Source organism: Duganella sacchari (assembly GCF_900143065.1).
Lineage (GTDB): Bacteria > Pseudomonadota > Gammaproteobacteria > Burkholderiales > Burkholderiaceae_D > Rugamonas > Rugamonas sacchari.
On sequence record NZ_FRCX01000003.1, the window covers coordinates 230,687 to 459,699 of the forward strand.

Annotated in this window: 206 protein-coding genes, 4 tRNA genes and 2 pseudogenes (2 of these 212 running past the window's edge); 123 read left to right on the plus strand and 89 right to left on the minus strand. The window is 62.2% G+C overall.

Going from position 1 to position 229,013, the window contains the following annotated elements; genetic code table 11:
* A protein-coding gene (locus BUA36_RS07460) for a sensor histidine kinase (protein WP_072783064.1) crosses the window boundary here: on the minus strand, positions 1-897 show its 5' portion. Its footprint begins 156 nt before the window's first position; only the first 897 of its 1,053 coding nucleotides appear in the window; it begins with the start codon at positions 895-897; its stop codon lies beyond the left edge, outside the window.
* A 150-nt stretch (positions 898-1,047) separates the two neighbouring features.
* On the opposite strand from BUA36_RS07460, the gene BUA36_RS07465 reads away from it, so the two are divergent.
* Positions 1,048-1,791, plus strand: coding sequence for a DUF2306 domain-containing protein (locus tag BUA36_RS07465; protein ID WP_167544267.1), 744 nt, complete (start codon positions 1,048-1,050; stop codon positions 1,789-1,791).
* Between the two features lies 1 nt (position 1,792).
* Here BUA36_RS07465 and map read toward each other — a convergent pair whose 3' ends face one another.
* Entirely contained in the window at positions 1,793-2,560 is a 768-nt protein-coding gene (gene map / locus BUA36_RS07470; RefSeq protein WP_072783066.1) for a type I methionyl aminopeptidase, read from the minus strand.
* The gene (locus BUA36_RS07475; RefSeq protein WP_072783068.1) at positions 2,557-2,769 is read right to left on the minus strand and encodes a ParD-like family protein; all 213 of its coding nucleotides are present in this window, start codon (positions 2,767-2,769) and stop codon (positions 2,557-2,559) included. Before BUA36_RS07475 ends, map begins: the two co-directional genes overlap by 4 nt.
* A 144-nt stretch (positions 2,770-2,913) precedes the next feature.
* Between BUA36_RS07475 and BUA36_RS07480 the strand changes: the two genes are divergently transcribed.
* Entirely contained in the window at positions 2,914-3,648 is a 735-nt protein-coding gene (locus BUA36_RS07480) for a substrate-binding periplasmic protein (RefSeq protein ID WP_084560066.1), read from the plus strand.
* Between the two features lie 280 nt (positions 3,649-3,928).
* Here the strand turns inward: BUA36_RS07480 and BUA36_RS07490 are convergent, their stop codons facing one another.
* The 4 genes from BUA36_RS07490 to BUA36_RS07505 form a co-directional block, all read right to left on the minus strand.
* The gene (locus BUA36_RS07490) at positions 3,929-4,609 is read right to left on the minus strand and encodes a Fe2+-dependent dioxygenase (protein WP_072783072.1); all 681 of its coding nucleotides are present in this window, start codon (positions 4,607-4,609) and stop codon (positions 3,929-3,931) included.
* Between the two features lie 72 nt (positions 4,610-4,681).
* Positions 4,682-7,057, minus strand: a complete 2,376-nt coding sequence (locus tag BUA36_RS07495; protein ID WP_072783074.1) for a catecholate siderophore receptor Fiu — start codon at positions 7,055-7,057, stop codon at positions 4,682-4,684.
* A 206-nt stretch (positions 7,058-7,263) separates the two neighbouring features.
* The gene (locus BUA36_RS07500) at positions 7,264-10,869 is read right to left on the minus strand and encodes a response regulator (protein WP_072783076.1); all 3,606 of its coding nucleotides are present in this window, start codon (positions 10,867-10,869) and stop codon (positions 7,264-7,266) included.
* A 118-nt stretch (positions 10,870-10,987) separates the two neighbouring features.
* Positions 10,988-11,734, minus strand: coding sequence for an alpha/beta fold hydrolase (locus BUA36_RS07505; protein ID WP_072783078.1), 747 nt, complete (start codon positions 11,732-11,734; stop codon positions 10,988-10,990).
* A gap of 186 nt (positions 11,735-11,920) precedes the next feature.
* On the opposite strand from BUA36_RS07505, the gene BUA36_RS07510 reads away from it, so the two are divergent.
* The 3 genes from BUA36_RS07510 to fnr are packed head-to-tail and all read left to right on the plus strand — an operon-like array spanning position 11,921 to position 13,303.
* Positions 11,921-12,139, plus strand: coding sequence for a YgaP family membrane protein (locus BUA36_RS07510; protein WP_072783080.1), 219 nt, complete (start codon positions 11,921-11,923; stop codon positions 12,137-12,139).
* Entirely contained in the window at positions 12,139-12,489 is a 351-nt protein-coding gene (locus tag BUA36_RS07515; RefSeq protein ID WP_229255640.1) for an RNA polymerase sigma factor, read from the plus strand. The genes BUA36_RS07510 and BUA36_RS07515 overlap by 1 nt, the downstream gene beginning before the upstream one ends.
* Before the next feature lie 55 nt (positions 12,490-12,544).
* Positions 12,545-13,303 carry a fumarate/nitrate reduction transcriptional regulator Fnr gene (gene fnr / locus BUA36_RS07520; RefSeq protein ID WP_072783659.1) on the plus strand — a complete coding sequence of 253 codons (759 nt, stop codon included), beginning with the start codon at positions 12,545-12,547 and terminating at the stop codon, positions 13,301-13,303.
* Here fnr and BUA36_RS07525 read toward each other — a convergent pair whose 3' ends face one another.
* From BUA36_RS07525 to BUA36_RS07585, 13 genes are all read right to left on the minus strand, one after another.
* Positions 13,304-13,801, minus strand: a complete 498-nt coding sequence (locus BUA36_RS07525; RefSeq protein WP_072783082.1) for a FixH family protein — start codon at positions 13,799-13,801, stop codon at positions 13,304-13,306.
* A gap of 11 nt (positions 13,802-13,812) precedes the next feature.
* Positions 13,813-15,198, minus strand: coding sequence for a cytochrome c oxidase accessory protein CcoG (gene ccoG, locus BUA36_RS07530; RefSeq protein ID WP_072783085.1), 1,386 nt, complete (start codon positions 15,196-15,198; stop codon positions 13,813-13,815).
* Positions 15,195-16,157 carry a cytochrome-c oxidase, cbb3-type subunit III gene (gene ccoP / locus BUA36_RS07535; protein ID WP_072783088.1) on the minus strand — a complete coding sequence of 321 codons (963 nt, stop codon included), beginning with the start codon at positions 16,155-16,157 and terminating at the stop codon, positions 15,195-15,197. The genes ccoG and ccoP overlap by 4 nt, the downstream gene beginning before the upstream one ends.
* Complete coding sequence (locus tag BUA36_RS07540; RefSeq protein WP_072783090.1) at positions 16,150-16,317, minus strand: cbb3-type cytochrome oxidase subunit 3; 168 nt, start codon at positions 16,315-16,317, stop codon at positions 16,150-16,152. Before BUA36_RS07540 ends, ccoP begins: the two co-directional genes overlap by 8 nt.
* A 1-nt stretch (position 16,318) precedes the next feature.
* Positions 16,319-16,933: a cytochrome-c oxidase, cbb3-type subunit II gene (gene ccoO, locus BUA36_RS07545; RefSeq protein ID WP_072783092.1), complete on the minus strand. Its 615-nt coding sequence runs from the start codon at positions 16,931-16,933 to the stop codon at positions 16,319-16,321.
* Between the two features lie 13 nt (positions 16,934-16,946).
* Positions 16,947-18,368 carry a cytochrome-c oxidase, cbb3-type subunit I gene (ccoN, locus tag BUA36_RS07550; protein ID WP_072783094.1) on the minus strand — a complete coding sequence of 474 codons (1,422 nt, stop codon included), beginning with the start codon at positions 18,366-18,368 and terminating at the stop codon, positions 16,947-16,949.
* 91 nt (positions 18,369-18,459) lie between these two features.
* Positions 18,460-18,621, minus strand: coding sequence for a cbb3-type cytochrome oxidase assembly protein CcoS (gene ccoS / locus BUA36_RS07555; protein ID WP_072783096.1), 162 nt, complete (start codon positions 18,619-18,621; stop codon positions 18,460-18,462).
* A complete protein-coding gene (locus tag BUA36_RS07560) occupies positions 18,621-21,083 on the minus strand; it encodes a heavy metal translocating P-type ATPase (protein WP_072783098.1) in 2,463 nt (820 codons plus the stop codon). Before BUA36_RS07560 ends, ccoS begins: the two co-directional genes overlap by 1 nt.
* Positions 21,062-21,814, minus strand: a complete 753-nt coding sequence (locus BUA36_RS07565; protein ID WP_072783100.1) for a sulfite exporter TauE/SafE family protein — start codon at positions 21,812-21,814, stop codon at positions 21,062-21,064. The genes BUA36_RS07560 and BUA36_RS07565 overlap by 22 nt, the downstream gene beginning before the upstream one ends.
* A 7-nt stretch (positions 21,815-21,821) precedes the next feature.
* The gene (gene hemN, locus BUA36_RS07570) at positions 21,822-23,234 is read right to left on the minus strand and encodes an oxygen-independent coproporphyrinogen III oxidase (protein ID WP_072783102.1); all 1,413 of its coding nucleotides are present in this window, start codon (positions 23,232-23,234) and stop codon (positions 21,822-21,824) included.
* A gap of 6 nt (positions 23,235-23,240) precedes the next feature.
* Positions 23,241-24,878 (minus strand): methyl-accepting chemotaxis protein, encoded by a 1,638-nt coding sequence (locus tag BUA36_RS07575; protein ID WP_072783104.1) that lies wholly within the window; start codon positions 24,876-24,878, stop codon positions 23,241-23,243.
* A 140-nt stretch (positions 24,879-25,018) separates the two neighbouring features.
* Positions 25,019-25,444, minus strand: a complete 426-nt coding sequence (gene yiaA / locus BUA36_RS07580) for an inner membrane protein YiaA (protein WP_072783106.1) — start codon at positions 25,442-25,444, stop codon at positions 25,019-25,021.
* Positions 25,445-25,487: 43 nt separating this feature from the next.
* Positions 25,488-26,423, minus strand: a complete 936-nt coding sequence (locus BUA36_RS07585) for a DUF808 domain-containing protein (RefSeq protein WP_072783108.1) — start codon at positions 26,421-26,423, stop codon at positions 25,488-25,490.
* Positions 26,424-26,529: 106 nt separating this feature from the next.
* Here BUA36_RS07585 and BUA36_RS07590 point away from each other — a divergent pair, with 106 nt between their 5' ends.
* The gene (locus BUA36_RS07590; protein WP_072783110.1) at positions 26,530-27,168 is read left to right on the plus strand and encodes a LysE family transporter; all 639 of its coding nucleotides are present in this window, start codon (positions 26,530-26,532) and stop codon (positions 27,166-27,168) included.
* A gap of 89 nt (positions 27,169-27,257) precedes the next feature.
* Positions 27,258-29,147: a FecR family protein gene (locus BUA36_RS07595; protein WP_072783112.1), complete on the plus strand. Its 1,890-nt coding sequence runs from the start codon at positions 27,258-27,260 to the stop codon at positions 29,145-29,147.
* Between the two features lie 7 nt (positions 29,148-29,154).
* On the opposite strand, the gene BUA36_RS07600 is transcribed toward BUA36_RS07595, so the two are convergent.
* On the minus strand, positions 29,155-29,637 hold the full coding sequence (locus BUA36_RS07600; protein WP_072783113.1) for a phage regulatory CII family protein: 483 nt from the start codon (positions 29,635-29,637) through the stop codon (positions 29,155-29,157).
* Positions 29,638-29,753: 116 nt separating this feature from the next.
* Here BUA36_RS07600 and BUA36_RS07605 point away from each other — a divergent pair, with 116 nt between their 5' ends.
* The 4 genes from BUA36_RS07605 (at position 29,754) to BUA36_RS07620 (ending at position 32,401) form a co-directional block, all read left to right on the plus strand.
* Positions 29,754-30,482, plus strand: coding sequence for a hypothetical protein (locus BUA36_RS07605; RefSeq protein ID WP_229255641.1), 729 nt, complete (start codon positions 29,754-29,756; stop codon positions 30,480-30,482).
* A gap of 1 nt (position 30,483) precedes the next feature.
* A complete protein-coding gene (locus tag BUA36_RS07610) occupies positions 30,484-31,245 on the plus strand; it encodes a DUF2491 family protein (protein ID WP_072783117.1) in 762 nt (253 codons plus the stop codon).
* Positions 31,246-31,273: 28 nt separating this feature from the next.
* Positions 31,274-32,059, plus strand: coding sequence for a coiled-coil domain-containing protein (locus BUA36_RS07615; protein ID WP_072783119.1), 786 nt, complete (start codon positions 31,274-31,276; stop codon positions 32,057-32,059).
* A 66-nt stretch (positions 32,060-32,125) separates the two neighbouring features.
* Positions 32,126-32,401, plus strand: a complete 276-nt coding sequence (locus tag BUA36_RS07620) for a DUF493 family protein (protein WP_072783121.1) — start codon at positions 32,126-32,128, stop codon at positions 32,399-32,401.
* On the opposite strand, the gene gcvA is transcribed toward BUA36_RS07620, so the two are convergent.
* Complete coding sequence (gene gcvA, locus BUA36_RS07625) at positions 32,402-33,295, minus strand: transcriptional regulator GcvA (protein ID WP_072783122.1); 894 nt, start codon at positions 33,293-33,295, stop codon at positions 32,402-32,404.
* A 110-nt stretch (positions 33,296-33,405) separates the two neighbouring features.
* On the opposite strand from gcvA, the gene yfcF reads away from it, so the two are divergent.
* From yfcF to lipA, 3 genes are read left to right on the plus strand one after another with little or no spacing between them, the layout of a single operon-like run.
* The gene (gene yfcF, locus BUA36_RS07630; protein ID WP_072783123.1) at positions 33,406-34,032 is read left to right on the plus strand and encodes a glutathione transferase; all 627 of its coding nucleotides are present in this window, start codon (positions 33,406-33,408) and stop codon (positions 34,030-34,032) included.
* Positions 34,033-34,059: 27 nt separating this feature from the next.
* On the plus strand, positions 34,060-34,719 hold the full coding sequence (gene lipB, locus BUA36_RS07635; RefSeq protein ID WP_072783124.1) for a lipoyl(octanoyl) transferase LipB: 660 nt from the start codon (positions 34,060-34,062) through the stop codon (positions 34,717-34,719).
* A 9-nt stretch (positions 34,720-34,728) separates the two neighbouring features.
* Positions 34,729-35,703, plus strand: coding sequence for a lipoyl synthase (lipA, locus tag BUA36_RS07640; RefSeq protein WP_072783125.1), 975 nt, complete (start codon positions 34,729-34,731; stop codon positions 35,701-35,703).
* A gap of 73 nt (positions 35,704-35,776) precedes the next feature.
* On the opposite strand, the gene BUA36_RS07645 is transcribed toward lipA, so the two are convergent.
* On the minus strand, positions 35,777-36,040 hold the full coding sequence (locus tag BUA36_RS07645; RefSeq protein ID WP_072783126.1) for a hypothetical protein: 264 nt from the start codon (positions 36,038-36,040) through the stop codon (positions 35,777-35,779).
* A gap of 115 nt (positions 36,041-36,155) precedes the next feature.
* Between BUA36_RS07645 and BUA36_RS07650 the strand changes: the two genes are divergently transcribed.
* A complete protein-coding gene (locus BUA36_RS07650) occupies positions 36,156-36,818 on the plus strand; it encodes a uracil-DNA glycosylase (protein ID WP_072783127.1) in 663 nt (220 codons plus the stop codon).
* Here BUA36_RS07650 and BUA36_RS07655 read toward each other — a convergent pair.
* The 5 genes from BUA36_RS07655 to BUA36_RS07675 form a co-directional block, all read right to left on the minus strand.
* Positions 36,794-37,906: a HupE/UreJ family protein gene (locus BUA36_RS07655; protein ID WP_072783128.1), complete on the minus strand. Its 1,113-nt coding sequence runs from the start codon at positions 37,904-37,906 to the stop codon at positions 36,794-36,796. The two genes, BUA36_RS07650 and BUA36_RS07655, sit on opposite strands and share 25 nt — an antisense overlap.
* A complete protein-coding gene (locus tag BUA36_RS07660; RefSeq protein ID WP_072783129.1) occupies positions 37,903-39,075 on the minus strand; it encodes a tetratricopeptide repeat protein in 1,173 nt (390 codons plus the stop codon). Before BUA36_RS07660 ends, BUA36_RS07655 begins: the two co-directional genes overlap by 4 nt.
* A 19-nt stretch (positions 39,076-39,094) precedes the next feature.
* Complete coding sequence (locus tag BUA36_RS07665) at positions 39,095-39,334, minus strand: hypothetical protein (protein WP_072783130.1); 240 nt, start codon at positions 39,332-39,334, stop codon at positions 39,095-39,097.
* A complete protein-coding gene (locus BUA36_RS07670) occupies positions 39,331-40,860 on the minus strand; it encodes a DUF4331 domain-containing protein (protein WP_072783131.1) in 1,530 nt (509 codons plus the stop codon). The genes BUA36_RS07665 and BUA36_RS07670 overlap by 4 nt, the downstream gene beginning before the upstream one ends.
* A gap of 119 nt (positions 40,861-40,979) precedes the next feature.
* Positions 40,980-42,992 (minus strand): TonB-dependent receptor, encoded by a 2,013-nt coding sequence (locus tag BUA36_RS07675; protein ID WP_072783133.1) that lies wholly within the window; start codon positions 42,990-42,992, stop codon positions 40,980-40,982.
* A 162-nt stretch (positions 42,993-43,154) separates the two neighbouring features.
* Here BUA36_RS07675 and BUA36_RS07680 point away from each other — a divergent pair, with 162 nt between their 5' ends.
* From BUA36_RS07680 to BUA36_RS07700, 5 genes are all read left to right on the plus strand, one after another.
* The gene (locus BUA36_RS07680; RefSeq protein ID WP_072783135.1) at positions 43,155-43,742 is read left to right on the plus strand and encodes a sigma-70 family RNA polymerase sigma factor; all 588 of its coding nucleotides are present in this window, start codon (positions 43,155-43,157) and stop codon (positions 43,740-43,742) included.
* The gene (locus BUA36_RS07685) at positions 43,739-44,434 is read left to right on the plus strand and encodes an anti-sigma factor (protein ID WP_072783137.1); all 696 of its coding nucleotides are present in this window, start codon (positions 43,739-43,741) and stop codon (positions 44,432-44,434) included. The genes BUA36_RS07680 and BUA36_RS07685 overlap by 4 nt, the downstream gene beginning before the upstream one ends.
* A 12-nt stretch (positions 44,435-44,446) precedes the next feature.
* Positions 44,447-44,869 carry a PaaI family thioesterase gene (locus BUA36_RS07690; protein ID WP_072783139.1) on the plus strand — a complete coding sequence of 141 codons (423 nt, stop codon included), beginning with the start codon at positions 44,447-44,449 and terminating at the stop codon, positions 44,867-44,869.
* A gap of 88 nt (positions 44,870-44,957) precedes the next feature.
* Entirely contained in the window at positions 44,958-45,431 is a 474-nt protein-coding gene (locus BUA36_RS07695; protein WP_072783141.1) for a group I truncated hemoglobin, read from the plus strand.
* Between the two features lie 19 nt (positions 45,432-45,450).
* The gene (locus BUA36_RS07700; RefSeq protein ID WP_072783143.1) at positions 45,451-46,329 is read left to right on the plus strand and encodes a DUF3034 family protein; all 879 of its coding nucleotides are present in this window, start codon (positions 45,451-45,453) and stop codon (positions 46,327-46,329) included.
* Here BUA36_RS07700 and cynS read toward each other — a convergent pair.
* The 6 genes from cynS to BUA36_RS07730 all read right to left on the minus strand — a co-directional run bounded on the left by cynS (position 46,326) and on the right by BUA36_RS07730 (position 50,269).
* A complete protein-coding gene (cynS, locus tag BUA36_RS07705) occupies positions 46,326-46,769 on the minus strand; it encodes a cyanase (protein WP_072783145.1) in 444 nt (147 codons plus the stop codon). The genes BUA36_RS07700 and cynS overlap by 4 nt on opposite strands.
* 64 nt (positions 46,770-46,833) lie before the next feature.
* Positions 46,834-47,346 carry a peroxiredoxin family protein gene (locus BUA36_RS07710; protein ID WP_072783147.1) on the minus strand — a complete coding sequence of 171 codons (513 nt, stop codon included), beginning with the start codon at positions 47,344-47,346 and terminating at the stop codon, positions 46,834-46,836.
* Positions 47,343-48,008 carry a BON domain-containing protein gene (locus tag BUA36_RS07715; RefSeq protein WP_072783149.1) on the minus strand — a complete coding sequence of 222 codons (666 nt, stop codon included), beginning with the start codon at positions 48,006-48,008 and terminating at the stop codon, positions 47,343-47,345. The genes BUA36_RS07710 and BUA36_RS07715 overlap by 4 nt, the downstream gene beginning before the upstream one ends.
* Complete coding sequence (locus BUA36_RS07720) at positions 48,001-48,597, minus strand: phosphoheptose isomerase (RefSeq protein ID WP_072783151.1); 597 nt, start codon at positions 48,595-48,597, stop codon at positions 48,001-48,003. Before BUA36_RS07720 ends, BUA36_RS07715 begins: the two co-directional genes overlap by 8 nt.
* Before the next feature lie 57 nt (positions 48,598-48,654).
* On the minus strand, positions 48,655-49,005 hold the full coding sequence (locus BUA36_RS07725) for a YraN family protein (RefSeq protein ID WP_072783153.1): 351 nt from the start codon (positions 49,003-49,005) through the stop codon (positions 48,655-48,657).
* Between the two features lie 7 nt (positions 49,006-49,012).
* Positions 49,013-50,269 carry a penicillin-binding protein activator gene (locus tag BUA36_RS07730; RefSeq protein ID WP_229255642.1) on the minus strand — a complete coding sequence of 419 codons (1,257 nt, stop codon included), beginning with the start codon at positions 50,267-50,269 and terminating at the stop codon, positions 49,013-49,015.
* A 163-nt stretch (positions 50,270-50,432) separates the two neighbouring features.
* On the opposite strand from BUA36_RS07730, the gene rsmI reads away from it, so the two are divergent.
* Positions 50,433-51,341, plus strand: a complete 909-nt coding sequence (gene rsmI / locus BUA36_RS07735; protein WP_072783158.1) for a 16S rRNA (cytidine(1402)-2'-O)-methyltransferase — start codon at positions 50,433-50,435, stop codon at positions 51,339-51,341.
* Here the strand turns inward: rsmI and BUA36_RS07740 are convergent.
* On the minus strand, positions 51,338-51,952 hold the full coding sequence (locus BUA36_RS07740; RefSeq protein WP_072783160.1) for a hypothetical protein: 615 nt from the start codon (positions 51,950-51,952) through the stop codon (positions 51,338-51,340). The genes rsmI and BUA36_RS07740 overlap by 4 nt on opposite strands.
* A 74-nt stretch (positions 51,953-52,026) precedes the next feature.
* Between BUA36_RS07740 and BUA36_RS07745 the strand changes: the two genes are divergently transcribed.
* Positions 52,027-52,103 (plus strand) — tRNA-Pro (locus BUA36_RS07745).
* A 145-nt stretch (positions 52,104-52,248) separates the two neighbouring features.
* On the opposite strand, the gene BUA36_RS07750 is transcribed toward BUA36_RS07745, so the two are convergent.
* The 11 genes from BUA36_RS07750 to BUA36_RS07800 form a co-directional block, all read right to left on the minus strand.
* Positions 52,249-53,160, minus strand: coding sequence for a hydroxymethylglutaryl-CoA lyase (locus BUA36_RS07750; RefSeq protein ID WP_072783162.1), 912 nt, complete (start codon positions 53,158-53,160; stop codon positions 52,249-52,251).
* A 1-nt stretch (position 53,161) separates the two neighbouring features.
* A complete protein-coding gene (locus tag BUA36_RS07755) occupies positions 53,162-54,094 on the minus strand; it encodes a 2-hydroxyacid dehydrogenase (protein ID WP_072783164.1) in 933 nt (310 codons plus the stop codon).
* Positions 54,095-54,105: 11 nt separating this feature from the next.
* Positions 54,106-56,112: an acetyl/propionyl/methylcrotonyl-CoA carboxylase subunit alpha gene (locus BUA36_RS07760; RefSeq protein WP_072783166.1), complete on the minus strand. Its 2,007-nt coding sequence runs from the start codon at positions 56,110-56,112 to the stop codon at positions 54,106-54,108.
* Between the two features lie 72 nt (positions 56,113-56,184).
* Positions 56,185-57,231 (minus strand): biotin synthase BioB, encoded by a 1,047-nt coding sequence (bioB, locus tag BUA36_RS07765; protein WP_072783168.1) that lies wholly within the window; start codon positions 57,229-57,231, stop codon positions 56,185-56,187.
* A gap of 17 nt (positions 57,232-57,248) precedes the next feature.
* Positions 57,249-58,025 carry a dethiobiotin synthase gene (bioD, locus tag BUA36_RS07770; protein WP_072783170.1) on the minus strand — a complete coding sequence of 259 codons (777 nt, stop codon included), beginning with the start codon at positions 58,023-58,025 and terminating at the stop codon, positions 57,249-57,251.
* Positions 58,022-59,212 carry an 8-amino-7-oxononanoate synthase gene (gene bioF, locus BUA36_RS07775; protein WP_072783173.1) on the minus strand — a complete coding sequence of 397 codons (1,191 nt, stop codon included), beginning with the start codon at positions 59,210-59,212 and terminating at the stop codon, positions 58,022-58,024. Before bioF ends, bioD begins: the two co-directional genes overlap by 4 nt.
* A 2-nt stretch (positions 59,213-59,214) precedes the next feature.
* The gene (bioA, locus tag BUA36_RS07780) at positions 59,215-60,543 is read right to left on the minus strand and encodes an adenosylmethionine--8-amino-7-oxononanoate transaminase (protein ID WP_072783175.1); all 1,329 of its coding nucleotides are present in this window, start codon (positions 60,541-60,543) and stop codon (positions 59,215-59,217) included.
* Between the two features lie 44 nt (positions 60,544-60,587).
* Positions 60,588-61,376, minus strand: coding sequence for an enoyl-CoA hydratase/isomerase family protein (locus BUA36_RS07785; protein ID WP_139260410.1), 789 nt, complete (start codon positions 61,374-61,376; stop codon positions 60,588-60,590).
* 2 nt (positions 61,377-61,378) lie between these two features.
* A complete protein-coding gene (locus BUA36_RS07790; RefSeq protein ID WP_084560050.1) occupies positions 61,379-62,146 on the minus strand; it encodes a dienelactone hydrolase family protein in 768 nt (255 codons plus the stop codon).
* A gap of 14 nt (positions 62,147-62,160) precedes the next feature.
* Complete coding sequence (locus tag BUA36_RS07795; RefSeq protein ID WP_072783180.1) at positions 62,161-63,768, minus strand: carboxyl transferase domain-containing protein; 1,608 nt, start codon at positions 63,766-63,768, stop codon at positions 62,161-62,163.
* A 17-nt stretch (positions 63,769-63,785) separates the two neighbouring features.
* Positions 63,786-64,223: a YchJ family protein gene (locus BUA36_RS07800; protein WP_072783183.1), complete on the minus strand. Its 438-nt coding sequence runs from the start codon at positions 64,221-64,223 to the stop codon at positions 63,786-63,788.
* Between the two features lie 167 nt (positions 64,224-64,390).
* Between BUA36_RS07800 and BUA36_RS07805 the strand changes: the two genes are divergently transcribed.
* From BUA36_RS07805 to BUA36_RS07835, 7 genes are all read left to right on the plus strand, one after another.
* A complete protein-coding gene (locus tag BUA36_RS07805) occupies positions 64,391-65,131 on the plus strand; it encodes a GntR family transcriptional regulator (RefSeq protein WP_072783185.1) in 741 nt (246 codons plus the stop codon).
* A 5-nt stretch (positions 65,132-65,136) separates the two neighbouring features.
* Positions 65,137-66,015 (plus strand): N-acetylmuramic acid 6-phosphate etherase, encoded by an 879-nt coding sequence (gene murQ, locus BUA36_RS07810; protein WP_072783187.1) that lies wholly within the window; start codon positions 65,137-65,139, stop codon positions 66,013-66,015.
* Between the two features lie 135 nt (positions 66,016-66,150).
* On the plus strand, positions 66,151-67,407 hold the full coding sequence (locus BUA36_RS07815) for an MFS transporter (RefSeq protein ID WP_072783189.1): 1,257 nt from the start codon (positions 66,151-66,153) through the stop codon (positions 67,405-67,407).
* Positions 67,408-67,431: 24 nt separating this feature from the next.
* Positions 67,432-69,102: a glycoside hydrolase family 10-like protein gene (locus BUA36_RS07820; protein ID WP_371851427.1), complete on the plus strand. Its 1,671-nt coding sequence runs from the start codon at positions 67,432-67,434 to the stop codon at positions 69,100-69,102.
* Between the two features lie 3 nt (positions 69,103-69,105).
* Positions 69,106-70,005: an N-acetylglucosamine kinase gene (locus BUA36_RS07825; protein WP_072783193.1), complete on the plus strand. Its 900-nt coding sequence runs from the start codon at positions 69,106-69,108 to the stop codon at positions 70,003-70,005.
* A gap of 18 nt (positions 70,006-70,023) precedes the next feature.
* Positions 70,024-70,884 (plus strand): N-acetylmuramoyl-L-alanine amidase, encoded by an 861-nt coding sequence (locus BUA36_RS07830; protein WP_072783195.1) that lies wholly within the window; start codon positions 70,024-70,026, stop codon positions 70,882-70,884.
* A 12-nt stretch (positions 70,885-70,896) separates the two neighbouring features.
* Complete coding sequence (locus tag BUA36_RS07835; protein ID WP_072783198.1) at positions 70,897-71,511, plus strand: M15 family metallopeptidase; 615 nt, start codon at positions 70,897-70,899, stop codon at positions 71,509-71,511.
* On the opposite strand, the gene ampC is transcribed toward BUA36_RS07835, so the two are convergent.
* The 6 genes from ampC to BUA36_RS07865 form a co-directional block, all read right to left on the minus strand.
* Positions 71,508-72,692, minus strand: coding sequence for a class C beta-lactamase (gene ampC, locus BUA36_RS07840; protein ID WP_084560051.1), 1,185 nt, complete (start codon positions 72,690-72,692; stop codon positions 71,508-71,510). The genes BUA36_RS07835 and ampC overlap by 4 nt on opposite strands.
* Before the next feature lie 77 nt (positions 72,693-72,769).
* Positions 72,770-73,747 (minus strand): aldo/keto reductase, encoded by a 978-nt coding sequence (locus BUA36_RS07845; protein ID WP_072783202.1) that lies wholly within the window; start codon positions 73,745-73,747, stop codon positions 72,770-72,772.
* The gene (locus BUA36_RS07850) at positions 73,744-74,592 is read right to left on the minus strand and encodes a DUF3037 domain-containing protein (RefSeq protein ID WP_072783204.1); all 849 of its coding nucleotides are present in this window, start codon (positions 74,590-74,592) and stop codon (positions 73,744-73,746) included. Before BUA36_RS07850 ends, BUA36_RS07845 begins: the two co-directional genes overlap by 4 nt.
* 107 nt (positions 74,593-74,699) lie before the next feature.
* The gene (locus tag BUA36_RS30205; protein WP_139260412.1) at positions 74,700-75,332 is read right to left on the minus strand and encodes a HipA family kinase; all 633 of its coding nucleotides are present in this window, start codon (positions 75,330-75,332) and stop codon (positions 74,700-74,702) included.
* 55 nt (positions 75,333-75,387) lie between these two features.
* Positions 75,388-76,884, minus strand: a complete 1,497-nt coding sequence (gene dacB, locus BUA36_RS07860; RefSeq protein WP_307188228.1) for a D-alanyl-D-alanine carboxypeptidase/D-alanyl-D-alanine endopeptidase — start codon at positions 76,882-76,884, stop codon at positions 75,388-75,390.
* Positions 76,868-78,106 (minus strand): spore maturation protein, encoded by a 1,239-nt coding sequence (locus BUA36_RS07865; RefSeq protein WP_072783210.1) that lies wholly within the window; start codon positions 78,104-78,106, stop codon positions 76,868-76,870. Before BUA36_RS07865 ends, dacB begins: the two co-directional genes overlap by 17 nt.
* Positions 78,107-78,204: 98 nt before the next feature.
* On the opposite strand from BUA36_RS07865, the gene BUA36_RS07870 reads away from it, so the two are divergent.
* The 6 genes from BUA36_RS07870 to BUA36_RS07895 all read left to right on the plus strand — a co-directional run bounded on the left by BUA36_RS07870 (position 78,205) and on the right by BUA36_RS07895 (position 83,779).
* A complete protein-coding gene (locus BUA36_RS07870; RefSeq protein ID WP_072783212.1) occupies positions 78,205-79,860 on the plus strand; it encodes an ABC transporter substrate-binding protein in 1,656 nt (551 codons plus the stop codon).
* Positions 79,861-79,880: 20 nt separating this feature from the next.
* Positions 79,881-80,798 carry a YihY/virulence factor BrkB family protein gene (locus BUA36_RS07875; protein WP_072783214.1) on the plus strand — a complete coding sequence of 306 codons (918 nt, stop codon included), beginning with the start codon at positions 79,881-79,883 and terminating at the stop codon, positions 80,796-80,798.
* 357 nt (positions 80,799-81,155) lie between these two features.
* Entirely contained in the window at positions 81,156-81,455 is a 300-nt protein-coding gene (locus BUA36_RS07880) for an ArsR/SmtB family transcription factor (RefSeq protein ID WP_072783661.1), read from the plus strand.
* Complete coding sequence (locus BUA36_RS07885) at positions 81,452-81,922, plus strand: arsenate reductase ArsC (protein WP_072783216.1); 471 nt, start codon at positions 81,452-81,454, stop codon at positions 81,920-81,922. Before BUA36_RS07880 ends, BUA36_RS07885 begins: the two co-directional genes overlap by 4 nt.
* Positions 81,916-83,193 (plus strand): arsenic transporter, encoded by a 1,278-nt coding sequence (locus tag BUA36_RS07890; RefSeq protein ID WP_072783218.1) that lies wholly within the window; start codon positions 81,916-81,918, stop codon positions 83,191-83,193. The genes BUA36_RS07885 and BUA36_RS07890 overlap by 7 nt, the downstream gene beginning before the upstream one ends.
* 1 nt (position 83,194) lies before the next feature.
* Complete coding sequence (locus tag BUA36_RS07895) at positions 83,195-83,779, plus strand: flavin reductase family protein (protein ID WP_072783221.1); 585 nt, start codon at positions 83,195-83,197, stop codon at positions 83,777-83,779.
* Between the two features lie 51 nt (positions 83,780-83,830).
* Here the strand turns inward: BUA36_RS07895 and BUA36_RS07900 are convergent, their stop codons facing one another.
* The 6 genes from BUA36_RS07900 to BUA36_RS07925 form a co-directional block, all read right to left on the minus strand.
* Entirely contained in the window at positions 83,831-84,958 is a 1,128-nt protein-coding gene (locus BUA36_RS07900; protein ID WP_072783224.1) for an acyl-CoA dehydrogenase family protein, read from the minus strand.
* Between the two features lie 15 nt (positions 84,959-84,973).
* Complete coding sequence (locus BUA36_RS07905) at positions 84,974-85,642, minus strand: SDR family oxidoreductase (protein ID WP_072783226.1); 669 nt, start codon at positions 85,640-85,642, stop codon at positions 84,974-84,976.
* Entirely contained in the window at positions 85,642-86,841 is a 1,200-nt protein-coding gene (locus BUA36_RS07910) for an acetyl-CoA C-acyltransferase (RefSeq protein ID WP_072783228.1), read from the minus strand. The genes BUA36_RS07905 and BUA36_RS07910 overlap by 1 nt, the downstream gene beginning before the upstream one ends.
* Positions 86,834-88,666, minus strand: coding sequence for a bifunctional isocitrate dehydrogenase kinase/phosphatase (gene aceK, locus BUA36_RS07915; RefSeq protein ID WP_072783230.1), 1,833 nt, complete (start codon positions 88,664-88,666; stop codon positions 86,834-86,836). Before aceK ends, BUA36_RS07910 begins: the two co-directional genes overlap by 8 nt.
* Before the next feature lie 17 nt (positions 88,667-88,683).
* Positions 88,684-89,868, minus strand: a complete 1,185-nt coding sequence (locus tag BUA36_RS07920; protein WP_072783232.1) for an isovaleryl-CoA dehydrogenase — start codon at positions 89,866-89,868, stop codon at positions 88,684-88,686.
* A 66-nt stretch (positions 89,869-89,934) separates the two neighbouring features.
* The gene (locus BUA36_RS07925; RefSeq protein WP_072783234.1) at positions 89,935-90,321 is read right to left on the minus strand and encodes a MerR family transcriptional regulator; all 387 of its coding nucleotides are present in this window, start codon (positions 90,319-90,321) and stop codon (positions 89,935-89,937) included.
* 303 nt (positions 90,322-90,624) lie between these two features.
* On the opposite strand from BUA36_RS07925, the gene BUA36_RS07930 reads away from it, so the two are divergent.
* Both BUA36_RS07930 and BUA36_RS30670 read left to right on the plus strand, forming a co-directional pair.
* A complete protein-coding gene (locus BUA36_RS07930) occupies positions 90,625-91,032 on the plus strand; it encodes a hypothetical protein (RefSeq protein ID WP_072783236.1) in 408 nt (135 codons plus the stop codon).
* 229 nt (positions 91,033-91,261) lie between these two features.
* The gene (locus BUA36_RS30670; RefSeq protein ID WP_167544269.1) at positions 91,262-91,432 is read left to right on the plus strand and encodes a hypothetical protein; all 171 of its coding nucleotides are present in this window, start codon (positions 91,262-91,264) and stop codon (positions 91,430-91,432) included.
* Here the strand turns inward: BUA36_RS30670 and BUA36_RS07935 are convergent.
* Both BUA36_RS07935 and grxD read right to left on the minus strand, forming a co-directional pair.
* The gene (locus BUA36_RS07935; protein WP_072783238.1) at positions 91,429-92,043 is read right to left on the minus strand and encodes a UbiX family flavin prenyltransferase; all 615 of its coding nucleotides are present in this window, start codon (positions 92,041-92,043) and stop codon (positions 91,429-91,431) included. The two genes, BUA36_RS30670 and BUA36_RS07935, sit on opposite strands and share 4 nt — an antisense overlap.
* On the minus strand, positions 92,036-92,347 hold the full coding sequence (gene grxD, locus BUA36_RS07940; RefSeq protein ID WP_072783240.1) for a Grx4 family monothiol glutaredoxin: 312 nt from the start codon (positions 92,345-92,347) through the stop codon (positions 92,036-92,038). Before grxD ends, BUA36_RS07935 begins: the two co-directional genes overlap by 8 nt.
* A 131-nt stretch (positions 92,348-92,478) precedes the next feature.
* Between grxD and BUA36_RS07945 the strand changes: the two genes are divergently transcribed.
* Together BUA36_RS07945 and BUA36_RS07950 are read left to right on the plus strand one after the other, a co-directional pair.
* The gene (locus BUA36_RS07945) at positions 92,479-92,799 is read left to right on the plus strand and encodes a PadR family transcriptional regulator (protein WP_072783663.1); all 321 of its coding nucleotides are present in this window, start codon (positions 92,479-92,481) and stop codon (positions 92,797-92,799) included.
* Entirely contained in the window at positions 92,796-93,305 is a 510-nt protein-coding gene (locus tag BUA36_RS07950) for a DUF2812 domain-containing protein (protein WP_072783242.1), read from the plus strand. The genes BUA36_RS07945 and BUA36_RS07950 overlap by 4 nt, the downstream gene beginning before the upstream one ends.
* 4 nt (positions 93,306-93,309) lie before the next feature.
* Here BUA36_RS07950 and BUA36_RS07955 read toward each other — a convergent pair whose 3' ends face one another.
* Positions 93,310-95,658, minus strand: coding sequence for a Tex family protein (locus BUA36_RS07955; protein ID WP_072783244.1), 2,349 nt, complete (start codon positions 95,656-95,658; stop codon positions 93,310-93,312).
* Between the two features lie 205 nt (positions 95,659-95,863).
* On the opposite strand from BUA36_RS07955, the gene BUA36_RS07960 reads away from it, so the two are divergent.
* The 30 genes from BUA36_RS07960 (at position 95,864) to tatC (ending at position 125,154) form a co-directional block, all read left to right on the plus strand.
* Positions 95,864-98,992, plus strand: coding sequence for a DEAD/DEAH box helicase (locus BUA36_RS07960; protein WP_072783245.1), 3,129 nt, complete (start codon positions 95,864-95,866; stop codon positions 98,990-98,992).
* A gap of 3 nt (positions 98,993-98,995) precedes the next feature.
* Complete coding sequence (locus BUA36_RS07965; RefSeq protein WP_072783246.1) at positions 98,996-100,132, plus strand: PAS domain-containing sensor histidine kinase; 1,137 nt, start codon at positions 98,996-98,998, stop codon at positions 100,130-100,132.
* A gap of 51 nt (positions 100,133-100,183) precedes the next feature.
* On the plus strand, positions 100,184-100,864 hold the full coding sequence (locus tag BUA36_RS07970; protein ID WP_008443102.1) for a response regulator transcription factor: 681 nt from the start codon (positions 100,184-100,186) through the stop codon (positions 100,862-100,864).
* A gap of 107 nt (positions 100,865-100,971) precedes the next feature.
* Positions 100,972-101,673: an REP-associated tyrosine transposase gene (locus tag BUA36_RS07975; RefSeq protein WP_072783247.1), complete on the plus strand. Its 702-nt coding sequence runs from the start codon at positions 100,972-100,974 to the stop codon at positions 101,671-101,673.
* Between the two features lie 138 nt (positions 101,674-101,811).
* Positions 101,812-106,536, plus strand: coding sequence for a glutamate synthase-related protein (locus tag BUA36_RS07980; protein WP_072783248.1), 4,725 nt, complete (start codon positions 101,812-101,814; stop codon positions 106,534-106,536).
* A gap of 28 nt (positions 106,537-106,564) precedes the next feature.
* On the plus strand, positions 106,565-108,028 hold the full coding sequence (locus BUA36_RS07985) for a glutamate synthase subunit beta (RefSeq protein WP_072783249.1): 1,464 nt from the start codon (positions 106,565-106,567) through the stop codon (positions 108,026-108,028).
* A gap of 259 nt (positions 108,029-108,287) precedes the next feature.
* The gene (locus BUA36_RS07990; protein ID WP_072783250.1) at positions 108,288-109,091 is read left to right on the plus strand and encodes an ABC transporter ATP-binding protein; all 804 of its coding nucleotides are present in this window, start codon (positions 108,288-108,290) and stop codon (positions 109,089-109,091) included.
* On the plus strand, positions 109,088-109,873 hold the full coding sequence (mlaE, locus tag BUA36_RS07995; protein WP_072783251.1) for a lipid asymmetry maintenance ABC transporter permease subunit MlaE: 786 nt from the start codon (positions 109,088-109,090) through the stop codon (positions 109,871-109,873). The genes BUA36_RS07990 and mlaE overlap by 4 nt, the downstream gene beginning before the upstream one ends.
* A 27-nt stretch (positions 109,874-109,900) precedes the next feature.
* The gene (gene mlaD / locus BUA36_RS08000) at positions 109,901-110,371 is read left to right on the plus strand and encodes an outer membrane lipid asymmetry maintenance protein MlaD (RefSeq protein WP_072783252.1); all 471 of its coding nucleotides are present in this window, start codon (positions 109,901-109,903) and stop codon (positions 110,369-110,371) included.
* Complete coding sequence (locus tag BUA36_RS08005) at positions 110,368-111,174, plus strand: MlaA family lipoprotein (protein ID WP_072783253.1); 807 nt, start codon at positions 110,368-110,370, stop codon at positions 111,172-111,174. Before mlaD ends, BUA36_RS08005 begins: the two co-directional genes overlap by 4 nt.
* Before the next feature lie 31 nt (positions 111,175-111,205).
* Complete coding sequence (locus tag BUA36_RS08010; protein WP_072783254.1) at positions 111,206-111,859, plus strand: MlaC/ttg2D family ABC transporter substrate-binding protein; 654 nt, start codon at positions 111,206-111,208, stop codon at positions 111,857-111,859.
* A 9-nt stretch (positions 111,860-111,868) separates the two neighbouring features.
* Positions 111,869-112,291, plus strand: coding sequence for an STAS domain-containing protein (locus BUA36_RS08015; protein ID WP_072783256.1), 423 nt, complete (start codon positions 111,869-111,871; stop codon positions 112,289-112,291).
* Positions 112,292-112,452: 161 nt separating this feature from the next.
* Positions 112,453-113,367, plus strand: a complete 915-nt coding sequence (locus BUA36_RS08020; RefSeq protein ID WP_072783257.1) for an ABC transporter ATP-binding protein — start codon at positions 112,453-112,455, stop codon at positions 113,365-113,367.
* The gene (locus BUA36_RS08025; protein WP_072783258.1) at positions 113,364-114,131 is read left to right on the plus strand and encodes an ABC transporter permease; all 768 of its coding nucleotides are present in this window, start codon (positions 113,364-113,366) and stop codon (positions 114,129-114,131) included. Before BUA36_RS08020 ends, BUA36_RS08025 begins: the two co-directional genes overlap by 4 nt.
* A gap of 15 nt (positions 114,132-114,146) precedes the next feature.
* A complete protein-coding gene (locus BUA36_RS08030) occupies positions 114,147-114,383 on the plus strand; it encodes a BolA family protein (RefSeq protein WP_072783259.1) in 237 nt (78 codons plus the stop codon).
* Positions 114,384-114,385: 2 nt separating this feature from the next.
* Positions 114,386-115,636 (plus strand): UDP-N-acetylglucosamine 1-carboxyvinyltransferase, encoded by a 1,251-nt coding sequence (gene murA, locus BUA36_RS08035; protein WP_072783260.1) that lies wholly within the window; start codon positions 114,386-114,388, stop codon positions 115,634-115,636.
* Between the two features lie 6 nt (positions 115,637-115,642).
* Positions 115,643-116,308, plus strand: a complete 666-nt coding sequence (gene hisG, locus BUA36_RS08040; protein WP_072783261.1) for an ATP phosphoribosyltransferase — start codon at positions 115,643-115,645, stop codon at positions 116,306-116,308.
* A gap of 5 nt (positions 116,309-116,313) precedes the next feature.
* Positions 116,314-117,621, plus strand: a complete 1,308-nt coding sequence (hisD, locus tag BUA36_RS08045) for a histidinol dehydrogenase (protein ID WP_072783263.1) — start codon at positions 116,314-116,316, stop codon at positions 117,619-117,621.
* Entirely contained in the window at positions 117,618-118,439 is an 822-nt protein-coding gene (locus tag BUA36_RS08050; RefSeq protein ID WP_072783265.1) for a DNA-methyltransferase, read from the plus strand. The genes hisD and BUA36_RS08050 overlap by 4 nt, the downstream gene beginning before the upstream one ends.
* A 13-nt stretch (positions 118,440-118,452) precedes the next feature.
* Positions 118,453-119,547, plus strand: a complete 1,095-nt coding sequence (gene hisC, locus BUA36_RS08055; protein WP_072783267.1) for a histidinol-phosphate transaminase — start codon at positions 118,453-118,455, stop codon at positions 119,545-119,547.
* Between the two features lie 18 nt (positions 119,548-119,565).
* Positions 119,566-120,156 (plus strand): imidazoleglycerol-phosphate dehydratase HisB, encoded by a 591-nt coding sequence (gene hisB, locus BUA36_RS08060; RefSeq protein ID WP_072783269.1) that lies wholly within the window; start codon positions 119,566-119,568, stop codon positions 120,154-120,156.
* A 5-nt stretch (positions 120,157-120,161) separates the two neighbouring features.
* Positions 120,162-120,800 carry an imidazole glycerol phosphate synthase subunit HisH gene (hisH, locus tag BUA36_RS08065; RefSeq protein ID WP_072783271.1) on the plus strand — a complete coding sequence of 213 codons (639 nt, stop codon included), beginning with the start codon at positions 120,162-120,164 and terminating at the stop codon, positions 120,798-120,800.
* 32 nt (positions 120,801-120,832) lie between these two features.
* Complete coding sequence (gene hisA / locus BUA36_RS08070) at positions 120,833-121,624, plus strand: 1-(5-phosphoribosyl)-5-[(5-phosphoribosylamino)methylideneamino]imidazole-4-carboxamide isomerase (RefSeq protein ID WP_072783273.1); 792 nt, start codon at positions 120,833-120,835, stop codon at positions 121,622-121,624.
* Positions 121,624-122,385, plus strand: a complete 762-nt coding sequence (gene hisF, locus BUA36_RS08075; RefSeq protein WP_072783275.1) for an imidazole glycerol phosphate synthase subunit HisF — start codon at positions 121,624-121,626, stop codon at positions 122,383-122,385. The genes hisA and hisF overlap by 1 nt, the downstream gene beginning before the upstream one ends.
* A 12-nt stretch (positions 122,386-122,397) precedes the next feature.
* Positions 122,398-122,829, plus strand: coding sequence for a phosphoribosyl-AMP cyclohydrolase (gene hisI / locus BUA36_RS08080; protein ID WP_072783277.1), 432 nt, complete (start codon positions 122,398-122,400; stop codon positions 122,827-122,829).
* Positions 122,826-123,164: a phosphoribosyl-ATP diphosphatase gene (locus tag BUA36_RS08085; protein ID WP_072783279.1), complete on the plus strand. Its 339-nt coding sequence runs from the start codon at positions 122,826-122,828 to the stop codon at positions 123,162-123,164. The genes hisI and BUA36_RS08085 overlap by 4 nt, the downstream gene beginning before the upstream one ends.
* A gap of 13 nt (positions 123,165-123,177) precedes the next feature.
* The gene (locus tag BUA36_RS08090; RefSeq protein WP_072783281.1) at positions 123,178-123,546 is read left to right on the plus strand and encodes a histidine triad nucleotide-binding protein; all 369 of its coding nucleotides are present in this window, start codon (positions 123,178-123,180) and stop codon (positions 123,544-123,546) included.
* Between the two features lie 115 nt (positions 123,547-123,661).
* The gene (gene tatA, locus BUA36_RS08095; RefSeq protein WP_072783665.1) at positions 123,662-123,865 is read left to right on the plus strand and encodes a Sec-independent protein translocase subunit TatA; all 204 of its coding nucleotides are present in this window, start codon (positions 123,662-123,664) and stop codon (positions 123,863-123,865) included.
* 17 nt (positions 123,866-123,882) lie between these two features.
* Positions 123,883-124,398: a Sec-independent protein translocase protein TatB gene (gene tatB, locus BUA36_RS08100; RefSeq protein WP_072783283.1), complete on the plus strand. Its 516-nt coding sequence runs from the start codon at positions 123,883-123,885 to the stop codon at positions 124,396-124,398.
* Positions 124,399-125,154 (plus strand): twin-arginine translocase subunit TatC, encoded by a 756-nt coding sequence (gene tatC / locus BUA36_RS08105; protein WP_072783285.1) that lies wholly within the window; start codon positions 124,399-124,401, stop codon positions 125,152-125,154.
* An 18-nt stretch (positions 125,155-125,172) separates the two neighbouring features.
* Here tatC and BUA36_RS08110 read toward each other — a convergent pair whose 3' ends face one another.
* The 4 genes from BUA36_RS08110 to BUA36_RS08125 form a co-directional block, all read right to left on the minus strand.
* Entirely contained in the window at positions 125,173-125,553 is a 381-nt protein-coding gene (locus BUA36_RS08110; RefSeq protein WP_072783287.1) for a hypothetical protein, read from the minus strand.
* A 95-nt stretch (positions 125,554-125,648) separates the two neighbouring features.
* Positions 125,649-127,550, minus strand: coding sequence for a DUF885 domain-containing protein (locus BUA36_RS08115; RefSeq protein WP_072783666.1), 1,902 nt, complete (start codon positions 127,548-127,550; stop codon positions 125,649-125,651).
* A 76-nt stretch (positions 127,551-127,626) separates the two neighbouring features.
* Positions 127,627-131,784 carry a DEAD/DEAH box helicase gene (locus tag BUA36_RS08120; RefSeq protein WP_072783290.1) on the minus strand — a complete coding sequence of 1,386 codons (4,158 nt, stop codon included), beginning with the start codon at positions 131,782-131,784 and terminating at the stop codon, positions 127,627-127,629.
* 7 nt (positions 131,785-131,791) lie between these two features.
* Positions 131,792-133,705 carry a dipeptidyl-peptidase 5 gene (locus BUA36_RS08125; RefSeq protein WP_072783293.1) on the minus strand — a complete coding sequence of 638 codons (1,914 nt, stop codon included), beginning with the start codon at positions 133,703-133,705 and terminating at the stop codon, positions 131,792-131,794.
* Between the two features lie 219 nt (positions 133,706-133,924).
* Here BUA36_RS08125 and hemE point away from each other — a divergent pair, with 219 nt between their 5' ends.
* Positions 133,925-135,010, plus strand: coding sequence for a uroporphyrinogen decarboxylase (hemE, locus tag BUA36_RS08130; RefSeq protein ID WP_072783295.1), 1,086 nt, complete (start codon positions 133,925-133,927; stop codon positions 135,008-135,010).
* A 744-nt stretch (positions 135,011-135,754) separates the two neighbouring features.
* Positions 135,755-137,770 (plus strand): primosomal protein N', encoded by a 2,016-nt coding sequence (locus BUA36_RS08135; RefSeq protein ID WP_072783298.1) that lies wholly within the window; start codon positions 135,755-135,757, stop codon positions 137,768-137,770.
* Here BUA36_RS08135 and BUA36_RS08140 read toward each other — a convergent pair.
* The gene (locus tag BUA36_RS08140) at positions 137,767-138,657 is read right to left on the minus strand and encodes an ArgP/LysG family DNA-binding transcriptional regulator (protein WP_072783300.1); all 891 of its coding nucleotides are present in this window, start codon (positions 138,655-138,657) and stop codon (positions 137,767-137,769) included. The two genes, BUA36_RS08135 and BUA36_RS08140, sit on opposite strands and share 4 nt — an antisense overlap.
* Positions 138,658-138,753: 96 nt before the next feature.
* On the opposite strand from BUA36_RS08140, the gene BUA36_RS08145 reads away from it, so the two are divergent.
* Both BUA36_RS08145 and BUA36_RS08150 read left to right on the plus strand, forming a co-directional pair.
* Positions 138,754-140,202 carry a dihydrolipoyl dehydrogenase gene (locus tag BUA36_RS08145; RefSeq protein ID WP_072783303.1) on the plus strand — a complete coding sequence of 483 codons (1,449 nt, stop codon included), beginning with the start codon at positions 138,754-138,756 and terminating at the stop codon, positions 140,200-140,202.
* A gap of 91 nt (positions 140,203-140,293) precedes the next feature.
* Positions 140,294-141,430, plus strand: coding sequence for an HD-GYP domain-containing protein (locus BUA36_RS08150; RefSeq protein WP_072783306.1), 1,137 nt, complete (start codon positions 140,294-140,296; stop codon positions 141,428-141,430).
* Here the strand turns inward: BUA36_RS08150 and BUA36_RS08155 are convergent.
* Complete coding sequence (locus BUA36_RS08155; protein ID WP_072783309.1) at positions 141,427-141,909, minus strand: SRPBCC family protein; 483 nt, start codon at positions 141,907-141,909, stop codon at positions 141,427-141,429. The two genes, BUA36_RS08150 and BUA36_RS08155, sit on opposite strands and share 4 nt — an antisense overlap.
* Before the next feature lie 146 nt (positions 141,910-142,055).
* Here BUA36_RS08155 and BUA36_RS08160 point away from each other — a divergent pair, with 146 nt between their 5' ends.
* Together BUA36_RS08160 and BUA36_RS08165 are read left to right on the plus strand one after the other, a co-directional pair.
* Positions 142,056-144,134: a UvrD-helicase domain-containing protein gene (locus tag BUA36_RS08160; protein ID WP_072783311.1), complete on the plus strand. Its 2,079-nt coding sequence runs from the start codon at positions 142,056-142,058 to the stop codon at positions 144,132-144,134.
* Positions 144,131-144,337, plus strand: a complete 207-nt coding sequence (locus BUA36_RS08165; protein WP_072783313.1) for a SlyX family protein — start codon at positions 144,131-144,133, stop codon at positions 144,335-144,337. Before BUA36_RS08160 ends, BUA36_RS08165 begins: the two co-directional genes overlap by 4 nt.
* Here the strand turns inward: BUA36_RS08165 and BUA36_RS08170 are convergent, their stop codons facing one another.
* Positions 144,338-144,805 (minus strand): heme-degrading domain-containing protein, encoded by a 468-nt coding sequence (locus BUA36_RS08170; RefSeq protein WP_072783315.1) that lies wholly within the window; start codon positions 144,803-144,805, stop codon positions 144,338-144,340. It lies immediately after the preceding gene.
* A 90-nt stretch (positions 144,806-144,895) separates the two neighbouring features.
* Here BUA36_RS08170 and BUA36_RS08175 point away from each other — a divergent pair, with 90 nt between their 5' ends.
* The 13 genes and pseudogenes from BUA36_RS08175 to BUA36_RS31175 all read left to right on the plus strand — a co-directional run bounded on the left by BUA36_RS08175 (position 144,896) and on the right by BUA36_RS31175 (position 159,161).
* Positions 144,896-146,071, plus strand: a complete 1,176-nt coding sequence (locus BUA36_RS08175) for a GGDEF domain-containing protein (RefSeq protein WP_072783317.1) — start codon at positions 144,896-144,898, stop codon at positions 146,069-146,071.
* Between the two features lie 386 nt (positions 146,072-146,457).
* The gene (locus BUA36_RS30935) at positions 146,458-146,565 is read left to right on the plus strand and encodes a class III lanthipeptide (RefSeq protein WP_202413662.1); all 108 of its coding nucleotides are present in this window, start codon (positions 146,458-146,460) and stop codon (positions 146,563-146,565) included.
* Between the two features lie 71 nt (positions 146,566-146,636).
* Positions 146,637-146,744 carry a class III lanthipeptide gene (locus tag BUA36_RS30940; RefSeq protein ID WP_202413663.1) on the plus strand — a complete coding sequence of 36 codons (108 nt, stop codon included), beginning with the start codon at positions 146,637-146,639 and terminating at the stop codon, positions 146,742-146,744.
* 86 nt (positions 146,745-146,830) lie between these two features.
* Positions 146,831-149,536, plus strand: coding sequence for a class III lanthionine synthetase LanKC (gene lanKC, locus BUA36_RS08180; protein WP_072783319.1), 2,706 nt, complete (start codon positions 146,831-146,833; stop codon positions 149,534-149,536).
* A gap of 122 nt (positions 149,537-149,658) precedes the next feature.
* Positions 149,659-150,438, plus strand: a pseudogene (locus BUA36_RS31605) (ABC transporter transmembrane domain-containing protein); the annotation flags it as partial.
* A gap of 210 nt (positions 150,439-150,648) precedes the next feature.
* The gene (locus tag BUA36_RS31610) at positions 150,649-151,164 is read left to right on the plus strand and encodes an ATP-binding cassette domain-containing protein (protein WP_371851429.1); all 516 of its coding nucleotides are present in this window, start codon (positions 150,649-150,651) and stop codon (positions 151,162-151,164) included.
* A 44-nt stretch (positions 151,165-151,208) separates the two neighbouring features.
* Positions 151,209-152,528 carry an ABC transporter permease gene (locus BUA36_RS08190; protein WP_072783323.1) on the plus strand — a complete coding sequence of 440 codons (1,320 nt, stop codon included), beginning with the start codon at positions 151,209-151,211 and terminating at the stop codon, positions 152,526-152,528.
* A gap of 8 nt (positions 152,529-152,536) precedes the next feature.
* On the plus strand, positions 152,537-153,751 hold the full coding sequence (locus BUA36_RS08195; protein ID WP_072783325.1) for an ABC transporter permease: 1,215 nt from the start codon (positions 152,537-152,539) through the stop codon (positions 153,749-153,751).
* Positions 153,667-155,034 carry an efflux RND transporter periplasmic adaptor subunit gene (locus BUA36_RS08200; RefSeq protein ID WP_208861866.1) on the plus strand — a complete coding sequence of 456 codons (1,368 nt, stop codon included), beginning with the start codon at positions 153,667-153,669 and terminating at the stop codon, positions 155,032-155,034. The genes BUA36_RS08195 and BUA36_RS08200 overlap by 85 nt, the downstream gene beginning before the upstream one ends.
* Before the next feature lie 9 nt (positions 155,035-155,043).
* Positions 155,044-155,751 (plus strand): ABC transporter ATP-binding protein, encoded by a 708-nt coding sequence (locus BUA36_RS08205; protein WP_072783330.1) that lies wholly within the window; start codon positions 155,044-155,046, stop codon positions 155,749-155,751.
* Positions 155,748-157,019: a TolC family outer membrane protein gene (locus BUA36_RS08210; protein ID WP_084560053.1), complete on the plus strand. Its 1,272-nt coding sequence runs from the start codon at positions 155,748-155,750 to the stop codon at positions 157,017-157,019. The genes BUA36_RS08205 and BUA36_RS08210 overlap by 4 nt, the downstream gene beginning before the upstream one ends.
* Positions 157,020-157,416: 397 nt before the next feature.
* A complete protein-coding gene (locus tag BUA36_RS08215) occupies positions 157,417-157,983 on the plus strand; it encodes a TMEM175 family protein (RefSeq protein WP_072783335.1) in 567 nt (188 codons plus the stop codon).
* Between the two features lie 116 nt (positions 157,984-158,099).
* Positions 158,100-159,161: an NF038122 family metalloprotease gene (locus BUA36_RS31175; RefSeq protein ID WP_072783337.1), complete on the plus strand. Its 1,062-nt coding sequence runs from the start codon at positions 158,100-158,102 to the stop codon at positions 159,159-159,161.
* On the opposite strand, the gene BUA36_RS08225 is transcribed toward BUA36_RS31175, so the two are convergent.
* Positions 159,153-159,605, minus strand: a complete 453-nt coding sequence (locus BUA36_RS08225; protein WP_072783340.1) for a hypothetical protein — start codon at positions 159,603-159,605, stop codon at positions 159,153-159,155. The two genes, BUA36_RS31175 and BUA36_RS08225, sit on opposite strands and share 9 nt — an antisense overlap.
* 284 nt (positions 159,606-159,889) lie before the next feature.
* Between BUA36_RS08225 and BUA36_RS08230 the strand changes: the two genes are divergently transcribed.
* Together BUA36_RS08230 and BUA36_RS08235 are read left to right on the plus strand one after the other, a co-directional pair.
* Positions 159,890-162,013 carry a M3 family metallopeptidase gene (locus BUA36_RS08230; protein WP_072783342.1) on the plus strand — a complete coding sequence of 708 codons (2,124 nt, stop codon included), beginning with the start codon at positions 159,890-159,892 and terminating at the stop codon, positions 162,011-162,013.
* Between the two features lie 25 nt (positions 162,014-162,038).
* Positions 162,039-164,168: a M3 family metallopeptidase gene (locus tag BUA36_RS08235; RefSeq protein WP_072783344.1), complete on the plus strand. Its 2,130-nt coding sequence runs from the start codon at positions 162,039-162,041 to the stop codon at positions 164,166-164,168.
* Between the two features lie 27 nt (positions 164,169-164,195).
* Here the strand turns inward: BUA36_RS08235 and BUA36_RS30210 are convergent, their stop codons facing one another.
* Genes BUA36_RS30210 through BUA36_RS08245 form a run of 3 tightly spaced genes read right to left on the minus strand, consistent with a single transcriptional unit; the run spans position 164,196 to position 166,840 of the window.
* Positions 164,196-165,014: a hypothetical protein gene (locus BUA36_RS30210; protein WP_139260416.1), complete on the minus strand. Its 819-nt coding sequence runs from the start codon at positions 165,012-165,014 to the stop codon at positions 164,196-164,198.
* Entirely contained in the window at positions 165,007-166,233 is a 1,227-nt protein-coding gene (locus BUA36_RS08240; RefSeq protein ID WP_139260418.1) for a hypothetical protein, read from the minus strand. Before BUA36_RS08240 ends, BUA36_RS30210 begins: the two co-directional genes overlap by 8 nt.
* Positions 166,223-166,840: a PAAR domain-containing protein gene (locus BUA36_RS08245; protein WP_084560055.1), complete on the minus strand. Its 618-nt coding sequence runs from the start codon at positions 166,838-166,840 to the stop codon at positions 166,223-166,225. Before BUA36_RS08245 ends, BUA36_RS08240 begins: the two co-directional genes overlap by 11 nt.
* A gap of 57 nt (positions 166,841-166,897) precedes the next feature.
* Here BUA36_RS08245 and BUA36_RS08250 point away from each other — a divergent pair, with 57 nt between their 5' ends.
* The 8 genes from BUA36_RS08250 to BUA36_RS08285 all read left to right on the plus strand — a co-directional run bounded on the left by BUA36_RS08250 (position 166,898) and on the right by BUA36_RS08285 (position 178,532).
* Positions 166,898-167,170 (plus strand): DUF4404 family protein, encoded by a 273-nt coding sequence (locus BUA36_RS08250; protein WP_072783348.1) that lies wholly within the window; start codon positions 166,898-166,900, stop codon positions 167,168-167,170.
* A 217-nt stretch (positions 167,171-167,387) separates the two neighbouring features.
* Positions 167,388-169,781 (plus strand): YgiQ family radical SAM protein, encoded by a 2,394-nt coding sequence (locus BUA36_RS08255; protein WP_072783350.1) that lies wholly within the window; start codon positions 167,388-167,390, stop codon positions 169,779-169,781.
* A gap of 214 nt (positions 169,782-169,995) precedes the next feature.
* Positions 169,996-171,459, plus strand: coding sequence for an RCC1 domain-containing protein (locus BUA36_RS08260; RefSeq protein WP_072783352.1), 1,464 nt, complete (start codon positions 169,996-169,998; stop codon positions 171,457-171,459).
* Positions 171,460-171,554: 95 nt separating this feature from the next.
* A complete protein-coding gene (locus BUA36_RS08265) occupies positions 171,555-174,347 on the plus strand; it encodes an EAL domain-containing protein (RefSeq protein ID WP_072783354.1) in 2,793 nt (930 codons plus the stop codon).
* A gap of 127 nt (positions 174,348-174,474) precedes the next feature.
* Positions 174,475-175,038 (plus strand): alkyl hydroperoxide reductase subunit C, encoded by a 564-nt coding sequence (gene ahpC / locus BUA36_RS08270; protein ID WP_072783356.1) that lies wholly within the window; start codon positions 174,475-174,477, stop codon positions 175,036-175,038.
* A gap of 96 nt (positions 175,039-175,134) precedes the next feature.
* Complete coding sequence (gene ahpF, locus BUA36_RS08275; protein ID WP_072783358.1) at positions 175,135-176,733, plus strand: alkyl hydroperoxide reductase subunit F; 1,599 nt, start codon at positions 175,135-175,137, stop codon at positions 176,731-176,733.
* 168 nt (positions 176,734-176,901) lie between these two features.
* Positions 176,902-177,186: a helix-turn-helix domain-containing protein gene (locus BUA36_RS08280; RefSeq protein WP_072783361.1), complete on the plus strand. Its 285-nt coding sequence runs from the start codon at positions 176,902-176,904 to the stop codon at positions 177,184-177,186.
* On the plus strand, positions 177,183-178,532 hold the full coding sequence (locus BUA36_RS08285; RefSeq protein WP_072783363.1) for a HipA domain-containing protein: 1,350 nt from the start codon (positions 177,183-177,185) through the stop codon (positions 178,530-178,532). Before BUA36_RS08280 ends, BUA36_RS08285 begins: the two co-directional genes overlap by 4 nt.
* A gap of 3 nt (positions 178,533-178,535) precedes the next feature.
* Here BUA36_RS08285 and BUA36_RS08290 read toward each other — a convergent pair whose 3' ends face one another.
* The 7 genes from BUA36_RS08290 to BUA36_RS08320 all read right to left on the minus strand — a co-directional run bounded on the left by BUA36_RS08290 (position 178,536) and on the right by BUA36_RS08320 (position 182,308).
* Positions 178,536-179,663: an AI-2E family transporter gene (locus tag BUA36_RS08290; protein WP_072783365.1), complete on the minus strand. Its 1,128-nt coding sequence runs from the start codon at positions 179,661-179,663 to the stop codon at positions 178,536-178,538.
* Positions 179,660-180,142 carry a cyclic nucleotide-binding domain-containing protein gene (locus tag BUA36_RS08295; RefSeq protein ID WP_072783367.1) on the minus strand — a complete coding sequence of 161 codons (483 nt, stop codon included), beginning with the start codon at positions 180,140-180,142 and terminating at the stop codon, positions 179,660-179,662. The genes BUA36_RS08290 and BUA36_RS08295 overlap by 4 nt, the downstream gene beginning before the upstream one ends.
* Before the next feature lie 82 nt (positions 180,143-180,224).
* Positions 180,225-180,830 (minus strand): ABC transporter ATP-binding protein, encoded by a 606-nt coding sequence (locus BUA36_RS08300; RefSeq protein WP_072783369.1) that lies wholly within the window; start codon positions 180,828-180,830, stop codon positions 180,225-180,227.
* Positions 180,821-181,948 carry a hypothetical protein gene (locus BUA36_RS08305; protein WP_084560056.1) on the minus strand — a complete coding sequence of 376 codons (1,128 nt, stop codon included), beginning with the start codon at positions 181,946-181,948 and terminating at the stop codon, positions 180,821-180,823. The genes BUA36_RS08300 and BUA36_RS08305 overlap by 10 nt, the downstream gene beginning before the upstream one ends.
* Before the next feature lie 78 nt (positions 181,949-182,026).
* Positions 182,027-182,103, minus strand: a tRNA-Asp gene (locus tag BUA36_RS08310).
* A 31-nt stretch (positions 182,104-182,134) separates the two neighbouring features.
* A tRNA-Asp gene (locus BUA36_RS08315) sits at positions 182,135-182,211 on the minus strand.
* A gap of 21 nt (positions 182,212-182,232) precedes the next feature.
* Positions 182,233-182,308, minus strand: a tRNA-Val gene (locus BUA36_RS08320).
* A gap of 149 nt (positions 182,309-182,457) precedes the next feature.
* On the opposite strand from BUA36_RS08320, the gene BUA36_RS08325 reads away from it, so the two are divergent.
* From BUA36_RS08325 to BUA36_RS08340, 4 genes are all read left to right on the plus strand, one after another.
* On the plus strand, positions 182,458-183,729 hold the full coding sequence (locus BUA36_RS08325) for an MFS transporter (protein ID WP_072783371.1): 1,272 nt from the start codon (positions 182,458-182,460) through the stop codon (positions 183,727-183,729).
* Positions 183,730-183,801: 72 nt separating this feature from the next.
* The gene (locus tag BUA36_RS08330) at positions 183,802-184,155 is read left to right on the plus strand and encodes a nuclear transport factor 2 family protein (RefSeq protein WP_072783374.1); all 354 of its coding nucleotides are present in this window, start codon (positions 183,802-183,804) and stop codon (positions 184,153-184,155) included.
* Positions 184,156-184,195: 40 nt separating this feature from the next.
* Positions 184,196-185,026, plus strand: coding sequence for an alpha/beta fold hydrolase (locus BUA36_RS08335; protein WP_072783376.1), 831 nt, complete (start codon positions 184,196-184,198; stop codon positions 185,024-185,026).
* Complete coding sequence (locus BUA36_RS08340; protein WP_072783378.1) at positions 185,023-185,841, plus strand: helix-turn-helix domain-containing protein; 819 nt, start codon at positions 185,023-185,025, stop codon at positions 185,839-185,841. Before BUA36_RS08335 ends, BUA36_RS08340 begins: the two co-directional genes overlap by 4 nt.
* Before the next feature lie 5 nt (positions 185,842-185,846).
* Here the strand turns inward: BUA36_RS08340 and BUA36_RS08345 are convergent, their stop codons facing one another.
* Positions 185,847-186,668: a substrate-binding periplasmic protein gene (locus BUA36_RS08345; RefSeq protein ID WP_072783380.1), complete on the minus strand. Its 822-nt coding sequence runs from the start codon at positions 186,666-186,668 to the stop codon at positions 185,847-185,849.
* A gap of 81 nt (positions 186,669-186,749) precedes the next feature.
* On the opposite strand from BUA36_RS08345, the gene dinB reads away from it, so the two are divergent.
* The 4 genes from dinB (at position 186,750) to BUA36_RS08365 (ending at position 198,335) form a co-directional block, all read left to right on the plus strand.
* Positions 186,750-187,898 (plus strand): DNA polymerase IV, encoded by a 1,149-nt coding sequence (gene dinB, locus BUA36_RS08350; RefSeq protein WP_072783382.1) that lies wholly within the window; start codon positions 186,750-186,752, stop codon positions 187,896-187,898.
* Between the two features lie 68 nt (positions 187,899-187,966).
* On the plus strand, positions 187,967-188,863 hold the full coding sequence (locus tag BUA36_RS08355) for a recombination-associated protein RdgC (protein WP_072783384.1): 897 nt from the start codon (positions 187,967-187,969) through the stop codon (positions 188,861-188,863).
* 149 nt (positions 188,864-189,012) lie between these two features.
* Entirely contained in the window at positions 189,013-195,825 is a 6,813-nt protein-coding gene (locus BUA36_RS08360) for a beta strand repeat-containing protein (protein WP_072783386.1), read from the plus strand.
* 86 nt (positions 195,826-195,911) lie between these two features.
* Entirely contained in the window at positions 195,912-198,335 is a 2,424-nt protein-coding gene (locus BUA36_RS08365; RefSeq protein ID WP_072783388.1) for a hypothetical protein, read from the plus strand.
* A gap of 89 nt (positions 198,336-198,424) precedes the next feature.
* Here the strand turns inward: BUA36_RS08365 and BUA36_RS08370 are convergent, their stop codons facing one another.
* Positions 198,425-198,910, minus strand: coding sequence for an asparaginase domain-containing protein (locus tag BUA36_RS08370; protein WP_072783390.1), 486 nt, complete (start codon positions 198,908-198,910; stop codon positions 198,425-198,427).
* Between the two features lie 129 nt (positions 198,911-199,039).
* On the opposite strand from BUA36_RS08370, the gene BUA36_RS08375 reads away from it, so the two are divergent.
* Positions 199,040-199,798 (plus strand): L-asparaginase, encoded by a 759-nt coding sequence (locus BUA36_RS08375; RefSeq protein WP_072783392.1) that lies wholly within the window; start codon positions 199,040-199,042, stop codon positions 199,796-199,798.
* Here the strand turns inward: BUA36_RS08375 and BUA36_RS08380 are convergent.
* The gene (locus BUA36_RS08380) at positions 199,795-200,790 is read right to left on the minus strand and encodes a D-2-hydroxyacid dehydrogenase family protein (RefSeq protein ID WP_072783394.1); all 996 of its coding nucleotides are present in this window, start codon (positions 200,788-200,790) and stop codon (positions 199,795-199,797) included. The genes BUA36_RS08375 and BUA36_RS08380 overlap by 4 nt on opposite strands.
* A 283-nt stretch (positions 200,791-201,073) precedes the next feature.
* Here BUA36_RS08380 and BUA36_RS08385 point away from each other — a divergent pair, with 283 nt between their 5' ends.
* The 3 genes from BUA36_RS08385 to BUA36_RS08395 all read left to right on the plus strand — a co-directional run bounded on the left by BUA36_RS08385 (position 201,074) and on the right by BUA36_RS08395 (position 204,858).
* Positions 201,074-202,939 carry a phosphoenolpyruvate carboxykinase (GTP) gene (locus BUA36_RS08385; RefSeq protein ID WP_072783396.1) on the plus strand — a complete coding sequence of 622 codons (1,866 nt, stop codon included), beginning with the start codon at positions 201,074-201,076 and terminating at the stop codon, positions 202,937-202,939.
* An 89-nt stretch (positions 202,940-203,028) separates the two neighbouring features.
* Positions 203,029-203,646 (plus strand): TetR/AcrR family transcriptional regulator, encoded by a 618-nt coding sequence (locus tag BUA36_RS08390; protein WP_072783398.1) that lies wholly within the window; start codon positions 203,029-203,031, stop codon positions 203,644-203,646.
* A 216-nt stretch (positions 203,647-203,862) separates the two neighbouring features.
* Entirely contained in the window at positions 203,863-204,858 is a 996-nt protein-coding gene (locus BUA36_RS08395; RefSeq protein WP_072783399.1) for a hypothetical protein, read from the plus strand.
* On the opposite strand, the gene BUA36_RS08400 is transcribed toward BUA36_RS08395, so the two are convergent.
* A complete protein-coding gene (locus BUA36_RS08400) occupies positions 204,855-206,288 on the minus strand; it encodes an aldehyde dehydrogenase family protein (protein WP_072783411.1) in 1,434 nt (477 codons plus the stop codon). The genes BUA36_RS08395 and BUA36_RS08400 overlap by 4 nt on opposite strands.
* 201 nt (positions 206,289-206,489) lie before the next feature.
* Here BUA36_RS08400 and BUA36_RS08405 point away from each other — a divergent pair, with 201 nt between their 5' ends.
* Positions 206,490-208,292, plus strand: coding sequence for a DUF885 domain-containing protein (locus BUA36_RS08405; protein ID WP_072783413.1), 1,803 nt, complete (start codon positions 206,490-206,492; stop codon positions 208,290-208,292).
* On the opposite strand, the gene BUA36_RS08410 is transcribed toward BUA36_RS08405, so the two are convergent.
* From BUA36_RS08410 to uvrA, 3 genes are read right to left on the minus strand one after another with little or no spacing between them, the layout of a single operon-like run.
* On the minus strand, positions 208,240-209,127 hold the full coding sequence (locus BUA36_RS08410) for a hypothetical protein (RefSeq protein ID WP_072783415.1): 888 nt from the start codon (positions 209,125-209,127) through the stop codon (positions 208,240-208,242). The two genes, BUA36_RS08405 and BUA36_RS08410, sit on opposite strands and share 53 nt — an antisense overlap.
* Positions 209,124-210,026, minus strand: coding sequence for an AraC family transcriptional regulator (locus BUA36_RS08415; RefSeq protein WP_072783417.1), 903 nt, complete (start codon positions 210,024-210,026; stop codon positions 209,124-209,126). Before BUA36_RS08415 ends, BUA36_RS08410 begins: the two co-directional genes overlap by 4 nt.
* Before the next feature lie 8 nt (positions 210,027-210,034).
* Positions 210,035-212,881, minus strand: coding sequence for an excinuclease ABC subunit UvrA (gene uvrA, locus BUA36_RS08420; RefSeq protein WP_072783419.1), 2,847 nt, complete (start codon positions 212,879-212,881; stop codon positions 210,035-210,037).
* 345 nt (positions 212,882-213,226) lie between these two features.
* On the opposite strand from uvrA, the gene BUA36_RS08425 reads away from it, so the two are divergent.
* A complete protein-coding gene (locus BUA36_RS08425; protein WP_072783422.1) occupies positions 213,227-213,943 on the plus strand; it encodes a PEP-CTERM sorting domain-containing protein in 717 nt (238 codons plus the stop codon).
* 393 nt (positions 213,944-214,336) lie between these two features.
* A complete protein-coding gene (gene ssb, locus BUA36_RS08430; RefSeq protein ID WP_072783424.1) occupies positions 214,337-214,858 on the plus strand; it encodes a single-stranded DNA-binding protein in 522 nt (173 codons plus the stop codon).
* A 393-nt stretch (positions 214,859-215,251) separates the two neighbouring features.
* Here ssb and BUA36_RS08435 read toward each other — a convergent pair whose 3' ends face one another.
* A complete protein-coding gene (locus BUA36_RS08435) occupies positions 215,252-216,436 on the minus strand; it encodes a type III secretion system effector protein (RefSeq protein ID WP_072783426.1) in 1,185 nt (394 codons plus the stop codon).
* Between the two features lie 824 nt (positions 216,437-217,260).
* Between BUA36_RS08435 and BUA36_RS08440 the strand changes: the two genes are divergently transcribed.
* The 3 genes from BUA36_RS08440 (at position 217,261) to BUA36_RS08445 (ending at position 220,585) form a co-directional block, all read left to right on the plus strand.
* Positions 217,261-219,963 carry a phosphocholine-specific phospholipase C gene (locus BUA36_RS08440; protein WP_072783428.1) on the plus strand — a complete coding sequence of 901 codons (2,703 nt, stop codon included), beginning with the start codon at positions 217,261-217,263 and terminating at the stop codon, positions 219,961-219,963.
* A 99-nt stretch (positions 219,964-220,062) separates the two neighbouring features.
* Positions 220,063-220,308 carry a hypothetical protein gene (locus BUA36_RS30215; protein WP_139260420.1) on the plus strand — a complete coding sequence of 82 codons (246 nt, stop codon included), beginning with the start codon at positions 220,063-220,065 and terminating at the stop codon, positions 220,306-220,308.
* Positions 220,309-220,357: 49 nt separating this feature from the next.
* Positions 220,358-220,585: a hypothetical protein gene (locus tag BUA36_RS08445; RefSeq protein WP_139260422.1), complete on the plus strand. Its 228-nt coding sequence runs from the start codon at positions 220,358-220,360 to the stop codon at positions 220,583-220,585.
* Positions 220,586-220,593: 8 nt separating this feature from the next.
* Here the strand turns inward: BUA36_RS08445 and BUA36_RS08450 are convergent, their stop codons facing one another.
* Complete coding sequence (locus tag BUA36_RS08450; protein ID WP_072783432.1) at positions 220,594-220,983, minus strand: DUF1398 family protein; 390 nt, start codon at positions 220,981-220,983, stop codon at positions 220,594-220,596.
* A gap of 55 nt (positions 220,984-221,038) precedes the next feature.
* On the opposite strand from BUA36_RS08450, the gene BUA36_RS08455 reads away from it, so the two are divergent.
* The 6 genes and pseudogenes from BUA36_RS08455 to BUA36_RS08480 form a co-directional block, all read left to right on the plus strand.
* Positions 221,039-221,500 carry a MarR family winged helix-turn-helix transcriptional regulator gene (locus BUA36_RS08455; RefSeq protein ID WP_072783434.1) on the plus strand — a complete coding sequence of 154 codons (462 nt, stop codon included), beginning with the start codon at positions 221,039-221,041 and terminating at the stop codon, positions 221,498-221,500.
* Between the two features lie 143 nt (positions 221,501-221,643).
* Positions 221,644-223,737, plus strand: a complete 2,094-nt coding sequence (locus BUA36_RS08460; protein ID WP_072783437.1) for a S53 family peptidase — start codon at positions 221,644-221,646, stop codon at positions 223,735-223,737.
* Positions 223,738-223,853: 116 nt separating this feature from the next.
* Complete coding sequence (locus BUA36_RS08465; protein WP_072783672.1) at positions 223,854-224,318, plus strand: rhodanese-like domain-containing protein; 465 nt, start codon at positions 223,854-223,856, stop codon at positions 224,316-224,318.
* A 3-nt stretch (positions 224,319-224,321) separates the two neighbouring features.
* The gene (epsC, locus tag BUA36_RS08470) at positions 224,322-225,248 is read left to right on the plus strand and encodes a serine O-acetyltransferase EpsC (protein ID WP_072783439.1); all 927 of its coding nucleotides are present in this window, start codon (positions 224,322-224,324) and stop codon (positions 225,246-225,248) included.
* A complete protein-coding gene (locus BUA36_RS08475; protein ID WP_072783440.1) occupies positions 225,245-225,550 on the plus strand; it encodes a helix-turn-helix domain-containing protein in 306 nt (101 codons plus the stop codon). The genes epsC and BUA36_RS08475 overlap by 4 nt, the downstream gene beginning before the upstream one ends.
* A gap of 36 nt (positions 225,551-225,586) precedes the next feature.
* Positions 225,587-226,384: pseudogene (locus BUA36_RS08480) on the plus strand (aminotransferase class V-fold PLP-dependent enzyme); the annotation flags it as partial.
* An 86-nt stretch (positions 226,385-226,470) separates the two neighbouring features.
* Here BUA36_RS08480 and BUA36_RS08485 read toward each other — a convergent pair.
* Positions 226,471-227,031 (minus strand): hypothetical protein, encoded by a 561-nt coding sequence (locus BUA36_RS08485; RefSeq protein ID WP_072783441.1) that lies wholly within the window; start codon positions 227,029-227,031, stop codon positions 226,471-226,473.
* A gap of 124 nt (positions 227,032-227,155) precedes the next feature.
* On the opposite strand from BUA36_RS08485, the gene BUA36_RS08490 reads away from it, so the two are divergent.
* Positions 227,156-229,013 carry the 5' portion of a type VI secretion system Vgr family protein gene (locus BUA36_RS08490; protein ID WP_084560057.1) on the plus strand. 1,070 nt of this gene lie beyond the right edge of the window, so only the first 1,858 of its 2,928 coding nucleotides appear in the window; the start codon lies at positions 227,156-227,158; the stop codon falls past the right edge of the window.

Sequence of the window (229,013 nt, forward strand, 5' to 3'; positions counted from 1 at the left end):
GGCGCCGGTGTCGCTGACCCACAGCACGACCTTGCCGTCGATGCCGCGCCTGCCGTTGACCTCGATGCTGCCGCCCGTCATGCTGGGATCAATGCCATGCTTGACGGCGTTTTCCACCAACGTCAGCAGCGCCATCGCGGGGAAGCGCATGGTGGCCAGCTCAGGCAGGCTGGCGACGTCGAAGTGCAGCCGGTCCGGCATCCGCAAGTGCATCAGTTCCAGGTAAGTGCGTACCAGTTGCAGCTCGGTTTGCAATGTGGCGTCGCTGTCGTTGAGGCGTGGCATGGCCGCGCGCAGGTAGGCGATCAGATGCCGCAGCACCGGCCCGGCGTTGCTGGAACCGGAGGCCACCAGCGCCTCGACGTTGGCCAGCGTGTTGAACAGAAAATGCGGTTCGATCTGCGATTGCAGCAGGCGCAGGCGGGCATCCAGCAGCTCGCGTTCCAGCCGGTTTTTTTCCAGTTCCGCTTGCAGGCGGTCGGCACGCTCGGTTTGCCTGCGTTCGCTGCGCATGGCGACCAGCGACATCACCAGGCCAAACACCAGCCCGACGATGGCCATGAAGATATGGCCGGTCAGTGTCTGGGTTTCGCTCAGGTAGTTGAGTACGTTGGCGCCCTGTGCCAGGAAGGCCGTGGTCAGCGATGCCAGCGGCGCCATCAGCGCGATGGCCAGCAGGCGGGCCGCGCTGCGGGATAGCCACGCCGGACGCAAGGGCGCGGCGGCGGAATACGCCAGCAGCAGGCAAATGCCGACAAACCCGACGCGGCTGATGACGATGGAAAACGGCGTGCGCGTCAGCAGATGCAGCAGCCATGACAGCAGCAGCACGACCGTCGCGACGATCAGCGCCTGTCGTTTGGTGGGCAGCAAGGTGGTGAGGGATGGGGAACTCATGCGGCCACGATAACCGCAATGCGACCGTCGTTCAAGCCCCGAAAACCGTGCTTCGTCGCACCGCTGGCGGCGCTGTCTTGCAGACAGCGGCCACGGCTCGCTATCGTGGGGTCAGCACAACTCCAGCACAACCACACCAAGGAAAACAACATGACTTACGCGGTACGACTCTGGTTCCTCGCCACCATCGCGGGGCAGCTGATGTTTGGCATGTACGTGGCAGCCCTGTACGGCGGCGCGGCCATTCATGGCGACCTCAAAGGCTGGAATGCGGTAATGACGCATGGCTATGTCGATGGCCAGCGCCTCGGCAATGCGGCCACGGGCGCTCATCTGCTGATGTCGGCCATCATCATGCTGGGCGGCGCCCTGCAGCTGATACCGCAGCTGCGGACTGTGGCGCCCGTGTTCCACCGCTGGAATGGCCGGCTGTATGTGGCCTGCGCAGTCGCGGCCGGCCTCAGCGGCCTGTACATGCTGTGGTTCCGCGGCGCGGTAGGCGACACGGTGCAGCATCTGGGCACCAGCCTGAATAGTGTGCTGATCCTGGTGTGCGCGTTTCTGGCAGTGCGCCATGCGCTGGCCCGGGATTTTGCCGCACACCGCCGCTGGGCCTTGCGGCTGTTTCTGTGCGTGAGCGGGGTCTGGTATTTCCGCATCGGCCTGATGTTCTGGCTGGCGGTGAACGGCGGCCCGGCCGGCTTCGATATCAAGACGTTTACGGGACCGTTCCTGAGCTTCCTGTCCTATGCCCAGTACCTGCTGCCGCTGGCCGTGCTGGAGCTGTATCTGCGGCGCGTGCGCGGCGCGGCGGTGCTGGTGGCATTGTCGGCCGTGGTGACGGGCGTGGGCGGCGTGGTTGCCACCATGGGCATGTGGCTGCCGCGCATGTAGCTCAGTGCAGCGGAGCTTCTTCGGGCCGCAGCGTCAGCACGCGCACGCCGTTGCGGGTGACGGCGACGGTGTGCTCGAACTGCGCCGACAGCTTGCCGTCGCTGGTCACTACGGTCCAGCCGTCGTCTTCCGTGTGGACGGCGTGGCGGCCCTGGTTCAGCATGGGCTCGATGGTGAATACCATGCCTTCGCGCAGGATCAGCCCGGTTTTCGGGCGGCCCCAGTGCAGCACCTGCGGCGGCTCGTGCATTTCGCGGCCGATGCCATGGCCGCAAAAATCCCGCACCACCGAGTAGCCGTTGCGCTGTGCATGGCGCTGGATCGCGTAGCCAACGTCGCCCAGCTGGGCGCCGGGGCGCACGGCGTTGATGCCCTTCCACATGGCGTCGTACGTGGTCTGCACCAGGTGGCGGGCCGTGGCCGAAACGTCGCCGACCAGATAGGTCTTGCTGGAATCGGCAATGAAGCCATGCTTTTCCAGCGTGATGTCGAAATTGACGATGTCGCCGTCCTGCAGGATATCGGTGGCGCACGGTACGCCGTGGCATACCACATTGTTGCGCGAGGAATTCAGCGCATAGGCGTAGCCATACTGCCCCTTGCTGGCCGGACGCGCGCTGAGCTGGTGGACGATGAAGCTGTCCACCATGTCGTTCACCTGCAGGGTGGACATGCCGGCCAGGCTGAACTGGTCCAGATAGCTGAACACGCTGGCGAGCAGCTTGCCCGCTTCGGCCATCAGCGCGATTTCTTCCGGCCGCTTGGTCATGCCGCCAGCCCCCGCAGCGCCTGCGCCTCCACGCCGGCCGCCTGCAATTCGCGCGCGATGATTTCGTTGAAACTCAGCGTGGGGCTGATTTCCGCCAGCATGCCAATCTTGATCCAGAACGCCGCCTGCGCATTGATGGAGCGGCAAGCCACGGCGCTGGCCTTGCGGATCTGGTCGTGCAGTTCGTCGTCGATATTTACGATGCCCATGTTTATCCTGTATATGAAACGTATACGTATCATATATGCATTGACTGCGCACAGCAAGCTGAGGCGAAACAGCAAGACCTCGCGTTTCGCGGCGCTGGCCTGAGCGCGAGCGGTGTGCTATCCCGCTGCGCTTACAATATGCGCATGGTAGACAGACGACAAATTCTTACGCTCGCGGCGGCCTACAGCCTGGCGCCTAACGCTCAGGCGGCAGCGCCCCGGCAGCTGCACATGGTGACTGCGCATCTGCCGCCGCTGGTCATGGAAAACAGCAGCCGGCCGGGAGCGTTGATGGAAATGGTGCGCGAGCTGTGCCGGCGCTTGAAACTGGCGCCGAAGGCGCAATTCATGCCGTGGCGGCGCGCGCTGTTTTTGACCACGACAATGCAGGCCACGGCGATTTTTCCGCTCACGCGCCTGCCGGAACGCGAAGCGCAGTTCCGCTGGCTGGCGCCGCTGTACGAAGAACATTTCGGCTTCCTCGCGCTGCGCCAGGGCAGTTTCGATCTGGCCCATGTGCAGGACATGAAGGCCAAGCGCATTGCCCTGCTGCGCGGCGCCGGGCAGGCCGCCATCCTGTCCGAGCTCGGGTACCACAACCTGGTGGAAGCGGCCTCGGTGGACGAGGTGCACCGCTTCCTGCTGGGCGGCATGGCGGACGCCGCTTTTGGCGAGCGCAACATCATCCGCGCCTCGCTGAAAAGCCATGGCGGTGGCGAACAATTCGACGTCAGCGCGCCGGTGCGCAACACCACTGCCTGGCTGGCCGGTTCTCTGAATTTCACCGAAGATGAAGCCCGCGCGTTCCAGCGCGTCATGGACGCGATGGCGGCCGACGGCAGCAAGCGCCGCATCCTCAGCCGCTATGGCCTGGCTTAGCAAATTGTCTTGCAAAAAATAACAAATTAAATTCCTGATAAGATAGCATTAATGCAATCATGCAATGTTATCTTTTTGAAAGGAAGTGCGATGTTAAAGCCAGTATTGTTTACCTTGTTTGTTGCCTGTGGTTTGGCCGGTTGTGCGGACATGGGGACGATCGAAACCACCCAGACGGCGCCGATGCAATCGGCTTCTGCCGAGCAGGGGCAACGCTGCTCCGTGGATGAACCGTCGACCGGGCAACGGGTCGGTAAGAGAACCTGCCGCTAAGGTTGCGTCAGACCTCGCTCCACTGCCGCAGCAGGTTGTGGTAGTGGCCCGTGAGGCCGACCATTTCGGGGCAATCGCCCAGCCTGGCGCGCAGGCTCTGGATGTTCTGGTCCAGCTCCAGCAGCATGCTGCGGCGCATGTCGTCGCGCACCATGCTCTGGGTCCAGAAGAACGAACAGATGCGGGCGCCGCGCGTGACCGGCTCGACGCGGTGGATGCTGGTCGAGGGATACAGGATCAGATCGCCGGCCGGCAGCTTGACCTCATGCTCGCCATACTGGTCGGTGACGATCAGTTCGCCGCCGTCATATTCATCCGGGTCGCATAAAAACAGCGTGGACGAGACATCGGTGCGTACCCACTGCCCCGTGGCCGGAATGCGGCGCATCGAGCCATCGATGTGGGCGCCGTAGTGCTCGCCGCCGGCATAGCAGTTGAACAGCGGCGGGATGGTGCGCAGCGGCAGCGCGGCCGAAAAGAACAGCGGATTGCCAGCCAGCGCAGTGAGGATGATCTGGCCCAGCTCCAGGCCCAGCGGCGAGGTTTCCGGCAGCTGGCGGTTCTGCTTGACCTTGGCGCCCTGCGTGCCCACGGTCGCGCGGCCATCCACCCACTGCGATTCGTCCAGGCGGCGGCGCATGTCGGCGACCTGTTCGCGGCTCAGTACGCCAGGGATATGCAACATCATGGTGAAACTCCTTAAAGCAAAAAAGCCCCGCCGGTGAGGGCGGGGCCAGCAGCCGGAATCGGGGACCGGTGCTTAGAACTTGAAGTTCGCGGTCAGGCTGCCCGAACGCGGGGCGCCTGGGGTGTAGCGGTAACCGGACTTGTTGATCGCTTGCACGTAGTTCTTGTCGCCCAGATTGTACACGTTGAGACGCAGGTCAATGTGCTTGTTGATCGGGTACGACGCCATGGCGTCAAACACCCAGTACGAATCGGCGTAGGCCGGGGTGCCGACGGCGCCGTCGGTGCCACGCGCCAGCTTGTCGCTGAAGCGCGCGCCGCCGCCGATCTGCAGGCCGAACGGCAGGGTGTACGAGCTCCACGCGGTGAACGACTGCTTAGGCGTGTAGGTCAGCTGGTTGTCGCCGCCGGCGGTGACGATCTTGCCCGACTCGACGCTGGTCGACTGGTGCACATAGCCGGCGCTGATCAGCCACTTCGGCAGGATCTCGCCGGTGATGCTCAGCTCGATACCTTGCACGCGCTTCTTGCCGGTCTGGTAGTACTTGGCGTCTACCGGGTCCTGTTCCACCTCGTTTTTCACTTCAGTGCGGAACAGCGCGCCGGCCAGCGACAACTTCTGGCCCAGCAGGTCCCACTTGCTGCCCACTTCGTAGTTGGTGGTTACTTGCGGATCGAAGTTCGGGTTGGCGGCGCTGCTGGCCGCGGTGCTCAGCGCAAAGTTGGCGCTGCCTGGCGGCGCTTTCGACGAGGCCACCAGCGCGTACACGCTGCTGTCCTTGGTTGGCTTGTACAGCGCCGACAGTTTGCCGTTGATCAGGTTATCCGAAGTCTCAAGGTTGCTGCCCACCAGGGTGCCGACCGGGATGGTTTGCGGCGTGGTGACGGCCTGCACGGTGATCGCGTTGTAGCTGGTGTTGTAATGGTCTACCCGCACGCCGCCATTGAAGATCCACTGCTCGCCGAACTTGACGGTGTCAAACGCATACACGCTCTGGGTGTTGGTGGTGCCTTCGCTGCGGCCGCCGTTGCGCTGCAGGTTGACCTGGGCCGCGCTGATCGGCGTGTTCGGGTTCGGGTGGTAGATGCTGGTCGCTGGCAGGCCGATGGTGGCCGCTGGCGCGAAGTTGGCGTAGGTGTAGTTGACCTGCTTCTCGTTGGTCAGTTCCAGGCCGCTGACCACGGTGTGCTTGAACGCGCCGGTGGTGAAGTCGGCGGTCAGCGTGGTCTGGTTGGTCAGGATTTCGTTGAGCTGATCCTTGGTGGTCAGGTTGGTGCGCGCCATGGTCCAGTTGTCCGGATTGGTGCTGGCAACGTTGGCGTTGAGGTTGGTGTTGGTGGCCATGAACGAGGTCAGCAGGTAGTCCTGCTTGGTCTTGCCATAGCGCGTGGTGTTGACCAGCTTGGCGCCACTGGCGAAGTCGTGCTCCACCTTGACGGTAGCCATGTCAGCCTTGACGTTATCGTGGTCCAGCACCGAGCCGTAGAAGTTCTTTGGATCGACCGGCTTGGCGCCCGCCATGAACGCAAAGCTCTTGGCCGGAACGCCTGGACGGGTCGGCGTGGCCGCTACCGCTGCGATGTCCGGCGGTGGGGTCCAGCCTGGCAGGCCGATGGTCAGCACGCCGCCGTCAGGAATATTGTCCTGCTTGACGTGGAACAGGTTCAGGTAGACGCGGGTGGTCGAGTTCAGGCCGAATGCCAGCGACGGTGCGATGCCCCAGCGCTTGGCCTTGACGAAGTCGCGGCCCGGGTTTTCGCTGTCCTGGTCCAGCAGGTTCAGGCGGAAGGCGGTGCCGGAATCGGCGTCGATCACGGTGTTGATGTCGGCGGTGGCGCGGCGCTGTTTGCCGCTGCCCAAGGTGGCTGAACCCGAGTAGGCGTTTTCCAGCAGTGGCTGTTTGCTGACCAGATTGATCGAGCCGGTCGGCGAGGAGCGTCCGTTGTCGGTGCCGGCCGGGCCTTTGAGCACGTCGATCTGTTCGATGTTGAAGGTGTCGCGCGAGATCGAGCCGATGTCGCGCACGCCGTCAACGTAAATGCTGCTCGAGGCGTCGAAGCCGCGCATGTAGATGGCGTCGCCGGTGTTGGTGGAGCCGTTCTCGCCCAGGAAGAAGGCGCCCACGCCCGGGGTGTTGCGCAGCGCTTCGGTCAGGGTGGTGGCGCCCTGCTGCTCGATCAGTTCTTTCTTGAGCACGGTCAGGGTCTGGGCGGTGTCCACCAGCTTTTCGGTGTACTTGGCGGAAGCAGCATGGTCGGCCTTGAAGTCGTTCTCGCGGCTGCCGCTCACTTTCACTTCCTGCAGCGTCTGTGGCTTGGCCTGGTCGGCCGCTTCCGGTGCGGCTTCTGCCGCATGGGCCGCCACCGGCAGCAACATGGCAGCCAGTGCTGCGCTCATATGTTGGTTAAAGCGCGTTTGCGCATGTTTGCGACTCTTGATCATTGCCATGTGCTTCTTTCCGTTGGACGAGAGTATCGGGCTGGCTGCGCTGAAACTGCGTGCAGTTGCGCGTCTGGCTGGCCAAAGTGTGGGTGTGAAAATGGGTGAGATTGTAACAATAAAACGCAAATACGTAAATGCGAATTATTATCAATATGATTCAGATAAGCGCTTCCAGAGGGGAAAGTGTTGCGTAAATGCCTAGGCTGGGAGCCTCAGGATTGCTCGCGTTCCAGCCAGGCGCGGGCCTGGGCCAGGGTTTGTTCGAGCTCGCTGCGGACGGTTTGATAGCGCTCGGTCAGTTCGTCGTCGCGCTGGTCGTGGATGGCTTCTTCGGCGGCCAGGGTGGCCTGGATCAATCGCTTGGCGCCCAGCACGCCGACGGCGCCGCGCAGGCTGTGGAATAGTTTGGCAGCGTCGCGCAGCCGCCCTTCCTGCAGGGCCAGGTGGGCCTGATTCAGCGGTTCCATGCCGCTGTCGATGGCGCCGCGCACCATCTTGAACACGGTGGCGCGACCCTTGGCGTCCTTGCCCATCACGCGCATCAGGCCATCCATATTGAACACCGCCGCCTCGCCGCTGGGCATGGGCGAGGACACCAGCTTGGGCAGCACTTCCGGCGTCGCAAAAACCGGGGCCGGCGGTACCGCTGGTGTGGCGGCCGCAGCCATGGCGGCCAGCAGGTCGTCCTGGTCGGCCAGTGGTGCCGGTGCCAGGGCCGGTGCCGATGCCGGAACGGGCGCCGGTGCCGGCGTCGGCGCCATTGGCGCGGCAGGCTGAGGCAGGTGACGGCGCAACACGGCCAGCATTTCGTCGACTTCGATCGGCTTGGGAATGAAGTCGGTAATGCCGGCCTCGCGGCTGCGTTCGCGTTCGGATTCCAGCACGCCGGCAGTCATTGCAATGATCGGCAGGCCCAGCTTGAGTTCCTGGCGCAGGATGCGGGTGGCGGTAAAGCCGTCCATCACGGGCATTTGCATGTCCATCAGCACCATGTCGTACTCGGCGGCGCGGTCACGCATCAGGTCGACCGCCTGGCGGCCGTCGCCGGCGATGTCCAGCGTGGCGCCTGCATGTTCCAGGATGCCGCGCGCCACGGCCTGGTTCAGCAGATTGTCTTCCACCAGCAGGAAGTGGTTGTCGGCCAGCGTGCCGACGATGCTGTGATCGCCGCTGGCCGGCTGGTCGATTTCACTTTGCGTGGCCAGCGCCTGGTGCAGGGCGTCAAACAGGCTGGAACTGGTGATCGGCTTGACCAGCACCACGTCCGCTTCCGGCGCGCTGGAGATTTCTTCGATGCGGTCGCGCGCAAACGCGTTCAGCATCACCACGATGGGCTGCGGCTTGCCGTTGGCGGCAGCGCGGATGCTCTTGGCCGTGGCCAGGCCATCCATGCCTGGCATGTGCCAGTCGGCCAGCACCACGTCGTAAGGCTGCTGGCGGTCCAGGCTCTGGCGGTAGCGGCGCAGCGCGGCTTCGCCGGAATCGACTTCGTCCGCCTGCCAGCCCCAGGCGCGGATCAGGCGCGCAATCAGTTCGCGGCTGGTGCGGTTGTCGTCCGCCACCAGCAGGCGCAACTGGCCCAGCGCCGGCTTGCGCCGCTCGTCGCTCTGGTCGGCCTGGATCTCAAACGGCAGGCTGAACCAGAAGGTCGAGCCCTGCCCCGGCCGGCTGCTGACGGCGATCTGTCCACCCATCAGTTCGATCAGGCGCTTGGTGATGGCCAGCCCCAGGCCGGTGCCGCCAAAGCGCCGCGTAATGCTCTGGTCGCCCTGGGAAAAGGCGTTGAACAGCTGGCCGATCTGCGCATCGGTCATGCCCATGCCGGTGTCGCGCACCTCAAAGCGCAGCAAGGCGCTGTGGTTGTCGCGCGCGGTCAGCTGCACGCTGACCACCACCTCGCCCTGCTCGGTGAACTTGATCGCATTGCCGGCCAGGTTGATCAGCACCTGCTGCAGGCGCATGGAGTCGCCGTGCAGGCGGTTGGGGATGTTGCCGTCCACGCTGATCGCCAGTTCCAGTTCCTTGTCGCCCGCATTCATGGTCATCATGGTGGCCAGCGAATCCATGGTGTCGTTGAGTGCGAAGTCGACCGGCGACAGTTCCAGCTTGCGCGCCTCGATCTTGGAATAGTCCAGCACGTCGTTGAGGATGCCCAGCAGCGACTGGCCAGACACGCGCACCATGTTGAGGTATTTGCGCTGCTGCGGCGTCAGCTGGGTATTGCCGAGCAGGTAGACCATGCCCAGCACGGCATTCATCGGCGTGCGGATTTCATGGCTCATGTTGGCGACGAAATCGCTCTTGGCGCGGTTGGCCGCCTGCGCGCGGTCGCGTTCGCGCTCAAGCTCGAGCGCGCGCGTTTCCACTTCCTGTTGCAGCCGGTGGCGCTCGGTGATGTCGGAAATCACCGCCAGCACCTTGGTGCCCTGGTCGGTGCGTACCGCGCTCAGGTTGACTTCGACCGGGAATTCGCTGCCGTCGCGGCGGCGGCCATATGTCGTACTGCCGGCGCCCATGCGGATTGGCTCGGCGCTGAGGCGGTCGGCAAAGAAGCGGTGGCGGTGCGCCGCGTGCTGCGGGCGCAGCCGTTCCGGCACCAGGATCTCCAGCGACTGCCCCAGCACCTCGTCGCGGTCATAGCCGAAGCAGCGTTCGCCTTCGCGGTTGAAGGTCTCGATGCGGCCGTCCACGCCGACCACGACAATGGCATTCGGCGCGAATTCCACCAGGCTTTGCAGCCGGGCGTCAGCCGCCAGCCGTTCATGCATCAAATCGTTGAAGGCCGAGGTCAGCTGGCCGACCTCGTCGCGCGCGTGCACCGGCAGCGGGGTAAAGCGGCCCGGATTGGCGCGCAAGGCAACAATGGCGTTGCGCAGCTTGATGAGCGGCGCCATGAGCCGCAAGATCAGCACGCTGATCAGCATGGCTGTGAGGGCGGCGGCAATACCGCTCCAGACCAGGACGCGTTTGAGCACGCCTTCAAACGGCTCGAACGCTTCTTCGGCAGGCAGCGAGGTGGCCAGCAGCCAGTCGACCGACTTCAGCATTTTGTAGCTGTTGAGCGTGGCATGGCCCTCGCCCATGCCCATGATGGTGCCCTCGAAGCCTTCTTCCAGCGCACGCGTGGTGGCCGGGTTGGCGTTGGCCGCGCGCGGCTTGAGCAGACGGGTAATGTCGGGATGCAGCACGTAGACCGATGGCTCGCTGCGCGTCAGCGCGAAGTAGTAGCCGCTGCGGCCGACCTTGGCGGTGCGCAGGTGGCCCAGCAGGCTGTCCTTGTACAGGCGCAGCACGCCGATCAGCACGCACACCACCTCGCCTTTGTTGTTGAGTACCGGCGCCACCAGCTGCACCACCGGCTGCTTGTTGGCGCGGCCGATGAGCGGTTCGGTAATCATCGGCTTGTGGGTCCGCATCACCGTCTTGAAATAGGCGCGGTCGGAGGCGTCGATGCCGACCCGGCCCGGCACCAGCGGCAGGTCGGAAATCACCTTGCCCTGCGGACTGAGGACAAGCAGGTCGTCAAACAGCGCCAGGACGGCGCGGTTCTGGTAATACTCGCGCAGCTTTTCTTCGGAATGGCCCAGTTCGGGCGGCTGGTTGCGCGCGGATAGCGAGATGATATCAAGCAGCATGGCCAGCTTGTCGTCGAGCTCCTGTGCCGTGCGGTTAATCAGGGCCGTCTGTTGCGTGAACATCACCCGCGTGTAGTCTTCCTTCATGCGCTGGGTTTGCACCAGCGTCACCAGGCCTATCATCAGGACCGAGGTAATGCTGGTGGCGAGTGCGACTTTAGCCTTGATGCCCAATGGCTTCATATCATCCTTGATGTACGCGATGGCTGAACCGATTTTCCTATCAAAGCTTAAAGTTGGCAAGAAACAAAAAAACGGTGCGCAACGGTGCGCACCGTTCTGACACGGCCGTGAAGCGGGATTAACGCTGGGCGGCGGCCAGGATCACTTCCGCCACCTTGGCCGGCTGCGACACCATCGGTACGTGGCTGGTCGGCAGCGTGGTGGTCACCGCGTTGATTTTTTGGGCAAACGCCTGTTCCAGTTCCGGCGCGATCATGCGGTCTTTCGAGGCCACGATGTAGTAGTTGGCCTTGTTTTTCCAGGCCGCCACGGTGGTGGTGTCGCCAAAGGCCTTGGCGGCAATCGGCCCCTGGGTGGCGGCGATCAGCGCAGCGGTGGCAGGCGGGACGTCTTGCGCAAAGTTCTTGGCCACCGAGTCAGTGGGCAGCCACAGGTAGCCGCCGGCGTCTGCTTTCAGCGTGGCGATGCCTGGTGGCGCAGCGTAGTCCTTGCCCAGGTTGGCGGTGGCTTCACCTTCCGATGGCGCAAACGCGGCCACGTAGACCAGCGCCTTGATCTTGTCGCTGGTGCCGGCCTGGGTAATCACGGTGCCGCCCCAGGAGTGGCCGACCAGCACCACCTTGCCGGTTTGCGCATCCACCACGCGCTGGGTGGCGGCGACGTCGTCCGCGAGCGAGCTCAGTGGGTTCTGCACGGCCACCACCTTGTAACCCTTGGCTTGCAGCAGCGGAATGACTTTGTCCCAGCTCGAACCATCGGCAAAGGCGCCGTGCACCAGCACGATGGTGGTGTCATTGGCTGGGGTGGCGGCGTGGGCGAAAGCGGTGGCGGCCAGCAGGGCGGAAGCGATCAGCGTGCGTTTCATGGTTGATTCTCCTTTGATAGTTAGCGATTAAATCGTGTTCGATGTGTTTATGAATGAACTGTAGCGCACAATTCAATCGTATGCAATAGGAATTTTTTCACTATTTTTTGAAACCTGCGCATCCAGATCCGTGTTAGCCGCCTCTTAGCTGGCGGGGGACTTCCTCGGCAACCGTTAGAGAGCAAAATGTTTTACGTTAAAAATGTACCGGGCTGGGAGCGCGTGCTGCGCGTAGTGCTGGGTCTGATCGTTGCCGCCGGCGCGCTGGCGCTGCTGGGCGGCGTCTGGGGCACGCTGCTGGCGCTGTCGGCCGCCGGTATCGTCGCGTCCGGCCTGGTGGGCTTTTGCCCGATGTGCGCCATGGTGGGCCGCCGTCTCGATAAAGCAGCAAAACAGGGAAAATAATGAGTCTTGCGCAACTACATCTGCCAGTGCTGGACGCTGCCCATCGCGGCGATCCGGCGGCGCTGGCGCAGCTGCTGCGGCTGTGCCAGCCGGACATCCGCCGCTATGCGCAGCGCAATTGCCTGATCGGCGATGTCGATGACGCCGTGCAGGAAGCCTTGCTGGTGCTGTCGCGCAAGCTGTCGTCGGTACGCCTGCTGGCGGCGTTTTCGGGCTGGCTGTTTCAGATCGTCAAGCGCGAATGCCACCGGCTGGCGCGCACGGCGCTGGGCCACGATCCGTGGGACGACGAGCGTGCCGAGCAATGGCTGGCCAGCCAGGATACGACGGGCTTGCACGTGAATACCTGATTGGATGACTGCGGAATAGCCGCCAAAATCACACCCGATGGGCTACACTAGCCGCATGATACGAGAACTTCCTTCGCTGGTGATCCCCGGCGCAACGATAGAGGTCCTGAAGGCCAGCTGCGCATCGTGCAGCATGCACCAACTGTGCCTGCCTATGGGACTGGACAACAACGATATGGAACGGCTGGACCAGATCATCGGCCGCCGCCGCAAGGTTGCGCGCGGCAGCACGCTGTTCCGCATTGGCGATCCGTTCCAGAATCTGTACGCCATCCGCCTTGGCCACTTCAAGACCTATCAGGTCAACCGTGAGGGCGCGGAACAGATCACCGGCTTCCAGATGGCCGGCGAGCTGCTGGGCATGGACGCGATCAGCGCCGACCAGCACCATTGCACCGCCGTTGCGCTGGAAGACAGCGAGGTCTGCGAAATTCCATTCGCCACCCTGCAGCAGCTGCTGGCGGAAATGCCGACCCTGCTGCGCCACTTCCACCGCATGATGAGCCAGGAAATCACGCGCGAACAAAGCGTAATGCTGTTGCTGGGGAATATGCAGGCGACCCAGCGTTTTGCCGCCTTCCTGGTCAACCTGTCGTCGCGCTACGAGGCGCGCGGCTATGCGGCCAATATCTTCCAGCTGCGCATGTCGCGCGAAGAGATCGGCAACTACCTGGGGCTGACGATTGAAAGCATCAGCCGCCTGCTGTCGAAGTTCAAGAAGGAAGGCCTGGTGCGCGTCAGCAACCGCGAAATCGAGTTGCTGGACCCGCGCATGCTCAAGGCGATTACCGCCGGCACGGCAACCTGCGGTTAATCAGTCCGGCAGCAGCGCGACGCCCTGCTGCACCGGATATTTCCAGGCGCCTGCGAGGCGCCAGTCGCGCTTCGGTCCTTCCACCAGCACAATCCAGCGGCTGCGCTCCAGCATGGGCAGCGCGACGCTGAAGGCGCCGTTCTCATCCGGCACCAGCACCATGCGGATATCCTTTTCCGGCAGCGTCGCGTGCGACAGATGCAGCATCAGCGGGCCGGTGTCCTTGCGGTTGATGCGGCCCGTCAGCAGGCCGTTGGCGGCATCGTAGCCGAGCGCCACCGACAGGCCCATCTGCGCGGCCACGCGGTCGCGGCGCAAGTCCTGATTGATGGCCTTGCCTTCCTTGTAGTAATCGCCCACCACCAGCGGATCGGCCGACGAGGTGGCCAGCCAGGCCGTGTAGGTGCCGGCCACCACCACGATGGCCGGGCCAGCCATGAGCAGCCAGGGCCAGCGTTGTTTCCACCATGGGGTGACGGGCATGACAAGTGTATTCATGACGAAGCTCCTTAGCGCGGCACGATGAAGACCGCGGATTCTTTCACATGCAGCGATGGGTCATCGACTGCGGTCAGGGTGACCTGGATCTTGTTCGAGCCGGTCTGGCCGGTGCCATGCGCCACGCGCAGGCGTACCGGATAGGCTTTGGTCTCGGTGGCCTCGACCATCACGTGGTCGGCGGTGGCTTGCGCCAGCGTTGGCAGGCCGCCCACGGCTATCTTGTACAGGTGGGCTTTTTCCGAGGTGTTCATGATCTGCAGGCGGTAGACGTTTTCTATCATGCCGTCTTCCACTTCGCGTCCCATCGAGCCGCGGTCGCGGATCACGTCCAGCTTGAGCGGCGTGCGCAGGAACAGCGCGCTACAGGTGGCCAGCACAATCAGGCCCAGCACGGCGGTGTAGATCTTCACGCGCGGCCGCATGGCGCGGCGGCGGATCTCGGTTGGCGTCATGTGGTCTTCCATGGCGCGTTCCGTGCTGTAGCGGATCAGGCCGCGTGCCTGGCCGGTCTTGTCCATCACGTTGTTGCAGGCGTCGACGCAGGCGGCGCAGCCGATGCACTCGTACTGCAGGCCGTGGCGGATGTCGATGCCGGTCGGGCAGACCTGGACGCACAGCGAGCAGTCGATGCAGGAGCCGCCGTTGCCGTGGGTGTTTTTCGACAGCGGACCGCGTGGCTCGCCGCGCTGGCTGTCGTAGGTGATGATCAGGGTGTCGCGGTCAAACATCGAGCTCTGGAAGCGGGCGTAGGGGCACATGTATTTGCATACCTGCTCGCGCATCCAGCCGGCGTTGCCGTAGGTGGCAAAGCCGTAGAACAGTACCCAGAACCATTCCCATGGGCCAAAGTTCAGCGTCACCACTTCGCCCATGAGTTCGGTGATCGGCGTGAAGTAGCCGACAAAGGTAAAGCCGGTCCACAGTGCGACCGCGCCCCAGGCCAGGTGCTTGGCGCTTTTCTTGGCGTACTTGCGCAGCGATGGCGGCTGGCGGTCCAGCGCAATGCGGGCGCTGCGCTGGCCTTCGATCTTACGCTCTATCCACAGGAAGATTTCGGTGTAGACCGTCTGTGGACAGGCGAAACCACACCATACCCGGCCGGCGATGGCGGTGGCCAGGAACAGCAGGTAGGCACTGATGATGAGCAGTGCCGCCAGATAAATAAAGTCTTGCGGCCACAGGACAAGTCCGAAGATGTAGAACTTGCGGGTGGTCAGATCGAACAGCAGCGCCTGTCGGCCATTCCACTGCAGCCAGGGCGTGCAGTAGAAGGCTAGTTGCGTCAGCCATACAAACAGCCAGCGCAGACGGGCATAACGGCCGTCGATCTCGCGCGGATAGATCTCCTCGCGCTTTGCATACATCTTGATGACTTGTTCCTGTGGGGCGTTCATTTTGTATCTGCTACGGGTGGGTCGGCCGGTATGGCTGGCGCGGGTTGTTTGGGATCGTTCGACAGGCTCCAGACGTAGGCTGCCAGCACGTGGACCTTGGCCTCGCCCAGGAAGTCGGCAAACGCCGGCATGGTGGTGGTGCGGCCTTTGTTGATGGTTTCCTTGATGGTTTCCGCGCTACCGCCGAACAGCCAGATCTTGTCGGTCAGGTTGGGCGCGCCGAGCATCTGGTTGCCCTTGCCGTCCGCACCGTGGCAAGCCATGCAGGCGCCGAACTTGTCTTTGCCGAACACCGCCTTGATCGGGTCGTGGGTCGAATTCGACAGACTCAGCACGTAGTGCGCCACGGCCTCGACGTCCTTGTCGCCCCCCACCGCAGCGCCCATCGGCGGCATGGCGCCAACGCGGCCGTGCATGATGGTTTCCTTGATGGTTTGCGGTGCGCCGCCAAACAGCCAGTCCCTGTCGGTCAGGTTAGGGAAGCCTTTGTTGCCGCGTGCATCCGAACCGTGGCACTGGGCGCAGTAGGTCAGGAACAGGCGCTCGCCGATCGCGTGGGCCTGTGGATCGGCGGCCACGGCCTGCAGGTCCTGCTTCTGGTACTTGGCAAACAGCGGACCGAAGTCGGCGTCGGCCTGTTGCAGCTCGCCCTCGTACTGGCCGGTCGATTTCCAGCCCAGCGTGCCGGCGTAGGTGCCGAGGCCGGGATAGAGCACGAAGTAGGCCAGGCCGAAGATGATGGTGATGTAGAACATCCACATCCACCAGCGCGGCATCGGCGTGTTCAGCTCGGTCAGGTCTTCGTCCCAGACGTGGCCGGTGGTGTCGATCTTGCCTTCGGCGGTCTTGGCGACCTTGACCTTGGACTGCGAATACAGCAGCACGCCGCAGCCGATCACGCCCAGCAGCGTCAATGTCACGATGTACCAGTCCCAGAAGCCATTGGTGAAATCAGCCATGATGCAGGTCCTCCTCGTCGGCAAACGGCAGGCGGGCGGCGCTGGCGAAATCGCTTTCCTTGTGGCTCACATAGGCCCACCACAGGATGCCGGCAAAGGTGATGAACGAGATGACCGTCATCACGCTGCTGGCGTGGTCGAACAGGTTTTGGAGTGCCATGTTAGTTCCTCGTCTTGATCAGGGTGCCCAGGCCTTGCAGGTAGGCGACCAGGGCGTCTTCTTCGGTCTTGTCCTTGAGTTCTTCCGGTGCGGCGGCGATCTCGGCGTCGCTGTACGGCACGCCCGTGATGCGCAGCGCCTTCATCTTCGGCACGATCTCGTCCGGGACCAGCGCGGTCTTGGCCAGCCATGGGTAGTTCGGCATATTCGATTCCGGCACCACGTCGCGCGGATTGTTCAGGTGGGTGCGGTGCCATTCGTCGGAATAGCGGCCGCCCACGCGCGCCAGGTCGGGACCGGTACGCTTGGAGCCCCACTGAAACGGATGGTCGTAGACGAACTCGCCGGCCACCGAGTAGTGGCCATAGCGCTCGGTCTCGGCGCGGAACGGCCGTACCATCTGCGAGTGGCAGTTGTAGCAGCCTTCGCGGATGTAGATGTCGCGGCCGGCCAGGCGCAGTGGCGAGTACGGCTTCAGGCCCGCCACCGGCTCGGTAGTCGATTTCTGGAAGAACAGCGGGGCAATCTCAACCGCACCGCCGATGCTGACCACCAGCGTCACCAGGGCGATCATGAGCCAGGGATTTTTCTCAATCCATTCATGTGAAAATTTCATACGAACTCCGTTATCAGGCGTGGGCAGGGTTGACGGACGGGATCACGGCAACGGCGGTATCGCGGTTGCGCAAGGTCATCCAGGTGTTGTAAGCCATCACGCACATGCCGCTCAGGTACAGCAAGCCGCCGGTGAAGCGCACCACGTAGTACGGATAGGTGGCTTTGACGCTTTCTGCAAAGGTGTAGGTCAGCGTGCCGTCGGCATTCACTGCGCGCCACATCAGGCCTTGCATCACGCCGGCAATCCACATCGCGGCGATGTACAGCACGATGCCGATGGTGGCGACCCAGAAGTGCAGGTCGATCAGCCGGGTCGAGTACATCTTCTGTTCGCCGGCCAGGCGTGGCAGCAGGTAGTAAATCGAACCCATGGTGATGAAGCCGACCCAGCCCAGGGCGCCGCCGTGAACGTGAGCGATGGTCCAGTCGGTGTAGTGCGACAGCGCGTTGATGGTCTTGATCGACATCATCGGGCCTTCGAACGTGGCGATACCGTAGAACGACAGCGAGACGATCATGAACTTCAGGATCGGATCGGTGCGCAGCTTGTGCCAGGCGCCCGACAGGGTCATCATGCCGTTGATCATGCCGCCCCAGCTAGGCGCCAGCAGTACCAGCGAGAACACCATGCCGATCGACTGGGTCCAGTCCGGCAGCGCGGTGTAGTGCAGGTGGTGCGGACCGGCCCACATATAGGTGAAGATCAGCGCCCAGAAGTGCACGATCGACAGGCGGTACGAGTACACCGGACGTTCGGCCTGCTTCGGAATGAAGTAGTAGACCATGCCCAGGTAGCCTGCGGTCAGGATGAAGCCCACCGCATTGTGGCCATACCACCACTGGATCATCGCGTCCTGTACACCGGCATACACCGAGTACGATTTGAACAGCGAAGCCGGCATGCTGGCGCCGTTCACCACGTGCAGTATGGTCACGGCGATGATGTAGGCGGCAAAGAACCAGTTGGCGACGTAGATGTGTTTGACGCGGCGCTTGATGATGGTGCCGAAGAACACGATCGCGTACGAGATCCATACAATCGCGATCAGAATGGAGATGGGCCATTCCAGTTCAGCGTATTCCTTGCCGCGGGTCAGGCCCATGGGCAGGGTAACGACAGCGCTCAGTATCACCGCCTGCCAACCCCAGAAGGTAAAGGCGGCAAGCTTGTCCGAGAATAAACGCACCTGGCAGGTGCGCTGTACCACGTAGTACGAGGTAGCAAACAGACCGCAGATGCCGAACGCAAAAATAACCGCGTTAGTATGCAGCGGACGTAAACGGCCATAGGTCAGCCATGGTATGTCCAGATTCAGCGCCGGCCAGGCCAGCTGGGCGGCAATGATAACGCCGACCAGCATGCCTACGACGCCCCAGACTACGGTCGCAACAGCGAACTGTTTGACGACCTTGTAGTTGTAGTGTTGTTCCAATTTTGTTCTCCCCAGAACACTTTGATGATGTAGGTCAAAGGTTACTTAGGGGAACCTTAAAAATCCTTGATATGGATCAAAAACCGCCGGATCACTTGTGATCTGGAGGTGGCAAGTCGTCGTCTTGCAGGATGCGCAGCGCCGGGCCGACCAGGTCGTCGAACTGGCCGTCGTCGGACGCGCGGAAGAACACCCACAGCGCGGCAAACACCAGCACCACGCTGAGGGGGATGAGCAGGTAGAGGGCTTCCATCAGCGCAGCTTTCGCAGGCGCAGCGCGTTCAGCACCACCACGGCGGAACTGATGGCCATGCCGACCCCGGACAGCCAGGGATTGAGCAGGCCGACGGCGGCGGCAGGAATCGCGGTGACGTTGTAGACGGTGGCCCAGCCCAGGTTCTGGCGGATCACCTGCATGGTGCGTGCAGCCGTGCGCGCGCTGTCCGCGACTGCGCCCAGGCGGCCGTGGAGCAGCACCGCATCGGCATGCGCCTGTGCCAGCGCGGCGCCGCTGCCCATGGCAAACGACACATCGGCCGCACCCATGACGGCAGCGTCGTTGATGCCATCGCCGATCATCGCCACCACGCAGCCGCGTCGCTGCAGCTGCTGGACAAAGCTGAGCTTATCGGCCGGCAGGTAGCCGCCGACCGTGGTTTCGATGCCCAGCTGGTCGCCGACGCGGCGTGCCAGCGCGTCGTCGTCGCCGCTGACCAGCACCACTGTCTTGCCGTGCCTGCGGAAGTAATCGACCGTGTCCTGGGCGTCGGGACGCAGGCCGTCGTGCAGGTGGAAGCAGGCCAGCCACTGGCCTTCCGCGCCCAGGTAGACTGGCGTGACGCCGTCGGGCACAGCGCGTGAAGGCGGCAGGCCGCTGATGCCGCTGACGAACTGCATGCTGCCCAGGCGATAGCGGCGGTTGTGCACCATGCCTTCCAGGCCGCAGCCGGCAACCTCCTGTAGTCCGGTGGCGCTCCAGTTTTGCGATCCCGCTTCCACGGCGGCGTTGACGATGGCGCGCGCCAGCGGGTGGGCGCTGCCGGTTTCCATCGCCGCCGCGACTTGCAGGCAGAAGTCGGTCCGCATCGCGGCCAGCTGCTGCGTCTTTTGCAGCACCGGACGGCCCCAGGTCAGCGTGCCGGTTTTATCGAGCACGATGTGGGTGGCGCGGTGCAGCGTCTCCAGCGTTTGCGGACCGGTGACCAGCACGCCCTGGCGCAGCAGCTGGTCGGTGGCGGCGGCCAGCGCGGTCGGCGTGGCCAGCGACAGCGCGCACGGACAGGACACCACCAGCACCGCAATCGCAATCGGCCACGCGCGCACCGCGCTGCCGTCGAGCCAGAACCAGGCGCAGAATGCGGCCAGCGCAAACACCAGCAGGCCGGCGACAAACCAGGCGGCCACGCGGTCGGCCCATTGCGCGATGCGCGGCTTTTCGCCGCCGGCGCGGTTAATCAGTTTAATCAGGTCGGACAGGGTGCTGTCCGCCGCGCGCCTGGTGACGCGCGCGATGACCATGCTGCCGGCATTGATGGCGCCACCGGGAATCGCATCGCCCTTCCGCTTCGGCACGGGCGCGCTTTCGCCGCTGAGCAGCGACAGATCGAGCGAGGTGCGGCCTTCCACAATGATGCTGTCGGCAGCGACCGCTTCACCCGGCTTGATCAGTATCAGGTTATCCACCGCCAGCGCCGCCGCATGCACGATGGTGATGGCCTGGCTGGCCGGGTAGTTTTCCAGCAGCGAGGCCGATGCCGGCAGTGCGTGTTGCAGGCGTTCCAGCGCCGCACCGGCCTTGCGCCGTGCGCGCAGTTCCAGGTAGCGGCTGCACAGCAGCAGGAAGATGAACATGGTGACCGAGTCGTACCATACCTCGCCCTGGCCGCTGAAGGTGGCAAGCACGCTGGCGCCAAACGCGGCGGCGATGCCCAGTGCAACCGGCACGTCCATGCCCAGCGAACGCGCGCGCAGGCTGGCGACGGCGCCGCGCCAGAACGGCAGCGCCGAGTAGCAGATCGCCGGAAGCGTCAGCAGCAGGCTGGCCCAGCGCATCAGGGACGCCATGCTGGCGTCGAGCGTGCCGTCTTCCGCGAGGTAGGCCGGGGCGACATACATCATCACCTGCATCATCGACAGGCCGGCCACGAACAGCTGGCGGCCCAGCGTTCTGGCGGCGCGGCGCTGCTGGTCGGCGTGGCGGCTGGCGTCGTAGGGATAGGCGGCATAGCCGATGCCGTGCAGCGCACCAAGGATGTCGCCCGGTTTGCAGTTGTCCGTGTGCCAGCGGACGTAGAGTTTTTCCGTGGCGACGTTGAGCTGTGCGCTGTCCACGCCGGGCAGGCGCGCCAGGCGTTTTTCGATGAGCCACACGCAGGCCGCGCAGCGTATGCCTTCCACGGTGAAGGTGGATTCGCGGCTGTCTTCATCGAGCGCGAAGCGTGGATCGGCGTTGTCGTACAGCTGCAGTTCCGGCGGCAGCTGCTGCGCGCCTTCCGCGCTGGCGGCGTAGGCGGCGCGGTCGCGGTAGTAGCTTTCCTGTCCCAGCTCGACAATGGTTTGCGCCACTGCCGCGCAGCCGGGGCAGCACATCGTGTGCTCGACGCTGGCGATGCGTACTTTCCATGGCGCGTCATCGGGCACGGACTGGCCGCAGTGGTAGCAGAGCGCCGGCGCGCTGCTGTTTAAGGGTGTGGTTAAGGGTGTGGTGTCAGGCATAACATATTCATCCATTCGGGCGTGACGCCACCCGCTGCGCGGGCAAGCCCGATCACGCCAAATGCCAGCACCAGCAATCCGCAGGCGATACGCACAGGACGGCGCTGCATGGCGTGCTGCAGGCGCGCGCCCAGCAAGCCGAGACCCGTCAGCATGGGCAGCGTGCCCAGGCCGAAGGCCAGCATCATGGCCGCGCCATCGGCGGCCGAACCGCTCAGCATCGCGGTGGTCAGCGCGCTGTACACCATGCCGCAAGGGAGCCAGCCCCACAGCGCGCCCAGGGCCAATGACTTGGGTGCGGTATCGGCGGGCATCAGCGGTTTCATGGCGGGCGCGATGCGGCGCCACAGTACGCGGCCGCCCTGCTCCAGCACAGCCAGGCCGCGCCAGGCGTTCATCAGATACAGGCCAAGCGCCACCAGCATGGCGTTGGCCAGCCAGTAGAAGCTGAGCTGCACGCCGGCCACTGCGGCCATGTTGCGGGCGCCGCCAGCGAGGCCGCCTGCCAGTGCGCCGGCCATCATGTAGCTGCCGATGCGGCCGGCGTTGTAGGACAGGATGTGCGGCAGCACGCTGGCGCGCGCGCTGGTGATGGGGATGACGGTGCTGGCCGGCACGCGCGGCTTTGCCGTGGTGGACATCGCCGTCACAATGCCGCCGCACATGCCTGCGCAGTGGATGCTGCCGGCCAGGCCGACCACAAACACTGGCAAGAGCTGTGCGGCGTTCATGTCATCCTCAGATCGTTTTCGAGTAGCGCATCGGTTGCGGTGCGATGTCGTGGGCCAGGCCCAGGTAGCGGTCGAACACCATGCAGATATTGCGGATCAGCAGGCGGCCTTTGGGCGTCACGGAAATCCATTCATCGTCGATGGTCAGCAGGCCGTCATCGGCGAAGGCTGCCAGCTTGTCCAGCTCCACCGCAAAGTACTGACGGAACTTGATCGGGAAGCCCTGTTCGATCGACGACATCGATAGCTCGAAATTGCACATGAGTTTTTGAATCACGATACGGCGCAGCAGGTCATCGTTATCCAGCTTGATGCCGCGCGTGACGGGCAGGACGCCGCTCTCGAGTTTTTCGTAGTACGCGTCCAGCGTTTTTTCGTTCTGGCTGTAGGTCGCACCGACCGCGCTGATGGCCGACACGCCGCACGAAATCAGCTCGGCTTCCGCGCGTGTCGAGTAGCCCTGGAAGTTGCGCTGCAAACGGCCCTGGCGCTGGGCGATCGCCAGCTCGTCTTCCGGCTTGGCGAAATGGTCCATGCCGATGTAGATGTAGCCGGCGTCGCACAGGCGCTTGATGCACATGGCCAGCAGCTCCAGCTTGACCGCTGGCGTCGGCAAGTCGGCTTCCGCAATGCGGCGCTGCGGCTTGAAGATGTGCGGCAGGTGGGCGTAGTTGTACAGCGCGATGCGGTCCGGGTTGGCGGCGACCACTTTCTCCAGCGTTTGCGCCATGCTGGCCATGGTCTGCTTGGGCAGGCCGTAAATCAGGTCGATGCTGATGGAGCGGAAGCCGGCTTCACGCGCTGCGTCCATCACGGCGCGCGTTTCCGCTTCCGGCTGGATGCGGTTGACGGCTTTCTGCACGTCCGGATCGAAGTCCTGCACGCCCAGGCTGATGCGGTTGAAGCCTTGCGCGCGCAGGCTGCGCACGCGTTCCACGCTGACTGTGCGCGGATCGATCTCGATCGAATACTCGCCTTGCGCGTCCGAGGCGAAATCGAAGTTCGCGTGCAGGTGCGTCATCAGGTCGCCCATCTGCTTGTCGCTCAGGTAGGTCGGCGTGCCGCCGCCAAAGTGCAGCTGCTCGATCTGGCCCATGCCGTCGAACAGCCGGCCCTGCATATCGATTTCCTGCTTCAGGTAGCCGAGGTAAGTGGCGGCCTTGCTGTGATCCTTGGTGACGATCTTGTTGCAGCCGCAGTAGTAGCAGATGGTGTCGCAGAACGGGATGTGAATGTACAGCGACAGCGGCCGGCGGCTGCGGCGCATGCGCAGGCTGGCCACCGCCTCCAGGAACTGGCCATAGCCAAAGTCGTTCTGGAAGCGGTCCGCAGTGGGATAGGAGGTGTAGCGTGGTCCCGACTGACTCAGCTTGCCGATGACGCGCGCATCAAATTCAACGGGTGGGAAAGGCGTATTCATGATCTCTTAGGCGGCCAGGCGTTTCACGGAAGTGGAAGGCGTTGATGCTGCGGCACGGGCCGCGCGCGAGACGCGGGCCGGGCCAAATTTGAACAGGCTCACGGCTTGTGTCAGGCCGCCCGCTTCCAGCGCCAGGCTGGCGGTGGCGGCGGCGGCTTCTTCCACCAGTTGCGCGTTCTGCTGCGTGACCTGGTCCATGTGGGCGATGGCCGAATTGACCTGGTCCACACCGATGCTTTGCTCGTGCGAGGCAACCGAGATTTCTTTCATGATCGCGGTCACTTGCTGTACCGAGGCCACCACTTCCTTCATGGTGGCGCCAGCGCGGTCAACCTGCGCCATGCCGGCGCTGACCTTGCCGACCGAGACGTCGATGAGGTTCTTGATGTCCTTGGCGGCCGTGGCGCTGCGTTGCGCCAGGTTGCGCACCTCGCCGGCGACGACGGCGAAGCCGCGGCCCTGTTCACCGGCGCGCGCCGCTTCCACCGCAGCGTTCAGCGCCAGGATGTTGGTCTGGAACGCGATGCCTTCGATCAGGCCGATGATATCGACGATCTTGCGCGAGGAGTTGTTGATCTCGTCCATGGTGGCGATGACGTCCGCCACAATCTCGCCGCCTTGCAGCGCCACGCTGGAGGCGTTCTGCGCCAGCCTGTTGGCCTGTTCGGAGTTGTCGGCGTTCTGCTTGACGGTCGATGAGAACTGTTCCACGCTGGACGCGGTTTCTTCCAGGCTGGCCGCCTGCGCTTCGGTGCGGCCCGACAGGTCGGCGTTGCCGGCGGCGATCTGGCGCGTGGCCACCGCCATGGTTTCGACGTTGACGCGCACGTCGCGGATGGTGGCGATCAGGTTGCTGTTCATCTGCTCCAGTGCGCGCAGCAGCTGGCCCACTTCGTCGGTGGCTTCGGTTTCAAAGGTGCCGGACAGGTCGCCGGCGGCAATCGCGCGGGCGCCTTGCAGCGCGCGGCCCAGCGGTTGTAGCACCGAGACGCGCAGCGTGTACCACAGGAAGACGTTGATCATCAGGCCGACGAAAGTGGCGGCAAAGATGCCGTAGTTGTTGGCGCTGGTGCCGTTCAGCAGTGCGGCGCCGCAGACGATGATCTGCAGCATGTTGACCACGCTGGTGGCGGCCCAGATGCGGAAGCCCAGCGAGACATGGCTCAGGCGCGACAGCAGCGTGCCGACGCCAGGACGGATCACCTGGCCGTTCTTGATGCGGATGCCGTGATTGGCTTCGGTGCGGATCGCGCGGTAGGCTTCTTCTGCGCGCGCGATCTGGTGGCGTTCGGCCCGGGTACGTACCGACATATAGCCGATGGTGCGGCCATTTTCGCGGATCGGCGTGATGTTGGCGCGCACCCAGTAGTGGTCGCCGTTCTTGCAGCGGTTTTTTACGATGCCGGTCCACGGTGTGCCGGCCTTGATCGAGGACCACAGGTCGGCAAACGCTTCGGCCGGCATGTCCGGATGGCGCACGATGTTTTGCGGCGCGCCCAGCAGCTCATCTTCACTGAAACCGCTGATCTGGGTGAAATACGGATTCACATACGTGATTTTGCCGTCCAGGTCAGTTTTCGAGACGATGGCCTGGTCTTCCAGGACGACTACTTCGCGGTTGGTAACAGGTTGATTGTTGCGCATAACGTAACTCCGGCTTAGTTTATTGCTTTATCGCAATAGATATGGCCAGTTTACGTAGTCCGCCGGTCGAATTTATTGATTTAGATCAAATTTGCCCGGATTGGACCAGTGCAGCGTCCGTCTAGGATGAAACCAGGTGATTAATTGGATTGTTCAGGGCTGACGGCCTTCAGCGCGGCCACATCGCGCACGTTTTTTTGCACGGTGACGGCCGCGAACAGGCTTAACAAAAATGCCATGGCGTAGAAGCCTTTTTCACTGGGCGCCAGCGTGGCATTCCACAGGCCGACCACCAGCAGCAGGATCGACAGCAGCACCGAGAACCAGCACAGGCCGAAGTACATGCCTGTCACCGGAATGCCGTCGTTACGGTCGCGCACCGACTTTTGCAGCGAGATGGCGGCAAACAGGCCGTACATCAGGATGGTGAAGTAATAGCCTTTTTCGTTGAGCTGCATGCTGGCGTTCCAGAGACCGATCAGATAGGTCGCGGTACCGGCCAGCAGCGCAAGCCAGGCGGCGCCGATGAAGGCGGCAGTTGGGCCTTGTTGGGTTTTGGTCGTCATTTTTACTCCTTGTGATGGGTGAACGCGTATCGAAGCAGAACAGTTAGCCAGGCTTTTTCACCATGCGCAGGATTTTGCCGCCCGCACTGACCACCGCCAGCGTCAGCGCACCGGCAATCAGGCCCGCGACGGCATCCAGCAGGCTCGGGACCACGGCGCCGAGCAGCGCGCCGACGCTCGGCACCTGCGTCACCGCTTCGGTGGCATGGTGGATCAGGTCATGGGCAAACGGCAGGCCGTGGGTCAGGATGCCGCCGCCGACCATGAACATGGCGACGGTGCCGACCACGCCCAGCAGCTTCATGAGCTTGGGCGCGGCGCTCAGCAGCACGCGGCCCAGCGCCCGCACGGCGGCGCCGCCGCGCTGGCTCAGGTACAGGCCGGCGTCATCCATTTTGACAATCGCGGCGACCAGGCCATACACACCCACCGTCATCAGCAGCGCGATGCCGACCACCACGGTTACCTGCTGCAAAAACGGCGCTGCCGCCACGGTGCCCAGCGCGATCACGATGATCTCGGCCGAGAGGATGAAATCGGTGCGTACGGCGCCTTTGATCTTGTCTTGTTCCAGCGCGACCAGGTCCACGTCCGGGTTGGCCAGCGCTTCCTGCAGCTGGTGCTGGTGGCCGTCGTCGTCCTTGTGCAGCAGGCTGTGGGCGATTTTTTCAAAGCCTTCAAAGCACAGGTAGAGACCGCCGAGCATGAGCAGCGGCGTGATGGCCCACGGCGCAAACGCGCTGATGGCCAGCGCGGCCGGCACCAGGATGGCCTTGTTCTTCAGCGAGCCGACGCCGACCGCCCACACCACGGGCAGCTCGCGTTCGGCGCGTACGCCGGCCACTTGCTGCGCGTTCAGGGCCAGATCGTCGCCGAGCACGCCGGCGGTCTTCTTGGCCGCCATTTTGCTCATCAAGGCGACATCGTCGAGGATGGTGGCAATGTCATCGATGAGTGCGAGCAGGCTGGAACCGGCCATCTTGAAAGTCTCCCTGAAAAGGTATGGTTGGAAGGGCAATATTAACCCATGCAAGCGGCGCGCCGATACCGCTACAATGTGGACTACCTATTTGACTGGACCGACCATGAGCTTCGCTACCTGGATTACCTTTTTCGTTGCCGCCTGCATTATTGCCGTGTCGCCCGGTTCGGGGGCGGTGTTGTCGATGTCGCATGGTCTGTCGTATGGCGTGCGCCGTACCAGCGCCACCATTTTCGGCTTGCAGAGCGGCCTGATGCTGGTGTTCTTCATTGCGGGCGCCGGTGTGGGCTCGCTGCTGCTGGCGTCCGAGGTCGCGTTCAATATCGTCAAGACGGTGGGCGCGCTGTACCTGATCTACCTGGGCCTGAGCCAGTGGCGCGCCAAGGTCACCATCGGCGAGCAAAAGCATGCGGAGGTGGTGGTGCCGACGGTGAAAAAACGCTTCATGACCGGCTTTCTGACCAATGCCACGAATCCGAAGGGCATCATCTTCATGGTGGCCGTGCTGCCGCAGTTCATTACCCACGACGCGCCGTTGCTGCCGCAGTTGCTGATCCTGGCGGTGACCATGTGCTGCATCGATCTGGTGGTGATGCACAGCTATGCCTTCCTGGCCTCGTCGATGCAGCGTTTTTTCCGCGATGCAGGCGCGGTCAAGAAGCAAAACCGGGTATTCGGCGGCTTGCTGATGGCGGTGGGTGCGGCGCTGTTCTTCGTCAAGCGCGGCGGCGCCACTGCTTAATTGCAACACATTTTGTAACCTCGTGTAACCCGTGTAGTCGAACCCGAACGTGCGGCGTTAAATCAGGCATAACCACAGGAGACGCTGCCATGGGCCGCAAACTGATCCACACCGTCGTGCTGGCCGCTTTGGCCGGCTTTAGTGCGTTGGCGCTGGCTGACGACCCGCCTGCGATTGTCGGACGCATCTCCAGCGTGCAGGGCCAGGTGACGCTGGTGGGCGACGGCGATCCGGTCGGCGCCTCGCTGAACTGGCCGGTGACGGCGTTCAATCACATCAACACCGCCAGCGGTGCGCGCACGGAATTCCGCGTCGGTTCGACGGCGGTGCGGGTCGACAGCGATTCGGACCTGGAAATCAGCGCCATGGATGACGACTTGCTGCGCCTGCGCCTGAACTACGGCAGCGTCAGCATCCGCGTGCGCAGCCCCGAGCTGCTGCGGGATTTCGAACTCAGCACGCCACAGGCGCGCATTACCATGATCGAGCCGGGCGTGCTGCGCGTGGATGTCGACCGCACGCCCGATACCAGCCAGATCAGCGTGCTGGCCGGCAGCGCGCGTGTGGATGGCGCCGGTTCGTCAGTCGTGGTGAGTAACGGCCGTCATGTGGATATCAGCGCGGAAGACGTCCGCACCAGCGTGGCGCGGCGTGATGGCTTCGACATCTGGGCCGAAGACCGCGACCGCCTGGACAGCACTACCACGACCACCCGTTTTGTCTCGAGCGGCATCACCGGCTACGAAGAACTGGACCGCAATGGCACCTGGGTCGACAATAACGAGTACGGCCCGCTGTGGACGCCGCGGAATGTGGCGCTGGACTGGGCGCCGTACCGCGACGGCCGCTGGATCTGGCTGGCGCCGTGGGGCTGGACCTGGGTCGACAATGCGCCGTGGGGCTATGCGCCATCGCACTATGGGCGCTGGGTGATCGTCAACCGCCGCTGGTGCTGGGCGCCGGGGCGGCCGGTGGGGCGGCCGGTGTGGGCGCCGGCGCTGGTCGGCTGGGTGGGCGGCAATGGCGGTCCGCACCATCCGGGGCCGGGGCTGGGCTGGTATCCGCTGTCGCCGCGCGACCGCTTTGTGCCGACCTACCGCGTGTCCACGGATTACGAGCGCCGGGTCACATGGACCCACAACGGCAAACCGTTCACCCCGCGTCCGGACTGGAATGGCCAGCGCGATGGCCTGACCGTGCTGCCGCGCGACCAGTTTGAAGGCCGGCGCTACGTGCCGGTCAACCGCTCCGTGATCCCGCCAGCGACGTTTGTAAAAGGCGTGGCGCCGGTGGCGCCGCCGCAGCCGGCTGGCCAGCCGCGCACCCTGACCACCAACCGCGGTGGCTGGGGCGATCGCGACCATGATGGCGTGCCGGACCGCTTTGAGCGCAACGACCGGCCGGGGCGGGTGATTACCACCGCACCATCGCAGCCAGTGCCGGCGCCGGCGCAGCAGCCGCCAGGACGCATCAGCACGTTGGCGCCAAACCAGTTTGGCGAGCGCGATTCGCGGCCGCAGACCATCAACCCTAACGATGTGCGGATTGAGCTGCGTCCGCGTTTCAATCCGCCGCAGCAGCCAGGCGCTGGCGCTGGCCAGACGCAAGTGTCGCAGCAGCAGTCGGTGGCGCCGGTGTTGCAAGTATCGCCGCCGGCCCAGCAGCAGCAACCGGCGCGCGACCGCTTTGACCGCGGTGGTGATGACAGCCATCGTCGGTTCCGGCCGGCGGACGAGCAGCGTCCCGATCCCCGCCCGCAACAGCTTCAGCCGCAGGCCCAACCGCAGCAGCAGCCGGCAGCCCAACCGCCGCGTCAATTCAACCCGCCGCCGCAGCAACAGGCGCAACCGCAGCAATCAGCGCAGCAGCAGCAGCAACCAGCGCAACAGCAGCAGCGTGAAAACCGCAGCGAACAGCGGCGCGAACCGGAACGTCAGCGTGACGAAAACCGTGACCGCCGCAAGCAAAACCAGCAATAACTTCGGTTTATTCTTGCGCCTTGAGGCGCAGGCGGGCGCGCCATTCACCCAGGGCGGATAGCGCGCCCTGGAATTCGCGTTCGATCAGATCGGCTTCCGCTGCCGTGACTTTGCCGTCCATGAGTGCGCTGGAGACGGCTTCCGCGACCGCACCTACCTGGCTCATCACCTTGCACACCGTCTGCGACAGATCGTCTGCGCCGATGGTTTCCGGCGTTGGCACCACAAACGCCGCCATGCCATGGCGGACCAGCAGCGCGTGCAGCGGCAGGTGCGCGTCCGCCACGCCCGCCTTGTGGCACAGATGCACTACCGTTGACACCTCCTCAAACGAGGGATAGTGCGAGGCGATCGTCGGTGCCAGCTTGTTGCGCAGGACGTTGACGGAAATCCCCATTGCCTGCGCCAAAGCGTCGATGCCGCCGGGATAGGCGCGCGCCACCTTGTAAAGCGCGTCGTGCTGATTCATGTCCAGGTATTTGCGAGTCATGGTGAAGCGTGCCTTTTATTACCGATGCAACCGCCAACGCGCGGCGCTATGCTGTTTTTCATACAACTTCCTTGTGAAAAGACATCATGAAGTCTCTTCGATCTGCGCTGCTTTTGATGGTTTGCATAGTCTTTGCCAGCAATGTCCCGGCGCTAGCGCGGCCGGCTTCACATTCTGGCACATCGTCGTCGTATAAAAGTGGATTTTCTTCACAAAAGAGCAACTCCGCCGCGCACAGCCGCCCGGCGCCGCCTGCCGCCAACCGCCAGAGCGGTCCCGGCGCGTTCGGCCAGCAGACAGGTTCGCCGGCGCAGCCGCAGCGCGCGACGTCGGCCATGTCGCGCGACGTCGACCAGAGCGCGGCCCGCGCCAACGCGCTGAAGACGCTGGATGAGCGCCGCGCCGCCGCCAATGCGCCGCCACCGCTGCCGCCGCTGAACGATAGCCTGCGCCAGCCGCAGCAGGCACGCGCGCCGGTCTACCAGCTGCCGCCACCGGTGTACGCGCCGCCCGCCTCGGGCAGCAATGCGCTGATGCATGGTGTGCTGGGCTTCATGCTGGGCCGGGCGATGAGCCAGAGCCATCAGCCGGTGGCGTATCCGACCACGCAGGGCAGCCAGCCTGTGCCGCAAGCCGGCGCCGCCACGGACAGCGCGGGCATGGTGACCGGCATGCCGGGACTGGGCACTCCTGCGCCTGCGCCGCAGCCGTCTTTCGGGGCCAGCGTGCTGCGCTGGTTTGTGTGGCTGATGGTGTTGAGTGCCCTGGTCTGGCTGGTGGTGTATTTCGTTCGCAAGCTGCGCCGTCTGCGTGCTGCGCCAAATTATTCGTTTGAAAGGAATTGAGATGGGATGGTCGGATGCTTACAACTATCTGCGCGGCAGCGTGGCGGCCAAACCGGCGGATGACGCCCTGCCGCTGGGGGCGCGTATCGGCAGCCTGGTCGGCATACAGCAGTCGCCGCTGCTGCGCGCGGTGGCGGACGGTTCGCTGATCGGGCTGCCGGAGGCGGCGGATACGCGCATCGTGGCGGTGTCGCAGCTCAGGCTGAAGCAGTCGGGCGGCTTGTACCGCTACTACCTCGACACCGGCGACCGCGACGACCAGGAGAAGTTCCTCCAGGTCTACCAGAACGCCAGCGGCGAAGTCAGCGAGATCATGTACTGCACCCAGCTGGCGCGCGTGATTCCGCAGACGGTGGAAGACCAGGACGCTTACACGGGCCAGTCCGGCGCCGGACTGGGCGACCGCAGCTACACGCTGTGGCGCCAGCAGCTGGAAGATGATCCCGGCCTGGACCTGGACCTGATCTTCGGCGCCAGCGATGGGCTGGACTACTGGCGCGACGCCGGCGATCCGGAAGCGGGCTTCATGCCGCCGTTCACGGGCACCGAAGTCCGTCTCGACGACGCCAGCGGCCGTACCGGCTTGCGCCAGGAAATGTATTTCATGCCGTACGTGCGCCAGCTGCGCGGCGGCGGCCACGAATATCTGCTGATCACGACGGAAATCATCCACAGCGTGAACGGCGATACCAGCAAACGCGGAATCCATGTCGACTTTGTCATTGGGATTCCGGTGGAGCAGCAACGCATCGTTATCCAATGATGCGCAACTTTGAATGAGGAAGACTGACATGAGCAACTTGAATGGCTGGGGCCTGACGGCACGACTGATTTCCAAGCACTTCGGCGCGCTGGGCAATCGCGTCTCCGAGGCCATCGCCAACTTCGATCCGGAAACCGCCACCGAGGCCGACCGCGACCGCCTGGCCGACAATCTGCGCAGCGCCGCCCAGAAGCTGGCCGCCGCCCGTACCGCATTCGACAAGGAGGCCGGCGACGTGGTCAAGCTGCGCCAGCTGATCGCCACCGACGAGCAGGCGGCAGGCACGCTGGCCGAACGCCTGGCCAGCGGCAAGATTGCGGAATCCACCATCACGCTGTTCTGCGACGAGCTGGAGGCCAACAAGGCCCGCTTGCCGCAGGAACTGCAGGAAGAAGCCGACGCCAGGCAGTACATGGATGAGCTGCAAACCATTGTCGATGCCTTGTCGAAACAGCTGTCGGAGTTTGACGCGCAGGCCAAAAAGGCGATGCAGGCGCTGGCGTCGGCCCGCGCCCAGCAGGATTTGCAGCAGCTGCGTGCCGACCGTCAGGCCCAGCTGGCTGGTCTGCAAGGCATGCGCGGCCAATCCAGCGCATTGGCGGCGCTGACCCGCCGCGCTGACACCATCCGCAATGACGCCGAAGGCCTGCGCATCGTGACGGACATCGGCCAGAAGCCGCTGGAGCAGGCCGCCGAGCTGGAGGCGATTCGCAAATCGGTGGGCCAGCCGGCGCTGGGCAATGAGTCGGCGCTGGCCCGTTTGCAGCGCCTGTCCGGCCAGCCGGCTGAGCCTTTGGCGCTTGCAAAGTCCTGATCCAGCTACAATATAGGCCGTAGACGCCATTTGGCGTCTGCGGTTTTTTATTGAATGGAAAAGAACATGAAAGCGATCCCACCCTCCGAGTCCCTCATCGAGTACCCGAGCGACTTCCCGATCAAGGTCATGGGGCCGACTCATAACGATTTCGCCCCTACCATCGTGCTGGTGGTGCAGAAGCACGACCAGGATTTCCACGAAGGCAAGATGGAAGTGCGTCCTTCGGCCCAGGGCAATTACACCGGTCTGACCTGCGTGGTGCGCGCCGTTAGCCGCGAACAGCTGGATGCGCTGTACAGCGAGCTGTCGGCGCACCCGATGGTCAAGATTGTCATGTAATCAAGCGTGCTGGCGCTGGAAGGCGGCAATTTCTTCCAGCAGCCAGTCGCGGAACGCCTGCACCTGCGGTTTGCTGACCGCACCGGGCGGCGTGACGAAGTAGTACTCGTCCGGGCTGGGCGTGGCGATATCGAATAGCCGCAGCAGCTGCCCGGAGTTGATCTCCTGCATCGCCACCACGTGGCGCACCAGCGCGACGCCGTTGCCGTCGGCAGCAGAACGCACCAGCATCGACAAATCCTCAAACAGCAGCCCGCCGGACGGTTCCGGCAGGTCGACTGCGGCTGCGCGCAGCCACGGCGTCCACAGCTCCACCGAGCGTAGCAGCGTGTGTCTGGCCAGATCTTCTGGCGTTGCTGGCAGCTGTCCACCGCGATAGTGGGGACTCACTACCGGGTAATACACATCCCCCATCAGCCGCAACACCACCATGCCCGGGTAATTGCCGCGTCCGAAGCGGATGCCGACGTCGATGCCTTCGCGCGCCAGATCCTGCAGCACGCCGCTGGATTGCAGCACCACTTCAATATCCGGATGCAGCTCGATGAACTTGCCCAGCCGTGGCGCCAGCCAGCGCGCGGCAAACGAGGGTATCGAAGTAATCGTCAGCCGCTGGCTGATGCTGGCCGCGCGCATGGCGTCGGTGGCGGCAGCGATGTCGGCAAAGGCCTTGCCTAAAAACTGGGCAAATTTCAGCCCGTCGCTAGTTATTTTCACCTGGCGGCCGTGGCGCACGAAAAGTGGCCGTCCCAGCTCTTCTTCCAATCCCCGCACCTGATGGCTGATCGCACCGTGCGTCAGGTGCAGCTCTTCCGCCGCGCGCGAGAAATTCTCGTGGCGGGCCGCCGCCTCGAAGGCGCGCAATGCGGAAAAATTGGGCAGCCGTCGCGCCATGCTGTGGATAACTATGTGAATAGAACTAACAAGAATTGCGAAAATATACCGTTATACAGGCACTTAGACAAGGTTTACCATGTGAATAAATCTACCTAAGCGGAGCTGCCATGCCCTTCCAACTGTACGTCGATAGCCTTTACACCAGCCCTTACGCCCTGTCGGCCTTCGTGGCGCTGACCGAGAAGGGCTTGCCTTTCAGTGTGAAGACGGTGGATCTGGGCAGTGGCGAGCAGCGGCTGGCCGGCTACGCCGACCGCGCACTGACGGGCCGCGTACCGGCGCTGGTCGAGGGCGATTTTGTGCTGACCGAGTCGTCGGCCATCACGGAATACCTGGAAGAGTCGTTCCCGGCGCCGGAATATGTGCGCCTGTATCCCGCCGACCGTCGCCAGCGCGCGCAGGCACGGCAGATTCAGGCCTGGGTGCGCAGCGACCTGGTGCCCGTCCGCATGGAGCGCGATACGGAAACCGTGTTCTTCAAAAAGCCGTGCGCGCCGCTGACCGACACCGCGCAGCAGGCGGCCGCCAAGCTGGTGCATGTGGCCGGTCACCTGATCCAAGGTCCGCAGAATCTGTTCGGTGACTGGTCGCTGGCCGATACCGACCTGGCCATCATGCTGAGCCGCCTGGTGCGCAACGGCGATGCGGTGCCGCAGAAGCTGCAGGAATACGTCGATTTCCAATGGCAGCGCCCCTCGTTGCAGGCCTGGCTGGCCAGGCACCAGCCGGGCTGAAAGTAGCGCTCGGGGTATAATGCCGGGATGACGTCTCCAACTTCTCCTGAGATCAGGCATCTCGGCAAAGCCGATTACGACAGCACGTTTGCCGCCATGCGGGCCTTCACCGACGCCCGCACGCCGGACACCCGCGACGAACTGTGGATCGTGGAACATGCGCCGGTCTACACGCTGGGCCTGGGCGCCGACCGCGGCCACCTGCTGGCCGGCGCGTCCGGGATCCCTGTGGTGCAGACTGATCGCGGCGGCGAAGTCACCTACCACGGCCCTGGCCAGGTGGTGATTTATCTGCTCATGGACCTGCGCCGCAACAAGCCGGGCGGCAAGCTGTATGCGCGTCAGTTTGTGCATAAAATCGAGCAAGCCATCATCAATGTGTTGCAGGCGTATAATCTCGACGGTGAGCGCGTTGAAGGCGCGCCGGGCATTTACATGGCCGGCGGCGACCATAAAGGCGCCAAAATCGCCGCGCTGGGCTTGAAGGTGCGCGGCAACGGCTGCACCTACCATGGCCTGTCGCTCAATGTGGCGATGGACCTGGCGCCGTTTTCCTGGATTAATCCATGCGGCTATGCCGGACTGGAAACGGTCGATATGCGTACTGTTGGCGCGCAGGCAATGCTGTCCGATGTACAACAGCAACTCGCCGATGAACTGATCCGCGTACTGGCACCAAACGAATAAGACTTGATTATGACCACCGAAACCACGACTGCTTACAACCCCAGCGAAAAGCAAAAAGGCGCCAGCAAGACTTCGCGCATTCCGATCAAGATTGTGCCGGTTGAACAGGTCGAGCGCTTGAAGAAGCCGGACTGGATTCGCGTCAAAGCCGGTTCGCCGAACACCCGTTTCTACGAAATCAAGGAAACGCTGCGCGAGAACAAGCTGGTCACCGTGTGCGAAGAAGCGAGCTGCCCGAACATCGGCGAATGCTTTGGCAAGGGCACTGCGACCTTCATGATCATGGGCGACAAGTGCACCCGCCGCTGCCCGTTCTGCGACGTCGGCCACGGCCGGCCGGATCCGCTGGACAAGGATGAGCCGACCAACCTGTCGCACACCATCGCCAAGCTGCGCCTGAGCTACGTCGTGATCACCTCGGTGGACCGCGACGATCTGCGTGACGGCGGCGCCGCCCACTTTGTCGAATGCATTTCCAATACCCGCGCGCTGTCGCCGAAGACCCAGATCGAAGTGCTGGTGCCGGACTTCCGCGGCCGTCTGGAAAAAGCGCTGGCGATCTTCGCCGACGGCCTGCCGGACGTGATGAACCACAACCTGGAAACCGTGCCGCGCCTGTACAAGGAAGCGCGTCCGGGTTCGGACTATATGCATTCGCTGAAGCTGCTGAAAGACTTCAAAGCCATGTACCCGAACGTGAAAACCAAGTCCGGCATCATGGTCGGCCTGGGCGAGACCGACGAAGAAATCCTGCAGGTGATGCGCGACATGCGCGAACACGACATCGACATGCTGACCATCGGCCAATACCTGGCGCCATCGAACAGCCACCTGCCGGTGCGCCGCTATGTGCACCCGGACGTGTTCAAGATGTTTGAAGAGGAAGCCTACAAAATGGGCTTCAAGCACGCCGCCGTGGGCGCCATGGTGCGCTCCTCGTACCATGCGGACGAGCAGGCGCACAACGTACTGGCCGCAGGCTAAAACAAAAGGCTCCGCAAGGAGCCTTTTTTTCGTCCCGCTACCAGGCCAGGCCTGATCCGCAAAAACTGACGGTTTAAGCGTCGAGGCCTTTGAGCAGGACTTCGGCGACGGTCTGGTTCATGTCGAGGCCGCGCTCAGTGGCCAGGGCGTGCAGGCGTTTGACCAGTTCGTCATTGAGTTTGACGGCGAATGGCACCAGGCCCAACGCCTGGTCGCGTTTGCGTTGTTCGCGTTTGTCGATGACGGTATTGTCGGCCTTGCCGAAGCCTGCAGCACCCGGTGCCATCTTGCCCATCAGCTTTTTGGCATCGGCTTTGGCCAGATCTGTTTTCTTCATATTGCGCTCCGTTATAAAGACGCCATTCTACGCGTTAAAAACGATTGACCACGGACTGCGTTTCATCGGACTATTTCGAGTTGTTGGAATAGCCAGGAATAACCAGGAACAGCAGATGAGCGTACGCATTGAAGAATCGTGGAAGCAGCAGTTGCAAGCGGAGTTTGAACAGCCGTACTGGCAATCCCTGACTGCGTTTGTGCGTGCCGAATATGCGGCCACGCAGTGCTGCCCGGCCGGCAAAAACATCTTCCGCGCGTTCGACCTCACGCCGTTCAGTGATGTGAAGGTGGTGATACTTGGGCAGGACCCGTATCACACGCCCGGTGCGGCGATGGGCTTCTGCTTCTCGGTCCCGGACGGCAATCGCCCGCAACCGAGCTTGCAGAACATCTTCCAGGAACTGCATAACGACCTTGGCCTCGACCGCCGCCAGACGGATCTCAGCGACTGGGCGCAGCAAGGCGTGTTCCTGTTGAACAGCGTACTGACGGTGCGCGCGCGTGAAGCGGGCTCGCACGCCAACAAGGGCTGGGAGACTTTTACCGACAGCGCTATCCGCCACCTGTCGCAGCAGCGCGAGAACATCGTCTTCATTTTGTGGGGCAGCTATGCCATCGCCAAACGCGCGCTGATCGACAGCCGCAAGCATCTGGTGATTACGTCGCCTCACCCATCGCCATTCTCCGCGCACAAAGGCTTCTTCGGCAGCAAACCGTTTTCACGCGCGAATGACTACCTCGCTGCAAACGGTCAAAGCCCGATCCACTGGGCCTGAACATCAAACGCGCGTTCGACGAACCACACCACCGCCACCAACGCAATCAGGGTTGATCCAGCGGTCAGCAAGCGGCGGTAAAACCAGGTGTGCCGCAGCCAGAACGCCAATGGCAGAAACGCCGCCACGATGCATAGCTGACCGATCTCCACACCCAGATTGAAGCCGAACAGGCTGGCCAGCAGCGCCCCTTTCGGCAGCCCGAGGTCGATGAGTACACTGGCAAAGCCGAAACCGTGGATCAGGCCAAAGCCGAATGCCGCCCATGGCCGCCGTCCGCGAAACAGCGGGTAGAGGTTATTCACCGCTGCCAGGATCACCGAGGCGGCAATCGCCGATTCCACCAGCCGCGAAGGCAGCGATATCAGCGACAAACTGGCCAGCGTCAGTGTCAGCGAGTGTGCCAGCGTGAAGGCAGTCACCACTTTCAGCACGTCGATGAAGGCACCGCGCAGATTATCGGCCGGCGCCGCCAGCATGACCGCTGGCAGCAGCAAGGACAGCAGGAACAGGATGTGGTCGTAGCCGATCCAGATGTGCCACACGCCGTCTTTGACGTAGGCGCTGAATTGCTGCAATTGGTCGGGCGCCGCCAGGCGCAGGCGTTGCTGCGCATGGGCGGGTTCGAAGATCGCTGTGGAGGTAAGGCCGTCATGCGTCAGCCGCAGCAAGCCTTTGTGCTGGGGATCGAGGTCCGCAAACAGGTGGTAGCGGATGTCCAGCGTCGTCAACGGCGCCGGGCACACTGCCTGGAAACGCAGCACGCTGTAAGCGCCATCGGTATGGTCATCGATCAGCTGCTGGCCGGGGATGATGCGGCAAGGGCCGGCGTCGGCGGCAATCTGCAGGTGCTCCAGTGCGTAGGCGGCAATCGCGGCATGGCGGGCCTGGATTTCGCGCCATGTCAGTTGGCCATCGTCGTCCTGATCGAGACCGATGGCGTAGTCCAGGTCACGCAGTGCGATGTCCCATTGGCCTGTAATGCGTTCACCTTGGACATCGAGCGACAGGTAGCTGTCGCTGGGTTTGTGTGCCTGTGCGGGCAGCATGGCGCAGCACAGCAGCAGAAACAGCAGGAGACGTTTCATGATGTCCCCACTTTCAGCTGGCGGATCAGGCGTGCGGCCATTGCGTCCTCGGTGTGATGCTGGTTGACCCAGTCGAGCACTGGCTTGGCTGCGGCGGTGTCGCGTGCCTGTGCTGCGGCTTCAAGATAGATGCGGATGTCGGCCGGCTCTTTTTGCACCGCCCAGTTTTTGCGCGCGAGTGCCAGTGCTGCGTTGGCGTCGTGCCGCAGCAGCAGTTCAAAGCGTGCCTGCTCGCGCTGGTGCACGGTATCGCCGCGTTGTGCTGCTGCGTCGAAGCGTGCTGCCAGTTCCTTGATGTCGGCTTGCAGGGCGCTGCTCTGGCCGGCCTGCTGCAAGGCCAGCGCGCGGCGCAGCAGCAGTGCGTCGATACGGCTTTGGTCGCGCAGCAGTGTCAATACTTCAGCGGCGCGACCTTGCTCGAGCAGGAAGTCGGCGTAAGCGCCCTGCAGGTAGCTGTCGCGTGGCTGGAGCGACAACGCTCGCCGGTAGCGCGTCTCCGCCGTGGCGCTGTCGCCGCGCCGTTGGGCCATTTCGGCCAGCAAGGTCATGGCCCATACCTGCAGCTCCACAGGCGCATTCGGGCTGCGTTCGGTGGTCAGGTCCAGCAGTTGTTCGCTGCGTTCCGCCTTGCCCGTTACCGTGCCGATGTTGGCGATACAGGTGATGGCGACCAGCTCGATCGACAAGCTGGACACCCGCGCGCAACTGGCCGTGGCGCCCGTGTAGTCGCCTTGGACTGTTTGTACTGTCGCCTGCGTCAGCCAGGCCTGCACATTGCGTGGCTCGGCTTCCAGTACGGCTTTCAAGTCGGCCAGCGCCGGTGTGAACTGGTGTGTGCTTTGCAGTAGCGTGGCGCGCAGCAGACGCACCGCTGGCGGTGGTGCTGTCTGGCTCCACCACGGCGCCAGCGCCGCCTGTGCATAGCCGAGATAGCGTGGATCGGTTTCACTGCGGGCCAATGCGATGTAGCGGCGGGCGATGGTGGTGGCCAGCGTGATGTCGTTCGGGCTGGCGTGCAGTTCGCTGCGCAGGCGCCGCAACTCCTGCTGCACCGGGTCGCCCCGGCGCGGCACGTTTTCGACCACCTGCTGGCCGTTCGTGGGAATGTAGGGCGCCGCCTGTGCCGCTGCAGTGATGCAGCAGGCCAGCGCAAGGATAATTTGATGCATGATGGCGCCCTCCTGGTGCTTACTTCACTGCGACCGGTTCAGTGTCGTCGGGTGTGGTGACGGCCACCTGGTCCGTCGCTTGCGGTTCGGCGCTGGTCTCGCTGCCATCGCCGATGACCGCCAGCACGGCAGTGACAAATGCATCGACCATGGCGACCGGTGGTTGTGGCGTGGTGGGCGTGTCAGGTGCGGACCAGTCATGGCTGCTGCCACCGCACGCGCTCAACACCAGCAGCATAATGAGGCTCAGGTATCTCATGGCGCCCTCCGCATCGCTTGTGCTACGGCAGCGCTTTGCGGCGAACCTGGCAGCGGCGTTTTCAGATACGGGAAGGCGGCCGTGAAGAAGCTGTCGTCAAGGTAGGCGCCATCGGTGAAGTGCAGGCCACCCGCCGGTGCATCGGTAGGAGCGCAGCCCAGGTTCAGCGTACACAGATTGCCCATCACCACACGCAGCGCGATATCCACCACGTCATCGCCAGGACGGCGGCCGTTCGGGAAGCCGGCATTGTCACCGCCGATGACGCCGAGGCGGTTTTGCTTGCCCATCGCGACCGCCGCCGTGCTGGTATTCAGGCGCAGCATTTCAGACGCGGTGACCGTAGCTGGCTGGTTCAGGCCTTTGACACCGGTGAGGAAGGTGGCCACCAGGTCGTTGCGCGGGAAGTTGGTGGGCGCCTTGGCGCCAGCACTGCCGTACAGAATTTCAATCAGCGCGGGCAGCGTTGGATTGGTCACGTAGGTGGCAAACTGGGCGTCGCCGGATGGCTTGCTGGCGTTGAAGGTGTCTTTGTCTTTGAGGCCGATCACGACTTCATTCACCAGCGGCATGCCGAGGCGCGAGACCTGCGTCCAGGCGCCGCCCTCCTTCGATGGCGTGCTGCTGTTCGGCGTTGGATTCAGCAGACGGCCCTGGCGCACGCTGGCCGTGGTCCAGCCGCCGATGACCGGATCGCTGCTGCCGGATGCGGTCAGGCAGGACGCTGCGACTTCCATCTCAATCGCGGTGACGTTCTTGTCGGCCAGGTCGTCGTGTGCGGCCTTCTCGGCATTGGCGGCAAATTCCGTGGCTGGCGCTTTGATGTTCACCAGGTCAAAGGTCTCGCCCAGGTTGACGACAAACGGGTCTTTGCGCTGGCCGACAAACACGCGCGCCGGTGTACTGCAACCGGGAATATTGACGCTGTAGACGTGCGCCGCCGCATACGCCGGGTAGTTCGGTATCGATTTATTGCCGATATTGTCGAGCGGCTTGTCGAAGGTGGTGCTGCCATCGGCAGCGTTGGTGACGGCGGATTTGGTGCCGGTGCGGCGGTCGCCGCGCACCACGTTGATGGTGTAGGTTTCGCGCACATTGGCGCCCGGTGCGTTAGGCGCGGCGATGGCGCCGCCGTTGATCACCAGCGGAATCGACACCTGCTTGCCCCCCACGGTCAGCTTGGTGTCCTTGTTGGTATTGGTGAAGCGGAACTGGAAGGTCAGATCTTCCTTGGCGTCGCCGTTGTTGTCGATGTGGATCTCGTACAGCGCGTTGGGATCCATGGCAAAGTAGTTGGGACCACCGTAGGCATCCTGTAGCGGTACGTAGTCGGCGATGAGTGTGATGAAGTTGGCGCGGCCCGCTTCGTAGCTGCGGAACATATAGAAATCGGTACCGTCGATCTTGGGGCTTTGCGTGACGAACGGTGCTTCGCGATGGCTGGACGCCAGCGCTGCCGGTAAGCAGGCGCCGGCCAGCAAGCCTGCAATGGCAAGGCGTGCTGTGTGGTGGGTAATGGTTTGCATCTCGCTTCCTCCGAATGGGTGGACTTTCTGTGGGTACTGCAAGGCTGATATACGCGGCGCGTGGTGCGTCAGATTCAGATTCGATAAGATTTATTTTTTGGACTGATTTTCAGAAGAGTTCAGAAGTTGTGGCTGAGCGTTAAACGCAGCGTGCGTGGCTCAACAGGATGGAAGTGCACGTCACTCACGCCTTCTGCCGGCTCGCCTGCCAGCCGCGAGGTGTAGAGGTAGTCGATATCGCTGGCGCGGCGGTTAAACAGATTGAAGCCGTCCAGCGTGAGCCGCGTGCGGCGGTTGAGCTGATAACCGATGCGGCCATATGCCAGCGTGGTCGCGGCCGAGCGCACGCTGTTGTCTTCCATCAGCGGCCGCTGGCCGAAGTAGCGCAGCTCAAGGCCGCCAAACCAGCGGCCGATGTCCTTGACGGTCACGCCAAACGACGCCACCTTGTTGAGCGCCTCCGGCACGTAGTTGCCGGCCGGGTCGCTGTCGCGATAGCGCGCACGCGAGGCGGACAGGTCGAGATCAAACAGCAGCCATGGTGCGGCAATATAGTGGTTGCTCCATTCCACACCGGTGCGGCGGCTGGCACGGCTGGCTTCCGTCTGGCCGCTGTCGCCCGCGTAGACCAGTTCCGAATCGATATCCAGCGCCCACAGCGAGAACGAACTTTGCAGGCCGGGCAGCCAGCTGCTACGCACGCCCAGTTCAGCGCCGCGTGTGCCGACCAGCGGCGGTGCGGGCGCCGGCCCGGTGACGCCGCGCGCATCGTTGCTGTGGAAGCCTGCGCCGTAGTTGATGAAGTATTCGGTGTCACGCCATGGCCCGAATATCAGCGACAGCTTGGGTGAAAATTTGTGCGCGCTGGCGCGGTCGTCGTTGACCTTGAAGCGGTAGGCGTCATAGCGCAAGCCGGCGATGCTGCGCAGTGACGGCGTCCAGTAGCTGGTGTTTTCCGCATACAGGCCAAGGCTGGCTTCATCGACCCGGTCTTCGCGCACGGTGCTGAGACGCTGGCGCGCTGCGGTCGCGTACAGGCCGATGGGCGCGATATGGTCGTAGCGTGTTTCGACCCCCAGCTTGTTGCGCATGTCGATGCCGCCGATCTGGCTCAACCACGCCTGGCTGGCGCTGGCGCCACCCACGGTACGGCGTTCGCTTTGCTGGAACTGGTCGCCGTTGACCGGATCGTTGAGCAGGTAGGTGAAGTTGCTATACAGCTCCAGGCTCGAATGCAGCAGATAGGCGGAAGCTTCGGTGATGCGGTCGCTGTCGCGGCGGTGCATGTTCCAGGCCAGGCTGGTGCGCGCGGTGTCGCCACCATCGCTGGGATCAATGCCGCCAAAGCGGTCGATCAGGCCTGACTGCACGGCGCGCAATGGCACCTGGTCGGTGGCGTTCCAGCGGTTGCGGTAGGCCATGGCGGTGATGCTATAGCCGTTCTGCGCGTCGCCGTGGCTGTAGCGCAGCGTGGCGCTGTACTTGCGGACCTGCTCCGGCGTCTGCCACGGGCCGTTGTTGCGGCTGAGTTCCAGTCCATATAGCAGCGTGCCGTCGGCGGCGGCAAAAGAGTCGGCCAGCACGCCGCGCTGGTAGCCGTAGCTGCCCACGGTCAGGCTGGCGATGCCCTGCTTTAGCTGGTCGCTGAGGCGGATATGGGCCGCGCCGGCCGAGGAGAAGTCGCCTTCGTCGGCAAAGTAACTGCCTTTTTTGTAGTCGATGCGCTGCACCAGTTCCGGTATCAGAAAATTGAGATCGGAATAACCCTGGCCATGGGCGTTGCTGCGCATGTTGACGGGGACGCCGTCGACCCAGGTAGCAAAGTCGGTGCCGTGGTCCAGATTGAAACCGCGCAGGAAGTACTGGTTGGCCTTGCCGTCGCCACTGTGCTGGGTGACGATCATGCCGGGCACGAATTCCAGCAGCTCGCCGGTGCGCAGCGCCGGACGGTTGGCAATCAGGTTGGCAGTGACTGTGCCCTGGCTGGCCGCGTCGGTGGTGCCGATGGCGTTGTCGTAATGGCCCAACACTGTCACGCTGGCCAGCGCCGCATCGCCTTCGGCTGCCGTGGCAGCGTCGAGCAGTGCGCAGCCCAGGGCCAGCACGGCGCCCGCTGTGTATTTGCAGATCATGTCATCCTCGCGTAGGTCTTGCTGATTGCTTCATGTTGTCAGCCATATACGCGGGCGGCCCGGCGCCGGATTCAGAATTCTTTCGTGCTTCAGCGGTAATATGGTAATTTGCACACGCTTGAGGTTTCTCCCATTACGCAGCTCTAACCGACAAGGCAAGCAGTGTCCGACGCCCATACCCTCGATCCGCAACAACTCCGCACCTGGCTGAATGGCGCTGCCCATCGCGATGCGGCCGCCTTCCGTTCTCTTTACGAAGCGACGTCAGCGAAACTGTTTGGCTTCGCGCTGCGTATATTGGTTAAGCGCGAACTGGCCGAGGAAGTACTGCAGGAGAGTTTCGTCGCGATCTGGCATAACGCCGGCAGCTATCAAAGCCATCTGGCTGCACCGATGACGTGGATGACCACCATCGTGCGCAACAAGGCTTACGATCTGCTCCGCCGCAGCGATGATGCCGTCGAAATTGACAGCGACCAGTTTGACGCCGAAGTGATGAATGCTCTCCAAGACCCTGCTGCTACGCCCATCGAGGCACTGACCATGAGCCGTGACGCCAAGGCGCTGGCTTACTGCATGTCCGCGCTGGAAGGCATGCACCGCCAGGTGCTGGGGCTGGCCTTCTTCCATGATTTGTCGCACAGCGAAGTGGCGCAGCAGATGGCGCTGCCGATTGGCACGGTCAAGACCTGGATACGGCGTAGCCTGGAACGCTTGAAGACCTGCCTGGCGAAAGGAGACCGCGCATGAATATCCGCGACAACGCTCCTTTGCGTGACAAGCTGGCGGCCGAATATGTGCTTGGCACGCTGAAGGGCGGCGCACGCCGCCGCTTTGAAGGCCATCTGCATAATGATGCCGCGCTGCGCCAGCTCACCGCTGAATGGCAGGACCGCCTGGTGCCGATGGCGCAATTCGCCACCGCGCAGCAGCCGCGCAAGCAGGTGTGGAGCGAGATTGAACGCCGCCTGAACCTGCGCCCTGCGCAGCGCCCGTCGTGGTTTGAGTCGCTGAACTTCTGGCGTTCGCTGGGTCTGGCGTCGACGGCGGTGGCGGCCTTGCTGGTCATGGTTATCGGCACCCGCGTGCTGCAGGCGCCGCAGCTGGATTATGTCGCCACGCTGACGGACGACAAGGCGCAAACCGCACTGCTGCTGACGGGCGATAGCAGCCACAAGGCGCTGACGGTGCGCCTGGTCGGCAATGCGCCGGTGGCCAGCGACAAGACGCTGCAGCTGTGGGCTGTGCCTAAGCAGGGCAATCCACGTTCGCTGGGCCTGCTGGCGGATCGCGGAGAGGTTAAACTGGCGTTGACCAGCAGTGCTATCGGCGACGACGTCGCGGTGCTGGCTGTTTCGCTGGAGCCGAAAGGCGGCTCTCCTGATCCGAATGGTCCTACCGGCCCTATCCTCTACAAGGGCGCGTGGGTCCGCGTAATGTAAAGAGAATTGAATATGGATGCTAGCAAATTCACCGTCGATTACTTCAACCAGTTCGGCAAGGGCACGCTGCCTGATTATCTGGGCATCATCATCACGTCCGTCAAGGAAGGCGAGATCGTGGCGGAGTTCACCGTCACCGGCAATCATCTTGCACCCAATGGTTTTCTGCATGCAGGCAGCGTGGTCACGCTGGCTGACACGGCTTGCGGCTATGCGTGCTTCTCGCACCTGCCGGAAGGCGCGCAGAACTTTACTACCATCGAGCTGAAATCGAATCACCTCGGCACCGCGCGTGAAGGCACGGTGATGGCGACGGCCAGCCTGGTGCACCAGGGCCGCACGACGCAGGTGTGGGATGCGACGGTGACCAACAAGGCCACTGGCAAAACAATAGCGTTGTTCCGCTGCACCCAAATGATTTTGTATCCCAAGTAAAATCGCGGAGTTTTAAACTGATCTGATAAATTGCAGTAAAGCCTAGCCCCCGCTGAATTCTCTTTATCGTTTTTTCACAAGGACTGATATGAAAAAATTCATCAAGCTGGTTAGCTGCAGCCTGTTGCTGGCGTCCTCGCTGGCAATGGCGCAAACACCCTACACCGAGGACTCTACTTATCAAGGACTGGGGGGCAAGGAAGGGATCAAGAAGATTACCGATACCTTCGTCACCCTGATCACCACCGATCCCCGCATCAAGGACAGCTTCACTGACTTCGACATGAAGCAGCTGAATGTGCGCTTGCAGGAGCAGTTCTGCGAGTTCGCTGGCGGGCCATGCAAATACACTGGCAAATATCACGACAAGGCCATGGAAGGCGTCGGGCCGGTGCGCGATATGAAGACCGTGCACCAGGATCTGCAAATCACCAATGCCATGTTCAACGCCCTGGCTGAAGACTTACAAATCGCGATGGAGCAGCACAATGTTCCAAGTAGCGTCGCGCTCAAGCTGATTGCCAAACTCGCGCCGATGCAACGCGACATTGTGACCAAATAAGTCCGCCAGGAGTAGAACAATGAAAAAAATTATCCCAGCATTGATCGCTGTATTGGCCTGCGGCGGCGCTGCCGCAGCAAGCCCGGACATGGGCAAACTGCTTGCCACCGGTGGCGTCTCGCAAGTGGAAGGCGCGGGTGGTGGCGGCATTACGCCGTGGGCGCTGATCAGCGGCTATGGCACGCGTGACAGCTGGGGCGCCAATGCGCACTACACTTACGTCGGCACGCAAGACTACAAACTGAATAGCTATGGTGTAGCGGTCGGCATTGCGGACCGGCTGGAGCTGTCGCTGGCGAATCAGGAATTCAAGGGCAGCCTGGCGCCGCTGGACCAGCTGAACATCAAGCAGGACATCCTCGGCCTCAAACTCAAGGTGGCTGGCGATGCGGTATATGAGCAGGACAGCTGGATGCCGCAAGTCGCCATCGGCATCATGTACAAGCGGAACAAGGGCATCGGCGGCCTTGGTGCGCTGGGCGTCACCAACGTCAAGCAGCTGGGCGCGAAGGACGATCATGGCTATGACTACTACGTCTCCGCCACCAAGATCTATCTGGAACAAAGCCTGCTGCTGAATGCCACGCTGCGCGCCACGCGCGCCAACCAGATGGGCATACTGGGCTTTGGTGGCGACAAGAATGATAGTACGCGCCTGATGCCGGAAGTCTCGGCCGCGTATCTCATCAACCGCAAGCTGGCGCTGGGCGCCGAGTACCGCCGCAAGCCGCACAACCTTGGCGTGGATAACGAGAAGGCGTATTACGACGTCTTCGTCGCCTGGTTCCCGACGCGGAATTTCTCCGTGACGGCTGCTTATGCGGATCTGGGAGACATCACGATCTTCAATCCGAAGAAGCAGCACGGCCTGTACCTGTCGCTGCAAGCGGGCTTCTAGTAGGATTTGTAGGGCAGGAATTTTCCGCTCAGGACCACCTGCACGCGGTCGCCCTTGGGATCGGCTTCGCGTTGAATATCCATCGAGAAGTCGATCGCACTCATGATGCCATCGCCGAATTCTTCGTGGATCAATTCCTTGATGGTGGTGCCGTAGACGCTGACGATTTCGTACCAGCGGTAGATCAGCGGATCGGTCGGCACGGCGGTGGGCAGCGAGCCTTTGTAGGGCACGATCTGCAGCCATGCGGCTTCTTCATCGGTGAGCCCGAACAGTTGCTGCGCCTGGTCGGCCTGCGCGCGGCTGAAGGTCATCTGGCCCAGCAGCGCGGCGGTCGTCCATTCCTTGCTCTGGCCAAAGTGCGTGGCGATTTCCGTCCAGCGCATATTGCGCGCGACTTTGGCGGACAGGATTTTTTGCGTGACTTGATTGCGATCCATGGTGGCTTCCCTGGTTGGTTGAGGAAGCCATCAGCGATGCAAGCGGCGTGCCAAGGGTGGCTGATCAGCCGTTCAAGGACTCCGCCAGCAGCTTGTGCAGTGCTGCGAAATCCGGTTCGCCCAGATAGCGCTTGAGGATTTTGCCATCCTTGCCGATGACGAAGGTGGTTGGTGTCATGGCGACGTTGCCGTAAGCCTTGGCGGCCGAACCATCCGTATCCAAGGCCACCTTGAACGGCAGCTGGCGCGTTTCCGCGTAGTTGAGCACGTAGTTGGGCGGATCGTAGTTCATCGCCACGGCGACAAACTCCATGCCCTGGCCTTTGAACTTGTTGTAGGTATCGACCATCTTGGGCATCTCGGCCACGCACGTGGTGCAGGAGGTGGCCCAGAAATTGACCATCACCACCTTGCCCTTGAGGCTCTCCGGCGTGATCTTGTCGCCCTTGATGCTGAGGAAGGTCAGTTGTGGTGCCACCTCGCGCTTGGATACCGTGGCGTAAGCGCCAAATCCGATGGCGGCAATCGCTACGGCAGCGATCACCGGTTTAACCCAGGCGCGAGATGAGGTACTCATGATTGGTTGCTTTGCGTGTTGGTGGAGGACGATTTAGGCTGGTAGGACTTCCATTCTTCCTCGGTGATGTATTCAAACACCTTGACCACCTTGGTCACGCCGCTGACGCCGCGTGCGATGTCGGCGCCGATCTGGCCTTCGCGCTGGGTCACACGGCCCTGCAGGTAGACCACACCGCGCTCGGTGACGACCTGATACGAGTTGGCGGAAATATCCTTGGCATCCACCAGGCTGGCTTTGACCTTGGTGGTGATGATGGTGTCGCTGGAGCGCGAGGTGTAGCTCGACGGGCCGGCGATTTCCAGTTCGTTGATGACGTCAACCACGCCTTCGATGGCGCGGATTTCGCGTTCGATGGAGGCTTTCATGGCTTCATCGCGGACCTCGCCGGTCAGCAGCGCGCGGCGGTTGAAGCTGTTGATATTGACGTGTGCAGCACTGCCACCGACATTGTTGACCTTGACGCTGGACTTGACCTCAATCGCACGGTCTTCCGTCTGCGCGCCAAAAGTGCGGCGGTCGGTGGCCGCCAGCGTACCGGAAATTGCACCGCCCGCGACCACCGCCACGCAGCCCGAGAGCGACGCCAGCATGGCGCCGCACAGCACGCTCATGGCCAGCGGACGTTGTACTTTTTTCCAGATAGCGCTGGCATTACTCATTCACATCTCCTCCGAACAGCGCGACGTCGATGCCGTCGCAAATGCAGTGTATGGTGACCAAGTGGACTTCCTGGATGCGGGCAGTACGGTCATGCGGGACACAGATATGGACATCGGCATCGGTCAGCATCTTGCCAATGGCGCCGCCGCCCTTGCCGGTCAGCGCCACGACGCGCATCTCGCGCTCCAGCGCGGCCTCGATGGCGGCCATGACGTTGCCCGAGTTGCCCGAGGTGGAGAACGCCAGCAGGATGTCGCCGGCCTGGCCGAACGCCTGCACCTGCTTGGAGAAGATCTCGCGGTAGCTATAGTCGTTGGCCACCGCCGTCAGGATCGACGTATCGGTGGTCAGCGCGATGGCTGGCAGCGGGAAGCGCTCACGCTCGAAGCGGCCGACCAGCTCGGCAGCAAAGTGCTGGGCGTCAGCAGCGGAACCACCATTGCCGCACACCAGAATCTTGTTGCCGTTGGACAACGCCAAGAACATCATCTCGATCGCCTGCGCAATGTGCGGGGCGAGGACGGTGGCGGATTGGATTTTGAGTTCAGCACTTTCGTGGAAGTGCGAGAGGATGCGTTGATTATTCATAGTGTGCTGATTATAGTGCAGTCGCCCGGCTGACCGGACAAGCGCTGTTAAAAATGCTTACATCTCGAGGACGTTTTGTACCCATGATAACTTTTCTTCGTCGATAGCAATCAGGTCGAAGCGGCACGGCGGCGGGATTTTGTGGCGTAAAAGATAATATTGTGCCGCGCGGAGCAGGCGCTGCTGCTTGGCCGGCGTCACGCTGTAGACCGCGCCACCGAATCTGGCGCTGGCGCGCTGGCGGACTTCCACAAACACCAGCACCGGCCCCTCCAGCATGATGAGGTCGATTTCTCCGGCCTTGCACAGGAAATTGCGTTCCAGCAGCGTCAGTCCCTGGGCCTGCAGGTGGGCCAGCGCGCGGTCCTCGCCCTGTCGGCCCAGCCGCTGCTGTGGGGTGCGCGGCATGCCATCCTCATGGCTGCGTGACTGGCAGCGGCGCGCCGTTCTGGTACACGGCTGACTGCTCGATACGTTCGAAGCTGGACGGCCCCTGGCCAAAATCGATGGTCAGCTTGCCGGTGACGCCGTCCAGATGGAAGCGGCCCGCCGGCTGGCGGCCGATTTCACGCGCCACGCGGAAAGCATCGATGCCTAGCGCATACAACCGCGCCATGTCGGCGCTGCCGACGCCGGTTTGCAGCTGGCGCGGGTAGACCATCACGGCCGGATGGTCGCGCTGCACCTGCCATGGCAGATCCAGCAGGCGCACGCCGTCCAGGTCCTGGGTCGGGAAATTGTTCACGCGGCCGGGATTCAGGGCCGAGGTGCCGTAAATCGGCAGGCTGCTGAACTGGTCGGTGGCGGCTGGTGGTGGCGCCGGCAAGGCGTCGGCCGTGCTGAAAATCGGATTGGTGGGTTCGGTGGTCATGACGCTGGCCAGCGCCAGACGCAGCTGGCGCGTCTGGTCGGCGCCCATGGCGGAAAACAGCAGTGCCGGCGGCGTCTGGCGCAGGCGCGCCCGCAACTGCACCAGTTCGTGATCGCTGAGATAGCCGTCGGGCGCGCTCAGTTCGATGGTCTGGACCGGCCGGCTCAGGCGTTGCCACTGGCCGGCAAACGCGGCCGCCACGCGGCGCTGCCAGGCGGTGCTGGTGGTGAGCACCAGCGCGGCGCCGTCCGGCTGTTCGGCGGCGGCCCACTGGGCGGCCTGGCGGGCTTCTTCCTCAATCGACAGGCCGATCGCCACCATCTGCGGCGGCAGCGATGCCGCGCCCTGCTGGCCATAGCCTTCCGGGTAGTTCAGGGCGATGGTGGGCTTGCTGACCAGCGGGCTGGCTGCGACCGTGGCTACGGCCGCGCGCGACAGCGGGCCGACCACGATGTCCTGATTCTGCAAGGCGTGGGCGTAGACCGACAGGATGTCCTGCGGCACGTCGCCGGTTTCCAGCACGGTCACGGTAATATTGTCACGGTCGCGCTCCCAGGCGGCCATGAAGCCGGCGCGCAGCGATTCTGCGGCGGCGCCCAGCGTTTCCGAGCGCAGCGGCAGCAGCAGGCCGATGCGTACCGGAGCGTTGGATGGTGCGGCCCGGTCATCGTCCGCGCGGGTAATGGCGGGCGGCTCGGCGCGCGGCGCCAGCTGGCTGCGGTCTTCGTCCACGGTGCCCGGCATGCTGATGGAGAAGGTTTCCGCAGGCGGCAGCGGCGGTTCGGGCGGCGGTTTTGGCAAATCGCGCTGGATGGGCGGCGCAACTACCGGCGGCGGGCTTGTTTTTGCTGGCTGGGGCGAGCACAATCCACCCGGCGCGTTGCAAAACGGCGTGCTGCATGCACTCAGCACTGCGGCAGTTATGCACAGCAGCGTCAACCTCACACTTTTCATCCTACCCCCAATGAGCGACCACGTATCCAGTTCCATCGCCAGCCTGCCCGTCCTGGGCGAAACTGCGCACCAGAGCTATCCTAGCGCAACCTTGTACGTCGTGGCGACCCCCATCGGCAATGTGACGGATATTAGCCTGCGTGCGCTGCACGTCTTGAGCCTCGTCAATGCTGTGGCCTGCGAAGACACCCGTAACACCGCCACCTTGATGACCCGCTTTGGCTTGCACAAGCCGCTGATTGCCGCGCATCAGCACAACGAGCGCGAGGCGGCCGAGACGCTGATCGCTCGTCTGCAGGCTGGGGAGCGGATTGCGCTGGTGTCGGATGCGGGCACGCCGGCCGTGTCCGATCCGGGCGCGCGCATTGTCGATGCGGTACGGGCGGCCGGCCTGCGCGTGCTGCCGCTGCCGGGCGCATCGGCGGCGGTGACGGCCTTGTCGGCCAGTGGCCTGGTCAATGACCAGTTTTACTTTGTCGGCTTCCTGCCGGCCAAGGCCAAGCAGCGCGAGAATTTCCTCGGCACCTTGCGCCCGGTGACGGCCACCATGGTGTTTTACGAAGCGCCGCACCGGATCCTGGACTGCGCCACTGCGCTGGCGTCCGCGTTTGAACCGACGCGCCAGGTCGTGTTCGCGCGTGAGCTGACCAAGATGTTTGAAGAAATCCACCGCTGCCCGCTGTCCGAGGCGGAAGCGTGGATCAAGGCCGACGGCCACCGCGAGAAAGGTGAATTTGTCGTGCTGCTGGAAGGCGCGCCGCCGGCCGATGATGAAAACGATGCAGAAGCGGACCGCATCCTGCAAATTTTGCTGGCGGAACTGCCTGTTAAACAGGCAGCCGGCCTGGCCGCACAAATCACCGGCCGCAAGAAAAATGCCCTGTACGACCGCGCCTTGCAGCTCAAGGACGAAGCTTAAAACTTACAGTGCTTGTCCAGCGCCCAGAATAGCGGCGCCAGCAGGCCGGCGCCGGAGGCCGATTTCAGGCAATCGGTCTTTTTGGCGCCTTCCATTTTCTTGGCCAGCTCGCTGCCCGTCGGTTCCGGATTGATCGGGTGCGCTTCCAACTGGGCGGCCAGCGTGCCGGCCGGCGCTTTCTCCTTGGCCACGCCGCGCGCGGTTTTCAGCGCCGCATTCATATCAAATTGTTTGGGCGGCTGCTCGGGATGGAGCGGATCGGCCGCGGGTGGCAGCGTGATCGCCTGCGATTCGGCCGGTGTAGGCTGTACCTGCTCCGCAATGGCTGGCGCTGGCGTGCGCTCACGCGGCGCCGTGTGTACCGGTTCACGCGGCTCGCGCTTGCGTGGTGGCGGTGGCGGCGGTGGTTCGACCTTGGCAACGGTCTTAGGTGGCGGCAGCGGCTGCAGCCACACCGTCATCGCCTTGGCCGGCTGCTCGGCCGCTGGCGGGCTGGACAACCGGTAGCCAAACAGCAGTACTGCGTGCAGCAGCACTGAGATAACAACACCTGCAATAATGCCCGGACGCCGGACCTGGCCGGGTGGATCGAATGAAAATGTGGTGCTCATGATTTTTCGATAATAACATCGTTTTGCAAGAGCTCTTGACGACCTCGGCGCCAGACTGTATTATCTTGCTTCTTCGGAGTGTAGCGCAGCCCGGTAGCGCACCTGGTTTGGGACCAGGGGGTCCAAGGTTCGAATCCTTGTACTCCGACCAAGATTCAAGAAAAAGACCCGAGAGTTTCGACTCTCGGGTCTTTTTTTTCGTCCAAACAAATCCGGGGTCAGTTCTTGCAATCCAACACGAGCTCAGCCTTGTAGCTGTTGAGCTTGTGTTGGATTGCAAGAACTGACCCCGGATTTTAGCCGGCGCGTTTGGCGGCGATGGCGTTGCCCGCGCGGCTGGCGCCTTTGCGGTTCAGGAACTGGGAGATGAACTGGCCGGCATCCACGACGATGTCGAGGTCGATGCCGGTGTCGATGCCCAGGCCCTGCATCATGTACAGCACGTCCTCGGTGGCGACGTTGCCGGTCGCGCCTTTGGCATATGGGCAGCCGCCCAGCCCCGATACCGATGAATGGTAGATCGAGATGCCCACTTCCAGGCTGGCGTAGATGTTGGCCAGTGCCTGGCCGTAGGTGTCGTGGAAGTGGCCGGACAGGCCGTCCACGCGGAACTCGCGGATGGCGCGCTCCAGCACGGCTTGCGTCTTGCGCGGCGTGGCGACGCCGATGGTGTCGGCAATGTCGATTTCGTCGCAGCCCAGATCGCGCATGCGGCCGACCACATCTGCCACGGCATCCAGCGGTACCTCGCCCTGGTACGGGCAGCCGAATGAGCAGCTGATGCTGCCGCGCAGGCGGATGCCACGCTCTTTGGCCGCTTTGGCCACACCTTCAAAACGCGCGATCGATTCGGCGATGGAGCAGTTGATGTTCTTTTGCGAGAATGCCTCCGAGGCGGAGCCGAAGATCACGACTTCGTCGGCCTGCGCTGCCAGCGCCGCTTCAAAGCCCTGCATGTTCGGCGTCAGTGCGGAGTAGATCACGCCCGGCTTGCGGCTGATGGCTGCCATGACTTCGGCGCTGGTGGCCATCTGCGGCACCCACTTCGGCGAGACGAAAGCCGCCGCTTCGATGTTCTGGAAACCGGCGCTGGTCAGGCGGTTCACCAGTTCGATCTTGACGTCGGCCGGGACGTTTTCCTTTTCGTTCTGCAGGCCGTCGCGCGGGCCGACTTCGACGATTTTGACTTTCTTCGGTAAGCTGTTCATTTCAATATCCCAGTGTGCGGTCGACCAGGCCGGCGACTGGTTCGCCTGCTTCGGTCTTGCGGATTTTATCGGCGATCTGCTGCACGCTCTCACGGCGCAAGGTCAGCGCGGAGATGTGCGGCGTGATGGTGATGCGCGGCTCCTGCCAGAACGGATGCTGCGCCGGCAGTGGCTCATTGCGGAACACGTCCAGCGTCGCCGCCGCGATGTGGCCGGATTTGATCAGCGTGAGCAGATCCGGTTCCGCCAGATGCGCGCCGCGTGCGACGTTGATGATGTACGAACCCTCCGGCAGCTTGCACATATTGGTGCGGTCCATGATGTTACTGGTGTCCGGCGTCAGCGGCAGCATGCAGACCAGCGCGCGGGTGCCGCGCAGGAAGGTGTCCAGGCCATCGGCGCCATGGAAGGTCTGCACGCCCGGTACGTTCTTTTCGGTGCGGCTCCAGCCGCGCAGCGGGAAACCGAACGGCGCCAGCGCTTCCAGCACGCGCATGCCCAGTACACCCATGCCCAGCACGCCGACTGAGAAGTCCTGCTTGTGATGCTGCGGCAGCGGCGCCCATTGGCCGGCGCGCGCCTGCGCCTCGTATTCGTCAAAGCGGCGGAAGTAGCGCAGCACGGCGTGCGTGACGTATTCGGCCATCTGCACCGCCATGCCCGCATCTTCCAGGCGGATGATGGGCACGTGCTGCGGCAAGGCGTCGCCGAATTTCAGCAGCGCGTCGGCGCCTGCGCCGGTGATGAAGATGGCCTTGACGGTGGCCAGCTCCGCCAGCATGGCCTCCGGCGGCGACCACACGACGGCGTAGTCGCACGCCTGGCATTTTTCGCCGGCATGCCAGATTTCGATTTCGGCTTCAGGCAGGTATTTGGCGAAATCTTTGATCCACGGCTCGGTTTTGCCGTCCGCGCGGTGTAGCAAAATGCGCATGGTGTTTCTCCTTATGCCGCCTTGAAGGCCAGCAGCGGCGCACCGTCTGCCACCTGGTCGCCGACGGCGTAGAGGATGTCGTCCACCACGCCGTCATGCGGGGCGGCGATGGTGTGTTCCATCTTCATGGCTTCCATGATGACCAGTGCTTCACCCTTCTTCACTTCCTGGCCTTTGGTGGCAAGGACGGCGACTACTTTGCCGGGCATTGGTGCGGTGAGGCGGCCGCCTTCGGCTTCGGTTTCGCCGGCGTGCGCCATCGGGTCGTTCCAGGCCAGCTGGTAGTGCGCACCGTTGGCGTAGACGTGGAACATGTCGCCGTCGCGCAGCACGGTGCCGTGCGTGGCGGTGGCGCCCAGTTTGATGCTGTAATCGTTACCGTCACGCGCCGTCAGGCTCAGAGGCTGCGGTTGTTCGCTGCTGCTGGCGCTGAACAGCCAGTCCTCAGGGCGATAGGTGACGTAAGTGTCGTAAGCCGCACGCTCGTCGTTGAACGCAAGCTTGCGCGCGTAGGATTGGTTCATACGCCAGCCGCTGGTCTGCGCCCATGGGTCGGCGGCAGGTTTGCGTTCCGACGACAGCAGCGCGGTCGCGGCCAATGCCAGTGCGCTTGCCGGCGCCGCCTGTGCGGCCGGGAACAGGCTGTCATGGTTACGCTCGATGAGGCCCGTATCCAGATCGGCAGTGGCGAAGGCCTGGCCTTCCACCAGGCGTTTCAGGAAGGCGATGTTGCTGGCCAGGCCGACGATCTGGTACTGCGCCAGCGCTTGCGCCATGCGGGCCAGGGCCTGCTTGCGGTCCGCGCCCCATACGATCAGTTTGGCGATCATCGGATCGTAGAACGGCGAGATGGCATCGCCCTGGCGTACACCGGAGTCGATACGCACGCCGGCGGGTGCGTCAGCCACGCCGCCCAGTTCAAACGAGACGGCGCCTGGTGTGCCGAGATGGCGCAACGTGCCGATCGACGGCAGGAAGCCCTTTTCCGGATTCTCCGCGTAGATACGCGCTTCGATACTGTGACCGTTGATGGTCAGTTCGTGCTGCTGCTTCGGCAGCGGCTCGCCAGCGGCCACGCGCAGCTGCCATTCAACGAGGTCGGTGCCGGTGATCATTTCGGTCACCGGGTGTTCGACTTGCAGGCGGGTGTTCATCTCCATGAAGTAGAACGAACCGTCCTGGTTGGCGATGAACTCCACCGTGCCGGCGCCTACGTAGCCGACGGCGCGCGCGGCAGCGACTGCCGCCTCGCCCATCGCCGCGCGGCGTTCAGCGCTCATGCCGGGAGCTGGCGCTTCTTCCAGCACTTTCTGGTGACGGCGCTGCACCGAGCAGTCACGCTCAAACAGATAGATGCAGTTGCCGAGCGTGTCGGCAAATACCTGAATTTCAATGTGACGCGGACGCTGGAGGTATTTCTCCGCCAGCACCTTGTCGTCACCAAAAGAGCTGATCGCCTCGCGCTTGCAGGACGCCAGTGCATCCTTGAACTGCGCCGAATTTTCGATCACGCGCATGCCCTTGCCGCCGCCGCCGGCCGAAGCCTTCAGCAGTACCGGGTAGCCGATCTTGTCGGCTTGCGTGTGGAGGAAATCGGCATCCTGCTGCTCGCCGTGGTAGCCAGGAACCAGCGGCACATTGGCTTTTTCCATCAGCTGTTTTGCCGCCGACTTGGAGCCCATGGCGCGCATGGCCGATGCTGGCGGGCCAATGAATACCAGGCCTGCTTCGGCGCAGGCATCTGCAAACCCGGCGTTCTCGGACAGGAAGCCGTAGCCGGGATGGATGGCCTGCGCCCCAGTCGCCTTGGCGACAGCGATGATCTTGTCGCCGCACAGATAGCTCTCTTTGGCGGCTGCGGGGCCGATCAGCACTGCTTCGTCGCACACGGCGACGTGCTTGGCGTTGGCGTCCGCTTCCGAATAGACGGCGACGGTCTTGATGCCCATGCGGCGTGCGGTAGCAGCGACACGGCAGGCGATTTCACCACGGTTGGCGATCAGAATTTTTGTAAACATCGTCTCTCTCTTTGCAGCTTATTTTGTAAATTTGCTGGAAGTTTTTTTATCGTGACGTTCAGTGTGGCTGGATCAGCAGCCGCACTGTTCTTTTTGTACCGACTCCAGTACCGCACCGCGCGTACGCAGGCCCAGTTTCTCCAGCAGGGCGCGATCGTCGTTGGCTTCCGGGTTATCGGTGGTCAGCAGCTTGTCGCCGTAGAAGATCGAGTTGGCGCCGGCCATGAAGCACATGGCCTGAATCGCTTCGCCCAGTTCACGGCGGCCCGCCGACAGGCGCACGCGCGCTTTCGGCATGGTGATACGCGCTACCGCGATGGTGCGGACGAATTCAAACGGGTCCAGACGGTCCATGCCGTACAGCGGCGTGCCTTCCACCTGCACCAGGTGGTTGATCGGCACCGATTCCGGGTATGGATTCAGGTTGGCCAGCTGCGCGATCAGGCCGGCGCGCTGGTCGCGGGTTTCGCCCATGCCGATGATGCCGCCGCAGCAGATTTTCAGGCCGGCTTCACGCACGTGGCCCAGCGTATCCAGGCGGTCCTGATAGTCGCGGGTCGAGATCACGTTGTCGTAGAACTCGGGTGCGGTGTCCAGATTGTGGTTGTAGTAGTCCAGGCCCGCGTCTTTCAGGCGCTGCGCCTGGTGTTCTTCCAGCATGCCCAGCGTGGCGCAAGTTTCCAGACCCAGTGCCTTCACCGAGCGCACCATCTCTTCGACCTTGTCCATGTCGCGGTCTTTCGGGCTGCGCCATGCGGCGCCCATGCAGAAGCGGGTGGCGCCGTTGTCCTTGGCCTGCTTGGCCGCGTCCAGCACGGTGTCGATGTCCAGGATCTTCTTGGCTTCGACGCCGGTGTCGTAGCGTGCCGCTTGCGGGCAGTAGCCGCAGTCTTCTTCGCAGCCGCCGGTTTTAATCGACAGCAGCGTCGCCAGTTCCACGTCGCCATCCGGGAAGTTGGCGCGGTGGACTTGCTGTGCCTTGAACAGCAGATCGTTGAAAGACAGTTCGTACAACGCCAGCACTTCTTCGCGCGGCCAGGTGGAGGCAGCAGGCGTGATCGGTGCCGTCGGGCGGTGCAGCGAAACGACTTTCGGTTCTTGCAGGATGTTCTGAGGCATACGGGTTCCTTCTTCGTTCAAATTGCGTTTGGCAGCGGCCAGTGAGGCAGCTGCGTAAAATCGATAAATTCAACGGCGGCGGCGGCGGCCGGCTGGTCCAGGCGCGGCACGCGGCCCAGCAGCGGCGCGGGGATGCGTTGCGCCAGCGCGGCGACGTTTTCGTCGGCGAAGGCCATGTCGGCCTGGGTTTCGTTGGCCACCCAGCCCACCAGCTTCAGGCCGCGCGCCAGGATGGCTTCCACCGTCAACAGTGCGTGGCTGATGCAGCCGAGGCGCAGGCCCACCACCAGCACGACTGGCAGCGCCAGTTGTTCGGCCAGGTCGGCGGTATCAAATTCGTCATTCAGCGGCACGCGGAAGCCGCCCACGCCCTCCACCACCACTGCATCCGAGGCGGCGTGGATTTCAACGTAGGCCGCCAGGATCGGCACCGGCGAAATGGTGATGCCTTCCAGTGCGCCAGCGATGTGCGGCGCGGCCGGTTCCTTCAACAGGAACGGCGTGGTGATCGATTGCGGCAGGTGGACATTGCCGGCGGCGGCCAGCTGGTCGCAATCGTCGTTGTGCCATGTGCCGTCAGCGCCCAGCTCGGCGCCCGCCGCGACGGGCTTCATGCCGCAGGCGCGCACGCCGCTCTGCACCAGTGCGTGCAGCATGGCGGAGGAAATCAGGGTCTTGCCGATTTCGGTGTCGGTGCCGGTAACGAAGCAGCTGAAGCGCGGCGGTACGCCGCTGCTTGCACCTACCGGCTGCGTTTGTGGCGAGACTGCTAACACAGGATCGTCCAGGCTCATTTGAAGTCCCTTTCCAATGCATTGATCGCAGTTATCAATTTTGCGACTTCCATGCCGCTATGTGCTGCGGACAGCGTAACGCGCAGACGCGAAGTGCCGGCCGCCACGGTGGGCGGGCGGATCGCGCCGACCCAGAAGCCCTGCTCGTACAAGGCGGCGCCCGCGCGCATGGTGACGCCATTATCGCCGATCAGGATGGGCTGGATCGCCGTCTGCGAGGGCAGGCGCTGCCAGCGTTCCAGGCGCAGGCCATCGTCTAATTGTGCCACCAAAACCTTCAGGTGAGCGCGCCGCGTGCGGCCTTCCTCGCCTTCCAGCAGGTCGAGGCTGGTCAGCAGGGCATGCGCCAGCGCTGGCGGCTTGGCGGTGGTGAAAATGTAGGGGCGGGCTTTGTGGATCAGCGTTTCAATCACCGTTTCGTGCGCGGCGACGAACGCGCCGCTGACGCCCGCGGCCTTGCCCAGGGTGCCCATGTAGACCAGGTAGGGTGAGCGCAGGTTGAAGTGTTCCAGGGCGCCGTGGCCGTTCTCGCCCAGCGTGCCGAAGCCGTGGGCGTCGTCCACCACCAGCCAGGCGTTGTACTGCTCGCACAGGGCCAGCAATTGCGGCAGCGGTGCGAGGTTGCCGTCCATGCTGAACACGCTGTCGGTGACCACGACTTTGGTGGCGGCCTTGCTGGCTTTGAGCAGTTCTTCCAGCGCTTGCAGATCGGCGTGCGGGTAGACGTAGGCCTTGACGCGCGACAGGCGGACGCCATCGATCAGAGAAGCGTGGTTCAGCTGTTCGGAGAAGATTTCTGCATCCTTGTCGCCAGCGGTCAGGCCGGTGATGACCGCCAGGTTGGCCATGTAGCCGGTGCAGAAGCTGAGCGCGCGGGGCTGCTCGAGGTGCGCGCCGACGAATTGCGCCAGCCGCTCTTCCAGCATTGCGTGGGCGCGGCTATGGCCGCTAATCAGCGGCGCGGCGCCGCTGCCGACGCCGTAGATCGCCGCGCCTTCCTGCAGCGCGAGTTTGATCTTGCGGTGGTTGGCCAGGCCCAGATAGTCGTTGGTGCAGAAGGCCAGCAGTTCGCGGCCGCCGACATTAAGGCGCGGGCCGCATGGCGTGTCCACCGTGCGGCGCTTGCGTATCAGTTGATGGTCTTCCAGCGTGTGCAGCTGTTGCTGGAGTTGTTTGAGCAGTTCCATCGTCAGCCCGCCATCACTTGATTGAACACGGCCAGCGTGTTGGCGGCGAGGCCGTCGATTTCCTCGTCGCTGAGGATGTACGGCGGCATCATGTAGACGGTGGAACCGATAGGACGCATCAGCAGTTCGTGCTCGGTTGCGGTGGCGAAGAAGCGGCGCGAGAAGTCTTTCGGTGCATCGATGGCGTCGAAGGCCCAGATCATGCCGCGCTGGCGGAAGTTGCGCACCTGGTCGTGCTGCGCCAGCGGTTGCAGCGCTTTGGTCAGGCGCTCCGCTTTTACACGGTTGGTGTTCAGCACATCATCTTCTTCGAAGATTTGCAGCGTCGCCAGTGCGGCGCGGCAGGCCAGCGGACTGCCGGTGTAAGAGTGCGAGTGCAGGAAGCCGCGCGTGACGTCGTTGCTGTAGAAGGCCTGGTAGATTTCATCGCGCGTCATCACCAGCGACAGTGGCAGGTAGCCGCCGCTGATGCCTTTCGACAGGCACAGGAAGTCCGGCCACACCTTGGCCTGTTCGCAGGCGAAGAAAGTGCCGGTACGGCCGCAGCCGACGGCGATTTCGTCGAGGATCAGGTGGACCTTGTGCTGGTCGCACAGTGCGCGCACCAGTTGCAGGTACAGCGGGTCGTGCATGGCCATGCCGGTGGCGCATTGCACCAGCGGCTCGATGATGATGGCGGCAATCCTGTCGCCACGTTCGATGAACAGGCGTTCGACATCGGCGGCAGCGCGGCGGGCGACATCGGCAGCCGTTTCGCCTTCTGCGGCGGTGCGCGCGTCCGGCGACATTACGGTCTGCGAGGCGCGCAGCAGCGGGCCGTAGGCGTCCTTGAACAGGGCGACGTCGGTGACAGCCAGGGCGCCGATGGTTTCGCCGTGGTAGCTGCCTTTGAGGCAGACGAATTCCTGCTTGTCCGTATGGCCGTGGTTGCGCCACGAGTGGAAGCTCATCTTGAGCGCGATTTCAACGGCGGAGGCGCCATCACTGGCGTAGAAGCTGTGGCCCAGCACATGGCCGGTCAGCGCGGATAATTTTTCCGACAGTTCAATCACCGGTTCGTGCGTGAAGCCGGCGAGCATGGCGTGTTCCAGCGTGTCCAGCTGGTCTTTCAGGGCCGCGTTGATGCGCGGGTTGGCATGGCCGAACAGGTTCACCCACCAGGAGCTGATGGCGTCCAGGTAGCGGCGACCTTCGTGGTCGTACAGCCATGCGCCTTTGCCCCGGCTGACGGGGATCAAAGGGATGGTTTCGTGGTGCTGCATCTGGGTGCACGGATGCCATACGCTGCGCAGGCTACGCGCGACCCAGTCGCTTTGTGTCTTCAATTCCAAAACTGCTCCTATCACGTCATTCCCGCGCAGGCGGGGACGACGGGTTAACTATTCAACCAGGCAGGCTTTCTCTTCTCAAGGAAGGAAGCTACACCTTCGCGCCCCTGGTCGGAGGCGCGGATTTGTGCGATGCGTTCGGCCGTATCGGCCAGCAGCGCATCGTCGACTTCTTGCCCGGCCACCTCGCGCACCAGCACTTTGGCTTGCTGCACGGCGTTCGGGCTGTTGTTGACCAGTGCCTTGACGATTTCCGCCACCTTGGCGTCCAGCGTATCGGCTGTCACGACTTCGTGGGCGAAGCCGATCCGCAGCGCTTCCTGCGCGCCGAAACGTTCGGCCGTCAGGAAGTAGCGGCGCGAGGCGTTTTCGCCCATGGCCTTGATGACGTAAGGCGAAATGGTGGCGGGGATCAGGCCCAGTTTTACTTCGCTCAGACAGAAATTGGCCTCCTCGACCGCGACGATGATGTCGCACGCGGCCACCAGGCCCATGCCGCCGGCGTAGCAATCGCCCTGCACCTTGGCCACCACGGGCTTGGGGCAAAGGTAGATTGTACGCAGCATCTCCGCCAGATGCAGAGCGTCGGCGTGGTTTTCGGCGTGCGTGTAGCCCGCCATTTTTTTCATCCAGTTCAAATCGGCGCCGGCGCAGAAGGCCGGGCCGTTCGCCGCCAGCACAATCGCGCGCAGGCCGGCATCTTCACCGAGCTCGCTGAAGGCTTGCTTAATCTCGGCGATGGTGGTTTCGTTGAAGGCGTTGCGCACGTCGGGACGGTTCAGCGTCACGGTGCCGATGCGGCCTTCGCGGGTAATGGTCAGAGTCGTAAAGGCCATGTTCAATCCTTGTACTTGATTTCAGTCGGCATTCCGACAGACTTCAGAAAACGTTCCGTCTCGGGCCACCAGATGGCAACGCCTGCGGGGCTGGAGACCATCCCGTGGGCGTCCTTTTTGAACGGCCCATACGCCACCAGCTGCGCCTTGCCGCCTGCGCTGGTGTAGGCCTTGTACATATCGGCCGCCAGCGTGGGACCAAAGTGCGTATCGTTGGCGCCGTAGAACCACAGGCTCGGTATCGTGCTGCTTCCGCCGTAGGCCTTGAAGGCATCGACCAGGGCGCCTTGCCAGTCGCAATGCGAACGGCTGTTCACGCCGCCCGCGAAGTTGATGATGCCGCGCACACCGGCGATCTTGTGGCTGCCGGCTGCAATCGCCGTCAGCCCGCCATGCGACTGGCCGGCGATGATGACGTGGTCCTGATCGGCCCACGGCTGCTTCATCACATAGTCCATCGCAAAGAACAGCGAATTGGCTTGCTGTTCGCCGTTGTTCTTTGCGTCGCAGTGCGAGTTGACATAGGTGCCGCCGGAACCGGCGAAGCCCATCCGCATCGGGATCACCACAACGTAACCGCGCTTGACGAACTCCTTGCTCACCACCGGGAAGGTGGCGCGCGGCTGCTGGTGCGCGTCGCCGCCATCCTTACCGTGGTTCATGAACAGCACCGGAAACGGACCGGCGCCTGGCGGCTTGTAAATCGTGGTTTGCAGCGTGATCTGCGCACCGCCGATATTGGCCGGAACATCGACGACTTGTTCAACCATGCTGCAATCTCCGCTTACATCCGGAAGACACCGAACCTGGTGTCTTCAATTTCCGCATTCAGCGCGGCGGACAGGCCGAGGCCCAGCACCATGCGCGTGTCGGCCGGATCGATTACGCCGTCATCCCACAGGCGCGCGGTGGCGTAGTAAGGGTGGCCCTGGTGTTCGTACTGCTCCTTGATCGGCTGCTTGAACGCGGCTTCCTCTTCGGCCGACCACGCGCCGCCCTTGCCTTCAATACCATCGCGCTTCACGGTGGCCAGCACCGATGCCGCCTGGTCGCCGCCCATCACCGAGATGCGCGCGTTAGGCCACATCCACATGAAGCGCGGCGAGAACGCGCGGCCGCACATGCCGTAGTTGCCGGCACCGAAGCTGCCGCCGATGATGACGGTGAACTTGGGTACGGCGGCAGTCGCCACGGCCGTCACCATCTTGGCGCCGTTACGGGCGATGCCTTCGTTTTCGTATTTGCGGCCGACCATGAAGCCGGTGATATTTTGCAGGAACACCAGCGGGATCTTGCGCTGCGCGCACAGCTCGATGAAGTGCGTACCTTTCAGCGCCGACTCCGAGAACAGGATGCCGTTGTTGGCGATGATGCCAACCTTCATGCCGAAGATGTGGGCGAAGCCGCACACCAGCGTGGTGCCGTAGCGCGCCTTGAATTCATCGAACTCGCTGCCGTCAACGATGCGGGCGATTACTTCGCGCACGTCGAAAGGCTTGCGCGTATCGACCGGAATCACGCCATACAGCTCGGAGGCGGCATACACAGGTTCCACCGGCGCGCGCTGCTCGCCCTGTTGCGGCTTGGTGCGGTTCAGGTTCGAGACGATGGTGCGGGCCAGCGACAATGCATGCAGATCGTTCTGCGCCAGATGGTCGGCCACGCCGGACAGGCGCGTGTGCACATCGCCGCCGCCCAGGTCTTCCGCCGTCACTACCTCGCCGGTGGCTGCCTTCACCAGCGGCGGGCCGCCGAGGAAGATGGTGCCCTGCTCCTTGACGATGATGGACTCGTCGCTCATCGCCGGCACGTAAGCGCCGCCGGCGGTGCAAGAGCCCATCACCACGGCGATCTGCGGAATACCCTTGGCCGACAGGTTGGCCTGGTTGTAGAAGATGCGGCCGAAGTGGTCGCGGTCCGGGAATACATCATCCTGATTCGGCAGGTTGGCGCCGCCCGAGTCCACGAGGTAGATGCACGGCAGATTATTCTGGTCAGCGATTTCCTGCGCGCGCAGGTGCTTCTTCACCGTCATCGGATAGTAGGTGCCGCCCTTGACGGTGGCGTCGTTACAGACGATCACGCACTCCTGGCCCGCCACGCGGCCGATGCCGGTGATGATGCCGGCCGCCGGCGCCGCATCGTCATACATGGCGTAGGCCGCCATCTGCGACAGTTCAAGGAAAGGCGTGCCGGGATCGAGCAGCATCTGCACACGGTCGCGCGGCAGCAGCTTGCCGCGGGCGACGTGCTTGGCCGACGCCGCCTCACCACCGCCCAGCGCGATCTTGGCGATCTTGTCGCGCAAATCGTCGACGACAGCCTGCATGGCAGCGACATTGGCTTTGAAATCCTCGCTGCGGGGATTGAGTTTGCTTTCGATCTGCGGCATTGCTTTTCCTTTATCTTTTATTCTGGAAAACTACCGTCAACGTAAAACCAGCGCAGGTCTCCTCCTTCTGCTGGCTCGCGTACGAAACTGCTGATTTCGTGCAGGCGCTGCGCCCGGCCATTGATCTTGAACCGGGCCACAAATTCCACCGTATCCTGGGTCAGGCCGGCATCATCTGCTTTACGTTGACGTAAACGTAAAGCAGATTTTACCTCAAGTCCCAGCCATTGCACCTTTTCCTCTTCACTCATGATGGGTTCGGTCGGCCGGGTGCTGGCATGCCAGGTGGCCAGCAGGTAGGGCTCGTTGCGCTGGCCGTAGGCGGTATAGCGCGAACGCATCAGTGCTTCAGCGGTCGGGGCAATGGCAGTACCATCGATATACGGGCCGCAGCAGGTGGCGAGGGATGGGCCGCCGCACGGGCAGCCGGCGGGCGGGGAGGACTTCTTGGACATGGTCGGGACAGTCGAGTCTGGTGATGCAAACCCCGCATTATCCGCCAAATAAGCGCACTTCGCCGATGTCGCGTTATGCTACATGTATAAATATTGTTAGTTCATACCTCGTTATGCGTACACCGTTTTTCGCATCGCTATTACACTAGAGGTGTGAGGAGAATTGAATGAGCCAGACCAGTTTTGAATTCAAGGCGGATGCCAATGACAGTTCGCCGTTGTACATGCAAATTGCCCGCAAATTGAGCGACGATGTGCTCAATGGCCGATACCAGGTGGATCAGGCGCTACCGTCTGAACGGACCCTGTCCGAGTTGCTCAACGTGTCGCGGGTCACCGCGCGCAAGGCAATTGACCAGCTGGTCGACCAGGGATTGGTGGTGCGGCGTCGCGGATCGGGCAATTATATTGCGCCGCGCATCGAGCAGCCGCTGTCCAACCTCACCAGTTTTTCGGAGCAGTTGCAGCAGCGCGGCCACATCCCCGGTTCGCGCTGGCTCAAGCGGGCGGTGGTGACGCCGACACCGGAAGAGCAGCTGAGCCTGGGGCTGTCGCCATATTCCAAGGTCGCGCGCCTGGAGCGTCTGCGGCTGGCTGATGATGTGGTGATGGCGTATGAAGTGTCGGTGCTGCCGCAAACCGTGCTTAACGATCCGAATGCGGTGGGCAACTCGCTGTACCAGTATCTGGAAAGTATCAACAAAGCGCCGGCGCGCGCCTTGCAGCACATCCGCGCGATGAATGCATCGGCCGAGCTGGCCAAGCAGCTGGGCGTGCCGGAAGGCCAGGCCGTGCTGTACATCACGCGGATCGCCTATCTGGAGACGGGCGAGGCGATGGAACTCACGCATTCCTACTGTCATAGCGACCATTATGACTTCGTCGCTGAAATGCGGCGCGCGACGTAAGCCTCATGCTCAAGACCGAAACGCCCAGCACCCAGCACACACAACTGGACCTCTATCCGGTAGAGGACCTGGTCGGCGCCCTGATCGACGACCAGGCGCAGGCGTTGCGTGCGGTGCAGGTGGCGTCAGGCAGCATCAGCGCGGCAGTGTCGGCCATGGCACCGCGCATTGCCGCAGGCGGACGCCTGATCTACGTGGGCGCCGGCACCTCGGGCCGCCTGGGCATCCTGGACAGCGTGGAACTGTATCCCACCTTCTCCTGGCCGCATGAGCGGGCGATCGCCTTGCTGGCCGGCGGCCTGGGCGCCATGTTCGAAGCGGTGGAAGGCGCCGAGGACGACCGCAACAAAGGCGCCTCCGACCTGCGCCTGCTCTACCCCACCTACAACGACGTGATCTTGCTGATCGCCGCATCCGGCACCACGCCCTACGTGCTGGGCGCGATGCAGGCGGCGCGCATGGTGGGATCGCTGACGGTGGGCATCGCCAATAACGCGGGCACGCCCTTGCTGAGCGGGTCCGATATCGGCATCTGCGTGGATACCGGACCGGAGGTGATCTCCGGCAGCACGCGGCTCAAGGCAGGCACGGCGCAGAAAATCGTGCTCAACACCTTATCGAGCGCGCTCATGGTGCGCTTGCACAAAGTCTACGGCAACCTCATGGTCGACCTGCATGCGACCAACGCCAAGCTCAAGGAGCGGGCAGTACGCCTGACCATGCACGCCACCGGCGCCGATACCAACGCCGCGCTTGGCGTGCTGGAGCAGTGCCAGTACCAGGTCAAAGTCGCCATCGTCATGCTGCTCAAAAAACAGACCGCCGCCGAAGCGCAAGCCCAGCTGGACCTCCACACCGGCAATATCCGCAGCGCACTGAAGTAACCGCCCCCTCAAACGCCAGCGAAAACCCTGCCGCTACAAATCGGGGTCAGGTCCGTCATTTCTACACGAGCTCGTCCATAGAGCCTGTTACAGTTCAGCTTGTGTAGAAATGGCGGACCTGACCCCGGAGTGGATATGCGTGAACGTAGTGCCTGGGCATGGGTGCCCAGTATTTCTTTCAGCCAGGGCGTGCCTTACGTCGCGGTGATGATGCTGTCGACTGTGATGTATAAGAATCTCGGTATCTCGAATGCGGATCTGGCGTTTTATACGGCCTGGCTGTATCTGCCGTGGGTGGTGAAGCCGCTGTGGTCGCCGGTGGTGGAGATGTTCGGTACCAAGCGCCGCTGGATCGTGCTGTTGCAGCTGCTGTCCGGCGCGGCGCTGGCGGCGGTGGCGCTGACGCTGCACGCGCCGGATTTCTTCCGCTGGACGCTGGTGATCTTCTGGCTCATGGCCTTCAGCTCGGCGACCCACGATATCGCTTCAGATGGCTTTTACATGCTGGGCTTACCCACTCAGCGGCAGCAGGCGGCGTTTGTTGGCGTGCGCAGTGCGTTCTACAAGCTGGCAATGATCGGCGGCCAAGGTGGCCTGGTGTATCTGGCCGGCCGCTTGACCGAGGTTTCCGGTAGTCCGGTGCACGCGTGGTCGGTGGTGTTTGCGTTGACGGCGGCCCTGTTCTTCGTGCTGTGCGCCTATCATCAGCTGGTCCTGCCCCGTCCGGACTCGGACCACAGTCACGCCGCCAGCGGTGCGCTGTGGCGCGATTTTGTGCACACGTTCCAGCGGTTTTTCCAGAAGCCGGACATTGTTACCACGCTGGGCTTTTTGCTGCTGTACCGTCTGGGCGAGGCGCAGTTGCTGAAGATGGCTGCGCCTTTCCTGCTGGATCCGCGGGACAAGGGCGGACTGGGCCTCAGCACCTCGGATTTCGGCCTGGTGTACGGCACCATCGGCGTAGGTGCGCTGGTGCTGGGCGGACTGGCGGGCGGTGTGGTGATTTCGCGCTTCGGCCTTAAACGCAGCCTGTGGCCGATGGTGTTCATCATGCACGTGCCGGATCTGGTGTTCGTGTATCTGGCGACGGCGCTGCCGGCCAATCTGACGCTGATTTCCATTTGCCTGGCGGTGGAACAGTTCGGCTACGGTTTTGGCTTTGCCGCTTTCATGCTGTACATGGTGCTGGTGGCCGATGGCGAGCATAAAACCGCGCATTATGCGATGTGCACCGGCTTTATGGCGCTCGGCATGATGTTGCCGGGCATGGCCAGCGGCTGGATACAGCAGCAACTCGGTTATCAACATTTCTTCATCTGGGCCTGCATCTCTACCCTGCCCGCGTTTGCGATGGCGGCACGGGTACGCATTCCGGACGAATTCGGTCGTTGAGCCATTACAATATGATCTCAACTGATGCGGAGAGTGGTTTTGGTTTTTAATGCGAAGAAGCGGCTGACTTTGTCGGTTGGCGTGGCAGCCGGTCTGGCGGCGCTGCTTGAGGGATGTTCCAGTACGCCGATTGCGCCGATGCCGGAGCCTGGCGCGACGCCGCCGCCGGCGCGTCCGCCGGAGCCGGGCCGTCCGGCGCCAGCACCGGCCGATCCGAACACGCCGCCACCGGCGCCGCGCGAATTCCGCGCGGCCTGGGTGTCGACGGTGGCCAATATCGACTGGCCGAGCCGGAATACGCTGCCGGTCGCAAAGCAGCAGACCGAGGCCCTCGCGATTCTCGACCGCGCCAGGGCGCTGAACCTGAATGCGATCGTGCTGCAAGTGCGCCCGAGCGCGGATGCGATCTATCCGTCCCAGCTGGAGCCGTGGTCGGAATTCCTCACCGGCCAGCAGGGCCGCGCGCCGGCGCAGCCGTGGGACCCGCTGCAATTCTGGATCGAGCAGGCGCACGCGCGTGGCCTGGAGCTGCATGCGTGGTTCAATCCCTACCGCGCGCGCCATGCGACGGCCAAGTCGCCGCTGGCGGCCAACCATATCGGCCGCACGCAGCCGGACGTCGTCAAGTCTTACGGCCGTTATCTGTGGATGGACCCGGGCGAATCCGCCGCTTCGCAGCACACGCTGAATGTGGTGCTGGATGTGGTGCGCCGCTACGATATCGACGGTGTGCATATCGATGACTACTTCTATCCGTATCCGATTGATACGCCCAATGCGGCCGGCCCGGAAGGTGTGGCGCTGGATGGCGGCGTAGGCGCCAGGCAGGAGCTGGAGTTCCCGGACCAGCCATCGTGGCAGCGCTATCTGCTCGGCGGCGGCACGCTGGACCGCGCCAACTGGCGCCGCCAGAACGTCAATTCGCTGATCGAGGCCATGTACCTCGGCATCCGCAAGGAGAAGTCGTGGGTACGCTTCGGCATCAGCCCATTCGGTATTGGCCGCCCGGACCGGCGTCCGGCCGGCATCGCCGGTTTCAGCCAGTACGACAAGCTGTATGCGGATGCGGAACTGTGGCTGGCCAACGGCTGGCTGGATTACCTGGCGCCGCAGCTGTACTGGCCGGTGGCCCAGGCGCCGCAGGCGTTTGATGTGCTGCTCGATTACTGGCTGGCGCAGAACACGCGTGCGCGTCACGTATGGCCGGGCCTCTACACCAGCCGCATCGACAATAGCGCCAAGGCCTTCGCGCCGGAAGAAATCGTCAAGCAGATCGGCGTCACGCGCAGCCGCAATGGCGTGCGCGGCCACCTGCATTTCTCCATCGCCGCGCTGATGGAGAACCGCAAGGGCATCGCCGACCAGCTGCGCACGCAAACCTATCAAACGGCGGCATTGACACCGCCTACGCCATGGCTGGGCAGTGACGCGCCAGCCGCGCCGCAGGCGGCCGCGCGCCGCGAGAGCAATGGCGTGGCGCTGAAACTGTCTGCCAGTGCGGGCAAGCCGGTGGCGAACTACGCGATCTGGTCGCGCTACGGCGCGGAGTGGCGCTTTGCCGTGGCGCCGGCTTCGCGTCCGGTGCTGCTGCTGGCGGACGATGCGGCGGGTGGCGCAGCGCAATCTGTGGTGGTCAGCGCGGTGGACCGCCTTGGCAATGAAAGTGAACGTATCAACGTTTATACACGGAGCTGATGAATGAGTAATCTCGGACTGGGCATCGATGCCGGCGGCACGCAAACCCGCTGGGCGCTGGCGGATGCGGCAGGCGCCATTGTGGCCGAGGGCAGTGTCGGCGGCATGTCGGCCACGCAGATGGGCAGTGCGGCCGGCCGCGATGCGGTGCGCGGCCTGTTCGCCATGCTGGCCACGCAGGTGCTGGCGGCTGGGCGGCCAGTGCGCGTCTGTGCCGGTCTCACGGGTTTTGATGGCGTCGGCACGCAGGCCACGCAACTGCTGGCGGAGGTGCTGAAGCTGGCGCCAGCGGCCATCAGCATGCGCAATGACGTGGAGATCGCCTATCTGGACAGCTTTGCGCCGGGCGAAGGCTATCTGGTCTACGCCGGCACCGGCTCTATCGCTGCCTGGATCGATGCCGATGGCCAGTTCCATCGCGCGGGCGGGCGTGGCGTCACGCTGGACGATGGCGGTGGCGGCTTCTGGATTGCGCGCGAGGCCATGCGCCATATCTGGCGCATGGAAGACGAACAGCCGGGCGTGTGGCAGCAATCCGCCATGGCGCGCGCGGTGTTTGACCAGATCGGCGGCAGTGACTGGTCGCTGTCGCGCCAGTTCATCTATGGCCAGGATCGGGGCGCTATCGGTCAGCTGGCGCTGGCTGTCGCTGCCAGTGCGGACGCCGATCCGGTGGCGCGTAACATCCTTGAGCGCGCGGGCAGCGAGCTGGCACGTATCGCGCTGGCGCTGGTCGGCCGCTATGGCCCGCGTCCGATTGTGCTGGGCGGACGCGCAGCGCATCTGCATCCGCTGATTGCGCAGAGTATGCGCGCGGCCTTGCCGGCCGAGCTGACGGTGACGCAGCGGCACACGCTTGCGCACCACGCGGCGGCGCGGATTGCTCTACACTCTTGTCATTGAATCCCTGCTGAGAAATTTATGAAGATCATTCCGCTACTCGCCTTGACTGCCCTGGTGGCCGGCTGCGCCACAGTGCCGCCGCCGCCCACCGGACCGCGTCTGGACCACTCGCTGACATCGCGCGCGCAGAGTGACCGTATCAAGTATGTGATCGTGCATTACACCGTGAGCGACTTGCCGCGTTCGATCAAGACGCTGACGACGGCGGATGTGAGCGCGCACTATCTGCTGACGGATACGGAGCAGCCGTTCTTCTACACGCTGGTGGACGAATCGCGCCAGTCGAATCACGCGGGCTACAGCAGCTGGAAGATTTATAACCAGCTCAATTCGGCGTCGATCGGGATTGAGATTGTGAATCCCGGCTTCAAGGAGACGGCGCAGGGACGCGTGTACGCGCCATTCTCGCAAGCGCAAATCGATCAGCTGATTTTGCTGTTGAAGGATATCGTCAAGCGTCACAATATCCCGATGGGGAATATCCTCGGCCACAACGATATCGCGCCGCAGCGCAAGCAGGATCCGGGACCGATGTTCCCGTGGAAGCAGCTGGCGGATGCCGGCCTGATTCCATGGCCGGAAGCGAGCCGCGTGGCGGCGCGCGTGCCGGGCTTCCAGGAGCAGCTGCCGGATGTGCTGTGGTTCCAGCGTAAGCTCGCTGAACACGGCTATGCCGTGCCGCAGAATGGTGAGCTGGATCAGGCCACGCGCAATGTGATTTCGGTGTTCCAGACCAAATACCGGCCATCGCTGTACGACGGTACGCCGGATGCGGAAACCGCAGCATTGCTGGATGTGTTGACCACGCCGTTGCCGGTTATTCCGGCTGCCGTTTCCGCGCCAGTGACCGCGCCTGCTGCCGGCGTGCCCGCAGAATAGGCGCCTGCGGCCATGAACGCATCGACCATCCGTTGCGAAGCGATTCCTGGCCATCCTGATTTCCGCCGGCTTGATAGTATCGCCGGCATTGCGGTGGATCTGCGCTATGCCACGGCTGACAACTTCGTCGGCCGTGACCTGTACTCGCCGCTGGATTGCGCCTGGCTGCACACGGATGCCGCCGCTGCGCTGGAACGCGCCGTCGCCTGGCTGGCTGCGCACCGGCCGGACTATCAATTGCTGGTGCTGGACGCCTTGCGCCCGCAGCGTGTGCAGGAGCAGCTGTGGGATGCGCTACAGGGCACCGATCTGCTGACCTATATCGCGGAGCCTGCGCGCGGTTCCATCCATTCCTTCGGCATGGCGCTGGACCTCACGCTGACGGACCGGCACGGCCATGAACTCGACATGGGCACCGGCTTTGACGACCTGAGTGAACGTTCCCACCCTGCGCTGGAAGAAGGCCTGCTGGCCGTTGGCGCGCTGACCGGCCAGCACATTGAACACCGCCGCTGGCTGCGGGACGCCATGCAGCACAATGGCTGGCATGGCATCAACACCGAATGGTGGCATTTCGATTGCGGCGACCGTTTGCACGTGCGCCAGCATTACACGCGTGTGATTTAGTTTTCCAGCTGCTGCATGATGGCGTAAGCCGCTTTGACACGCGCCTCGATCGGATAGTTTTTATTGGCCAGTATCACAATGCCGATTTTCTTTGCCGGCACAAATGCCACATATGCGCCGAAGCCGTTGGTGGCGCCGGTTTTGTTATACCAGGTGCTGTCCGATGCCGGCTTTGCTGGCGTCAGCAGCTTGACTGGATTGGCCAGGCGGCTCATGGTGTTTGAGTTACCGGCTTGCAGCGTATCCAGCGCGACCGGATAGGCGTACTGCTCCCAGCCCAGTCCCTGGGTCATGCCGCCAACCTGGAAATAGCCCACGTGGGTGCCTTTAATTGCGCGGCTCAGCGTGGCGTCCAGATGGCTCGGATCGATATTCGCCTGCACGTAGCGGATCATGTCCGCAGTGCTGGAACGCACGCCATAGGTGTAACCTGAAAACAGCTCGCTGCCCATGCGTACCGGCTGGTTTTTCTGGTTGTATCCCCAGGCGTAGTGCGCCAGCGCGCTGTCCGGCATGCGGATGTAGGTGCTGTGCATGCCCAATCCCGGCAGGATCTGCTTTTCCAGCACGGCCGCGGGATCGGATTTCAATGCCAGACCGGCGAGATTGCCGAACATGCCCAGGCTAGGATTGGAATACTGACGCACTACGCCCGGCCCAGCTTTTGGTTTGAAGTGGCCAAAATAGTCCAACATGCCCTGTTCATTGTCGGCCAGGTCATCCGGGAACTGCAGCGGCAGTCCGCCGGCGGTGTAGGTGCCGAAATGGAGCACCGTGGCCTTGTCGAGCGCGCTGCCTTTGAGCTTGGGGATGTAGCGGCTGGGATGGTCGTCCAGCGACAGTTTGCCTTGCACCAGCGCATACGAGGCCATGGTTGCCGTGAAGGTCTTGCTCACCGAGCCCAGTTCGAACAAGGTGTTTTCATCGACTGGTGCACTGCTCTCTTTCGACGCCACGCCGTAGCTGAAGTAGGCCGGCTTGCCGTTGACGGTGACGGCAACCGCGATGCCCGGCACGTCGTATTCCTTCATGATCGGTTTAATCAGCTGATCGACCACGGTTTGCAGGTCGGCGGAGATAGCGACAGGCGTGCTGCAGCACGCAGCAATGGCCAAGGCCAGGCGGCTCAGAGTAGACAAGGTTATTCCTTTGGTGATGGTTAGAAAGGCCCACACGCACATCACGTGCGACGAGTGACACCATTGTGCGACAAATGTCGCACACGGTCAAGCGTGCCCGAAATGGACGTGAATGTGGGTTAGCGGTCCACCGTGGCCATGCGTTCCTGGCTGTAGCGCGGGCCTGCCACCTGGGCCAGCGCGCTGGCGAGCGTGGCGAGCTCGCTGGCGCTGAGGGAAAGGTCCACCGCAGCCGCGTTCTGTTCCAGGTTGCTGCGGCGGCGCGTGCCGGGAATCGGCACGATGTCGTCGCCCTGATGCAGCACCCACGCCAGCGCGATCTGGCCCGCCGCGACGCCACGCGCGGCAGCCATGTCACGCACCACCTGCGCAGCCTGCATATTGGCGTCGAAGTTAGCGCCCTGCATGCGCGGGTCCTGGTGACGGAAATCGCTCGGCGGATAGTCTTCCGCGCGCCTGGCGGTGCCGGCCAGGAAGCCGCGGCCCAATGGGCTGAATGGCACCAGGCCGATGCCCAGTTCGCGCAGCACGGGAATGATGTCCGCTTCCAGATTGCGTTCCCACAGCGAGTATTCGCTTTGCAGCGCAGAGATGGGATGCACGGCGTGCGCGCGGCGGATGTTGGCGTTACCGGCTTCGGACAAGCCGATGTAGCGCACCTTGCCTTCACGGACCAGCTCCGCCATCACGCCAACCACTTCTTCAATGGGGACATTGGGATCGATGCGGTGCTGGTAGAGCAGGTCGATGTAGTCGGTGCCGAGCCGGCGCAGCGAACCTTCCACCTTGCTGCGGATCTGCTGAGGATCGCTGGTGACGCCGACGTTGGCGCCATCGCGGATGTCGAAGCCGAATTTGGTGGCGAGGATGACCTCACTGCGGCGGCCCTTGAACGCACGGCCCAGCAGCTCTTCGTTGGTGTAAGGGCCGTAGACTTCCGCCGTATCGAAGAAGTTAACGCCCAGTTCAATTGCGCGGTGCAGCGTGGCGATGGATTCCGTTTCATCCGCCGCACCATAGGCGAAGCTCATGCCCATGCAGCCCAGGCCTTCGGCAGAGACGGTTAATCCTTGCTTTCCTAGAGTACGTTTTTTCATCTGCTGTAGCTGTGATTGAGACCGCCATGCTGTGCGAACTCGATAATGGGTTGCGAAGCGCCATGAGGAACAACCAGAATGTCGCGTGACTGTAGTTCTCCGACGATCTCATCCCTTGCACGGCTACGTGGAGACAGTTCCTGGTACGAGGGACCTTGCACGGAGAAGAGTACCTCGGTGGGCAGGAGATCGCGTTTCCTCAATGAGTCTATGCGATAGAGCCACTGCCCGCCGTGATCTATTATTTTTGCAGCGTCCGCATAATTCAGATTGAGCGGTTTAATAACCTTCTCGGGAAGATCCTCCGGACCCGCTACAAAAGGAAAGTGTGCGTGATAGTCGTCGTTACCGATGCGCGCTGGATGAAATTGATTCTGCAGTCCTGCTGAACGTAACCATCCGCTAACGGTGCGCTCCAACAGCTTTTCCTGGTATTCCCTGGTTGCGAAATTATGGCCGACGTAATAATCATAAAGCTCTGCCAGCTTCGCCTGGCAGTCATCCGCCAATACAACACGTGGATCGCCAAAGCGTAGCATCGTCTCGCGTGGCTTGGTCAACTCCGTCCACAGCGCCAACTGACCCTCTTTTGTTACGGCGCCAGGTTGTCCGTGCAACGATGAAAGCCGCTCAAGTTCGTCGCGAAGACTGCTCATCGCTGCCTTGAAAACCTGGGGATGCAAGCCCTCAAAGAAGTTGGTGACGCGAGCGAACCTGTTACCGAGTAGCTTGAATCCAAAAAAGCGCGCGCCTGGTGCAAACAACACCACGCCAATATTGACAAATTCCTCGGTCTCAATAAAGGGCATGAACCGGGCCACAGCGTAATGGCAAGCAGTTTTCATGTTGGCGGTAGTTGCCAGAAGGCGTTCGTTAAGGCGCGGTCCAGCAGAGCTTTGACGTCATCAAAAGGGTAGTGCACAGGAATAGTTTTCTCGTGATCGATAAAGCATCATTCCTCTGGAAGCGTATCACAAATATCCGTCCAGTTTTCCAATGCTTGTGCGAGGCGATCACGATAGCTGTCGCGTAGCAGAAAGTCGCTAAATAGCTGGTTTGTTTCTTCGGAAAAGACGTGCATCTGGAAAAAGGCCGTTGCGTCAAACTGATCGTCAAATGCGAGGTTATGGTCGATCATTTTCAATGTGCGTGGTGTATCGAGACTCCATAACAAATTTGGATTGCCTCCCAGCTTGGTCAAGTTGCGATCACCGTTGTGGATCCACCAATCAAAAATCAGGACATCACAGCGTAGCTGCTGCGGCGTAGCGCGCAGATTAGGCCGCGTGAGGTGTGTTGCATTAATGCGTAATGATGCAAACACTGGTCCGGGGCCGAGAGCACTATATTGACCAGCTAAATCTGCCTCGATTAGCTCTTCCGGGACCGTTGCGATGGCATACGGTGCAATGGGTAAGTGCAAGGCGGTGCATAGTCTTGCGCTTATCCATTCATTGATCAGCCCATCGCGGTTGGCAGACCTGCCTTTGACAAAATATACCTCACCGTCATCACATCGGCAGATGTACGGTTGAGTTTGGCCTTCCTGGGATCGGCCTAATATCTCGATAACGGTTAAGGACATCGATGGTTCCTCGCTCCGGTGGCCAGAATATTCTACGCGAATTATTCACAGGAAACTAAGGCTGTGTGCTGCGGGCGACCCAGTCCACCAGGGCATCCAGTACGGCGCGGCCGGCGCCGTTGGCGACGTGAGGATCGTTGAGGATGGCGACCACGGTGCATGGGCGGTTGTTGGCGTCCATGACGTAGCCGGCGATGGCGATAACGCCGGTCAGGCTACCAGTTTTGAGGCGGGCACGCTGCGCGGCCGGGCTGTCCTTGAGGCGGCGGCGCATGGTGCCGTCGGTGGCGGCGATGGGCAGGCTGGCCATGAACTCCGGCATCCACAGGCTTTTCAGGCCCGCTTGCAGCACGCCGGTCAGTTGCGCCGGCGTGGCGCGCTCGGTGCGCGAGAGGCCGGAGCCGTTGTCGATCACGAGGCCATTGCCGTCGATGCTGTGCTGCTGGAGCCAGGCGCGGATCGCGGTTTCGGCGCGCATCGCAGTGCTGGCCTGGTTGGCGTCTGGCGGCAGCGGGCGGCTGCCCAGTGCGGGATCGGTTTCCAGGCTGCCCAGGCTGAGGAAGACGGTGCGGGCCAGGGTATTGTCGGATTGCTTGTTGGTGTCGCGCAGGACTTCCGGCAGCGTGCGCGAGATGTGTTCCGCCAGCAGGCGCGTGGCGGGCGCCGATGCGGCATCGGCGGCGGGCGGCATGGCGTCACGTATTTCTCCGCTCAGACTGCCGCCCTGCTTGCGCCATTCGGCCAATAGCAGGCGGGCCAGGTAGTCCTGGCTATCGAGCACGTTGATGCTGGTCGACTTGATGCAGTCTTTCGGGAAGCTGCCGTGCAGGACGACTTCGATGCGCTCGCCCTTGCGTGTGTAGTCCGGAGAGCGCCAGCCGTTTTCCCATGCGGCGCATGGTGCGTCGTTCAGCTTCATCTCGGAGCGGATGCTGACTTTGTCGAGCTCCGGCATCATCACCAGCGACAGCTTGTCGGCGGTGGAGCGCATCTCGACTTTCAGCAGGTTGGTGTTGATGAGGGCCGCATTCGGAATGACGTTGTAGTACGCCCATGGATATTCATCAAACGGCGGCTGGCCTGCATCGGGACGCGATGGCTGGAACAATTGGCGGTCGACGAGGATGTCGCCCTTGATTTTGCGGATGCCCTGGTTGCGCAAGGCTTGCAGCATGTGCGACAGCGCGTCTTCGTTGAGGTCTGCATCGGCGCCGCCGCGCAGAATCAGATCGCCCTGCAGCACGCCGTTGACGACATCGGCATCGCTGCGGAATTCCGTGCGGCCGCGGAACACAGGCCCCAGCTGCTCCAGCGCGGTCATCGCGGTGAACAGTTTCATGGTGGATGCGGGCTGCATGCTCTGCGTGGGGTTATGCGAAATCAGCGTGGTGTCGCCGCGCATGACGATGATGCCGGCCGCCTCCGGTGGAATGCCGGACGATTGCATGAGCTTTGCCACCGGCTCGGGCAGTTCGGCAGCATGGCCGGTGGCGCCGGCAATCAGCAGCGCGGAGAGTACAAGACGACTTAACATATTAGTGGAAGAAGACATAGGCAACCGCAATCGCAGCAATGACGCCGGCAAAGTCGGCGATCAGGCCGCAGGAGATCGCGTAGCGCGTCTTGCGTATGCCGACTGAGCCGAAATACAGCGCGACGATGTAGAAGGTGGTATCGGCCGAACCCTGGAACACGCAGGCCAGACGGCCGACAAAGGAATCGACGCCGTAGGTCTGCATGGTGTCGATCATCATGGCTTTGGCGGCGCTGCCGCTCAGTGGTTTCATCAGCGCGGTCGGCAGGGCCGGGACGAAGTCGGTATTGACGCCCAGGTGGTTGAACAGCCAGCTGAAGCCCTGCACCACAAAGCCCAGCAGGCCCGCATTGCGGATCACGCTGATGGCCACCAGCATGCCGACCAGGTAGGGAATCACGGTGATGGAGGTCTGGATGCCGCCCTTGGCGCCTTCGATAAACGCTTCGTAGACATTGACCTTCTTGCGCAGCGCGCCAATGATGAAGCCTGCGATCACGAGTATCAGCACCAGGTTGCTGAAGACTTTGGAGGTGACTTCGATTTCGGCCTTGGTCAGGTAGTGCGTGAAGTACCAGATCACGCCGACGATGAAGGCGGTAATGCCGCCCAGCCAGCCCACCACCACGCGGTTGAACAGGTTGATGCGCTGGCGGATGGCGACGGCAATGATGCCGGTCATGGTGGCGACATAGGTGGCAACCATGCAGGGAATGAAGATGTCGGACGGATCGGCCGCGCCCAGGATCGAACGCTGCGCCATGATGGCCAGCGGGATCAGGGTCAGGCCGGAAGTGTGCAGCACCAGGAACATGATCTGCGCGTCGGTCGGTTCGTCCTTGTTCGGATTGAGCGTTTGCAGGCTCTCCATGGCTTTCAGGCCGAATGGCGTGGCGGCGTTGTCGAGGCCCAGCAGGTTGGCCGAGAAGTTCATCACCATATGGCCGGTGGCTGGATGGCTGGACGGCACGCCGGGGAAAATGCGCGAGAAGAAGGGCGCGATCAGTTTTGCCAGCAGGTCGATGGCGCCGGCTTTTTCGCCGATGTTCATGATGCCCAGCCACAGCGTCATGACGCCGGCCAGCGGCAGGGCAATGTCCATCACGCCGGTGCGGGCGGAGTCGAACGTGCCGTCAATGATGCGCTTGAAAATCTCCGTGTCGCCCATGAACAGGAACTGTGCCAGCGCGGCCAGAAATCCCACCAGGAAGAAGCCAGACCAGATGTAATTGAGCGACATTTTTCTTTTGTGCGGTAAGTGATTTGCAAAGTATAGCGGGTAAGCCTGCCCAAAAAGTTATAAGCTGCCGCTTTACTGTGCGAGGTGCCATGGGGCGGATGCTGAAAATTTGTGCAGCGATGATGCTGGCGATAGCTGTCGCACCCGCGCAGGCGGGAGCCCATGCCGAGCCCAAAGTGCTCCACGCCTTCCTCAGCACCGGGGAAACCGCGCTCGATCCGGCGGTGGCATCGGACGTCGCCAGTCTCAGTCTGCTGGAAAACCTGTTCGATCCGCTGCTGCGCTACGACTACCTCGCCCGGCCGGTCAAACTGATCCCCAACACGCTGACCGCGATGCCCGAGGTGACGGCCGATGGCAAGACCTACACCTTCCATCTGCGCCAGGACGTCTATTTCACGCCGGATGCGGCCTTCAAAGCCGGGCGACGCCTGGTGACGGCGGACGACTACCTCTACAGCTTCAAACGGCTCTACGAGCCTGCCCTGAAGTCGCCATGGCTGTATCTGTTCGATGGCGTGGCCGACATGCAGGCCGTCGACAAATTCACGCTGCGTATCCGCCTCAAGGCCGCCGATCCCAATTTTCTGTTTTACCTGGCCATGCCCGCCACCGGTGTGGTGGCGCGCGAGGTGGTGGCGGCGTATGGCGCGCAGGTTGGCAATCATCCGGTCGGCACCGGCCCGTTCAGGATCGGCAGCTGGAAGCACAGCGACCAGATCGTCCTGCTGGCCAATCGCGACTTCCGGCCCACCGAATTTGAGGGCAAGCGTTTGCCGATCCTGGACCGCATCGACATCAAGATCGTCGAGGAATACCAGTCGCGCGTGCTCGGCTTCCTGAATGGCGAATTCGATTTCCTGGAACAGCTGCCGGAATCGATGAAGGAAATGGTGCTGACGTCCGACGCCAGGCTCAAGCCCGAATTCGCGCGCAAAGGTATCGTGCTGGCGCCCTTCCCCGTCCTGCAAACCTATTACATGTGGATGAACATGGACGACCCGCTGATCGGCGGCTACAGCAAGCAGAAGGTGGCGCTACGCCGCGCCATCGCGCTGGGCTACAACAGCGCCGAAGACGTGAGCGTCATGAAGAAAGGCCTGGCCCTGCCTGCCGTCACGCCGCTGCCGCCGAATGTGCGCGGCTACGATCCAGATTACCGCAGTCCGGTCGCCTACGATCCTGCGCTGGCCAATGCCCTGCTGGACCGCTACGGTTACCACAAAGGCCAGGATGGCTTTCGCACGCAGCCCGACGGCAAGCCGCTCACGCTGGTGATGCACAGCGAGTCTTCCACCGTCGGCCGCCTGCGCGATGAACTGTGGCGCAAAAACCTGAATGCGATCGGCCTCAAGGTCAGCTTCAAAAGCGACAAGAAAACGGAAATCATCAAAGCCTCGCGGCTTGGCGCCGTGATGATGTTCGAGACCAACTGGGTGGCCGACTTCCCCGACGGCGACAACTTCTACCAGCTGCTCTATGGCCCCAATGCCGGCCGCGCCAACTATGCGCGTTTCAATCTGCCGGCATACAACCAGCGCTACGAGCAAGCCCGCTTGATGGGGGAGTCGCCGCAGCGCACTGCCCTGTATGATGAGCTGGCGCAGATCATCCATGCCTATACGCCATGGGTGCTGCTGACGCATCCCATCTCCGCCGATTTGCAGCAGCCGTGGCTCAAAAATTACCGCCGCCATCCGGTGGAGTTCACCAACTGGCGCTATCTGGACGTCGACGCACATACCGCACACTGAGCTGTGCTTAAAATGAGAGCATGAATTTACTTAACCGCAGGGCGCTGGCCTATGTGGCCAGCCATCCCATGGATTTCACGGTGCAATGCCTGAAGGGCTTTCGCGCCAATCAAGGCCTGCTGCTGGCGGGCGCGGTGGCGTATTACTCGCTGCTTTCCATCGTACCGCTGCTGATGCTGGTAGTGGTGGCGCTGTCGCACGTGATTAATCAGGAAGAGCTGCTGCTGACGGTGGGGCGCTATCTGAACTGGCTGGTGCCGGGGCAGTCGAAGCCGATCGTGGCCGAGGTCGGGCACTTCCTCGATCATCGCGACCTGGTCGGCGGCGTGCTGGTGATCAGCATGCTGTTCTTCAGTTCCCTGGCGTTCACGGTGCTGGAAAACGCCATGAGCGTGATCTTCAAGCACCGTGTGGCAATACGCCGCCGGCACTTCCTGATCTCGGCCATCATGCCTTACTGTTACATCCTGTCGCTGGGTGCGGGCATGCTGCTGGTGACGCTGGTGGCGGGCAGCTTGCAGGTGCTGGGCGAGGAAAGCGTCTGGCTGTTCGGCTATCACTGGTCGCTGAATGGCGTGTCGGGCGTGCTGTTGTACCTGCTGGGACTGGCGGGCGAGGTGCTGGTGCTGTCGTCGATTTATCTGGTGATGCCGGTGGGCCGGCTGTCGATCTGGCATGCGCTGATTGGCGGCGTCACGGCGGCGCTGCTGTGGGAAATCGCGCGGCGCATCCTGGTGTGGTACTTCTCCACGCTGTCGCAGGTGAACGTGGTGTATGGCTCGATGACGACCGCCATCATCGTCATGTTCAGCCTGGAGATCGGCGCGACCTTGCTGCTGTTTGGCGCCCAGGTGATTTCCGAATTTGAACGCGTGGGCCGCGAGCGTCCGCAGCGTGCGGCGCAGCCGCTGACCACCGAAGCGACACAAATAAAATAATTTGTGCGTCGCACAAAATCTGTGGTACACTACGTTCGTGGTTGAGGTTTGCCCGCAAACAGTCCCACATCCGGCCGATGCGCCGCGCCAGCGAGTTGTGTAAATTCGTCGGTGCAGGTGACGCAGAAGCTGGAGTTGTAATTCCGAATACGTTGGTCGTTTTACACGTCAGGGGCACCATGCAGATAGCATGGGCGTCTGAGAAAGCCGCCTCACTTGGCAGATAGCCTTGGAGCCCGGCGCGATTAAAGCATAGGTAATACATTGGAACGAAGCCCGCTGAGATGCGGGCTTTTTTTTAATCTGATAATTCAATATTATTTGAAATATCGAACTGTTTGCGGTAGCATGGCCTGCATGAATACCAAGCAAACACTGGCCGCGTTGGCGGCCCTGGCGCAGGAAAGCCGTCTGGCCGTGTTCCGGCTGCTGGTGCAGACCGGGCCGGCCGGGCTGGCCGCCAGCAAAATCGGCGAGCGGCTCGAGATTGCGCCATCCTCCCTGTCCTTCCATCTGAAAGAATTGACGCATGCTGGCCTGATCGGCTCGCGCCAGGATGGCCGTTATGTCATCTATTCGGCGGACGTCGGCGCGATGAATGGCTTGATCAATTTTTTAACTGAAAACTGCTGCGGCGGCGCTCCATGCAAACCATGAACCTTCTTTTTCTGTGTACGGGAAATTCCTGCCGCTCGGTGTTGAGCGAGGCGATCTTCAATCATCTGGCGCCGGCTGGATGGAAAGCGATCAGCGCTGGCAGCCAGCCGGCGGGCCAGCTGCATCCGCGGGCGGTGGCGCTGCTACAGCGCAAAGGGATTTCGACCGACGGCTATTACAGCAAGTCTTGGGACGATTTGCCGGTGTCGCCGGAGGTGGTGATCACGGTGTGCGGGAGTGCCGCTGGCGAAACCTGTCCGGCCTATCTCGGCCCGGTACTGCGCGCGCACTGGGGTGTGGAAGACCCGAGCCATGTGGTGGGCACGGAGGAAGAAATTGCAGCGGCATTTGAGCGTGCCTATCAGATTATCCGTACGCGCATCGAGGCGTTTCTGGCGTTGCCGGCGGACCGCATGCTGGATAAGCAGGCGCTGGAACACATTGGCACGCTGGGTGCGGCATGCTGAGCGCTGTACTGATTTTTGTCGCCACGCTGGTGCTGGTGATCTGGCAGCCGCGCGGCCTGGGCATCGGCTGGAGCGCTTCCCTGGGCGCGGTGGTGGCGTTGCTGGCGGGGGTGATCCATGTCAGCGACATTCCGGTTGTCTGGCACATCATCTGGAATGCGACGGCGACGCTGGTGTGCATCATCATCACCAGCCTGTTGCTGGACAAGGCCGGCTTCTTTGAATGGGCGGCGCTGCACGTGGCGCGCTGGGGTGGCGGTAGCGGCAAGCGCTTGTTCGTGCTGCTGGTGTTGCTGGGGGCAGTGGTTTCGGGCCTGTTTGCCAACGACAGCGCGGCGCTGATCCTGACGCCGATCGTGATTGCCATGCTGCGCCCGTTGCGCTTTTCCGCGCGTGCGACGCTGGCGTTTGTGATGGCGGCGGGCTTCGTTTCCGATACGGCGAGTCTGCCGCTTATCGTCTCCAACCTGGTCAACATCGTCTCGGCGGACTATTTCGGCATCAGCTTCGTGCGTTATGCGGCGGTGATGGTGCCGGTGAATTTTGTCGCGGTGGCGGCGACGCTGGCGGTGCTGATGTGGTTCTTCCGCCGCGATATTCCGGCGGACTATGACGTCAATCAGATCAAGGAACCTGCGCTGGCCATCCATGACCGCCCGACCTTTATTGCGGGATGGTGGGTGCTTGCGCTGCTGCTGGTTGGTTTCTTTGTGCTGGAGCCGATGGGGGTACCGATCTGCGTTGTGGCGGCGGTGGGCTCGCTGGTGCTGCTGGTCGTGGCGGCGCGCGGCCATCGCATCTCCACGCGCGAAGTGCTGTTGCATGCGCCATGGCAGATCGTGATTTTCTCGCTGGGGATGTACCTGGTGGTGTACGGCTTGCGCAATGCCGGCCTGACCTCGTATCTGACCGCAGCGCTGGACTGGTGCGCGCAGTATGGCGTGTGGGGTGCGGCCATGGGGACAGGCTTTTTGACGGCCATCCTGTCGTCGGTCATGAACAACCTGCCGACGGTACTGGTTGGTGCGCTGTCGGTGGACGCCACCACAGCCCAGGGCGCGGTCCGCGAAGCGATGATTTATGCGAACGTGATCGGCAGCGACCTGGGACCGAAGATCACGCCGATCGGCAGCCTGGCCACGCTGCTCTGGCTGCACGTGCTGGCCAACAAGGGCACGCGCATCTCGTGGGGCTACTACTTCCGTGTCGGCATATGCCTGACCTTGCCGGTATTGTTTATCACTTTGGCGGCGTTGGCCGTAAGGATTTAAAGTGGACCATATTGTTCCTGTTGATTTGCAAAAGGCCTATCGCCTGCTTAACCATGGGCCGACGGTGCTGGTGTCGGCCAGCCATGGGGGCGTGGATAATGTCATGTCGGCTGCGTGGTCGTGCGCGCTGGATTTCTCGCCGCCCAAGGTGACGGTGGTGCTGGACAAGGCGACGGCCACGCGCCCGCTGGTGGAAAAGAGCGGCTACTTTGTGCTGCAGGTGCCGAACATGGCGCAGCTGCAGCTGACCTATGATGTTGGCCACAGCAGCGCGAACGATACCCCGGACAAGCTGGCCAGGGCTGGCGTTGAGCTGTTCCGTGTGCAGGGTTATGACGTGCCGCTGGTCGCCGGTTCGTCGGCGTGGATGATTTGCAAGGTGCTGCCGGAGCCGCGCAATGAACAGGTCTACGATCTGTTCATCGGCGAAATCGTGGCGGCGTATGCGGATGACCGCGTATTCCAGAACGGTCACTGGGCTTTCGAAAAAGCCGATCCGCAATGGCGTAGCCTGCACTACATCGCAGGTGGAAACTTCTACGCCATCGGCGAAGCAGTCGCCGCAGACACCATCCGTCACAGGTAAGGCACGTTATACATAGGTGATGGATTCCCGCTTTCGCGGGAACCACGGTGGTCAGAGTGCGCGGGCGATCAGGATTTTCTGGATGTCGCTCGTGCCTTCGTAGATCTGGCACACGCGGGCGTCGCGGTAGATGCGTTCTACCGGGAAGTCGCTGACGTAGCCGTAGCCGCCGTGGATCTGGATGGCGTCCGAGCAGACTTTCTCCGCCATCTCGGAGGCGAACAGCTTGGCCATGGCAGCTTCTTTCAGGCATGGGCGGCCGGCATCTTTCATGGACGCCGCGTGCAGAATCAACTGGCGCGCAGCTTCAATCTGCATCGCCATTTCCGCCAGTTTGAATTGCACTGATTGATGCTCGAAGATCGGCTTGCCGAAGCTTTCGCGTTCGCGCGCGTAGCTCAGCGCTGCTTCGTAGGCGGAGCGTGCCATGCCGACCGATTGCGAAGCGATGCCGATGCGGCCGCCCTCCAGGCCGGACAGCGCGATCTTGTAACCCTGGCCTTCTTCGCCGATCAGGTTTGCTGCCGGTACGCGGCAGTTTTCAAACAGGATTTGCGCGGTATCGGACGAGTGCTGGCCCATTTTGTGTTCGATGCCGGCGACGATGTAGCCTGGCGTGGAAGTCGGTACCCAGAAGGCGCTGATGCCTTTCTTGCCTGCGGCTTTGTCGGTAACGGCCATGACGATGGCGACGTCGGCGTGCTTGCCGCTGGTGATGAATTGTTTGACGCCGTTCAGTATATAGTGGTCGCCGTCGCGCGTGGCGGTGGTGCGCAGCGCGGCGGCGTCGCTGCCGGTGTGTGGTTCGGTGAGGCAGAAGGCGCCCAGCATGTCGCCTTGTGCGAGTGGGCGCAGCCATTGTTCTTTTTGCTGCGCGTTGGCGTACATCATGCCGATGCTGCATACGGGGCAGTTATTGACGGAGATGATGGTGGATGTGCCGCCATCACCTGCCGCGATTTCTTCCAGGACCAGAGCCAGGGACACGTAGTCCATGCCCGCGCCGCCCAGTTCTTCGGGCACGGCGACGCCGAAGGCGCCTAGCGTCGCCAGTTCCTTCAGTTCTTCTTTCGGGAAGTGATGCTCTTTGTCCCAACGGGCTGCGTTGGGGGCGAGACGCTCTTGCGCAAAGCTGCGCAGGGCGTCGCGGATCATTTCGTGTTCCTGGCTCAGTATCATGTTGTGTCGTCTTTTCTACCAGCCGATGGCTGTGCCATCGTAGTTGCGATAAGCCGCCTGGTCGGACGCGGGTAGCGTCGCCAGCGTGTTGCGGATGCCTGCTGCGCTCTCTTTTACCGAGAGATCTGCGCTGTCACCACCCATGTCGGTGCGTACCCAGCCGGGGTGAATGGCGACGCAGGTCGCGCCTTGTTTGCCATGCACCAGCGCGGTGTCGATGAGCACGGAGTTCAATGCCGCTTTGCTGGCGCGGTATAGCGAACCGCTGGGCGAATTGCGTTCGCTCAGCGATCCCATCCGCGAGGACAGCACGGCCAGCTTGCCTTGCGCCGCACTCACCATCGGTGCGATGATCGGTAGCAGGCGCATGGCCGCCAGCACATTGGTGTGCATCACGGCGTTGAAGTCCGTCTCCATCGGGAAGCCGTCGTGGCGCGGGCCGTACAGGCCCGCGTTGAGAATGGCGACTTCCAGCTCTTCGCCATCCAGCTTCCAGCCCAGGCCTGCCACGGCTTCGACGTTGTTCACATCCAGCTTGTGCGGCTCGGCGCCCAGCGCCACCAGTGCGTCGCAGTCTTCCTGCTTGCGCGCGGTAGCGATCACGCGCCAGCCATCGGCGCGGTATTGTTTGACCAGTTCCAGGCCGATGCCGCGCGAGGCGCCGATGACTAACGCTGTCGGCATTAAACCAGCTCCACTGCCACGGCGGTTGCTTCGCCGCCGCCGATGCACAGCGCTGCCACGCCCTTCTTGCCGCCGGTGCGTTTCAGCGCGCCCAGCAGGGTGACGATGATGCGCGCGCCCGAGGCGCCGATTGGGTGGCCCAGCGCGCAAGCGCCACCGTGGATGTTGACCTTGTCGTGCGGGATGTCCAGGTCGTGCATGGCGGCCATCGGCACGGCAGCAAAGGCTTCGTTGATCTCGAACAGGTCAACGTCCTTGGTGCTCCAGCCGACTTTTTTGTACAGCTTTTCAATCGCGCCGATTGGGGCGGTAGTGAACCAGTCCGGTTCCTGCGCGAAGGTGGCGTGGCCGAGCAGACGGGCGATCGGTGTCAGGCCCAGTTCCTTGGCTTTCGATTCGCGCATCAGGACCAGTGCGGCAGCGCCGTCGTTGATCGACGACGACGAGGCGGCGGTGATGGTGCCGTCTTTTTTGAACGCTGCGCGCAGGGTCGGGATCTTTTCTACCTTGGCTTTGAGCGGACCTTCATCTTTTTCGATGACGGTGTCGCCAGCGCGCGAGGTCACGGTCACTGGGGCGATTTCCCATTTGAAGTAGCCTTCGCTGGTGGCGACCTGCGCACGCTTCACGGATTCGATGGCGAAGTTATCCTGTGCTTCGCGCGTGAATGCGTACTTGGCCGAGCACTCTTCCGCGAAGGTGCCCATCGAACGGCCTTCGCCGGTTTTCTCGTTGCGCGAGTAGGCGTCTTCCAGGCCGTCGTACATCATGTGGTCGAACATCATGCCGTGGCCGATGCGGTAGCCGCCGCGTGCTTTTGGAATCAGGTACGGTGCGTTGGTCATCGACTCCATGCCGCCGGCGATCACCACGTCAGCGCTGCCAGCGACCAGCTGGTCGTGCGCGAAGATGGTGGCTTGCATCGCCGAGCCGCACATTTTCGACAGCGTCACGGCGCCGGTCGAGGTTGGCAGGCCGGCCTTCAACAGGGCCTGGCGTGCCGGCGCCTGGCCCTGGCCCGCCATCAGGCAGTTGCCGAAGTAGACGTGTTCAACCAGCTTGCCGTCGATGCCGGAGCGCTCGACCGCAGCCTGGATCGCCACGGCGCCCAGGTCGTGCGCGGATTTGCCGGAGAAGTCGCCCTGGAAGGCGCCCATAGGGGTGCGGGCTGCACCAACGATTACGATAGGATCATTCATTTTCTAAGGTCTCCATAAAGGGTGGCGGGAGGGGGATAGAACCCGCCGCCGGAATGTTCGATAACTCTTTGTGATAAAAGCGGATGTGTTGCGGGTACGGGTAGACATCTTCCACCAGGCCTTGCTCGATGCGCTGCTTGCGTGCCTGCCAGTAGTCGGGCGTGAGCAGGTCTGCGTGGTGTTTCAGGAAGTACTTGCGGATCTTTGGATTCCCCAGCAGGAAGCTGCCAAACTGCTCGGGGAAGACATCATGTTTGCCGACCGGGTACCACGGCTCCGAGGCCATTTCTTCTTCTTCGTTGCGCGGTTCCGGTATCGCGCGGAATTTGCAGTCGGTGATGTATTCGATTTCGTCGTAGTCGTAGAACACCACGCGCTGGTGGCGCGTGACGCCGAAATTCTTGTACAGCATATCGCCGGGGAAGATGTTGGCAGCAACCAGTTCCTTGATGGCGTTGCCGTATTCAAGCATGCCATGTTCCAGCTGGGCGTCGTCGTTTTCCTTCTCGGTCAGCCACAGGTTGAGCGGCACCATGCGGCGCTCAATGTACAGGTGCCTGATGATGAGCTGATCGCCCTCTTCTTCCACCAGCGATGGCGCGAACTGCTTCAGCTCCGCGATCAGTTCTTCCCTGAAGCGGTTGCGCGGGAAGGCGACGTTGGAGTATTCCAGTGTGTCGGCCATGCGGCCGACGCGGTCGTGATGTTTGACCAGCAGGTACTTCTCCTTGATCTGCGCGCGTGTGGTTTCCTTTGGCGGCGGGTAGAAGTCCTTGATGACCTTGAACACGTAGGGAAAGGAGGGCAGCGCGAACACCAGCATCACCAGCCCGCGGATGCCGGGCGCGCTGTCGAACAGGTCGGACGAATGCTTGAGGTGCTGCAGGTAGTCGCGGTAGAACAGCGCCTTGCCCTGCTTCTGCAGGCCGAGGATGGTGTAGATCTCGCTGCGCGGTTTGCGCGGCATCAGCGTGCGCAGGAACTGCACGAAGGCTGATGGTACTTCCATGTCCACCAAAAAGTAGGCGCGCGTAAACGAGAACAGGATGGCGATTTGCTCGGGGTCGCACAGCACCGTATCGAGTATCAGCTCGCCGTGGCGGTTGTGCAGGATCGGCACCACGAACGGATACACGCGGTTGCCATTGATGCTTTTGCCGACGATGTAAGCGCCCTTGTTGCGGAAGAACAGGCTCGATAGCACCTGGATCTGGTGATTCGGCTCGAGGCGCGCATCGCCGTACAGTTCCTGGAGGCGCGCTTCCACCTGCTCGACATCGCGCGCGAGGTTGGCGAATTGCGCGTCCAGCTGGAAGTTGGTGATGATGCGCTGGAGCGTGAAGTGCATGCCGTCCGCCGCCGGGTAGTAGACGCGGTAGGTCGGACGTGGCTCGGCCGTTTCGATGTACTCGGTGGACACCACCGGCCGTACGAAAATGAATTCGTTGTTGAAGTAGCTGCGGTGCAGGATGTTGCAGCACACCGAGTTGAAGAAGGTCTCGGCCAGCTCCGGCTGTCTGTGATCGGACAGCATGCCGATGTAGTGCAGCTTGAGTTCGCGCCATACTTCATCGGTGAGGTCGGACGGATCGTATTCGTCCTCGAGCTGCTGCACGCATTCCTGCACGCGCTGGTCGTAGAAATCGATGCGCGCGCGCGCGGCGGTTTGCGCTTCGGCCCACGCGCCGCGTTCGAAGTGCTGCCGCGCTTCCTTGCTGGTCGCGCGGAATAGCCGGTAGTGCTTGTCAAAACCGTCGCGGATGGTGTGCGCGATGTCGAACGCAATCTGCGAACGCAGCAGCTTCGGGAAGGCAGCCTGGGTCATGGCGGCGTCTACCCGCCTTACTTGGTCTCGGCGAACAGCTCGCGGCCGATCAGCATGCGGCGGATTTCGCTGGTGCCGGCGCCAATCTCGTACAGCTTGGCGTCGCGCCACAGGCGGCCGACCGGATACTCGTTGATGTAGCCGTTGCCACCCAGCGTCTGGATCGCTTCGCCGGCCATCCAGGTGGCTTTCTCCGCGCTATACAGGATGGCGCCGGCGGCGTCCTTGCGCAGGTTGCGCACCTGCTCGGGCGTGGTGGCGCGGTCGCAGGCCTGGCCGACGGCGTAGACGTAGGCTTTGCTGGCCATCATGGTCGAGTACATATCGGCGATCTTGCCCTGCATCAGCTGGAATTCGCCGATCGGCTGGCCGAACTGCTTGCGGTCGTGGATGTAGGGGACGACCACATCCATGCACGCCTGCATGATGCCCAGCGGACCGCCGGACAGCACGGTGCGCTCGAAGTCCAGGCCCGACATCAGCACGTTGACGCCCTTGCCCAGGCCGCCCAGTACGTTCTCGGCCGGGACTTCGCAATCTTCAAACACCAGTTCGCCGGTGTGGGAGCCGCGCATGCCCAGCTTGTCCAGCTTCTGGGCGATGGAAAAGCCCTTGAAGCCTTTTTCAATCAGGAAGGCGGTCATGCCTTTCGGGCCGGCTTCCAGGTCGTTCTTGGCGTAGACCACCAGCACGTCGGCGTCCGGGCCGTTGGTGATCCACATTTTGGTGCCGTTCAGTACCCAGCGGTCGCCTTTGAAATCGGCGCGCAGCTTCATGCTGACGACGTCGGAACCGGCGTTCGGCTCGGACATGGCCAGCGCGCCGATGTACTCGCCCGAGATCAGCTTGGGCAGGTATTTTTGTTTTTGCGCTTCGGTGCCGTTGCGCTTGATCTGGTTGACGCACAGATTCGAGTGGGCGCCGTAGGACAGGCCGACCGACGCCGAGGCGCGCGAGATTTCTTCCATCGCCACGATGTGGGCCAGGTAGCCCATGTTGGCGCCGCCGTACTCTTCCGGCACGGTGATGCCGAGTACGCCCAGTTCGCCCATCTTGCGCCACAGGTCCATCGGGAACTGGTCGCTGCGGTCGATTTCAGCGGCGCGCGGCGCAATTTCGGCAGCGGCGAACTGCTGCACGGCTTCGCGCAGGGCGGCGATGTCCTCGCCGTGGTCAAAGGTCAGGCCTGGGAGATGGAGCATGTCATCCTCATTCTTCTGTAGGGTTTGGAGCAGCTATGATACGCCGATGTGACGTTAACGTAAACGTCAAGCAGTCTGGGCGGCCAGCAGGCGCTGACACTCGTCTTCGTGCGCCTGGATCTCGGCCAGCGACATTTCGATGTCTTCGCGCTGCTGTTCCAGCGTTTCGCGGTGCTGCCCCAGCACGGTCAGGAAACGGTGCATCTGGGCGGCCGAATCCTTGGGTGTTTCATACATGTCAACCAGGCTTTTGATCTCGGCCAGCGACAGGCCCAGGCGCTTGCCGCGCAGGGTCAGCTTGAGACGGGTGCGGTCGCGGCCGGTGTACACGCGGTTGCGGCCGCCGGCGCCTTCGCGCGATGGACTCAGCAGCCCCTGGTCTTCGTAAAAGCGGATCGCGCGTGCCGTGACGTCAAATTCGCGGGCCAGTTCGGTGATGGTGTAGGTAGACATATTATTTGGATTGGCGTTTACGTTAACGTAAACTGAATTGTAGCGCGAAACACGGTGGCCAAACGTAGAGTTGGTGGCAAATCGTGACTGGTGAGCAGGTGAAGTGGTATCGTGCGACGTGAAACCCAACGCGGCAGCATGATAACGCTCCGCCGCGTCCTACCGAATAAAATTTGCCCCGTTAGACCACTGCAGTTGCTTTAGCCAGCGGATAGAATGTCAACTATAAAATCTCAAAACGTCACAATTGCAGCGACCCTTGCAGAGACTGACTTTCATGACGCAACGTGAAATAGTGCAAATATGAATTCCTCTAATGAACGCGAAAGCTTTAGCCAGCGCCTGCAACAGGCACTTAAGAACGCCCACTACTCCCCCGACAGCCCCACCCGGTTAGCGCGCGAATTCAATATTCGTTTTGATGGCCGGCCGATTACCGTGCACGCCGCCCGTAAATGGCTGGTAGGAGAGGCAATTCCGACGCAGGAGAAGCTCCGTATGATCGCCCAGTGGCTGGGCGTGCCTGCTGAATGGTTGCGTTTTGGCGGCCCGGAAGAAGGCGCACCTGCCAGCGACAACGCCGGCAGCCTGTCGCGCTTTGAATCGGCCGACGTCAAGCTGATCGCGGATTTACAGCGTCTGGACGAGCATCACCGCCAGATTGCACGGGAATTTATCCGTATGCTGGTACGGGTTAACTACCAAAAGTAGTCATTTTTGCGTAGTAATACGCAGCACTGTTGAGCAGCTGCGCGCGCCTTTGCGGTGCATTTTAATGAAACTGGTTTAACGGTTTCCCAGTTTTTGTTCGGATTCGGGCGCAACCAAGGTTGCGCCCTTTTTATTTTTTCTATCTTTGTCAAATGTCATGGTTTCGACACGGTTTTGAGGCACAATAAGGAAGTACCTTTTTTCTGGGGAGTCAGCTTTGAGCCGTCTAATGAAAAGCAACTACAGCAATGTCGCGCAGCTGAAAGACCTGATGACTGCCCCGCCCATGACTGCCGAACAGCATGCTGAAGTGATGCGCAAGCGCATCGCCCACCGCCGCATGGTGGAAGAAGCGCGCGAAATGAAGCGCGCCAGCAGCTCCTACTACGACAAACGCTAAGCGTCTGCGCCAGCGGCACCTTTCAGGCCCGCCCAGCGCGGCGCCAGCGCATGTTCAATGCCAAACAGGTCGATGACGCGGGCTACCGTGTGGTCGACCATCTCTTCGATGCTTTGCGGCTTGTGATAAAAACTTGGCAGCGGCGGGAAGATAATCCCTCCCATTTCCGTGACAGCCGTCATATTGCGCAGGTGCGCGAGATTGAACGGCGTCTCCCTGACCATCAGCACCAGCCGGCGGCGCTCCTTGAGCACCACGTCCGCTGCGCGCGCAATCAGGTTGTCGGACAGGCCGTGGGCCACCGACGCCAGGGTTTTCATGGAACACGGGGCGATCACCATGCCGTCGCTCTGGAACGAGCCGCTCGCAATCGATGCGCCGATATCGCGTACCTTATGGACCACGTGGGCACAGGCTTCCACTTCGCGCCGCTGCAAGCCAGTTTCCTGGTGCAGGGTGAGGACTGCGGCGTCGGAGATCACCAGATGGGTTTCGACGCCTGCAAGGTGTTGCAAATGTTGCAGCAGGCGCACGCCATACACCGCGCCAGTGGCACCGGTGATGGCGATAATAATCCGCCGGGACGCGCCTGGCTGCGGCCTATCAGGCATCCAGCAGGGCCTTCAGTTCGCCCGACTCAAACATCTCGTTCATGATGTCCGAACCGCCGATGAATTCGCCTTTGACGTACAGCTGCGGAATGGTTGGCCAGTTCGAGTAGTCCTTGATGCCTTGGCGCACTTCCGGATCTTCCAGCACGTTGACGGTGGCAATGTTTTCAACGCCGCACGCTTTCAGGATCTGGATAGCACGGCCGGAGAAGCCGCATTGTGGGAACTGGGCGGTGCCCTTCATGAACAGCACCACCGGGGTGTTGCTCACGGTTTCTTTGATCCAGGTTTGTACGTCGCTCATAGCTGCCTCTTAATGGGTAAAGATGTGGAATACCGGCATTTTATAAGAAATGCGCCTTCCACGTGTTTGAGCGGGCAAAAAATCAGGGTATTATTCTTTATATCGACATCCGATATAGCGAAATACGACACATGAGCGAGCTCGCCAGATATCTGCCTCTATCCGAAGCAACGTTTTACGTGATGCTGGCGCTCAGCCAGCAGCCGCTGCACGGCTACGCCATCATGCAGCAGACGGCAGCCCTGAGCGCAGACAGTGTCGCGCTGGGGCCTGGCACCTTGTACGGCATCTTTGGCACCCTGGAGAAGCAGGCCCTGATCGTCATGGTGGCGGAACAAGCGCGGCGCAAGGTGTATGCGTTGACGGCGTTGGGCCGGTCGGTGCTGGCCGAGCAGGTGCGGCGGCTGGAAATCATGGTGGACAGTGCAGCGCGACTCAAGGAGACAAAGTGAGAAAGTTCAAACTCTGGTTTGCCTGGCAGGACGATGAGCATGGCGCCTGGCTGCAGCAGATGGCGGCGCAAGGCTGGCATTTACGCTCAGTCAACTGGCTGGATATCTACACGTTTGAGCGTGGTGCGCCAGCGCAAGTGGCGTATCGCTGGGACCCGTGGCCTGACAACTTCGAGCCCGCTTACCGCCGTTTGCTGGAGGATGCCGGCTGGGAATATGTCGCTGTCCATGGCGGTTGGCACTGCTGGCGTAAGCCGGTAGTAGCGGGTCAGGTCGCAGAAATCTTCACCGATCCGGCAGACAAGCTGCGCCGCTACCGGCGCTTGCTGGTGCCTTGCGTGGCGGTGACAGTGGCGCAGTTGCTGCTGCTGTTTCAAAGCATCGACTGGAGCCGCGCGCCATTCGCCCTGTCGCTGGTGAACTGGCTGTCGCTGGGTTTTGGCGCGATTGCCGCCTACAGCGCGATACGGCTAGGGCAGCGCATCGCCGCCCTCAAGTCCGCTTAGCTGCCTAGCCGCGCAGCTTGGCGAAAGCGGCCGCCATGCTGCCGCCGATGGCCGGTTCGCGCGTCTGCTGTTTTTGTTGCTGACCCATGGCGCGGCGGTCATTACGGTCGCCGCGTTGCTGCGGCTGCGAACCGGCTTGCGGGGCGCTGTCGGTCAGGCGCATGGTCAGGGCGATGCGCTTGCGCTTTTCGTCCACTTCCAGCACTTTGACTTTCACCACCTGGCCGGCTTTGACCACCGTGTGCGGATCCTTGACGAAGGTGTTGGACAGCGCCGAGATGTGGACCAGGCCGTCCTGGTGCACGCCGATATCAACAAACGCGCCAAACGCGGCGACGTTGGTCACCACGCCTTCCAGAATCATGTCGGGACGCAAGTCCTTGATTTCTTCCACGCCTTCCTTGAAGGTGGCGGTGGTGAACTCCGGACGCGGATCGCGGCCCGGTTTTTCCAGCTCTTTCAGGATGTCGGTCACGGTCGGTACGCCGAATTTGTCGTCGGCGTACTTGGCTGGCTGCAGACGCTTGATCAGGGCGGCGTCGCCGATCACACCCTTGATGTCCTTCTGGATGTCGGCCAGGATTTTTTCCACCACCGGGTAGGATTCCGGGTGGACTGCCGAGGCGTCCAGCGGGTTCTCGCCGTTGGTCACGCGCAGGAAGCCGGCCGCCTGTTCGAAGGTCTTGTCGCCCAGGCGCGGCACGGATTTCAGCGCCGCGCGCGAGGTGAACGCGCCCTTCAGGTCGCGGTAGGTAACAATCGCCGTCGCTACCGAGGACGACAGGCCGGATACGCGCGCCAGCAGCGGCGCCGACGCCGTGTTGACGTCCACGCCCACCGCGTTCACGCAATCCTCGACCACGGCGTCCAGCGTGCGGGCCAGCTGGGTTTGCGAAACGTCGTGCTGGTACTGGCCCACGCCGATCGATTTCGGATCGATCTTGACCAGCTCGGCCAGCGGGTCTTGCAGGCGGCGCGCAATCGAGACAGCGCCGCGCAGCGACACGTCCATGTCGGGCAGTTCTTTCGAGGCGTATTCGGACGCCGAGTACACCGAAGCGCCTGCCTCGGACACGACGATCTTGTTCATTTTCTGCTCCGGGAAACGCTTGAGCAGGTCTTGCGCCAGCTTGTCGGTTTCACGCGAGGCGGTGCCGTTGCCGATCGAAATGAGCGACACATTGTGCTTGGCGGCCAGCTTGCCCAGCGTGTGCAGCGAACCTTCCCAGTCGTTTTTCGGCTGGTGCGGGTAGATCACGGCGGTATCGACCACCTTGCCGGTGGCGTCCACCACCGCCACTTTGACGCCGGTCCGCAGGCCCGGGTCCAGGCCCATGGTGGCGTGCTGGCCGGCAGGGGCTGCCAGCAGCAAGGCTTTCAGATTGGTCGCGAAGACGTTGATGGCTTCCAGCTCGGATTTCTCGCGCAGCGCGCCCATCAGTTCAGTGTCCAGATGCATGAAGCTCTTCACGCGCCAGGTCCAGCGGGCGGTGTCGGACAGCCATTTGTCGGCCGGCCGGCCCGCACTCTTGATGCCGAAACGGGCGGCGATGCGGCTTTCGCACGGGTTGTGCGGCGCGTCCCATTTTGGCTTTTCCGGTTCGGAATCCAGACGCAGCGACACATCCAGCACGCCTTCACGGCGGCCGCGCATCAGCGCCAGGGCGCGGTGCGATGGGACAGTGCCCAGCGGTTCGGAATAATCGAAGTAGTCGGCAAATTTCTCGCCTTCTTCTTGCTTGCCTTCAATGACTTTGGACTCAACAATGCCATGCTCTTGCACGTACTCGCGCAAGGATTGCAACAAAGTAGCGTCTTCGGCAAAGCGTTCCATGAGGATCTGGCGGGCGCCGTCCAGCGCGGCCTTGGTGTCGGCCACGCCTGGGTTGTTGCCGTCGGTGGTGGTGAAGGCTACGCGCAGGTAGTTGGCGGCTTCGGTTTCCGGGTTCAGGTCGGGGTTGGCCAGCAGGCCGTCGGCCAGTGGCGCCAGGCCCGCTTCAATCGCGATCTGTGCCTTGGTGCGGCGTTTTTGTTTGTATGGAAGATATAAGTCTTCCAGCCGGGTCTTGTCTTCCGCGTGCATGACAGCATCTAACAGCTCTGGTGTCATCTTGTTTTGCTCGGTGATCGAGGCGATGATGCTGGCGCGGCGGTCTTCCAGCTCGCGCAGGTAGCGCAGCCGTTCCTCGAGCAGACGCAGTTGGGTATCATCCAGGCCACCGGTCGCTTCTTTGCGGTAACGCGCGATGAAGGGCACGGTGGCGCCTTCGTCCAGCAAGGCGATGGCGGCGGCAACCTGGGCCGGTTTGGCGGCAAGTTCCAGGGCGAGACGTTGTTCGATGGAAGGCAACATGGTGGTGATTCCTAGACAGACAAGCCCGGAATAATACGACATCGGCGCCAAGTTGCCAGTCTTGACAGACTAAATGGTGTGTGAACGTTGGGAAGCCCACGTTTCCTGACGGGTTTTATCAAGAATCAGTGAACACGAACGCTTCAATGGCGGATAATATTGCCTGTTGCCGTTTTTGAACCATCTTTGAACAACAATGCGACCTATGGATTTTACCCGCGACGACGCCCCTGCCGCCCCTGCTGCTCCAGCACCGGCTCCAACGCGCCCTGCGCCGCCTGCGAATCAATTGTCGTACGCTGTTGCCACCTGGCTGCAGCGTGTGGATGCGGCAGCGCACCCCAAAGCAAAACTGACGCCGCCGCCGGTCGATAACGACCCCAAGCAAACCCAATACAAGCTGATTTACGTGATGGCGCCCACCAGCGGCGGCCGTCATGTGGCGCTGTGCCTGTACAAAGCCCGGCTGCGCCCGAACGGCGACGTGGCAGCGGCCAGCCCGGTCAGCGAAGTGTTTTCGCTGCTGTCGACACCGCCAAGCTTCATGACCCCGGCGGACGAAGACCTGATCCGTTTCTTTGTCGCCATGCGCAGCGGCCAGAATTCCCAGACCGGTTCGGCCACCGAGCCGCGCGGCAAAATCGGCGCGGCGCTGCTGAACATGCTGGCCGAGCAGGACAAGCTGCTGTGGGCAAACTCCTGGGCCGACGTCGGCAACGGCCTGGTCTATCCGCTCAAGGGCGGCGTGCTGCGCGAAGCCAACCTGGCCTGGCGCGAAGAAGGCAAGGGTCTGCGGCTGGGCTGGCAGGTGCAGCCGCCGCCGGGCGCCAAGCATGTCGGCGCCGACCAGGTCGATTACATGTTGCCAACCGATCCACCTTGGTACATCGACAATCTGTCTTGCGGCGTGTTGCAGTTGAACCAGGGCGGCACCTCGATTCCGCTGGCCGATCTGCAGGCACTCGTGGCGCAAGCGCCGCTGCTGACCAACAACGACAAGATGCGCGTGTCGCAACTGCTGCTGGCGCACGGCCTGCAAGGCTTGATGCCATTGCCGCAGCCGCTGCCGCAGCGCATGCGCGACGACGTCAAGCCACGTCCGGTGCTGACGCTGGACTCCGCCATGCTGGCCGACGGTTCGGTGCAGCGCTGGCACGACTTTGCCGTGCTGTCCTACGACTATGACGGCGAACGCGTGTCCTTCGACCCATCGCAGCGCGTGGTGCGCCAGAAGGGCGACGTTACCGAAATCATCCAGCGCGACGCTGGCGCCGAAGACGATGCACTGGCGCTGCTGACCGGGCGCCATTTTGTTGCGCCGAGCACGCTGCCGCTGAGCAGCGTGAAGGGTGGCCTGTTGCTGCCTAACCAGGCCGAATGGATACGCTTCGCCAGCGAAGGCATCGCCTCGCTGAAGGAAGCTGGCTGGAAAATCGAAAAAACCGTCAAATACCGCTACGACACCGTGGAGGTCGGCGACTGGTACGCCGAGGTGGTGGAAGACGAAGCCGATGGCGGCCGTGCCTGGTTCGACCTGGAACTGGGCATCATGGTGAATCAGGAGCGTGTGCCGCTGCTGCCGGTGCTGGTGCAGCTGATCCGCAATGCCCCCAATGACTTCAATCCGAAAGCCATCGCCAACCATGGCGAAGAAGACCAGATGCTGGCCAACCTGCCGGATGGCAGCCGGGTGGCGCTGCCGTGGGGCCGCGTGCGGCCGATCCTGAACACGCTGGGCGAGTTGTATTTCAGCGACAAGATCAAGAACTCGCTGCATATGGCCACGCTGGACGCGGCGCGTCTGGACGAACTGGCGCGCAACGTGGAAATGCGCTGGACTGGCGGCGACGAGCTGCGCGAAATGGGCGCGCGCCTGAACCAGTTCGGCGCAGTCAAACGCGTGGCCACGCCGGCCGGCCTGCAAGCAACGCTGCGCGACTACCAGACCGATGGTTTGTCGTGGATGCAGTTCCTGCGTGAATATGGCTTTGCCGGCATTCTGGCCGACGACATGGGCCTGGGCAAAACCGTGCAGACGCTGGCCCACATCCTGGTCGAGAAGGAAGCCGGCCGCCTGACCGCCCCGGCACTGGTCATCGCGCCCACCAGCCTGATGGGCAACTGGCAGGAAGAGGCCGCGCGCTTTGCGCCTGGCCTCAAGGTACTGCTGCTGCAGGGCAAGGACCGCATGGGGCAGTTCGACCAGATCGACGAGGCCGACCTGGTGCTGACCACCTACGCGCTGCTGCCGCGCGACGAGGAAAAACTGCGCGAGCATGACTTCCACCTGGTCATTCTGGACGAGTCGCACTACATCAAGAACACCCGTTCGAAGGCAGCGCAAAGCGCGGGCCTGCTGCGTGCGCGCCACCGGTTGTGCCTGTCGGGCACGCCGCTGGAAAATCACTTGGGCGAGCTGTGGTCGCAGTTCCACTTCCTGCTGCCCGGCTTGCTGGGTGACGAGAAGGGCTTCAACTCCGTGTTCCGCCATCCGATCGAACGCCAGGACGATCCGCTGCGCCGCGCATTGCTGAACCGCCGCATCAAGCCGTTTCTGCTGCGCCGTACCAAGGACAGCGTGGCGAAAGAGTTGCCGCCCAAGACCGAGATGGTGCGCAAGGTCGAACTGACCGGCGCCCAGCGCGACCTGTACGAAACCGTGCGCCTGGCCATGGACCAGAAAGTGCGCGAGGAAATCGACCGCAAGGGCGTGGCGCGCAGCCAGATCGTGATTCTGGAAGCGCTGCTCAAGCTGCGCCAGGTGTGCTGCGACCCGCGGCTGGTGAAAAGCACCACCAAGAAGCAGCAGGCCGCCGGCTCGGCCAAGCTGGCCGACCTGATGCAGATGGTGGAAGACCTGTTGGAGGAAAAGCGCAAGATCCTGGTGTTCTCGCAATTCACCAGCATGCTGGAGCTGATCGAGGAAGAACTGGAAGCGCGCGACATTCCGTACGCCCTGCTGACCGGCGACACCAAAGATCGCGGCGCGCAGGTCGCGGCGTTCCAGCAAGGGGCTGTGCCTATCTTCCTGATATCGCTGAAAGCCGGTGGCGTGGGCCTGAACCTGACCGCCGCCGACACGGTGATTCACTATGATCCGTGGTGGAATCCTGCCGCCGAAAACCAGGCCACCGACCGCGCCTGGCGTATCGGACAGGACAAGCCGGTATTTGTGTATAAACTAATCGCCAAGGGCACGCTGGAAGAAAAGATCCAAGTCTTGCAGCAGAAGAAGTCCGATCTGGCGCAGTCCATCCTGGCAGAAGGCGAGTCGCAGAAAATGGCGCTCACCCAGGAGGATCTGCAACAAATCTTCGCACCTCTGGTGGAGTAATCAATGGGTCAAACGATAGCGGAACTCCAGGCAGCACTACAGCAATCGCAAGCCAACGAAGCCCGCTATCGGCTCCTGCTGGAGCACAGCAGCGAAATCAGCTGGATGGCCGATTGCGCCACGCTCCAGCTGACCTGGCTTAGTCCCGCAGCTGAACGCCAGTTCGGCTACACGCTGGAAACCGCACAAGCACTGGCGGCTGGCCTGCTCAAGGATCTACAAGGCCGGCTCACGCGCTACGCCGAGGGCGATCTCAGCCGCCGGCGCTTGCTGCGTGAAGCCGAACTGGCCCACGCCGATGGCCACATGGTGCCGGTGGAAATCGAATCCACGCTCATTCTCGACAGCAGCGGCGTGCCCGCCACGGTGGTGGGCGTGGTACGCGACCTCAGCGCGCGCCGCGAGCTGGCTGTGCAGCAGAAAAAGTTTGCGTCCATGTTGTCGCACGAATTCCGCACACCGCTGTCGACCATCGATGGCGCCGTGCAGCGGCTGGAGATGACGGGTACGCACCACGACGAAGCTACGCGCAAGCGCTACCGCAAAATCCAGACCGCTGTCGACCGCATGCTGGCGATGCTCGATGAATACCTGTCGCCCGAGCGCATGGCCAGTATCGGCCGTGAACGCCAGGCCAACGAAATCAACCCATCGATGCTGTTGCAGACGGCCGCCGAGCAGGCCCAGCGCCGCCGCAAGGATGTGAGCGTAAAGACACAGGGTTTGCCGCAATGGATGCGCTGCGATCCGGCCGGCATGCGTTTATGTCTTGAAATTTTGCTTGATAATGCAATAAAGTACACAGAAGATAATATTCCGATAGAATTGGTAGGAAGAATTGCAACGGAAGGTGGTGTGGAATTACTGGTGCGCGACCACGGCGCCGGGATTCCCGAGGCGGAATTGCCGCATGTTTTCGACAAGGCCTATCGCGGCAGCAATGCTGTCGGTGTGACCGGTTCAGGTTTGGGGCTGTATATGGCGCGTTCCGTGGTGGATGTCCACGGCGGTACGGTGACGGCTCGAAATCTTTCTGAAAGCGGCACGGAATTTCGGATTTGGTTGCCGGTGGCGGCCAATGCCGGGAAAAACCTTGCGCCTGCCGATGTCAGCAGTGATAATTCCCGGGACGCAACGTAATTGTCCCAGGTCTGGGCATAATTGCTCAACAATTGAACGAATGGCGCATCAATGACGCAAATACTCATCGTGGAAGACAATCTGGACTACGCCGAAGAAATGGCGGAGTTCTTGACTGAGCTTGAACACGAAGTACACATCACCAATAACGCCAGCGATATGTGGTCTGCCCTCAGCCAGGGCAATGTCGGCGTGGTCGTGCTGGATCTCGGCCTGCCCGATGAAGATGGCTTCAACGTCATCCCGCGCATGCGCCAGTTGTATCCGCAGATCGGCCTGCTGGTGCTGACCGGCCGCGTGGCGTTCGATAACCGGATTCTGGGGCTGCGCCTGGGCGCCGACCACTATCTCACCAAGCCTATCAAATTCCCGGAACTGGCGGCGCACATTGAAGCGCTGGACCGCCGGGTGGGGCCGCAGGAAACCATTCCGGCCCCCAGCAAGTGGACGCTGAAAGTCAGCGCGCGCCAGCTGGAACTGCAGGGCATGGCCATCACGCTTACTGAAAAAGAGTGCAATTTCCTGCATCTGCTAACGATAAACACCCGTCCTGTGCCGCGCCAGGTGATTGTGGCCGGTATCGGCGGCGACGATCCGGATGCCGGCCGCCGTGTCGACATGCTGGTCTACCGTCTGCGCAAGAAGGCCCGCACCGGCCTGGGCCAGGATCTGCCGCTGCGCAGCGCCTATGGCGAGGGCTATAGCCTGTCCGCCAGCTTTAATCTTTCGTAATCAGGGACAGAGTCGCAGCGAATTTTGGCTTTGCCAATTTAATCGGGGACAGAGTCGAACAACAAGGGTAGAATCGGGCTTCCGATCTACCCTTTTTTGTTTTCCGTATGGCTCGCCTGCCCCGTTTAATCGTCCCCAACCAGCCTCACCACGTCATCCAGACCGGCGCCAACAACCAGGATGTCTTCCTGGATGCCCAAGACTACCAAACCTTCCTCGGTTGGCTGCGCAGCGCCGCCAAAACCTACAAAGTGGCCATCCATGCCTATGTTTTGATGTCAAACCATCTACATTTGCTGGTCACACCGTCCGATGACGCGGGGCTGGGGCAGATGATGCAGTGGATAGGCCGTTATTACGTGCCCTATTTCAACCAAAAATATGCCCGTAGCGGAACTTTGTGGAATGGACGCTACAAAACATCGCTCATCGATGCTGACGAATACTTCATGTTGTGCAGCCGTTACATCGAATTCAACCCGGTCCGCAACGGCATGGTCAGCCGCGCTGAAGACTATCCATGGTCCAGTTACAGCCATCATGCCGGCATCCGGCCGGACGGTTTAATTACTGACCACGCCAAAGTCTGGGCGCTGGGCAATACGCCTTTCCAGCGCGAGGCAGCTTACATTGCCATGGCCGAACCGGCGCTGTCCAACGACCAGATCACCTTGATTGGCAAGGCCTTGCTCAAAGGCTGGCCGCTGGGTTCGCAGCAGTTCCAGACCGCATTGCAAACCAAGGTCAAGCGCCAGGTATTGCCGGCAAAACGCGGCCGTCCGTTCAAAATCAAGCCTCCGGCAACGTAGGGCTTCACTCTGTCCCCAATTAAAAAAATCAGAGACTTCCGAAAAATTAATTCGACTCCGACCCTAATTGTTCTTGTTGAGGTTTACGCTGCATTGCACTAACCTTGTTTTTCAAGCCAATCAGTTTTGGAGTTAGCCATGGAAGCGCAAGGTCTGTACGATCCGTCCAATGAACACGATGCCTGCGGTGTCGGTTTCGTCGCCCACATCAAGGGTAACAAGAGTCACTCGATTGTGGAGCAGGGTCTGCTGATCTTGAAGAACCTCGATCACCGGGGCGCAGTCGGTGCGGACCCGCTGATGGGCGACGGCGCCGGTATCCTGATCCAGATTCCGGACCAGTACTACCGCGACGAAATGGCCAAGCAAGGCGTGGAACTGCCACCGCCCGGCGAATACGGCGTCGGCATGGTGTTCCTGCCCAAGGAAAACGCCTCGCGTATCGCTTGCGAACAGGAAATCGAACGCGCAGTGCGCGCCGAAGGCCAGGTCGTGCTCGGCTGGCGTAATGTACCGGTCGATGGTGACATGCCGATGTCGCCGACCGTGCGCGCCAAGGAACCGGTGATCCGCCAGATCTTCATTGGCCGCGGCGCCGACATCATGGTCACTGACGCGCTCGAGCGTAAACTGTACGTGATCCGCAAATCGTCGGGCCACGCGATCCAGGCGCTGAAACTGATCCACGGCAAAGAATTCTTCGTGGCCTCGCTGTCGGCCCGTACCATCGTCTACAAAGGCCTGCTGCTGGCGGACCAGGTAGGCGTGTATTACAAAGACCTGCAGGACGCGCGCTGCGTGTCGGCGCTGGCGCTGGTCCACCAGCGTTTCTCGACCAACACCTTCCCGGAATGGCCGCTGGCCCACCCGTACCGCCTGATCGCCCACAACGGCGAGATCAACACCGTCAAAGGCAACTTCAACTGGATGCGTGCGCGTGAAGGCGTGATGAAATCAGCGGTGCTGGGCGACGACCTGGGCAAGCTGTTCCCGCTGATCTACGAAGGCCAGTCGGACACCGCCTGCTTCGACAACGCGCTGGAACTGCTGCTCATGGCAGGCTACCCGCTGGCCCAGGCGATGATGATGATGATACCGGAAGCCTGGGAAAATCACGGCACGATGGACGACAATCGCCGCGCGTTCTACGAATATCACGCCGCCATGATGGAACCGTGGGACGGCCCGGCCGCCATGGCCTTCACCGACGGCCGCTACATCGGCGGTACGCTGGACCGTAACGGCCTGCGTCCAGCCCGTTACATCGTGACCGACGACGATCTCGTGGTGATGGCCTCGGAATCCGGCGTGCTGCCGATTCCAGAATCGAAAATCATCCAGAAATGGCGTCTGCAGCCAGGCAAGATGTTCCTGATCGACCTGGAAGCGGGCCGTATCGTCGACGATAAAGAACTGAAAGACACCTACGCCAACGCCAAGCCGTACAAGGCCTGGATCAACGCGGTGCGTATCAAGCTCAACGAGATCAAGCTCAGCGAAAGCCAGCTGGCGCACAACCGCGCCAAGGACAAGCCGGCCGCCGGCGAAAAAGCCGTGCCGTCGCTGCTGGACCGCCAGCAGGCGTTTGGCTACACCCAGGAAGACCTGAAATTCCTGATGGCGCCGATGGCCGCTTCCGGTGAGGAAGCCACGGGTTCGATGGGCAATGACTCGCCGCTGGCCGTCATGTCCAACAAGCTCAAGCCGCTGTATTCCTATTTCAAGCAGCTGTTCGCCCAGGTGACCAACCCGCCCATCGACCCGATCCGCGAAGCCATGGTGATGTCGCTGGTATCGTTCATCGGTCCCAAGCCGAATCTGCTGGACACCAACAACGTCAACCCGCCGATGCGCCTTGAAGTGGCGCAGCCGGTGCTGGGCTTTGACGACATGGAGCGTCTGCGCAACATCAGCCTGCATACCGGCGGCAAGTTCAAATCGTACGAACTGGGCATCTGCTATCCGCTGGCCTGGGGCAAGGAAGGCGTGGAAGCCTGCCTGGCGTCGCTGTGCGCGGAAGCGGTTGATGCGGTCAAGTCCGGCCACAACATCCTGATCGTGTCGGACCGTTCGATCGGCCCGGACCGCGTGGCGATCCCGGCGCTGCTGGCCACCTCGACCATTCATCAGCACCTGGTCAGCAAAGGCCTGCGCGCCTCGACCGGCCTGGTGGTGGAAACCGGCTCGGCCCGCGAGACCCACCACTTCGCGCTGCTGGCTGGTTACGGCGCGGAAGCGATCCACCCGTACCTGGCGATGGAAACCCTGGCCGAAATGGCAGCCGGCTTGCCGGGCGATATGTCGGCGGAAAAAGCCATCTACAACTTCACCAAAGCCATCGGCAAAGGCCTGATGAAGGTGATGTCGAAGATGGGCATTTCGACCTATATGTCCTACTGCGGCGCGCAGATCTTTGAAGCTGTTGGTTTGAACAAGTCGCTGGTCGACAAATACTTCCGTGGCACCGCGTCCAATGTGGAAGGCATCGGCGTGTTTGAAGTGGCGGAAGAAGCGCTGCGCCTGCACAACGTGGCCTTCGGCGACGATCCGGTGCTGGCCAACCATCTGGACGCCGGTGGCGAATATGCCTTCCGCGTGCGCGGTGAAGACCATCTGTGGACGCCGGACGCGATCGCCAAGCTGCAGCACTCGACCCGTGCCAACAATTTCTCCAGCTATAAAGAGTACGCCCAGATCATCAATGACCAGAGCAAGCGCCACCTGACGCTGCGCGGCCTGTTCGAATTCAAACTCGATCCGGCCAAGGCGATACCGCTGGATGAAGTGGAGCCAGCCAAGGAAATCGTCAAGCGCTTTGCCACCGGCGCGATGTCGATGGGCTCGATCTCGACCGAAGCCCACGCGACCCTGGCGGTGGCGATGAACCGTATCGGCGGCAAGTCCAACACCGGTGAAGGCGGCGAAGATCCATCGCGCTACACCATGGAACTCAAGGGCATCAAGATCAAGCAGGGCGAGACCATGGCTTCGGTCATGGGCAAAGAACAGATGGTGGTCGACATTCCTCTGCAAGAGGGCGACTCGCTGCGTTCGCGCATCAAGCAGGTGGCGTCGGGCCGTTTCGGCGTGACTGCGGCTTACCTGAACTCGGCTGACCAGATCCAGATCAAGATGGCGCAGGGCGCCAAACCGGGCGAAGGCGGCCAGCTGCCTGGCCACAAGGTGTCGGAATACATCGCCACGCTGCGCTTCTCGGTGCCGGGCGTCGGTCTGATTTCGCCGCCGCCGCACCACGATATTTACTCGATTGAAGATCTGGCGCAGCTGATCCACGATCTGAAGAACGCCAACCCGCGCGCGTCGATCTCGGTCAAGCTGGTGTCGGAAGTGGGGATCGGCACCGTCGCGGCGGGTGTGACCAAGGCCAAGGCTGACCACGTGGTGGTGGCTGGCCATGACGGTGGCACCGGCGCGTCGCCGCTGTCGTCGGTCAAGCACGCCGGCACGCCATGGGAGCTGGGCCTGGCTGAAACCCAGCAGACGCTGGTGCTGAATGGCCTGCGTAGCCGTATCCGCGTCCAGGCCGATGGCCAGATGCGTACTGGCCGCGACGTAGTGATCGCCGCCATGCTGGGCGCCGATGAAATCGGCTTCGCCACCGCACCGCTGGTGGTGGAAGGCTGCATCATGATGCGCAAATGCCACCTGAACACCTGCCCGGTCGGCGTTGCCACCCAGGATCCGGTGCTGCGCGCCAAGTTCTCGGGCAAGCCGGAGTATGTGGTGAACTACTTCTTCTTCGTGGCGGAAGAAGCGCGTCAACTCATGGCCCAGCTGGGCATCCGTACTTATGACGAGCTGATCGGCCGCGTCGACCTGCTGGACAAGTCGAAAGCCATCTCGCACTGGAAAGCGCAAGGTCTGGACTTCAGCAACATCTTCTACGCGCCGGCAGTGCCAAACGGCGACGCCATCTATCACACGATGGAACAGGATCACGGCCTGGACAAGGCACTGGACCACAAGCTGATCGCCCAGGCCAAAGCGGCGCTGGAAAAAGGCGAGCGCGTCTCCTTCATCTCGCCGGTGAAGAACCTGAACCGCACCGTGGGCACCATGCTGTCGGGCGAAGTAGCCAAGCGCTACGGCCATGCCGGCCTGCCGGATGACACCATCCACATCCAGCTGCAAGGCACGGCCGGCCAGTCGGCCTGCGCTTTCCTGGCGCACGGCATCACCATCGACCTGGTGGGCGAAGGCAACGACTACGTTGGCAAAGGCCTGTCGGGCGGCCGCATCATCGTGCGCCCGAATACCGAGTTCCGCGGCTGGGCAGTGAACAACATCATCATCGGCAACACCGTGCTGTACGGTGCGATCAGCGGCGAAGCCTTCTTCAACGGCGTGGCTGGCGAGCGTTTCGCCGTGCGTAACTCGGGCGCCACCGCCATCGTTGAAGGTACTGGCGACCACGGTTGCGAGTACATGACCGGCGGCACGGTGGTGGTGCTGGGCAACACCGGCCGTAACTTCGCGGCCGGCATGTCGGGCGGTATTGCCTACGTCTACGATCCGGACGGCGATTTCGAATCGCGCTGCAATACCGCGATGGTTACGCTGGAGCGGGTGCTGACCGCGAAAGAGCAGGCAGTCGACAGCGCCAGCTTCCACGTGCAGCACAAAGACCATGGCCGCGAGGCTGACGAGGTGATCCTCAAGCGTCTGATCGAGCGCCACTTCAAGCACACCGGCAGCACGCGCGCGCGCCTGTTGCTGGATAACTGGGCCGAAGGCCGCAGCAAGTTCGTCAAGGTATTTCCTAGCGAATACAAACGCGCTCTGGCCGAGATGGCCGAAGACGTGGCGAACCAGGCCGCTGCCGCCCAGCCTATCGCTGCCTGATCGAACAGAATATATTTAAGGAACTATCGTGGGTAAAATCACCGGCTTCATGGAATTCCAGCGTCAGGAAGAAGGCTATCTGCCGCCAGCGACGCGCCTGAAAAACTACGCGGAATTTGTTATTCCATTGACCAAGGAGCAAGCCAAGGTTCAGGGCGCACGCTGCATGGACTGCGGCATCCCGTTCTGCAACAACGGCTGCCCGGTCAACAACATCATCCCGGACTGGAACGATCTGGTTTATCGGGGCAACTACCGCGAGGCGCTGGACACCCTGCACTCGACCAACAACTTCCCGGAATTCACCGGCCGCATCTGCCCGGCGCCGTGCGAGGCGGCCTGTACGCTGGGCATCCACGAGCTGCCCGTTGGCATCAAGTCGATCGAGCACAAGATCATCGACGAAGGCTGGGAACACGGCTGGGTGGTGCCGCAACCTGCGGCCAGACAAACCGGCAAGAAAGTCGCGGTAGTCGGCTCCGGCCCCGCCGGCCTGGCTGCGGCCCAGCAGCTGGCGCGCGCCGGCCACGCGGTGACCGTGTTTGAAAAATCCGACCGCGTCGGCGGCCTGCTGCGCTATGGCATTCCCGACTTCAAGATGGAAAAGTCGCACATCGACCGCCGCGTCAAGCAGATGGAAGCCGAAGGCGTGGTGTTCCGCACCTCGGTGCTGATCGGCAAGGATTTCCCGGCCAATGTGAACAACTGGGCCAAGGAAACCATCTTCCCCGAAGACCTGCAAAAGGATTTCGACGCCGTGGTGCTGGCGGGCGGCGCCGAGCAGCCGCGCGACCTGCCGGTGCCAGGCCGCGAACTCAAGGGCGTGCATTTCGCCATGGACTTCCTGCCGCAGCAGAACAAGGTCAACGCGGGCGACAAGCTCAAGGATCAGATCAAGGCCACTGGCAAGCATGTGGTGGTGATCGGCGGCGGCGACACCGGTTCCGACTGCGTCGGCACCTCCAACCGTCACGGCGCCGCCTCGGTGACCCAGTTTGAACTGATGCCGATGCCGCCGGAGCAGGAAAACAAGCCGCTGGTCTGGCCTTACTGGCCAACCAAGCTGCGCACCTCGTCCTCGCACGAAGAAGGTTGCGAGCGCGACTGGGCCGTGGCCACCAAGCGCCTGGAAGGCAAGGGCGGCAAGCTGGAGAAGCTGGTGGCCTGCCGCGTCGAGTGGAAAGACGGCAAGATGATTGAAGTACCGAACTCGGAATTCGACGTGAAGGCCGACCTGGTGTTCCTGGCCATGGGCTTTGTGTCGCCGGTGGCCACCATCCTGGATGCGTTCGGTGTTGACAAAGATGCACGCGGCAATGCCAAGGCAAGCACTGACGGCGAAGGCTGCTACAAGACTTCCGTCCCCAACGTCTTCGCAGCGGGCGATATGCGCCGCGGCCAGTCGCTGGTGGTCTGGGCCATCCGCGAAGGCCGCCAGTGCGCGCGCGCGGTGGACGAGTTCCTGATGGGCAGTTCCGAGTTGCCGCGTTAAGCTCAAGACACGGCGATCAGGCTCAGCCTGACTCCCTGCCGGATGCAGACGGGCGATCCCTGGCTGCATCCGGTTTTTTTTTGGAAAGTATCGTGCCATGCACCGCAGCAATGTAACAATTAGTGCTTGGTGTAAATTGCTGACTTTGGGTTCAGTAGTGTTGTATTATCTGCCACTCACTGCCTCTCCCTGAGGTGGGTCTCTGCAGAGATGATGCTTTCTGCACTACAATACGGCATTCAAAAAAATGAGTTCAGTCGTGCCTAATCTAGTCGAAATCCGTGATTTACACTTCACCTATGGCAAGCGCGCAATCCTGTCGGGCTTGAACATGGACTTCCCGCGCGGGAAGGTGGTAGCCATCATGGGCGGCTCGGGTAGCGGCAAGACCACCGTGCTGCGGTTGATCGGCGGCCAGCTGCGTCCGCACAAGGGCCACGTCAAGGTGCAGGGCCAGGTGGTGCACAAGCTCAATACCGCTGGCCTGTATCTGCTGCGCCGCAAGATGGGCATGCTGTTCCAGCACGGCGCGTTGTTTACCGACCTCTCGGTGTTTGAAAACGTCGCTTTCCCGCTGCGTGAGCATACCGATCTGCCGGAAGATCTGATCCGCAATCTGGTGTTAATGAAATTGCAAGCCGTGGGCCTGCGCAATGCCGCCAAACTCAAGCCCGGAGAAATCTCCGGCGGTATGGCGCGCCGCGTGGCGCTGGCGCGTTCGATCGCGCTGGACCCAGAACTGATTATGTATGACGAGCCGTTCGCCGGCCTGGACCCGATCTCGATGGGCGTCACCGCCAACCTGATCCGCAACCTGAATACGGCGCTGGGCTCGACCACGGTGCTGGTGTCGCACGACGTCAAAGAGAGCTTTGCCATCGCCGACTATGTTTATTTCCTGTCGCAGGGCAAGATCGTCGCGCACGGCACGCCGGCCGAGATGAGCGTGTCCACCGACCCGTATGTGAAGCAGTTCGTCAACGCGGAAGCGGACGGCCCGGTGCCGTTCCACTATCCAGGCAAGTCCCTGGCCGACGATCTGGGCCTGGGAGTTGAAGTATGAGTGTCAAGAATTGGTTGTCCCGGCTGGGCGCGCCGCTGCGCGATTACATTGAGAGCATCGGGCTTGGCGCCCGTACCTTTGGCACCATGCTGGGCTTGTCGCCGGGCTTGCTGAAGCGTCCGCGCCTGGTGATCGAGCAGCTGCATTTCATCGGCAATTATTCGATGCTGATTATTACCCTGTCCGGCCTGTTTGTCGGCATGGTGCTGGGCTTGCAGGGTTATTACACGCTCAATAAATACGGCGCCGAGCAATCGCTGGGCCTGCTGGTGGCGCTGGGTCTGACCCGCGAACTGGGGCCGGTGATCACTGCGCTGCTGTTTGCCGGCCGCGCCGGCACCTCACTGACCGCCGAAATCGGCCTGATGAAGGCGGGTGAGCAGCTGTCAGCCATGGAAATGATGGCCGTGAACCCGATCCAGCGCGTGCTGGCGCCGCGTTTCTGGGCGGGCGCCCTGTCGGTGCCGTTGCTGGCCTCGGTGTTCAGCGCCGTGGGTGTGCTGGGCGGCTGGCTGGTCGGCGTGCAGCTGATCGGGGTCGATGACGGCGCGTTCTGGTCGCAGATGCAGGGCGGCGTCGATATCTGGAAAGACATCTTTAACGGTTTCGCCAAGAGCGTGGTGTTTGGCATTGCGATCACCTTCATCGCCCTGTACCAGGGCTACGAAGCGCAGCCGACGCCGGAAGATGTGGCGCGCGCCACCACCCGTACTGTCGTGATCTCATCGCTGATGATCTGGTGGCTGGACTTCATGATGACGGCGCTGATGTTCAGCAAATAAAAGATAAAGAACTGAGGAAGAATTACTATGCAACGCAAATCTCTGGATGTCTGGGTCGGTCTGTTTATCGTGGTCGGCGTGGCCGCACTGATGTTCCTGGCGCTGAAAGCTGGCAACATGAGCTCGCTGTCGTTCGGCAAGACCTATGCCATCACCGCCAAGTTCGACAACATCGGCAGCCTGCGCCCACAAGCCGCAGTGAAAGCCTCCGGTGTGGTGGTAGGCCGTGTGGGAGAGATCAAGTTTGATGACAAGAGCTATCAGGCACTGGTAACCTTGAACATGGAAGAGGGCTATAAGTTCCCGAAAGATAGCTCGGCCAAAATTCTGACCGCAGGCTTGCTGGGCGAACAATACGTTGGCCTGGAAGCGGGCGGCGACACCAATAATCTGGCGGCAGGCGACAAGATCGCCCGCACGCAATCGGCTGCCGTGCTGGAAGACCTGATCAACCAGTTCATCTACAGCAAGGCTGCAGAAGGAAAGGACGATAAATGATCCGTACCGCGAAACCACTCCGCCAGGCCGCGCTGGCGCTGGGCGTCACCATGATGCTGGCCGGCTGCGCCGGTCCGAACCCGCGCGACCCGTACGAGGGCTTTAACCGCGCCATGTTCAGTTTCAACGATACGGTCGATACCTATGCGCTGAAACCAGTGGCTACCGTGTACAAGAACGTGACGCCGAGCTTTGTGCAGACCGGCGTCAGCAACTTCTTCGGCAACCTGGGCGATGCCTGGACCGCCGTCAATCAGTTCCTGCAAGGCAATGGCGAAGCCGGTATGTCCGACCTGAGCCGTTTTGCGCTGAACTCGACGCTGGGTATCGTCGGCCTGTTCGACATCGCGTCGGAAGCCGGCTTGCCCAAGCACAAGGAAGACTTCGGCCAGACGCTCGGTGTGTGGGGCGTGCAATCCGGTCCCTACCTGATGCTGCCGCTGCTGGGCCCATCGACGGTGCGTGACACCGCCGCCCTGCCGCTGGACATCGCTGGCGACATCTGGCGCTACAAGGAGCCGGTGTATATCCGCAACATTGGTACCGGCCTGCGCGTGGTGGACCAGCGCGCCGCCCTGCTGGACGCCTCTTCGCTGCTGGAAGACGCGGCGCTGGACCGCTATGAATTCATCCGCGACGGCTTCCTGCAGCGCCGCGAAAGCCAGATTCACCCGGACGGCGACGGCCCGATGCGCAAACCGGCAAAAGATGACGACATGGAAACTTCTGCACCCGTGTCATCCGAATCGGCCACAAAAGAGTTAAACTCCGGCACACCGGCTGCGAAACCAGACAGCCAGTGACACCCGAAGAACCCTCATAAGGCACAAAAAGATGAAATTTATCAAACAATTTATCGCTTTAGCAACTGTTGCACTGGCCTTTAACGCCCACGCTGCAGCGCCTGCGCCGGCCAACGAAGCGCCGGACGTGCTGGTCAAGCGCATCAGCCAGGACGTGATCGACACCGCCAAGGCCGACAAAGCCATCCAGGCGGGCGACACCAAGAAGGTGATCGACCTGGTGGAAACCAAGATCCTGCCGTACGTCGACTTCCAGCGCATGACCGCACTGGCCGCCGGCCGTTTCTGGCGCGATGCGACGCCGGACCAGCAAAAAGCGCTGACCGAACAGTTCCGTGCACTGCTGGTATTCACCTACTCGGGCGCGCTGTCACAGGTTAAAGACCAGACCATCGAATTCAAGCCACTGCGCGCTGCCGCTGACGACACTGAAGTCGAAGTGCGTTCGCAAGTCAACATGCCACGCGGCGAGCCGATTCCGCTGAACTACCGCGTTGCCAAAGGTCCACAAGGCTGGAAAATCTACGACATCAACGTGCTGGGCGCGTGGCTGGTCGAGACCTACAAAGGCACCTTCGCTTCGGAAATCTCGAAAGGCGGCATGGACGGCCTGATCAAGGCGCTGACCGAGAAAAACAAGAAGCTGGCCAGCAAACCGCTGAATACCAACGCACCTAAGAAGTAAGCTAACGCCATGAACGCCGTTACCGAACCTGTCGACAACCTGCAGTCGCTCACGTCCCTGACCGTGCTCAACGCCACTGCGGCGCTGGAGCGTGGTTACGCCGCTCTCAAGGCCGGCCAGACCGTGTTTGACCTGCGCCATGTGTTGACGGTAGACTCGGTGGCGGTGTCGGTCATGCTGTCGTGGCAGCGTGCCGCGCAGCAGGCCGGCGTCAAGCTGGAACTGAAAAACCTGCCGCCAGCGCTGCAAAGCCTGACCAAGCTATATGGCGTGTGCTCGCTGCTGTTCCCGACCGACGTCAAGCTGGAACAGGACGGCGCCGCGCTGCGCAATCCTGCGCACGATGAATTCTCTCCGGTCAAGGCACCGGAATCGGTCTTCTCCAAGAAGACCCAGGTGGCCGGCGACTCCGCCGCCCACCATCACCATTGACCCCCGCCCCACACCGCCGCTTGCAGTAAATCTGGGTCCGGCTCAGCCGGATCAAAATTCCAATATAATTGAACGTTGTTGCCGCAGCCGCAGAGCCGCGGCGCCCGCAGCATCTTCCCCTGCGCCGGCCCGGCCGCCGCAACCTTATAGATAAGTCAAGAATGACAGCGATCCAAATAAGCAATGTCGAGAAGCGCTACAAGTCGCTCCAGGCGCTGGGCGGCGTGTCCCTCGCCATCGAAGAAGGCGAGTTTTTCGGCCTGCTGGGGCCGAATGGCGCCGGCAAAACCACCCTCATTTCCATCATCGCCGGCCTGATCCGTCCCGATGCGGGTTCGGTCAAGATCCACGGCCACTGCGTGGTCAGCGACTTCCGCGAAGCGCGCAAAAAGCTCGGCGTGGTGCCGCAGGAACTGGTGTTCGATCCGTTCTTCACGGTGCGCGAAACGCTGCGCTTGCAATCCGGTTACTTTGGCCTCAAAAACAACGATGCCTGGATTGACGAGGTGATGCACAACCTCGACCTCACCAATAAGGCGGACACCAATATGCGTGCACTGTCCGGCGGCATGAAGCGCCGCGTGTTGGTGGCGCAGGCGCTGGTGCACAAGCCGCCCGTGATCGTGCTCGATGAGCCGACCGCCGGTGTCGACGTCGAACTGCGCCAGACCCTGTGGAAGTTCATCTCGCGCCTGAACCGCGAAGGCCACACCGTGGTGCTGACCACCCACTATCTGGAAGAAGCCCAAGCCATGTGCAAGCGCGTGGCCATGCTCAAGCTGGGCCAGGTGGTGGCGCTGGACTCGATGGCCTCGCTGATCCGCCGCATCTCCGGTTCGCAGCTCATCGTCAACATGAAGCACGGCGATCTGCCGGAAGACCTGCGCGCGCTGGTCACGCATCCGGAAGCCTCGGAGCACGGCAAGAAGTACAGCCTGCGCATCAATGAATACGCTGAAGTCGAACAGATCCTGAAACGCCTGCGCGAGTCGGGCGCCATCATCGACGAGATGCAACTGCAACAAGCGGATCTGGAAGATATCTTCATCCAGATCATGGAAAAAGGTACCGTATGAACTTCCTCTCCGCCGGCTTCCGCACCCTGGTCTACAAGGAGACCCTGCGCTTCTGGAAGGTCGCCACGCAAACCATCGCCGCGCCGATCCTGACCGCCATGTTGTACCTGCTGATCTTCGGCCACGTGCTGGAAGGCCGCGTCACGGTCTACCAGGACGTCAACTACACCTCGTTCCTGATCCCGGGCCTGGTGATGATGAGCGTGCTGCAGAACTCGTTCGCCAACTCGTCATCCTCGCTGATCCAGTCGAAGATCACGGGTAACCTGGTGTTCGTGCTGCTGACGCCTTTGTCGCACTGGGAGATCTTCTCTGCCTACGTGATTGCCGCCATGGTGCGCGGCATCGTGGTGGGCCTGGGCGTGTTCCTGGTGACCGCATGGTTTGCGCACCTGACGTTCGCGGCGCCGTTGTGGATACTGGTGTTTGCGCTGCTGGGCGCCGCCATCCTCGGCACCATGGGCCTGATCGCCGGCATCTGGGCCGAGAAATTCGACCAGCTGGCCGCATTCCAGAATTTCCTGATCGTGCCGCTGACCTTCCTGGCCGGCGTGTTCTACTCGATCCATTCGCTGCCGCCAGTGTGGCAGGCAGTCTCGCATTTGAATCCGTTCTTCTACATGATCGACGGCTTCCGTTACGGCTTCTTCGGCCAGTCCGACGTCAATCCGCTGGTGAGCGTGGCCATTGTTGCGGCCTTCCTCGTCGTGCTGGCGTTCCTGGCGATTCGTTTGCTGCGCAGCGGTTACCGCCTGCGCCACTAAATTCAAGGACTCATCATGCCTACTACTCCAGAACTCATCCACGGCTATATCACGGCCGGTCTCGAATGCACCCACCTCGAAGTGGAGGGCGACGGCCAGCACTTCCAGGCCGTGATTGTGTCGCCTGCGTTTGCAGGAAAACGTCCGATCCAGCGCCACCAGCTGGTGTACGCTGCACTGGGCGACCGCATGCGTGAAGAAATCCACGCGCTGTCGATGAAAACCCTCACCCCTGAAGAATACCAAGGATAAGCATGGACAAGCTTCTGATCCAGGGCGGTAACCGCCTGAACGGCGACATTACCATTTCCGGCGCCAAGAACGCCGCACTGCCTATCCTGTGCGCTGGCCTGCTGACCGCGGGCGACGTTGAACTGTCCAATGTGCCGCATCTGCACGACGTCTCGACCATCCTGAAGCTGCTGGGCGAGACCGGCCTGAAAGTCACGCAGGATGGCGACAAGGTCACGCTGAACGGCAGCGCCATCACCAAGCTGGAAGCGCCGTACGACCTGGTGAAAACCATGCGCGCATCGATCCTGGTGCTGGGTCCCCTGCTGGCGCGTTTCGGCGAAGCCAAGGTCTCGCTGCCAGGCGGCTGCGCGATTGGTTCGCGTCCGGTCGACCAGCACATCAAGGGCCTGCAGGCACTGGGCGCCGACATCACCGTTGAAGGCGGCTACATCTACGCCAAATGCGCCAAGCTGAAAGGCGCGCGCATCGTCACCGACATGATCACCGTGACCGGCACCGAGAACCTGCTGATGGCCGCCACGCTGGCCGAAGGCGAGACCGTGCTGGAAAACGCCGCCTGCGAACCTGAGGTGACCGACCTGGCCCACCTGCTGGTGGCGATGGGCGCGAAGATCGACGGCATCGGCACCAACCGTCTGGTGATCCAGGGTGTACCGGAACTGCACGGCGCCAGGCATGCCGTGATTTCGGACCGTATCGAAGCCGCGACCTTCCTGTGCGCGGTAGCCGCTACCGGTGGCGACATCACCATCCGCAACACCCGTGTGGATATCATGGATGCGGCGCTGGACAAGCTGCGCGAGATCGGTCTGGAACTGACCATCGGCGACACCTGGATCCGCGCGAAAATGGACAAGCGTCCAAACGCTGTCACCTTCCGCACCACCGAATACCCTGGCTTCCCGACCGACATGCAGGCGCAGTTCATGGCGGTGAACACCATCGCCGCCGGCGCCAGCCGCGTGACGGAAACCATTTTTGAAAACCGCTTCATGCACGTCCAGGAGATGAACCGCCTGGGCGCGCAAATTGAAACCGATGGCAACACCGCCTTTATCAAAGGCGTTGAACAGCTGGTTGGCGCGCCTGTGATGGCGACCGACCTGCGTGCATCTGCTTCGCTGGTCATCGCCGGCCTGGCTGCGCGCGGTGAAACGCTGATCGACCGCATCTATCACCTGGACCGCGGCTACGATCAGATGGAAGTCAAACTCTCCGCCGTAGGCGCTAACATCCAGCGAATCAAATAAGCCATCATGAGTGCATTCCAAGCCGACTCCCAACAGCTGATTCTTGCGCTGTCGAAGGGCCGCATTTTTGAAGACACGCTGCCGCTGCTTGAAGCAGCAGGCATCACCGTCACCGAAAATCCGGATACTTCGCGCAAGCTGATCCTGCCGACCAATGACCCGAACGTGCGCGTGCTGATCGTGCGCGCCACCGACGTGCCGACCTATGTGCAGCATGGCGCGGCGGACTTCGGCGTGGCTGGCAAGGATGTGCTGCTGGAGCACGGCGGCGAAGGCCTGTACCAGCCTATCGACCTGAATATCGCCGCTTGCCGCATGTCGGTGGCGGTGCGCAACGGCTTCGATTACGAGACCGCTGTGCGTCAGGGCGCGCGCCTGCGCGTGGCCACCAAGTTTGTCGAAACGGCGCGTACGCACTTCGCCAAGAAGGGCGTACACGTCGATCTGATCAAGCTGTATGGCTCGATGGAACTGGCGCCGCTGGTCGGCCTGTCGGACGCCATCGTCGACGTGGTCAGCACCGGCAATACACTGCGTGCCAATGACTTGAAAGAAGTCGAAGCCATCATGGATATTTCCTCGCGCCTGATCGTAAATCAAGCCGCGTTGAAGCTGAAGCGCGAGCGCCTGCAACCTATCATCGAAGCATTCGAACGCGCTTCCAAAAAGTGAACCCCATGATCACCAAGCTCGATTCCAGCCAGGCCGATTTCAAGCAACGTCTGGATACCCTGCTGGCCTTTGAAGCCAGCACCGATGACGCCATCGAAAGCGCGGTCTCCGGCATCTTGGCCGACGTCAAAAAACGTGGCGACGCCGCAGTCCTCGAATACACCAACCGTTTCGATCGTTTGCCGAACGGTGGCGCCACCAGCATGGCGGCGCTGGACGTTTCGCAGGAAGAACTGCAAGCCGCATTGGCCGCCATCCCTGAAGCCCAGCGCAAGGCGCTGGAAGTCGCCGCACAACGCGTGCGCGCCTTCCACGAACGCCAGAAGCAGGAACTGAACGGCTTCACCTACACCGAAGCCGACGGCACGGTGCTGGGCCAGCGCGTCACGCCGCTGGACCGCGTCGGCATCTACGTGCCGGGTGGTAAGGCAGCCTACCCATCGTCGGTGCTGATGAACGCGATTCCTGCGCACGTCGCCGGCGTCGAAGAAATCATCATGGTGGTGCCAACGCCGGACGGCGTGAAGAACCAGATGGTGTTCGCTGCCGCCGCGATTGCCGGTGTGACGCGCGTCATCACCATCGGCGGTGCACAAGCCGTCGCTGCGCTGGCGCACGGCACGCTAACGATACAGGCGGTCGATAAAATCGTCGGCCCGGGCAATGCCTATGTGGCTGCTGCCAAGCGCCGCGTGTTCGGCGTGGTCGGCATCGACATGATTGCCGGTCCGTCGGAAATCCTGATCGTCTGCGACGGCACTACCGATCCTGACTGGGTCGCGATGGACCTGTTCTCGCAAGCGGAGCACGACGAGCTGGCGCAAGCCATCCTGCTGTGCCCTGATGCGGACTACATCGCCAGGGTGGAAGCCAGCATCGCCAGGCTGCTGCCGACGATGCCGCGCCAGGACGTGATCCGCACCTCGCTGGGCGACCGCGGCGCGCTGATCAAGGTGCGCGACATGGACGAAGCCTGCGCCATCGCCAACAGCATCGCTGCCGAACACCTGGAAATCTCCGCCGTCGATCCACAGCAGTGGGCCGACAAGATCCGCCACGCAGGCGCCATGTTCCTCGGCCGCTTCTCGTCCGAGTCGCTGGGCGACTACTGCTGCGGTCCTAACCACGTGCTGCCGACGTCGCGCACGGCGCGTTTCTCGTCGCCGCTGGGCGTCTACGATTTCCAGAAACGTTCGTCCATCATTCATGTCAGCGAAGCCGGCGCGCAAACGCTGGGCAAGGTCGCTGCCGAACTGGCCTACGGCGAAGGCTTGCAGGCCCACGCCCGCAGCGCGGAGTTGCGCCTGAAATGACCGATACGTGGATCAATCAGGTCTTTTGCGAGGATGCGCTGGCCGGCCTGGCGCGCATCCCGGATGGTTCCATCGACCTGATACTCACCGATCCGCCCTACAACCTGGGCAAGGATTACGGCAACGCCTCCGACCAGCAGACGGTGGATGAATACCTGCGCTGGACCGAGCAGTGGATCGACGCCGCCCTGCCCAAGCTGAAGCCCAATGGCAGTCTGTACATCTTCCTGACCTGGCGTTTTTCGCCGGAGATTTTCGTCATGCTGAAAAAGCGCATGACGATGATGAACGAAATTATCTGGGACCGCCGCGTGCCGTCGATGGGTGGCAGCGTGCGCAGCTTCTCGTCGGTGCACGACACTATCGGATTCTTCGTGCGCCGCAAGGACTACTACTTCGACCTGGACTCAGTGCGTATTCCGTATGACGCCGAAACCAAGAAGGCCCGGTCGCGCTCCATCTTCATCGGCGCGAAATGGCTGGAAGTGGGCTACAACCCGAAAGATCTGTGGAGCGTGTCGCGCCTGCACCGTGAGCATCCCGAGCGCGCCGACCATCCCACGCAAAAGCCGCTGGAGATCATCGAGCGCATGGTCAAGGCCTCGTGCCCGCCGGATGGCGTGGTGCTGGACCTGTTCATGGGCAGCGGCACGACCGCGATGGCGGCCAAGCGCTGCGGCCGTAATTTTGTCGGCTTTGAACTGAATCCGGATTACTGCGCCATCATTGCAGAACGGCTGGCGATGGCCGATGCGCCACCGCCGCCCGAAAAGAAAAAGCCCGTGCCGCGGGCCAAACGAAGTTTAATCAACTCATAGGAGCTCAAGTAAGATGTCCCCCATCGATATGCTGGTCAACAGCACCATCCGCCCCGACGTAAGAGCTGTCGCCAGCTACCACGTCGCTGATGCGAGTGGTTTCATTAAACTGGATGCGATGGAGAACCCTTACCACCTGCCGCATCATCTGCGGCAGGTGCTGGCCCAGCGCCTGGCCGATGTGGCCTTGAACCGCTATCCGGTGGCTTCCTACGCCAGCATCAAGCAGCGCATCAATGACAAGCTGGGTGTCCCGGCTGGTTATGACGTCATCCTCGGCAACGGCTCGGATGAACTGATCTCGATTTTGTGCATGGCCTGCGCCATGCAGGACCGCCGCGCCGTGGTGGTGGCGCCGACGCCGTCGTTCGTCATGTACCAGCGCTCGGCGCAGTTCGCCGGCATGGATTACGTCGGCGTGCCGCTCAAGGCCGATATGACGCTGGACCTGCCCGCGATGCTGGTGGCCATCGCCGAACACAAACCGGCGCTGGTGTTCCTGTCCTACCCGAACAACCCGACCGGCAATCTGTTTGCGGAAGCGGACATCGTCGCCATCATCAAGGCGCTGGACGGCTTTGGCCTGGCCATCGTGGATGAAGCCTACGAGCCGTTCGCCCAGCAGACCTTTATGCAGCGCTTGCCGGAATTTCACAATCTGGTCGTGATGCGCACCGTATCGAAGCTGGGCCTGGCCGGCATCCGCCTCGGCTACATGTCGGCGGCGCCGCAATTGCTGGCGGAACTGGACAAAGTGCGGCCTCCTTACAACATCAACGTGCTGACGCAGGTAGCGGCCGAATTCGCGCTGGACCACGTGGAGGTGTTGAACCAGCAGGCCGCCGCGTTGCGCGCCGCACGCGCCGATCTGACGGCTGCATTGGCCCGTATGCCGGGCGTTGAGGTGTTTCCGTCGGCGGCGAATTTTATCTTGATTCGTGTACCCAATTCCGACGATGTCCACGCCAAACTGCTGTCTCACAAGGTTTTAATTAAAAATGTGAGTAAAATGCATAGTGTGCTGGCCAATTGTTTACGTATCACCGTTAGCACCCCGGAAGAAAATTCCGCCTTCCTCGATGCGTTTGCCGCATCGCTGGCAGCCTGAGACCATCGCGAGCTTTTCATGAACCGCACCGCAGAAATCACCCGCAATACCAACGAGACGCAAGTCCGCGTTTCCATCAACCTGGACGGCACCGGCAAGCAGAAGCTGAACACCGGCGTGCCTTTCCTCGATCACATGCTGGACCAGATTGCCCGCCACGGCCTGTTTGACCTCGAGGTCGAAGCCACCGGCGACATTCATATCGATAACCACCACACGGTGGAAGATGTCGGCATCACGCTGGGCATGGCCGTGGCCAAGGCTATCGGCGACCGCAAAGGCATCGTGCGCTACGGCCATTCCTATGTGCCGCTGGACGAAGCGCTGTCGCGCGTGGTGCTGGACTTCTCCGGCCGCCCAGGCATTGAATATCACATCCCGTTCACGCGGGCGATGATCGGCACCTTTGACGTTGACCTGACGCTGGAATTCTTCCGCGGCTTCGTCAATCATGCGCTGGTCACGCTGCATATCGATAATCTGCGCGGCACCAACGCCCACCATCAATGCGAAACCGTGTTCAAGGCCTTTGGCCGCGCGCTGCGCATGGCGTCCGAGCAGGACCCGCGCGCCGCTGGCACGATTCCATCGACCAAGGGCACGCTCTAAACATCATGAAAAAAATCGTAGTAGTTGATTACGGCATGGGTAATCTGCGTTCGGTCGCGCAGGCCTTGCGCGCCGTGGCGCCGGAAGCCCAGGTGCTGATCTCCGGCGAAGTGGCCGACATCGACAGCGCCGACCGCATCGTGCTGCCTGGCCAGGGCGCCATGCCGGACTGCATGCGCAGCCTGCGCGAATCCGGTGTTCAGGAAGCCTTGCTGGAAGCATCGCGCAACAAGCCGCTGATGGGAGTCTGCATCGGCGAGCAGATGCTGTTTGAGGTCAGTGAAGAAGGCAATGCCGCAGGGCTGGGCCTGCTGCCGGGTAAAGTCGTGCGCTTCCAGCTCGACGGCCAGACCCAGGAAGACGGTTCGCGCTTCAAAGTGCCGCAAATGGGCTGGAACCAAGTCCGGCAAACGGCGTCTCATCCGATGTGGCAGGATATTCCGGATAACGCGTTTTTCTACTTCGTGCATAGTTATTACGCGCAGCCGGCGCTGTCCGAACACACGGTTGGGCAGACGGTCTACGGTGCGCCGTTCGCTTGTGCCGTTGCCCGTGATAATATTTTTGCGACGCAGTTCCACCCGGAGAAAAGCGCCGCGACCGGACTGCAGCTGTACAAGAACTTCGTTCACTGGAACCCCTGATTTCTTTTTTTTAATTTCTAACTGAAACCATCATGCTGCTCATTCCTGCTATCGACCTCAAAGACGGTCACTGCGTTCGCCTCAAACAGGGCGATATGGAACTCGCCACCGTATTCTCCGAAGATCCGGCCGAGATGGCCCTGCATTGGCTGAAGCAAGGCGCGCGCCGCCTGCACCTGGTCGACCTGAACGGCGCGTTCGCCGGCAAGCCGAAGAACGAAGGCGCGGTCAAAGCCATTTTGAAAGTGGTGCAGGACTACGCTGAAGAAAACGACCTGGAAGAAATCCCGGTGCAACTGGGTGGCGGTATCCGCGACCTCGACACCATTGAGCGCTATCTGGACGCCGGCATCACCTACGTCATCATCGGTACCGCTGCGGTGAAAGAGCCTGGCTTCCTGCACGATGCGTGCGGCGCCTTCCCTGGCCACATCATCGTTGGCCTGGATGCCAAGGACGGCAAGGTGGCGACCGATGGCTGGAGCAAAATGTCGGGCCACGAAGTGATCGACCTGGCCAAGAAGTTTGAAGCCTATGGCGTGGAATCGATCATCTACACCGACATCGGCCGCGACGGCATGATGGGCGGCGTGAATATCGACGCCACCGTCAAGCTGGCGCAAGCGGTCAAGATTCCGGTGATTGCTTCCGGCGGCCTGCACAACCTGGCCGACGTGGAAGCCCTGTGCGCCGTGCAGGATGAAGGTATCGAGGGCGTGATCTGCGGCCGTTCGATCTACGAAGGCACCATCGACCTGGCGTCGGCCCAGCTGCGTGCTGACGAACTGAGCGGTGATCTGCTCGAAGAAGATACGGAAGAATAATGCTCGCTAAACGCATCATCCCCTGCCTCGACGTGACCGATGGCCGCGTCGTCAAAGGCGTCAATTTCACCGAGCTGCGCGATGCCGGCGACCCGGTGGAAATCGCCCGCCGCTACGACGAGCAGGGCGCCGATGAGCTGACCTTCCTCGACATCACCGCCACCAGCGACAACCGTGGCCTGATCCTGGACATCATTGAAGCTGTGGCGTCGCAGGTGTTCATTCCGCTGACCGTGGGCGGCGGCGTGCGCGAGGTGGCCGATGTACGCCGCCTGCTCAACGCTGGCGCCGACAAGGTCAGCATGAACTCGTCGGCCGTATCGAATCCGCAGCTGGTGTACGACGCCTCGCAAAAGCACGGTTCGCAGTGCATCGTGGTGGCGATCGACGCCAAGCAGGTTGCGCCGGGCAAGTGGGAAGTGTTCACGCACGGCGGCCGCAAAGCCACCGGCATCGACGCCATCGAGTGGGCCAAGAAAATGGAGCAGCTGGGCGCAGGCGAAATCCTGCTGACCAGCATGGACAAGGACGGCACCAAATCCGGCTTCGACCTGGGCCTGACGCGCGGCGTGTCCGATGCGATCAGCATTCCCGTGATCGCTTCCGGTGGCGTGGGCGGCCTGCAGGATCTGGCCGATGGCGTCAAGCTCGGCAAGGCCGATGCGGTACTGGCAGCCAGCATCTTCCACTATGGCCAGCACACGGTGCAGGAAGCCAAGCGCTTCATGGCACAACAGGGCATTCCGATGCGCCTGGTTTAAGAGAGTCGCAACATGAATACCCCTATCCAGCCGAAAGCGGCATGGCTGAAAAAAATCAAATGGGATGAGCACGGCCTGGTGCCGGTGATCGCCCAGGAAGCGGGCAGCAACGATGTGCTGATGTTTGCCTGGATGAACCGCGAGGCGCTGGCCAAGACGGTGGAGCTCGGCGAAGCCGTCTACTGGAGCCGTTCGCGCAAGAAGCTGTGGCACAAGGGCGAAGAGTCCGGCCACGTGCAGAAGGTGCTGGAAATCCGCCTCGACTGCGATGAAGACGTGGTGCTGCTCAAGATCGAGCAGGCCGGCGGCATCGCCTGCCATACCGGCCGCCACTCCTGCTTCTTCCAGAAGTTTGAGGGCGATGCGCAGGAAGGCGACTGGCAGAACACCGAGCCGGTGCTGAAAGACCCCTCCGATATCTACGAAAAGGCAGGCAAAGCATGAGCACCATCCTGGACCGCCTGGCCGACGTGATTGAATCGCGCAAACCGGCCAACGGCGGCGACCCTGCTGCTTCCTACACGTCCAAGCTGTTCGCCAAGGGTGACGACGCCATCCTCAAAAAGATCGGTGAGGAAGCCACCGAGACCGTGATGGCCGCCAAGGACGCGCGCGCCGGCGGCGACAGCGGCAAGGTGCTGTACGAAGTGGCTGACTTGTGGTTCCATACGCTGGTGCTGCTGGCGCAGTTCGATCTGAAGCCGCAGCAAGTGCTCGATGAGCTGGCGCGCCGTGAGGGCGTGTCGGGCATTGAGGAAAAAGCATCCCGTAAAGAATAAACCGGAGTCCTTCGTGGAAAATTGCATCTTCTGCAAAATCGCTGAAAAGAAAATTCCTTCGACCGCCGTCTATGAAGACGATGATCTGCTGGCCTTCAAGGACATCAACCCGGCGGCCCCGGTGCACCTGCTGGTGATTCCAAAGAAACACTTCGCCACCCTGCAGGATGCCGGCAGCGAGCCTGAATTGCTGGGCAAAATGCTGGCCTTGGCCCCCCGTCTGGCAGAGGAAGCCGGTTGCGCGGTCCGCTATGATGCCGACGGCACGCCGGCCCAGGGTTACAAGACGCTAATCAACAGTGGGCCGGACGGTGGCCAGGAGGTGTACCATTTGCACCTGCACGTGATCGGCGGCGCACATCCATGGCGCGGCCAGCGTTGATCTGACGTTAAGTGGTCATATTTACCAGTTAAACTGCGCATCGCTTATACTGTTGCGGCAGTTCTGGGAATCAACGAATAAATCTGGAGCGCATGCGCTCTGCAAGGGGAATATGATGGGTTCTTTTAGTATTTGGCACTGGTTGATCGTTCTGGTTATCGTGATGCTGGTCTTCGGCACCAAGAAACTGGGCAATATGGGTTCCGACATCGGCAAGGCTGTGAAAGGCTTCAAGGATGGCGTAAAGGGTGCGGACGAAGACAAACCTGCTGCGCCAGCGCCAGGCACCATCGACGTCGATACCAAAGAGAAGAAATAAGCAGCTGATACTGTCTTATGATCGATCTCGGTCTTACCAAACTTGCTGTCATCGGCGTGGTTGCACTCGTCGTCATCGGTCCTGAAAAGCTGCCCAAGGTGGCGCGCATGGCCGGGACGCTGTATGGCCGCGCCCAGCGCTACCTGAACGAGGTTAAATCCGAAGTCTCGCGCGAAATCGAGATGGAAGAATTGCGTAACCTGCAAAAGGAAGTGCAGGACGCGGCGCAGACCATCAAGGCTGATGTGGAAAACTCGATTTCCAGGAATATGGCGGAGGTGGAGGGGGCTTTCAGCGATACGCCTGCGATCGATGCGTCATCGTCGGCTTATGACCATTCGCCATTCAGCTACGTGACGACGGATGACGTGGCGCGCAAGGCGCGTGAGTTCCGCCGCAAGAAGCTGGTGCGCAACTCGGCCATTCCTAACTGGTACAAACAGCGTCATGGCGGCAAGCTGCATGTGACCTCGGGCGCGGCGCGTGTGGCCCGCTTCCGTCCTCGCGGCTCTACCAACAGCTCATTCTATTAAATGACTACTTCTAACCCGGGCGAAGAGACCTTTATCTCTCACCTGATCGAACTGCGCGACCGGCTGGTCAAGGCGTCGATCGGCATTGCGCTGGTCTGTATTGTCCTGATGATCTGGCCGGGGCCTTCGCACATTTACGACTTCATCGCTGAGCCGATGATACGTTCGCTGCCGACCGGTTCCAAGATGATCGCTACCGGTGTGATTTCGCCGTTCCTGGTGCCGATGAAGGTGACGCTGGTGATTGCGATTATCCTGTCGCTGCCGTGGGTGCTGTACCAGCTGTGGGCGTTTGTGGCGCCGGGCTTGTATGCCCATGAAAAACGCCTGATCGCACCGCTGGTGATTTCCTCGTCCTTGCTGTTCATGGCTGGCGTGGCGTTCTGCTATTTCCTGGTATTCGGCCGGGTATTCCAGTTCATTGCCGAATTCTCGCCGACCTCGATTGCGGTCATGCCGGATATCGAGAATTACCTGGATTTCGTGATGTCGATGTGCCTGGCCTTTGGCGCGACGTTTGAAGTGCCGGTGGTGGTGGTGATTCTGGTGCGCATGGGCCTGGTCAGTGTGGCCAAGCTGAAAGAGATCCGTCCTTACGCGATTGTTGGCGCTTTTGTGATCGCCGCGATTGTGACCCCGCCAGATGCCGTCAGCATGTTTTCACTGGCGATTCCGATGTGCCTGCTGTTTGAACTGGGCCTGCTGGTGGCTCCGATGTTCGTCCGCATCTCCACGGCACCTGAAGAAAAAGCCTGACCGATATTGTCAGGCCGGCTAGGGTAGCCGGCTGACAATGTAGACCAGAATACTGATCTGGACGGCGTGCAGCGCAAACAACATCGTGAATTTCGCGTTAGTGCGCGCTTTGAAAATTGCCAAATCGGTTTTCAGCGCATCCAGGTCAGTCCTCAAAGCGTCGAAGCGATCGCCGAACTCAATCCTCAACGCATCGATGCGTTCGATCACTTCCGTCCGTAACGCATCCATGCGTGCCAGCAAATCAGCCTTGAGTATGGTGACGACACCTGGCGTGACTGTGCCTTCGGATAAAATTTCAATCAAGGCCTGGGCTTGCGCGACGGCTTGCTGGCGCGGAACGCCCGCTTCGGTTAATTTCTCAACGTAGCCAAGTGTGTCGAAGATGGGCATGGTCATGGTACCTCCCGATTTGATCGTAGCAGAAACGGCTGCCAGGCAGCCGTTCCCCATCGTATCGAATCACATGCCCATCAGCTTGAGCGCACGCAGATCTACTGCGTCATCAAGCCCTTGATCACGCGTACCGGCGCGCTGCCGTAGCTGAGGAATTGCTCGTGGAATTCCTTCAGGTTGAACTTCGCGCCCAACTGCTGCTTGCGTTGCTCGCGCAGTTCCATGATCTCGCTATAGCCGCTGAAGTAGCTGGTCAGCTGCACCGACGATACCTGCACCCGATGCCATTTCTCCAGCGCTTCACTGCGCGTCTGGAATGCCTGGCGCGTCAGCAGGTCAATCGCCTGCTCTTCCGTCATGCCCAGCACGTGCACGCTGTAATCGAGGATGGTGTTGGTGACGCTGCGCAGATTCCACTTCGAATACATCAGCCACATCTCGGGCGCGTTGTCGCCGTAGCCGGATTCCAGCATCATGCGTTCGCCATACACCGCCCAGCCTTCCACCATCGCGCCATTGCCGAAGATGGACTTCACAATCGATGGCGAACGGTTGGCATACACCAGCTGCGCGTAGTGGCCAGGAATCGCTTCGTGGATATTCAGGATCTGCAAGATCCAGTAATTGTATTCGCGCAGGCTGCTCTCGGCCGCTTCCGGCGTCGCGCCATCCAGCGGCGTCACGTTGTAGTAGGTGCGGTCCTGTGGACGATAGGGACCCGGCGCGTCAATGCTGGCGCCCGCCACACCCGCTGCATACGCCGGCGTCGCGCGCACCTCCAGCGGCTTCTTCGGATCCAGCGTCAGCAGGTTGTGGCTGATGACCCAGTCCTGCAGCGTTGGAATCTGGCGCTTGATCTCGTTGACGAAATCCTCACGCGCCACGTGGCGCGCCGACAGCTTGTCGATCACCATGCCGATCTTGGCAAAGCGGTCAGTCGGCTTGGCGGTGCTGCCCATGGTCTTGTCCCACAGCTCGTCGGACAGCTTGTCCATATTGGTCAGCAGTTCTTCACGTGCCGTCAGTGCTTTCTGATAGGTCTGCTCGGCCGTGCTGGCCGACTGCACATCGAATGCAAACTTCTGCTCATACAGCTCTTTGCCCAGACGGAAGGTGCGACGGCCTTTGGTGTCCATCTGCTTGTCCATTTCGGTCAGGAACGCGACATAGCTATCAACTGCGGTCAGCGCCGCATTCACGCGCTGGGTGTAGAGCTGCTTTTCCACCGGCGTCAGGATCGACGCTTGCGCCACCTTGTCCACTTCCGCCAGCAGGGTTTGCACGCCGGGCGCCTGCGCAATGGCCAGGCGGGTATGTTCGCGCGTCGGGTTGACGATGTTGACGCGCGCCGCGTCGTAGTAGGCTGGAATGCTGGCGATGCGCTTGAGCAGCGTGCGCAGACGCTGTGGCTGCGCGGCATACTCGGTATTCAGAATCAGATCGATAGGACCGGCCACGTTGTAGCTGGCCGGGTTCCATTCCCATTCACGCAAGGTGGTCAGGCGGAAGCGGTCGCTGTCCAGCTTGTTGATCAACAGGCCGAGGTCGGTACGCTGTTTGGCCGACAGCTTGCCGGCGTTGACGGCCGCGAACTTGGTTTTCCATTCATCAATGAAGGCCAGCTCCTTGACTTGTTCCGCCTTGTCGAGCACGGTCAGGGTGGCGGCGGTGTCGTACTTGCCGGCGTAGATTGCACTTTCCGAATCGATGCGCCACAGCGCGTTGAGGAATTGGTTGCTGAGGTTGTCGAACTGGCGGTCTTGCCAGCGTTCCGCAGCAACCTTCAGTGCGGGAACGGCCGCCGCTGCGGCAACCGCTTTGGTCTTGCCGCTGGACTTGGCTGATGCCTTGCCCTTGCTGCTGCTCTTGGTGGATTTGGATTTACTGGTCGTGCCGCTCTTCTTGCTGGCAGCGGCTTTGTGGTGGTGCGTTGCGGCACCGGCTGGCGCGGCGGCCAGAGCCGCCATCAACGCAGCCAGTGCAAGTTTTGTCTTAATCATCATATGCAGCCTTGTATCAGAAGCGGAGGAGATTATCACTAATCTGCTCGCTTGAGAGCGTTCGATACAAGCCGAATTATTTTTTCAGACCCTCTTGCAGCATCGCTAACATCTCACCGGCGGACATGCGGCCGCTGACATCGCTGCCCTCCAGCAGGCTGTCTGCCAGGTCGCGTTTGTGCTGGTGCAGATCAACGATACCCTCCTCGATGGTATGGCGCGCCACCAGGCGATAGATGGTCACCGGCCGCAACTGGCCCATGCGGTGGGCACGGTCCGAGGCCTGGTCTTCCACGGCCGGATTCCACCACGGGTCCATGTGGATCACGTAGTCGGCCGCCGTCAGGTTGATGCCGACGCCGCCCGCTTTCAGCGAGATCAGGAAGACGTCACCCTGGCCTGCCTGGAAGGCGTCCACCCGCTTCTTGCGGTCCGCCATCGAGGTCGAGCCATCCAGGTACTGATAGCTGACGCCCTGTGCATCCAGATGCTCGCGTATCAGCGACAGGTGGTCGACGAACTGGCTGAACACCAGCACCTTGTGCTTGTTGTCCAGCAGGTTCTCCAGCAGATGCGCGAAGGCCGCCAGCTTGCTGCTGGCCAGCTTCAGATCCGGCGCCACCAGGTTCGGATTGCAGCAGGCACGGCGCAGCTTCATGATCTCCGCCAGGATCTGCATGGATTTCTTCTCGGCCGGTCCTTCAACCGCTTCCAGCTTTTCCAGCGCGGCGCGGCGCAGCGATTCGTACAGCGCCGTTTCATCGGCCGACAAATCGACTTCCAGCGTGATCTCGGTGCGTGATGGCAGCTCGGTCAACACCTGGGTCTTGGTACGGCGCAGGATGAACGGCTGGATCAGGCGGCGCAGGCGTTTGCGGGCGCCCAGTTCGGCGCGATGGTCCTGCGGTTTTTCAATTGGCGCCGCAAAGCGCAGATTGAATTGCTCGATGCTGCCCAGCAGGCCCGGATTGATGAAGCGGAACAGGTTCCACAGCTCGCCCAGGTGATTTTCCAGCGGCGTGCCGGTGACGGCAATGCGGAAGTCACCCTTCAGCGCCATCACGGCGGCGGAGCGTTTGGTCGCAGCATTCTTGATGGCCTGCGCTTCGTCGAGCACGATGGTATTCCACTGGACCTTGGCGAACAGGCTGGATTCCAGTTGCAGCAAGCCATAGCTGGTCACCACCACATCGTAAGCATGCAGGTTGCCCAGCATCTCCGCACGGTCGCCGGCGCCGAACAGCTGCATATTCAGCGTCGGCGCAAAGCGTGCCGCTTCGCTCAGCCAGTTCATGCAGACCGAGGTCGGGGCGATCACCAGCGTTGGTCCCTGCGGCGCGCGTGCCAGCATCAGCGCCAGCGCCTGCAGTGTTTTACCGAGGCCCATGTCGTCGGCCAGGCAAGCGCCTACGCCCCAATGCGCCAGGCGCGACAGCCAGTTGTAGCCATCCAGCTGATAATCGCGCAGTTCCGCCTGCAGTGTGCTTGGCAGCTGCGGCGTGAAGGTCTCCTGCTCCTGCATGCGCGACAGGTGTTCCTTCCACAGCTTGTCGGATTTGAGGCCGCCGACGTCGTCGGCCAGTTCTTCCAGTGCGAACGAGGCCAGCGGATGCACGCGCACGCCGTCCGCCGTGATTTCGCCGTAGGCCGAGACTTCCTGCAGGCGGCGGTACAGCTCTTCCGTCAACGCCATGTAGCGGTTTTCGCCGAGTTCGACGAAGCGGCCATGGCTCTTCTCCATCATCTCCAGCAGGGTGCGCAGGTCGATCACTTTGCCTTCATCGACTTGCAGCTCGCCGCTGGCGGCAAACCAGTCCTTATTGCTCTTGATGGCGAGGCGCAGCTGCTTGGTTTCGACCTTGCTGGTGACACGGAAGCTCTCGCCTTCCGGCCAGGCGATGACGATGCTGGCGGGGTCCAGTGCCTGCAGTTCCACCAGCAGCTGCAGGCACAGGGCCGGCTGGCCCAGCAGCCATTCGCCGTGGTCGTGTTCTGCCGATTCCAGCACCGGGCACTTCGCGATCAGGTCGCGCTCGGCATCGCGTTCGTCGATCAGCTTGCGGCGCGCTTGCACCGGCTTGCCGCCGATGTCGGCGATCACGCTGTCGGCGCCGTCGCCGGGCTTGTAGTACGCGCCATTGACCAGCGGGCGCACCAGTATCTGCATCTTCAAGCCGTGCTGGTATGGCAGCAGGTGCAGATGGAGGCGCATGTCAGCTGCCATCTGCTGCATATCCGGCGCGTCGCCGCCAATTTCCGATTGCACCGTCACCATCGACGAGATGGCGCTGATCGCCGACAGCACCTGCTGCTCCGCGTGCGAAGGCACGTTGAGCGCATCGCCCACAATCGCGGCGATGCGGCGGTGCTCATCGAGGATGTTGACCACGCGCAGGCGGGTCGGCGTCTCCTTGGTGATGACGACGTTGGAGCTATCGTCCGGAATCGGCGGCTGCAGGCGCAGCTCCAGATTGCCGGGGCTTTTTTTGATCAGCAGTTCCGGCTCGCCGGCCAGCATCTCGACGCGCATGTCCGGCACGTCTGCCCAGAACAGCAGCGGATGGCCGACCAGCGTTGGCGCTGCGCGCTGCGGATCGATTTCGTAGGTCAGGCCGGTGGACTGATAGCCACGGTGCGCGACCGTGATGGCTTCCGATGCACGGATGTCCTGCGGCGTGAGGAAGTCGAACTGCTCGGTTTCAAAGCGCAGGCGCTTCAGGCCGACGGCGCGGCCCTTGCTCCACAAGCCACGCGCATCGCGCTTCTGCTCGACCGGCGAAATATCGGTCAGGCCATTGCGGTTATCGTAGGTCAGCAGCCAGACTAGCCGCGTGCTGCCCGGCGCTTCCGCCGATACGGGCTGCTGCAGGTTGATGAGCGCCGTGAGCTGGCGCTGCCAGCCTTCCTGGCGCTCGAACCAGGTAGTCAGATCGGGGAAGCCGAGGCGCGAGCGCAGCGCCTGCGCGTGCGTCTGCATGCCGGTATCGCCCATGTGGCCCAGCAGCGCTGCGGCCTGCCCTGCAATGAACAGATAGCCGGTGCGTTCCGCGGTCCTTGCCAGTTCCTGCAACTGCTCCTTACGTTCCTGCAGCTGCGGCATGGAGAGCCAGAAGTACAGCAGGAACTGGAACATCTGCGTTTGCAGGCCCGGTTCCCATGCCAGTGTGGACACCGTATCCACCTGCATGACGCCAGCGCGGATCTGGCGCAGCATGTCGATCTGCTGGTGCACCGCGCTGTCGTGGTTCTTCGGCAGCTTGACGGCGATTTCAAGATAGGCCTCGGCCGATTTCAAATGCTTGGGATCACCGCTGCGCAGTGCCGACAGCAGGTACAGATGTCCGCCCATGCCAGTGAACAGCTGCTTGCGTTTGCCCGTATCGCGGCGCAGGGTTTTCAGTGCAGCGTCAAAGCCGATAATGGCGGCGCTGGTGGCGCCACGCAGCAGCACAACGATGCTGGCGAGGTACTGGCTTTGTGCGCCGATGGTTTTTTCCAGATAGCGCTTGGCGTCATCGAGACGGCCGCATAGCAGCGCATCTTCCGCCATCGCCATGCGCAGTTCCGGATTGATTTCTCCACGGCGCCGCTGCATATGCATTTCGCAGTATTCGCGCAGCACCGGTGCGGTCAGTGGTTCATGCTGGGCGTTCTGCATCAGCACCGCCAGCACATCGTCCTGCAGCAGCGGATGCACCAGCGCGATCATGCCCGCTTCAAACGGACGGCCAAGAATATCGACCACCGGGTGCAGCTGTGCCGCCTCGTAGCTGCCCAGGCAGAAGGTCAGCACCGGCTGGATCTGCTGTGGCGTCTGGCCGCGCAGCAGGCCCATGCGCAGACGCGCCATGCCGGCGCGGTAGCTGCGCGGCTCCATGCTGTTCCAGGTCTGGCGCATCGGCACCAGCTCCGCATAGGCGGCGCACAGGTCCTCCATCGCGTGGGTACCGATGGCCGAGCGGATCGCCGGCCAGCGCAGTTTGGGATTGCAGACAAAGCCGCGCCCCGTCACCACGCTGACAAAGGCCAGGCGTTCCAGCTTGGACAGCGCGTCGTCCAGGGTGGCGACGGTGTAGGGGGCGCCATCATCGTTGTACTCGATGCGCGCATGGACCAGATGATCGAGGATCAGCGTGCGGCCGGCCGGCTCGCCAATCAGCGCGAGCAGGGCCAGGATGGTTTTTTCGTTGAAGGGCAGCGCGTCGAATTCGGCGAGCAGCTTGGGATCGGTCATGCGTTATTCAGGCTTTCAAGCCAAAGATGTTTTGATAAAAGTGGAGTTCCGCTTCCAGCGTGCGGATGATGTTTTCCGCTTTACGGAAGCCGTGGCCTTCGCCTTCGAGCGCCACGTATTCCACCGGGATGCCGCGCTGCCTGAGCGCGTCAACCATCATTTCGGACTGCTGCGGCGGCACCACCTTGTCGTCCAGTCCCTGGAAGAAAATCATCGGGCGCGAGAGCTTGTCGGTGTGGTTGATCGGCGAACGTTGCTGGTAGACGGCGTCCGCCTGGGCTTTCGGCGCGATCAGGTACTCATTGTAGTGCGATTCGAATTTGTGCGAATCCTGGTCCAGTCCTTTGAGGTCGGACACGCCGTAGTAGCTGGCGCCGGCCTTGAACACATCGTGGAAGGTCAACGCACACAAGGTCGTCAGGCCACCGGCGCTGCTGCCGCGGATGATGAGGCGGTCGCCATCGGCGAGGCCGCGCGCCACCAGCGCCCTGGCGCCCTCCACGCAGTCTTCGACGTCGATGATGCCCCATTGGCCCTTGAGCAGGTCGCGGTAGGCGCGGCCAAAGCCGGTGCTGCCGCCGTAATTCACATCCAGCACGCCGAAGCCGCGGCTGGTCCAGTACTGGGTCTTCAGGTTCAGCGTGTTGACCGTCATGCCGGTCGGGCCGCCGTGGCCGATCACGATGACGGGCGGTTTGCTGCCTGCTGGCGCCTGCACGTCCTTGTTGCGCGGCGGGTAGTAGAACGCGTGCGAGGTGCGGCCATTGGCGCTGGCGTAGCTGATGCTGGTCGGGATCGACAGGTTGGCTTCGTCCGGCAGGTCTTCAATCGACTGCGCGAGGATTTCCACGCCATCCTCCGTGAAGTCGATGCGCGCCAGTTCCATCGGAATGGTCGGACTGCCGGCCAGCATGGCGATGTAGCCGGGACCGACGCGCAGCTCGCGGATTTCCTCGTAGGGATTGGCGATGCATTCCAGCTTGCCGCTGCCGGGCAGCAGGCGCGCCAGGCGGCTGACGCCATGGTCGATGTAGGTGCAGATGATTTCGCTGGCCGAGCGGAAGCCATACATGCTGTTGCCGAAGGTCCAGTGCGGTGTGGCGAATTCGGCTTGCATCGGGCACAGGCCTTCGGTGCGCTGGCGATCGCGGCACAGGCGGTACAGATTCCACCAGCCGCTGCGGTCGGAGACGAAGTGCAGCAGGTTGTCGGGCGACCATTCCGGCTGGCAGATGGATTCCTCGGCGCCGCCGGCGATGCCCACCGGCGCAGCCAGCGTGCCGTCCGGGTTGAAATCGGCCAGCCACAGCGTGGTGCCCTGCCACGGCATGCGCGGATGGTCCCAGCTCAGCCAGGCCAGCGAACGGCCGTCCGGCGACAGGCGTGGCGACGAGTAGAAATCCGCGCCCTGCACCAGCACCGTCTCGGCGCCGCTGTCGAGATCGATCGCGCAGACCGTATTGCCGGGCTGCGCGTGGGCGTCGTCGCCATGCAGCTCGCGCACCGCAATCAGCCGGCCGCGCGTGCGGTCCACGGCGAAATCGGCAAAACGCTGCTGGCCCGGCTGCGTCACGGCGACCGGCGTCTCGCCAGCGCGCATGCGGTAGACGCCGTTATCCTTGAAATGCGTGAAATACACCGTCTCGCCGTCGACCGTGTAGGCGCCGCCGCCGTATTCATGGACGCGCGAGCGCACATTGAACGGCGCCGCCGTCAGCTCCTCCGTGGTCACGCCGTGATGGCGCAGCAGGGTATTGCGGCCCGCCTCCGCTGCGCGGCCGGCCAGCCAGAAAATATCGCTGCCATCCGTGCCGCCCACCATCAGCGCGGACATCGGCACCGCGCCGGCCGCCACGCGCTCGGCGCTGATGGTCGAGGTCCAGCTGCCGTACGGGGCGATGGCGGATGCTTGAGAGGTCATAAAACGGCTCCAAAAAGGGTCAAGGCACGGTGCTACGCATGATAGAGAAAGCCCGCGAAATCTTCCAGCAAAACCGGGGTCCAAAACCGGGGTCAGTTCTTGCAATCGCATACGAGCTCATGTTGGATTGCAAGAACTGACCCCGGATTAAGTGCTTAAAGGCGGAAAATCGGCTTGGGATGCGATAATAGCTGCTTTGAATGCCCTATATTGCCTTCCATGCCACAATTTGCTCCGCTGAAGAATGACACCTTCCTGCGCGCGTTGCTGCGCCAGCCCACTGACTACACGCCTGTGTGGCTGATGCGCCAGGCTGGGCGATATCTGCCGGAATACCGCGCCACCCGCGCCAAAGCCGGCTCTTTCATGGGCCTGGCCACCAATCCGGACTACGCCACCGAGGTCACGATCCAGCCACTGGACCGCTTCCCGCTGGATGCCGCGATCCTGTTCTCGGACATCCTGACGGTGCCGGACGCCATGGGCCTGGGCCTGCATTTTGTCGAAGGCGAAGGGCCGAAATTCGAGCGTCCGCTGAAGACCGAGGCTGATGTGCACGCGTTGCGCATGCCGCCACCAGGTTCGCTGGATTATGTGTTCAATGCCGTGACCCAGATCCGCACCGAGCTCAACGGCCGTGTGCCGCTGATCGGTTTCTCCGGCAGCCCGTGGACGCTGGCCTGCTATATGGTGGAGGGCGAGGGTTCGCGCGAGTTCCACACCATCAAGAAGATGCTGTACAACCGCCCTGACCTGATGCGCCATATCCTGGACATCAACGCCAAATCGGTGGCCGAGTACCTGAACGCCCAGATCGACGCCGGCGCCCAGGCCGTGATGATTTTCGACTCGTGGGGCGGGGCGCTGGCCGACGGCGCCTACCAGGAGTTTTCGCTCAAGTATATGCAGCAGGTGGTGTCGCTGCTCAAGCGCGAAAAAGACGGCGTCAAGATTCCCGCGATCGTCTTCACCAAGGGCGGCGGCCACTGGATCGAGCAGATTGCCGAGATCGGCGCCGATGCGCTGGGCCTGGACTGGACCGCCAATCTGTCGCTGGCCCGCAAGCTGGTCGGCCACAAGGTCGCCCTGCAAGGCAATCTGGACCCGGCCATCCTGTTTGCCAGCCCGGAACAGATCACGGCGGAAGTCCACAAGGTGCTGGACGCCTTCGGCAAGCCGGACGCCCATGGCAGCGGTCACGTCTTCAACCTGGGTCACGGTATTTCGCAATTCACCCCGCCTGAGAGTGTGGCGGCCATGGTGGAAGCGGTGCACAGCTACAGCAAGGCGCTGCGCGCCGCCTGAGTTGTCTGGAAAAACCCCCATCGGCCTGGGCGTGTGCCCGGTGCCGATGGGGGTTTTTCATTGGTGCGAACGGACTAGTCATAGCGACTTATGCACAATTTTTTTTGCTGCGGAAATAATAGGCAGCTTATTTTTGCTGTCCGGGGAAACATCTGTAAGGCTATGATTTTTAAAGTAAATTTACCTAGCTTACCGGTCAATGTTTAGCAAGCGGTAAACCGCAAGGTAAACGCGTGCCTGGTTTATTTGTTCATTTTCCACAAAGTTATCCACAAAAACTGTGGATAAAAAATAAAATGACTTAGTAAACCGTGACTTAGCCATAATATTGCTGTTTTGCCTTAAATCCATGTTGCGTTGCACGATTTTTAGGCAAAAATAGCAGGCTTGCCAAGCTCGTTATCAGGACGCAAAGCTTGGTCGACGAATAAGTATAAAATTTGCCCTCTTTGTGCTGCGCAATATGGTGTTTAAGTTCAAAAAAAATGCTTGATTTCACCCGAAAAAGCATCCTAAATACTTCACTTATGCACAGCTGGCGGAAAGCGGTGACGAATTGCGCTCTCCTAGGAAGCGTTTTCCAAGTAATTGATTTTAAAGAGAAATAATTTTGAATTTTTACCCGGTTTTGGATGATACCAACATGGATGTCAGTGCTTTCCGGGGATTAAGATTCCATTGTCCACAAAGTTATCCACAGAAACTGTGGATACATACAGCATCAGGATTTTTGCAAGGTGCAGCATGAATAATCCACGCCCTTGCTACCTGCAAATCGCCATTGATACGCCGCTCAACGCGGTTTTTGATTACCGCTGGCCGTGCGAGGACGATCAGCGCCCGCACGTCGGCCAGCTGGCGCTGGTGTCATTTGCACGGCGCGAGGTGGTGGGGCTGATTGTCGGCGTGGCCGATACCAGCGATGTGCCGGTGGACAAGTTGAAAGATGCGCTGGCCGTGCGCAGCCAGTTATCGCCGCTGTCGGCCAAGTGGCTGGCGCTGGCGGGCTTTGCTGCGGATTACTACCAGCGTCCGCTGGGCGAGGTAGCGCTGCCGGGGCTGCCCAAGAATCTGCGCGTGTTGACCACCGTGGCGCTGGACCGGGCGCTGAAAAAGCTGGCCAAGCTGGACGCGCCGCACGATCCGGCGCCCGCCAATATGCCGGTGCTGAACGCGTCCCAGCAGGCGGCGGCGGATGCGATCGGCGGCGCCCAGGGCTTCACGCCGTCGCTGCTGTACGGTGTCACCGGCAGCGGCAAGACGGAAGTCTATCTGCAGGCCTGCGCCCAGGTGCTGGCGCGCGAGCCGGAGGGCCAGATCCTGATACTGGTGCCCGAGATTAATCTGACGCCTCAGCTGGAAGGCAATATCCGCGCGCGCTTCCCGGGCGTGATGCTGGCCACGCTGCACAGCAGCTTGTCCGAAGGCGAGCGCATGCTGCACTGGCTGGCGGCGCACCAGGGCAAGGCGCGCATCGTGCTGGGCACACGGCTGGCGATCCTGTCGTCGCTGCCGCACCTGAAGCTCATCGTCATCGACGAGGAGCATGATCCGTCGTACAAGCAGCAGGAAGGTTTGCGCTATTCGGCGCGCGACCTGGCGGTATGGCGGGCCTGGCAGCTGCAGATCCCGATTGTGCTGGGTTCGGCCACGCCGTCGCTGGAAAGCTGGCACCACGCTCAGTCCGGCCGCTACCGCAAGCTGGAGTTGCGCGAGCGTGCGGTACAGAACGCCGTGCTGCCGACCGTGAAACTCATCGATATGGAACGCGACAAGCCGGCCGACGGCCTGACCGCGCAGCTGATCGCGGCCGTGCGCCAGCGGCTGGAGCGTGGCGAGCAGTCGCTGCTGTTCCTGAACCGCCGTGGTTATGCGCCAGTGATTTGCTGCGAATCCTGCGGCTGGATCAGCGAGTGCACGCGCTGCACCTCGTTCATGGTGCTGCATCGCCCGGAACACCGGCTGCGCTGCCACCATTGCAGCCTGGAGATGCGGATTCCGCGCCACTGCCCGACCTGCGGCAACGTCGACCTGCAACCGCTGGGCCGTGGCACCCAGCGCGTGGAAGAGGGCTTGCAGGCCATGTTCCCGCAGGCGCGCGTGCTGCGCATCGATGCCGATTCCACCCGCAAGAAGGGCAGCGCGCAGGAAGCGTTCGATACCGTCCACCGCGGCGAGGTGGATATCCTGATCGGCACGCAGATGGTGGCCAAGGGGCATGACTTCAAAAAGCTGACGCTGGTGGGCATCCTGAATCCGGACACGGCGCTGTTTTCGCAGGACTACCGCGCTAGCGAACGTCTGTTTGCGCAGCTGATGCAGGTGGCCGGCCGCGCCGGACGGGCAGGCATCCCGAGCGAGGTGCTGATCCAGACGCGCTACCCGCAGCATCCGCTGTACGGCGCAGTCGTGCATCACGATTACGACCACTTTGCCTCAGCGCTGCTGGAGGAACGCGAGCAGGCGGCCTTGCCGCCGTATCTGTTCCAGGCGCTGCTGCGGGCGGAGGCGCGCGAGCTGGCGATGGCAATTGAATTCTTGACGATGGCGCGCGATTGTCTTGAGCATCCTGGTATCACAATCAACGATCCAATTCCGATGACGATGACGCGCGTGCACAATGTTGACCGCGCCCAGTTGCTGGTCGAATCACCTTCAAGGCCGGCGCTGCAAGCCTTCCTCAAAGAGTGGGTACTCACACTTCGCGACTTGAAGAGCCGCGTGAAGTGGTCGCTGGAAGTCGATCCGCTGGATATTTAAGCTGGCAGCAGGTAGCGGCGCGCCGTGGCGATGATTTGCTCGGACAGGGCGCGTGTGAATGGCGTGTCCAGGTTCCATGCATGCCAGTGGAGCGGCACATCGACGTAGAAATCGGGCGCCAGGTCGACCAGCCGCTCATCGGCCAGCGCCGACGATACCTGCGCCAGCGGCATCAGGCCGTAGGCCAGGCTGCCGAAGATGCATTCATTGCTGGCCGCCGACAGCGGCAAGGTGTGGTGTGGATAGCTGCCGCGCATGCCCAGCACCTGCTGCAGGAAGCCGTTCATCATGTCGCGGTCGCTGACCACGGCAGGCGCCAGCTGGACGGCGTCGGCGATGAAGCCATCGCCAAACCAGTGGTTGGCAAATACCTTGGTGGCCACGCACACGTAGCGCATGCGGCCCAGCGGCGTGACTTGCGGGCCATTGGCCTGCGGTTCCGCCGTGCCGGCCGCCACGCACGCAAAGACGCTGCCCTCGCGCACCAGGTGCAGCGCCATCTCCGGCGCCGCCTGTTGCACATGCAGCTGGCAGCGCGGCGGCGACAGCAGCGGCGGCAAACTCAGGGGAAACCAGGTCGCCAGGCTGGCCGCGTCCACCGCCAGAGAAATCTCCGGCATGCTGATCTTGTTGCCGAGGTCGATATCGAGCGACGCTTCCATGAGCTTGACGTTGCGGTGATGGGACACCAGCCGCTGGCCCAGTCCGGTCGGCACGGCGGGCTGGCCGCGCACGATCAGCAGGCGGCCCGCCGCATCTTCCAGCGCCTTGATGCGCTGGGAGACGGCGGATTGGCTGATGCCCAGCGCCAGGGCAGCCTTTTCAAAGCTGCCTTGGCTGACCACGGCGTCCAGCACGGCCAGTGCGCGGTAATCCAAGTTGTCCATAAGTCAGGCTTATAAAATTTAAAAACAATAAGTCATGCTAATACTGTTTTGCTGCAAAGTAAAACGTAAAACGCAGTTCGGAGTAGACTGATCCGTATGAAAACTCTACGCACCGAAGTCGCCGTGATCGGCGCAGGCACCGCCGGCATGACCGGTTATCGCGCCGCCAAGGCTGGCGGCAAGCAGACTTTGCTGATCGAAAGCAATGTCTACGGCACCACCTGCGCCCGGGTTGGCTGCATGCCCAGCAAGCTTCTCATTTCTGCGGCGGACGCGGCGCACATGCTGCACGTGGCGCCCCGGTTCGGGGTGTCGCCGGGGCAGGTGCGCATCAACGGCAAGGCGGTCATGGAGCGTGTGCGCAGCGAGCGCGACCGCTTTGTCGGCTTTGTGGTGGAGAGCGTGGACGGCTATCCGGCCGAGGACAAGCTCCACGGCCATGCACGCTTCATCAGTCCGACGCAGCTGCAAATCGGTGACCATACGCTGGTCGAGGCCGAGCGTTTCGTGATTGCCACCGGCTCCACGCCGATTGTGCCGGACGAATGGCGCGCGGCCGGTCCGCGCGTGATCAGCAGCGACGCGGTGTTTGACTGGGATGACCTGCCGGAATCCGTGGCGGTGGCCGGCACCGGCGTGATCGGCCTGGAACTGGGCCAGGCACTGGCGCGGCTCGGCGTGCGCGTGACCATCTTTGGCCGTGGTGGCAGCGTGGCCCAGCTCAGCGATCCTGAGGTGCTGCAAGTGGCGCGCCGCGCCATGACTGACGAACTCGATGTGCGTTTCAAAACCAAGGTGGTTGATGTGGCGCCGCAAAGCAATGGCCTCGGCGTGATCGTCACCAGCGAGGATGCCAATGGCAAACAGCATACCGAGCAATTTGCCTACCTGCTGTCGGCCATCGGCCGCCGGCCCAATGTGCACAAGCTGGGGCTGGAGAACACCGGCCTGCAGCGCGACCATCAAGGCATTCCGCTATACGACCCGCACACCATGCAGTGCGGCGACAGCCATATCTTCATTGCGGGCGACGCCAACAACGAACGCCCGCAGCTGCCGGAAGCGGCCGACCATGGCCGCATCGCCGGTGACAATGCGGCGCGCTACCCTGACGTCCAGCCCGGCTTGCGCCGCACGCCGCTGGCCATCACCTTCACCGAGCCGCAGATCGCCACCATGGGCAGCAGCTATAGCGAGCTGTGCGTATCGCATGCGGGCCGCTTTGCGATCGGCAAGGTGTCGTTTGAAAACCAGGGCCGCAGCCGCGTGATGCTGCAAAACAAAGGCATGTTGCGCGTCTACGCCGAGTACGCCACTGGCCGCTTCCTCGGCGCCGAAATGATCGGCCCGCGCGCGGAAAACATTGGCCATCTGCTGTCCTGGGCCGTGCAGGCCGGGCTCACGGTGGAGGCCATGCTGGACATGCCGTTCTACCATCCGGTGGTGGAAGAAGGCGTGCGGACCGCGCTGCGCGACCTGGCCCACCATTTGCAGCACGAGCCGGCGCACGACTGTCCTTGCGTCGATTGCACACCGGCGCCGTAAATTCTTATTGTTAAATCAAAGATACAAAAAAGTCACACATCGTCATGCGAAAAGCCGTATGCTGCTGCATTGATCGACTTTTGGTAGGGCAATGAACATACGCAAAGTGACAGCGGCCGACTTGAAGCTGGGCATGCTGCTTCCCTGGGATGTCTACGGGGAAAATGGCGCTTTGCTGGTTCGTAAGGGGCATATGATCGCCAGCGCCAATCAGATCGCCTATCTGGTGGAGCGCGGCGTGTTCGAGGATGGCCTGCCGCCGCAGCCGGCGCCGGAACCGCCGTCGGTGCTGCGCAAGCTCAACGCCGCCTATCTGGAGCTGCACACGCTGCTGCAGGCCGTCTCGCACGGCGTGGCGCCGCCGGATTTTCGCCGCCGCCTGGACGATATCGCGCTCATGGTGCACGCGGCGGTGGAGCTCAATGTCGACATTGCCACGGCGAGCGTGCTGCACAACCAGCATCAGGCCACGTATGCGGCGCGGCATAGCGTCAACACGGCAGTGATTGCCGTGCTGCTGGCCCGCGCGCGCCAGCGTTCGCGCAACGATGTCATGACCGTCACGCTGGCCGCGCTGACCATGAACACCGGCATGCTGGAGCATCACCAGCGCTGGCATGACAGCAGTGCGGTGCTGGACCCGGTCGATCACGCGCGCAAGCTGGCCCATCCCGAACTCAGCGTGCAACTGCTGCGCGCGGCCGGCGTCAACGACGAGGCCTGGCTCAACTGCGTGCTGCATCACCATGAAAACGAAGATGGCACCGGCTACCCGTTCGGCAAGGTCGGCGCGCAGATTCCCTTGCTGTCCAAGCTGGTGGCGCTGGCGGACCGCTATTGCGCGCGCGTGTCGGAACGCACCTACCGGCCAGCCATGGCGCCCAACGGCGCGCTGCGCGACATGCTGCTGGAGGCGCGCACCACGCTGGACACCAATCTGGTGTCGCTGGTGATCCGCGAACTGGGCATCTACCCGATCGGCACCTATGTACGCATGATTAACGGCGAGGTGGGCGTGGTGTCGCGGCGCGGCCTGCAATCGACCACGCCGCATGTGGAATCAGTGATTGGGCCGCGCGGTGCGCCGCTGGACGTGTTCCTGCAGCGCGACACCCGCAATGAACTGCACGCGATCCGCGAAGTGCTGACCAACGCCCAGGTGGCCGCGCTGGACGCCCCGCCGCTGCGCATGGCGCAGGTGTGGGGCCGCGCGGCGGCCGACGATTAGTTGAGCAGGGCGTCCAGGCGGCCCTGCTGGGCCAGCTCGCGCAGCATGCCGATGGTGTCGATGTCCGACTCGACGTAGGCCGAACGGCGGAATTCGTCGTACATGGCATTCGCTTCGTCGGTGGCGGCGTCATGGCTGTCTTCGTACTGGAAGCGCACGAACAGCGTGTCCTCGGTCGGCTGCTCGATGGTCATGGTCAGGCTGGATTCGGCGATGTCCTGCTGGGCGGCGACGCGGTAGCGCACGCTGCGCATGGGGTCCAGCTCCACGCGGTCCTCCACCACCAGTTCGCCGTAGCGCAGGCGGCGGCGGAAGCCGTTGTCGCTGCGCTCGTCGATGGTGCTTTCGTCCAGGTGCGGCACGAACAGCTTGGGCGATTCGGCGCGCAGCACCAGGCCGCGCCACACTTGTTCGACGCTCAGGACGTCGATGAGCGGGTTGAGCGGGTCGTTGACTTCGATCAGATGTTCAAATTTCATAATTGCAACCGAGATAAGGTTAGGCGGGAGCCCAGATCTCCGCATGGTAACGCAAATGCCACAAACGCTTCATGCGTCGCATCAGTGACGGCCCCGGCGACTGATACAATGTGGGGCTGTTTGTCCGATTTTCTATCCCTCGCCCGATGTCCACCAACGTTCCCGTTTTCGGCCTTAATTTGCCCCAGAGCCAGGCTGTTACCTACCTGGATGGTCCCTGCCTGGTGCTGGCCGGCGCCGGCTCGGGCAAGACGCGCGTGATTACGCAGAAAATCGCCCACCTGATCGAGGACCGCGGCTACGACCCGCGCACGATTGCCGCGCTGACCTTTACCAACAAGGCGGCGCTGGAGATGCAGGAGCGTATCGCCAAGCTGCTCAAGCAGCCCAAGCAGGCCAAGCAGCTGACGGTGTCCACCTTCCACTCGCTGGGCGTGCGGATCCTGCGCCAGGAGTGCAATGAACTGGGCCTCAAGGACCGTTTCTCCATCATGGATGCCGACGATTGCGGTTCGCTGGTCCAGGACATGGCGATCACCACCGACAAGCAGGTGGTGCGCCGCATCCAGACCGACATCTCGCTGTGGAAGAACGGCCTGGTGGACCCGGTGACGGCGCTGAGCCAGGCCAAGGACGAGGACGAGGCGCAATCGGCACGCGTCTACGCCAGCTATGTGGCGACGCTGTCGGCCTACCAGGCGGTGGACTTCGATGATCTGATCCGCCTGCCGGTGGAGCTGTTCCGCCATCACGAGAAGGTGCGCGACAAGTGGCAGCGCCGCCTGCGCTATCTGCTCATGGACGAGTACCAGGACACCAATACCTGCCAGTACGAGCTGGTCAAGCTGATGGTAACCGGCATTGGCAAGAAGCCGATGTTTACCGCGGTGGGCGACGACGACCAGGCGATCTACGCGTGGCGCGGCGCGTCGGTGGAGAACCTGAAAACCTTGCAGACCGACTTCCCGGACCTGCAGGTCATCAAGCTGGAGCAGAACTACCGCTCCACCACGCGCATCCTGCAGGCGGCCAACGCGGTGATCGGCAACAATCCCAAGCTGTTCGAAAAATCGCTGTGGTCGGAGCATGGCCTGGGCGAGCCGATCCAGGTGATGTCGATGCCCACCGATGATGCCGAAGCCGACCAGGTGGCCATCATGATTTCGGCCGACCATTTCCAGCGCAAGAACAAGTGGTCGGACTACGCGATCCTGTACCGCGGCAACCACCAGGCGCGGATCATCGAGCAGGCCTTGCGCAAGGAGCGCATCCCGTACACGATTTCCGGCGGCCAGTCGTTCTTCGACAAGGCCGAGATCAAGGACATCATCAGCTACCTGCGCCTGCTGGCGAATACCGACGATGATCCGGCCTTCATCCGTTCCGTGACCACGCCGCGCCGTGGTGTCGGCCAGTCGACGCTGGAGACGCTGGGCACCTTCTCCGCCCAGTGGAATTGCTCGCTGTTCGAGGCGGTATTCAAGGGCGGCATCGAAGCCCTGCTGCCGGACCGCCAGCTGAACCCGCTGCGCGACTTCTGCAACTTCATCAACAACCTGGAAGCGCGCGCCAGCCGTCCCGGCCCGTCGGGCAGCGGCGACAACGCGGCGCAGGTGCTGGATGACATGCTGGAGGCGATTAATTATGAAAACTATTTATACGATATGTTTGACGAGCGCGCGGCCCAGAGCAAGTGGCAGAACGTGCTGGAATTCGTCAACTGGCTGAAGGACCGCGGCCGCGGCGGCAAGGACCGCGACGGCGACGAAAAGAACGTGCTGGAACTGACCCAGATGGTGGCGCTGATGTCCATGCTGGAAGGCCAGGACGAAGACCCGGACGCAGTGCGCATGTCGACCCTGCACGCCTCGAAAGGACTGGAGTATCCGCACGTGTTCCTGGTCGGCTGCGAGGAAGGCATCCTGCCGCACAAGGGCGATGCCGATGCCCCGGCCGAATCGATCGCGGCGCGGGTGCAGGAAGAACGCCGCCTGATGTACGTCGGCATCACGCGCGCACAGCGCACGCTGACCATCACATGGTGCAAGAAACGCAAGCGCGCAGGCGAGCAGGTGCACTGCGACCCGTCGCGCTTTATCAAGGAAATGAAGTTGGATGAGGGCACGGCAGTGCCAATGGAATCGGAAGTGCTGACGCCGAAAGAACGCCTGGCGCGCATGAAGGAACTGCTATCCACGCCCAAACCCGACAAGGAACAACCATGAGTAACGAAGACCGCTTCATCGACATCGAAATCAAACTGGCCTACGCCGAAGACATGGTGGACTCGCTGAGCCAGCGCATCCACGAACAGCAGCGGCAGATCGACAAGCTGGAACAGATGTGCGCCGCGCTGGTCCAGCACGTCCGCAACGCAGCCCAGAACAGCGGCGGCCAGCTGCCGCACGAGCGGCCGCCGCACTATTGATTACGCCAGCACCGCGCGCAAGGCTTCAACGACCAGCGCGTGGTCTTCCGCCTGGCGCAGGCCGGAGACGGTGACGGTGCCGATGATGCCGGTGCCCTTGAGCGTGACGGGGAAGGCGCCGCCGTTGGCGGCATAGTCCACCGGCGGCAGGTATTTGATATCGTCAAACACCACGCCGCGGTGCTTGTGGTCGATGCCGACGTAGAACGAGCAGCGGCCAAAGCGCGCCACCACATTGTTCTTGCGGCGTATCCAGTCCGCCTGGTCGGCCGAGGCGCCCTGCATCGCATGATGGAACAGCACCTTGCTGTTGACGGTGATGTTGATGGTGATGCTCTTGTCCCTGGCCTTGGCCAGTTCGATCAGTTTCAAGCCCAGTGCCAGTGCGGTATCGCTGCTGAAGGCGGTAAATTGCAAATCTTTTTCCTGCTGCGTCAGTGTATCCAGCAGTTCCGCGTAGTTTTCCATTCATGTTCCTGTTGTTGAGCGTTGCCAGACCAGAGTGTAGCCGACGCTAGCTTGCTATACTGCACACGACTCCTTGATTTAGGCTTCGCCATGCAGATAGTCGCTTCCCTGTTGATCGCCATGACGCTGAATCTGTTGACCATTGCAGCAGCGCTGCTCGCGGTCATGGGCAAGGTGAATCTGGCTGCGCGCCGCGCACAGCTGGGCATCGGGTTGCAGGCGATCGGCTGGGTATGCCTGCTGCTGTCGGGCGTGGCCGGCGCCGGCTCGCTCGGCGACCGTTTGTTGTCGACACTGGCCATGGCGGGCATCGCCGCCGGCCTGGCATACAGCGCCATGGCCTTCGATCTGTGGTGCGGACGTAGCGCCTCCTCGCGCGCACCCGCAGTAATTGCCGCCGTCATGACTGCAGGCTATGGCATCGGCTTTCAACATTACGCCTTCCGTGTGGGCTGGGCTAACGGCTTGCTGGCCTTGCAGCTGGCGCTGGTGGCCTGGACGCTGTGCCGTCAGCCACTGACGCCGGTGGGCCGCTGGCGCTGGCTGCTGGTGATATCGCTGCTGGTGCAGTTGCTGGTGACGGCGTCGCGTGGCGTGCTGGGGGCGTTTTACACCGCACAATTTCCGAATTTTTTTGCGCCGCATCCGGCCAATATCCTGTTTGCCTTGGCCGCCAATGTGACGGTGGTCATGTCGCTGGCCGGCATCTTGCTGGCGTACCGTGAAGAGGCCGCGCGCGAACTCGAGCGGCTAGCGAATACCGACGGCATTACCGGCGCCCTGAACCGCCGCGCCTGGAGCGCGCAGGCCGTCGCGATTGTGGCCGACAGCCAGCGCCTGCAGCAACCGTTGTGCGTGCTGTTGCTGGATCTGGATCATTTCAAGGACATCAACGAAGCGCAGGGCCATGAGACGGGCGACAAAGCGCTCAAGCTGCTGGTACAAGGCATGCAGTCGGTGGGCGGCGAGCGCAATGTGGTGTGCCGTTACGGTGGCGAAGAATTCTGTGTACTCAAGCGCGGCGCCGATCCGGCGGCGATGCGCGCCTACGATCAGCGTTTGCGCGACTGGCTGGCCGCAGCCGGCCCGCGCGAGCTGGGCATCCCGCTGCATTACAGCGCCGGCATTGCCACCCTGCTCGATCAGCGTGACAGCCTGGATGCCATGCTGCGCCGCGCCGACTCCCTGCTCTACAGCGCCAAAATGCTGGGACGAAATATCACACTGGATGATGCCGCCCTGGAGTCCGGTGTCGAATTCAAATAACCGCGCCGCCGGTCTGCCATCGCCTTTTCTGGGAATTAAATAAATAGTCACCAAATATAACATTCAGTTTATATTTAAATATTGTTTGCATATCATAAACCATACGTGCAAATTTCACTAAATGTCACGATCAGTAAAATAAATTTTTTTACAACATTGTCTTGTTGTTCGAGTTGACTCTTTAAAAATAAATACCGAGAATGAATATGCCTTAATCTCATTAGCAAAATAATATCTCGTCAATTGTCCATCAATCGGCGAGGGGGAAATTGTTATGAAGCGGGCATACCCACATAGTGAATGGCTAAAGTTTTCTATGGTGGTTCAAGATTATCGCCAAATGTAACAGTCTGGCGGTTTATTAACTTCATTATTAGGAGGCACAAATGAAACGTGTTCTGAATCTGCAACGCATGGCTCTGGATACCAACGAAGTTTCGGGCCTGAGCCTGAGCAGCTCGCATACTGATTGCTGCAAGAACGATCAGACGTAATCAATGAAGGTCGGAGCAGTGATGCAATATCACTGCTCTCATTTACTCTTTAATTTTCAGTGAGGTATCAAATGAGCCGGATTTTGAACCTGCAACGCATGCAGCTGGAAGTCAACGAAATTGCCGCCTCCAGCGTGACCAGTTCATACAGTGATTGCTGCAAAAAAGACAACGACTAAGCTGGACTGCGCGGAGCATGCACTGCTGCGCGCTGATTCTGATACGACCGGATTTGCTGACATAATTATTCTAAGGGAGATGGTATATGGTGCGTAGCGCGAAATCACTGCGTGAAAAACGCCACGTCGATAAGGCTTTTTATCGCGGTTCCAGTGAACTGTTTTATGAGCCAAATTACGCGCACTACCGTCCCGCAGATGAACTGAAATCCCTGGTTGAGACGCTGATCCAGGAGCGTGGTCTGCCCTGGCGCACGCACCGGGCGGATGTCTGGACCCATATTATTCCGGTTGCCAATAGCGCACCGGTCAAACTGCCTAAACAGGGCTGGAAGATTCACGTTTCCGCCATCGAATCGAACTGCAAGGATATCCTGGCAAAAGTCGCCACGCTGGCGTTTGAGCACGATGTCCAGTTTAAATTTGCCAACGATATCAATACGCTCAAGCTGATGACCTCGAAACGCTGGTCACGCGGCGGTTCAGGCAAATTCATTACGCTTTATCCGGCAACAGAAGAAATATTTCTCGAATTTATAGAACGCGCTTATGCGTTATTAAAAAACGATCTTGGCTCCTATATATTATCGGACCGCCGTTATAAAGATTGCCGGTGTCTTTATTATCGCTATGGTGGTTTTACTTTAGTCAGCCGCCTGCATTTCATGGGCAACCAGATACCGGTACTGACCGCGCCCGACGGCCAGCAGGTCGAGGATAAGCGCAGTCCTTACTTTGAAACGCCGCCTTGGGCCGCCGATCCCTTCCCGTCGGATGAACCGGACGAGGATGAAATGACCCTCAACGGCGGGCGGTTTATCGTCAAAAGCGCGCTGGGCTTTTCCAATACCGGCGGCGTGTATCTGGCGACCGATACCACCACTGGCAAGGACGTGGTCATCAAGGAAGCCCGGCCGTTTGTCGAGCTGGGCGCCAACGGCGCCGATGCCACCACCCGGCTCGCCAAGGAAGAAAATAATCTGCGCATCCTGTCCGGGCTGGGGATTACGCCGGAGGTGTACACCTCATTCTGGGACTGGGAAAACTATTATCTGGTCGAAGAATACTTCGACGCGTTCGATGTGCGCGAATTGACGGTCATGAAAAGTCCTTTGATCCTGGCCCATCCCACGGCGGACGACAGTGCTGCGTTCTATGACAGCTATAAGCGCATCTTCACCGGCGTGCTCAAGGCGATCGATCAGATCCATGCGCGCGGCATGGTGATCGGCGACCTCTCGCCGATGAACGTCCTGATCGACAAGGCCACCATGGAGGTGCGTATTATCGACCTGGAAGGCGCCTACCGGCCGCAGGTCGAAGCACCCGAGACGTTGTTTACCCCAGGCTTCCGTTCGGAGCACAAGGGCCGTGCCAAGGAAAGCAATTTCCAGGATGACCTGTATGCGATCGGCACCATGATGTTGTATGCCATCTTCCCGATCGCGGCCATGGCGTTCCTGCGCGGCGATCTGTTCACCAAAATACTGCCGGTTGTGCTGGCCGATATCGGCTGGTCGCAAACGCCGGTGCAGCGCGTGGTCGAACAACTCGTCGGCAATGCCATCAGCTGCAGCGAAGCGGTGGCATTGCTGAACGGTCCTGCGGCAATTGAAAAACCCATGAGCAGGCAGCCAGACGCGGCGCTGCAACTGGACCAGGCGTGCAGTGAAATGGCGCGCTTTATCACCAACAACTATCGCCTGGAGCAACCTTATGCGCTGTTCCCGGTCGATCCTTTCGGCACCAATTTCAATCCCATGAGCCTGGGCTTTGGTTCGTCGGGGATCCTGTACGCGCTGTCGCGCAGCGGTTACACGGTGCCCGAGCCAGCGCTGCAGCGCTATCGCCAAGAGCTGGCGGAACTGGATCCGGCCAAAATGGCGCCGGGTTGGCTGGTCGGGACGGCAGGCATCGCCTGGACCTTGCTGGCCACCGGTGATGTCGAAACGGGCAAGCGCTTCCTGCAATGTGCCAACCACAGTGAGCTGCTGCGCAGCCACCACTCGCTGTACTACGGCATGGCCGGTGTCGGCATGGCCAATCTGGCCGCCTATCGCATGCTCGATGACCAGCATTATCTGAATGCTGCGGTCGAACTTGCGGAAGCCCTGGAAGCCAGCGCACAAAAAAATGATCGCGGCCTGTACTGGAAGGATGAGGTCGAAGTCCGCATCGGCCTGGGATACGGCCAGAGCGGGGTGGCGCTGTTCTTCCTGCGCCTGGCGCAAATGACGCAGATGCAGAAGTGGCGGGAGCTGGGCCGCCAGGCGCTCGAGTTTGACTTGTCGTATGCCCATGAACATGAGGCAGGCGTGAGCTGCTTCCCGTGCGCGCCGGAAGAAACGACGACCTTTGACAGCTACATCGAGCAGGGCAGTGCCGGCATCGCCAAGGTGGCCATCCGCTACGGCCTGTGGTCGAAGATCGAGAACGTGCTGGCCGACGCCTGCCGGAAATACGCGATTTTTGCGGGGTTGTCGTACGGTGTGGTTGGCTTTGTTGACGTGCTGCTGGACGCCTATCTCTACTCCCAGGATAAAAAATACCTGGAGATGGCGCAGCGGCCGCTGCAGGGACTCAGCGACCTGTTCCTGATTAAGCACCAGGATGGCTACGCCACTCCCGGTGATGGCCTGTTCCGTATCTCGTGCGACTACGCCACCGGCGTGGCTGGCGTGATGCGGACCCTGCACCGCCTGAACCAGCATTTGCCGGATGAGTTTTTCCTGGATGAACTCGACAACCTGCCGGGGCGCAAAGCATCGGTGGACCGCACTGACGCTATCTGACCAGGAATGCCACCATGCGCTTAACAGAGAACAGCCTGAAAGCCGGAACGGGGACGGCGCAACCGCCATTATCCTCGTTCCAGTGTTTCATGCTATTGCTGGGAAAATACCGCGCCCAGTATATGTGGGTAACCTTGTTTGCGGCCGTGGTCGGCGGTGGCGGCGCCATGCTCCATCCCCTGCTGCTCAAGGCGATTTTTGACGCCGTGACGGTCGATACCGACTTCAGCCGTTTTGTGTATCTGGGCGCCTACTATCTGGCGCTGGGGCTGTCCGTCAACCTGCTGAGTTATCTGCTGTCATTGTGGCAGCAACAGCTGGATAACCAGATTGTCGCGCAGGCCAGCGAAAACCTGTTGCGCGCCTACTTCGCCAAGAATTACAGCGAGGTGATACGCAATGGCAATGGCCACTACGTCAGCCGCATCCGCTCCGATGTCAAGGATGGCCTGGTGCCGATGCTGCCGCTGGTGCGCCGCATGGCGGTCAACCTGGTGACGCTGGCCGCGCTGGTGTCGGTGCTGGTGTATATCTCGTGGCAGGCGTTCCTGGTGCTGTTTGCGATCATTCCCATCGCCACCCTGGTCAGCATTACGGTCGGCAAGAAAATCCGCGGGCTCACCAATATCGAACGCGACAAGGAAGCTGCGCTGCTGGACACGCTGACCAAATCGGTCAGCGCGTTCAAGATCATCCGTACCTTCGGCATGATCCCGCGCAGCCTGTCGGTGTTTTCCGGCAAAGTGGATGAGGCACTGGAATCCGGCTACCGCAAATTCCGCGTGGTGAACGGCCTGCAAAGGGCCAGCGATGTCACCATGGTCATTTCTGACGCGTGCTGTATTTTCGTCGGCGCCTATTTCGTTTTCAACCGCACCATGACCGTGGGCGGCTACATCGGCTTCATGAATTCGTTCTGGCGTTCCGCCACCACGCTGATCGAGATCTTCCGCCAGTGGGCCGAACTGCATGGCCACAACGCCATTGCCAGCCGTCTGGTGGACTTCATCAACGCGCATGCGGACCAGCCGTATCACACCCGGGCCAATGCGGTAACGGCCGCCGGCATCAGCTACGACTACGATGGCAACCACATCATCAAGGGCTTCTCGATGCATGTGCAGCCCGGACAGAAAGTGCTGATTGCCGGCCAAAATGGCTCGGGCAAAACCACGCTGGCCAATATCCTGTCGGGTTATCTGCAACCGTCGGCGGGTGAGCTGGTGCTGCCCGCGCGTATCAATGCGGTGACGCTGCCGCTGCAGTTTCCGCCCATCGTGGTGCGCGCACTGGACCTGGATCGCCAGCTGCTCCAGCGGTTCAATCTCGACACGCCCGAGCTGCTGGACGCCTATCCCGACCAGCTGTCGGCGGGGCAGCAGCAGAAGCTGGCGCTGGCGCTGGCGCTGTCGTCCGATGCCGAGCTGTACATTCTGGATGAACCCCTGGCCAACCTGGATGTGTCGAGCCGCGCGCTGGCCATGCAGGAAATTGAGCAGCGCACCGCCGGCCGCATGCTGGTGATGATCATGCACGGCGCCGACGAATATGCCGCCGTGTTTGACCAGATCTATCAACTGGGCAGCGTGCCGTTGCGGACGGACACCCTGAAGGCCGTCAACAGCTGACCTGGCGTGCCCGCATCCCTAACCATGACTGAGTTCCTGATCCCATGCTGAGTTATTACTTCCAAGTCGCCCTGCATAACACGCGGCGCAACAAGGCGCTGACGATGCTGATGATATTGGCGATTGCGGTTGGCATCGGCGCCAGCATGACCACGCTGACCGTGATGCAGCTGCTGTCCGGTGATCCGCTGCCGGGACGCAGCCAGCACCTCTATTATCCCCAGGTGGATGTCTCGCCCAAGTCCAAGGGCCGCGAACCGCTTGATGTGCTGGACTACCGCACCGCCATGGACCTGTGGAGCGCGCGGCAGGCAGACCAGCAGACGCTGGTGGCCAACAGCCAGGTCAAGCTGCGCGCGCCCGACACGGCGTTGCCGCCGCTGATGCTGGCCATGACCTCCACCACGGCCGACTTCTTCAGCATGTTCAACGTGCCCTTCAAGTACGGCAAGGGCTGGAGCCAGGCCGATGACGCGGCGCGCGCGCGCGTGGCAGTGATCTCCGCCAGTCTCAACGACAAGCTGTTCGGCGGCGGCGACAGCGTCGGCCGCGTGATCCGGCTGGGCGATGCGGATGTCCGGATTGCTGGCGTGCTGGCGCCATGGCGGCCGTTCCCGCTGTTCTATCAGGTGCGCGGCGGCCGCTTTGCCAACGGTGACACGTCGGGGTTTTACGGCAAGACCGAGGATGTGTTCACGCCCTTCTCCACCAGCCTGGACGTCAATCCCGGCAATTTCCAGCCATTTACCTGCTGGGCCTCGCCGGAGCAGCCGGGCCATCTTGAACAGGCGCCGTGCGTCTGGGTGGCGCTGTGGGTGCGCCTGGACAGTCCGGCCAAGGTCGCCGCCTACCGCCACTTCCTGCAGAACTATGCCACCCAGCAGAAAGCCCAGGGCCGCATCAAACATGCGGACAACACCCGCCTGCGTTCGCTGATGCAGTGGCTGGACTTCAACCGGGTCGTGCCCAGCGATACCAAGCTGCAGACGGCGCTGGCGTTTGCCTTCCTGGCGATTTGCCTGACCAACGTGCTGAGCCTGTTGTCGGCCAAGTTCCTGCGGCATAGCGCGGAGACCGGGCTGCGCCGCGCGCTGGGCGCGACGCGCGGCTCGGTGTTCGCGCAGTGTATGGCCGAGTCCGCCATCATTGGTGTACTGGGCGGCGCGATGGGATTGCTGCTGACCCTGCTTGGCCTGTCGCTGGTGCGGCGCCAGCCGGTGCCGTACGCAGATGGCGCTTATCTGGACCTCACCATGTTCCTGTGGACCTTCGCCCTGTCCCTGCTGGTGAGCCTGCTGGCAGGCATGCTGCCGGCCTTGCGCGCCACGCTGATCCAGCCGGCGACGCAGTTGAAAACGTTATAGAGGACGCCATGCAGATCCCATACATAGTTGCGGCGCTGCGCAAGCACCGCCTCGCCACCTTCCTGATCGCACTGCAAATCTCGCTCGCGTGTGCGGTACTGTGCAATGCCTGCTTCCTGGTGGTCCAGCGCGTCCAGTCGACGCAGATGGACAGCGGCATCGAGGAAGCCGCACTGGGCACGGTCAAGCTGTCCGGCTTCACGCCGGACCAGGCGGCTGATCTCAATGCGCGCATGCTGGCCGCGTTGCAGGGAATCGCCGGCGTCGAGGCGGTCAGCGTAGTGAACATGGTGCCGTTTGGCGAGCCGGTGGCCAGCGCCGGCGTGCGGCTCGACCAGGACGGCAAGCATTTTGGCGGCGTGATCGATTTTTATGTGGGCGATGCCAAGGCGGTAGCAACGTTTGGCTTGCAGCTGCTGGCCGGCCGCTTGCCGCAGGCCGACGACTACACACCGATCGCCGACACGGTCCCGGCCAATCCCGTGGTGCTGATTACGCAAACCCTGGCCAGCCATTTCTGGCCCGGCCAGAACCCGGTGGGACAGCAGTTCTGGGCCATGGGTACCAGCTTCCGCGTGGCCGGCGTGGTACGTCACCTGTCGGTGGCGGCGCCGGGCGGTGGCCAGAGCGCCGACCCTGACTGGGCGGTGTTTGTGCCGGCCGTTGCCGGGCCGCAACTGGTCGGCAAATATCTGCTGCGCGGGCGGCCCGCCGATATCGCGCGCATCGTGGAAGACGCCAGGGCGGTAGCGAACCAGACGGCAACGGACGCCGTGCTGGACGTCGAACAAAGCCGTACCGTGCCGGCGCTGCGCGCCAGCTATTTCAATAGCAGCTATGTGATGGCATTGCTGCTGCTGGGCGTCTGTGTAGCATTGCTGGGCACGACCGCGCTGGGCATCGTCGGCCTGGCCAGTTTCTGGGTGACCCAGCGCAGCAAGCAGATCGGCATCCGGCGCGCGCTGGGCGCCACTACCGGCGATATCCTGCGTTATTTCCAGATCGAGAACTTCATCATCGTGAGCCTGGGCATCACGATCGGCATGCTGCTGGCCTACGGCCTGAACCTGGGCCTGATGCGCTTTTACGAACTGCCGCACCTGCCGCTGGCGTATTTACCGGTCGGCGCCGTGGCGCTGTGGATACTGGGCCAGCTGGCGGTGCTGGCGCCCGCGCTGCGGGCGGCGGCCATTCCGCCCATGGCCGCCATCAAGGCAGTCTGACTTCGAATGGGCAGCCGATGATACCGGATACTTCCACTCAGGACACCCGTCTCCCCGTCGCCGCGCCGCGTACCCGCAAATGGCTGGCGCTCGGGCTGGCGGTCATGGTGCTGGCGGGCTGGCTCGCCATGCAATTGAAAGAGGCGGTGGTGGGCGGGGCCAGCGTCAGCCTCGACCGTCTGACGCTGGCCCCGGTGGAATCGGGCGAGCTGACGCGCGACGTGGCCGCCGAGGGCCGCGTGGTGGCCGCCGCTGCGCCGACGCTGTATGCCGGTTCCGACGGCACTGTCACGCTGTCGGTACAGCCGGGCGATGCGGTCAAGGCCGGGCAGATGGTGGCGCAGATCACCAGTCCTGAACTGCAGGCCAGTCTGGCGCAGTCGCGCAGTGCGGCCGATGCGCTGAAAAGCGAATGGCTGCGTGCCCAGGCCGACGCCCGCCAGGCCCGTGCGGCGGCGGAAGCGGGCGTGCAGACCGCCGCGCTGGCGCTGACCTCCGCCGAGAATGACCTGACGCGCCAGACCCGCGCGTTCGATGCTGGCGCGGCGGCCGGCATCGCGGTCGACCAGGCGCGCGATGCGCTGGCGCGGGCCCGCATCGCCCATCAGCAGGCGATCCAGGCGCTCACGCTCAAGGACGACGCCACCCGCTTTGAACTGGCGGCCCGCCGCCAGGCCCATGAGCGTGCCGAACTGCAGGTGGCCGACTTGCAGCGCCTGCAGACCGGCCTGACGGTGCGCGCGCCTGTCGATGGCCAGGTGGGCCAGGTATTTGTGGCGGACCGCTCTTCCGTGGCCAAGGACGCCAAGCTGCTGGCGGTGATTGACCTTACCCGGCTGGAAGTTCAGATCCAGGTGGCGGAAAGCCAGGCGCGCGAGCTGGCGCCGGGCATGCTGGGCGAACTCAGCGGCAACGGCCAGCGCTGGCGCGGCCGCATCAGCAGCGTCTCGCCGGAAGTGGTGAATGGCGAGGTGGCCGCGCGGCTGCGTTTTGACGGCGCGCAGCCGGCGGCGCTGCGCCAGAACCAGCGCCTGTCGGCGCGCGTCGTGCTGGACCAGCGCGAGCGCGTGCTGCGCGTGGCGCGCGGGCCGTTTGTTGAAGAAAGCGGCGGCCACTGGGCGTACGTGGTGGTCAACCAGGTTGCCGTCAGACGTCCGGTGCGCCTCGGCGCGCAAAGCCTGACGCAGGTCGAGGTCCTGAGCGGGCTCAAGGCCGGCGACCAGGTTGTGATTGCGGGCGCCGATGTGTTCAAGGGCGCCAGCCAAGTTCAATTAATTCAGTAAGGGATTGCCATGCTTGAGATGCACCATATCGCCAAGGTGTACCGCACCGAAACGGTTGAAACCGCTGCACTGCGCGACTTCAATCTCCATGTGACGCCAGGGGAATTTGTTGCCGTTACCGGGGCTTCCGGTTCCGGCAAGAGTACCTTCCTGGGCATCGCTGGCCTGATTGAAGCGCCGAGCGGCGGCCGTTATGTGCTCGACGGCGTCGACGTCAGCCAGATGAACGACAGGCAGCGCAGCCGCCTGCGCAACCAGAAGATCGGCTTTGTTTTTCAGGCCTTCAATCTGATACCGGACCTGAACCTGCGCGACAATATCGAAGTGCCGCTCGGCTATCGTGGCCTGCGCGCGGCCGAGCGCCGCGAACTGGCACAGGCAGCGCTCGCCAAGGTCGGGCTGGCTGGCCGTGCGCGCCATTATCCCGGCCAGCTGTCCGGCGGCCAGCAGCAGCGCGTCGCGATTGCGCGCGCGCTGGCGGGCAATCCGCCGCTGCTGCTGGCCGACGAACCAACCGGCAACCTGGATACCCAGATGGCCGCCGGCGTCATCGATCTGCTGCAGGAGCTGCATGCTGGCGGCGCCACCATTGTGATGGTCACCCACGACCTGCATCTGGCCGAACGCGCGCAGCGCATCGTCAAGGTCATGGACGGCCAGGCCGCCGAAGTCGCGCGTGATGCACGCCTGCACAGTGTGAGCGGCAGCGCTGCATGAGACGGTTGCTGTGCATCGGTTTATTGGTCGTGTGTCCGCCGGTCTGGGCTGCCCTCAGTGATGACCTGCTGAGTGTTTATACCCGGGCGCGCGGCAATTATCCTGCGCTTCAGCAGGCGCAGGCCCAGGCCGGCGCCAGCAATGCCAGCGCGGATCTCAACCGCGCGCCGCTGCTGCCGCAATGGACGCTCAGCGTCACGCCCCGGCAAACGGCAGGGGTGAACAGCAATAACGCCAGTAGCCAGATCACGCAGACCATCGTCAATCTGGCGGCGCTCGACACCTGGCGTGCTGCGCGCGCCGATGCCCAGGCGCAGGCAGCCACGCTGCGCGCGGCCGAGCAGGCTCTGGTGGCTGAGGTGGCGGTGCGCTATTTCGCCCTGCTCAGCGCGCAAAGCCAGCTCGATACCTTGTCCGCCAACGAGGCAGCGGTCGCGGAGCTGGTCAGGCAGAGCAAGGTGCGCGTGGCCGAGCGCCTCACGGCGGCGGTGGACGTCGACCAGGCGCGCGCCTATCTCGGTCTGGCCCAGGCCGCCACGCAGCAGGCCAGGGAAGCGCTGGCGGATGCCAATCAGGCGGTCCAGGAACTCACGGGCGAAGCGCCGTTGCCGCTCAAGCCGCTGCGCCAGGGCTTCCAGCCGGCCCTGCCGCAACCTGCTGACGCCCCGGCCTGGGTCACGGAAGCGCTGGCTGACAACCCGGTGCTGCAATCAGGGAAGGAACTTGTGCTGGCATCGGAAGCGCGTATCAAGGCCGCGCGCGCGGCCAACCTGCCGACCCTGGGATTGAGCTTCAGCACCGACCGCGGACTGGTAAATGGCGCGGCCGGCAGCCGCCAGGTGACCACCAATACCGTCGGGCTGACGCTGAACGTGCCGATTGTGGCAGGCGGTGCGACGTTTGCCGCGACCCGGCAGGCGCTCTACAACCGCGACGCCGCCAGTGCCCAATTCGAAGCCAGCCGCCGCAGCATTGTGCGCAATGTCGAAGCGCAGCTGCAGGCCGTGCGCGGCAGCGTGGCGGAGATTGCCATCGCGGAGCCGGGCGCGGAAGCAGCCGAGCGCGCCCTGTCCGCCAGCCGTGCCGGCCATCAGTACGGCACCCGTACCCTGACCGATGTGCTGAATGCGATCCAGACCAATGGCCAGGCGCAACTGCAGCTGACGCAGGCCCGTCATCGCCATCTAGTGGCGCTGCTGCAGCTCAAGCAGGCCGTGGGACGGCTGAGTGTTGATGATCTCGTGGCAGTGAACGCCCTGCTGGAATAGGGCGTTGCCGGGAAGCTTACCCTAGCGCGGTCGGATACAAATTTTATTTGTATTAACTTTTTCCAGTGCAAATTAACTTTCTCGGTGACGTCTGACTATGTTGCCGGCGATGGCCCGTGCGTGCTGTACGAGCAGGCTTCCAATAACACTGCGCCCGCGCGTACCCGCACGCGACTGAACTTGTTCGACTCTGCCAGCGGGTGACATATGTCTGGGCAACGCCAGACCGCAGCGTGGGCTTGTTTGTGAATGCAAACCTTGATACTCTGACCAGGGTGAGCGCGGTGCCGGAACCAGACGCATGGTGCCTGTTCGCCATCGGTGCGGCCGTACTGGCGGGCGCGACGCGCATAAGGAACTGAACAGACCGGCGCAAGCCATCATTAAGGAGCCATCGTTGGGCAAAGGCAGGCTGGAAGCATTTAGCGATGGCGTCATCGCGATCATTATTACCATCATGGTGCTGGAACTGAAGGTGCCGCATGGCGACAACCTGGATGCACTGCTGCCACTGTTCCCGGTGTTCCTGAGCTATGTGCTGAGCTTTATTTACGTCGGCATCTACTGGAACAACCACCATCACCTGATCCACATGGTGTCCCAAACCACGGGCGGGGCGTTGTGGGGCAATCTGCACCTGCTGTTCTGGCTGTCGCTGATACCGTTTGTGACGGGCTGGATGGGCGAGAACCATTTCTCTTCGCTGCCCGTGGCCTGCTACGGCTTCGTGCTGTTCATGAGCAGCATCGCCTACATGATGCTGGCGCTGTGCCTTGAAAAGAACAATCCCGCGCTGAAGGCGGCGCTGGGCAGCGACCGCAAAGGCAAGCTGTCCACCTTCCTGTATCTGATCGGCATAGGCGCCTCCTTCGTGCACCCGATGGCTGGATTTGCCGTCTATGTGCTGGTAGCGGCGATCTGGTTCATTCCTGATCGTCGGATCGAAACCCGCACTAAAGGCTGACGCTACCGTTGATAGCATATCGCATAGAAATTATTAGTTAGACATCTGCCGTAGATGCTCACACAATCGAACTGTTTCACTGGCAAAAATAATAATTCCAACTAGGGGATTCGACCATGAAGCAGTTCATCCAGCGCCCGCTGCTGGCGGGTGCGCTCGGCCTTGCCTTTCTGACGCCTGCCCAGGCAGTGACCTTTGTTCTCAATGATGTATCCACCGGCGGCATGAGTGCCCAGCAGTTGGCTGGCTTTCAGGCCGCTGCCAATTTCTGGTCAGGCAAGCTGACCGATAACGTCACCGTGTACCTGGACATCGGCTTTAATAACCTGGGCCAGAACATCCTGGGCAGTACCAGCTCCAACTTCGTCACCACGAGCTACAGCAATGTACGCACTGCGCTGCAGCTCGATGCCACGTCGTCGCTGGATCACACAGCAGTGAGCCACCTGCAGTCCGGCTCGGCGCTGACTTTCATGGCCACCCAGGGCGATGGCAGTTCGCGCCTGGACAACGACGGCTCGGTCAACAATCTCTATCTGGGCATGACGACCGCCAATGCCAAGGCGATGGGATTCGCGGTCGGCACCAGCACCGCCACGCCGGACGCCAGCATCGTGTTTGCCAACGCCTATGCCGGGGATTTTTCCTATTCGCGCGTGGGCGGCACGCCAGGCAACAAGGTCGACTTCATTACCGTGGCCGAGCATGAAATCGGCCATGCGCTGGGCTTTACCTCGGGCGTGGACGATATCGATTACTGCATGGCCCCCCGCAGCGGTTCCGCCTGCGGCATCAGCAACACCGCCAGCCGCTTTGAGAACGACTGGTGGTATGAGCCACTGGACCTGTACCGCTATTCGGCGCCCGGCGTGGCGGATGTGCGCGTTGGTGGTACGCCGTACTTCTCGGTTGACGGCGGCATCACCAGCATCGCCGCATTTTCCACCGGCACCGAGCATGGCGACGGCTGGCAAGCCAGCCACTTCGGTCCCAACCAGGTCAATCTGATGCGGCCATTTGTCGGCAATGGCCAGTCCTACGATGCCAGCTCGCGCGACCTGGCCGCCATGGATGCCATCGGCTGGGACCTGGCGGCGCCGGTGCCCGAACCGCAAACCTGGGCCATGCTGTTGGCCGGCCTGGGGCTGGTTGGCTGGATGCGCCGCCGCTCAGCGTGAATCGCACTGATCGGCAATGCGGGTCCAGCGGCTGACTCCGCCGCCGCGTTTGGTGGGCTGCTTGCCCGGCGTGCCCCACGCCGCCTCGGTGGTAATCTGCCAGTGTGTGCTGTCGCTGCGCTGGATCGTATTGCTGATGCGGCCAAGCGGGCATTGCGCCACCAGCACCAGGCTGTCGCCAGTTATCGTGCCGGGCACCGGTTGACAGCTGGCGCCTGGCACCGTCGGCGGCAGCACCGGCGCAGTGCCGTCCTGCGCCGGAATACACACGGTGGCGCGGCGTTCTTCACCGCGCTGCGCGTGTTCGCCCACAGGAAAACGCCGGGGACCGAAATTGCTATCCCGCTCGACGCGGTACAGGCCGGTCGGCGGCATGATGTCATCTGCGGCCTGGGCTGTGGCCAGCAGGCCGGCGAGCACAACAGCGGTGTAGTGAAAACGCATGATCTCCCCTGGTTTTGCTTTAAATGTAATTTTTACTCCGAGTAAAGTCAATTGCAGGAAGTGGATATTGCACTGGCGCATGCCCTATTTCGTCTCCTTTTCGACGGAAATTTCCTATCGGACAAATTATTGTTCGGAAAATGGTGGATGAATCCGGGAAAGTGCAGTGCAGCATTTTTTGCAAGTGACCCCGCCGCAGCGCGCTGCTATGATCTGGCGCTTCCATGCTGCGTTTTTAATCCTGTCAGCATTTTTCCTGCCCTTCAGAAGAGAAAGAGATCTTCATGACCCGTCCTCATATGCTTGTCATTGCCGCCGCCCTGGGTGTGGCGTTTTCGCAAACCGTCCTGGCTGCGCCGGCCGCCGCGCTGGCTGGCAATCCGCTGGCCACGGCCAGCACGCTGCCGTTCCACTATCCAGCGTTCGACAAGATCAAGGACGAGCATTTCCTGCCGGCCTTTAACGAAGGCATGCGCGTGCAACTCAAGGAGATCGACGCCATCGCCAACAGCAAGGCAGCACCGAGCTTCGACAACACCATCGTCGCCATGGAAAAATCGGGCCAGCTGCTGACCCGCGTGCAGACCGTTTTCTACAATCTGCAAGGCGCCAACACCAACGACAAGCTGGATGCCATCGATAGCGAAATGTCGCCCAAGCTGGCCGCGCATTCGGACGCCATCTATCTGAACCCCAAACTGTGGGCGCGCGTAAAGTCGCTGTACGAAAAACGTGACGCGCTGAAGCTGGACGCCGAAGCCAAGCACCTGCTGGAGCGCTACCACACGGACTTCATCCGCGCCGGCGCCAACCTGTCGGTGGCCGACAAGGAAAAACTGAAAGCCGTCAACGGCACCATCGCCAAACTACAAACCACGTTCACCCAGAACGTACTGAAGGAAACCAATGCCTCCGGCCTGGTAGTGGACACGCGTGAAGAGCTGGCCGGCATGAGCGCCGCCGCGATTGACGCTGCCGCCGCTGCCGCCAAGACCAAGGGCCTGGATGGTAAATTCTTCGTTGCCGTGGTCAATACCTCGGGCCAGCCGCCGCTGGCAGAACTGACCAACCGTGCTACCCGCGAGAAGCTGATGGCGCTGTCGCTGGCACGCGGCAGCCATGGCGGTGAATTCGACAACCGCGAGGTGGTGCTGAAGATCGCCAAGGCCCGCGCCGAGAAAGCCACGCTGCTGGGCTACGAAAACTTCGCCGCTTACTCGCTGGAAGACCAGACCGCACACGACACCGCCTCCGTCAACAAGCTGCTGACCGAACTGGCCAAGCCGGCCGTCAACAATGCGAAGAAAGAAGCGGCCGACCTGCAAGCCGTGGTCGATGCGGAAAAAGGCGGCTTCCAGATCGGCGCGGCCGACTGGGCCTTCTACACCGACAAGGTACGCGCCCAGCGCTTCGCCTTCGACGAGAACCAGCTCAAGCCTTACTTTGAACTCGACAACGTGCTGACCAACGGCGTGTTCTATGCGGCGAACAAGCTGTATGGCCTGTCGTTCAAGGAACGCAAGGATCTGCCGGTGTACAACCCGGACGTGCGTGTGTTCGACGTGTTTGATGCGGACGGCAAGCAGCTGGCTATCTTCCTGGCCGATATGTACGCCCGCTCCAACAAGCAGGGTGGCGCCTGGATGAACGAGTACGTGTCGCAGTCGTCGCTGATGGGCACCCACTCGGTGGTGGCCAATCACCTCAACATTCCCAAGCCGCCAGCAGGCGAGCCGACGCTGCTGACCTACGATGAAGTGAAGACCGCCTTCCACGAATTCGGCCACGCGCTGCATGGCATGTTCTCCAATGTGAAGTACCCGCACTTCTCCGGCACCAGCGTGCCGCGCGACTTCGTGGAGTACCCATCGCAAGTCAACGAGATGTGGGCCGTGTGGCCTGAAGTGCTGGGCAACTACGCCAAGCATTACAAGACCGGCGCGCCGATGCCGAAGGAACTGCTGGACAAGGTCATCGCGTCGAAGAAATTCAACCAGGGCTTCATGACCACCGAATACCTGTCCGCATCGCTGCTGGACCAGCGCTGGCACCAGCTGACGCCAGCGCAGATCCCGACCGATGTGCTGGGCTTTGAAGCGCAGTCGCTGAAAGACATGGGCGTGGACTTCGCACCGGTGCCGCCACGCTACCGCACCACCTATTTCTCGCACAGCTTCTCCGGCGGCTATTCGGCAGGCTACTACGCCTACCTGTGGTCTGAAAAACTGGATGCCGACACCGTGGAATGGTTCAAGGAAAACGGCGGCCTGCAGCGCAAGAACGGCGACTGGTTCCGTGCCAAGCTGCTGTCGCGCGGCGGTACCGATGACGCCATGAACCTGTTCCGCAACTTCCGTGGCCGCGATCCTGTGATCGAGCCGCTGCTGGAACGCCGTGGCCTGAAATAATATAAATAGTTTATAAGGATAAGTAATGAATCGCAACAATGTCATTATCGCCGCCAGCGTAGCGGCAGTTTTCAGCGTCGCCCACGCGGCGGAACCGGCATCGCTGCTGCCGGCGTCGAACCCGTTCGCCAAGGCCAGCACCCTGCCGTTCGGCTATCCAGCCTTCGACAAGATCAAGAACGAAGACTACGCGCCGGCATTTGAAGAAGGCATGCGCCAGAACGCGGCGGAAATCGAGGCCATCGCCAACAACAAGAAGCCGGCCACGTTTGACAACACCATCGTGGCGATGGAAAAATCGGGCCAGTTGCTGAATCGCGTATCGACCGTGTTTTACAGCCTGTCCGGCGCCAACACCAACGACACGTTCAAGGCGCTGGAGCGCGACCTGTCGCCGAAGCTGGCTGCGCATAACGATGCGATCCGCCTGAACGGCAAGCTGTATGCGCGCATCAAGTCGCTGTACGACAAGCGCGACAAGCTGCACCTGGATGCGGAATCCAAGTACCTGCTGGAGCGCTACCACACCGACTTCGTGCGCGCAGGCGCCAAGCTGTCGGATGCCGACAAGCAGAAGCTGAAAGCCATGAACGCCGAACTGGCCAAGCTGCAAACCACCTTCACGCAAAACGTGCAGGAAGAGGCCAATGCATCGGCGCTGGTGGTCGATACGCGCGAAGAGCTGGCCGGCATGTCCGACAAGGCGATTGATGCCGCAGCGGCCACGGCCAAAGCCAAGGGCCAGGACGGCAAGTTCCTGATCCCGGTGGTGAATACCACCGGCCAGGCCAGCCTGTCCGTGCTGACCAACCGCGCCGTGCGTGAAAAACTGATGGCCTTGTCGCAGGCGCGCGGTAGCCACGGCGGCCCATACGACAACACCCAGGTGGTGCTGGCTATGGTCAAGCTGCGCGCGGAAAAAGCCGCGCTGATGGGCTATCCGAACTTCGCCGCGTATGCGCTGGAAGACCAGACCGCGCACGACACCGAAGCCGTCAACAAGATCCTGGCCGAGCTGACCCGCCCTGCCGTCGCCAATGCGAGGAAGGAAGGCGCCGAGATCCAGCAAGCCATCGACAAAGCCCATGGCGGCTTCCAGCTGGCGTCCTACGACTGGTCGTTCTACAGCGACAAGGTCAAGGCCGAGCGCTTCAACTTCGACCAGAACGAACTGCGTCCCTACTTCGAACTCAATAACGTGCTGACCAACGGCGTGTTCTTCGCCGCGAACAAGGTGTACGGCCTGTCGTTCAAGGAGCGCAAGGACCTGCCGGTGTACGACCCGGACGTACGCGTGTTCGATGTGTTTGACGCCGATGGCAAGCAGCTGGCCATCTTCATCGCCGACATGTACGCGCGCTCCAACAAGCGTGGCGGCGCCTGGATGAATGCCTACGTCTCGCAATCGTCGCTGATGGGTACCCATCCGGTGGTGGCCAATCACCTCAACATTCCAAAGCCGAATGCGGGCGAGCCGACGCTGCTGACCTACGACGAACTGCGCACCATGTTCCACGAGTTCGGCCACGCGCTGCACGGCATGTTCTCCAACGTGAAGTACCCGCGCTTTGCCGGCACCCGCGTGCCGCGCGATTACGTCGAGTTCCCATCGCAGGTCAACGAGATGTGGTCGGTGTGGCCGGAAGTGCTGGCCAACTACGCCAAGCATTACCAGACCGGCGCGCCGATGCCGAAAGAGCTGCTGGACAAAGTGGTCGCGGCGAAGAAATTCAACGAAGGCTTCCGCACCACCGAGTACCTGGCCGCGTCCATCCTGGACCAGAAATGGCACCAGCTGGGCGTATCGCAGATCCCGACCGACGTGCTGGGCTTCGAGGCCGCCGCGCTGAAATCAGCGGGTGTCGATTACGCCCCGGTGCCGCCGCGCTACCGCACCACCTACTTCTCGCACACCTTCGCCGGTGGCTACTCGGCTGGCTATTACGGCTACGTGTGGGCTGAGAAGCTGGATGCCGATGCGGTGGAATGGTTCGTCGAAAACGGCGGCATGCAGCGCAAGAACGGCGACTACTTCCGCAAGATGCTGCTGTCCAAAGGCGGCACCATGGACGCCATGCAGATGTACCGCAACTTCCGCGGCCGCGACGCCAAGATCGAACCGCTGCTGGAACGCCGTGGTCTGACTGAGAAGTAATCCGTTGTGACCGGAGGCTGGCGTCAGCTAGTCTTCGGTTTCTGTATCGGGATACTCCGGCTGTGTGGCGGGAGCGACAGGTATGGGGTAGTCGTGCTTGCGAGCCCATGTCCGGATGTCAGGAATAACACCGGGCTGTTCGCCAGATGGACATTCATGCAAGCACAGCCAGGTTTTACGGTGCATGCCGATCACTGGTTTTGGGGTGTCTCCAAACCCCGCCCAGCCCATAAAGCGGCCGATAAAATTGCCTCGCTCACCATAAGATGTGACGTCGATATAGGGACGTTGCGTGCGATGGAGCTGGGCGGTCCACTCACGGCAACCAAAGCCACCGACTAGCGGTGTGTATGTCACCAGCCGACCATAACGGTGGCGATCAACCTGGGTACAAGGTGCTGGAAGATAGTGCACTGATTCGGAGTCGGACTCCGCCCAGTCTGCAAAATAATATGGTTTGCCATGCAGATCATCACGATTGACCAGTGCCAGTAGCGCGTTTGGTCTGTGCATCCCCTGAAACCGGGATAGCAAGGGATGTTGGCTGATTACCCTACCTGTGCGGTCGAATTGAAGCACGACTATGGCGGTTCCTGAATTGAAGATTGTCGTCGGTGTCAGCAATTCATCGGAATCCAGGTAGTCATTCTCGTTGTGACTTCGCAGGACATCCGCATTTTCACGCGCCGCTTTCATCGCGATTTGTCGAAAATTTCTGGCTGTGTCGACAAACAGCACATATCGTATTTTCCAGTTAGGTGATGCTTCAGGCGGTGTACTGGCACGTACGGCTGTCGTGCATATGGGTAGCAGACAGAAGAGCGCAAAGAGGCCATATTTATTCATAAATCTTCGGCTCCCTGACGGTTATATGAAGGTGATTTGCGTGGACTTTTTCTTCCCCGCTTTGCTGTTCGTTGCTGTGGCGGGCGCCAGGCTGTAGCGCGATGTACCAGGGATCTAAAATTTGCCGAACCAATTTATGCTTGGCTAAAGACTCACGCATCTGCTGCATGAGACTGGGCTCATTCGCCTGAAGCTCCTTCTCCCAGGCGACGCGGGCGATATCGCTGGCTTGAGTCGCGCCTGGGTCTTTTTTATGTTGTCGAGCCATCGCCTTTTTTTCCTGATGCTGTTGATGTAGCGCCTTTTCCTTATCGCTCACATTGGGATTGTGCGATGGCCCTTTATCATTCAACCCAGCCCGATTAATTTTTACCTTTTGCTGAGTATTGGTCAGGAAATCCACGTCCAGCCCCAGACCTGCGCGATGTACGATGGAACCTAATGAGGGCCGCCAGAAAGAGGTAATGTGCAGCTCGGTGATGCCTGCTTTGCGGGCTACGCTGAACAGCGCCGCAAACGTAAGTGGATGCGTTCGTGGCAACACGTCGGAGAGAAAAGAGCACGAGGTGATGTTGTTATGGGGGTTTTCCTGCTTGATCAGGCTGACACACAGCATCCCGCCTTCGTCCATGAGCGGTATATCCAGCTTGCCGGCGCTTAATCCACGATAAATGCCGCATACGGCTTTACGGATCGCAGGTTCTATGTCGTCTGGTAACAGATCGTTTGCTTCTGCTTCAGTGTATCGATGTGAAATGGCCATCCAGATATCGCCGGTTAGCAAGGCCTCATAACGGTCGACTGGCGGCGAACCGGGCTGGTTGGGCGCTTGTGTTTGTGCTTCACCGACAACCGGTTTAGCGTTGTGCGTTTTACCTGTTTTCTCGGTAATATTTACCACCACATCGTGTTCTTTGACTTCCACAGCGTAGACAGGCGTGCGGCGATGAGCTGGATGCACGTCGCTGTTGAGATACAGCGCAACGCTGCTGCCAGCGCTGACAATCACGCTGATCTTGCGACTGGCTTTATTGAGTCTCCGCGGTTTGTCTGGAGACAGGACTGTGCCGTCAACAATCACCGTATAAGGCAACTCCAGGTCAGGATTGGTTGCGCTGGTATCGAACTGATAGCAAACGGTTCGTTGCGCGCAGACCGGGACGATGATCGTTGTAGCGTCGGCGGCGAGCTGGCAGGCGTGGGGCTGGTCACTCATCATAACTCTCCGTTTCCCAGTACAGCTTGACGGTGTCCGGATGACTGCTGGTGACGCGCTGGGTATTGCCGTCCTGGTCAGTCTTGCCGCGAATGGTGCTGCCGTCGGCAAGTTCGATGCGATAGGGGCGGCCGGAAACGGGTTGGCCGGTCCGTTCATCGACGGCACGGAAGGCGCCGCTGTACTGGCCTTGCTGGCCGCCGGTGACAGCGCCCTGCGCTTGACCCTGGCGGTCGTTGCACTGGCCATCATCGCTACCGCTAGCGTCCACCACCATCTGCTGCTGGGTGGCGATGAGTTTGGCGCCGCAGGCGGTTTTCATGCCGTCCAGTGCGGTGCCGCGGCCGGCGTAAGTGTGGCGGTCCAGGCCTTCGCTGATCGGATAGTTGCCTTTGCATTGGGGGCAGAATGTCATGTGGCCGAGGTGCGCCACGGCGCGGCCGTTGGTGGTGACCAGTTCGTTGCCTTCGAGGACGGTGCCGCCGTGCGAAGTCGGGTCGCCCTTGCAGATGACTGCACGTAGCATTTCCTTCTCCCAGGGAAACAAAAACTCACTGTAGGTGGGCCGCTGCACGCTCATGTTGATCTGGCGCAGGCTGGAGCGTCGCATTTCGCTATCTTTGCGAGTAAGATCAACACTGGCGTTTTAACCAACAAAAGGTGACTTATGGACAGCAACCTCAAAGCATCGCTGAAATCCCTGCACGAACGCCTGGCACAGGCCGGGCCGGTGGATGAAGAGTTGCTGGAGCTGCTCAGGCAGCTCAACGGCGATATCGGCACCTTGCTGGAACGCGGCAAGGACCAACCGGGCGAGACCACCACCTATGGCCTGGCGGAACGCACGCAGGAGCTGTCGGCCAAGTTCGCGGTCAAGCACCCGCAGCTGGAACCGGCGCTGCGCGAGCTGGGAACCATCCTGTCGAATATGGGGATTTGAAAATAAGAAACCCGGGGAAGCCAGGTCCCCGGGTGGCCAGCGTTACTTAAACACCGGCATCTGCCAGCAAGAGTGTCCTGCCGCTACTCTGTTATAGCAAAGTTCCGGTCCAAATCAATGTGAGACTGACATCATTTCACTCAAGTGATTGAAAAGTAACAGAATTTTTTAAGTACCCGTGCGCGGAGCGGGGGCATTTCCGGTACAATACCGCCCCATGAATCCCCCTACCAATTTATTTGCGGCCGTCCCGAAACGGTCTGCACGCGCTGCCACTGCGCCTTTCCTGCCGATGTCCCGTGAAGAGATGGACGTGCTCGGCTGGGACGAGTGCGACGTCATTCTGGTGACGGGCGACGCCTACATCGACCACCCAAGTTTCGGCATGGCGCTGGTCGGTCGCCTGCTGGAAGCGAACGGCTACCGCGTGGGCATCATTGCCCAGCCGGACTGGCAGTCGGCGGATGCGTTCCGCACACTCGGCAAGCCACGCCTGTACTACGGCGTCACGGCCGGCAATATGGACTCGATGGTCAACCGCTACACGGCGGACCGCAAGCCACGCTCGGATGATGCGTACACGCCCAACGGCGAGCCGAACAAGCGTCCGGACCGTGCCGTCACCGTCTACGCGCAGCGCTGCCGCGAAGCCTATCCGGGGATACCCGTGGTGATCGGCTCGATTGAAGCCTCGCTGCGCCGTATCGCCCACTACGACTACTGGTCGGACAAGGTGCGCCGCTCGGTGCTGTTCGAGTCCAAGGCCGACATGCTGATCTTCGGTAACGCCGAACGTGCGCTGGTCGACCTGACCAAGCGCATTGCCGATGGCGAGAACATCAAGACCATCCGCGACCTGCGCGGCACCGCGTTCCTGGTGCCGGCGGGCTGGATGCCGGGCGAGGAATGGGGCGTGCACAACAGCACTCGCGTGGATACGCCGGGCAAGGTCGACAAGCACGTCGATCCTTACCTGATGGTGACGCCAAACTCGCCGACCTGCGCCACCGACAGCGGCGGCGCCAAGCCGGCCGATGAAGTGAATCCGGCCATGGTCGAGCCGACCAAGGCCGCCGCGCCACCACCGCCGCCACCGGCCGAGGTGTTCAAGCCGATCCGCATCATGAGCCGCGAAGAACGCCGCGCCATGGAGCTGGAAAAACACCACAAGACCGTGGTGCGCCTGCCGTCGTTTGAAACCGTGAGCACTGATCCGGTGATGTACGCGCACGCCTCGCGCGTGTTCCACCTGGAGTCGAACCCGGGCAATGCGCGCGCGCTGGTACAAGGCCATGGCGACCGCGATGTATGGATGAACCCGCCACCGCTGCCGCTGCAGATGGACGAGATGGACAATGTCTACGACATGGCCTACGCACGCGGCCCGCACCCGAGCTATGGCAATGCCAATATTCCGGCGTGGGAGATGATACGCTTCTCGGTCAACATCATGCGCGGCTGCTTTGGCGGCTGCACCTTCTGCTCGATTACCGAGCACGAAGGCCGCATCATCCAGAGCCGTTCCGAGCCGTCGATCCTGCGCGAGATCGAGCACATCCGCGACAAGACCAAGGGCTTCACCGGCATCATTTCTGACCTCGGCGGTCCGACCGCGAATATGTACCGCCTGTCCTGCAAGGACAAGGAAATTGAAACCACCTGCCGCCGCCTGTCGTGCGTGTACCCGTCGATCTGCGTGAACCTGGGCACCAACCACAATCCGCTGATCAAGCTGTACCGCCGCGCACGCGAAATCCCGGGCGTGAAGAAGATCCTGATCCAGTCGGGTCTGCGTTACGACCTGGCCGTGCGTTCGCCGGAATACGTCAAGGAACTGGTGACCCACCACGTTGGCGGCCTGCTGAAGATCGCGCCGGAGCACACCGAAAGCAATGTGCTGAGCAAGATGATGAAGCCGGGTATCGGCGCCTACGACGAGTTCAAGGCCCTGTTCGAGAAGTATTCGCTGGAAGCGGGCAAGAAGCAGTACCTGATTCCATACTTCATCGCGGCCCACCCGGGCGCCACCGACGAAGACATGCTGAACCTGGCGCTGTGGCTCAAGAAAAACAACTTCCGCCTGGACCAGGTGCAGACCTTCATGCCGACGCCGATGGCCATGGCCAGCGCCATGTACCACTCGCGCCGCAATCCGCTGCACAAGGTGACCGAGGACTCGGAAGAAGTGTTCACGCCGCGTTCGCTGAAACAGCGTCAGGCGCACAAGGCTTTCCTGCGCTACTACGATCCGAAGAACTGGCCTATTCTGCGTGATGCCCTGCGCAATATGGGCCGTGGCGACCTGATCGGTACTGGCGAGCGCCACCTGATCCCGCCCTACACGGCGGGTGAAGAAAACTTCAAGGCCTCGCAAGGCAAGCGCGCGATGCCGATGCTGGCGCCGGGCAGCGACAAGCGCGGCGCCCGCGGTGCGCCGACGGTGGGCCGTGGCGGCAAGCCGAACGCCCTGACCGGTTCGCTGACCGCGCGTGCCACGGTTGAAACCAAGGCCAAGCCGTCGATCCTGGATACCATCAAGATCAAGAAACCGGCCGCTGCCGCACCCGCCAAGGGCGGCCGCGCTGCGCCACCGCCGCGCGGCCGCAAGTAGTCCGGCCGGCAGCCGAGCCCCACCCGCCTGAACGCGACCATGAGTGCATTCAGGCCGGTGGGGCTTTTTTTCGTGCAATTCCCAAGAGAAATGTTGTTAAATTACCCTAACGCTGTAATTACGTGGATAATTCACTCCTGCTTGTGCGATGCGTGGCCGTCATTGCGGGCTACACTGCTTGCACCGCAGACCTTATTCTGTGAACTGGAAGATCATGAAAAACTTTAAATTCTCCTCCCTGCTGCTGGCGCCGCTGTTTGTCGTGCTGGCGGCATGCGGCGGCGGCGGTGGCAGCAACAACACGCCAACCACCCCGACCACGCCGACGCTCAAAAGTATTGCGGTGACTGTTCCGGTCAGCACCATTCCCATCGGCTCCAGCCAGCAGCTGACTGCGGTCGGGACGTATTCGGACGGCAGCTTTAAAACGCTGAGCTCGACCACGGGCCTGGTCTGGACCACCAAGAGCGGTGGCACCAGCGTGGCGCAGGTGTTTAGCAATGGCAAGGTGACCGGCATGGGCGTGGGCACGGAAACCATCAACGCCACGCAGGAAAATGTGGTGGGCACGATTTCCCTGACCATTACCTCGCCCTGGACCGCCGTCGCTACCGGGGGCTACCAGACCATCGCCCGCAAGGCGGACGGCAATCTGTATGCGTGGGGCCAGAACATTCAGGGCCAGCTGGGTGACAGCAGCACCGCCAACCGCAACGCGCCGGTGCAGGTCAACGCTGGCGCTGGCACCACGACATGGCGCATGGTGGCGGTGGGCGACCAGTTTGCAGTGGGCATCCGTACCGCCGCGACCAGCGGCACCGGGACCAGCACCGGCGGTACGCTGTGGGCCTGGGGCTATAACCAGAATGGCCAGCTCGGCGATGGCACCCAGACCAACCGCTCGGTGCCGGTACAGATCGGCAAAGACTCTGACTGGACCTATGTGTCGGCTGGCAAGGGCCACGTGCTTGCACTCAAGGGCGCCACGAATACGCTGTATTCCTGGGGCCGCAATGATACGGGCCAGATGGGCGATGGCACGCTGATCGGCAAGCTGGTGCCCACCAAGATCGGCACCGCGAGCTGGCTGACGGTGAGCGCTGGCGCGACGCACTCCATCGGCCTGCAAAAAGACGGCACGCTGTGGACCTGGGGCGGCAACTCCGACGGCCAGCTGGGCAATGCGACCTCGGGCAGCACGGCCATCCAGGCGCCGACCAAGATCGGCAACCTGACCTTTACCTCGGTGTCGGCTGGCGCCGCGCACTCGATGGCGATTGGCGCCAACGGCAGCCTGTTCGCGTGGGGCCAGGGCAGCTTCGGCCAGCTGGGCAACAACGGCGTGGCCAACCTGACGTCGCCAACCCAGATCGGCACTGACACCAACTGGTCGGTGGTGGCGGCAGGCGCCATCCACACCATGGCGGTACGCACCGACGGCACGCTGTGGGGCTGGGGTTCGAATATCGAAGGCCAGCTGGGTGACGGCAACGGCGATGAAGTGTCGCCGGTCCAGATCGGCACCGGCGCCAACTGGGTCACGGTCAGCGTCGGCACCGGCCACAGCTTCGGCCTGAAAGCGGACAACACCCTGTGGGGCTGGGGCCGCAACCAGGAAGGCCAGCTGGGCAATGGCAAAAACGTGCTGTCGCCAGTGCCGGTGAACATCCCGAACTGAGCCTGAGCGGCTAGACAACAACGGACGGCAGGCAGCAGCCTGGCCGTCCGTTGCTTTTTGTACTGTCCGGTTGGCAGACGCGCTACACTAGGATCATGGCCTTCCGCTTCCATGTCATTGCCAAACTCTGCACCGCTGCCGCCTTGCTGCTGGCTGCCATGCCGGGCATGGCGCTGGAAAAAATCACCTTGCAGCTCAAGCATGTGCACCAGTTCCAGTTTGCCGGCTACTACGCTGCAGTGGAGCAGGGTTACTACAAGGAAGCCGGACTGGAGGTGCAGATCCGCGAGGGCAGCGACGGCAACGAGCCGGAGCGCGACGTCATTGCCGGCAAGGCCGAATACGGTGTCGGCAGCAGCAGCCTGCTGCTGGCGCGGCTGGCCGGCAAGCCGGTGGTGGTGCTGGGCGTGGTGTTCCAGCATTCGCCGTATGCGCTGGCGATGCGCCAGAGCGGCGGCGATCCGGATATCCGCCGCCTCATCGGCAAGCGCGTGATGATCGGTTCCCTGACCGATGAGCTGGGCAATGCGGATGAACTGCTGGCCTACCTCATCAAAGAAGGGATCCCGCCGAACAAATTCCAGCGCGTCGAGCACAGCTTCAATCCCGACGACCTGATCAGCGGCAAGGTCGATGCCATGGCGGTCTACACCACCAACGAGCCGGACACCTTCGACCGCCTCGGCTTCCCGTATGATATTTACAGCCCGCGCGCGGTGGGCATCGACTTTTATGGCGATAACCTGTTCACGAGCGAGCAGGAGATTGCCAACCATCCGGCGCGCGTGGCCGCCTTCCGCGCCGCCAGCATGCGCGGCTGGCAGTGGGCCATGAGCCATCATGAGGAAACTGCCGACCTCATCCTCAACAAGTACTCGCGCCGCAGCGACCGCCAGCATCTGCTGTACGAAGCGCGCCAGATGGTGCCGCTGGTGCAGCCGGTGCTGGTGGAAATCGGCTACATGAACCCGGACCGCTGGCACCATATTGCCGATGTCTACGCGGGCCTGCACATGCTGCCCAAGAACGCCAATTTCGACGGCTTTATGTACCAGCTCGACAGTACCCGTCCCAGCCTGGTGTGGCTGTACCGCGTACTGGGCGTGGCGGCGCTGCTGCTGGTGCTGGGCGCGGCCGTGCATTTCAGCCAGCTCGCGCGCGAGCGCAAGCGGGCGCTGGAGATCATCCGCAAGGGCGAGCAGCGCTTCCGCACCATGTTTGAAGCGTCGCCGCTCGGCATCGCGCTGATTGATTCGATCAGCTATGAATACCGCGACATCAACGCGCGCTACCAGGAAATCCTCGGCCGCTCGCAGCACGAGCTGCGCGCACTGCGCTGGCTCGAAGTCGGCCACCCGGATGATGTGGTGCAGATCAAGGCGCAGATGGCCTTGCTGATCACGCAGCAGATCAGCAGCTTCAAGGCGCTGAGCCGGCTGTTCCGGCCCGATGGCAGCGTGGCGTGGATCGATGTCTCGGTGAATGCCATCGACACCGAAAGCGGCGGCCACCTGCACCACCTGTGCATGATCGAGGACGTCACGGCCAAGAAGCAGAGCGAGCAGCTGATCTGGCAGCAGGCCAATTTCGACACGCTGACCCATCTGCCGAACCGCCGCATGTTCCTCGACCGTCTCGCACACGACATGCTCAAGAGCCAGCGCGACAAGCTGCGCATTGCCATCCTGTTCATCGACCTCGACCACTTCAAGGAAGTCAACGACACGCTGGGCCACCAGCAGGGCGATGTGCTGCTGGTGGATGCGGCGCGCCGCATCAGCGCCTGCGTGCGCAAGTCGGACACGGTGGCGCGGCTCGGTGGCGACGAATTCACCGTGATCCTGAATGAGCTCAACGAGTCGGACAATGTGGAGCGCATCGCCCAGGACATCCTCGACAGCCTGCTGCAACCGTTCGAGCTGGGCGCCGAGCAGGCGTTCGTGTCAGCCTCGATCGGCATTACCCTGTATCCCGACGATGCGCTGGACATCGACAGCCTGCTCAAGCACGCCGACCAGGCCATGTACGCGGCCAAGGGCGCGGGCCGCAACCGCTACAGCTACTTCACGCCGACCCTGCAGGTGGCGGCGCTGAACCGCATGCGCCTTACCAATGACTTGCGCGGCGCGCTGAAAGGTGAACAGTTCGAGCTGTACTTCCAGCCCATCGTGCACCTCGAAAGCGGCGCCATCCACAAAGCCGAGGCGCTGATACGCTGGAACCATCCGCAGCGCGGCGTGGTGAGTCCGCTGGAGTTCATCCCGCTGGCCGAAGCCAGCGGCCTGATCATCGACATTGGCGCCTGGGTGTTCCGCGAATCGGCGCGCTGGGTGCAGCACTGGCGCCAGCAGTTTTATGCGGATTTCCAGGTCAGCCTGAACCAGTCGCCGCTGGAGTTCCAGCGCGAGGGCGAGTCCTACGAGTGCTGGGTCAGCCATTTGCAGGCGCTGGCGCTGCCCGGCCAGTCGCTGGTGGTGGAGATTACCGAGGGCCTGCTGCTGGACGCCAGCAACACCGTCAGCACCCGCCTGCTGCAACTGCGCGACGCCGGCATCCAGGTGGCGCTGGATGATTTCGGTACCGGCTATTCCTCGCTGTCCTATCTGAAGAAGTTCGACATCGATTACCTCAAAATCGACCGCTCCTTCACGCGCAACCTGGCGCCCGATTCCAGCGACATGGCGCTGTCGGAAGCGATCATCGTCATGGCCCACAAGCTGGACCTGAAAGTGATTGCGGAAGGCGTGGAAACGCCGGAACAGCGCGACCTGCTGGCCGCCGCCGGCTGTGACTATGGCCAGGGTTATCTGTTTGCCAAGCCGATGCCCGCCACCCAGTTCGACACCTTCCTGCGCGCCGCTGCCGCCGCCTCGGTGGAACAGCGATAATAGCTATCCCATCTGCGATGGCGATAGCTAATTCCAATTGAAACTATTGGAACAATCAATTTTGCAAATAGGGTAAAAGCGCTTAAACTGGCGTCTCAATGATTCACAACCCAACGAGGAAACCACAATGTCCCTGATCAATACCCAAATCAAACCATTCAAGGCCACCGCATACCACGCAGGCAAATTCATCGACCTGAGCGAAGAGTCCCTGAAAGGCAAGTGGTCCGTTCTGATGTTCTACCCAGCCGACTTCACCTTCGTGTGCCCAACCGAACTGGAAGACCTGGCCGAGCAACAACCTGAATTCGCCAAACTGGGCGTGGACGTGTACGGCGTGTCGACCGACACCCACTTCGCGCACAAAGCATGGCACGACACCTCGGACGCGATCAAGAAAGTGAACTACCCACTGATCGGCGACCCGACCGGCACCCTGTCGCGTAACTTCCAAGTGATGATCGAAGAAGAAGGCCTGGCACTGCGCGGCACCTTCGTCATCAATCCAGACGGCTTCATCAAAGTGCTGGAAGTGCATGACAACGGCATCGGCCGCGACGCCACCGAACTGCTGCGCAAAGTAAAAGCCGCTAAATACGTTGCCGAGCATCCAGGCCAGGTATGCCCAGCAAAATGGACCGAAGGCGCAGCTACCCTGACCCCATCGCTGGACTTGGTTGGCAAGATCTAAGGTCTTGAACAACACAGCAGCAAACAAGTAGTTACCGCGATGCCGGACCGGGCGTCCGGCCCGGCATCCGCCTAAATATTTGTAAAGGAAGAAATCATGTTAGACGCTACCCTCAAAACCCAGCTGAAAGCCTATCTGGAAAAAGTGGTCCACCCACTCGAGCTGGTCGCTTCTCTCGATGACAGCGCCAAAGCCCGCGAGATGAAAGAACTGCTCCTCGAAATCGCCGAGTTGAGCGACAAGATCTCGCTGGTCGAGCGTACTGAAGCTGGCGTGCGTACCCCGTCGTTCAGCATCAACCGTGCAGGCACCGGGATCGGCGTGCGGTTTGCCGCCATCCCGATGGGCCACGAATTCACCTCGCTGGTGCTGGCGCTGCTGCAAGTGGGCGGCCACACCATCAAATTTGACGAAGCCGTGATCGAGCAAATCCGCAATCTGGATGGCGATTACGAATTCGAAACCTTCATGTCGCTGACCTGCCATAACTGCCCGGACGTGGTGCAGGCGCTCAATGCCATGTCGGTGATTAACCCACGCATCAAGGTCACCACGATTGACGGCGGCCTGTTCACCCAGGAAGTCGAAGACCGCCAGATCCTGGCCGTGCCGATGATGTTCCTGAATGGCCAGCATTTCGGCCAGGGCCGCACCTCGGTCGAGGAAATCCTCGCCAAGCTGGACACCAATGCCAGCGTGCGTGCGGCTGCTGAACTGAGCAAGAAAGATGTGTTCGACGTGCTCATCGTTGGCGGTGGCCCTGCCGGCGCCGCTGCGGCGATCTACGCTGCCCGCAAAGGCATCCGTACCGGTGTGCTGGCCGAGCGTTTCGGCGGCCAGGTGCTGGATACGCTGGCGATTGAAAACTTCATCTCGGTCAAGGAGACGGAAGGGCCGAAGTTTGCCATCGCGCTGGAACAGCACGTCAAGGAATACGACGTTGACATCATGAACACCCAGCGCGCCAGCAAGCTGGTCAAGGTCGGCAAACGGATTGAAGTGCAGACCGAATCGGGCGCAGTGCTCAAAGCCAAGTCGGTGATTCTGGCGACTGGTGCGCGCTGGCGCGAAATCAACGTGCCGGGCGAGCAGGAATACCGCAACCACGGCGTGGCTTACTGCCCGCACTGCGATGGTCCGCTGTTCAAGGGCAAACGCGTGTCGGTGATCGGCGGCGGCAACTCCGGCGTGGAAGCCGCGATTGACCTGGCTGGCCTGGTCAGTCACGTGACCCTGATCGAGTTCGGCGCTGAACTGCGTGCCGATGCGGTACTGCAGCGCAAACTGCGCAGCCTGCCGAACGTGAAGGTGATCACTTCGGCGCAAACCACCGAGATCCATGGCGACGGCAAAAAGGTCAACGCGCTGAGCTATACCGACCGCAACACCAACGAGTCGCACAAGGTGGAGCTGGAAGGCGTGTTCGTGCAGATCGGTCTGGTGCCAAACACCGAGTGGCTGAAAGACACCATCACGCTGTCGCGTCACGGTGAGATTGAAGTCGATGCCCGTGGCCAGACCTCGCTGCCAGGCGTGTTTGCCGCAGGTGACGTCACCACCGTGCCGTACAAGCAAATCATCATCGCCACCGGCGAAGGCGCCAAGGCAGCACTGTCCGCCTTTGACCACCTGATCCGTTCGGACGATGACGAAGTCGTGGAAGAATCGGCTGACAAGCACGCAATGACGGCTTAGTTTAGTTGGTCGTCTGACCCAGGCCCGGAAGTTGGCAACAACTTCCGGGCTTTTTATTTCGGAATTTCAGAAATATCCGACATATTTAAGCTATTCAAGGAAAATTTCGGCAAATCAGAAATTTCTCGATTATGCTGATTGAAGAATTTAAATTTCTGAAAGTCCGAAATGAATGACTTGACTGGCACCAAGCCTTCCGCAGTTCAAATCGTGCGTCACACTGCAGATCTCGGACAGCAAATACGGGCACATCGAAAACAGCAGGGGTTGAGAATCGATGACGCTGCGGCATTGAACAATGTCTCTGTGGACCTGCTGTCACGCCTCGAAAACGGCGCAGGCGGTGTACGCACCGACAAGCTGTTTGCGGTGCTGGATGGGCTTGGACTAGCACTGGTCATTGCGCCCAAAGACCATGACTTCCTCAAACACCTGCCCCGGGATGCCGCATGAACGGGACCGCCCACCTGCTATGTTTGTGGCTGGAAAATCGTCTGATTGCAGACATTGAATATGTTCCGACTGAGGAAAAGTGGTCACTGCGCTATGCCGAGGACTGGTGCGCCGATCCAGATGCATTTCCACTCTCGCCAGCCATGCCCCTGGATCAGCACATACCCTCTGCCACGGTGCGGCGTTTCATTGAGAACCTGCTGCCGGAAGGCCATGCGCTGGATATCGTGGCATCGAGCCAGGGTATCGCAAAAAGCAATGTGTTTGGATTGATCCGGGCGCTGGGATCGGAAACCACTGGTGCTTTCCGGTTTTTGCCGCAAGGCGTGGACGGCACAGTGGAGCAGCAAGCCGGCGCGCTACGTGAAATTTCGGTGGCAGAACTTGACCAACGGATTGCCGGCCGCGACAAGCGTCCATTGATTGAATGGGACGGCAAGGTACGCATGTCGGTTGCCGGTTATCAGGACAAATTGCTGGTCTATTTTGACGGCAAACCCGAGGACGGCGCCCGCATGTTCCTGCCGGATTTTCCACTCGCTTCCACGCACATACTGAAACCGCAGCCCACCGAAGCGCGCTTGCCGCATATGGTAGCCAACGAACATTTCTGCATGACCCTAGCCCAGGCAATGGGCCTGCCAGTTGCGGAGGTGGCGATACTGCGTACGCCGAGGGCGGTACTGGCGGTGCGCCGATTTGATCGTACCGCCTTGCCTGGCGCACGGTGGCGGGTAGCACGCAAGCACATCATTGATGCTTGCCAGGCGGCCGACATGCCCGTCAGTTATAAATACGAGCGCAACATCGGCAGTGTCGGGGAGGCAGCGCGTTATCGGGATGGCGTTGGCTTGCCGGTGTTATTTGGTCTCCTTCAATTTGCCAACCGTAAAGCGCTCGACAAGCTGGCGATGTTGCGCTGGGCCTTGTTCCAGCTGATGATCGGCAACAGCGACGCGCACGGCAAAAATTTTTCCTTCTTCGTCCATGCCGCCGGCTTGCAAGCCGCGCCTTGGTATGACCTGGTGAGCGCCGTGCAATATCCGCAGTTCTCGCATGAGCTGGCGATGGCGTTTGGTGACGCGTTCAAGCTGGATCAGATCAAGGGATTTGCCCTGGCTGAGTTTGCCCAGCGCTGCGGTATTGACCGGCAACTGCTGGTGCGTGAATGCCGGCGATTACGTGATGGTGTGCAAAAACATGCGCTGCAACTGGCGCAAACCGGTCCTTATGAAGATGGCGAGCGCGAACTGGTTGCGGCGATTGCTGCATACGCTATCGCACAGGCAGAGCAGTTGTGCGGTAGCGCGGTGGACGCCAGCCAGATCACTGGCGAGATGCTGTAAAGCTCAGGCGCTCAGGTCGTGGCTGGCTTGACGGGTACGCAGTGCGATGGCGTTGCGGTGGCGCGCGCGCAGGCGCGGGTCGGTAATCAAGCGGCCCAGCGTTTCGCCTATCACCATTACCACGCCCAGCAGCGGCAACACCAGCATCAGGCCGGCGACGCCAGCGACCGAACCGCCAATAAAAATCATCAGCACGGTAATCAGGGGATGGATGTGCAGGCTGCGGCCCAGCGTGAGTGGCATGAATACGAAGTCATCCAGCAGGCGTACCAGGATGAACACGCAGATCGCCAGGTAAGCCACCGATGGATCGGTGGGCGCATCGGTGGAGGCGACCATCACCACCAGCACGCAGCCGACGATGGAGCCCACATACGGCACCCACGCCAGCACCGCTGCAATCAGGCCCAGCACCAGCGGCGAGGACACGCCTATCGCCCACAGGCCAAACGCCAGCACCGCCGTATCGAGTATGGTCAGCCGTATCAGGCCCTGGAAGTAGCGGTGTGCGGTCTGGTCCACCTCGTGCAGCAGGCACAGTGTCCGTTCAAAGAAGGCATTGGGCACTGCGCGCGCCAAAAATTTTTTAAAGCGCAGGCCATCGCGCAAAAAGAAAAAGGTCAGGAACGGCGCCAGCAGCAGCGAGGGCAGCCAGCCTGCGGCCGAGACCAGGATGTCGGTCAGGTGGGACTGGATGAAGTCGCCCGTGAAGGCGCTCATGCGCTGGTTGACGGTTTCCGCCAACTGCACTTGCCGCAATATCGGGAACTGCTGCTCCAGCGCCATCATCGTGTGGCGCACGAAGTCCAGGCCGCCCTGCAGATAGATGCCCAGCATGTCCTGCCATGACGTCGATGGCGTGGACTTCCAGAAGACGGCCGCCAGGATGGCCAGCGCTACCAGCAAGGTGAACACAGTGCCCACCAGCATGGTCGCCGCATTCTGGCTGAACCCCATGCGGATCAAGCGCTGCATGGGCGGCTGCAGGATGTAGTACAGCACGATGCCCAGCAAAAATGGAATCGCCAGGAACAGCATCTGCTGCAGCAAAAACAGCAGCACGCAGGTGGCGGCGATGATGCCGCTCCATACCACCGGGCCGCCGCGCTTCTGGGTCGGCAGCAGGTTCATAGCGCCTCGACTTGCGGCTGGCCGCCCATCCAGTCACGCAGGCGGCGGCCGATGTGGCGTGCCAGGGCCAGCGAAATCTTGTAGCCGATCACGGGATCGGTTTCCATCAGGCCCATGAAGTCGGCGCGGAAGAACACCGCCAGTTCGCAGTTATCCAGCGCACGCGTCTGCGCGTTGCGAGGCGAGTTGTCCAGCAAGGCCAGGTCGCCAAAGAAGGAGCCGGCCGACAGTTCGGCCACCACCTCACGCCCGGCGCCCAGCTGGCGGCTGATGATGACGCGGCCCGACATCACCAGATACAGTGCCTGTCCCTCTTCGCCTTCGTCAAAGATGATTTCATCGGCCAGGTAGCGGCGCTCGTGCATGAGGCCATCAACGATTTTCAGTTCGAGCGGCGTCAGCGACGAGAACAGGGCTGATGCTTTCAAACGCAGCAGGCGTGGCGACAGCTCGGGCGATCTGAGGAAACCGAAAATCAAGGGAACTCCAGGGTGGGGATAAGGGGTGTCCCCGGTATTGTCGCCGGTTTTCCCCTGTTGCTGCGTGTTTGTTGTTAAGAAATCACAGCTGCACTGTGCCTTGCAGCGGTAGTGCCGGCTCCAGGTGGCTGGTCAGCACGATGCACTGGCGTTGCAGGCGCTCCGGCGTGGATAGCTGCTGGCGCAGGTAGGCGACCGCATCCACATCGAGGCCATTGAAGGGTTCGTCGATGAGCAGCAGTTTGACGGGCAGTGACAGCGCCAGCGACAGCTGCATTTTCTTGTGCTGGCCCAGCGACAGCGTGGTGACGGGCTGGTCCAGCGTCGGCAGCAGATGGAAGGCGGCCAGCTGGGCGTTGAGCTGTTCGGCATCGGTGCCGGGATACAGCGAAACGTGCATGTCGAGGATTTCGCGGACCGTCAGCCACGGCAATTGTGGCGTGTCGCCACCGCAGTAGTAGCAGTGCAGACGGTAGGCCAGCGGCTGGGCGTGGATTTCGATATCGTCGATCCAGATCTTGCCCGTGTGCGGTGCGAGCACGCCGCACGCCAGCTTCAGCAGCGATGTCTTGCCGGCGCCATTCTCGCCACGCAGCCAGGTGATGCCGGCGCCCAGCCGCAGGTTGAACTGGCGGAACAGCGGGTGGCTGGCGTATTCAAAGTTGAGCTGCTCGATTCTTAATTCCATAGTTCGCTTCCAATGGCGGTCAGGATGACGATGGCGCCGATGACCAGGCCGACGCGGCCGCGCGTGCTCAGACGGCGCAGCGAAATGAGGGCGATTTGTGCGATGCCTGCGCAACAGATCCATACGCTTGCCACGGTGTGGCTGTAACCTGGTGCGCTGCGGCCCAGTGTGAGCGCGGCAAACCACAGCAGCACGCCCACTCCCGGAAGCAGCGTGAACAGCATGGCCAGCCGGTACAGGTGTGCGGAAGGCACAGGCCAGCTGGCAGCGACAGGACGCAGCAGGGTGATCTGTTCGCTCACGGCCTTGTCGCCACGGTCAGTCAGCAGCATGGTCATCATGGCAGCGCTGATGCCCCAGACGATGGGCGGGATCAGGGGCGGATGCCACATCCACACGGCGATGCTGCCCAGCGCGCCGGTGAGCAGCAAGGTCTGCTGGATGCCAACCACGTTTTCCGCGCGCCAGAACGGCAGCCAGAACAGTTGGCGCCAGTAATACGACAGCTTGGCCGCACCGCCGAAGACGCCGGGCTGCGCACTGCGGCGCACGGATGGTGCGGGACGATAGGCTGTCGGTGCCGGGCGGCTGCGGCCGGGCTTGCGTGCGGCAGGTGGCCGGGCGCGATGCATGAGGATCACGGTGGCCAGCAGCCAGCCCAGCAGCAGCGAGGCGACGGTCAGCATGATGGCCTGCGGTGCGACGGAACGCAGCCAGTCGGGCCACTGGTACAGCCAGATGGCAGCAGAGATGGCATAAGCGCCGCTGAGCGGACCCACGATCATGCCGGCCACAGCGGCATCGGCCTGCCAGCGCTGGCGGGCCGTGATGGGCAGCGGCCGGCTCCACGCGATCACGGCGGCGGGATGCAGGCGCTTGCGCAGCAGCCACACGGGCGCGGTGATGAACAGGGTCTGGCCGATAAACAATCCCAGCGCTTGCGGCCACGGCTGGGTGGCGGCAAACAAACCGGGCAAGGCAATCACCGCGATCAAACCCAGCAGTACCTGGGCAAAGATCAGCAAGATGTATTCGAGGGAGCTTTTAAGGCTGGCGGCAAATTGCAGCAGGGCATGCCTGGCCAAGCGGAGACGAAAGCGCGGGTAGGAGGTTTTCATTGCACGCCAGCATACCTGTTATTGCTGAAGCGGAAATGAAAAAGGCCCGATGCGAACATCGGGCCTTCTTCTGAATATTGGCGGAGCGGACGGGGCTCGAACCCGCGACCCCCGGCGTGACAGGCCGGTATTCTAACCAACTGAACTACCGCTCCTTGTTGGGTCCTACTAAACTCAATATCTCGTTGGCGGAGCGGACGGGGCTCGAACCCGCGACCCCCGGCGTGACAGGCCGGTATTCTAACCAACTGAACTACCGCTCCAATTCGTTTTTCAAGTTTTACTGGTGGGTGCTGAGAGGCTCGAACTCCCGACCTACGCCTTGTAAGGGCGCCGCTCTACCAACTGAGCTAAGCACCCAGTAAACTTGTCAGCGTTGTTTCATTTAACTGCTACAACTGCTGAACGAGGCCGTATTCTACAGGGCACCGAAACGATTTCGCAAGGGGTTTTGAAAATTATTTAGAAAATTGTTTTGCAGCCTCGTGCAGCGATGTCAATATTGCTTCATGAATTCTACTCTTGATCCCTTGTACCAGCGCGTGAGCGCGCGGCTGATGCCGTTCCTGTTCTTGTGCTTCGTGGCCGCCTATCTGGACCGCGTCAATGTCGGCTTCGCCAAACTGCAGATGCAGGCCGACCTGCAATTCAGTGACGCGGTGTACGGCGTCGGCGCCGGGATTTTCTTCATCGGCTATTTTTTGTTCGAGGTGCCATCCAATCTGCTGATGACGCGCACCGGCGCGCGCATCTGGATTGCCCGCATCATGATCAGCTGGGGACTGATCTCCTCGGCGCTCATGTTCACCAGCAGTGTGACGACGTTTTATGTGCTGCGCTTTCTGCTGGGCGCGGCCGAGGCGGGCTTCTTCCCCGGCATCATCCTGTACCTGACCTACTGGTACCCGGCCCAGCGCCGTGCGCGCATGGTGGCGGTGTTCATGAGCGGCGTGGCAGTGGCGGGCGTGGTTGGCGGTCCGCTGTCCGGCTGGATCATGAAAACTTTCGCCGGCGTCAATGGCTGGAGCGGCTGGCAGTGGCTGTTCCTGCTCGAAGGCCTGCCTTCGGTGCTGATCGGCGTGTGGACGCTGTTCTATCTGGACGACGGCATCCGCAGCGCGCGCTGGCTCAGCGAGCAAGACAAGCAGACGCTGGAACGCGAGATCGCCGCCGACCGCCAGGTGCAGCAGCATATGCCGCTGGCGCAGGTGTTCAGCAGCGGCAAGGTGTGGCTGCTGGCGCTGGTCTACCTCCTGTGCGTGATGGGTTTGTATGGCGTAAGTTTCTGGCTGCCGCAACTCATCAAGAACAGCGGCGTGACCGATGTGCTGGATATCGGCCTGCTGTCCGCCGTGCCGTATTGTGTGGCGGCCGTGGTGATGATACTGGCCGCGCGCCATTCCGACCGCAGCGGCGAGCGCCGCTGGCACACGGCGCTTGCCGCGCTGGCCGGCGCGGCGGGATTGGTGACGGCCACCATCTACAGCGACAACACGGTGATTGCGCTGGCGGCGCTGAGCGTGGCCACGGCCGGTATCCTGTCCACCTTCCCCATCTTCTGGAGCCTGCCGACCGCGATGCTGGGCGGCGCGGCCGCAGCGGCGGGCATTGCGATGATTAACTCGGTTGGCAATTTGGCCGGCTTCGTGGCGCCCTACCTGGTGGGCGTGGTGCGCGATGCGACCGGCAGCACCGCCAGCGGCATGTATCTGATTGCCGCCAGTCTGCTGGCCGGCGCGGTGCTGGTGGTGGCTGCGGTGCGGCGATTACCTGGGACGTAATCGCCGCCGTGCGGGCATTGCCGGAGAATGGTTTCTGTCGATACGACATGACCACTCACCAAGGAGATCATCATGAATGCAGCCAATATCGCCACCCAATACCTGGCCATCTGGAATGAACGCGATGCCGCCGCCCGCCGCGCGCTGGTCGCCAAAGCCTTCAGCCTGGACGCCAGCTATATCGATCCCATGATGCGCGGCGCCGGCCATGACGGCATCGACGCCATGATCGCTGGCGCCCAGGGCCAGTTCCCCGGCTACCGCTTCGAACTGGCGGGAACGCCGGACGGCCACAACGACGTGGTGCGTTTCTCGTGGTCGCTGGCGGCGCCGGGCAGTGCGCCGGTCGCGTTTGGCACCGACGTCGCCAAAGTAGCGCCGGACGGCCGCCTGGCCAGCATCACCGGCTTCCTGGACGCAGCCTGAGTCCGCAGCCCCTTATCATTGCCTTCTCAAGGAGACCATCATGTCCGCCATCAGCGCACCAGGTTTTATCCGTACCGGCGACGGCGTCGATCTGTTCTACCGCGACTGGGGCCAGGGCGAGCCGGTGCTGTTCATCGCCGGCTGGTCGCTGCCGTCGGACATGTGGCAGTACCAGATGTTGGCGCTGTCGCAGCGTGGCCTGCGCTGCATCGCCTTCGACCGCCGCGGCCATGGCCGTTCCAGCGACCCCGGGCGCGGCTACGACTTCGATACGCTGGCCGATGACATTGCCGCCGTGATTGATGCGCTGGGCCTGGAGCAGGTCATGCTGGTCGGCCATTCGATGGGCTGCAATGAAATCATCCGCTACCTGAGCCGCCATGGCGAGGCGCGTGTCAAGCGCGTCGCCCTGCTCGGCACGATGACGCCGATGATTTGCCGCGATGACAGCAATCCCGATGGACTCGACCCGGCGCTGCTGGCGTTCTTCCGCACGCAGGAACTGGGCCGCGATTTTCCAGCCTGGATCGACGGGAACATGCCGCCGTTCCTGGCACCGGACACGTCGCCTGGGATCGCCAACTGGTTGCGTCAACTGGCGCTGGGTGCGTCGTTGCAGGCGCTGGTGGAATGCAACCGCGCGCTGGCCAGCGCCGATTTCCGCGCCGAGCTGGCGCGCATCAGCACGCCGGTGTTGCTGATCGCCGCCGACCAGGATGTCAGCGCCCCGTTCGAGCTGACCGCCAAACCAACTGCGGCGCTGCTGCCCAACGCGCAACTGCGCATGTATCAAGGCGCACCGCATGGCATGTTCGTCACCCACACAGAGCGCGTCAATGACGACCTGCTGACGTTCCTGGATGCGGCATGAGTGCGGCCACCGAATATTTCAGCGACTTTGCCGCAGCGCTCAAGTACTGGCGCGGCAAGCGCGGCTACAGCCAGCTGCGTTTGTCAACCGAGAGCGAAATCTCCCAGCGCCACATCAGCTTTTTGGAAAGCGGCCGTTCGCAGCCCAGCAAGGAGCTGATCCTCAAGCTGGGCATGGTGCTGGAGGTGCCACTGCGCCAGCGCAATGCCATGCTGCTGTCCGCAGGTTTCGCGCCGGCCTACCAGGAACGCAATCTGTCCGATCCCGAACTCAAGGCGGTGCGCCAGGCGCTGGAATTCATGCTGGCGCAGCAGGCGCCGTATCCCGCGCTGGTGGTGGACCGTCTGTGGAATCTGCTGATGCTCAACGAACCGGCGCTGCATATGCTGCGCTGGCTGCACGGCCTGCCACCCGATGCACAATTACCCACCGACGGCTCGCTCAACGTGATCCGCCAGACGCTGGACCCGAACGGCCTGCGTCCCTATCTCGCCAATTGGGAAGACGTCAGCGCCGACCTGCTGTTATGGATACAGCGCGAAGCCATGAGTGATGGTCCCGGCAGCGAAGCCACGGTGCTGCTCAGCGATCTGCTGGCGCTGCCCGGCATCGCTGGCATGCCGCGCATTCCCAACCTGGACCGCCGCGCCTTGCCTTTTCTACCCATGACCTTGCGCAAGGACGGCGTGGAGCTGAATCTGTTCACCACCATCGCCACGCTGGGCACGCCGCATGACGTGACAGTGCATGAACTGCGCGTGGAAAATTTCTTCCCGGCCGACGAAGCCACGGCCAACTGGTTCAAGCAGCGCTAGCGGAGTTAGTGCGCTGGCAGCGCGTCGAGAATGTCGTGCGTGCCATTGCTGAAAATCTGGCGCGTGATGTCTTCGCCCAGATAGCGTGCATAAATACGCTGCACCGTGCCGTCTGCCACGATCGCGCGCAGCGTGTCCGCATAGGCTTGCAGAACCTTGGGCGGCACCTTGTTGGAAACATACATGCCGACCAGCGCGCGTGGCGATTCGGCAAACGGCGTGCCGGTCATCTTGCCCATCATGCCGAACGCGCGCTGATGCAGCACATGGATGGCGGGCGGCGCCAGCGTGCCTTCCGCGCGGCCGGCCTGAATTTTCCGGAACACCACGCCGTAATCGTTGACGTATTCCAGCCGGCCCAGTTTTTGCAGACGGTCCATTTGCGCGGCCGTGGCGGTGGAATAGGAAATCCCACGCGTGACGTTGAGGCGGGCTTTGCTGTGCTCGACAAAATCGGCCAGGCTGCGGAATTTGCCGGCGTGCTTGTTCAACAGCAGCAGCTCAAACTGGGTGGAGGTGTACGGCAGCCAGACGCCATAGCGGTCGCGCTCTGGAGTACGCAGCGACGCCCCCGTCAGGTCCAGCTCGTTGTTGAAGAATTGCGCGTATAACCGGCCGTGCGGATACCAGCGGATATGGAATTGGCAGCCGCTGCGCTTGCGCATTTCGGCCAGCACATCCACGGTGCTGCCGCGGAAGCTGGCGCCGTCCCGGAAAGCCGAGTAACCGAGGTCGCTCAGACCCACGCTGGCGGGCGGGCATGCCCCATGGGCCGCAGCGAGCGGCAGCCAGCAGGCCAGCAAAACGGTGGTCAGGCGTTTGGTCATTGTTGCAGTGTAGCATTAGCAACTTGCGGTCAGGGCAGTTTCCGTGGATACTGTATGCATTCCCAGTAATCGTTCTGCATTATGGCTGAAGCCGAGCGCCGCATTGCCCACATCGACATGGATGCGTTTTTCGCGTCGGTCGAGCTGTTGAGTTACCCGCAGCTGCGCGGCCAGCCCGTGGTCATCGGTGGCCGCGGCCATGCGCCGGAGCAGCGCGCAGATGGCTCATATGTGTTTGCGCGCCTGCGTGATTACGTGGGGCGCGGCGTCATCACGACGGCCACCTACGAAGCGCGCGCGTTGGGCGTGGGTTCGGCCATGGGCATGATGAAGGCGGCCAAGCTGGCGCCGGATGCGATCTTGCTGCCGGCCACGTTTGACGCCTACCGCCACTATTCGCGGCTGTTCAAGGAAGCGGTGGCCAGCATTGCGCCGGCTATCGAGGACCGCGGCATCGATGAAATCTTTGCCGACCTCACGCATGTGGAAGGCGAAACGCGTGCGCTGGCGGCGCGCATCAAGCAGGCGGTGCTGGATGCCACCGGCCTTACGTGTTCGATCGGCGTCACGCCCAACAAGCTGCTGTCGAAAATCTGTTCGGACCTGGAAAAGCCGAACGGGTTGACGGTGCTGGGGTTTGAAGACATTCCCGCGCGCATCTGGCCGCTCAATGTGCGCAAGGTGAACGGCATTGGTCCCAAGGCGACGGCCAAGCTGGCTTCGCTGGGTATCGAAACCGTGGGGCAGCTGGCGCATACCGACCAGGGGCTGCTGCAGGATTATTTCGGCGCGCATTATGCGGCGTGGCTGGCGCGCGCGGCGCGCGGCATCGACGAGCGGGAAATTTCCACCAGCCGAGAGAGCAAGTCGATGTCGCGCGAGACCACGTTTGAACGCGACCTGCATGCGCGCCAGGACCGCGATGCGCTCTCGGCGATTCTGGTGCGGTTGTGCGAGCGGCTGGCGGAAGATTTGAAGCGCAAGAATTACGTCAGCCGCACCATTGCCGTCAAGCTGCGCTATGACGATTTCCAGATCGTCAGCCGCAATGTCACCTTGCCGTTGCCGGTGGCGGATGCCGACCAGATCCTGCACGCGGCGCGTGAATGTCTGAAGCGGGTGCCGCTGCAACGCAAGCTGCGCCTGCTGGGCGTGCGCGCCAGCGCACTGGAACCTCCCGGCGCCATGGCGCGGATACCACAGCCGGTGCAAGGCGATTTATTTGCCTGAGCCCGGGCCGGTATCAGCGTGTAAAATGGCGCTCTTTTGCAATCTCCGAAACAAGGCCTGTCAACTTTATGTGGTTCAAGAATCTACAGATTTACCGTCTGCCGGCCCCTTGGGCCTATACCCCCGAACAACTGGAAGCCGCGCTGGCGACCCAGGCTTTCACGCCGGCCAGCAGCAATGAATTGCTGCGCCAGGGCTGGGACACGCCGCGTCCTAACGGTGGCCTGGTGCATGTGGTCAACAAGCAAATGCTGATCTTGCTGGGCGCCGAGAAGAAACTGCTGCCAAACAGCGTCATCAATCAGGTAGCCAAGGCGCGCGCTGCCGAGATGGAAGAAGCCCAGGGCTTCGCTCCCGGCAAAAAAGCCATGAAAGAATTGAAAGAGCGCGTGGCCGATGAACTGTTGCCGCGCGCGTTCTCGATCCGCAGCAATGTCTGGACCTGGATCGACCCGGTCAACGGCTGGCTGGTGGTGGATGCCGCCAGCCCGGCCAAGGCCGATGAAGTCATCAAGCTGCTGCTGAAAGCGGTTGACCGCATGCCGCTGGAAAGCCTGCGCGTGCAGCGCTCGCCGGTGGGCGTGATGACCGAGTGGCTGCAAACCGATGAAGCGCCAGCCGGTTTTACCGTCGACATGGATACCGAATTGCGCGCCACCGGCGAGAGCAAGGCGGCGGTGCGTTACGTGAAGCACTCGCTGGACCCGGAAGAAGTGCGCCGCCATATTGCCAACGGCAAGCAGTGCACCCGCCTGGCCATGACGTGGGACAGCAAGATCTCCTTCGTGCTGACCGAATCGCTGGCGATCAAGGGCGTCAAGCCGCTGGACGTGCTGGACGAAAAAGACGCCGGCGTGCGCAATGACGATGAGCGCTTCGATGGCGATTTCATGCTGATGACGGGCGAATTGGCGAAGATGATGGCCGACGTGGTGGAAGCCCTGGGCGGCGAAGCCAAGGCCTGATCTTCTTTGCCGTTCAGTAAAAAATGCCGCGAAGTCATTGATTTTGCGGCATTTTTATATGGTGAAATGCTAAAAAAAGTCGCATTTCCCACAGGAAATTACCTGAAATTCTGCTATAGTGAATAGTCTTAGCAAAAAAGGAACTTCCTATGAGCGGACCCACCGGCCTGACGAGTCAACAGATCGCCAATCTGACCACCCAGCAAATTGCTGCATGGTCAACCGATGACATTCGCGATCTGATCAGCAGCCAGATTCCCGGGCTGCGGACCGATCACGCCGCCGCTCTGAGCAGCTTGCAGCTGTCCGCCCTGTCCCCGACCAATTTCGCGACCCTGACCACCCAGGACATCGCGGCCCTGAAACCTGCCGTATTGAATGCCACCGGTGCCGTGTCGCCTGCGCTGATGGCCATGCTGAGCAGTGCCCAGATCGTGGCGTTGACCACCGCTCAGGTGGCAGCACTGGGCACCCGTGCCTTCAGCAATCTGCCCGCGGGCGCCATTGCCGTGTTTGAAACGGCCGATGTCGCTGCACTGGGTACCGCCAATATCGCCTTGCTGCAGCCCGACGATATGGCGATCATGCAGAGCCAGCAGTTTGCCGCGCTCAGCAGCCGCCAGTTCGGCGCCCTGTCCAGTGCCGACATCCAGGCCATTGGCAACGTCAGCTTTGCCGCCTTGAGCACGCAAGTCATTGCCGGGCTGGGCAGCAAGCAGGTCGGCGCGCTGACCACCAGCCAGGCCATCGCCTTGAGCACGCTGCAGGCAGCGGCGCTGACGTCGGCGCAGCTGGCCTTGCTGAGTTCCGATAATTTTGCCGTGCTGGAAGCCGCCGACCTGGGCGCGATGAAGACTGCCACCATCGCCAGCCTGTCGACGCGCCAGATGGCGGCCCTGAATTCCGCCCAGCTCGCGGGGTTCACCACCGCGCAGCTGGCGGCGCTGGGTACGCGCCAGGTGGTGGCGCTGAATAGTGCAGTATTGACGGGCCTGACGGCGTCCGGCCTGGCTGCGCTGAGCACGGCTGCCATCGCGCAATTGAGCGGCGGCGTGCTGGGCCAGCTCAGCAGCGACCAGCTGCGCGCCCTGTCCACCCAGCAGATCAATGCCATGGGCAGCGCGCAGTTTGCCGCGCTGGGCAGCGACCAGATCACCAACTTGCGTACTGCGCAGCTCAGCGTGCTGGGATCGCGGCAGTTCGCGGGCCTGGGCGTGGACGATATTGCCGCGCTCGATGAAAACGATTTGCCTTTCCTGAGCACGGCGGCGATGGCCGCGTTGAGCTCGCAGCAATTCAGTGCGCTGGGCGGCAGCGACTATAGTGCGATCGCCTCGCTGAGCACGGCGCAGATCGGCGCCCTGCGCTCCACCGCGCTGGTGGCGATGACGAGCGCCCAGCTGGCGCAGCTGAGTACCCGCCAGGTGGCGGCGCTGAGCAGCAGCCAGGTCAGCGCCATCTCGACCAGCGCCCTGCATGGCCTGTCGGCGGGTGACATTGCGGTGCTGCGCACCAATGTGGTGGCGGGCTTGTCGACGGCACAGGTTGCCGCGCTGGGCAGCGACCAGCTGGCCGCGTTCAGCACGGGCCAGATCGCCGCCTTGAACAGCCGCCAGCTGGCGGCCCTGACCAGCAGCACCATCGTCGGCCTGTCCAGCGCCGGGCTGGCGGCACTGACCACCAGCGCCGTGCCATTGCTGACGCCGGCGTTGCTGGCCGCGCTCAGCGTCGACCAGTTGACGGGTCTGAGCTCGCGCCACTTTGCCGTGATGAGCACAGCGCAGATCGCGGCCTTCGATGCGACGCAAATCGCTGCGCTGAACACGGCGCAGGTGGGCATCCTGAATTCGCAGCAGATCACGGCCTTGAGCACTGATGAGGTGGCCGTGCTGGGCAGCAGCGCCATGCGCGCGCTGAACACCAGCGCGATTGCGGCGCTGAATTCGGCGCAGCTGTCGGCGCTGGGCGAAGATCCGGGCGGCAGCCTGTTTGGCTTGCTGACCACGGCGCAGATCGCGGCGCTGCGTTCGGGCGCGCTGGCCGGCATCAGCAACGAGCAGATCGTGGCGTTGACCACGGCCCAGGCCGCAGTGCTGAACAGCGCCCAGATCGCCGGCATCGCGACCAAGCTGGTGCCCGCGCTGGAGTCTGCCGACCTGGCCGCATTGAATACGGGCGCCATCTCCAGCCTGAGCACGGCGCAAATGGCGCAGCTGAGCGCGGAGCAGGTGGCGGCACTGACCACGCTGCAAGCCAGCGTGCTGAACTCGCGTCAGTTTGCCGCCCTCACGCCGGGCGCACTGGCCGGCCTGGAAAGCGCCGACCTGGGCGCGCTGACGACGGCCACCGTGGCTGCCATCAGCACCGATGCGCTGGCGGCACTGAGCACTAGCCAGCTGACCGGCCTGAGCACGCGCCAGGTGACGGCGCTGAATGCCGGCCAGCTTAACGCACTGACGCTGGAGCAACTGGGCAGCCTGCGCACCATGCAGATCGCTGCACTGGGCTCGCGCCAGGTGGTGGGCCTGAGCACCGACGTGGTGGCAGCGCTGGGCAGCACCGGCCTGACCGCGTTGAGCGTGGGCGCCATCGGCGCGCTGAATTCGGCGCAACTGACGGTGCTGGAGCAGAACATCCAGGTATTGAGCACGGCGCAGATTGCCGCGCTGCGCACCAGCGCCCTGCTGGGGCTGACGCCGGAAGAAGCCATTGCATTGACCTCGCGCCAGGCCGCCGCACTCAGCGCCGACCAGGTGCGCGTGCTGAGCACGCAAGTGATCGCCGCCATGGAGGGCGTGGATTTTGCCGCGCTGCGGACCTCGGCGATTGCCGCATTGAACACCGCACAGGTTGCGGCGCTGGGCAGCGACCAGCTGGCCGCCATGACCGGCCCGCAATTCCTGGCGATGAGCACCGGCCAGCTGGCCGCGTTGCCGACCAATGTGATCGCGGGCTTCGGCACCAGTGGCCTGGCGGCCATGGGGCCGGCGTTCTTGGCGGCCTTGCCGGGCGATCTGCTGGCGACGCTGAGCACGGACCAGCTCAACAGCCTGAGCTCCCAACAGTTTGGCGTCTTCAGCAGTCGCCAGCTGCTGGCGCTGAGCCCTGAACAAATCGCCGGCTTGGGCAGCAAGCAGCTGGCCGGCCTCAACACGCGCAACCTGCCGGGCCTGACGGCGGCAGATATTGCTGCCATGGGCAGCGATGGCCTGCAGGCGCTGAGCACGGCCATGCTGCTGGCATTGAACACGTCGCAGCTGGCGGCGCTGGGCGCCAATCCTGGCGGCAATCTGTTTGGCGCATTGACCACGGCGCAGCTGGCTGCGTTTGGCACGCGCGCGATCAGCCAGCTCACCACCGACCAGATCGTTGCGTTGAGCACCACCCAGGCCTCCGCATTGAGCAGCTTGCAGGTGGGCGCGTTCAGCACGGACGATATCGTGGCGCTGGAAACCGCCGACCTGGCGGCCCTGCGCACGGTGGCCGTGCGGGCCCTGAACTCGCGCCAGATGGCTGTGCTCAGCAGTGAACAGGTAACGGCGCTGACCAGCAGCCAGATCGCGGCGTTGACCGCCGCCCAGTTCTCGGCATTGAGCTCGGATGGTGTGCAGGGCCTGGAACTGAGCGATATGCCGGTCCTCAACACCAGCGTGATTGCTGGCCTGTCGACCCGTGCGTTGACGGGCTTGAGCACCGATCAGGTGGCCAGGCTGGGCACCAACCAGATCGCCGTGCTGGGCAGCGCCCAGCTCAATGCACTGGGCAGTGACCAGCTGATCAGCCTGGGATCGTCCCAGGCTGCCGCGCTGAACGCGATCCAGCTGGGCAATATGAGCACGCGCGCGCTGGCGTCGCTGAGCACTGACAATCTGGCGGTGCTGAAAACCGCAGCGATTGCGGCGCTGAATGCGGCGCAGTTGAGCGTGCTGGGCAATGATCCCTACGGCAGCGGCGCCACCGCGATTGCCTCGCTCACCACGGCCCAGATCGCCGCGTTGCGCGCGCAGGCCATGGCCGGCCTCAGTGCGGCGCAGGCCGCCGCGCTGACGTCGAATCAGGTGGCGGCGCTGAGCAGCGCCCAGCTGGCCGCGATGCCGGGCGCCGATGTGGCGGCCTTCGACCTGGAAGATATCGCCGCGCTCAAGACTGCCACCATCCGCGGCCTGTCGTCGGCGCAACTGGCCGCCTTGAACGGCGACCAGTTCGGCACGCTGACCACGGGCCAGTTTGCCGCGCTGGGTTCGGGCGCCATGAGCGGCCTGACCAATGCACAAGCGGTGGCCATCACGGTCAGCCAGGCCGCAGTGATGACCAGCAGCCAGCTGGGCGCGCTGTCGCTGTCCGCCGTGGGTAGTCTGGAAGCGGAAGATGTGGCGGCGCTGCAGACGGGCGCCATCACCGGCCTGAGCTCGGCGCAGATGGGGGCCGTCAGTGCCGGCCAGCTGGCTGCGCTGTCCACGGCCCAGGTGGCCGTGCTGAGCAGCCGTCAGATTGGCGGCCTGCACGATGCCAGCGTGGCCGGCCTGTCCGCCGCCAGCCTGGCCGTCCTGAGTACGCAGGCGCTGACCGGCCTGGCCGCCAGCGCGCTAACGCAGTTGAACGGCGACCAGTTGCTGGCCTTCACCACACGCCAGATCAGCAGCCTGAGCTCGCGCCAGATCGGCGCGCTGCAACCGGGCCAGATCACGGCGTTGAGCAGCGACCAGGTGGGCGCGCTGGGTTCGCGCCAGACGGTGGCGCTATCGTCGGCCGCGATCAGCGCGCTGAACGAGGACACTGGCGTGCTGAGCACGCAAGCGGTGGCGGCGCTGACCGCGGCCCAGATCGTGGCGCTGGGCGCCAGCGCGAGCGGTGAGGCGGTCAACTTCGGCCTGGTGACGACGGCGCAGATTGCCGCCATCAGCACCGGCGCTTTGCAGGCGCTGAGCAATGCCCAGCGTGCGGCGCTGAGCGCGGCGCAGGTGGCGGCGCTCAGTGTCAAGCAGGTCACTGCCTTGTCGCAGAGCTTCCTCAGCGGCATGAGCAATCCACAGATCGCTGCCATCGGTACGGCGCAAATCCGCGCGCTGACCACCGCCCAGCTGGACGCCTTCAGCATCGACCAGTTTGGCGCGTTCAGCGCCGACCAGGTCCGCGCGCTGACTGCCGCCCAGTTTGCCAGCCTGACGCCGGCCGAAGTGGGCGCGCTCAATACGGCCGCGCTGGGCGCCGTCAGTCCGGGCACGATTGCCGGCCTGACCTCGGACCAGCTCACGGCGATTGGTACGCAAGGATTTGCGGCCTTGAGTCCTGAACAGGTAGCTTCGCTGACCACCAAGGCCTTTGCCGGCCTGACCACCGCGCAGGTCGCGGCACTGACCCCGGCGCAGGCGGCAGCGCTGAGCGCCGCCCAGATGCTGGCCTTGCCGCTGACCGTGGTGGCCGCCCTGCAGGCCGAGGATATCGCCGCGCTGAAGCAGTCGGTGATCGCCTCGCTGAAAACCCAGCAGCTGCTAGCGCTGAAGAGCAGCCAGATCGCTGCGCTGACCGCAAGCCAGGTCGCCGCCATGGGCAGCGCCCAGCTCGCCGCGCTGGGGGCGTCGCAAGTGGTGTTCCTCGATCTGGAGGATGTGGCTGCCATCAATCCGCTGTTCCTGAACGCCGCCGCCAAGGATGGCAACCTGCTGGCCGCGATGAGCACCACGCAGCTCAAGGCGCTGACGGGCGCGCAGGTGGCGGCGCTGAATTCGGACGCCATCGCGCGCTTGCAGCCAGCCTCGCTGGCGGCGCTGGAGCCGGTCGATGTCGCCATGCTGGGCACGGGCGCGATCCGCGCGTTGAGCGAACAGCAGCTGCTGGCCCTGACCGCTGAACAGATCAGTGCGCTGACGGTGCAGCAGGTCGCCGCGTTCCAGCCCGGCAGCAACGTCAACCAGTTCACTTCTGCGCAGATGTCGGCCTTCACCGGCACCCAGCTGGCCGCCATGAGCACCGCGCTGATTGCCGACCTGAGCCAGGCCAACCTGGGCGCCATCGATGTGTGGGATATCGCCAGCCTCGGCACGCAGCAGATCCGTGCGCTGTCGCCATTCCAGATGACCGCGCTGAGCCTGGATCAGTTGCGCCAGCTGAGCACGCGTCAAACCCATGTCATGACCGCCGACCAGTACCATGCGTTGACCGACAGCCAGCAGGCGGCCTTCAGCGCCGAGCAGAAAGCGGCGATGCCGTTCGTCACGCCGCTGGTGCTGGACCTGGACGGCAACGGCATCCGCACGCTGGGCCTGGAGGCGGGCGTGCAGTTCGACCTGGCCGCCAGCGGCAGCCGGCGTGCCACGGGCTGGGTCGGCCCCGGCGACGGCCTGCTGGCGCTGGACCGCAACCATGACAGCATCATCAACGATGGCAGTGAACTGTTTGGTTCGGCCACGCGCCTGGCAGACGGCAGCACGGCCGCCAACGGCTATGTGGCGCTGGCCGCGATCGACAGCAATGGCGATGGCGTGGTGGATGCCAAGGACGCGCTGTTTGGCGACCTGCGCGTGTGGGTGGATGCGGACGCGGATGGCGTCAGCCAGGCCGGCGAACTGAAGACGCTGGCCGAGTTGCATATCACCAGCCTCAAGCTCGACGTCCAGCGCGGCAACGCGGTCGACCACGGCAACCTGATCGGCCTGACCTCAAGCTACACCACCGACGATGGCAAGTCGCATGCGGCGGCAGACGTCTGGTTCGCGCAGGGCCTGAGCAGCAATGTGAGCGGTATGGCGCACGCGCTGTCATCGTTCACGGCGGCACAAGCGGCGCCTGCGCCGGCGTCCGGCCAGCTGGCGGCGCACAGCGCGCGCCTGGCGGCAGCGCTGCAGCAATATGGCGCGCCGACGCTGACCGCCAGCGCCGCGCAGAGCGACTCTGACAGCCTGCGCCTGAAGGCATTGCAGTCCTCCGCCACGCCCGGCATGCTGGCGCTGCCACGCGCGTAATTTCCTTTTCCCCCGGCTAGCCGCGTGTGCGGCGGGCTGGGGTCGTCCGCCGATCCACTTCAGCGTTCGATAAAAAAGGAAAACCTATGAGTATTGACCGTAATTTGACGACCGCGCAGTTTGCGGCCGGCGGCACGCGCTTGATCGCCAGCCTTACCACCGCCGACCTCGCGACGCTCTCCACCGACTATCTGGTCGCCATGACCACCACCCAGGCCCGCGCACTCAGCGGCGCCCAGCTGCTGGCCCTGCCGGGCGCCAGTGTCGCCGCGCTGGAAACAGCGGATGTGGCGGCCCTTGGCCTGTATCCGCTGACACTGGCAACGCAGTCCACCAACTTGATGTCGGCGCTGACGCCGGAACAGGTGGCGGCGCTGACCACGCCGCAAGCGCTGGTACTGAGCCCGAAAGGCCTGGGCAGTGTCAGTCCTGAAGCGCTGGCCGCCTTGCACACGCAGCAACTGGCCGTGCTGCGCGAGATGCAGCTGCGGGCGTTGACGGCAGCGCAAATCCACACGCTGACCTCCGACCAGATCGCCGCGCTGACGGTGCAGCAGCTGCGCGTGATGCCCAACAAGCGCGAACCGGGCGGCGACATGTTCCGTCCCGACCAGATCGTCGCGCTGGGCACGCACCAGATCGCGGCGCTGAACACCGCCATGTTGTCGGCGTTCAGCGCCACCGAGATGGCAGCGATTGAAACGCGCGACATCGCCGTGCTGAAGGCTTACCAGATTGGCGTGCTCAGCGTGGACCAGGTGCTGGCGCTGAACAGCGACCAGCTCGGCGCCATCAACAGCATGCAGATCGGCGTGCTGGGCACGCAGCACGTGCAGGCGCTCGACAGCGGTCGCCTGCATGCGCTGAGTACGGCCGCGATCGGTGCGCTGACCAGCCGCCAGCTGAATGTGCTGTCGAGCGACACCTTCGCGGCGCTGGACAACGAAGAACTGGCCGCGTTGGGGCCGCTGGCGATCACCGGTCTGGCGACGCGTCTGCTGGCGGTGCTGAATCCGGACAAGATCACCGCACTGACGCCACGCCAGATCGCGGCGCTGAGCTCGGCCAGCCTGAACGCCCTGCGCACCGAGCAGTTCCTGGCCCTGACCACCAGGCAGATCGCCAGTCTCAGCGTGACCCAGCTGGGCGGCCTGTCAACCGCCAACCTGGCGGCGATCCAGGCCGAGAACCTGAGCGCCTTGCCCGCCACGTTTATCGGTGCGCTGAATGCGCAGCAGTTTGCCGCACTGGGCGGCGCCGCGCACGACATCAGCTACCTGAGTCTGGACCAGATCACCCAGCTGCGCACCACGGCGCTGGCCGGTATGACGACTGACCAGGCAGTGGCGCTGACTACCGAGCAGGTGGCGCGCCTCAGTGGCGTCCAAGTCAGTGCGCTGTCGACCAGCGTGATCGCGGCACTGGAGACGCAGGACTTTGCGGCGCTCACTGCTACGGCGATTTCGGGGCTCAGCACACGCCAGTTTGCCGTGCTGAGCAGCGACCAGATCCTCGGCCTGAGCACCGCGCAGGCATCCGGGCTGGGCAGCCAGCACATCGCCGCGCTGTCGAGTGCCGTGATGGCGCAGATGCAGGTGGAAGAAATCGCCGCGCTGCGGCCGCTGGCGATTGCCGGACTGCGCATCGACCAGTTGCGCGCCATGTCCAGCGACCAGATCCATGCGCTGACGGCGGCCCAGTCCAGCGTCCTGAGCAGCAATCAGTTCCGCGCGCTAGACACGGGCGTCATCGCCGCGCTGGATACCGAAGATGTGGCCGCGCTCAACACCAGCGTGATCGCCGCGCTGTCGACCAGCGCACTGGCGGTGCTGCAGACCGACCAGGTGGCCGCGCTGACCGCCACCCAGATCGGCGCCATGAGTACGGCCTCGCTGGATGCGCTGAGCGACGAACAGTTTGCGGCGCTGGGGTCGCGCCAGATGGCCGGCTTGAGTTCGCGTCAATACCAGGCGCTGTCCACGCGCGACATGGCGGCGATTGGCACGGCGCAGTTTGGCGGCTTGTCGACACAAGTGATCGCCAGCCTGAGCTCCACCCAGGCGGCCATGCTGAGCACGGATCAAATCGTCGCGCTGACCGTGACCCAGGTGGGCGCGCTGACCAAAACCGTACTGAGCGCGCTGGGGGCGGAAGACATGGCGGTGATGGAAACGGCCGACCTGCGCGCGCTGAGCAGCGCCCAGCTGAAAGTGCTGTCGACCACGCAGATCAGCGCCTTCAGCAGCGTCCAGGCGAACGTGTTTACGACCGCGCAGACTGCCGGCCTCAGCACGGCGCAGATGGCCGCGCTGAGCGCCGCCAAAACCGCCCCGGTCCACAGCGCGCTGAGCCTGCGCGTCCGCGACCTGGCGCAAGCGCTGGCGTCCTACCATCCCGACATCGTCACGCCGGGCCTGGACGCGCTACGCGAACAAGCTGCCAGCCATAGCGTACAGCTCAACCTCTACGCGCCCGACACACCGCAGCACCTGGTTCCTCCCCGCAAATAAAAATCCGGGGTCAGTTCTTGCAATCCAACACGAGCTCTGCCTTTAATGGCTGAGGCCGTGTTGGATTGCAAGAACTGACCCCGGATGGTTTACAGGGGTTGGAAGACGCCGGCGGCTTTGTTTTTCTGGACGTTGTCCCAGGCGAAGATCTTGCCGTTCATGGCGACATATACGCCCGCCGGCAGCGTTTGCGCCACGCCGGCGGCAAAGCCGAGGTTGAACATGGCGTCGGAGTTGGCAATCGAATACGGTATCATGGCTCCGGTCAGGACGATGGTCTTGCCGAGGTTGGCCGGCCCCAGTACGGCGGCCGTCTGCGGCATCGTGTCGGTACCGTGGATGATGACGATGGCTTGCTCGCCGGCCGCCTGGCACGAGGCCAGGATGCGCGCGCGGTCGGCGTCGGCCATGTCCAGCGAATCCATGAGCGGCAGCTGCTCCAGTGCTACGTCTACTGTCAGGCGGCAACGCTTGAGCAGCTCGGGCACGTGGCTTTCGGCAAAGCCCAGGGTGCCGTTCAGTTCGTTATAGTGTTTGTCGAAAGTGCCGCCGGTGGCGAGGATGCGCAGGGTCATGGTAAAAGCTCAGGCGAATGAAAAATGATGTGCATCATAACCTAAACCACGGCCATCAAATGCTGCTGAAATGCACTGGAAAACTCGGCAGACAGCAGCTATATTGGTTTCTTTGTGTGTTGACTCCCTATGAAAGCGCTTGCTCCCGGCACTGTTATTTTCCACCGCCACCGTGGCTACGGGGTGATCACGACCGTCAATTTGCTGACCGGCTGGATTTCCGCGCGCTTCGGCAGCGAGTCGCGCACGCTTGATCTGAACCTGTCCACCGATGAAGTGCAATTTGCCGATGGCGAGGCGATCCTGTTCCGCCGCGCCCCGCCCGACCGCATGCCCCATGCGCGCCTGATGGCGGTGGTGCGCGCACTGCACCAGGCCGGTTATCAGAAGCTGTATCTGTATTCCTGGCCCAAGCCGTCCGGCCTGCACTGGCGCTGGCATTTGTTCACGGGGCCGCGCGACTGGATGCAGCGCGCCTGGCGCGAGGGCTGGTATGGCTCGGGCGCCGATTACAACGTCAATCCGGTGATGGGCTGGGGCGATTCGCCCGGCGCCACCACGGAGGAGCTGATCCACGCGCTGGCGAAGTTCGATCCGCAAGGGCTGGCCCAGGCGCTGGGCCGCGATGAAGACCACACGGCCTGGTTTGCCAGCGTGTGCGATGCGCTGCTGCCCGGCTATATGTACAGCCTGGACATGCAGCGTCCCCAAGGCGGTCCCCTGCTTGAGATGCCGTCCGTGCCCGTAGTGCCGGTGCGCGCTGCGCTGCCGCCTTACGCCGGACCGGACATCAGCTGGCCGCCCGGCTGGGCCGGTCTGTGGAGCAAGGTGCACGCCATGCCCACACCGCGCATTAATCTGAGCGGCATCCCGGAGCAGACGGACTAGCGGGCGTTGACCGCGTAGTCCGGATTGTGGAGATTGGCCGGCGTGCCTTGCGCAAACGCCACCACGTTGCTGAACGCGTGGTGGAAGTACAGCTCGTAGCTGTCCTGCTCGACGTAGCCCAGGTGTGGCGTGGCCAGCACGGTCGGCATGCGCAGCAGCGGCGACCCCGCATCCAGCGGTTCGGAAGGGAACACGTCCAGCGCCGCATAGCCGGGACGGCCTTTCTGCAGCGCCTGTTCCAGCGCGTCGGCCTGGACCAGCTCGGCGCGGCTGGTATTGACGAACAGCGCGTCCGGCTTCATCTGGGCCAGGTCGTCTGCGGTGACGATGGCGCGCGTGGCGTCGTTCAGGCGCAGATGCAGGCTCAGCACATCAGCTTGCGCAAAGAAAGCCGCGCGCGAGGCCGCCGCCGTGCAGCCATCCGCCACCGCCTTGTTGCGGCTGGCCTCACTGCCCCACACCAGCACCTGCATGCCAAAGGCGCGGCCGTAGCCGGCAATCAGCTGGCCGATCTTGCCGTAGCCCCAGATGCCCAGCGTACGGCCCTTGAGCACATAGCCCAGCCCGTTCAGTTGCGGATTGATGGACGCGGTCTGCCACAGGCCTTCCTTGAGGTTGTTTGCATACGGCACGATCTTGCGGGCCGCCGCCATGATGAGTGCCCAGGTCAGCTCGGCCGGTGCGGTCGGCGAACCCACGCCTTCGGCAATCGCGATGCCCAGTTCGGTGGCGGCCGCCACATCCACATGGCCGGCCAGTTTGCCGGTCTGCGAAATCAGCTTCAGATTGGGCAGCTTGGCCAGCAGCGCGCGGTTGAAGGTGGTGCGCTCGCGGATTAACACCAGCGCATCAAACGGCGCCAGACGCAGGGCCAACTGGCCCAGGCCACGGGTGCTGCTGTTGAACACTTTTACTTCGTGGTCTGCCAACAACTGAAAGCTTTTCAAGCCTGGAGTTGCATTTTGGTAATCGTCAAGAATTGCGATTTTCATGTGAGATAAGCGATTTTTGAATAAATTTCGTAGGGAAATAACAGTCTGGTGGAGACTCTGAATAGCTTACTACTTTAGTCAACCAATTCTCCTACATTTTTGTATGGAAGCCTTGTTGAGGGGTGTACAATCGGCCCACCAAACCATGGCCCGTCGACCAGATCCGGGCCGCGCAAGACCGCCGTAGAACCGCCGACCCATTTCGAATGGACCTCTGAGCGCAAGCCATAAGCTGACGACGATCCCGCGCTACCGAATTCTTAATTAGCATTGGAGAGGTACCATGAATCAACCTGTGATGGGTGGCGTTGCACCATTGAACGCCCCAGCTTACATCAAACAGCAAAAGCTCATCAATTGGGTGGCCGAGATCGCCGCCCTGACGAAACCGGACCGCATCTACTGGTGCGATGGTTCGCAAGAAGAGTACGACCGCCTGTGCGCGGAGATGGTTGCCGCCGGCACCATGAAAAAGCTGAACCAGGAAAAGCGTCCCAACTCCTATCTGGCGTGCTCGGACCCGACCGACGTCGCCCGCGTGGAAGACCGTACTTTCATCTGCTCCAGCACCCGGGAAGAAGCCGGCCCGACCAATAACTGGATGGACCCGGCGGAAATGCGCGCCACCCTGAGCCCGCTGTTCGACGGCTGCATGAGCGGCCGCACCATGTATGTGGTGCCGTTCTCGATGGGTCCGCTGGGCTCGCCGATCGCCCACATTGGCGTGGAACTGTCGGACTCGCCTTACGTGGCGGTCAACATGCGTACCATGACCCGTATGGGCAAAGCCGTCTACGACGTGCTGGGCACCGACGGCGAGTTCGTCCCTTGCGTGCACACCGTGGGCGCACCGCTGAAAGCCGGCCAGAAAGATGTGGCCTGGCCATGCAACGCCACCAAGTACATCGTGCACTACCCGGAAACCCGCGAAATCTGGTCCTTCGGTTCGGGCTACGGCGGCAACGCGCTGCTGGGCAAGAAGTGCTTTGCGCTGCGTATCGCCTCCAATATGGGCTTCCAGGACGCCCAGAACGGCGGCACCGGCTGGCTGGCCGAACACATGCTGATCCTGGGCGTGGAATCGCCGGAAGGCCAGAAGCACTATGTGGCAGCGGCGTTCCCGTCGGCGTGCGGCAAGACCAACTTCGCCATGCTGATCCCGCCAACCACGTTCAAAGGCTGGAAGATCACCACCATCGGCGACGACATCGCCTGGATCAAGCCGGGCAAGGATGGCCGCCTGTACGCGATCAATCCGGAAGCGGGCTACTTTGGCGTGGCCCCGGGCACCAACGAAAAAACCAATTACAACTGCATGGCCTCGCTGCGCGAGAACACCATCTTCACCAACGTCGCGCTGACCGATGATGGCGATGTGTGGTGGGAAGGCCTGAGCAAGCCGGCGCCACAGCACCTGATCGACTGGCAAGGCAAGGACTGGACGCCGGAGTCGACCAGCAAGGCCGCGCATCCGAATGCGCGCTTTACCGTGGCGGCGACCCAGAACCCGGTGATCGACCCGGCCTGGGACGATCCGGCCGGCGTGCCGATCTCGGCCTTCATCTTCGGTGGCCGCCGTTCGACCACCGTGCCGCTGGTGACCGAAGCCCGCAACTGGGTGGAAGGCGTGTACATGGCTGCCACCATGGGGTCGGAAACCACCGCTGCTGCTGCCGGTCAGATGGGCGTGGTGCGCCGCGATCCGTTCGCCATGCTGCCGTTCATCGGCTACAACATGAGCGACTACTTCCAGCACTGGCTGAACCTGGGCGAAAAAGTGGGCAAGATCGACGGCGCCGAGCTGCCGAAGATCTTCTGCGTCAACTGGTTCCGCACCGATGAGCAGGGCCACTTCGTCTGGCCTGGTTTCGGCGACAATATGCGCGTGCTGAAGTGGATGCTGGAACGTATCGAAGGCACCGCCGGCGGGATCGAAAACATCTTTGGCACCACCCCGCGCTTTGGCGATCTGAAGTGGGACGGCATTCCGTTCTCGCCAGAAGAGTTCGAGACCATCACCTCGATCGACAAGGACGCCTGGCGCGAAGAATTAAAGCTGCATGAAGAACTGTTCACCAAGCTGGCTTACCGCCTGCCGGAAGAACTGAAGGCAGTGAAAGCCGACCTCGAGAAGCGCCTGGCAAAATAAGCCGGCCGGAGGAGACCGCAACGGCGCGTAGCAATACGCGCCGTTTTTTTTTGCTTGCTGTTTCGCACAGGTGTGCTAAAGTTCAGCCCATGGATACCCTGACCGCAAAAAGCGAAGCCACCTTTGCCGCCATCATCGACGCCGCCATGGCCATGGCCGCGGCGGATGGCATTGGCAAGCTGTCGCTTGGCGAACTGGCCAAGCGCACCGGCATCAGCAAGAGCGGCGTGTTTTCGCGTGTCGGCTCGCTGGAGGCCTTGCAGGAAGCGGTGCTGGATGAGTATGACCGCCGCTTTGCGGCCGAGATCTTCCTGCCGTCGCTGCAGCTGCCCAAGGGCTTGCCGCGCCTGCTCGCCCAGGTCAACGCCTGGTCGCGCCGGGTGGCGGCAGAGGGCTTGCACAACTCCTGCCTGTACAGCGCCGGCGCGTTCGAGTTCGATGACCAGCAAGGCCCGCTGCGCGACCGCCTGCACCGTGGCGTCGAAGCCTGGCGGGCTTCGTTGCGCAAGACCATCCTGCAAGCCATGGAGCTGGGCCATCTGCGGCCGGACACCGATGCCGGCCAGCTGGTGTATGAAATCTACAGCCTGGTCGTGGGGCTGATCCATGACACCCGCTTCCTGCACGACGAACAGGCGCGGCGCCATATGCAGCGCGCCTTCAGCCGGCTGATATCGACCTACAAGAGCTTCAACGATCTGGAATAAACCCCGGTGCGCCGCAGTGGACGGCGCATTTTTTACAGCTAATTTCGCACGGGTGTGCGAAACAGAGGAGAACACGATGTTTGCTTTGCTGTTGCTGATTCCCGCTGCGGCCTACCTGTTGTGGCGCAGTCCGCTGGGCCAGGTGCTGCGGTCGCTGCCGAACAACAATGATGATTTTGTCCTGTTCTGAAGGGCACTTTTTGTTAGACTCGCGGCATGACTACGAGCCCCAACGATAACGCCAGCCTGCTGGCCCGCATTGCCCAGACCACCCGGCCGAACCTGGTCGTCACCATCGGTTACGGCGACGAATTGCCGGTGTTCCGCCACGCGCGCGCGCTGTGGCAGTTTTATATGTGCCATTTCCCCGGCATCGAAGTCATCTTCGTGCGCTGGTCGGACAAGCTGAAGCGCGGCGAGGTCATGTCCGACGGCCACGACCTGCTGGTCGGCATCGGCGGCGACTTCCAGGGCGCGGCAGGCTATAACACCAGCGGCGTGTGGTCGCAGTCGGAAAACGCGCGCTGGATTTACCGCCAGGTGCTGGTGCAGGACTACCTGCTGCGCACGCGCGATGCGCCGTTCTTCCTGTACCAGACCACGATTACCTCGGTGGTGGATTTCCGCGGCCTGTGCACGGTGCTGGACCACATCGCGCCGGAGAATTGCTTTGCCGGTCCGGTGGGCCGCCTGAATGCGCCGGAAGCGTTTGCCGGCCTGACCTTCATCAGCGGCGCCAGCGCACTGATGTCGCGCGATGTGCTGGTGCGTATGCGCGAGCGCTATGATCCCAGCCACGTCTACGCCTCCTTGCCCAACGATATCTGGCAGGCAGCCGTGCTGCATGACGTGCCGCGCCAGGCGCTGCCGACCTTTAACTTTGTCCGGCCACGCGCACCGCGCGCCGACGCCAGCTACCTCTACGCATTGGCAACGCAGCTGCTGCAGCAGGGCCAGTACCACTTCCGCATCAAGACCGTGGCGCCGGAAGACGCGGCCGGCCGCCGTGAAGACATCGATCCGTGGATCATGCTGCGCATCATGGAGGCGATCCTGGACAGCGAACATACGCCAGCCGCCACGCTGACCATGATCGACAAGGTGCGCCGCCTGACCGACGGCGGCGCCGGCGGTCCGATTGAACCGCGCCGCGCCGCGCCCGTGCACATCGGTCCGCGCGACTTTGCCATGAACGACGGCGAACTCGCTTAACGGTACTGCGCCGCTTCACCCAGTATGGCTTTCGGCTCCAGGTAGGCGTCCAGTCCGTAGGGGCCGAATTCGCGGCCGATGCCGGATTGTTTGAAGCCGCCGAACGGCGCGATGAGGTCATCGTGGATGCCGTTGATGTGCACCCGGCCGGCCACCAGCTGGTGCGCCACGCGGTTGGCGCGCGCCAGGTCGGTGGAGCTGATGTAGGCTTGCAGGCCATAGGGCGTGCCGTTGGCGATGGCGATTGCTTCCTCCTCCGTTTCATAGCGCATGATGGACAGTACCGGGCCGAAGATTTCTTCTTTGGCGATGGTCATGGTTGGCGTCACGCCAGCGAACACCGTGGGTTTGACGAAGTAGCCTGCTTCCAGTCCTGCCGGCTTGCCCAGGCCGCCCGTCACCAGTTCCGCGCCTTCCTCGATGCCGGTGCGGATGTAGTGCTGCACGCGCTCATACTGCTGGTGTGTGACGATGGGGCCGAGCGTGACGGCCGCGTCGTGCGGATCGCCCACCACCACAGCCTCCGCCGCCATTTTGGCCAGCCGCTTCACCTCGTCCAGCCGGTGGCTGGGCACCAGCAGGCGCGAGCCGGCGATGCAGGCCTGGCCATTGTTCATGTAGCAGGCCGCCACCGCCATCGGGATCGCCCTGGCGAAATCGGCATCGTCCAGAATGAGGTTGGCGCTTTTGCCGCCCAGTTCCAGCGTCACGCGCTTCATGGTGTCCACACCGAGACGGGCGATGTGCTTGCCGACCGGCGTGGAGCCGGTGAAGGAAATCTTGGTGATATCGGGATGGGTGCTCAGTTCCGCACCCACCACGTCACCGCGGCCGTTGACGATGTTGACTACGCCCGGCGGCAGGTCGGCTGCATGGAAGCATTCGGCCAGTATCTGATTCTGGCGCGCGCTCAATTCACTGGGTTTGACCACCACCGTGCAACCAGCTGCGATGGCGGTAGCGACCTTGTTGGCGATGAACCAGGCGCTGGAATTCCAGGGCGTGATGATGCCGACCACACCCACCGGCTCCAGCACCACCGTGGACTTGTTGATGGTCTTGACGTATGCGTGGTCGTCCATGACCTGCTTCACATCCAAAAACATATGGGCGGTGTAGCGCGAGCGGGCCACGCTGGTGTTGTGTGGGCCGCCGTATTCCTCCACCAGCGCGGCTGCCGCTTCATCGGCACGCGCCAGGACGGCGTCATGCAGGCGTTGCAGCATCGCGCCGCGCTGCGCCTTGGTGGTGCGCGAGAAGGCCGGGAAGGACGCCTTGGCGGCAGCGATGGCCCGGCGCGCGTCTTCCGCATCGCCGAGGCGTACCTGGCCCGCCAGCTGGCCGGTGCTGGGGTTGAGCAGGTCAAACATCTCGGCGCCGTGCGGCGTGACGAACTGGCCGTTGATGTAGATGTGGTCGATGGTGTACATGGCAGCTCCTTATGGGGAATAGAGGATAGGGATGCAGCCATTCTAGGAATCCGTGGTTGCGCGCATCAGTGGGATTCCTGCAGCATGGTTGCCTGATTCTGCATTCCATGCCGGCGTTTTGGCATTTCGTCACATTTCGCGGGCGGCTGGCAATCTGCCACGCTACAGTGCACGCTCAACATTTTTATAAGATAGGCCGACATGACAACGACTACCCGTATCGGCGCTGCCAGCGCCCTGCTGTTCTCCCTGATCCTGGGCGTGGCCCATGCCGACACCGCCGCTCCCGACCTGGAAGCGCGCCGCACGGCGTTGAATAGTCTGCTCAAGGAGCAGTGGGAATACACCATGCGCTCCAGCCCCGAATGGGCGTCGCTGTTGGGCGACAAGCGCTATAACGACAAATGGTCGGACTTCTCGCAGGCCGGCATCGAGGCAGATCTCAAGGCCAGCGCCGATTTCCTCAAGCGCTTCGAGGCGGTCGATACCACCGGCTTCCCGCTGCAGGAACAGCTGAACCGCGAGCTGATGGTGCGCCAGCTGCGCCAGAATCTGGACGGCGCCCGCTTCAAGGACTGGGAGATGCCACTGGCGCAGAACTCCGGCATCCATATCGATGGTCCCATGATTATCTCGGCGCTGAACTTTGAAACCGTCAAGGACTACGAAGACTACATCAAGCGCCTGCACGCGCTGCCCAAGCTGTTCGAGGAAACCCGCGTCCAGATGGACAAGGGTGTCAAGGATGGCCTGATGCCGCCGAAATTCCTGATCCCGAAAATCGTCAAGCAATGCGAAGACGTGGCGGCCATGAAGCCCGCCGATTCGCCGTACGCCGAACCGCTGAAGAAGATGCCCAAGGATTTCTCGGCAGCCGATAAAGAGCGCCTGACCAAGGAAATTCTGGCCGCAGTGAAAACCGATGTCGCACCGGCCTACAAAAAGCTGGCGGTCTACACCAAGACCAAATACCTGCCGCATGGCCGCACGGAAGTGGGCATGTGGTCGCTGCCGGACGGCGTGGCACGCTACAACTTCAAGGCGCAGTCCTCGACCACCACCGAGATGTCGGCGGAACAGATCCACCAGCTGGGCCTGTCGGAAGTCGCACGCATCGAAGGCCAGATGCTGGAAACCGCGAAGAAGCTGGGTTACAAGGATCTGAAGTCGTTCAACAAGGCGGTGGAAGCCAATCCGGCGCTGCATCCGAAATCGCGCCAGGAGATCATCGACCTGTATCAGAAATACACGGACCAGATGTACACCCAGCTGTCCAACCAGTTTGGGGTGCTGCCGAAGAATAAGGTGGAGATCAAGCCGGTGGAGGAGTTCCGCGAGAAGGGCGCTTCCGCTGCGGCCTATATGCCAGGTTCGCCGGACGGTAAACGTCCAGGCCGCGTGATGGTCAATACCGGCGATTTCGCCAAGCGCTCCACCATCGATATCGAAACCACCGCGCTGCATGAAGGCGTGCCGGGCCACCACATGCAGCTGACCATCGCGCAGGAGATCCAGGGCCTGCCGGACTTCCGCCAGCAAGGCAATTACACCGCGTATGCGGAAGGCTGGGCGCTGTACTCGGAACGTCTGGGCGAAGAGCTGGGCTTCTACAAAGACCCTTACAGCTACTACGGCCATTTGCAGGATGAGATGCTGCGCGCGATCCGTCTGGTGGTGGACACCGGCCTGCATTACAAGAAGTGGAACCGCCAGCAGGTGGTGGACTTCTTCCACGCGCATTCGGGCATCGGCGAAGTGGAAGTGCAGAGCGAGACGGACCGCTACATCGTCTGGCCAGGCCAGGCGCTGGGCTACAAGATCGGCCAGCTGAAGATCCTCGAACTGCGTGACTACGCGCGCAAGGAACTGGGTGACCGCTTCGACATCCGCAAATTCCACGACCAGGTGTTAGGCGCTGGCGCCTTGCCGATGGACGTGCTGGAATCGCACATCAAGGATTGGGTCGCAACGGAGAAGAAGACCGTCGCAAATCAATCTTCGTAACCCACCAGGCCTTGTTGCGGAAAGTGAAGTCAAGGGCGCCGATGGCGACGACCTTGCCTTCACTGGCCGAGACTTCGCCCGCCTTGGGCAACGTGGTCAGATCGGGATTGTTGTGGCCCAGCGCATCCAGCGCCTGCAGCAGCACGACATCATCGCGCTTCAGCGCAGCGCAGGCGCCATACTGGTCGCAGACCTGCACCGGGAAGGCGATGAAGCGCGCCGCGCGGTCCAGCATGTCCTCGTTGCCCAGGTAGTTGAATACCCACCCCGCCGCATCGGCCAGCTCGCGTGCACGCGCCAGTACGGCGTCGTTTTCCTGTCTGATCTCTTCCCGCATGGAGCGGCCCTGGCCATACAGCATGTCGTCCACACGCCAGCCAGCGTCCTCTTTTACCAGCACGTAGCGGATCTGGCGCTCATAGGCTGAGCCCATATCGGGATAGACGTTGAACGTGGCTTCCACGGTGTTCTCGCCAACGCGCGCCACCTGGAAGTGCGAGCGCTCGAAATCCAGGCTGGGTGGCACTTCCTGCGTATCGAGGAACACATCGCCATCGGCGCCATAACCGCAGATATCGTCGCCGCGCGACAGGCTGTCGCACAGCTGGAGGTTGGCGTCGACCAGCGCTTCCAGCTCGGCAGAGTAGAAAGCACCGGCAGGCAGCTGGCTGGCCTGGCGGATCTCCGGCCGTGCCATATGGTCTTTGTAGAAATTGGTGATGAGGTCCAGCTGCTGCTGTTTCTCCGACCAGGCTTTATCCGCCAGCAGACCAATCGCGGCAAAGGCGAACAAGCCCACGCCGATCGGCAGCAGTCGCTTCTTGTTGATGTTCATGGCGTAGTCCGGAGTTTCTTCATGTCTTGCATAGGCGGTGCACCAAACAGGCGGCGGTATTCGCGGCTGAATTGCGATGCGCTTTCGTAGCCGACCTGGTAGGCGGCCGTAGTGGCATCGACATCGCCCTTCAGCAGCAGCGTGCGTGCCGCCTGCAGGCGCAGCTGCTTTTGATACTGCATCGGTCCCATCGTGGTCACGGCCTTGAAGCGGTGGTGCAGGCTGGAGATGCTCATGTTGGTGGCCTGCGCCAGTTCCTCCACTTTCACCGCCCGGTCGTAATGCTCCCTGAGCCAGGCGATGGCCTTGCTGATGCCGCGGTCCTGCTGGTCCAGCACAATGTTCTGGTACAGCTGGCGGCCGTCAGCGCCGGTCAGCATGCGGTAGATGATTTCGCGTTTCAATCCCACCGACAGAAACGCCGCTTCGGCTGCTGGCGCTTGCAGTAAGCGCACCAGCTGGTACAAGCTCTCCTGCAAGGCGTCGTCGGTTTTGCCAACGAAGGCGCCGCGCACCGGTTCCTGCGTATCGATGGCGATTTTCGCCTCCAGCACGATGGCTGCGATTTCCTGCGGATCGAGTTCGATATTGAGCAGCAGGTAGGGCTTGTCCGGCGTGGCGTTGACGATGTGTCCTGCGGCCGGCATGTCCACCGACACCACCAGGTATTCACCGGGGCCGTAATCGAGGATGTCCTCGGCCAGATGCACGCGCTTCTGGCCTTGCAGGATCACGCAGCACGAGGGTTTGAGGACGCCGCGCGTGACCGGCGTGGGATGCGATGAACGCAGCAGCGACAGAAACGGAATCGCCGTCGCCACCCGCTGTTCATCCAGCACATGGCGCTGGACGAGATCGATCATGTGATCGAGGCGGGTGGGCGAAGGATCCCGTTTCATGGCATGGCTTACTTCAGCAGCGGCACCAGGTATTTACCGGTCACGCTGGCTGCGTTGGCCGCCACTTCTTCCGGCGAACCGCTGGCGATGATCTTGCCGCCGCCCGCACCGCCTTCCGGACCCAGGTCGACGATCCAGTCAGCGGTCTTGATCACATCGAGGTTGTGCTCGATGATGACCAGCGTGTTGCCCTGGTCGCGCAGACGGTGGATCACTTTCAGCAGCAGGTCGATATCGTGGAAGTGCAGGCCGGTGGTCGGCTCGTCCAGGATGTACAGCGTGCGGCCCGTGTCGCGCTTGGACAGCTCCAGCGACAGCTTGACGCGCTGCGCTTCGCCGCCCGACAGCGTGGTCGCGCTCTGACCCAGCTTGATGTAGCCCAGGCCCACGTCGAGCAGTGTGTGCAGCTTGCGCGCGATCAGCGGCACCGGCTTGAAGAACTCATGTGCGTCTTCGACCGTCATGTCGAGGATCTCGGTAATGTTCTTGCCCTTGTACTGCACTTCCAGCGTTTCGCGGTTATAGCGCTTGCCGTGGCAGACGTCGCACGGCACGTACACGTCCGGCAGGAAGTGCATCTCGACCTTGATCACGCCATCGCCCTGGCAGGCTTCGCAGCGGCCGCCCTTGACGTTGAAGGAGAATCGGCCGGCGCTGTAGCCGCGCTCTTTCGCGGTCGGCACCGTGGCAAACAGGTCGCGGATCGGCGTGAACAGGCCGGTGTAGGTGGCCGGATTCGAACGCGGCGTACGGCCAATCGGCGCCTGGTCGACCGAGATCACCTTGTCGAAGTGTTCCAGGCCGCTGATGGTGTCGTGCGGCGCAGGTTCGGTCTGCGAACCGTACAGGTGGCGTGACAGGGCCGGGAACAGCGTGTCATTGATCAGCGTCGATTTGCCGGAGCCGGACACGCCGGTCACGCAGGTCATCAGGCCGACAGGCAGCTTGAGGTTGACCTTTTTCAGGTTGTTGCCGGTGGCGCCGGTGATGACCAGCTGCTTGTCCGGATCCGCAACGTGGCGCTTTTTCGGCACGTCGATTTTGCGCGTGCCGCTCAGGTACTGCGCGGTCAGCGACTTCTTGTTCTTCAGGATGTCTTTGAGCGAACCGGCAGCAATCACTTCGCCGCCATGCACGCCAGCGCCCGGCCCCATGTCGACTACATAGTCGGCAGTGCGGATCGCATCTTCATCGTGCTCCACCACCAGCACGCTGTTGCCGATGTCGCGCAGGTGCTTGAGCGTGTCGATCAGGCGGTCGTTGTCGCGCTGGTGCAGGCCGATCGATGGTTCATCGAGCACGTACATCACGCCGGTCAGGCCGGAACCGATCTGCGAGGCCAGGCGGATACGCTGGGCTTCGCCGCCCGACAGCGTATCGGCACTGCGATCCAGCGACAGGTAGTCCAGGCCGACGTTGTTGAGGAACTGCAGGCGCGAGATGATTTCCTTGACCACGCGGTCGGCAATCTCTTTCTTCGCGCCTTTGAGCTTCAGCTGCTCAAAGAAGGACAGCGTTTCGCGCAGTGGCTTCTCGGCGATCTCGTAGATGGCGCGTTCCTGCTTGCCACTGCCGACCTTGACGTAACGCGCTTCCACGCGCAGACGCGCACCTTCGCACGATGGGCATTTCTTCTCGTTGATGAATTTGGCCAGTTCCTCTTTCACCGCCATCGAATCGGTTTCGCGATAGCGGCGCGCGAGGTTGTTGACCACACCTTCAAAGGTATGCTCCTTGACCACGGTGCGGCCACGCTCATTGATGTAGGTGAACGGGATCTGGGTTTTGCCGGAACCATGCAGCACGGCTTCCTGTGCAGGCTTCGGCAGCTTCTCGAACGGCAGGTCCAGATCGAATTCGTAGAAGGCCGCCAGGTTGGACAGCATCGAGAAGTAGAACTGGTTGCGGCGGTCCCACCCTTTCACGGCGCCGGACGCCAGCGACAGGTTGGGGAAGGCGACGATGCGTTTGGGATCGAAGAACTCGATGTGGCCAAGGCCGTCGCACTCCGGGCAGGCGCCCATCGGGTTATTGAACGAGAACAGGCGCGGCTCCAGCTCCTGCAGCGAATAGCCGCAGGTGTTGCAGGCGAACTTGTTGGAGTAGACGTGCTCCGTGCCGTTATCCATTTCCAGCGCCACGGCGCGGCCATCGGCCAGGCGCAGCGCGGTTTCAAAGCTTTCGGCCAGGCGCTGCTTGATGTCGGCGCCGACCTTCACGCGGTCGATCACCACGTCGATGGTGTGCTTCTCGGTTTTCTTCAGCTTCGGCAGGTCTTCCACTTCGTAGATCTTGGCGTCATGCGTACCGCTCTGGACGCGGAAGCGGATGAAGCCCTGCGCCTGCATGGCTTCAAACAGGTCGACGTGCTCGCCCTTGCGGTTGGCAACCACCGGCGCCAGGATCATCAGCTTGGTGTCTTGCGGCAGGGCCAGCACGGCATCGACCATCTGCGAGACCGTCTGCGCAGCCAGGGCCTGGTCCGGGTGGTTGATGCAGTAGGGCGTGCCAACGCGCGCATACAGCAGACGCAGGTAGTCGTGGATCTCGGTCACCGTGCCGACGGTTGAACGCGGGTTGTGCGAGGTGGCTTTCTGCTCGATCGAGATGGCCGGCGACAGGCCTTCAATCAGGTCGACATCCGGCTTTTCCATCAGTTGCAGGAACTGGCGGGCATAGGCCGACAGCGACTCCACATAGCGGCGCTGGCCTTCGGCATACAGCGTGTCAAATGCCAGCGAGGATTTGCCGGAACCGGACAAGCCGGTAATCACGATCAGCTTGTTGCGAGGCAGATCGAGATTGATGTTTTTGAGGTTGTGCGTGCGTGCGCCGCGAATGCGGATCTGTTCCATGGATTTGGCCTTTAGAGTCAACCCGTAACTATAGCTGGGTTTGGATATATGCGCCGACCTCGCGCGAGATCGTCGGGTGGCGGCGCGGCACTGTATATAATACCAGTATTTTCTTGCGTTGGTTCAACTGGCGGACGAAGCGGATAGTTGGGGACGGCTTCGCAAAATAGTAGGTCCAGCGCGCACTCTACCGGCCATGGCGGAGGCCTTGCCTGGCCAGCCCCTCAGGTTGACGTTGATTGGCAACTAATTTAATAGCACATCGATATTTAAAAATAATATATTGCTAATTTTATTAAAACAATGTTACTTTTTCTACTCAACTACACCACATGAGGGGAAATAATGAAGAAAATCGCAATCGCGGTACTGGCATTGGTTTCTGGCATCGCTAACGCAGGCGAGTTGTATAACAATGGTCCGGTAGTTGAATCGAATGGCTTGTCCATCATCGCGCCAGACGCCAGCACCTATGGCTTCGGCAACCAGACCAATTCGGGCAATTTCGTCGCCGATGATTTCAACGTTACCGCCGGCAAAAGCTGGAATGTGTCCAGCCTGAGCTTCTATGGCTATCAAACCGGCGCGAGTGGCTTCAGCTTCACCTCCGCGACCTGGAGCATCGTCTCCGGTAGCGACATCAACACCGGCACCGTGGTTGCCTCCGGCACTTCCGGCGTCACCAATGGCGGCCTGGCCGGCTACCGTGTCACTGACCTCACCCTCAACAACACCCAGCGCCGCATCTACAAGATCGACACCGACATCGCCGACATCACGCTGGCTTCCGGCCACTACTGGCTGACTTGGGGCCTGACCGGTACCGCCGCCTCCGGTCCATGGCAGCCGCCGACCTCCGATGCGCGTGAAGGCAATGCGCAGCAATCGCAGGTCGGTGCCCCCTTCATCCAGATTGAAGAGAGCGGCAGCGGCTTGTCGGTAGAGCTGCCGTTCGCCGTCAACGGCACCGTCTCCGCCGTACCGGAACCGGAAACTTACGCCATGCTGCTGGCTGGCTTGGGCCTGGTTGGCCTGGCACGCCGCCGCGCGCGCCGCGGCTGATAGCCGCTTTATGCCGGGGTAACCCGGCAGCAACGGCTGGCGGACGGCGTCATTGTCCGCCCAGCCGGTCAGCAATGCCAGCAATACATGGCAGCGCTTCCTTCCCCAAGCGGCGTACCGCTGCTATCCCTGAGGCTCATTGCCTGTCCAGTCCGCTAGTTGTCCGAAAATTCCTTGTGCCAGATCAGAATTTTGAACCACATTGGCATCCAATTCCTTTCCTGGGCGGTAAAGTACGGTAAACTTAAGCACTTTTGGGTGAGTCCACATGCGTTTGGTTGATAGAAAAACATCGACAGTCAATTAAGCATCTGGAACAAAATTCCCGCACTTGGACATTGAATTGGCCCGGTGGACCAAACGAATTGCCCTCATACCTCAGGAGTTTTATACATGGCATCAGTTAACAAAGTCATCATCGTCGGCAATCTGGGTCGCGATCCGGAAATTCGCTACATGCCTAGCGGTGATGCGATCGCCAACATTGCAGTGGCGACCTCGTATCGCTCGAAAGACCGCAACACCGGCGAACAAAAAGAGCTGACCGAGTGGCACCGTATTTCCTTCTTCGGCCGTCTGGCGGAAATCGTCGGCCAGTACCTGAAAAAAGGTTCCTCGGTCTACGTCGAAGGCCGCCTGCAGACCCGTAAATACACCGACAAGGACGGCGTCGAGAAATACGCGACCGACATCATCGCCGAGCAGATGCAAATGCTGGGTGGCCGTCAAGGCATGGGTGAAGGCGGCGGCATGGATGATGGCGGCTACGGCGGTGGCGGTGGTTACGAAGCCGCGACACAGCAGCGTCAAGCCCCAGCACCACGCCCACAGATGGCCGCGCCAGCGCCGGCACCACGACCAGCCCCGCGCCCAGCGCCGAACTTCTCGGACATGGATGACGATATTCCGTTCTAAATTACATCTGAGACTAATCTGTAAAGTTTTGGCAAAAGGCCCCCGCTCTGCGGGGGTTTTTTGCTTTTTGGGTAGTGTAAAAATAAATTGATTACGCAGTCCAGCTTTGAAACTCAATCATTTTTTCCATTCTACGAGCGACAGGAATTCGACGTGTCCAGACGGCGATGCTCCAGCGGTTCATGCCGCGCAATTCATCAAGAGTGCTCTGGGCGATCAGGCGACCGCCCAGGATGATGCCGATGCGATGCGATGCGATGCGCCAGCCAGGGCCAGCTTTTGCTTCATGCCGCGCGAAAATCCCTCGGTCAACTCATGCGCGCGCTTGCTCAAGTTCAGCCAGTCGAGCCAATGGCGGGCGCGCGGTGGGGGAGCGCCAGATGCACATTACGCTCACGCCGAGTAATAATCGCGGTTGGGCACCACCTTGCGGTTGCGTACATCGTCAGCGTCGAATTGGGGAATGGCCAGGGCCCACTGCGCGCGGATGGCGTTTTCGGATATAGGCGCGCCCGCCCACGGCCCCAAGCCCACGCAACGATATTCGAACAGGACCGTCGAGAACGTCCCGACTTCATCGCCCGGTTGCTCTCCACGCAGGTTGTAATAAGCATGCACCAGTTCATGACCAAGGCCGATGGCCGGCGGACGCTCCGCATTCTTGGGATTTAAGTCTCCGAGACTGTATTCAATGGTGGACGCCGCGCCCGTCCCGCTGGCGGCATGGTCATACAGGGCGACAATAATCGCATTCTTGATCTGATTACACGCTGCAAAGTTTGAATGATCGGCCCATATATCACCGTTGTGCTCAACCCACCGGGCCACTTGCTCCTCGGTGACGCCAGGGTTGGCCGGCACAACGGGTGGAATGCCGTTCAGGCTGTATAGAGGCATGGCATTGATGCGATCCATTAACCAGCGGTTCCGGGTCGCCGGCACCGGCGCCGCCAGCGCAAGCGCCGCCAGCGTCTGTGCCCCCAGGCGTGTGGTGTTGGGATCGCGGAGTTCAAAGGCAACCCGGTTCAGGCCGTGGGTAATGCCATTGACCCCGCACGAGACATTCATCACATGGTCGGTGATCGTCACGCGCTTCAGATCCGCCCTGTTCACGGTCAGCGCGTCGAGTATGGCCGTACCGGCGGCCGTGGCATACAGCGCGTTCAGATGCACCCGCACATGCTGGTGATAACCCGGAAATTTAGATCTGATTTCTATCCCCGGATAAGCGTCGTGCAGCAAGCCATCCGTGCGCCAGTACTGGAGAAAAGGGATCATGTCGGCTTCGGAATCCACGCGCACATAATCCTTGGCTGTGCCCCATACCGCGAATAATGAAGCGAGCGCCGGCTTGTATTTCTGATGATCGTTGGGACTGCTCACATTCAGGGCCGCCAGATGGTCGGCAAATTGATGTTGCAGCAATCCGGGCCCCAGGGGGCCCGCTGCGACACGCTCCAGCCAGCTGATCAGGTGGCGCAGCGAACTGGTTTGTTTATTAAAGGCGAAGAAATAGCCTTGGCGTAGGTGCGTGCAATGGGCCAGAAACGCGGTCACTTGCTGTTGCGGTGTCATCATCGCCCGTTCTGTCTACGTGGAACTTGCCGTATGGAATGTCACGGCAAGCAGGCCGGTTGTCCGCATCTGCGGGAACCGGCAATGTCGACAATATACGGAGAAAAAATGGCTGAATTATCGCCAATTATCACCGCGCGCTAACGATCACCGCGCGCTCCGCACGCCCTACGGCACGACCACGCGGCCAACATCGATGCGCGCCTGGCGGCGCTGAGCCGCGAGCTAGTGTCCTGAGTTACAGATTTGTTGAACAAATATGACGAACTAGCAACTCAGGGCACTAGCAACACGCGTATTTGATGCCTGTACCATTCTGACACCCTGCACCACGAGAACCACCAATGCGGCCACCATTACCGCTAGCGATAGCAAAGCTGTACGTCGATTCATCTTTCTTCCCTTACGTTGTAAATCCGGTGCCGGTTTGGACAAGAAGTTTTGGAGGTGCGTCACTTTGATAATCTCATGTCCGCCTGCCGCAAGATGGATGACGTTATCGCTGTCTTTTTGAAGGGGATCGTAGCGGAAAGTCCCGGCAAGAAAGCACAGCTTCGTACGAACGTATTCTCCTGAATCATGACACCGGTGCGAGTGCTGGCGCGTTGCTGCTGACGACGTCGCGAATTTTTGTGGCCGATCGGGGGCCGAACTCACTGATCCATCGTTACCCGGAGCTTTGCGTGGCCGTTAGCTCAACAAATTTTTCTGGCGATAGCGCTCTTTGGCGCTTGCGAGGTGGTAGTTGCCCAGTCTGTTGTTCAGGCCATAAGCTTGTCATAATTGCCCGCTACCATCTCTGTTTTCGTCCAGCAGAGAGCCCGCCGATGTCGACCAGCCGCCGTAATTTCCTTCGCTACGCCGTTGCCGGCGCGGGCGTGAGCGCTACCACCGTTTTCCCTGACCTGATTCGCGAGGCGCTGGCGATCCCGGCCAACAACGCCACCGGCACTCTGGCCGACATCGGCCACGTGGTGATCCTGATGCAGGAAAACCGCTCGTTCGATCATTATTTCGGTGCGCTGGCAGGCGTGCGTGGTTTTGACGACCCGCGCGCCATCGATCTGCCGAGTGGCCGGCCGGTGTGGTACCAGCCCGACGCTGCGGGCGGCTATGTGCTGCCGTTCCATTTCGACGCCAAGAACACCAGCGCGTTGTCGGTTGGCCTGGACCATTCCTGGAAAGGCGCGCAGGCCACCTGGCAAGGCTGGGATGCCTGGGTCAAGCAGAAAAGCGCGCAGACCATGGGCTACTTCAACCGTGGCGACCTGCCGTTCTACTATGCGCTGGCGGATGCCTTCACTATCTGCGATGCCTACCACTGCTCGATCTTTGGTGCGACCGACCCCAATCGCCTGTATTCGCTGAGCGGCACCAACCAGGGCTGGTTCGGCGCCATGGGCGGCTTGTACAACATCAGCGCGGGCGGCATCTACAACGCCGATCCCGCCAACGACAACCTGTCCGCCGCAGTCACCGGCAGCGCGCCCAACTGGCAGACCTATGCCGAGGTGCTGCAGGCGAATGGCGTCAGCTGGAAGGTGTACCAGGAGTGGGACAACTACGGCGACAACTACCTGGCCTACTTCAAGAACTTCCGCGTCAATGCGGATGGCAGCCGCCTCTCCGCCAGCTCGCCGCTGGCGCAAAATGGCCGGGTGATGGCGCCAGGTTCGAACGCCGCCAACGCGGCCGGCACCAAGGGCGACCTGCTGGTGCGGGCGTTCGCTGACGACGTGCAAAACAACCGGCTGCCGCAGGTGTCGTGGATCTCCGCGCCCACCGAATACTGCGAACATCCATCGCACTCGCCGAACGCGGGCGAAAGCATCACGGCACGCCTGCTGGCGGCGCTGGTGGCCAATCCCGCGGTCTGGTCCAAAACCGTGTTCCTGCTGATGTATGACGAAAATGACGGCTTCTTCGACCACGTGCCGTCCGATATGGCGCCGCTCAATGCCGGCATGGGCAAGACCACGCTGGCCGACATCGGCGCCTATGAAAGCTATCAGGGCATTCCGGTCGGCCTTGGGCCACGGGTGCCGATGCTGGTGATTTCGCCATGGAGCAAAGGCGGCCGCGTCTGCTCGCAGCTGTTCGATCACACTTCCAAGCTGCGCTTCCTGGAGGAGTGGCTGGTGCAGGGCCTGGGCAAGGACCGCGCCAACATCACCTGTTCGCAGATTTCGCCGTGGCGCCGCACGGTCTGTGGCGACCTGACGTCGGCCTTCGATTTCAAGCATCCCAACAGCGACTGGCCTGCCAGCGTGCCGAAGACGGCCGCCTACGCGCCGGTCAGTGGCAAGCCGTCACCGGTGCCGCCTGCCGTGCAGACCCTGCCGCGCCAGGAGGTGGTGGCCGCTGACGGTCCGCGCTATGCCTGCCCGCTGCCGTATATGTTGCAGGTCCAGGCCAGCAACAACGGCAACAAGCAGCTGGCTGTCAGCTTCAGCAACCTTGGCCAGGTGGGCGCCGCCTTCATCGTGTATTCCAGTCTGCGTAACGACGGGCCCTGGTACTACACGGTGGAAGCGGGCAAGAGCATCGACAATGAAGTGTGGAACTGGAGCGGCAGCAGCTACGCACTCCGCGTCCATGGCGCCAACGGTTTCCTGCGCCAGTTCGCCGGGACGGTGGCGCAGGCGGCCGGCGGCGCGCGGCCGGAGCTGCAATGCATGTACAGCGTGGCCAGCAACGGCATCTGGCTCACGTTGTCGAATGTGGGCGGACAGCAGGCTTGCCGCTTTACGATCAGCGATAACGCTTACGGCGTTGCCCAGGCCAGTTATACCGTCGCGGCCGGACAGACGCTGGCGATCGACTACGCCCTGGCGGACAGCTTTGGCTGGTATGACTTCACCGTGACCTGCGATGCCGATGCCTTGTGGTCGCGCCGCGTCGCCGGGCACGTCGAGACCGGCGCGGCAAGCCGGGTCGATCCGATGATCGGCACCAACAAGAGCCGCATCGTGTTCGACACCAGCACGCCGTACGCGATGAAGGGCGCGCCGCTAAATTTTAACTACGCGGCGCCGAACGGCAAGCTCGATCCGAAGAACTGGATCGGCCTGTATGCGGCGGGCCGCACCCCGGGCAATGGCAGTTCCGCATTGTGGAGCTATGCGCCCGACGCCAGCGGCAGCGTGGCGTTCAGCAGCGGCACGCTGGCGGTGGGCGACTATGCGGCCTGGTATCTGTACCAGGATGGCTACCAGGCGCTGGGTGGTCCGGTCGCGGTCAGTGTGACGCAACTAGCGGCCAGCACCGCCAGCGTCAAACAGGGCACGCCGATGCTGGTCAATTATGCGCTGCCGGCCTCCAAAGTCAGCAGCACCAACTGGATCGGCATCTGGAAGGCGGGCGTCACGCCTGGCAGCGGCAGCTATCTGACCTGGCAGTACGCGACCGCCGCCAGCGGCAGCGTCAGCATCGACACCAACAAGCTGGCGCCCGGTAGCTACAGCGCTTGGTGTCTGTATGCGAACGGCTATACGCTGATGGCGGGACCGGCCAATTTCACGGTGACGTGAGCCGGCTCGCATACGGTCGGGTGCGCCGGTTTCCTGCTGATTTGAAGTAAGCTGTTCCGCGATCACATCATCAGGGGAGTGGCGTTGCGGCAGGAATCGATGTTGCGCCAGGTCGCGCTGGTCAGCTACGGCACGCAGTTCTTGCGGCACGTGTGCGCGCTGGAAGACTGGTATCGGCATGCGGTGTTCAGGGATGCCCGTTCCCAGTTCCGCTCGCTTGCGGGGAATGCCTTGCTGGCTGATGATTTCACGCAGTGGCTGGACCATCTGCGTCGATCAGGCGCGCAGCGTTTGTCGCTGCATGTGGCCGAAAAACGAAGACAGCGATTGCCGTCGGCTGAGTGACGATGAGGCGGCGAAGACCGACGACTGGAGCCGGCGCCTGGACAGCTGGATGACCGAAGTGCTGCTGCGCTGCGCGAACGACATCGGCGGTATTGAGAAAGAGCCGCCGCAGAAGGTTGCGGCAAGCAAGTGGATCAGCGGCCTGGGCCTGTTGGTCGCGGTTGTGGTGCTCAGCCTGTTTGTCATGGCGACTGCCCACATCATTGCCCGCTTCCCCTGGCTCGCTGTCCTGATCGCGCTGCCGTGGACGCTCTACGTCAAATATAAAAAAGAGTAGGGCGGCCGTCACTGCGGCGGGAATTTTTCCACATGCATTTCCCCGGCGCGGCCATAGTAGGTAACGTGGCGGCCCGCAATCCAGACCATGTAGCCGACGCAGCCTGCAGCAACCGACAGACTCACGAACGCCGGATATTTGACGTCGCCGCGCTGGGCGCCGCGGATCGCGTCCTGCACGCCTGCCGTATCGAAGTCCGGCGGTACCGCGGCCGCGCTACGCGTCAGCGGGATGGTGTAGCTGTCGCCCTCGGGGCCGTAGTAGGTGGTGGTGCGGGCGCGGTAATCGGCGTAGTAGCTTTCCACGCCGGCGCCTGCCAGCCGCATGACGATTTCGCCAAAGCTGGCGGTGCCTGCATAGGAATCACGCGCGCAGCTGTCGATGATGTTCTTGTCCATCTTTCCTCTCCTTGGTAAAATAGTTTCCATGGAAACCAAATGAACGGATTAAAACATGCCTTCAAAGAAAAAAGCAAGCGCGCTGGAATCGCATGTAGGGTTCTGGCTGCGGTTTGTTTCCAACCATGTGTCAGCAAGTTTTGCCGCGCTGGTCGAGCAACATGGCGTCTCCGTATCGGAATGGGTGGCATTACGGCATATGTATGACCGCGACGCCTCCGCCGCTTCCGAATTGATAGCCGCACTGGGCATGACCAAGGGCGCGGTATCCAAGATCCTCACCCGTTTGCAGGACAAGGGCCTGGTGCAGCGCTACATCGTCGATGACGACCTGCGCGCCCAGCAACTGTGCCTCACGGAAGAGGGCCGCACGCTGGTGCCCAAGCTGGCCGCGCTGGCGGATCAGAACGATGAAGCCTTCTTTGGCCAATTGAACGATGAGCAACGGAATGCCCTGCTGGGCACGCTGAAGTTGTTAGTCCGAGTAAATGATTTGAAACAATTGCCCGTTCTGTAAGGCAAAAAGGCGACAAAGCAATAACGTCCTGACAGTGTTTCCCTAACATTTTAGTCAGGTTAGTCTTTCCGTGTGAGAATTTGATAGTATTGCTGTACGCCAACCTAACTGAATCTAGTTAGAATTCACACCGAAAGATTTCCATGCGCCCGTACCTGATCCCGATGACCTGCATCGCCGCCCTGCTGGGTGCCTGCGGCGGCAACACCGAAACCAGCCCCGCGTCCCGCGTCGTGCAAGCCGCCGCCCCGATGGCGACCGCAGCCACCACGATTGAACTGGACCCAGGTACGCTGCCAGCGGCCGATGCGCAGCAGTACGCGCAGCCATCGTTCCACATGGCGCCGGTGCTGCTGGATGCGCCGGACGACAACGCGGTCGGCGCGGACGCACCGGTGCACACGCAAACCATCCCGTCGGAATTCCGCCGCCTGGGTTCGCGTCAGCTGACGGTGCAGGCGCTGCGCCACGTCGAAGCGGACCGCAGCCTGGCCGCCGACACCCGCCCGGCCACGCCAATGGCCACCAGCAGCACGGTCGTGACGTACTCGCCGGCGCAGATCCGCGCCGCCTACGGCCTGCCAGCGCTGCCAGCCAGCTTCACCAATCTGACCGCCACACAGGCGGCACAGCTGGGCGCCGGCCAGACCATCTACATTGTCGATGCGCAGCACAACCCGAACGTGGCGGCTGAACTGGCAGCGTTCAATACCAAATTCAGCCTGCCGGCATGCACCACCAAAACCATTGCCAGCAGCACCAAGCTGCCGCTGGCAACGGCAACTGGCAACGCCTGCGAACTGTCGGTCGTGTACAGCACAGCCAGCGGCGGCATGAGCGCGTCCGCGCCTGCCTACGATTCCGGCTGGGCCACCGAGATTGCGCTGGATGTGCAGTGGGCGCACGCCACCGCGCCGCTGGCGCGCATCGTCCTGATCGAAACCGCCAGCGCCAGTTATGACAATCTGCTGGGCGGCGTCAAGCTGGCCAATGCGATGGGTCCTGGCGTGGTATCGATGAGCTTTGGCGGCAGCGAAAGCAGCGGCACCAGCGCGGCCGATGCCACCTTCTCCGCAGCGAACATGACTTACCTGGCCGCCACCGGCGACTCGGGCGCGGCGGTTGCGTGGCCGTCGGTATCGCCGAAAGTGCTGGCGGTGGGCGGCACCACGCTGAGCTACAGCGGCGCGGGTACGCGTTCCGAAGTGACGTGGTCGAACACCGGTGGCGGCGTCAGCCAGTATGTGGCAACGCCGTCGTATCAGAGCGTGTCGGTGCCCGGCATGGGCACGGCCGCACGCCGCACGGTGGCCGACGTGGCGTTCAATGCCGACCCGTCGAGCGGCCAGTATGTCGCGGTGATCCCGAGCGGCAGCAGCACGGTACGCTGGTCCAGCGTCGGCGGCACCAGTCTGGCAACGCCGCAGTGGGCCGGCCTGATTGCGGTGGCCAATGCGCTGCGCGCCGTGAATGGCAAGGCCGCGCTGGGCGCGCCACATAGCGCGCTGTACAACCAGATCTCGACGGTGCCGGGCACCTATGCCGCAGTCTTTGCCGACGTCGTCAAAGGCAGCAACGGCAGCTGCGCCGGTTGCACGGCCAAAACCGGCTACGACCTGGCCACCGGCCTGGGAACGCCTAACGCCGCTTCGCTGCTGAGCACCCTGTCCGGCCTGACCGTGGACACGGCGCCGGTGGTGGCGCCAGCCACCATCAATGGCAAGGTCGGCACGGCCCTGAGCTTCACGGTGTCGGCTTCGTCGGCGAATGCACTCAGCTACACCCTCAGCGGTGCACCAAGCGGCATGAGCATCAATAGCAGCGGCGTGGTGAATTGGGCGACGCCGGTGGCGGGCACCTACAACGTCACCGTCACCGCCAAGGACAGCAAGACCGGCCTCAGCGGCCAGGGCGTGTACACCATCGTGATTGCGGCTGCGACCACCACCACCAACCCAACCACCACCAGCTCGGCGGGTCCGGTGATTACCGCGGCGGCCATGAATGGCGTGGTCGGCAAGGCGCTGACCGGCAATATCGGCATCTCGGCCACAGGTGCAGTGTCGCTGACGATCTCCGGCGCACCACTTGGCATGGCGTTCCTGCCGGGCGGCATGAACATTACCGTGTACTGGGCGGCGCCGCAGGCTGGCAGCTATCAACTGAAAGTATCGGCCACCGATGCCAAGGGTGCGACTACGCAGATCACCATTCCGGTGACCATCAACGCGCGCTGATTGCGTCAACAGGACTTATGCGTTTTCCACCTTTGTGAAGTTGTTTTTATTCGTTTTGTTTCATTTTGACGAACCGTATGCTGGTGTCTATCGCCATCAACGCATACAGGGTCGTCATGTCAGAAGAAGTGCTCGATCTGCCACAGCAGCTGGCAGAGCTTAAAACCCAGGCCGGCTTGTCCGGCCTGTCTTATGCGGGCGGTGTGCCGCCGGCACTGGCCTGGGAACTGTTCTCCAGCGGCCAGGCGCTGCTGGTGGATGTCCGCATCGCCGAAGAGCGCAAGTTCGTCGGCCACGTGCCGGACAGCCTGCATGTAGCCTGGGCCACCGGCACCGCACTGACCCGCAATCCCCGTTTTGCCCGTGAGCTCGAAGCCAAGCTGGGCCGCAAGGATGCGGTGGCCCTGCTGCTGTGCCGCAGCGGCAAGCGTTCGGTGCTGGCGGCGGAAGCGGCAACCAAGGCGGGCCTCACCAATGTCTTCAATGTGCTGGAAGGGTTCGAAGGCGAACTCGACGCGCACCAGCAGCGCGGCAAGGCGGACGGCTGGCGCTTCCACGGCCTGCCCTGGGTGCAGGACTGAGCCATGGCAGCCACCTTCGACATCACCGGCATCGTGCAAGCGCTGCACGATGCGCGCCACAGCTGGCGGCAGACCCAGCGCCGCAATAGCGAAGCCGGCAACCGTGAATTTCCTTCGCGCGACGCGCTGGCCGCCATCATCGACAGCCTCAAGGGCGTGCTGTTTCCGATGCGGCTCGGACCGCCCGATCTGCGGCAGGAAAGCGAGGACTTCCACGTGGCGCATGCGCTCGACGCGGCTCTGCACGCGCTGCTGAAACAGGTGCGGCGCGAGCTGGCCTATAACGCCGGCCTGCGTGGCCAGGGCGGGCGTCCCGTCGATGAGGAAGCGCTGATCGCCGTGCGCAGCCTTGCTGCTGCGCTGCCGGGCATCCGCGCTCTGCTGGATACCGATGTGATGGCCGCTTATCAGGGCGACCCGGCGGCGCGCAGCGTGGACGAGGTGCTGCTGTGTTATCCCGGCGTGCTGGCCATGATCCACTACCGGCTGGCGCATCAGCTGTATGTGCTGGAGCTGCCGCTGCTGGCGCGCATCGTATCGGAGCTGGCGCATAGCGCGACCGGCATCGATATCCACCCGGGCGCGCGCATCGGCGCCGGCTTTTTCATCGACCATGGCACCGGCGTAGTGATCGGCGAAACCGCCGTCATCGGCGAGCGGGTGCGCGTGTACCAGGCAGTGACGCTGGGCGCCAAGCGCTTCCCCACGGATGCGGAAGGCAATCTGCAAAAAGGCCTGCCGCGCCATCCGGTGGTGGAAGACGACGTGGTGATTTACGCGGGCGCCACCATCCTCGGCCGCATCACGCTGGGCAAGGGCGCTGTCATCGGCGGCAATGTGTGGCTCACGCATGACGTGCCGGCGGGCGGCCGCATTGCCCAGGCCGAATCGCGCGAAGGCGCTTTTGCCAACAGCATAGGTGCGTCATGAGTGCCGCGTCCGGCGTGGCGTGCGCGCTGGCGCACAGCTTCGGTCGCGGCGTGCGGCAGTTGCGCGAGGCGCAGGGTTGGTCGCAGGAGCGGCTGGCGGAAAATTCCAACCTCAACCGCTCCTACATCGGCGAAATCGAACGCGGCGTCGTGATCGCCTCCCTGCTCACCGTGGAAAAACTGGCGGCCGCACTCAAGCTGTCGCCCGCAGCCTTGCTGACCCACGGCGAAAGCCTGCGCACCAAGGCTGAGCCGTGTAGAAATGAGGGACCTGACCCCGGAGTGGTGGCGATAGCATGTTGAGCGCATGGGTATCACACCGCACACTATCCCTGTTTAGGCGCCAGGCTGCGCGTGATCCCGGTCGACGACAGCGGCCAGATCCTGCTGGACGAATACCGCAAGCTGCTGAACCCGCGCACAAAACTGGTCTCGATCACACAGGTATCGAATGCGCTGGGCACCGTCACCCCGGTAAAGGAAGTGGTGGCGCTGGCGCACAGCGTGGGCGCCAGGGTATTGGTGGATGGCGCGCAATCCGTATCGCATATGCGGATAGACGTGCAGGAGCTGGGCGCCGACTTCTTCGTGTTCTCCGGCCACAAAGTGTTCGGCCCGACCGACATCGGCGCGTTGTGGGGCAAGCGCGAAGTGCTGGAAGACATGCCGCCGTGGCAGGGCGGCGGCAATATGATCGCCGACGTCACGTTTGAAAAAACCGTGTACCAGCCGATTCCCAACAAGTTTGAAGCGGGCACCGGCAACATAGCCGATGCCGTTGGCCTGGGCGCGGCGATCGACTATGTCAACCGCATCGGCATCGACAACATTGCGCGTTACGAGCACGAACTGCTGGTGTACGGCACCCACCAGCTCAAGCAAATCCGAGGCGTACGCCTGATCGGCACGGCGGCCGACAAAGCCAGCGTGATGTCCTTCGTCCTGGACGGCTATACCACCGAACAGGTCGGCAAGGCGCTCAACGAAGAAGGCATCTCCGTACGCACCGGTCATCACTGCGCCCAACCGATCTTGCGCCGCTTCGGCGTCGAAACCACAGTACGGCCCTCACTGGCCTTCTACAACACCTACGACGAAATCGACCGGCTCGCCGCCGTCATCCGCAAGCTCGCCTAAAATCCGGGGTCAGTTCTTGCAATCCAACACGGGCTCTGCCATACACCGGCAGAGCCCGTGTTGGATTGCAAGAACTGACCCCGGATTTATTTGGTTTTGGCGCGGGTGCGGATGGCGTTGATTTGTTTGAGTTCTTTGTCGCTGGCGTTGGCCAGCAGCGCTTCATGGGCTTTGCCGAGCTCGACGTAGTGGGCTTGCTCCGGCGTCAGGGCGTTGCCGCGTAGCGCCCAGCTGGTCAGGAAGCCGGTCACCAGGCAGCACAGGATCACCAGCACTGTGTAGACGGCGATCCAGCCCCCGGTTTTGAATTGCAACAGGTTCAGCGACAGGCTGGTCCTGCGCGCCGCTTCGGTGGCTTCGCCCAGGCTGTGCACCATGCCGGCGACTGCCGCGCTGGTGGCGGTGGTCGCGGCGGCGCTCGCCTGGGCGCCCGCCACGTCGGCGATCTGCTGGGCTTCGGCGCTGATGCGGATGGCGTCGGCGATCTTGCCGTCGATCTGGCTCAGGCCGGCATTGGCCAGCCGCACCAGCTTGTCGCAATTGGCGATTTGTCGCGAGACACTGGCCACTTCTTCGTGAAAACGGCCGACTTCGAGCCGGTGGGCATCGATTTTTTCATGCAGCTTGTCAAATTCGGCTTGGGTCATGGCGCCTTCGTCGCTTACGCATTTCAATCGTGCCGTCCTTGCTCAGCTGAGCAAACTCAGGCTTAATATCGTGTCAAAAAAGTAATTTTAACGTTTTTTATCGGTTTTACCGGAGGTTTCCGTCATGCTAGCACTGCTGAATCGTCTTACCCAAGACACGCGCCTGCTCCAGTTGTTCACGCCGCTCGGCGCGGATGCGCTGGTGGTCGAGTGCCTGCGCGGCGAGGAGGCGATCAGCCAGCCCTATGCACTGACGGTCGCTGCATTGTCGCCTGATCCGGATATTTCTCTCAAGACATTAATTGGCCAGCCGGTGCTGCTGCAGCTGCAGACCACCCTGCCGGGGCAGATGCGTGCTTTCCACGGTCACGTGACCAGCGCCCGCGCGATGGGCGCCGATGGCGGCCTGGCGCGCTATGAAATCACCATCGGCCCATGGTACGCCTTTCTGGCTGCCGGTCGCGATAGCCGTATCTTCCAGGACCAGACGGTGCTGGATATTCTCGATGCGATCTTTTCAGGCTGGAAAGAAGTTGGCAAGCTGGCGCCCGCCTGGCGCTATGAGGTGGCGGACCGCAGCGTCTACCCCAAGCGCTCGCTGACCTGCCAGTACCAGGAATCCAATCTGGCTTTTGCCGAGCGGCTCATGCAGGAAGAGGGCCTGTTTTACTATTTCGAGCACGATGGCGATCCGGCCAGCCCGTCGTTCGGCAGTCATACGATGGTGATTGCCGACCATAACGATGCCTTCCAGCCGAATCCTGAGCCGTTGATCCGCTTCACCCAGCCGGGCGCCGTGATGGCTGAGGATGCCATGGACCGCTGGCGCACCGCGCTGCACTGGACGGTCGGTGGCCTGGCCCTTGGCAGCTGGGATTATCGCAGCCTGAGCATGCGTCCAGTGACCGCATCCAGCGCGACCGCAACCGATGCCCCGATCAGCCGCGATACGCCCGGCGCCTACGCCTATACGTCACGCGAGCACGGCCAGCGGGTGGCCGACCGCCAGCTGGAGGCGCTGGAAGCGGGACGCGAAGTGCATACCGGCGCCGGCACGGTGCGTACGCTGATACCGGGCACCACTTTCACGCTGACCGGCCAGGCCCAGCTGGATGCCGGCGAAGAAAGCGACCGCCAATTCGTGGTGCTACGCGTGGTCCACATGGCGCATAACAACCTCAGCGCGGATATTGCCAGTGCGGTGGTCAAGGCGCTGGGCCTGGGCGCGCTGGCCAAGGCCATCAATGAGGAGCAGGACAGCAGCAGCCTGCACGCCGTTGGCGAGGCGATTGCCGAACGTCCGCTCTACCGCAACCGGATTGATGCCATCCGCAGCAAGGTGCCTTTCCGCGCCAGTTCGGTCGACGGCCATGGCGTGCTGCTGCATCCCAAGCCTACCGTGCAGGGCCAGCAGACGGCGGTGGTGGTCGGGCCGCAAGGCGCGGTGATCCATACCGACCGCGATCACCGCATCAAGGTGCAGTTCCACTGGCAGCGCGGCGAACAAAGCCATAGCCGTTTGAATCATCCGAATGACGGCCACAGCGGCGCGCCGGGGGACGATAGCGCCGGCACCTGGGTGCGGATCGCCACGCCGCTGGCGCCGGTGGCGGGCGCCAACTGGGGCACGGTGGCGGTGCCGCGCATCGGCAGCGAGGTGCTGATTGATTTCCTTGACGGGAATATCGATCGCCCGGTGGTGATCGGTAGCGTCTACAACGGCCAGGGTGCGCAGGATGCGCAGAACAATCAGGTGGCGCAAGGCGCCGGTGCGGCCACCGGCAACGCTCCGGCCTGGTTCCCTGGCGTGGCCGATGCCTACGCCCACGGTGCGGTGCTGTCGGGCCTGAAGTCGCAGGCGATGGCGTCCAGCCAGGCCGGTAGCGGCGCCTACAGCCAACTGGTGTTTGACGACAGCCCCGGCGAGCCGCGCATGGCGTTGCAGCGCCACGCCGGGCCGCACAGCGGCACCGATGAACTGA

Bases quoted from the DNA above. Each gene is read 5' to 3' on its own strand.
- BUA36_RS07500 (WP_072783076.1), bottom strand. From the start codon at position 10,869: ATGAAGCCATTGGGCATCAAGGCTAAAGTCGCACTCGCCACCAGCATT.
- BUA36_RS07955 (WP_072783244.1), bottom strand. From the start codon at position 95,658: ATGTTGCCTTCCATCGAACAACGTCTCGCCCTGGAACTTGCCGCCAAA.
- hisG (WP_072783261.1), top strand. From the start codon at position 115,643: ATGAGTGCATTCCAAGCCGACTCCCAACAGCTGATTCTTGCGCTGTCG.
- BUA36_RS07490 (WP_072783072.1), bottom strand. From the start codon at position 4,609: ATGATGTTGCATATCCCTGGCGTACTGAGCCGCGAACAGGTCGCCGAC.
- BUA36_RS08485 (WP_072783441.1), bottom strand. From the start codon at position 227,031: ATGACCCAAGCCGAATTTGACAAGCTGCATGAAAAAATCGATGCCCAC.
- grxD (WP_072783240.1), bottom strand. From the start codon at position 92,347: ATGAGCGACGTACAAACCTGGATCAAAGAAACCGTGAGCAACACCCCG.
- BUA36_RS31175 (WP_072783337.1), top strand. From the start codon at position 158,100: ATGAAGCAGTTCATCCAGCGCCCGCTGCTGGCGGGTGCGCTCGGCCTT.
- BUA36_RS07865 (WP_072783210.1), bottom strand. From the start codon at position 78,106: ATGTCGCTCAATTACATCTGGTCTGGCTTCTTCCTGGTGGGATTTCTG.
- BUA36_RS08010 (WP_072783254.1), top strand. From the start codon at position 111,206: ATGAAATTTATCAAACAATTTATCGCTTTAGCAACTGTTGCACTGGCC.
- lipB (WP_072783124.1), top strand. From the start codon at position 34,060: ATGACGTCTCCAACTTCTCCTGAGATCAGGCATCTCGGCAAAGCCGAT.
- ccoS (WP_072783096.1), bottom strand. From the start codon at position 18,621: ATGGAAGCCCTCTACCTGCTCATCCCCCTCAGCGTGGTGCTGGTGTTT.
- BUA36_RS07695 (WP_072783141.1), top strand. From the start codon at position 44,958: ATGAAAAAATTCATCAAGCTGGTTAGCTGCAGCCTGTTGCTGGCGTCC.
- BUA36_RS08345 (WP_072783380.1), bottom strand. From the start codon at position 186,668: ATGACCAAACGCCTGACCACCGTTTTGCTGGCCTGCTGGCTGCCGCTC.
- BUA36_RS08355 (WP_072783384.1), top strand. From the start codon at position 187,967: ATGTGGTTCAAGAATCTACAGATTTACCGTCTGCCGGCCCCTTGGGCC.
- BUA36_RS07585 (WP_072783108.1), bottom strand. From the start codon at position 26,423: ATGGCCGGTTCCAGCCTGCTCGCACTCATCGATGACATTGCCACCATC.
- BUA36_RS07805 (WP_072783185.1), top strand. From the start codon at position 64,391: ATGAGCCAGACCAGTTTTGAATTCAAGGCGGATGCCAATGACAGTTCG.
- BUA36_RS30670 (WP_167544269.1), top strand. From the start codon at position 91,262: ATGAAAAGCAACTACAGCAATGTCGCGCAGCTGAAAGACCTGATGACT.
- epsC (WP_072783439.1), top strand. From the start codon at position 224,322: ATGGCAGCCACCTTCGACATCACCGGCATCGTGCAAGCGCTGCACGAT.
- BUA36_RS07785 (WP_139260410.1), bottom strand. From the start codon at position 61,376: ATGGCCTTTACGACTCTGACCATTACCCGCGAAGGCCGCATCGGCACC.
- BUA36_RS08020 (WP_072783257.1), top strand. From the start codon at position 112,453: ATGACAGCGATCCAAATAAGCAATGTCGAGAAGCGCTACAAGTCGCTC.
- bioD (WP_072783170.1), bottom strand. From the start codon at position 58,025: ATGAGCCTGGACGATCCTGTGTTAGCAGTCTCGCCACAAACGCAGCCG.
- BUA36_RS08435 (WP_072783426.1), bottom strand. From the start codon at position 216,436: ATGATGACACCGCAACAGCAAGTGACCGCGTTTCTGGCCCATTGCACG.
- hisI (WP_072783277.1), top strand. From the start codon at position 122,398: ATGAATACCCCTATCCAGCCGAAAGCGGCATGGCTGAAAAAAATCAAA.
- BUA36_RS07480 (WP_084560066.1), top strand. From the start codon at position 2,914: ATGGTAGACAGACGACAAATTCTTACGCTCGCGGCGGCCTACAGCCTG.
- BUA36_RS07660 (WP_072783129.1), bottom strand. From the start codon at position 39,075: ATGCATCAAATTATCCTTGCGCTGGCCTGCTGCATCACTGCAGCGGCA.
- BUA36_RS07605 (WP_229255641.1), top strand. From the start codon at position 29,754: ATGGTTTGCATAGTCTTTGCCAGCAATGTCCCGGCGCTAGCGCGGCCG.
- map (WP_072783066.1), bottom strand. From the start codon at position 2,560: ATGACCAAGCGGCCGGAAGAAATCGCGCTGATGGCCGAAGCGGGCAAG.
- BUA36_RS07935 (WP_072783238.1), bottom strand. From the start codon at position 92,043: ATGCCTGATAGGCCGCAGCCAGGCGCGTCCCGGCGGATTATTATCGCC.
- BUA36_RS07700 (WP_072783143.1), top strand. From the start codon at position 45,451: ATGAAAAAAATTATCCCAGCATTGATCGCTGTATTGGCCTGCGGCGGC.
- BUA36_RS07600 (WP_072783113.1), bottom strand. From the start codon at position 29,637: ATGACTCGCAAATACCTGGACATGAATCAGCACGACGCGCTTTACAAG.
- BUA36_RS07960 (WP_072783245.1), top strand. From the start codon at position 95,864: ATGGATTTTACCCGCGACGACGCCCCTGCCGCCCCTGCTGCTCCAGCA.
- BUA36_RS08085 (WP_072783279.1), top strand. From the start codon at position 122,826: ATGAGCACCATCCTGGACCGCCTGGCCGACGTGATTGAATCGCGCAAA.
- BUA36_RS08115 (WP_072783666.1), bottom strand. From the start codon at position 127,550: ATGATTAAGACAAAACTTGCACTGGCTGCGTTGATGGCGGCTCTGGCC.
- BUA36_RS07690 (WP_072783139.1), top strand. From the start codon at position 44,447: ATGGATGCTAGCAAATTCACCGTCGATTACTTCAACCAGTTCGGCAAG.
- lipA (WP_072783125.1), top strand. From the start codon at position 34,729: ATGACCACCGAAACCACGACTGCTTACAACCCCAGCGAAAAGCAAAAA.
- BUA36_RS07475 (WP_072783068.1), bottom strand. From the start codon at position 2,769: ATGGGCATCGTAAATATCGACGACGAACTGCACGACCAGATCCGCAAG.
- BUA36_RS07750 (WP_072783162.1), bottom strand. From the start codon at position 53,160: ATGAACAGCTTACCGAAGAAAGTCAAAATCGTCGAAGTCGGCCCGCGC.
- BUA36_RS08240 (WP_139260418.1), bottom strand. From the start codon at position 166,233: ATGATGAGTGACCAGCCCCACGCCTGCCAGCTCGCCGCCGACGCTACA.
- BUA36_RS07870 (WP_072783212.1), top strand. From the start codon at position 78,205: ATGCTGAAAATTTGTGCAGCGATGATGCTGGCGATAGCTGTCGCACCC.
- BUA36_RS08325 (WP_072783371.1), top strand. From the start codon at position 182,458: ATGAATTCTACTCTTGATCCCTTGTACCAGCGCGTGAGCGCGCGGCTG.
- BUA36_RS07910 (WP_072783228.1), bottom strand. From the start codon at position 86,841: ATGAATGATCCTATCGTAATCGTTGGTGCAGCCCGCACCCCTATGGGC.
- BUA36_RS08285 (WP_072783363.1), top strand. From the start codon at position 177,183: ATGAACGGGACCGCCCACCTGCTATGTTTGTGGCTGGAAAATCGTCTG.
- BUA36_RS08300 (WP_072783369.1), bottom strand. From the start codon at position 180,830: ATGGAATTAAGAATCGAGCAGCTCAACTTTGAATACGCCAGCCACCCG.
- BUA36_RS07565 (WP_072783100.1), bottom strand. From the start codon at position 21,814: ATGAACGCCGCACAGCTCTTGCCAGTGTTTGTGGTCGGCCTGGCCGGC.
- bioF (WP_072783173.1), bottom strand. From the start codon at position 59,212: ATGGAACTGCTCAAACAACTCCAGCAACAGCTGCACACGCTGGAAGAC.
- fnr (WP_072783659.1), top strand. From the start codon at position 12,545: ATGATACGAGAACTTCCTTCGCTGGTGATCCCCGGCGCAACGATAGAG.
- BUA36_RS08170 (WP_072783315.1), bottom strand. From the start codon at position 144,805: ATGGAAAACTACGCGGAACTGCTGGATACACTGACGCAGCAGGAAAAA.
- BUA36_RS08385 (WP_072783396.1), top strand. From the start codon at position 201,074: ATGAATCAACCTGTGATGGGTGGCGTTGCACCATTGAACGCCCCAGCT.
- BUA36_RS07845 (WP_072783202.1), bottom strand. From the start codon at position 73,747: ATGAAAAAACGTACTCTAGGAAAGCAAGGATTAACCGTCTCTGCCGAA.
- rsmI (WP_072783158.1), top strand. From the start codon at position 50,433: ATGAGCGACCACGTATCCAGTTCCATCGCCAGCCTGCCCGTCCTGGGC.
- BUA36_RS08150 (WP_072783306.1), top strand. From the start codon at position 140,294: ATGAACATACGCAAAGTGACAGCGGCCGACTTGAAGCTGGGCATGCTG.
- cynS (WP_072783145.1), bottom strand. From the start codon at position 46,769: ATGGATCGCAATCAAGTCACGCAAAAAATCCTGTCCGCCAAAGTCGCG.
- BUA36_RS07975 (WP_072783247.1), top strand. From the start codon at position 100,972: ATGGCTCGCCTGCCCCGTTTAATCGTCCCCAACCAGCCTCACCACGTC.
- BUA36_RS08280 (WP_072783361.1), top strand. From the start codon at position 176,902: ATGAATGACTTGACTGGCACCAAGCCTTCCGCAGTTCAAATCGTGCGT.
- ssb (WP_072783424.1), top strand. From the start codon at position 214,337: ATGGCATCAGTTAACAAAGTCATCATCGTCGGCAATCTGGGTCGCGAT.
- BUA36_RS07515 (WP_229255640.1), top strand. From the start codon at position 12,139: ATGAGTCTTGCGCAACTACATCTGCCAGTGCTGGACGCTGCCCATCGC.
- BUA36_RS08155 (WP_072783309.1), bottom strand. From the start codon at position 141,909: ATGAAATTTGAACATCTGATCGAAGTCAACGACCCGCTCAACCCGCTC.
- BUA36_RS08475 (WP_072783440.1), top strand. From the start codon at position 225,245: ATGAGTGCCGCGTCCGGCGTGGCGTGCGCGCTGGCGCACAGCTTCGGT.
- BUA36_RS08400 (WP_072783411.1), bottom strand. From the start codon at position 206,288: ATGTACACCATCGACCACATCTACATCAACGGCCAGTTCGTCACGCCG.
- mlaD (WP_072783252.1), top strand. From the start codon at position 109,901: ATGCAACGCAAATCTCTGGATGTCTGGGTCGGTCTGTTTATCGTGGTC.
- BUA36_RS07710 (WP_072783147.1), bottom strand. From the start codon at position 47,346: ATGAGTACCTCATCTCGCGCCTGGGTTAAACCGGTGATCGCTGCCGTA.
- BUA36_RS08015 (WP_072783256.1), top strand. From the start codon at position 111,869: ATGAACGCCGTTACCGAACCTGTCGACAACCTGCAGTCGCTCACGTCC.
- tatA (WP_072783665.1), top strand. From the start codon at position 123,662: ATGGGTTCTTTTAGTATTTGGCACTGGTTGATCGTTCTGGTTATCGTG.
- BUA36_RS30215 (WP_139260420.1), top strand. From the start codon at position 220,063: ATGTTGCGCCAGGTCGCGCTGGTCAGCTACGGCACGCAGTTCTTGCGG.
- BUA36_RS08250 (WP_072783348.1), top strand. From the start codon at position 166,898: ATGGACAGCAACCTCAAAGCATCGCTGAAATCCCTGCACGAACGCCTG.
- BUA36_RS07685 (WP_072783137.1), top strand. From the start codon at position 43,739: ATGAATATCCGCGACAACGCTCCTTTGCGTGACAAGCTGGCGGCCGAA.
- BUA36_RS07825 (WP_072783193.1), top strand. From the start codon at position 69,106: ATGAGTAATCTCGGACTGGGCATCGATGCCGGCGGCACGCAAACCCGC.
- hisF (WP_072783275.1), top strand. From the start codon at position 121,624: ATGCTCGCTAAACGCATCATCCCCTGCCTCGACGTGACCGATGGCCGC.
- ccoO (WP_072783092.1), bottom strand. From the start codon at position 16,933: ATGAAATTTTCACATGAATGGATTGAGAAAAATCCCTGGCTCATGATC.
- BUA36_RS07540 (WP_072783090.1), bottom strand. From the start codon at position 16,317: ATGGCACTCCAAAACCTGTTCGACCACGCCAGCAGCGTGATGACGGTC.
- hemN (WP_072783102.1), bottom strand. From the start codon at position 23,234: ATGAATACGCCTTTCCCACCCGTTGAATTTGATGCGCGCGTCATCGGC.
- dinB (WP_072783382.1), top strand. From the start codon at position 186,750: ATGGCTGAAGCCGAGCGCCGCATTGCCCACATCGACATGGATGCGTTT.
- BUA36_RS08465 (WP_072783672.1), top strand. From the start codon at position 223,854: ATGTCAGAAGAAGTGCTCGATCTGCCACAGCAGCTGGCAGAGCTTAAA.
- BUA36_RS08260 (WP_072783352.1), top strand. From the start codon at position 169,996: ATGAAAAACTTTAAATTCTCCTCCCTGCTGCTGGCGCCGCTGTTTGTC.
- ahpF (WP_072783358.1), top strand. From the start codon at position 175,135: ATGTTAGACGCTACCCTCAAAACCCAGCTGAAAGCCTATCTGGAAAAA.
- BUA36_RS08330 (WP_072783374.1), top strand. From the start codon at position 183,802: ATGAATGCAGCCAATATCGCCACCCAATACCTGGCCATCTGGAATGAA.
- BUA36_RS08255 (WP_072783350.1), top strand. From the start codon at position 167,388: ATGAATCCCCCTACCAATTTATTTGCGGCCGTCCCGAAACGGTCTGCA.
- BUA36_RS07980 (WP_072783248.1), top strand. From the start codon at position 101,812: ATGGAAGCGCAAGGTCTGTACGATCCGTCCAATGAACACGATGCCTGC.
- BUA36_RS07850 (WP_072783204.1), bottom strand. From the start codon at position 74,592: ATGAAAACTGCTTGCCATTACGCTGTGGCCCGGTTCATGCCCTTTATT.
- BUA36_RS07615 (WP_072783119.1), top strand. From the start codon at position 31,274: ATGAGCAACTTGAATGGCTGGGGCCTGACGGCACGACTGATTTCCAAG.
- BUA36_RS08140 (WP_072783300.1), bottom strand. From the start codon at position 138,657: ATGGACAACTTGGATTACCGCGCACTGGCCGTGCTGGACGCCGTGGTC.
- BUA36_RS07965 (WP_072783246.1), top strand. From the start codon at position 98,996: ATGGGTCAAACGATAGCGGAACTCCAGGCAGCACTACAGCAATCGCAA.
- BUA36_RS07510 (WP_072783080.1), top strand. From the start codon at position 11,921: ATGTTTTACGTTAAAAATGTACCGGGCTGGGAGCGCGTGCTGCGCGTA.
- BUA36_RS08160 (WP_072783311.1), top strand. From the start codon at position 142,056: ATGTCCACCAACGTTCCCGTTTTCGGCCTTAATTTGCCCCAGAGCCAG.
- BUA36_RS07970 (WP_008443102.1), top strand. From the start codon at position 100,184: ATGACGCAAATACTCATCGTGGAAGACAATCTGGACTACGCCGAAGAA.
- BUA36_RS31610 (WP_371851429.1), top strand. From the start codon at position 150,649: ATGCATGTGCAGCCCGGACAGAAAGTGCTGATTGCCGGCCAAAATGGC.
- BUA36_RS08230 (WP_072783342.1), top strand. From the start codon at position 159,890: ATGACCCGTCCTCATATGCTTGTCATTGCCGCCGCCCTGGGTGTGGCG.
- hisA (WP_072783273.1), top strand. From the start codon at position 120,833: ATGCTGCTCATTCCTGCTATCGACCTCAAAGACGGTCACTGCGTTCGC.
- BUA36_RS07945 (WP_072783663.1), top strand. From the start codon at position 92,479: ATGAGCGAGCTCGCCAGATATCTGCCTCTATCCGAAGCAACGTTTTAC.
- BUA36_RS07650 (WP_072783127.1), top strand. From the start codon at position 36,156: ATGAGCGTACGCATTGAAGAATCGTGGAAGCAGCAGTTGCAAGCGGAG.
- BUA36_RS07890 (WP_072783218.1), top strand. From the start codon at position 81,916: ATGCTGAGCGCTGTACTGATTTTTGTCGCCACGCTGGTGCTGGTGATC.
- BUA36_RS08440 (WP_072783428.1), top strand. From the start codon at position 217,261: ATGTCGACCAGCCGCCGTAATTTCCTTCGCTACGCCGTTGCCGGCGCG.
- yiaA (WP_072783106.1), bottom strand. From the start codon at position 25,444: ATGACGACCAAAACCCAACAAGGCCCAACTGCCGCCTTCATCGGCGCC.
- BUA36_RS08235 (WP_072783344.1), top strand. From the start codon at position 162,039: ATGAATCGCAACAATGTCATTATCGCCGCCAGCGTAGCGGCAGTTTTC.
- BUA36_RS30205 (WP_139260412.1), bottom strand. From the start codon at position 75,332: ATGTCCTTAACCGTTATCGAGATATTAGGCCGATCCCAGGAAGGCCAA.
- BUA36_RS07820 (WP_371851427.1), top strand. From the start codon at position 67,432: ATGCGGAGAGTGGTTTTGGTTTTTAATGCGAAGAAGCGGCTGACTTTG.
- BUA36_RS08175 (WP_072783317.1), top strand. From the start codon at position 144,896: ATGCAGATAGTCGCTTCCCTGTTGATCGCCATGACGCTGAATCTGTTG.
- hisB (WP_072783269.1), top strand. From the start codon at position 119,566: ATGAACCGCACCGCAGAAATCACCCGCAATACCAACGAGACGCAAGTC.
- BUA36_RS07930 (WP_072783236.1), top strand. From the start codon at position 90,625: ATGAATTCCTCTAATGAACGCGAAAGCTTTAGCCAGCGCCTGCAACAG.
- BUA36_RS08165 (WP_072783313.1), top strand. From the start codon at position 144,131: ATGAGTAACGAAGACCGCTTCATCGACATCGAAATCAAACTGGCCTAC.
- BUA36_RS08380 (WP_072783394.1), bottom strand. From the start codon at position 200,790: ATGAAAATCGCAATTCTTGACGATTACCAAAATGCAACTCCAGGCTTG.
- BUA36_RS07590 (WP_072783110.1), top strand. From the start codon at position 26,530: ATGAGCTTCGCTACCTGGATTACCTTTTTCGTTGCCGCCTGCATTATT.
- BUA36_RS07900 (WP_072783224.1), bottom strand. From the start codon at position 84,958: ATGATACTGAGCCAGGAACACGAAATGATCCGCGACGCCCTGCGCAGC.
- aceK (WP_072783230.1), bottom strand. From the start codon at position 88,666: ATGACCCAGGCTGCCTTCCCGAAGCTGCTGCGTTCGCAGATTGCGTTC.
- murQ (WP_072783187.1), top strand. From the start codon at position 65,137: ATGCTCAAGACCGAAACGCCCAGCACCCAGCACACACAACTGGACCTC.
- BUA36_RS08455 (WP_072783434.1), top strand. From the start codon at position 221,039: ATGCCTTCAAAGAAAAAAGCAAGCGCGCTGGAATCGCATGTAGGGTTC.
- hemE (WP_072783295.1), top strand. From the start codon at position 133,925: ATGCCACAATTTGCTCCGCTGAAGAATGACACCTTCCTGCGCGCGTTG.
- BUA36_RS08375 (WP_072783392.1), top strand. From the start codon at position 199,040: ATGAAAGCGCTTGCTCCCGGCACTGTTATTTTCCACCGCCACCGTGGC.
- BUA36_RS08190 (WP_072783323.1), top strand. From the start codon at position 151,209: ATGCTGAGTTATTACTTCCAAGTCGCCCTGCATAACACGCGGCGCAAC.
- hisH (WP_072783271.1), top strand. From the start codon at position 120,162: ATGAAAAAAATCGTAGTAGTTGATTACGGCATGGGTAATCTGCGTTCG.
- BUA36_RS08030 (WP_072783259.1), top strand. From the start codon at position 114,147: ATGCCTACTACTCCAGAACTCATCCACGGCTATATCACGGCCGGTCTC.
- BUA36_RS08025 (WP_072783258.1), top strand. From the start codon at position 113,364: ATGAACTTCCTCTCCGCCGGCTTCCGCACCCTGGTCTACAAGGAGACC.
- BUA36_RS08425 (WP_072783422.1), top strand. From the start codon at position 213,227: ATGAAGAAAATCGCAATCGCGGTACTGGCATTGGTTTCTGGCATCGCT.
- BUA36_RS08225 (WP_072783340.1), bottom strand. From the start codon at position 159,605: ATGCGTTTTCACTACACCGCTGTTGTGCTCGCCGGCCTGCTGGCCACA.
- BUA36_RS07595 (WP_072783112.1), top strand. From the start codon at position 27,258: ATGGGCCGCAAACTGATCCACACCGTCGTGCTGGCCGCTTTGGCCGGC.
- BUA36_RS07465 (WP_167544267.1), top strand. From the start codon at position 1,048: ATGACTTACGCGGTACGACTCTGGTTCCTCGCCACCATCGCGGGGCAG.
- BUA36_RS08265 (WP_072783354.1), top strand. From the start codon at position 171,555: ATGGCCTTCCGCTTCCATGTCATTGCCAAACTCTGCACCGCTGCCGCC.
- BUA36_RS08135 (WP_072783298.1), top strand. From the start codon at position 135,755: ATGAATAATCCACGCCCTTGCTACCTGCAAATCGCCATTGATACGCCG.
- BUA36_RS08110 (WP_072783287.1), bottom strand. From the start codon at position 125,553: ATGACCATGCCCATCTTCGACACACTTGGCTACGTTGAGAAATTAACC.
- BUA36_RS08445 (WP_139260422.1), top strand. From the start codon at position 220,358: ATGACCGAAGTGCTGCTGCGCTGCGCGAACGACATCGGCGGTATTGAG.
- BUA36_RS08390 (WP_072783398.1), top strand. From the start codon at position 203,029: ATGGATACCCTGACCGCAAAAAGCGAAGCCACCTTTGCCGCCATCATC.
- BUA36_RS07880 (WP_072783661.1), top strand. From the start codon at position 81,156: ATGAATACCAAGCAAACACTGGCCGCGTTGGCGGCCCTGGCGCAGGAA.
- BUA36_RS08410 (WP_072783415.1), bottom strand. From the start codon at position 209,127: ATGAACATCAACAAGAAGCGACTGCTGCCGATCGGCGTGGGCTTGTTC.
- hisD (WP_072783263.1), top strand. From the start codon at position 116,314: ATGATCACCAAGCTCGATTCCAGCCAGGCCGATTTCAAGCAACGTCTG.
- BUA36_RS08125 (WP_072783293.1), bottom strand. From the start codon at position 133,705: ATGACCTCTCAAGCATCCGCCATCGCCCCGTACGGCAGCTGGACCTCG.
- BUA36_RS08120 (WP_072783290.1), bottom strand. From the start codon at position 131,784: ATGACCGATCCCAAGCTGCTCGCCGAATTCGACGCGCTGCCCTTCAAC.
- BUA36_RS08210 (WP_084560053.1), top strand. From the start codon at position 155,748: ATGAGACGGTTGCTGTGCATCGGTTTATTGGTCGTGTGTCCGCCGGTC.
- BUA36_RS07675 (WP_072783133.1), bottom strand. From the start codon at position 42,992: ATGATCTGCAAATACACAGCGGGCGCCGTGCTGGCCCTGGGCTGCGCA.
- BUA36_RS07495 (WP_072783074.1), bottom strand. From the start codon at position 7,057: ATGGCAATGATCAAGAGTCGCAAACATGCGCAAACGCGCTTTAACCAA.
- BUA36_RS07790 (WP_084560050.1), bottom strand. From the start codon at position 62,146: ATGGTTGAACAAGTCGTCGATGTTCCGGCCAATATCGGCGGTGCGCAG.
- BUA36_RS08290 (WP_072783365.1), bottom strand. From the start codon at position 179,663: ATGAACCTGCTGCCGACCCAGAAGCGCGGCGGCCCGGTGGTATGGAGC.
- gcvA (WP_072783122.1), bottom strand. From the start codon at position 33,295: ATGGCGCGACGGCTGCCCAATTTTTCCGCATTGCGCGCCTTCGAGGCG.
- BUA36_RS07715 (WP_072783149.1), bottom strand. From the start codon at position 48,008: ATGAGTAATGCCAGCGCTATCTGGAAAAAAGTACAACGTCCGCTGGCC.
- dacB (WP_307188228.1), bottom strand. From the start codon at position 76,884: ATGTCTTCTTCCACTAATATGTTAAGTCGTCTTGTACTCTCCGCGCTG.
- BUA36_RS08370 (WP_072783390.1), bottom strand. From the start codon at position 198,910: ATGACCCTGCGCATCCTCGCCACCGGCGGCACTTTCGACAAACACTAT.
- BUA36_RS07665 (WP_072783130.1), bottom strand. From the start codon at position 39,334: ATGAGATACCTGAGCCTCATTATGCTGCTGGTGTTGAGCGCGTGCGGT.
- BUA36_RS07875 (WP_072783214.1), top strand. From the start codon at position 79,881: ATGAATTTACTTAACCGCAGGGCGCTGGCCTATGTGGCCAGCCATCCC.
- BUA36_RS30935 (WP_202413662.1), top strand. From the start codon at position 146,458: ATGAAACGTGTTCTGAATCTGCAACGCATGGCTCTGGATACCAACGAA.
- BUA36_RS08245 (WP_084560055.1), bottom strand. From the start codon at position 166,840: ATGCGACGCTCCAGCCTGCGCCAGATCAACATGAGCGTGCAGCGGCCC.
- ampC (WP_084560051.1), bottom strand. From the start codon at position 72,692: ATGTGCGTGTGGGCCTTTCTAACCATCACCAAAGGAATAACCTTGTCT.
- BUA36_RS08450 (WP_072783432.1), bottom strand. From the start codon at position 220,983: ATGGACAAGAACATCATCGACAGCTGCGCGCGTGATTCCTATGCAGGC.
- BUA36_RS07740 (WP_072783160.1), bottom strand. From the start codon at position 51,952: ATGAGCACCACATTTTCATTCGATCCACCCGGCCAGGTCCGGCGTCCG.
- BUA36_RS07655 (WP_072783128.1), bottom strand. From the start codon at position 37,906: ATGAAACGTCTCCTGCTGTTTCTGCTGCTGTGCTGCGCCATGCTGCCC.
- BUA36_RS08365 (WP_072783388.1), top strand. From the start codon at position 195,912: ATGAGTATTGACCGTAATTTGACGACCGCGCAGTTTGCGGCCGGCGGC.
- BUA36_RS07800 (WP_072783183.1), bottom strand. From the start codon at position 64,223: ATGTCCAAGAAGTCCTCCCCGCCCGCCGGCTGCCCGTGCGGCGGCCCA.
- BUA36_RS07620 (WP_072783121.1), top strand. From the start codon at position 32,126: ATGAAAGCGATCCCACCCTCCGAGTCCCTCATCGAGTACCCGAGCGAC.
- hisC (WP_072783267.1), top strand. From the start codon at position 118,453: ATGTCCCCCATCGATATGCTGGTCAACAGCACCATCCGCCCCGACGTA.
- yfcF (WP_072783123.1), top strand. From the start codon at position 33,406: ATGCCCTTCCAACTGTACGTCGATAGCCTTTACACCAGCCCTTACGCC.
- BUA36_RS08305 (WP_084560056.1), bottom strand. From the start codon at position 181,948: ATGAAAACCTCCTACCCGCGCTTTCGTCTCCGCTTGGCCAGGCATGCC.
- ccoP (WP_072783088.1), bottom strand. From the start codon at position 16,157: ATGGCTGATTTCACCAATGGCTTCTGGGACTGGTACATCGTGACATTG.
- BUA36_RS08005 (WP_072783253.1), top strand. From the start codon at position 110,368: ATGATCCGTACCGCGAAACCACTCCGCCAGGCCGCGCTGGCGCTGGGC.
- BUA36_RS08405 (WP_072783413.1), top strand. From the start codon at position 206,490: ATGACAACGACTACCCGTATCGGCGCTGCCAGCGCCCTGCTGTTCTCC.
- BUA36_RS08195 (WP_072783325.1), top strand. From the start codon at position 152,537: ATGCAGATCCCATACATAGTTGCGGCGCTGCGCAAGCACCGCCTCGCC.
- BUA36_RS07760 (WP_072783166.1), bottom strand. From the start codon at position 56,112: ATGTTTACAAAAATTCTGATCGCCAACCGTGGTGAAATCGCCTGCCGT.
- BUA36_RS07645 (WP_072783126.1), bottom strand. From the start codon at position 36,040: ATGAAGAAAACAGATCTGGCCAAAGCCGATGCCAAAAAGCTGATGGGC.
- BUA36_RS07670 (WP_072783131.1), bottom strand. From the start codon at position 40,860: ATGCAAACCATTACCCACCACACAGCACGCCTTGCCATTGCAGGCTTG.
- BUA36_RS08145 (WP_072783303.1), top strand. From the start codon at position 138,754: ATGAAAACTCTACGCACCGAAGTCGCCGTGATCGGCGCAGGCACCGCC.
- BUA36_RS07905 (WP_072783226.1), bottom strand. From the start codon at position 85,642: ATGCCGACAGCGTTAGTCATCGGCGCCTCGCGCGGCATCGGCCTGGAA.
- BUA36_RS08360 (WP_072783386.1), top strand. From the start codon at position 189,013: ATGAGCGGACCCACCGGCCTGACGAGTCAACAGATCGCCAATCTGACC.
- BUA36_RS07525 (WP_072783082.1), bottom strand. From the start codon at position 13,801: ATGAATACACTTGTCATGCCCGTCACCCCATGGTGGAAACAACGCTGG.
- BUA36_RS08460 (WP_072783437.1), top strand. From the start codon at position 221,644: ATGCGCCCGTACCTGATCCCGATGACCTGCATCGCCGCCCTGCTGGGT.
- BUA36_RS30210 (WP_139260416.1), bottom strand. From the start codon at position 165,014: ATGAATAAATATGGCCTCTTTGCGCTCTTCTGTCTGCTACCCATATGC.
- BUA36_RS08335 (WP_072783376.1), top strand. From the start codon at position 184,196: ATGTCCGCCATCAGCGCACCAGGTTTTATCCGTACCGGCGACGGCGTC.
- BUA36_RS08205 (WP_072783330.1), top strand. From the start codon at position 155,044: ATGCTTGAGATGCACCATATCGCCAAGGTGTACCGCACCGAAACGGTT.
- murA (WP_072783260.1), top strand. From the start codon at position 114,386: ATGGACAAGCTTCTGATCCAGGGCGGTAACCGCCTGAACGGCGACATT.
- BUA36_RS08340 (WP_072783378.1), top strand. From the start codon at position 185,023: ATGAGTGCGGCCACCGAATATTTCAGCGACTTTGCCGCAGCGCTCAAG.
- BUA36_RS30940 (WP_202413663.1), top strand. From the start codon at position 146,637: ATGAGCCGGATTTTGAACCTGCAACGCATGCAGCTGGAAGTCAACGAA.
- BUA36_RS07835 (WP_072783198.1), top strand. From the start codon at position 70,897: ATGAACGCATCGACCATCCGTTGCGAAGCGATTCCTGGCCATCCTGAT.
- BUA36_RS07815 (WP_072783189.1), top strand. From the start codon at position 66,151: ATGCGTGAACGTAGTGCCTGGGCATGGGTGCCCAGTATTTCTTTCAGC.
- ccoG (WP_072783085.1), bottom strand. From the start codon at position 15,198: ATGAACGCCCCACAGGAACAAGTCATCAAGATGTATGCAAAGCGCGAG.
- BUA36_RS07725 (WP_072783153.1), bottom strand. From the start codon at position 49,005: ATGCCGCGCACCCCACAGCAGCGGCTGGGCCGACAGGGCGAGGACCGC.
- BUA36_RS07755 (WP_072783164.1), bottom strand. From the start codon at position 54,094: ATGCGCATTTTGCTACACCGCGCGGACGGCAAAACCGAGCCGTGGATC.
- BUA36_RS07920 (WP_072783232.1), bottom strand. From the start codon at position 89,868: ATGCTCCATCTCCCAGGCCTGACCTTTGACCACGGCGAGGACATCGCC.
- BUA36_RS07925 (WP_072783234.1), bottom strand. From the start codon at position 90,321: ATGTCTACCTACACCATCACCGAACTGGCCCGCGAATTTGACGTCACG.
- ahpC (WP_072783356.1), top strand. From the start codon at position 174,475: ATGTCCCTGATCAATACCCAAATCAAACCATTCAAGGCCACCGCATAC.
- BUA36_RS07885 (WP_072783216.1), top strand. From the start codon at position 81,452: ATGAACCTTCTTTTTCTGTGTACGGGAAATTCCTGCCGCTCGGTGTTG.
- bioB (WP_072783168.1), bottom strand. From the start codon at position 57,231: ATGCCTCAGAACATCCTGCAAGAACCGAAAGTCGTTTCGCTGCACCGC.
- mlaE (WP_072783251.1), top strand. From the start codon at position 109,088: ATGAGTGTCAAGAATTGGTTGTCCCGGCTGGGCGCGCCGCTGCGCGAT.
- tatB (WP_072783283.1), top strand. From the start codon at position 123,883: ATGATCGATCTCGGTCTTACCAAACTTGCTGTCATCGGCGTGGTTGCA.
- BUA36_RS07795 (WP_072783180.1), bottom strand. From the start codon at position 63,768: ATGCCGCAGATCGAAAGCAAACTCAATCCCCGCAGCGAGGATTTCAAA.
- BUA36_RS08050 (WP_072783265.1), top strand. From the start codon at position 117,618: ATGACCGATACGTGGATCAATCAGGTCTTTTGCGAGGATGCGCTGGCC.
- lanKC (WP_072783319.1), top strand. From the start codon at position 146,831: ATGGTGCGTAGCGCGAAATCACTGCGTGAAAAACGCCACGTCGATAAG.
- BUA36_RS08395 (WP_072783399.1), top strand. From the start codon at position 203,863: ATGACTACGAGCCCCAACGATAACGCCAGCCTGCTGGCCCGCATTGCC.
- BUA36_RS07560 (WP_072783098.1), bottom strand. From the start codon at position 21,083: ATGCCTGACACCACACCCTTAACCACACCCTTAAACAGCAGCGCGCCG.
- BUA36_RS07830 (WP_072783195.1), top strand. From the start codon at position 70,024: ATGAAGATCATTCCGCTACTCGCCTTGACTGCCCTGGTGGCCGGCTGC.
- BUA36_RS08415 (WP_072783417.1), bottom strand. From the start codon at position 210,026: ATGAAACGGGATCCTTCGCCCACCCGCCTCGATCACATGATCGATCTC.
- uvrA (WP_072783419.1), bottom strand. From the start codon at position 212,881: ATGGAACAGATCCGCATTCGCGGCGCACGCACGCACAACCTCAAAAAC.
- BUA36_RS07720 (WP_072783151.1), bottom strand. From the start codon at position 48,597: ATGAATAATCAACGCATCCTCTCGCACTTCCACGAAAGTGCTGAACTC.
- BUA36_RS07610 (WP_072783117.1), top strand. From the start codon at position 30,484: ATGGGATGGTCGGATGCTTACAACTATCTGCGCGGCAGCGTGGCGGCC.
- tatC (WP_072783285.1), top strand. From the start codon at position 124,399: ATGACTACTTCTAACCCGGGCGAAGAGACCTTTATCTCTCACCTGATC.
- BUA36_RS07505 (WP_072783078.1), bottom strand. From the start codon at position 11,734: ATGAAACGCACGCTGATCGCTTCCGCCCTGCTGGCCGCCACCGCTTTC.
- BUA36_RS07575 (WP_072783104.1), bottom strand. From the start codon at position 24,878: ATGCGCAACAATCAACCTGTTACCAACCGCGAAGTAGTCGTCCTGGAA.